This is a genomic window from Marinilactibacillus piezotolerans (assembly GCF_900169305.1).
GTDB lineage: Bacteria > Bacillota > Bacilli > Lactobacillales > Carnobacteriaceae_A > Marinilactibacillus > Marinilactibacillus piezotolerans_A.
Map to the genome: position 1 here is coordinate 346,028 of NZ_FWDP01000004.1, position 230,686 is coordinate 576,713.

Genomic DNA, 230,686 nt, shown 5'->3' on the forward strand with positions numbered 1-230,686 from the left:
TTTTATTATAACATTCATTCTAATATGCTCAGTAAAATTAAAAATCCAAGTAATAGATCATTCGATTAAGGAAAGATCATGAGAAAAGAAGGTAGGACTTATGTCACAAAAAAAAGACTATACTCCTCAAGAAGTCATTGCGCTCTGCTTAACGTACATGAACAGCAAGCATGTTACGTTCGTAAAGAGGGCCTATGATTTAGCGGAAGAAGCGCACAGAGGGCAGATACGCAAATCAGGCGAAGCTTATATCATGCATCCTGTGCAAGTAGCTGGGATTCTAGCAGATTTAAAAATGGATCCAGTAACTGTTGCTACTGGATTTCTTCATGATGTAATCGAAGACACAGACTATACCTATGAAGATATAGCGACCATTTTCACCCCTGAAGTAGCAGATCTGGTAGATGGTGTCACTAAACTGGGAAAAATCAAATTTAAATCAAAACAAGAACATCAAGCTGAAAATCATCGTAAAATGTTGTTAGCAATGGCACAAGATGTGCGTGTAGTTTTGGTTAAATTAGCTGACCGTGTTCACAATATGCGGACATTAAAGCATCATCGTCCTGAAAAGCAGCGGGATATTGCTAAAGAAACATTAGAAATTTATGCTCCTCTGGCAGATCGTTTAGGGATCAGCCGAATCAAGTGGGAGCTGGAAGATATTTCATTGAGATATATGAATCCTCAACAATATTACCGGATCGTTCACTTGATGAACTCAAGAAGAGAAGATAGAGAACGATATATTGAGGATGCTAAGAAAGCTATCAATGAGTCGGTTGAAGAGCTGGAAATTGAGGCGAATATAACAGGTCGTCCAAAACATATTTATTCTATTTATAAAAAAATGAAAGGACAAAAAAAGCAGTTTAATGAAATCTATGATCTGCTGGCCATTCGCGTTATAGTAGACTCAATCAAAGACTGTTATGGGGTATTAGGAGCCATTCATACTAGATGGAAACCTATGCCGGGTCGTTTCAAAGATTATATTGCCATGCCTAAAGCTAATATGTATCAGTCTCTTCATACGACTGTATTAGGTCCGAATGCAACACCGCTTGAAGTGCAGATCAGGACTTATAAAATGCATGAGGTTGCTGAATATGGAGTTGCAGCACATTGGGCTTACAAAGAAGGCGTTACAGAGAAAGTCGCCAACGATGACTTGTCTGAACATATCTCATGGTTTAGAGATATTTTAGAATTGCAAAGTGAATCCAGTAATGCCAGTGATTTTATGGATTCAATTAAACAAGACATCTTCAAGGACAAAGTATATGTTTTTAGTCCAAAAGGTGATGTAATGGAGTTGCCCTCAGGTTCCAGTACGCTTGATTTTGCCTTCCATGTCCATACAGAAGTAGGAAACAAGTCAATGGGTGCTAAAGTCAATGGCAAGATCGTCCCTTTGAACTATAAACTGAAAACAGGCGATATTGTAGAAATGCTGACTTCTTCTAGTTCTTTTGGTCCCAGCAGAGACTGGCTGAATTATGTGAATACGTCTAAAGCAAAAAACAAAATCAAACGATTCTTTAAGACTCAGGAAAAAGAGCAGAATATTGAACGCGGCAAAGAGATTCTTGAAAAACAGATTCAGGAAATGGGTTTTAATCCAAAAGAAATTCTAAAAAAAGATAACGTTCAAAAAGTAACCAAACGATTCAATTATCAAAACAGTGAAGATCTCTATGCTTCAATAGGCTTTGGAGAAGTCAAAGTTGTAAGTGTAGCGAACAAACTGACAGAAAAAGAAAGAAAACAAAAAGAAGAAAAAGAGCTTCAGTTCGATGCCAATCAGTCCATTGAGCTTAAAAAGAAAAAAGAACCTGAAAAAATGAAAATCAAGCATGAAGGCGGCGTTGTCATTCAAGGTGCTGACAATCTGCTTGTTCGATTGAGCAAATGCTGTAATCCGGTACCTGGTGATGATATTGTCGGATACATTACCCGGGGACGAGGCGTTTCAATTCACCGCCGAGATTGTGCAAATGTCCACGCTTCTGAAGGTGTGGAAGAACGTTTGATCGATGTCGAATGGGAATCTGCCGGAACAGAGAAATCTTATAATGCTGAACTTCAAGTTCAAGGCTATGACCGATCTGGTCTATTGAATGAGATTTTGCAGGTCATTAATTCTCAGACAAGCCAGCTCAGCAATGTGAATGGTAAAATCGATCATAACAAGATGGCTATTATACGCTTGACCATAGGAATTCAGAATCTTATCGAACTTGAAAAGATCGTCGATAAAGTTAAATCAATTCCGGATGTATATTCAGTGAAGAGAATTACATCATAATCATTCAGGTTCATTGGATAGAGCGATGTTCAGGAGGGGTATATTGCGATTAGTTATTCAAAGAGTTTCAGAAGCATCGGTAAAGATCAATCAAGAAACAGTTGGAGCTATAGGCAAAGGATTTATGATCCTTGTCGGGGTAGGGCTTGAAGATACAGAAGCAGATGTAGAGTACTTGGTGCGGAAAGTAAGTAAAATGCGCATTTTCGAAGATGAAGAGGGAAAAATAAATCGTTCGATTGATCAAGTAAAAGGTTCTATCCTTTCCATTTCTCAATTCACTTTATATGCTGATACTAAAAAAGGCAATCGTCCAAGTTTTACAAGTTCTGCTAAACCTGATCTAGCAGTACCATTGTATGAGAAATTCAACACCAGTCTTGAGGCTGAAGGGATCAGAGTAGAGACCGGACAGTTTGGAGAAGATATGAAAGTTTCTTTAATCAATGATGGACCTGTTACAATCATTATTGATTCTAAAGATAAATAAAAAATAAGCTTCTGACCACAGAGTTAGAAGCTTATTTTTTTAGTTGGTCTACAGTTACTTTCTATGAAGAAGCTTGGTAAGCGGGTAAATTCCAGCACTTTGGAGTACAAAGGAAATCAAAATTGAAGCGAAACCTAAAGAGATAAACAGTTCGAGATTTTTAACTGGACTGTCTACTGTCCAAAGCAGAAGTACGACTGACATAGACCCTTTAATACCTGACCAAGATAATAATATTAAAATAGATAAGAAGTGGCTGAATTTTTTACGCCATTTTGGAACAGCAAAAAGTGATCCACCTAAAATAATAAATCGTGCAACCACAGATAATGCGAAAATAATGAAAGCTAAGTGCCAGTATCCAAAATCCAGATAAGGGGCTGCTTGTATACCGATAAATAGGAAAAGAATTGAACTTAAAATCGGATTGACGACATTCCAGAAACCACCCAAGGCTTTTCTGAATTCTATTTCTCTGACGTTTTCCTTCAAGAAAGTAAACGATAATGAGATTCCGGTTACAACCGTTGCAAGTACACCGGAAAATCCGAAATGTTCTGCCAGCATAAAACTTCCATAAGCTACTAAAACACTGAGCATTACTTGGTAGTCACGGTGAGCCGTAATGTAAATTGCATGGCTGAGAATCCAGCCAAATACGAGCCCCATACCGACTCCACCTAAGGAAACATAACCAAAGCTTGCCAAAAATTCAAGAGTGGAGAAGCTGGATCCTGATTCTACCATCCCTAAAATTATCGTAAAGATAACGATACTGGTACCATCATTCAGCATCGACTCGCCTTCTAATATATCAGCCAGATCATTCGGTCCTGAACTGTGTTTCAAAATGGAAACGACAGATATGGGATCTGTAGGAACGAGAATTGCTGAAAGCAAGAGCGAAAGATTCCAAGACAATGGGTAGAATAAAGCTGTAGCCCAGTAAATTCCTGCCGCCAATAAAAATACTGTACCAACCATTCCGATTGTACTTAACGTAATGATAAGCCAAGCGTTCCTTTTAAATGCTCGTGCAGAGAATTGATAAGCTGAAACAAAAAGCAGACCGGGTATGAAAATTTCATACAAAACTTCCCTCTCAGCAGTAAATCCTGAAAACAAGGAGATAAATGACAGTGCGATTCCTATCAATACCAATACTACCGGAACAGGAAAATATTCTTGCTTTACATCAATCGTAAAGATGACCACACTGATCAGTAAGAGGATCAGAAGTTGATTAATTAATTCCATGTTATTGCCTACCTTCTAAATAAAACCGTTTCTTTAACAATAACAAAGAACCAAAAAATATTAAAGAAAATCGCTTTTCTAAAAGCTTTATTGACGTAAAGGGAACATAAAAAGCATGAAAATCAGAGCTGTAAGTCTCTGGTCTTCATGCAGTTATTTAGGAACAGATTAATGGTTTAATCAAGATAATTGTGGTTCCCCTTATTCAACCATGAGTAGGTGAGACCAATTATAAGTCCTCCGCCTGCAAAATTTCCTAGTGCAGCTAGAATCCAGTTTATCGCAACTGCTGATCCTGTCATACCAGCTATTGAACTGGTGGAGGTGAAAAAAGCCAATGGGAAAGAAGCAAAGTTTGCAATAACGTGTTCAAACCCTAAAAAAGCAAATATAAATATTATAAAAATCATTGCAATAACTTTTCCAGCATCATCTTTCATTCGAATAGTACAATAAACAGCCGTATTAACGATAACATTGGCAAAGATTCCTTCAGTGAAGATTTGAACAGGAGATTTAGCCAGTTTTCCTTCAATGGCTGTAAATAAAAAGTGATCAGCCGGCAGGTCCTGAAAGACTGAAGTCAGCGAAACAAGGTAACTTGCCAGTGTACCTCCGATTAAGTTAAAAAGAAGGCAAGCAAATAGAATAGCTGATGCTTTTCTTACAGTTAACAGTTTGCGATGGACTGCAACAGTTGTATACATCATATTAGATGTTCCAAGTTCCGCATTCATATAAATAATCATAACTAGTGACCAGCTGAACATGAAAGAATATAAAAATTTTCCAGATCCGTGTACAACTTTTTCTGCAGCCTGAGCCGTGATAACAGCAATTGCTGTTCCTAAAGTCAGAAATAAAGTAGCCAGCATGGCACGTACAGCATAACGAACCAAACTTGAGTCGAATAATTGCTTTTTCTTTTCTATACTTTTCTCAATTGCGTAAAAAAGACCTTGATAATTTGCATCCATTAAAACCCATCCTTCTTGTTAATTCATACACAATGTACACATCTTATCATGTTATTCAGCTTTTTAAAATAGGTATTTTCAAAATATTATTAATAAAATATGAACATACTGAATAAAACGCATACTTTTGAAAAGAACATTACTTTATAAATGACTTTGAAAGATAAGTAAAACTGGAAAATCTTTGCAAATATTTCTTTGAAAAAAGCGAAATTAAAAAGATTGCGCAACAAAAAAAGCAGCCCGATTATGAGGTCGTCATCAGTCAGGCTGCAGTTTTATTCGATTTTATTGAGCTGAAGAATAATACTCTCTTAAACCTTGATAGATAGCCTCAACGACTGTAGTTTGATAAGATTGTGTGTTGACCATTGAAATATCAAGATCATTATTTAGGTATCCAAGCTCAAGTAAGATAGAAGGCGTAGGATTATTTCGTAGTACATAGTAATTTCCGTAACGTACACCGTTATTAGACAGTGGACCGTTATCTTTTAAATAGCGATTGATTGTTTCTGCCAGATTAAGTTCTGAATCAGCATAATAATAAGTTGTGGTTCCGCTCATTGAGTTCTCTATTTCCATGGCATCGTAGTGTAGACTGATAAAAGCATCTGCAGATGCTTTTGAGGTAAGATAAACACGATCATTCAAAGAGATGAACGTATCGTCTGATCTAGTCATCATTACATTTGCTCCGGCATCTTGAAGGCGTTTCTGCAGCAGTTTAGCTGTGCTGAGCGCTACATCTTTTTCATAAAAGCCAGTTTCAGATACTGCACCTGGATCCTTACCACCATGACCGGCATCGATCATAATGGTTGCTTCAGAAAGATTAGTAGCTGCTCGACTGATTGCTTCAGTGGTCTCTTCGACATTTACAGTTTCTACATTAGTCAAACTAGAGACCCAGTCAGCAACATAGCCGGTTCTGCCATCTTCTAACTGGACTTTATACCATTCTTTCTCAGTATCTAAATAGATCAGTTGCTGTCCAGGTGAAGCAGTAGTTATCACTTCATTTTCAGTAGAGGGGCCGGTTCTGATATTGGTTGTCGCTTCTCCTATTGTAACTGACTGAGTGGACGTTTCTGCAGAAGATGCTTGCGAGGCAGGTGCGTCAATCAGCTCCACAAATTGTTTGCTGATCCAAGCGACTTTCCCCATATACAATATCTGGTACCAATCTTGTTCTTCATATAGAATAGACAATTCAGTATTTTCATATACGGTTCCCATAATTTGAGAATCAGTGCCGGCATACTGGCGAATATTGACTTCAGTTCCGGTTACTTTACCATATCGCTGGTTTTCAGTAGAGATTTCATCGTTCTCAACTAACCAGCTGGCTACCCAGCCGATTTCGTCATCTGAGATTCTGACTTTATACCACTGATTTTCTTCGTCCAGTACATTGAGTCGCTGATCTTCATTAACCTGGGTCATTACATCATAAGATAGTCCTGGTCCCATACGGACATTCAGTACACTTGCTTTGACAATCACCCTGTTTTCATTAGCCAATACAATAGATGATGCAACAGTAAGGCTCAAAAGAATGAAAATCAAAAAAAGAAAAATATTTTTTTTAGGCAGATAATTATGTATAGAAGATTCTGATATTCCCAAATCTGTCATCCTTTCATAGAATGCGCATGTTAAAAAACGTTTTACTTATTATATCAATGAAGTCTTATTGATTGCAATATGAATCAGTGAAGCAGAACATGAAAACCTATATTGACAAAGCAGGTACTTTCTTGTAAGCTTGTAATCAATTAAAGAAATCATCATCTGAATCACATATAATCCTGTGACAGAGACAGTAGATTAAAGGCTTGGAATACAGAAAGGTTCTCCGCGGCTGAAAGAGACCCCAGACTTTTACTTGAACGACACTCTTGAGGAATGACAGTGCAAAGCTGTCACGCTTACCAGCGTTAATGGGAGAGAGAAAGTTTAGGCTTTCTGAATTTAGGTGGTACCACGTGATACTCAAATAACACACGTCCTTCTGTTGTATTTTACAATAGGAGGATTTTTTTATAGGGAAAAATAGTCAATTGGAGGGTTATGATGAATTATCAGAAAATAAAAGGAACACCGGATTTTCTACCAGAAGATACTAAAAAATGGCAGGATATTGAAAATAAAGCGAAAGTAGTTTTATCTCGATATCAATTCAAGGAAATTAGAACACCGATTTTTGAGCAATTCGAGTTGTTTGCTAGAGGAGTTGGTGAAACGAGTGATATTGTTTCAAAAGAAATGTATGATTTTGTGGATAAAGGCAAGCGCCATATCGCATTAAGACCTGAAGGAACTGCCGGTGTCGTCCGATCATTTGTGGAGAATAAACTGTACGGTCCGGAACATCATAAACCACTTAAATTTTACTATATCGCTCCTATGTTCCGCTATGAACGACCGCAAAAAGGCCGTATGCGCCAGTTCCATCAATTAGGAGTAGAAGTCTTCGGAAGCAGCAATCCTGCGACAGATGTCGAAACAATGGCATTAGCGATGGACTTATTTAGAACTTTTGGTCTGGATAACTTAAAGCTGGTCATCAATTCACTCGGCAGTACTGAATCGCGTAAAAAATATCGTAAAGCTTTGATTGAGTACTTGGAACCTTTTGCTGATGAACTCAGTAAGGATTCCAAGGAACGGCTGCACAAAAATCCGTTGCGTGTACTGGATAGTAAAGACAGAAACGATCAGCAAATCGTTCAAGGGGCTCCCTCTATTTTAGATTACCTTGATGAGACTTCCAAAGCTCATTTCGAAACTGTGAAAGACTATCTAAACATGCTGGGAATCGATTATACGATCGACTCTAATATGGTTAGAGGACTAGATTACTATAATGATACGATTTTTGAAATCATGACCGAAGATCCTGAATTCGGGTCAAACACAACAGTCTGTGCAGGTGGAAGATACGACGGATTAGTTGAAGAAGTCGGAGGACCTGCTACACCTGGATTCGGGTTTGGAGCTGGGTTGGAACGTCTAGTCATGCTGTTAGAAAATGCAGGGTATAACTTTACTGAAGTGGATGCATTAGATGCTTTTATTGTAACGATTGGAGAAGCAGCGGATAAAGAAGCAGCGAAATTGGCATATGTTCTGCGTTCAGCTGGTATGAATATAGAAAGAGAATTCATGAATCGTAAACCAGCCAAGCAATTCAAGACTGCAGACAAGTTAGACGCTGAATATGTCTTTACACTAGGTGAAAATGAAGTTGAAAATCGGACAGTAAATGTTAAAAAGCTGGAAAACGGAAAAGAATTAACAGCCGATTTAAGCAAACTATACAGTCAGGATAAAAAAGCTTATTTAGAAGAAATCAAAGCACAATTAAAATAAGAGTAGGATGTGGGTAGAATGAACAGAACAATGTATTGTGGAGAAGTGAGAAGTGAACAAGTCGGAGAAACGATCACATTATCCGGGTGGGTGCAGAAAAGACGCGACTTAGGCGGAATGATTTTTGTCGACTTGCGCGACCGTGCTGGTATTGTCCAAGTTGTCTTTAATTCTGAGCGTTCTCAGGATGCTTTTTCAATCGCTGAGTCAATTCGTTCAGAGTTTGTTGTAGAAATTACGGGTAAAGTGGTCAACCGTCAAGAAGGTACGATCAATTCAGAGCTTCCAACTGGAGATGTTGAGATCGAGGCACAAACCATTTCAATATTAAACAAAGCGAAAACACCGCCGTTTGATATCCAGGATGCAGTTGAAGTATCGGACGATATCCGTTTGAGGTATCGCTACTTGGATCTAAGAAGAAATAAAATGAAAGAAAATATGATCATCAGACATAAAGTGAAAAAAGTATTCAGCGATTTCCTGGATCGAAATGGTTTTTTGGATATCGAAACGCCTTATCTCACAAAGTCTACGCCAGAAGGAGCTCGCGATTATCTAGTTCCATCACGAGTTCACGAAGGTAAGTTTTTTGCATTACCGCAGTCTCCGCAGTTATTCAAGCAGCTTCTAATGGGTGCCGGGATCGATCGCTATTATCAGATTGTCCGCTGCTTCAGAGACGAAGACTTGCGCGGTGACCGTCAACCTGAATTTACACAAGTTGATATTGAAACGAGTTTTATTGACGAAAAGGAAATTCAAGATCTGATGGAAGCTTTGCTGGTTGAAATCGTTCAAGTGACTAAAGGAATTGAAATCCCAAGACCGTTTGCCCGTATTTCATACGATGAAGCGATGAATCGATACGGAAGCGACAAGCCGGATACTCGTTTTGAAATGGAATTGATTGAATTAGGTGACATTACAGCTGATTCTGATTTTAAAGTATTTTCAAGTACAATCGAAAACGGCGGAATGGTTAAAGGGTTGACTGTAAAAGGTGCTGCAGATCAGTATTCACGCAAGAATATAGATGCGCTTGGAGAAGTTGCGGCAATCTATGGTGCCAAAGGATTAGCTTGGATGAAAGTGACTAATGAAGGATTAAGCGGTCCAATTGCTAAATTCTTTAATGACAAGCCGATTGCTCAAGAATTGATAGATAGAATGGATGCCGAAGAAGGCGATCTGCTTTTATTCGTTGCAGATAAACCAAAAATTGTTTTTGATGCACTAGGCGCTCTACGCGTTCACCTTGGGAAAGAATTACAGTTAATTGACGAGTCACAACTGGCATTTGTATGGGTAGACGAATGGCCATTGCTGGAATATGATGAAGAAGCTGGGCGTTATAGTGCCGCGCATCATCCGTTTACTATGCCGCTGGAAAAAGATCTGGGTCTGCTGGAGACTGATCCGAAAAATGTCTATGCTAATGCATATGACATCGTATTGAACGGATATGAAATTGGCGGTGGATCAATTCGTATCCATCAGCGGGAATTACAAGAAAAAATGCTTAAAGCATTAGGATTCTCTAAAGAAGAAGCATATTCGCAATTCGGCTTTTTGCTTGATGCATTAGAGTACGGTTTCCCTCCACATGGCGGTATTGCTTTTGGTTTGGACCGTTTAGTAATGATATTGGCGAACGAAAAGAATATCCGAGAAGTCATCGCATTTCCTAAAAATGGTAAATCGATCGATCCTCTTACAAGCGCGCCATCTATTGTTTCCGATGCACAATTAGCAGAATTGTCTTTAACAATTACTGATGAAACGAAAAAGGAGTAAATAAATGGTCTTAATTGGTTCGCATGTAGGAATGAAAGGGAAAAAGATGCTATTAGGAGCAGCTGAAGAAGCTGCTTCTTATGATGCTTCAACATTTATGATCTATACGGGTGCTCCTCAGAATACGCGTCGTAAAGACATCAGTGAAATGAATATTGAAGCTGGTCAAACATTCATGGAAACAAATAATATCGACATCAAGACGATCGTTGTCCATGCGCCTTATATTATCAATCTAGGAAACACAGTAAAGAAAGAAAACTTCGGCTTTGCGATTGATTTTATGAAACAGGAAATCGAACGTGCTGAAGCTATTGGTGCTACTCAAATGACGATGCACCCGGGCGCACATGTAGGCGCAGGAGTAGATGCGGGAATCGATCAGATTGCTAGAGGCTTGAATGAGATTCTGCATAAAGATCAGAAGATTCAGATAGCACTTGAAACAATGGCAGGAAAAGGAACGGAGATCGGACGCAACTTTGAAGAAATCGCAAAAATTATTGAAAAAGTTGACTTAGATGATAAACTGTCCGTTACTTTGGACACTTGCCATACGCATGATGCCGGTTACCAGATCCGTGACGATTTTGACAGTGTTTTAGATGAATTTGATCGTATTATTGGCTTGGATCGCTTAAAAGTGGTCCATGTAAATGATTCAAAGAATGTGCAAGGAGCAGGAAAAGATCGACATGCAAATATCGGTTTTGGAGAAATCGGATTTGAATCATTGAACTATGTGGTTCATCATCCGAAACTAGAGACGGTTCCTAAAATACTTGAAACTCCATACGTTGGAGAAGACAAGAAGAATAAAAAAGCACCTTATGGACACGAAATCAATATGTTCAATCTTAAAACCTTTAATCCAGACCTTCTTGATGACATACTAAATGAAAAAAACTGGAAATAAAGATTCTAAAAATACACTCGTATCATTGAACTTGAGGGTTCAATAGTACGAGTGTATTTTATTATATAAAATTAAGTTAATTACATAGAAATGCCGGTCTCTTTAAAGACCGGCATAAAAGTATAAAAAATATGGAATCATATTAAAGAATAATATGATCTAAATCTTTTCATTAATTGGTAATTGTTTAATATATTTAGTAGGTGTCTGACCAGTAATCTTCTTAAATACTTTTGTAAAATAAGAATGACTATTAAATCCAGCTAAATTCGCTACTTCGCTTAACTGATAATTTCCTAGGTGGAAATAGTATTTAGCAAGATAAATACGCTGCTGATTGACATATCCGATAAAAGTTGTACCTGTTTCTTGCTTGAATTTACGCGCTAAGTGAACTGGATGCATGCCAAAGATGGATGCAATATTGGTCAATGTCAATTCACTCGTCAAGTTTTCAGTAATATAGCTGACAACTTCTGTCATTGCGCTTGAATAAGTCAATGTTGAGAAGTCGATAACAGCCTGACAATATTCTCTATAAATTTCGTAGTAAACATTTTCTCTTAAATACTGAATAGATTCAGCATCTTCGATCAGAATTGAAAAACGTTCAGAAATCAAGTGAAGATATAACGGTAGTACGCCGCCATTTTTAGCAGCAATTCTGCAGTACGTATTCACAATGATCAAATGGTTCTTAAAGTTTCTCAGTTGATGTTCAATACCTTCCTCGCCCAAATACTCCAGCATTTCATCAAGATTGATGATTTTTAAAGTATCTTCAAGCATAGAACGATTACCTTCTGTAATAGCATCTGTTACTTGGTCCTCAATCAAGTAACGGTAACTGAATGCATCGCTGTTTAATTTCTTCAACTTGTTTACACGTTCACGCTTGTATTGTTCTTTCACTTCTACCTTGTCCATAATACACGACCCTTCATTTTAGAAAAGCTATTTTTATACTCCCATCTATCTTGTCTTAATATACCACAAATTCGTAATAAATAAAGGTTTTTTTAATAAAAAGCGGACGATTTTAATCATAAAATTTATACTGCCTTATAAAAGAAAATTGTATAAAGGTTCAAATGGAGTTAACACAATATTAGTATAAATAACAAATATAAAATAAAAAAGAATTAATAATAAGCGTTTACACTAAAAAGTATAGTTTTATTTTGTATTTTTTTGTATGTTTATTTCAAAATATCACTTAAAAGAAACGTATATAATGTAATATTTTTGACAGATTTATTAGAATCTTTATAAGTACTGCTAATAGTATCTATTAATAAAACTACATTAAATTTGAGCAAGCCATATCTTTTTACTTAAAAATAAGAGGGTGGTAACATGCAATTAAGATAAATTCAAAGAAAACTTATATATATTAGGAGGCTGATTCAGTATATGGAGCGTCGTTTTGAAGGAACATTCCAGACTGAAAATGAAGCAAGAGAAGAAATTAAGAGATTGATCAACGAAGAACATTACACCGCAGATGAACTACTCATCATCACCGATGATCAGAATAGAAGCAAGTTCAACAGCGAAACGTTAGGTTCTGTAGAGGTAGATATCGTTGACTCCGATGATAATGGATCTTTCTGGGAAAAAATTAAAGAAACACTATCCTTTGGAACTTATAATTCTCAAGAAACACAAAATGCTTTAGAAGAACACGGAGTACCGCATGATGTCGCTGAACAACACATGGATGCTTTAACAGAAGGCGATATTGTTCTGCTGGCAGATACGGATGCACCTAAAAGTGGTAAACTTTCTGATTTGAACAAAGAAATGACAACTAAAAAGGAGCAGGATTTTGATATGAATAAAGAAAATAATGCAAGACCTATCGACTCTGTAAATACAGAAGAGGAGAAAGCGATCAAAAATGATGAAGCTAACCCTTCTGATGTTGAGACAACAGAAACAGATAATCAAAGTATGAATCAATCTATAGATCCTTCACAAGCCCAAGATACCAGAAAAGAAGAACAAGTAGATACAAATGAAAAAGACAGTTCTAATCAAAACGATCAAAATGACTATACGACAACGGAAGACGATGGACAATCACTGGAAACAAATCCAGATTTGACCGGTGAAGAAGATACAGTAGTAACAGAAGATACTGATCGCGGTTATCCAGATAATATTGCCCATGGAGTTGTGAAACCAGAAGCAAACAACCCATTAAATACTGAACCAAAAAGTGAAAAAAGCCCTTCTGAGAATACTCAAGCACCAGAAAGTGATGCAAAATATACAACTGCCTCAAACGAAGCAGGCATGAAAGAAGAACCATCTAAAGAAGACGACAAGAAATAAATGAACCAGAAAAAACGAAAAAGATAAACGCATAAGTTTTAATAACTATATAAGGAGAGATTGTATGTCTGAAGAAGAAAAAATTCAAACCCAAGAACCTAAAAAAAATTATTTAATGAATGATGAATCTGAAAATATGCGACGCGAACCTATTGTAGAAAATGAGCAGTATAAGCCAGCTGGCAAGTTGGAAGGCAAAACGGCTGTCATTACTGGAGGCGATTCAGGAATAGGTGCTGCGACAGCCATTCTTTTTGCCAAGGAGGGTGCTAAAGTAGCCTTTACGTATTATTCGTCTGATGATGATGCAGAAAAAACAAAAAATCGCCTTGAAGAAATTGGAGCAGATGTTCTTGTATTTAAAGGAGACGTAGGGGATGAATCATTTGCCCAGAAGACTGTTTCTGAGATCAAAGATAAGTGGGGTAATATTGATGTATTAGTCAATCATGCCGGAGAGCAGCATTACCAGTCTTCAATAACTGATATAACTGCTGAACAAATCGATAGAACATATCGTACGAATATTTACAGCATGTTCTATTTTGTTAAAGCAGCATTTCCGCATATGAATGAAGAAGGAAGTATCATCAATACTTCTTCAATTACTGCTTATAAAGGCAGCAATTACTTGATGGATTATTCAGGAACTAATGGAGCAGTTGTTTCATTTACACGCTCACTATCAAATAATACAGAATTTGTTGATAAAAAAATCAGAGTTAACTCAGTTGCCCCTGGTGAAACTTGGACACCATTGATACCAGCTACATTTCCAAAAGATGTCTTAGCTGGCTGGGGTAAGAAAAGTGCCTTTAAACGTCCCGGAGAAGCGTATGAACTAGCACCTGCTTATGTATTCTTAGCTAGTGATGATGCCAGCTATATTACAGGACAAACGATCCATGTAAACGGCGGAATTATTGTAAATGGCTAATTTAAAAAATGAAAAACTATATTTAATGGAGGAATAGTAATGGACAGACCAGATAAAACTTCTAATAATGACCTGAAAAGAACCGGTCAACCTGATGCAACGCCAGATAGAAGGGATCCGGAAAGAGACGAAGTGACCAGTCCGGATACTTCAGCACCATTAGGATATATTAAAGATCGCCCTGCTAAAGATGGTATGGATAGAGATGATCGAGCAATTTACGAAAAAGCTAAAGGTGATTCAGTCGGAAATGAAGTAGAAAAAGATTTATAATTCTTTTCATGGAGCTTGTCCAAGTCGGATGAGCTCTTTTTCTGTCAAAAAAGCCATCGGAACACACGATCGTTTGTTTGGAAAAGGTGAATGTATGTTATAATAAAGTTAATCAGAATCTGGAAGGTGATATGAATGAACCCATCTGAAGATAACAGCAGAAGACCAGATCAGTTGATCAGGCTTGAACCTAATCAAAAACAGCAAGATCATACATTCAAGTTAGACAAGACAAAGCAACTTGAACAAGCAATAGAAGCGAATTCTCGGGAAACCGGAGATAAAAGGAATATGATTACCAGTATACAAGCACAAAAGAGACCAGGGAGATATAATATTTACCTTGGTGAAGAGTATGCTTTCCCTGTAGATGAAGAACTGATTATCAAGTATATGCTTCATAAAGGAATGGTTTTGTCTCCGGCTTTTCAAGAAGAATTAAAAGTTGAAGATGTTTCGAGAAAAGCGTATCAAAGAGCTTTAAATTATTTAAGTTATGGCTTGAGATCTGAAAAAGAAGTCAGAGATGATCTGAAAGAAAAAGAATTTGAAGAACAAGCGGACGAAGTGATCGAAAGATTAAAAGAGCAACGATTGATTGATGATCTTGAATATGCAAAAAGTTATGTCAGAACATCTGCCAACTTGAATCGGAAAGGACCCTCTGTTATTCAAAATGAATTATTCAGACGAGGTATAGACAAGTTATCAATTGAAGAAGCAATGTTTGAATATTCTTATGAAGATCAGTTTGATAATGCATATATTCTGGCAGAAAAAGCCTGGAAAAAAGCGCGGCAGAAGTCACAGCGAGAAGCCGTACAGAAAGTCAAACAGCATTTAATGCAAAAAGGGTTCAACATGGATATCATACAAGAAGTCATCAATGAAATGGATACTGATAAATCTGAAGATGAAGAGTTTGAAGCACTAGCCATCCAGGGTGAAAAAGCCTGGAAAAGGTACTCAAGAAAATCAAGCGGTTATGAGCTGGTTCAAAAAACAAAATCCAGTCTCTTTCAAAAAGGATATCCATCAGAATTGATAAAAAGATTTACAGACATGAAGGAAGAAGAGAATGCAGAATAATAACTTAAATAAAGCTGAGCTTAAAGAACAGTACAATATAGAAATGTGGACGGATGACAAGATCCAAGCATTCAGAGAAACTTTATTAAATTGGTATGACCAGGAAAAAAGAGATCTTCCTTGGCGCAGAACCTCGGATCCTTATAAAATATGGATTTCAGAAATTATGCTCCAGCAGACAAGAGTGGATACCGTCATTCCCTACTTTGAACGCTTTGTCAAAAAGTTCCCTACCGTTCAGGATTTGGCTGAAGCCGATGATGATAGTTTGTTGAAAGTGTGGGAAGGGTTAGGGTATTACTCGAGAGTCAGAAACATGAAACAAGCAGCGATTCAAGTAGTATCAGAATATAATGGTGCATTTCCTAGTGAACCAGAGGAAATCAGAAAGCTTAAAGGAATTGGTCCTTACACAGCCGGAGCAATCTCAAGTATTGCATTTGGTCATATAGAGCCGGCAGTTGACGGAAACCTTATGAGAGTGCTGAGCAGACTATTTGAGATAGAGGTAGATATTGCCAAACCGGCGAGCAGAAGTGTTTTTGAGGCCGTTATGTATCATCTGCTTGATCCAAGTCGGCCGGGGGATTTCAACCAGGCTTTGATGGATTTAGGAGCAACGATCTGTACGCCTAAAAACTACTACCCTGAAAACAGTCCCATCAAAGACTTTAATGCTTCTTATGTAAATGAGACCTATCTCAAATATCCTATTAAAAGTAAAAAGAAGAAGAAAAAAACTGTAAATTATTTTGCGGTAGCCATTCAAAATGACAAAGGGGAATACTTGTTAGAAAAGCGTACAGAACAAAAATTGCTATCTAATATGTGGACCTTTCCATTATTAGAAGAAACCATTCTGGAAACTAGTTCAAACTGGAAGTCATTCCAGAAACCAGACTTGTACGCAATCGATCCTAGCGATTTAAATATCTTACAAAAATATCTGCAAGCGTCTTTTGGAATAGAAGCAGAAATAAATGCGCAATCAAAAGGCATGGTGTCACATGTATTCACACATCTTCACTGGAATGTCTATCTGTATAAAGCAACTGTCAAAAAAGACGCTGAAATGATACCAGCAAACTGTAATTGGGTCAGTGAAGAAGAATTTGATGACTATGTGTTTCCAGTCATGCAGCAGAAACTTTGTAAATTACTGAAAGAAGTTACCCTTTTTTGAAAGTACAAAGCGTGTCTTAAAACATTTTTATTCGTCTGCTTTTTAAGTGGTATATGATTTCCCTACGGAACATTTGACGTCTATGATATAATACTTAATGAGTATGAAAAGTGTTGAAAATTCTCAGCACTTAAAAGAAAGTTGGTTCTTAGATGCAATTTCCGAAAGAAGGGGATTTCATCACAATTAAGAGTTATAAGCATGATGGGAGTCTGCACAGAACCTGGAGAGATACAATGGTTTTGAAAACGACAGATCACTCATTGATCGGATGCAACGATCATACGTTAGTGATCGAATCGGATGGCAGAAGGTGGCGTACAAGAGAACCAGCACTTGTTTATTTTCATAAACATTACTGGTTCAATATTGTAACCATGATCCGTCAAAAAGGAACTTCTTACTATTGCAACATGGCTTCTCCTTTTTTGATCGATGAAGAAGGTGCAAAATACATCGACTATGATTTAGATGTGAAGGTTTTTCCAGACGGGGAAAAACGTTTGCTGGATGTTGATGAATATGAAGAACATGGTAAAAAGTGGCAGTATCCAGATGAAGTCGATTTAATTTTAAAGGAACATATTAAAATTCTTGTTGACTGGATTCGAGAAGAAAAAGGACCTTTTTCTGAAGGATATGTTGACTTATGGTATGACCGTTACAAACAACTTACCGGCAAAAAGTAAAAATTGTGATGAAATGTACTGAAAGATGCAGCAGACGTTCTAGAGAGTAGACGTTTGCTGTTTTTTCTGTTGTCAAGCTGTATAAAAGTGTGATATGCTTTTTAAGAATTGGTTTGAAAGGATGTTAACATGTGAAAAAAAACATTATAGGTACTATATTTTTGGCTATTATGGCAGTTTTAGTTATTTTTTTTGGAAGACAGTACGCTGCTAGACAAGAAGAAGACATGCTTCAGGACAGTTTAAGTGCTGCGGAAACTGGGAATACCAGCGGAACCGACAGTAGCACCGGAAGTCAGCCGGAAAAAGAGAATTCAGCAGATGTGTCTTCAGAAGAGTTGATCACTCGTTATGAAGAAAACAGCGGATTGTTATCTATTCTGGAAGAAATTGATTATCAGTCACTGACTAATGATCCTGCAATGTTGGTTTATTACGGGGATGCAGATTTGTCCGAAGCTCAATACGCTAATATGAATACTTTTATTACAGAAAGAATCAATGGAGCTGTCGAAGTCGAAGACCTTACTTATTTAGATGAGGATACATATGAACTATATATTCAAGAAACAGTGGACAGTGTAGTAGCGTCTGAAGCGGATGTTGTTATCTATTCAATGCCGGCGCTGCCAGACAAAATCAGAGATATTGGGACAGCTGAGACAAACCAATATTTGACCTCAATTTTAACAGCTCTTACAGAGGAGCTTCCTGAGTCTGAAATTATCTTGAAAGAACCTACTCCTGTTTTAGGAGAAATGGACAATTTAAATTCTCGTTCATTAGACTATCTGAATTATATGGAAGAAATGAATGTAGTAGCAGAAACATTTGGCTTATCCGTCTTGTCAACACACGAACGATTTCTATCATTGGCTGAAGCAGAGGGTATAGAACTAAGTACACTTTTTGATTCAGAAGGCATAGAACTGAACGAAAATGGACAAGCACTGCTGCAGCAAGCTGTTGAACAAGCGTTAACAAGTACAGACTAAAAAGCAAGGAAGGATCGCATTTGATCCTTCCTTTTTAATGCAGTTCTTTGATTTCCGCAACTTTTTCGTTGTGATTTTTTTTGAAGCTGCTTACTAATTTATTTAAATGCTGAAGACTTTCCTCGTAATCAAGTACAGCAGACATAATATGAATTACAGCATTACTTTGACCATAATCATTTTTCATATAAGATTCTAAATTTGCTTCATTAAAAAATGAATCCATAAATGACTTTCTTAGAGTCGCTTTATGAGTAATGAAGTTGACTTCTTCAGGTAATACTCTGCCATTCCATTTTAGAATTATCTGTTCATGTGCTGACATAAGTGTTTCCAGTCGTTCAATCAGCAACTGGCGCATTTCGTTTGGGAAGTGATTATAAACATTTTCTGCCTGATGAAGTGTTTTCACCAAGTTATATGCAGCTTCTGTCGTACGGATAAATTGTCGGTATACTACAATCGTGCGAGCATAAGAAAATTCTGTCTTTCGGAAGAACCTTCTTAAGTCACCGTCAATTAGATGACCCAGATAGGTTTTCATCTTTGAGATACTTTTATCTAAATTACTAAGATCTCTTCGCATCATAGGATATTGAATATTTTTTCGTAAACTGGTTCGAATAAAACGCGAAAGATCATCGGTTACTTGGTTATTCAAATGGAAAAGCTTTTCATCATATTTCGGCGGTAAAAATAAGCCGTTGATCAAGAAAGCAGAAACAACACCGACTACGGTAGCAAGGACTCGAATGGCAGCACTGATTAGAATGGGATGATCTGTAGACATCATAATTACGATAAGCGTAATCGTAGAAAGCACAATCACATTGTTAAGTTTAAACTGATGCAAAATGGCAATCAGAATCGTTGCAGCAATGCTGATCATGACAAAAGAATTTCCAAACAACAGAACCGTTATTACTGCAACGATTCCGCCTATTGTATTTGCCGTAATGCGGTCTTTTAGTGTCTGAAAGGATTTTTTCACAGATGGCTGCATGGAAGCGACAGCAGAAATACCAGCCAGAGCAAAACCGTCATAGACATTAAATAATGCCGGGATACTCAGAGCTATTAAAATTGCAAGACCAGATTTGAATGTTCGGGCGCCTATTTTCATAATTAAGAATTCACTGCCTTTAAATAGTTGTTTTCACGTATGAATGATATAATAGTATAGCATATTTTAAGAATACTCAAAGGATATTTTATAAAGTAAGCATTTTCTTGCATAAAACTGCATCAGAGAGTATCATTGAAGCTGAAAAGAATTGAGAAAACAAATCACATCAGTAAAAAGGACAGATTTTAATGAGTTATCTAGTGGATCAATCGATTGAGCGCTTGAAATATAATAACATAAGAATTACGCCACAAAGACATGCTGTTTTGGAGTTTCTGATTGATCAGGACTCTCATCCTACAGCAGATGAAATCTATCAAGAGTTGGCTAGTCGATTTCCAAGTATGAGTGTAGCAACTGTATACAACAACCTAAAATTATTTATTAAACTAGGATTGGTTAAAGAGATGAAATACGGAGATACATCCAGCCGTTTTGATTTTTCTTCCACAGAGCACTATCATGCTATCTGCACAGAATGCGGACAGATTGAAGATGTTTACTATCCTGGACTTGACGATGTGGAAGAAGTGACCAGCAGCCTGACCGGTTATGCTGTGACTTCTCATAGACTTGAAATCTATGGTTTGTGTCCAGAATGTCAGAAGAATCACTAATATGCCAGACTGTGCTGTTTATTTCAGTACAGTCTTTTCGTTTACGCTGTATTATTCAGATATAGTATACTAATAACAACGATTATAGAAAAGAGGTACCTAATGTGATTACGACAATGATTATTGCTAACCCTTCTTCTGGTAAAAAACAGGCAGAAGAGTATGCAGTTAGAGCAAAAGAAATATTAGAGCGCAGTGGTAGTACAGTTGTTGTCAAATTGACAAAACAAAAATCGGATATTGAAAAATTTGCAAAAACAGCCTGTTCTGAAAAGTTTGACCAGATAGTGGTTTTAGGAGGAGACGGGACAGTTTCAGAACTCGGTAATGCATTGAAAAATGAAGAATACCGACCAAAAATCGGCATTATACCGGCTGGAACCATTAATAATATTGCTCGCGGTCTTGGAATTGCAACCAATATGAATAGAGCTCTCCAGGATTTGGCAAACTGCAGAGAAAAGAAGGCTGATGCAGGGTTGATCAATGACCGGCTTTTTTTAAGCTCAGTTTCAGCAGGATCTATTCCAGAAACAGTTTGGGAAGTAACGGATGAGCAAAAGGAGAATTTAGGACCAATGGCTTATTTTATTGAAGGATTCAAGTCTATCAGGGAAGAAGAGCCTTATTCTATTAAGATGAACCTGGACGGAGAAGAAAAAGAGCACGAGTTAAGCTTACTGCTGATCGGTCTGAGCAGTTCAGTAGCCGGTATTCCCAACTTCTTCAGAAATGCTGAATATGATGACGGTTACCTTTATATGTTTGGACTGAAAAAGTCGACTTTTGGAGAAAAAGTATCCGTTTTGACCACTTTGATCAGTGGTAGTGAAGCATTATCTGATGAAAATAATAAAGGGTTTATCTGTAAGTTCAAAGAAGGAACAATTGAAAACGACTATATAACCAATGTGGCGTTAGATGGTGAAAAAGGACCATCTTTCCCATTTAGTGTCAAAATTTTACCCAGTTTCTTTACTTTTTTAGTTCCTCAAATTTAATTAACAAAAAGTAAGCATAAAACTCGTTTGAATTCGCAGTCATTGCTATACTATTAATAAAGACTAATTTAGAAAGCGAGTTTTTAGATGCGAAGTGAAAAATGGTGGGAAGATGCAATTATTTATCAGATCTATCCGAGAAGTTTTAAAGATTCTGATAATGATGGAATCGGAGACTTGAAGGGTATCATTGAAAAGTTGGATTATATTAAGGGACTAGGGATCAATACGCTTTGGCTGAACCCAGTCGTTTCTTCTAACCAAGTGGATAATGGGTATGATGTCACTAATTATAAAACGATCGATCCAATCTTTGGAACAGAAGAAGATTTTGGAAATTTTGTAAATGAGGCGAAAAGAAGAGAGTTTAAATTGATTTATGACTTTCCTTTGAATCATACTTCTATTAACCATCCTTGGTTCAAAAAAGCACAAGAAGGTAAAGAGAATCCCTATCGTGACTATTATATATGGGCGGACTCCGGTAAAAATCGTTTTTACCCTAATAACTGGAAAGCGGCATTCGGCGGACCGGCTTGGTCGAAAGAGTTAAACGGAGACCAGTTCTATATGCATATTTTTAAGAAAGAAATGCCAGAATTAAACTGGGAACATCCGCCAGTTAGAGAAGAAATGGCAGAGTTGATCAATTACTGGATCAACAAAGGGATAGACGGCGTTCGATTAGATGCATTTATTTACTTAGATGTCGATAAACGATTTCCGGATCAGTCTGAAAACCAATCATCAGGTCAAGAAGTTATTGAATATGGTGAAAGATTGAAAGGGTATCTTTCAGAATTTAATGATCATATTTATAAAAATAAACGAAATTTATTTTTAATGGGGGAAGCCACCAGTGCAGATGCTGATTTTGCGTCTGAATATACGAGTGAAGAGGTTATTGACAGAGTTATTTCGCTTCAGCACTTCACTGAAAAAGACTACGAAAAAATCAGTGAGCTTCCTTCCAGTAATCAGCATGTGCCATTAGATCTGGAAAAATTTAAAAAGGTTCAGAAATCTTTTCAGGAAAAACTGGCGGATAAAGGCGGCCCGATGTTGTTCTGGAATAATCATGATCATCCTAGAGCTGCTCAGAAGTATGGAAATGCGGACCAGTTTCGAGATGAATCTTCTAAAATGATGGCTACTTTACTGTATCTTCAAAAAGGAATTCCAATTATTTACTACGGAGAAGAAATCGGTATGAATAATGCCTGGTTTCAAGATCCAACAAATATATCTGAGAGTACAGCAATGACCTTTTATCAGTCAGCCCTGGACTATGGATGGCCGCACGATAAAATCATGAAAAATCTTAATCTGACGGTAAGAGATGCCAGCAGAGGAATCATGCAGTGGACAAAAAATCATAGAGCAGGATTTACAGAAAATGCTGCACCTTGGATCATATATCATAAAGAAGATGTCTATAACGTTGCAGATCAGGAAAAGGATCCAAATAGTATACTGAATTTTTATAGAAATCTGATCGCTTTAAAGAAAACGCCTCTCTTTAAAAAAGGCAGCTGGAAGATGTTAGAAACAAAAGAATCGCTGTATGTTTATGAAAGAGCTCATGAGAACAAGAAAGCTATAGTTATTTGTAATTTTTCAGATCAAACAGATGAGTTTCCTATGGATAATGAGTATATTGAAGCAGAGAGCGTGCTTGCTACGCATGACCAGAAGATAAACGATCAGAAACTTAGTTTGCCTCCTTATAGTGCTTTTGTTTTCAAAAAACGTGTTTAAATCAAATAAAGACCCTGTTTGCAACTTAGGCAGGGTCTTCGTCTAATTTATTTTTCATTCATTTTGTCCTAAAAACAGATTGACAATATAACCATTCCGCGATATACTATTAGAGTTCTAAATATTTTATTCCGCAATAGCTCAGTTGGTAGAGCGCGCGACTGTTAATCGCGTTGTCGCAGGTTCGAGCCCTGCTTGCGGAGCTTCTGGAGAATTGTCCGAGTGGCTTAAGGAGCACGCTTGGAAAGCGTGTATACGGGTTAAACCGTATCAAGGGTTCGAATCCCTTATTCTCCTTTTGGATTTAAAAAGAAGAGATTCATGAAAAAGTCTTATAAACATTGATATAACAATGCTTATAAGACTTTTTGCTTAATTTTTGAGAATAATCAAACTTTCAACGTCTTTGCAGAAAACCCTTGTTTAAGTTTTTTTGTAAAAACAATTGACAGAGAAGACAATATCCTGTAATATATTTTTTGTTGCTGTAACCGACCAGCCAAGTTGGCAACCAGTAAAGATTTGATCTGGCCCCTTGGTCAAGCGGTTAAGACACCGCCCTTTCACGGCGGTAACACGGGTTCGAATCCCGTAGGGGTCATCTGGCGCAGTAGCTCAGTTGGTAGAGCAACGGATTGAAGCTCCGTGTGTCGGCAGTTCGACTCTGTCCTGCGCCATGGTAAATTTAATAAAACGGCGGTTGTGGCGAAGTGGTTAACGCACCGGGTTGTGGTCCCGGCATTCGTGGGTTCGATCCCCATCAGTCGCCTTTGTGTTGAGTTATTGGGCTATAGCCAAGCGGTAAGGCAGCGGGTTTTGATCCCGTCATTCCCTAGGTTCGAATCCTAGTAGCCCAGTTTTGAAAGCCATGAAGTATCTTGATGATACCTCATGGCTTTTTTGTGTGGCATCAGGTTTTGGCAAAAGGAAGAGGATGTCCTTTATAGTTGAAAATCTTTCCAAAATAAGTAGGCTTCTTAAGCACAATATATCGGATGACAACCAGTTGGTCTTTATGGTTGATTTTTCCAGTGATGGATAAGATAGTATCTTTCTCTGCCTCATATAAAAAAGAGTATGCCTTCTTACCAGATATAAGGCAATTAATATTCTTTCCGTTAGTGTTAAGAGTGAAACGACAGAGTGGTATTCCATTATCAGTTTTTAAAACTTTTATTTCCTCAGAAGTAATGATTCCTTCTACAATGACGACTTCCATAGTCTTCATTCCTTTCAATTTATGTAAAACAACGAATAGCGAACATACGTTTATATGTTAATTATAAACGTATGTTCGTATTTGTCAATAGTTATTATTTGCTTAAACAAAGTTGATATAACAGTAAAGTTCCTTTAATATTAGGCATGATAAAAGCTATATTATTATAGAGAGTTAGAGGGTATATGAGTAAAAAGAAAAGTATTATGTTATTGTTGATTTCTGTTTTATTACTGATATTTGGCGGATATGCATTTTTTATCGATCCAATTATCGGTATTATTGGAATACTTTGTGGATTATGGTCTTTGTTTTTAGCGATTCTTGGTCTGAGAGGTAAAGGACTGTTCAAAGATCCAAAAGAGTGATGAAGCCAATAAAAAACGCGCATGCCTTTAAAAAAGGCTGCGCGTTTTTTGAGTGATATTATTCAGAGTCGTTTTCAGAGTCATCTGGCTGATCAGGCTGATTTTGCTGATCTGAATTCTGATCTTCCTCGGAAGAGTCATCTTCAGACTCCTCATTACTTTCAGGAGTATCTTCATCTTCTCCAGTTGAACCCTCTGTGTTATCTTCTGCAGGTTGATCGGAAGTTTCTTCTTCGTTGTCATTGTTGTCATTATTTTCATCGTTGTTATCTTGCTCATCTGCTGGCTGGTCAGACTCTTCAGATGATTGATCTTCTTCAGTTGTATCTTGTTCTGGTTCTGGAATATCGATAGTAGCAGTAGCTCCAGGTCCAGTATTTCCGTAAGCTTGAACGGCTAGAGAGAATCCGAGTGTTCCTGGTTCTGGATCTGTAACTGTATAATTTGTTTCAGTCGTTGTAAATTGTTGACCATTTATGCTCAATAGATAAGCAATTTCTTCTTCAGGATTTGCCAAACTATAAGCATCCCAAGATATTGAAACTTCATTTGTATCGGCATTATATTCTGCAGATAGTCCAGTGGGGGCTGTTAATTCTTCACCGAAAGCAGTAGAGACTTCATTTGGTTCAGTTCCGGTAACAAATAACTCAGTCACAATATCTTCGCTTGGTGTATTTGGTCCTGGAAGTTGTGCAGGACTTGATCCTTCTTCTACACTGACTTCAGAGACAGAAGAGGGCTTCGTCCAGTCGGTATTTTCAAGGCCTTCTGAAACTCTGCTCATTACTGCCTGATAAATTTGACGCGGCAGCTGTCTAGTGCCATTTTCATTAGATAACCAGTTTTCGTTTCTATTGTCATAACCGGACCAGACAGACAGTGAGTAATTAGATGTATATCCCACATACCAAGAATCTGGAACACCGTTAGAAGGAATATTGTATTCTTGATGTTGTTCTTCAGAATAATTTGTAGTACCTGTTTTACCAGCTTGCGGAACCCCGGGGATTCCCACAACGCTATTATAATTATCTGCTACATCTTTCAGCATGTCTGTGATCATATAAGCAGTATAATCAGACATTGCCTGATTTGTTTCAGGAATCATATCGATTTCTTGTCCATCTTGCGTTGTAACTTTAGAAACTGTATATGGTTCTGTGTAGTTTCCGCCATTTGCAAAAGCAGAATAAGAGGCGGCTACTTGTAAAGGACTAACATAACCACTAATTGCATTGTAAGGAAGAATCGTTTCCGTTGGCGATAAGGTTGTTGGATCAATACCTATATTAGTTAAAAACTCGCTGACTTGAGTTGTTTCTAATTCTTCATTAAAAATTCTTGCTGTTGGTACATTTCTTGAATCAACAAGTGCTTGGCGCATACTAATTTGACCAAGATATCTGCCATCATAATTCCGTAAAGGCGTTCCATCAGGGTAAGTCCATTCTTCATCGACCACTTGATGATAAGTGGAGAACTGTTCAAATTCTATTGCCGGACCATAAGTGGTTAACGGTTTGACTGTTGAACCGGTTTGACGATCATTATTAGTAGCACGGTTCTTTAGTAACTGCCCATCTTGTTTACGACCGCCGACCATTGCTTTTATTTGACCTGTATTTACATCAATTAAGGAAACGGCCGTCTGCAGCTCATCGTCAGGGAAGTTTACATAGTCTTCACTATTCACAACATCATAAGCGATTTGCTGTGCTTCCATGTCCATATTGGTTTGAATCGTTAATCCGGCAGTGTAAGGGTCTAAACCTGTTTTTTCTTCAACTTCTGCCAGCACTTCTACTAAATAGCTGTCGATTACTTGCCCGTTTTCATCTGCGACTGAATATTCAACCAAGCCTTCTTGGATTGGAATATTTTTCGCTGTTTCTGCTTCTTCAGCAGTAATATCGCCGTTGTCTCGCATGACATTCAGTACAATATTTCGACGCTCTTCGGCAGCTTCCGGATTCGTATAGGGATCATATCGATTAGGTGCTTGTGCCATACCTGCGAATAAAGCTGCTTCGTTCAAGCTTAATTCACTCACTGGTTTTCCATAATAAGCCTCTGATGCAGTAGCGATACCATAAACATCTTTTGCCATATGAATTTTATTCATGTACAACGTTAGGATTTGTTCTTTGGATAATCGCTGCTCTAACTGGATAGCAAGCCAAGCTTCTTGAGCCTTTCGTTCCAAGGTCTGATCAGCACGAGTAGTAGAGAAAACAGATAGTTTTACTAATTGCTGTGTAATTGTACTGCCTCCGCCTGAGATTTCCCCAAGATTTGAAATATATCCAAATGCTGCTCGTCCTATTCCAACAGGATCGATCCCAAAGTGATCATAAAAATTCTGATCTTCAATAGCTGTCATCGCATCTTTCATCACCTGAGGATATTCGTCTGCTTGAGCATAATCCCGGGTCTCCCCGCCAAGCGTATAGAAAACATTGCCTTCAGCATCCAGCAATTCAGAAGAAAAGCTGCCAAGCAAATCATCCTCTGTCAACTCAGGTGCACTAGAGGCATAATAGGCGAACAAGCCGCCGCCGCACACTATTGCAAAAAGAAAAAGACCAATCAAAGTTAAGAAAATCCGCTTGAACCATGAGGGTTTCTTTTTCTTGTTCTTTTTAGTTTTTTTCTTGTTTTTATTTTGATTATTTTGTTTGTTTTTAACTCGAGACATGTTTTGATCTGACATATCGTTCTCCTTTATGGTTGAATCATCCTATAAATATTATCATTCAGTTAACTTGATAGAAAAGAGTACAGCAAACCATTCATGAGGTCAAGTTTATTTAAAGGTGTATTCTATAATGAATGGTTTCCGTCAGTATACAAATCAATTCTTAAGATTTGTTTGAGTTATTAAGGTATCAACGGCTGTTAAATAGGGCAACCTAGGAGAATACCCGTATGGAACTTCAATACCTTCTTTAATAATAGCAGATAATGTAATAGACTTTTTACCATTTGGCTCTTTTTGCTGGTTCCACCAAAATTCTAGTACACTGAAAGGAAGTACGAACACTCTATTCAAACTGCTGAACCGGACAATGATAAAGCAGATACCGTTTTGTTTTGTACAAGCAGCCATATGTTTGATTTGATGTTCATGAAAATTCTTTAAAGGAAAGGATGTTTTATTTTTTGTTTCCTTTGCTTCAAAATCTAGATAGTAGCCATTATAAACGCCATTGTAATCCGTCGTTGAGGCTTTCTGGTAATAGGCTTCTGTGATCTTAGCAGCGCTTCTTCTAGGGTAGTTCACATTAACAATTTGGATAGGAATCGGTTTTTTGTGAATGACTGCCTTACCGGAAATCAAATATTGTTCATTTGTCACATTCAGATCATTCTCAAGTGTCATACCACGATTCGCATGAGATCTTTTTTTTGTTTTCCCTTGCAATTTTGACGCCGTTTTGTCACCATTATTATGATAAATCTGCCCGTTGGGATATTTGATACTCAATGATTTCACACTCCTTCGGCAATAATCAACTAGTATAATACCAAACAAATGACCGGTTTGGAAAGAAAGGTGTGACGTTTTATAAAAAATTTATATGTCAGCGGTTATCGTTCCTATGAATTGAATATATTTAATGAAAAAGATCCTAAATTGCCGTATATAAGAAAATATTTGAAAAAAAGACTTTCTGAGTATATAGAATCAGGTGTTGAATGGATTCTGATCAGTGCACAGTTGGGTACAGAGCTCTGGGCAGGAGAAGTGCTGCTTGAGTTAAGAGAAATCTATGATACGGTAAAGCTTGGCGTGCTATTACCATATGCTGGATATGGCGAAAACTGGAATGAAGGCAACAGAGAAATTCTTGACCGGGTTATAAATGGCGCAGACTATAGTAACTATACTTCAAGTCAGCCATACAGCAATCCGGGACAACTAAAAGGGAACCAGAAATTTCTTATTGACCACAGTGACGGCTGCTTGCTGTTTTATGATACTGAGTATGAAGGGAAACCGAAATTTCTTTTGGAAGAAATCAATTCCTCACTTGCCGATCGAGATTATGAAGTGGAAATGATCACCTTTGACGAGATGCAGACCTTTGTTACAGAATATGAAGAAAATCAATTTGAAAGCTAGCTTTTAATTATCGTCAGAATTTGGTACAATCAATAAGAAGATACCATTTATATAGCTTTTGATTCAGTTATACATTATGTAAATTCAAGTAATTGAAGAGATCAGGGGTGCAAAAGAATGAACAGAGAACTTACTCAAAAAGAAATTGTAGAAAAAGACTTTAAAAAAAATGTCCGAGGCTATAATCAAGTAGAAGTTGATGAATATCTTGATGTTGTCATTCGAGATTATGAGTCTTTCCAAAATGAAATCGATCAGTTGAAAGCTGAAAATGATCGTTTAATGAATAAGCTGGACGAGCTTTCTAAACAGGCGTCAGCGAAACCTCAAGGACAAAATCAGAATGGATCGTCTGTTACAAATTTTGATATCTTAAAAAGATTGTCTAATTTGGAAAGACACGTTTTTGGTTCTAAATTAGATGGTGAGTAATTTCTCACCGATATACGTATAATAATTTATGTGCAAACTACGGATAATCGCGCATTGTTAAAACAATGTGAGGAAAGTCCATGCTCACACAAACTGAGATGTTTGTAGTGTTCGTGCGCAGCGAAATCATAAGCTGCGGCTCTGTTTCTCTGAAACAGATGACGGCAGAAAAAAGAGCTAAGGCAACAGCTATGCTTGAGTATTCTTGAAAGTGCCACAGTGACGAAGCAGCAGTGGAAACGCTGCTGGTGGAACGCGGTAAACCCCTCGAGTGAGCAACCCAAACATATGGTAGGGGCACTTTTCTCCTGGAAATGAACAGAGAGAAGAGGCAATGAAAATTGCAGACAGATGATTATCTCTGAGAAAGCGGCCTGATCGCTTTCTCTAGACAGAACATGGCTTATAGTAGTTTGCACATTTGTTTATTTAGCAACTATCTGAATAGATAGTTGCTAAATAAACATATTTGAATTCAGGTCTGATCCTCCCGAGTAGGGAGGATTTATTTTTGCCCATAATTAAAAAAAGTTTCAAGAAAAGAAAAAGTAAGAAATAAAAGTAGAAGGAATGAATGGTCTGATGAAGGAACTTATAACAGTTTTGATGGTCCTGATTGGGTCTGTGATTGGAATCTATTTGATCATTATCCTATCAAGACCTAAGCAGGATACGAAAAACGAACAGAAGGTTACAGCTGCAGTTCTAAATTCAATCTTAGGTAATCAGTTGAAACAGAAAAAGAAACTATTTACCAGAATAATTTTATTTCAGTTTCTATTGCTATTTGGTTATACTTTAGTTAGTGTTTGGTTGGTATTTGATTATCAACTAATTCGAATAGTTGGTATATTTCTACTATTAATAGAATTGATTGAAGTGGCGTTTAGGCTTATTGTAATCAAAAGAGCCAAGCAATTGAAGTCAATGCTTTCAAATAACTGGATTTCGAAATGTTCGCCCTATATTTATCTGGTTGGCATCGCAATATTGATTGGTACGATGATTTAACACCAGGTTCCAAAAAGTACAGAAGAAGAGAAAGAAAGGACGGTTGATATGAGCTATAAATTATTAGCGACTGCTGCCAGCGGCTTAGAAGCTTTAGTCGGAAAAGAACTGAAATCGCTGGGATATGCAACTCAGGTCGAAAACGGTCGGGTTCGATTTGAAGGAGAAATAGAAGATATTGCCAAAACAAATCTATGGCTGAGAACCGCAGATCGTGTAAAGATTATTGTTGGAGAATTCGAAGCTAAAACCTTTGATGATCTGTTTGAGAAAACGAAAGCTTTACCATGGGACCAGCTGTTGCCGCTTGATGCTGCTTTTCCAGTATCAGGAAAATCGCACAAATCCACACTGTATAGTGTTCCAGATGTCCAAAGGATCGTCAACAAAGCGATTGCGGATAAATTGAAAGAAGTCTACCATAGAAGAGGTATGCTGCCAGAATCAGGAGCAAAATATCCGATTGAAGTAGCTATTTTGAAAGACAAAGTCTTACTGACAATTGATACAACTGGCCCCAGCTTATTCAAACGCGGTTATAGAGTTGATAGAAAAGGGGCAGCACCTTTAAAAGAAAATATGGCTGCTGCCTTAGTTATGTTGACGACATGGCGCAAAGATCGTCCATTTGTAGATCCGGTCTGCGGATCAGGAACGATTGCCATAGAGGCAGCCCTAATTGGTCACAATATCGCTCCAGGCTTTAATCGTTCATTTTTATGTGAAGGATGGGACTGGATGCCTAAAGATATGTGGGCAGCCGTTCGTCAAGAAGCAGATGATCAAGCTGATTATGATGCAGAACTGGACATTTTAGGTACCGATATCGATCATAACATGATCGAAATTGCTAAGGAAAATGCCATGGAAGCAGGCCTTTCACACAGTATTGAATTCAAGCAAATGCAAGTAGCTGATTTTAAAACGGATAAAGAATTCGGGATAATCGTAGCCAACCCGCCTTACGGGGAACGTCTGGGCGATGAAGAAGCAGCTGCTCAAATCTATCGTGATATGGGAAAAGCGTTTAAGCCGCTGGATACTTGGAGCAAATATATTATTACCAGTGACCTGGACTTTGAAAAACATTACGGCGAAAAAGCTACGAAGAAACGGAAATTATATAATGGATATTTAAGAACAGATTACTTCCAATATTGGGGTAAAAGAAAGTAAAAAAAGAAAGGCTGTTCTGGCAGTCTTTCTTTTATTTTAATAATGTTTATGACGTCAAGATAGTGTACTGATTGGTTGATTGAAAGAGAACAGAAAGCGGGAGGCAAACAATGACAAAACAAATTTATCTATTACCAGTAGAAAAAGAAGATCTGGACTTTATGCTTAAAATGCGTAAGGATCCGGACATAATGGAATTCTGGTTCGGAGAACCTTATATGACTAAAGAGAAATTAACAAAATTCTATGATGATAGTCAAAAAGATGATACTATAAGACAATTTATTGCTTATTCAGATGACCAAAAAATAGGTTATACCAGTTTGTTTAGAATCAGTCTGCGTCACCGGACGGCAGTTTTCGGCATCATGATAGATGCTGACCATCAAGGAAAGGGATATGCTGAACATATTGTGCATGAAGTTGTGAAGTATGCATTCTACCATTTAAACCTGAACAAAGTAACGTTAGATGTTGTGGATTATAATGAAAAAGCCATACATATTTATGAAAAAGTCGGGTTCAAGATTGAAGGCAGAAAAGAACAGCAGTACATGATTAAAGGGAACTATCACACTGGCTATGCAATGGGCATTTTGAAAGCAGACTATGAAAAAAGTAATAAATACTAATATCCTACTCAAACGTTTCGGGCTGATTCAGGTCCGAAACGTTTTTCTTTATAGAAAATCAGGTGTAAAATTAGTGTATATTATAACCCTTTATGTTAAGCATAATTTATTCAAACAGTGTATATCGTTAAAGAGCTGTAAAGACTCTATCAAACCTGTATTTACAGTTGTTAATCCTAATGAGAACACCTTTTCTTATGTTATACTTCGGTTGTAATCACTAGTGATACCTAAATAAAAGAAAGCATTTGGCCTGATCTGCAGCGAGAAGCGAGTCAAAATAGGAGGGTGTAAAAAATGATGGTAGGTTATAACGAATACGTCACTTTATTTAGCGGAGATCATATTCTGTTTGTTTTAGGATTAAGCCTTTTTGGACTCTTATTATTTTATTTTAGACATTCCATAAAACAAAATAGAGAAAGAGTGACTAAGTGGATTTTATTTGTGAGTTTACTGCAGCAGATACTCTTATATAGTTCCTATTTTTTCCTTACAGAATTCGACATTTCTGAATCTCTTCCAATGCACATCAGCCGAATTAGTACGATCCTTGGGATTATCTATCTCTTCAACAAGAATGAAAAGCTGATAAAAATTTTATTTTACTTCAGTCTTTATGCATGGATCAGCTTTATATATCCAAGTCAAATCCAGAGTTTCTTCCATCCATTAGGTGTCAGTTTCTTTGTAAACCATACTGTAACATTGCTGTTGCCGTTTTATGCAATGATCGCATATGATGCACGAATCACTCCAAAAGATAAAAATATGGCTTTCCGTTGGTTCTTACTGTTTTTAGGTTCAGCCTACTGCGTAAACATATTAGTCGATGGCAATTACTTCTATTTAGTAGATAAACCGATCTTTGCTTCAACGCCTGATTTCATCTATATTCCTGGCGTCATTGTCTTTGCTTATCTGTTATTCTCAGTAGGAGAAGCCGGCTATTCAGTCGTACAAAAACGATTGGACCTGGCGACTAGACCATTACTTATAAATCAGTTGAGCGAATCAGAAACAAAACCGAGAAAAATCCAGTAAATGGATCTTCCTCGGTTTTATGATTAATCTTCAGGTTTATATTTAGATTCTAAACGGCTCATTCCCAATCCTAAGAAAAGTCCGATAACGCCTAAAACGACTGCAAAGCCTATATCTAAAACACTCAATCCGCTGAATTGATCAGCTGACGGAAAGATAATAACTGTAGAAGCAATAACGATTCCGACAATAAAGTGGAAAATAATGCTATAGTAACGATTCATCAAGTGGTTGACCAATTTAGAAAAGGCAATGACACAGAAAATCGCTCCAATAGAAACGGGGATCAAGACAGAAAAATCTAATCTGCTGATTGCACCTGTCAGCGGCTCGTACAGATTCATATAGATCAGGAAATTGGAAGGACTTAACCCGGGAACGATGAATCCTGATGCGAAAATAACTCCAGACATCAGCCAAGTAAACGTATTTTGCGGAACATTAAGATTCAGGTAAATATTTGCTGTAACCAGCAGAATGAATGACACAATTGCAGTAGCAGTCAATAATACAATATGCATAGTCTCTCTTCCGTGAATACCTGCTTTTTTGTAAAGCAAAGGTACTGTTCCGAAGATACAGCCCATGAAGAATAGCAGAATATGTACAGGATGACTAGCCAACAGTGCTTCGATTGGGTAAGCAAGTATGATGATTCCAAAAAGAGCGCCGAAACCAACAGGTAAAAAGTGTATGACTTTTTTGATGAAATCTTCTCTTATATTTGAGATGAATTGAATGAGATCTTCATAAATTCCGAATACGGCTGCTAAAGCACCACCACTTACACCAGGTAAAATAGCACCAGATCCGATAAACATACCTTTTATAAAATCAATGATCCATTTAATCACTTTGTTATTCAATTTTAGAACCTCCATTTCTCTCATTATAATAGACTAGAGTCTCAAGAGAATCAATCAGTATCCCTTTTATTTAAATAAAGCTTAATCACCTTAACAGGAAGAAAAAAGTGTAAAAACAAGAAAGGGTTATCAGCTGAAAATAAAATTAAGCATATCTTGTGAAGGTAGCTTCCTATCTGTATTATAATAAAAAGAGATCGTTTTTTATTTTATAAATAGATGGAGGTTTATTTCCTTGTCAGATTTGTCACTAATATGGCTTTTTATGTTTCAACTGATTTTTATTTTACTAAATGCTATTTTTGCAAGTGCTGAGATAGCAGTCATAACGATCAACGATAATAAACTGGATCGAATGGCACAAGAAGGAAATGTACGAGCGAGCCGTTTGAAAAAACTAACTGAGAATTCTTCTGACTTTTTAGCCACGATCCAAATAGGGATCACCCTGGTTAATTTACTAAGTAGTGCGGTCGCGACGGAAAGCTTTTCCAATCGCTTAGTTACACTGCTGTCTGCAATTGGAATAGGGATTCCTGAAGCGGTGTTAAATATTCTTTCTTTAGTCGTCATTACATTACTTCTAACCTACTTTACAGTGGTCTTAGGTGAATTGGTGCCGAAACAGCTGGCTTTAAAAAATCCTGAAAAAATTGCATTATTATTGTCTGGACTTGTGTATGTCATTTCTAAAGTCTTTACACCAGTGGTACGGCTATTTTCTGCATCTACGAGCGGGTTGTTGCGACTGTTCGGCGTTAATCCGAATGTAAATGAGGACTCGGATCCTGAAGAAGAAATTCGCTATATGTTAGATATAGGTTCTCAGACAGGACAGATATTGCCGGATGAAGGAAATATGATTCAAAACATATTTGAATTCGATGATATATCCGTAGAAAAGATTATGACCCATCGAACAGCTGTGGTGTTCCTATGGTTAGAGGACAGTTCAAAAGAGTGGGAAGAAACGATTCTTGAAGGGAGGCATTCGATCTACCCAGTCTGTAAAGAATCTCCGGATAATATAGTAGGGATTCTTTATACTAAAGATTACTTCCGAGTAACTGACAAAAGTATTCCCTTCTTGAGAAAAGAGGTTATTCGTCCTGTACCTTATGTACTGGAGTCTGTTAAAGCAGATGTTTTGTTCCGAAATATGAAACAGACAAAAGACCGATTTACTGTAGTCATTGATGAATTTGGCGGTACAAGCGGTATTGTAACGATGAATGATTTGCTGGAACAAATTGTGGGAGAATTCAATGATGATATTCTTATAAAAAAAGATTCTACCGATATTAAGTTTTTGAACCAGGACTCTTGGCACGTGTCGGGAGATACGTCTTTAAATAAGATAAATCATCAACTTGGGATTTCTTTGCCGGAAGATCAATACGATACACTAAGTGACTTTTTCATGCAGGAGGCTATTAAACAGAATTTGAATGACAACAACTTGATTACTTTAGAAACTTATCAAATTCAATTAAAAAATATTTTAATGCGGGAAGAGCATTTAGAACAAGCCGTCATTATTAAATTAACAGATGAAAAATAGAGAGAAAATCAGAATCATCTCTCTCTATTTTCTTTTTCACTTCATTTTAAATTTGTCACTTCTTTATAGCCTTTTGAAGAGCCTGTTTAGCCAGATTATCAGCACCTCTATTTTGCTTTTCTGGGATCCACTTAACTTCCCAGAAAGCAAATTTTGTTAGTAAAGTGAGACACTCATCCAGATAAGGTTTAAAAATATCGTTTTTTACATATTGTTTTTCAAGGGACTTAGCAACAATTTGACTATCTGTATAAAGTAAGAGAATAGATGACTCATCGAGATTTTCATTCAGCCACTTGGCTGCTAGTCTCATAGCTTCCCATTCTGCACTGTGATTATCCCATTTTCCGGAAAGCGGGATAGATAACTGCTCATATTTTTGAGTTCCTGAGAGAATGATTCCTATTCCAGCTGACCCGGGATTGCCATTTGCAGCTGCATCGGTGTATACTTTAAACATTATTTCACCTTTTCGATTATTTTATTTTAGGAGTAAGATAGCATATGAATATAAAATCAAGTTCCAAAATTAGATTAAATTTAGAACCGGCCTATCAATCTATGTACTACAGCAGCGTATTTATTTCTTTTTGCATAGCTATTGTCTTTACCACTACACTTGAAAGACTGAACTGGGGGACTGTACTGTTTGTATTTATTGGATTGATTTTGTTGTATCTTATTAGAAAAGCAACCTTTGTGACGATTTACAGAGAAAATTTGTACTTGCAATATCTTGCAGGAGTGAAAAAAGAAGAAATTCCTTTAAAACAAATAATTTCTGTAAGTATTTCAAATGAATCGAACCAAGTCTCTTTACTGCTTTCAGACCAATCAACTTATTTATTTCATCTTACAAAGAACAATCAGAAACTATTCGTTGAAAAATTTGAAGAGAATTTTCAACTACCTATAATCTTGCAGGAAACTTAATCACTTTTAAGAAAAGGATCAGACAATTGTCTGATCCTTTTCTGCATTTAGTTTTGATCTGATGATTCTAAAACGCGTACTTTTGTAGCTTGAGGGCCGCGGTTGCCTTCGACAATTGAAAATTCCACAAGTTGACCTTCTGATAAGCTTTTAAATCCTTCTTTATCAATTCCAGTGAAATGAACGAAGATCTCCTCTTGATCATTATATTTAATGAAACCATATCCCTTTTGATTACTAAACCATTTTACTTTACCTGAAGTCATAAACATCCTCCTAAAGAGTGATAAGGTCAAATACTAATACGCTTACCGTCAGTATAAAGAAAATTCTTAATAAGTGCAATCATAGCCTGACACAAGTTGGAAGAGATACAGCAACCCAACATTTCTGACTGAAACCTCTCCTATTCAAATCAAGATATGATAGAATGGAGGTACTATAAAAAGAGGGGTGGGTCTAGATGAAAGAATTAAAAGTAGAAAATTTGACTCATTCATATGGAATGAAACAGTTATTCAAATCAGTCTCTTTCTCTATATCTGAAGGTCAACGCGTCGGCTTGATTGGGGTAAATGGTACAGGAAAATCCAGCTTTCTGAAAGTCCTGACGAAAGAGTTCGGACCGGATACTGGGGAAATCATCCAACCTAACGATTACAGAATCAGTTATCTAGAACAAAAAAGTGAATTAGATGCTGACAAATCAGTCTTAGACACTGTTTTTGACGGTGAAAATGCACTAATGCAGACCGTACGCGAATATGAAGCGGCACTGCAGCAGTTGACAATTGATCCAATGGATACTAAAGCTCAGAAAAACTTTTCTAGTGCTGAGCAGAAAATGAATAGTGAAAATGCCTGGAATGCAAGCACCTATGCAAAAACAATTTTAAATCGGTTAGGAATAACTGATATGCAGGTTAAAGCAGGAGCGCTTTCTGGAGGTCAGCAAAAACGAGTTGCCTTGGCACAAGTATTGATTCAGGAACCAGATCTTTTGATTCTTGATGAGCCGACCAACCATTTGGATTTTGAAATGATCAAATGGCTTGAAAACTTTTTGCTGTCATATAAAGGAGCATTGCTGTTAGTAACGCATGACCGGTATTTCCTGGATAATGTCGTGAACCATATCGTTGAGTTAACACATGGAAGATTAGAGAGATATACAGGCAATTATCAAGAATATGTCCGATTAAAAGCGGAACGAGAAGAAACAGAAGCTCAAAAATCACATAAACAGAAACAACTTTATAAGCAAGAGCTTTCTTGGATGAGAGCTGGTGTTAAAGCCAGAGGTACGAAACAGCAGGCACGGATCGATCGGTTCAATGATCTGAAAGAGAATGTTTCAACCTATGATCCGAAAAGTTCTCTGGAATTGAATCTAACAGGTAGCCGCTTGGGCAAAAAGGTTCTCGAATTAGAAGATGCAACCTATTATAGAGATGATCAAGTCATTCTCGATCAGTTCAATCTGCTGATCCAGCAACAGGATCGTATCGGGATCACAGGAGAAAACGGGTCAGGCAAGACCACATTCCTTAATATACTGGCAGGCAGACTGCCCTTGCAAAGTGGAATGATCGATGTAGGAGAAACGGTGAAAATTGCTTATTACACTCAATTAAATGAATCCATGGATGAAAGCAAACGGGTTATTTCTTATCTGCAGGAAATTGCAGAAGAAGTACGGATGGCAGATGGATCAACTGCCAGCGTATCGCAGCTGCTGGAACAGTTTTTGTTTGACCGTTCTACTCACGGTACAATCATAGGGAAACTTTCTGGTGGAGAAAAAAGAAGATTATATTTGCTGCAGCTATTGATGCAGCAGCCGAATGTTTTATTACTGGATGAGCCTACTAATGACTTGGACATTCAAACGCTGACGGTCCTCGAAGAATATATCCAGCACTTTTCCGGCGCTGTCATTGCCGTATCTCACGACCGGTACTTTTTAGACAAGATCACGACTAAATTATTGATCTTTCAAGGAAACGGGAAAATACAAGAGTATTATGGAAAGATGACGGAATACTTGGCTGCCGCTGAAGCAAATGAGAAATCAGCGGGTAAGGAAACGATCGAACCTGCTCCAGCAAAACTTGAAGAACCAGTCAAAAAAGAAAAAGTTAAGCTGACCTACATGGAACAAAAAGAATGGGCAGTAATCGAAGATGAAATCACCCAATTAGAGATGGAACTAGAAAATATCCAAGAAGAAATGGCAAATGCCGGCAGTGATTATGAAATAATCGGACAACTGAATGACCGTCAAAAACAAGTTGAAAGTCAGCTTGAAGAAAAAATGGAACGTTGGGAATATCTAAGTGAATATGCATAAAAGGAGCACGAAAATGGAACAGGCCTATCTTGATTTAGCACAGAAGATTTTAGACGAAGGAAGCACACGAGATGATCGCACAGGGACTGGTACTAAATCGATTTTTGGACATCAAATGAGGTTTGATCTTCAAAAAGGATTTCCGCTTTTAACAACTAAAAGAGTTTATTTTAAACTGATTAAAAGCGAGCTTCTCTGGTTTTTAAAAGGAGATACTAATATCAAGTATTTACTTGAACATAACAATCATATTTGGGATGAATGGGCATTTGAACGATATGTTCAATCAGAAGATTACACAGGACCGGATATGACAAATTTCGGGTTGAGATCGCAAGAAGATGAGACGTTTAACGAGGTTTATCAAAAAGAAAAGCAATTATTTAATCAAAGAGTTTTAGAAGATGATGATTTTTCAAAAAAACATGGAACACTAGGAAATGTATATGGTGCGCAGTGGCGGACTTGGCCGACAACAAATGGTGAAACAATCGACCAGATCCAGAATGTCATTGAGTCTATCAAACACAACCCGAACTCGAGAAGACATATTGTATCAGCCTGGAACCCAGAAGAAGTTCCCGATATGGCTTTGCCGCCGTGTCATACTTTATTTCAGTTTTATGTTCAAGATGGAAAGTTAAGCTGTCAACTTTATCAAAGAAGCGGGGACGTCTTTTTAGGAGTGCCTTTCAATATTGCCAGCTACGCTTTATTAACACATTTGGTTGCCTATGAAACAGGACTGGAAGTTGGAGAGTTTGTGCATACTTTGGGAGATGCTCATCTATATTTAAATCATATGGATCAAATAAAAGAACAGCTGTCTAGAGAACCTCTTCCATTTCCGACGTTGGAATTGAACAAAGACAAAAAAAGTATCTTCGATTTTGAAATTGATGATATAAAAGTTACTGGATACAAACCTCATAAAGGCATTAAAGCACCAATAGCTGTTTAAAAAAAAGTTAAAGAGGTACGACATGGAAACTAGACAAATAACTTCAGAAAGATATGCATCTTATGTGCAGCTTTTTATGAGTGTTTTCAATCAGCCGCCTTGGAATGATCAATGGACAAAAGAAAAAGCCGCACTTTATTTAAAAGATATTTTTAATACTCCCGGATTTATCGGTGTTGAAGCTCTTAAAAATAATCAACCGGTTGCTGTAGTGATCGGCAATCATAAACATTGGTGGAGCGGGGACGAGTTTTTCATTCAAGAGATGTTTGTCTCAAAAGCTGAACAAGGGAAGGGAATTGGAAAAGAACTATTTAAATATCTGACTGTTCTGCTAGAAGAGAGAAATATAAGCAATTTATCATTATTGACGGATAAAGGTATCGACGCAGAATACTTTTACAAAGCAAATGGAATGAAGCAGATTGAAAGACTTATATTCTTCAGTAAGGAAATATAAAGGTAGTTGTCAAGTGCAAGCAGTTGGTTTCCGGGTAGTTGCATTTGACAACGAAAGGGGAAGTTGGATTGATAACATTTGTATGGGCCGAAGATGAAAATGGTTTAATCGGCAAAGGGGGAAGTCTTCCTTGGAACTTACCCAATGATATGAAATTTTTCAAAGAGGTTACCCTGACAGGGAATGTGCTAATGGGGAGAAAAACGTTTGAGTCTATTCCTAATCCTCCATTGAAGAAGCGAGAAAATGTCGTTTTGACGAGACAAACTGATCTTGAAATTGACCATGTTTTAGTCATGCATACGAAGGAAGAAGTACTAGAGTATGCTGAACGCACAGATAAACCGCTGCATATCATCGGAGGATCTGACATTTTTGAATTGTTTGTCTCAGATGTGGATATGCTGTACAAGACAAAAATTCATGATCAGTTTTCAGGAGATACTTTTATGACTTCGATTAATTATCAGGAGTTCGATTTAGTTGAAGAAAAAGAAGGCATCCTTGATGATCAAAATAGCCATCGCCATACTTTTCAAATTTACAAAAGAAAGTAGAAAAAAGATCAAGCATTAGCTTGATCTTTTTTCTACTTTTAGGTATATAAATAAATTGAGAAAAACATACACACTGTACCGCCTAAGACAAATAAGTGCCATACAACATGCATAAATCTAACGTGCTTCATACGGTAGAAAAGGGCGCCAACAGTGAATGACAAGCCGCCTGCTACTAACCAGATGAATCCCTCTGTTCCTAAACCTTGATACAGGTAATTCAAGAAAAATAAAGAGATCCAACCCATAATGATATATAACCATAAAGAAAGTCCCTGAAATTTCTTGAACCAGACTGTTTTGTAAATGACACCCAACACAGCAATGGACCAAATGATGGTCGTTAAGATGACCCCTAAAGTACCTGATATGGTAATCAAAGTATAAGGAGTATACGTGCCGGCGATCAAAACGAAGATACTGCAGTGATCCAAAACTCTGAATACTTGCTTAGCTCTCGTAAAGGTTAGACTATGATACAGTGTTGAACATAAATAAAGCAGCATCAGTGAAATACCGTATACCACATAAGAGGTTACTTCAACGACTCCACCTAATTCAAGTCCTTTTCTCACTAGAAAAACTAACCCTACTGCACTTAAAATGAACCCTAATCCATGTGTAATAGCATTTAAGACTTCATTCCAGATTAGATATCCTCTCGAAAAGAGTTTACCTGATGACTTTTCTTGCATAATACCCCTCCTAATACAGCCTTGCTTCTGTACGTCATGGCGATAGTTTGGTATACTGATTTTTGAATATACTCAGGATAGTAATCTATCAACCAGACAAATTTAGTATAGCATAGATTTATGAAAATATGCGAATATTCAAAATGAAAAATGATACAGTTATAGTCAACAAAGAGCTATGACACAGTTTTTTAAGGAAGGGTAAATATGAAAAAATTTAAAAGCATCATTATAAATGCCTTAGTGATTGTTGTCACAGCCGTTTTGGTTTTTGGAGTATTAGAATTAGGATTTTCTGATGACGATTCTCAGAGTGAAAGCGTTCCTTCAGAAGAGGAAATGGCAGAAGTATCTCTGGATCTGGTTGCAGTCGGAGATTCATTGACTGAAGGTGTCGGAGACAGTACCCAACGCGGAGGATTTGTCCCGCTGGTTTCAGATCAATTGCGTATGCATCCTAACGTTCAATCTGTCCAAACACAAAATTTTGGAAATGCTGGAGATACATCCAGTCAAATATTGACAAAACTCTCCAATGAAGAATTATTACGAAATGCAGTAACAGAGTCGAATGTCATTACTCTGACAGTAGGAGGTAATGATATTGTCCATACGTTTGGAGACGTTGGAATAAATGCTTCTTTTGAAGACTTTAGTGCTTCTATTAATGAATATAAAAATAACGTACAGGAAATATTGTCTACCATACATGAATTAAATCCTAATGCATTAATCTATATTATTGGACTTTATAATCCATATCATTATTATTTTTCAGAATTTTCTGAACTTCAAGAAGTCTTTGATAACTGGAATGCGACAACGGAACAGTTAGCTGATCAACAAGAAAGAGTCAGATTTGTTGCTGTTGATGCACTTTTTAATCCTGCTGAAATTCAAGGAGATATTGAAGAAAATGTTGAGGATGCTGAGAATCTTGAAGAATTAGAAGATGAAAATCATCCTTATCTATATGAAGGGGATCTATTTCACCCAAATGATGCTGGCTATCAAATCATGGCTGATGCTCTTTATGACCAAATTCAACGAGATCTTTCAGAGAATTTAAATTTATTTTTAACACAATAAAAAGCATTGAATAAAAGGAGAGAAAGCATTGGCAGAAAAAAGAACGAATAGACCGGATAATAAATCTCGCTCAATTAATGGCTGGAAATGGGCATTTTTAGTATTGATGGGTTTATTGATTGGAATCGGAATTTGGTTATTGATCCAGCTGCAGCCGGTAAGTGTAGGGGAAGAAAACACGGCACCGATCTCAACAGCGGAAGATGATTTGATTTTTGAGATGAGTACAACTAAAGAAGATGTCACTAGATTGACAAACTTATATCTGCAAGAGGAACTTGATAATCAGTTTTCCGGATTCGAATTTAGTCTTGAGGAGTCAGCGGAGTTGAGCGGAGAAATAGAAGTGTTTGGATTTCCAATACAGTTTTCACTATTTATGACGCCGTATGTGTTGGAAAACGGGAATCTTCAATTAAGAGGAGAGTCTATCAATATTGGCTCATTGGATCTGCCTGTCAGTTTTGCGATGGCCCAGATAGCTCGTCAAGTTGATTTTCCAGAATGGATTGCCATTGATAGTGAGAGTCAGTTTATCATTGTCAATCTGAATGAATTCTCATTGGATAATGGAACGCAATTCTCATTAGACCGTATCAATTTAGAAAAAAATGATTTACGCATCAATATTCATTTGCCAGTAGAGGCTATTAGATGATAAACTTATCCAGATAAAAAAACTATAAAATTGATTATTTAAGTAGAAGGAGTGTCTAGAAAAATGGAAAAAGCTTTATTCGCTGGGGGCTGCTTCTGGTGTATGGTAGAACCGTTTGAAGAACAAGATGGAATAATCTCTGTGACATCTGGTTACACCGGCGGTCATATAGAAAATCCTACTTATGAGCAGGTTAAGTCTCAGACGACGGGACACACTGAAGCTGTAGAAATCGTATTTGATCCAAAAAAAATGACGTTTGAAGAACTTCTCGAAATTTACTGGAATCAGACTGATCCTACAGATGCTATGGGTCAATTCATGGACAGAGGAGATAGTTATCGACCAGTCATATTCTATTACAATGAACAACAGAAAACTGCTGCAGAACAGTCTAAACGTGCACTGGAAAGTAGTGGTAAGTATACTGAGTCTATCGTTACAAAAATTGAGGAAGCTGATACTTTTTATAAAGCAGAAGAAGAGCATCAGCAATTTTACAAAAAAAATCCGCGAAGATATCAGCAAGAGAAACGTGAAAGAGCAGAATGGGAAGAGACGAATGCTGCTGAGGCTCGTTTATGAGAAGATCCTTCTATCATTATTTAATGACGCAACGAGACCCGAACAAGAAAGATGATATTACCTTGTTCGCTAATGCCGTTGAAAAAGACGGCAGTTTTCCTAAACATTCTGAACAATATGATGAGATCAGTGCTTACCTAGAACTGAACGGACATTATCTTCCGAGTATGGATGTTTTTGATGAAGCTTGGAACTACTATAAGGAAAATAACGCATAAAATAAAAGGAGAGATAACATGAGTACACATATTGGAGCAAAAAAGGGAGACATCGCAGATACAGTGCTATTACCGGGAGATCCTCTGCGGGCTAAATATATTGCAGAAACATTTCTGGAAGATGTTGTTCAATATAACACCGTACGAAATGCTTTCGGCTACACAGGAACATATAAAGGGAAAAAGATTTCTGTTCAGGGTACAGGCATGGGTATTCCCTCTATTATGATTTATGTTGAAGAACTGATCAATGAATATGGTGTTGAAACTTTGATGCGTGTTGGATCAGCAGGTGGAATGAAAGAGGAAGTTCAAATCCGTGATGTGGTACTCGCTCAAGCTGCAGCTACTGATTCTAGTGCTGTTAAAAATACTTTTGGTCATCAAGTCGACTTCGCTCCGATCGCTGATTTTGAATTATTAAAGACAGCATTTGAAGTCGGTCAAGAAAAAGGGATGGAAGTCAAGGTTGGAAACGTGCTGAGCGCTGACCGTTTCTATAATGAAGAACTGGATAAAAAGAAATTGGCTGACTATGGTGTCATGGCGGTAGAGATGGAAGCGGCAGGACTTTATTTGCTTGCGGCTAAGTACAATAAAAAAGCGTTGGCCTTGTTAACAATCAGTGATCATTTGCTGACTGGCGAAGAAACAACTTCAGAAGAACGTGAAAGAACCTTTGACGATATGATGATCATCGCTTTAGAAACAGCCATTCAAAATAAGTAATGGAATAATTTCCCTTAAATTATCGCTGTGATCTTTGAAGAAAAGAGGAATCAGATGGAACAAGAACCTAGTCACGATAAAAAAGCAAAAAAAGTCAGTCTTCTGATTTATATCTGCTCAATGATCACTGTGCTCATCATTGGTGTCGGTGGGACTGTATTGTTTTTTGAAACAACTGATCAACCATCACCTGCTACAGAAGAAGCAGCACTAGTTCAAGATTCAGCAGAAGAGACAAAACCAGAACTTGAAGCGGATCTGCAGCAAGTCAGCGAGTTATATTCTGTACTGTTGGCTAATTATTTCGAAGAAGTTGATCCTGCAGTTCTTGTAGAAGGTGCTTTGGAAGGGATGGCTGACGCTTTAGGCGATCCTTACACGGAATACCTTGATGCTGGTCAGTCAACGTCACTTCAACAAGATACCCAAGGAGAATTCGAAGGAATTGGTGCTGAAGTGATGAAAGAAGGCGAATTTGTCCTTATCGTCTCTCCTATTGAAGGCTCGCCGGCAGAAGAAGCTGGACTCCAGGCGAATGACTTGATTAAAGAGATAGATGACGAACCAGTAGCGGAATTGTCCTTGCAAGAAGCGGTTGCGATCATCCGCGGACCAAAAGATTCGGAAGTAGAACTTTTGATGCAGCGCGCTGGCGAGGAATTTACAATAACCATTACCAGGGATTCTATTCCGGTTGAATCTGTAAACTATAACTTGGATGAAAATGATCCGTCTATCGGGTATGTACAAATTACGAATTTCAATAGTCCGACATATGATGAAGTTGTTAATGCAATAAACGACTTAAACGATCAAGGTGCTGAAAAATTCATCTTTGATGTTCGAGGAAATCCAGGAGGGTTGCTGAATAGTGCTCTGCAGATCTCTAATATTTTTGTAGAAGACGGACAGCCCCTTATGCAATCTCAAGGCAGAGGCGAAGAGCCATATGTATATGTTGCCGACGAAAGCCTGGGTTCAGTTAAATTCAACAAGCCCGCTGTTCTGCTGATCAATGAAGGAAGTGCAAGTGCTTCAGAGATTCTAGCAGGAGCTGTAAGCGAATCGGCAAGTATTCCTTTAATCGGTCAGACAACTTTTGGTAAAGGAACCATTCAGAATGTTGCACCATTGTCAGGGGAAGGCGAGATCAAATACACTACCGGAAAATGGTTGACAGCTGAGGGAGAATGGATCAATGAAAAAGGAATTGTTCCAGATATTGAATCAGCAATGCCAGAGTATCAAAGTCTGCTGATCATCAACAGCGAACAAACTTACCAACTGGGAGACGTTTCTCAAGAAGTTGCTAATCTGAATGCAGTACTGAAAGCATTAGAATTCAAAACAGGTGAATCAGGAAATGTCTTTACAGAGAACACGAAGACAGCTGTAGAAGACTTTCAATCTGAAAACGATTTAGAAGTCAATGGTATAGTAACAAGGGCAACTGCTAATGCACTAGTTGAAGCCTTAAGAACGTTAATTGAAGAAAACGATACTCAGTATCAAGAGGCAGTCAATTATCTTCAGGACCAATAAGGTAATAGAGTAATTTAGATGAAGCGATTTATGTGAAAACATAAATCGCTTTTATTCTTGCTTTTCAAGACAGTTCTTACAATTTGTAAGAACTGTCTTGAAAAAACTTGATATAGTGCGGGTTTGTAAGCTATAATTAAGTAATTGATTAGTTCATACGGCCGTTTTGAGGAAAGAGGATGTATATGCAGAACAGTCTTAAAAAATTAAGACGAAGACGCATGGCGAAGCTTGCATTTATTTTGTGTATACTTTTTATTTTTTTGCGTCTCTATATTTTTATACCAACAGATGTAACGGGAATTTCTATGTATCCAACACTAAGTTCAAACGATAAGGTACTCATGTCAACAGTCTCTCGAATCGAGCGGTTCGATATTATTGTTTTCACAGACCCGATGAATAAAACAGTTGTAAAACGAGTGATTGGTCTACCGGGAGAAACGATTCGTTATGAGCAAGATCAGCTCTATATAAATGATGAGGCAATTGCAGAGCCATTTTTGAACCGTCCTGAAATCATAGATGAAAAAGGATTATGGACTTCTAATTTCACCTATATCGGTTCAGAAGGGACTGTTGTTCCGGAAGGTCAATACTTTCTTATGGGAGATAATCGTCGATATAGTTATGACAGCCGTTTTTATGGTAGTATAGCAGAAGAAGAACTGATCGGAGAAGTTCTTATGTTGTATGATCCGATAGAAAGGTTTGAAATATTCCAATAAGTTCAGTATCAGAAAAAGTATATTATGTGTGCAGAAAACTAGAAAAGAGGGTTGATTAATGGATAATCAACATGAAGAAAATATAGAATTTGAACCGAGAAAAAGCAAACACAGTAAAAAAAACAAACAAAAAAAGCCTGAAAAGAAGAAGTCATTCCTGCAGGAACTATTGAGTACAATTGTCTATATTGTAGTTTTGACAGGGTTCTTTTACTTAGTACAGACTTTTCTATTCGCTCCTGTCAGTGTAGAAGGTGAATCGATGGCGCCGACACTTGAAGATGGCGATAAGTTATTACTAAATAAGGTAGCAGATTATGAGCGATTCGATATCGTGGTTTTTCCTGCTCCTGATGAACCAGATAAACAGTATATCAAACGTATCATTGGCTTGCCTGGTGATGAGATCAGATATGCAGATGATACATTATATATAAATGATGAACCGGTTGAAGAAGCCTATCTTGATGGAACATCTCTAGAATCTTCTGGTGTTATCGGATCGATCGACGAGTTTTCTTTAGAATCTCTGCAAGGTGTAGCAACCGTTCCAGAAGGCAGTTATTTTGTAATGGGAGATAATCGTAATAATTCTAGAGACAGTCGATATTTCGGATTTGTTTCTGGAGAAACCATTATCGGTGAGACCGCCTATCGCTTCTGGCCGCTGAATGATTTTGGAAAAATAGATGAAATCATTGAATAATTTATTAATCTAGTTGGTAGCGGAAGATCAACCTTTCATACCAACTTTTTTGATGTAATCTTACTTTAAGTAATTTCAAGATAGGAGAATCAACAATGACAATACAGTGGTATCCTGGCCATATGGCTAAAGCAAAAAGACAATTTCAAGAAAAACTGAAACTGGTAGATGTAGTCTTTGAACTAGTAGACGCCCGCATCCCGTATTCAAGTCGAAACCCTGACCTTATAGGGATGATTGGAGACAAGCCTAAGGTCGCAATTTTAATGAAAAGCGACCTTGCTGATACCAAAAGAGTAAACGAATGGTTGAAGTACTACGAAGAACAAGGTCTATTTGCCTTATCGATCAATGCAAAACAAGGACAAGGCATGAAAGAGGTTATCAAGTTAGCAAAGGTTGCTTTAAAGCCTTTTTTTGAAAAAAGAGCAGAAAAAGGAATGAAACCTCGCGCTATAAGAGCAGTATGTGTAGGCATTCCAAATGTAGGAAAGTCAACGTTGATCAATCGCTTTGCTGGAAAGAATATTGCCCAGACAGGAAATCGTCCTGGTGTAACAAAAGCTCAACAATGGATTAAATATGGAAAAGAACTGGAGCTGTTAGACACACCAGGTATTCTTTGGCCTAAGTTTGAAGACCAGGAAGTTGGAAAAAGACTGGCAGTTACCGGAGCAATAAAAGATACCTTGCTGCATCTCGATGATATAGCTTTATTCGGTATGGATTATTTAGTGAGACACTATCCCGGTGCTCTAGCCAACCGTTATAAATTTGACCAAAAGCTGGAAACAGAGTTATCTTTGCCTGATCTATTAATGGAAATCACTCATTTGAGAGGATTCAAAGACGATTATGAGCGTGCATCTCAAATGCTGATATATGAATTAAGAGATGGAAAAATTGGCAATTTTACTTTTGAAACACCAGCAGATATTCCTTTAGAAAGTGATGATTATGAAGAAGCTGACCATTAAAGAGATCAACGCTGAACTATCAAGCATCACAGAAGAAACAGATCCATTTATTATCGCTTTGGAACAAGACGAAAGGGCGGGTGCTCAGAAAGCCTTAAATAAATGGAGAAAATTCCAGTTGCAGCAGACTGAATTACTTCGTAAGTACAAAGAAATGTCAGTTTTTGAAGAACAAGCTGAGCTTGCTGGTGCTCATAGGATTGCCGGCGTCGATGAAGTCGGAAGAGGACCACTGGCAGGTCCAGTGATGGCTGCAGCTGTTATACTGGACCCGGATAAACCGATTTTTGGACTAGACGATTCAAAAAAACTGTCCGATAAAAAGAAAAATGAATTGTATGATCAAATTATGACGAAAGCTATTGCAGTCAGTTCTGCGATTATAGAAGCGGATGAGATCGATCGAATCAATATTTATCAGGCGAGTAAGCGTGCAATGGAAAAAGCGGTAGAACAGTTATCGATTCCAGCAGATTATTTGCTGATAGATGCAATGACCATTGGAAACAACCTTCCTCAAGAAAAATTGATCAAAGGCGATGCTCGAAGTGTCTCGATTGCTGCAGCTAGTATCGTGGCTAAAGTAGAACGTGATCGCTTGATGGAAGAATATGGTCAAAAGTATCCTGGGTATGGTTTTGAAAAAAATGCTGGTTATGGAACTAAACAGCATCTTGAGGGATTGGATCATTATGGCGTTACACCGATTCACCGCATGACATTTTCCCCTGTTCAGTCCAGACTTTAAATTCGTGACTTTTTCTTCTTTCTGCACAATGTATATAATAAGGACCTTTCTTAAAAAGTTTCTACTATTATATATACAAGGAGAAGAGAAGATGGATTCATTTAAAAAGATTGAACGATATTGTTTTGCTTTAGCCCATTATACAAAGATGTCGCTTGAAGAAAAATGGATATTGATTAGAGAAAGTTTTAATGATATTGAATGTATTGATCGGGACTATAAAGTACTGGACCAGCAAAAGAAGCTTTCTGCACAAAAGAAGGCTTCTTTTTTTGAGTTTGAAGCTGACTTTGAATATAAAGCGGTACAGTTTGAGCTGAAACAAAAAGATATATCTTGGTGCAGCTTCTTTGAGGAAACTTACCCTAAAATGCTGAGAGAGATTTATCTTCCGCCGCTGCTTTTGTTCTATAAAGGGAATATAGACTGGCTGAATCGTCCGGCTATTGGTGTAGTCGGTGCCCGATTATGTTCTGACTACGGGAAAGCTGCTATACAATCGCTACTGCCTGAATTAATACAGAACGATATTATTGTATGCAGCGGACTCGCCAAAGGAATTGATGCGGAAGCTCATCGTCAGACGATTTTAAATAATGGGAAGACCATCGCTGTTATTGGTACAGGAATTGATCGTTCTTATCCAATCAGCAATCGCCGACTCCAGGACGAAATTGGAGAACATCATTTGCTGATTAGTGAGTTCCCGGCAGGGACTAAGCCTTTAAAGCATCATTTCCCTTTACGCAATCGAATCATCTCAGGAATCAGTCAAGGAGTCATGGTGATTGAAGCCAAGAAAAGGAGCGGAAGCCTGATTACCGCTTTTCAAGCGCTGGAGCAGGATCGAGAAGTTTTTGCTGTTCCTGGACCAATCTTCAGTCCGGTTTCAGCAGGTACAAATGAACTGATTAAGTCAGGTGCTAAAATGGTCACTTCGGCTCAAGATATTCTCGAAGAATATCCTTATATCAGACTGAAAAAATAAGTTCTAAAATAACTTCTTTTAATTTTTTTAATCTTGAAAGTTGACAAACCCTATTCTTATAGCATATGATGAGTAACGATTCTTTGAAAGAAAAAAGATTAGTATTTCTTGCTAACCATTTTTATGACGAATTAGACTCTATCCTATAGAGGAACTACTAAAAATAGAAGATACACATCATAACTATACTGAAAGGGGCCGTTGATTTGGCTTATAAATATCTTGTGATTGTTGAGTCTCCAGCTAAAGCTAAGACCATAGAAAAATATCTAGGCAGAAATTATAAAGTTGTGGCGAGTCTGGGTCACATTCGCGATTTACCGAAAAGCAGAATGGGCATTGACTTTGATAATAACTATGAACCAGATTATATTACGATTCGCGGAAAAGGTCCTGTTATTAAAGATTTGAAAAAGTACGCGAAAAAAGCAGAAAAAGTCTTTCTCGCAGCCGATCCGGATCGCGAAGGAGAAGCAATCGCTTGGCATTTAAGTTACTTGCTTGACTTGCGTGATGATGAGAAAAACCGCGTGGTATTCAATGAAATTACCAAGGATGCTGTTAAAAATGCATTGAAAAATCCTAGAGATCTTGATGAGAATCTGATTGACTCTCAACAGGCGAGACGTGTACTGGACCGAATCGTAGGCTATCAGATAAGCCCTTTACTATGGAAGAAAGTAAAAAGAGGACTAAGTGCCGGTCGTGTACAATCTGTGGCACTGAAAATGATTTGTGATCGTGAAGAAGAAATCAAAAACTTCAATCCAGAAGAATATTGGACAATTGATGGAAACTTTGTTAAATCCCGCAAAAAGTTCAAAGCTAATTTCTATGGTGTGGATGGAAAGAAAGTTTCATTAGGAAATCACGAAGAAACGCAAAAAATTCTCGAAAAAATTGATAAAGAACAACCGTGGAAAGTAAAAAAAGTAACACGTAAAGAGCGTAGAAGAAATCCGCATCTGCCATTTACAACCAGTAGTCTTCAACAGGAAGCTGCTGGAAAACTGAATTTCAGAACTCGAAAAACAATGATGGTTGCACAACAACTATATGAAGGGATCTCTTTAGGCCGCGGCGGTGCAGTAGGACTGATCACCTATATGAGAACGGACTCTACGAGACTATCGGATACAGCAAAGTCAGAAGCCACAGAACTGATTCACCGAGATTATGGGGAACGGTATGCAGCCTCTAAAGTCCGCAAAGCGAAGAATAAAGAAGGGGCTCAAGATGCCCACGAAGCGATCCGTGCAACAAGTGCCATGAGAAGGCCGGATGACATCAAAGAATATTTGAGTAAAGACCAGTATAAATTATATAATTTGATTTGGTCTAGATTTGTTGCCAGCTTAATGAAGCCGGCTGTCTATGATACGATGAGAGTCGATATAGAACAAAACGGTGTACTATTCAGAGCGAACGGCTCAAAAATCAAATTTGACGGATATCAGATTGTTTATAGAGAATCTTCTAAAGAAAAAGACAATATTCTACCAGAAATGGAAGAAAATGATGAAGTGACACTGGATTCAATCGAGCCGGAACAGCACTTTACACAGCCGCCTGCAAGATATAGTGAAGCTACATTAATCAAAACTTTAGAAGAAAACGGTGTTGGACGTCCATCTACGTATGCGCCGACACTGGAAACGATTCAGCGAAGATATTATGTTTCATTGAAAAACAAGCGCTTTGAACCAACTGAATTAGGCGGAATCGTAAATGAAATGATCAATGAATTCTTCCCGAATATTGTTGATGTCAATTTCACGGCGAAACTAGAAGAAGATCTTGACTCTGTTGAAGAAGGAAAAGTGGAATGGATTGAAATCATTGATCAGTTCTATACTCCTTTTAAAGAAGAAGTTGAGAAAGCTGAAAAAGAAATCGAAGAAGTCGAGATAGAAGATGAGCCAGCTGGATTTGACTGTGAAAAATGCGGACATCCTATGGTCATTAAAATTGGAAGATACGGCAAGTTTTATGCGTGCTCTAACTTCCCCGACTGTCGAAACACGAAACCGATTGTTAAAAAACTGAATGTAACGTGTCCGCTCTGTAAAAAAGGAGAAGTTGTAGAAAGAAAATCTAAGAAAAATAGAATTTTCTACGGCTGTGACCGTTATCCAGACTGTGAGTTTACATCTTGGGATAAACCGATTGGAAGAAACTGTCCAAAGTGCGACCACTATCTAGTGGAAAAAGTCACGAAAAAACAAACCCAAGTTAAATGTTCTAATTGCGACTACACTGAGGAAGTACAAAAATAATGATTCTTGACGTTTTGCAGACAGTCTTTGAACCGGAACTTTTTATGTTGCCGAATCAGACCGGCTGTCTGCTGCGTCTTTTTTGTGTCCAATTCATCTATACGAATTTTATGTGAGATATGGTAAACTAATAAATGGATGAGCAGAGGAGGCAGCATGAATGGAAAAAAGATTAGTGAATCTTTTTACAAATTATTTGATTCATGAAAGACATTATTCTGAATTAACAAAAAAAGCGTATTTAGAGGATATCCAAGCTTTTGGGGCATTTTTAGAAGAAACAGGAGATGACGCCTTTCTATCTGTTACACTGACCGATGCACGGATCTATTTAGGTTATTTGAATGATAAAAATTACTCTAGAACGTCCATTTCCAGAAAAATATCTAGTTTAAGAGCATTTTATCAATTTCTTTTAAATAACGAGCTGACAGATGATAACCCTTTCTCTTATCTCAATATGAAAAAAAGGGGCTTAAGACTGCCGACCTTTTTTTATGATCAGGAAATTGAACAGTTATTTGAAGCGGCAGCGGGTACTACTGCATTGGATATGAGAAATTGCGCACTGTTAGAAGTACTTTATGGCACTGGAATCCGAGTCAGCGAGTGTGTAGGTCTGCGGATGGAAGATGTTGATTTTGACATGGGAGTCATGCTGGTTCAGGGAAAAGGGAACAAAGAAAGGTATGTCCCGTTCGGGCACTATGCTTCTGTAGCGATGCAGGATTATATCGAGCACGGCAGATCGGAATTGATGACAAAATATCATAAAATACACGACTTTTTATTTATCAATCACCATGGAGATCAAATCACGCCAGCTGGGGTACAATATACATTGAAACAAATGATCAAAAAAAGTACGCTGACATCCAACATCTCACCGCATATGCTGAGGCATACTTTTGCGACCCACTTATTGAACAATGGAGCGGATATGCGAACGGTACAAGAGTTGCTGGGGCATAAAAGTCTATCTTCAACGCAGATCTACGCTCATGTAACAAAAGAGCATCTGCAATCTGATTACAGGAAGTACCATCCAAGAGCGTAAGGAAACACGCGAAAAAAATTGATTATATTAAACGATGGAGGAATACTATGACTGAATTTCACGCAACCACAATATTAGCGATTCAACAAAATGGAGAATCTGCTATGGCCGGAGACGGTCAAGTAACAATGGGTGAACAAGTAGTAATGAAAGGAACAGCACGCAAAGTCCGTAAAATTTACAATGGAGAAGTCTTAGTTGGATTTGCCGGAAGTGTGGCAGATGCCTTTACCCTGGAAGAGAAGTTTGAAGGCTATTTGAATCAATATAACGGAAACTTAATGCGGGCGGCTGTTGAATTAGCACAGGAATGGCGCACAGATAAAATGATGAAGAATCTTGAAGCGTTGTTGATTGTAATGAACAAAGAAGAAATGCTGCTGGTATCTGGTAACGGTGAAGTGATTCAGCCGGATGACGGAATATTAGGTATCGGATCAGGAGGAAACTTTGCACTTTCTGCTGCTCGAGCTTTAAAACAGTACGGCGGCGAAAACCTGACAGCACAAGAGATTGCAGAAAACAGTCTGAACATTGCAGCAGATATTTGTGTTTATACCAATCATAATATTATTTCAGAAAAACTGTAAGGAGATCAGTATGAATATAAAATCAAATCTAAAACCTAGAGAGATCGTTGAAAAGCTTGATAAATACATTGTTGGTCAATCAGAAGCTAAAAAAGCCGTCGCTGTAGCTTTGCGTAATCGTTATCGTCGTTTGCAGCTGGAAGAAGACATGCAGAAAGAAATCACACCAAAAAATATACTGATGATCGGAGCGACAGGTATCGGTAAAACCGAAATTGCCAGAAGACTGGCAGATATCGTAGATGCTCCTTTTGTAAAAGTTGAAGCTACTAAATTCACAGAAGTTGGATACATTGGTCGGGACGTTGAATCAATGGTCAGAGATCTTACAGAATCGGCTGTTCAGTTGGTTCGCACACAGCAACGATCAAAAGTACATGCTCGAGCAGAAAATAGAGCTATTGCAAGATTAGCCAAAGAGCTGGCACCGGGCATCAAAAAAGAAAATAAACAGCAGGCACAAAATCCTTTTGCGTCAATGTTCCAGAATATGGGGATCGATCCTAATCAAATGATGGAAGAAGAAGCAGCAGAGACAGTTACCCCAGAAATTTCTACTAAAAGAGAAGAATTGAAAGACCAAATCAAAAAAGGATTACTGGACAATCGTGAAGTAGAAATCAAGGTCAGTGAGAAACAGCAGTCTATGGGTACAATGAATAATCCGTTAGAACAAATGGGCATCGATTTGAATCAAACGCTGGGGCAAATGAAACCCAATAAGAAAGTCAAACGTACGGTAACAGTAAAAGAAGCTATTGAAATATTTACAGAAGAAGAAGCGGACAAACTGATCAATTTGGAAGATACCCATGCAGAAGCTGTGAAATTGACAGAAAATTCTGGTATTATTTTTATTGACGAGATTGATAAAATTACTTCAAGAGGACAGAACAACAGCGGTCAAGTCTCTCGCGAAGGTGTTCAAAGAGATATCTTGCCGATTGTTGAAGGTTCAAGTGTCAGAACAAAGTATGGTACGGTCAATACAGATCATGTGTTGTTTATCGGATCAGGTGCTTTCCACTTATCAAAACCTAGTGATTTGATTCCTGAATTACAAGGTCGTTTCCCGATCCGTGTTGAACTTCAGGACCTTACAAAAGAAGACTTTGTCAAAATTCTGACTGAACCGCATAACGCTTTGATCAAACAGTATCGTTCTTTATTGGGAACTGAGAATATCGAAGTTGTCTTTACAATGGAGTCCATAGAAAGAATTGCAGAGATTGCATACGAAGTAAATGAAACAACGGATAATATAGGTGCTAGAAGACTGCATACAATATTAGAACGTCTACTCGAAGAATTATTGTTTGAAGCGCCTGATATGCAAATGGGCGAAGTTAAAATCACTGAGAAATATGTAAATGAGAAAATCGGGCACATCGTTGAAAATAAAGATTTAAGCCGCTATATTTTATAGAAGAGAATACTCTTTGAAAGGAACTTTTTATTAGATGGATAATCAAGCCTTTTTAAGTAAAATCAAGGAACTCAATAAACAGGCTAATGTAAAAGAATGGGCAAAATATATTCTTTCTAATGACTCAAAAGAAATCGACTTTCCATTGCAAAGTATCTCCTTTGCATTAGGCAAACTGCTGGATGCAAATATTTACATTGTAAACGCAGAAGGAAACCTGTTAGGGTATTATGAAAGGCACCGAGTAAACACACAAAGAGTAAGAAACTTAATAGAGAACAGATCTTTCCCTTATAACTATATTCAAAGACTTGCTGGTGTAGAAGATACTGCACGAGATATTAAGATCGATGACAACTTAACAGTTTTTCCAGTTGAAAAGCGGGCAAACTATCCGGAAGCCTTGACGACTATAGTCCCAGTCATCCTTTCTGAAGACCGGATGGGGACTTTGATTGTTGGGAGAATTCAGGAAGAATTGGATGAAGTAGATTCACTGCTCTTAGAACATGCAGCATCTATGATCGGACTGGAAATCGCTCTTGAATACGGAAAAGAAGAGGTAGAGTCTGAACAGCAGATCTCTGGAGCCGATTTAGCGATGTCTACGCTCTCTAACACTGAAGTCAAAGCCCTGAGAGGCGTATTTAAACAAATGGGAGAAGACGTCACAGAAACGATTTTAACAACGTCTGAAATTGCAGACAAAATCAATGTCACCAGATCTATTGTTGTGAATGCCTTACGAAAACTAGTCTCCGCTTCTATCATTGAACAAAGATCAATGGGAATGAAAGGGACATATATAAAAGTACTGAATCCTTTATTTGTAGAAAGACTATTAGCAGAAGAAAGTTAAATGAATAAGCCTTACTTCTCTGTTTAAGGAAGTAAGGCTTATTTTAGCGTCTATTTTACTGTATATTGTAAGCTTACTGATCTTTCTTCAAACCAAACGGCACTTTGTTTTCGTTACCTTCTTTTATACGCTTGATATTAGATTTATGTCTGATTAAGACAATAAACATAGCTATCCAAACGATCAAGGCAAACAGCGGATCACCTATAAAAAGAGAGGCTACAGCACCTATAATGACGGCAACAATACTTGCCAGACTGACCATGCTTGAAAGAAACAGTACAGTTCCCCAAATGACCGCCAGACCTAGTAAAAACAGCGGCTGAGCGCCTAGCGCGATGCCGGCACTGGTTGCTACGGCTTTACCACCTTTGAATTTCGCAAATATCGGATAAACATGCCCAATCACTGCAAATAGTCCAACAACCATAGGATGAATGTCTGATCCCAACCACATTGGCAGCAATGCAGCAATGGTTCCTTTAAGAATATCAAGTATAAGAACGACAGTCCCGGCATACTTACCTAAGACCCTATAAGTGTTTGTTGTTCCGGAATTACCGCTTCCATGTTCACGAATATCAGTTTTAAAAAAAATTTTTCCTACCCAAACCCCTGAGGGGATAGATCCCAGTAAATAAGCCAAGAGAAACATAATTGTTTCTGTCAAGGTCTTCACTCCTTAAGTATCCTATTTATATCTTTTACTATCATACCATGTTCAGTAAAAAAGGAAAAAGAGTTTTTTTAAAGTGCATGACTATGATGTTCAATTTGTCTCAGGAGCAGCAGTTAAAAAGATTTCAGCTTGAATTGTTTTAGATAACAATTATAATAAAGGAGTTGCAGTATGTGTATCAAATCAGTATTCGGCACATATGTTCTTCAAAAACCTGCAGTTTTATGGTAAGATAACAGTGCTCGCTTTCTTTTAATGCGAAATATTTTGTATGAAATGAATTTAAACAGCTTCTTCGAGAAATAGGAAGTATAGAATATAAGGAGTGGCTAGTGTTGGCTAAAAAATCTCAATATAATGATGCGTCGATCCAAGTACTGGAAGGATTGGATGCAGTTAGAAAAAGACCAGGAATGTATATCGGATCTACTGATTCCAGAGGTTTACATCACCTAGTATATGAAATCGTAGATAATTCAGTCGATGAAGTACTGGCTGGATTCGGTTCTGAAATTTCAGTAACCATCAATCAAGATAACAGCATCTCTGTTTCTGATGATGGACGCGGTATGCCGGTTGGAATGCATGCCTCAGGTATTCCGACGATACAAGTTATTTTTACAGTACTGCACGCCGGAGGTAAATTCGGACAAGAAGGCGGCTATAAAACGTCAGGCGGATTACATGGTGTAGGCGCATCTGTAGTTAATGCCCTGTCTGAGTGGCTGACCGTTGAGGTCGTTCGTGATGGTACTATGTATACACAACGTTTCGAAAACGGCGGCAGACCGATAGGAAAACTAAAACAAACTAAAGCCCCTAAACGTAAAAATGGAACGACTATTCACTTTAAACCAGATGAAACGATTTTTTCGACAACTGAATTTTCATATGCTTTATTATCAGAGCGTTTAAGAGAATCGGCCTTTTTACTAAAAGGCCTTAAAATCAGTTTGACCGATGCTCGTTCTGATGAACAAGAAGAATTCATGTATGAAGAAGGCATCAAAGAGTTTGTACATTATATCAATGAAGAAAAAGATACATTGACGCCTATCGCCTATTTTGAAGGAGAAAACAACGGAATCGAAGTCGAATGTGCTTTTCAATACAATGACGGTTATTCTGAAAGTGTATTGAGTTTCGTCAATAATGTTCGAACAAAAGATGGCGGTACACATGAAATCGGAGCGAAGTCGGCTATCACTAAAACATTTAACGAATATGCGAGAAGAGCCGGTTTATTAAAAGAGAAAGATAAGAATCTTGAAGGGACCGATGTTCGTGAAGGAATTGCGATCATTATCTCTGTTCGTATACCTGAAAGTCTGCTTCAGTTTGAAGGTCAGACCAAAAGTAAACTGGGAACGAATGAAGCTAGAGCGGCATGTGATACTGTCGTTTCAGAACAGTTGAACTTCTACTTGTCCGAAAACGGTGAAATGAGTCAGCAGATTGTCCGTAAAGCAATCAAAGCGAGAGAAGCCCGTGAAGCTGCTAGAAAAGCAAAAGAAGAGTCTCGTAACGGCAAAAAGAAAAAACGCCAGGAAACCTTGCTTTCCGGAAAATTGACTCCTGCTCAAGGAAGAAATGCGAAAAAGAATGAATTGTATCTGGTTGAAGGAGACTCTGCAGGCGGTTCTGCTAAACAAGGACGAGATCGTAAATTCCAAGCTATTTTGCCTTTGCGCGGAAAAGTCATCAATACAGAAAAAGCAAATATGCAGGATATCTTGAAAAATGAAGAAATCAGTACAATGATTTATACGATTGGTGCTGGAGTTGGACCTGAGTTTGATTTAAAAGATTGTAATTATGATAAAGTTATTATTATGACCGATGCGGATACAGATGGTGCCCATATACAAGTGCTGCTTCTGACATTTTTCTACCGCTATATGAAGCCTCTGATTGAAGCTGGTAAGATATATCTTGCACTTCCGCCGCTTTATAAAGTAACACAAGGTAAAGGTAAAAAAGAGCAGACAGAATATGCCTGGACAGATGATGAGCTTGAAAAGCTGCTTAAAAATTTCGGTAAGAACTATCTGATTCAGCGTTACAAAGGTCTTGGAGAGATGAATGCAGATCAATTGTGGGAAACGACAATGGATCCGGATACCAGAACACTGATCCGTGTTACACTAGATGATGTGGCACAGGCTGAAAGACGTGTATCTGTCTTAATGGGCAATAAAGTGGATCCGCGCAGAAAATGGATCGAAGAAAATGTCGAGTTTTCATTGGAAGAAGATGGCAGCATTTTAGAATCAAGTACAATGCTGGAAGAATCTGAATTGAACGCTTAACAGTTGAGAAAGGTTGAATGTCTGGATGCCAGAAGAAAGAGTAGAAGTACAAGAACTTACATTAGAAGAAGTTATGGGCGACCGATTTGGCCGCTATAGTAAATATATTATCCAAGAGCGAGCATTGCCGGATATAAGAGATGGATTGAAACCTGTTCAGCGCCGTATTTTATACGCTATGTTCTCAGACGGGAACACTCAAGATAAAGGGTTCAGAAAGTCAGCAAAAACAGTAGGGAATGTTATTGGTAACTTTCACCCGCACGGCGACAGCAGTGTATATGATGCCATGGTCCGATTAAGTCAGTGGTGGAAAATGCGTGAACCGCTGATTGACATGCATGGAAATAACGGAAGTATGGATGGAGATCCGCCAGCAGCTATGCGGTATACGGAAGCCCGATTGTCAAAAATCGCTGCTGAACTTTTGGCAGATATTGACAAAGAAACGGTTGAATTTGTATTAAACTTCGATGATACGACTCATGAACCTACCGTATTACCGGCGCGTTTTCCTAACTTGCTGGTTAACGGTGCAACAGGAATCTCCGCGGGGTATGCAACAGATATTCCACCGCATAACATCGGTGAAGTTATTGATGCTGCTATTCACCTGATATCAAAACCCAATGCCAGTACACAAGACCTTATGCAATACATCAAAGGTCCTGATTTTCCGACTGGCGGGATCATTCAAGGAGTTGCCGGTCTAAAATCAGCTTATGAAACTGGAAAAGGGAAAATTGTTGTCCGTTCAAAAACAGAGATCGAAGATCTTCGCGGTGGCAAGCAGCAGATCGTTATTACTGAAATTCCTTATGAAGTCAATAAGGCTAATCTAGTTCGTAAAATGGATGAGATCCGTATTAACCGTAAAATTGAAGGAATTGCTGATGTAAGAGATGAGTCAGACCGTACAGGTTTAAGAATCGTGATTGAGCTGAAAAAAGAAACGAATGCTGAAGGTATTCTGACTTACTTCCTTAAAAACACAGATCTGCAGATTTCTTATAACTTGAATATGGTCGCTATCGATGATAAAAGACCGCAGCAAGTTGGACTAAAACAGATTTTAACGGCATACATTGAACATAAAAAGCATGTAGTTATAAAAAGAACACAGTTTTTACTGCGGAAAGACCAGAAAAGAGAGCACATCGTTGCCGGTCTGATAAAAGCAATATCTATTTTAGATAATGTTATCAGTACAATTCGAAACAGTCAGAATAAATCTGATGCTAAGAAGAACTTGATTGATAAGTTTGATTTTACAGAAATGCAGGCTGAAGCTATCGTTAGTTTACAGTTATATCGTTTAACGAATACTGATATTACTCAACTACAAAAGGAAGAGTCAGAACTTCAGGACCGCATCAAGCAGTACCAGGAGATCCTCAACAGTTCTGCTAAGTTAAATAGTGTGATTAAAAAAGAGCTGAAAGACACTAAAAAAACCTATGCAACAGATCGGTTAACGACTGTCGAAGACAAGATTGAAGAATTGACGGTAGATACAGAAGTCTTAATTGCAGAAGAAGATGTCATTGTATCGATTACCAAAGAAGGCTATTTAAAACGTACGAGTCTCCGCTCCTACTCAGCTTCAGAGCCTAATGAAATAGGTCTGAGAGAAGGAGACTATCCTGTATTCTGTCAACAGATGACGACTTTACAACAAGTCGTGATGTTTACGACTAAAGGGAACTTTATCAATCGGCCGGTACATGAGTTGCCGGATATCCGATGGAAAGACTTAGGGCATCATCTATCTCAATCCATTGCTTTAAGTCAAGATGAAAAAATCCTTACAGTTTTCCCTATTGATGCCTTTAAAGCAGAAGACCGATTTGTTTTTATAACGCGCAATGGGTTCATCAAACAAACTTCAGCTTCTGAATATGAGCCTAAGAGAACCTATCGATCAAGAGCAGCAAATGCAATTAAGCTGAAATCAGAAGAAGATCGTTTGACAGCCGTCTATTATATTCAAGACGAATACAAGAGAGATGTTTTTCTAGTCAGTCATTTCGGATTTGGTCTGAAATATCCATTGGATGAAGTTTCTCTCGTAGGTGCAAACGCAGTCGGCGTGAAATCAATGGATCTTAAAAAAGAGGACTTTGTTGTAAATGGATTGATTTTTGAACAAGATCAAAAACAAGCTAATGCAATGCTGGTTACTCAACGAGGATCTGTCAAGCGAATGAATCTTGTTGATTTTGATTCTATCTCCAGAGCGAAACGCGGTTTACATGTCTTGAAAGAATTGAAGAAAAATCCGCACCGAGTACAATTATTGATTGAAGTTCAAACAATTGATGAAGTCATTACAGTGGTTACTGATAAACAACAGGAGTTTACAATTATTCCTAAAAACTATAAAATCAGTGATCGATATAATAATGGCTCGTTCTTCCTAGATGAAACAACTGATGGTATTCCTATCGATTATCGCAAAGACAATATCGTTTTAAATGAAACAGCAAATCAAGCAGCTGAAAAATAATATGATTCAACTCTAATATTCTAAAAAAAGCAGCCGTGCAGAACTTTACTTTATGTTCCGCACGGCTGCTCTTTTTATATTGGCTTTTATTTTCCTTTAAAAGCTTGTTTATAGACTTCTGCCAGTTCTTTAACTAATGGTAACTTAGGATTTGCGGTCGTACACTGGTCTTCAAATGCTCGTTCTGCTAATAGATCAACTTTTTGATCGAAAGCTTTTTTAGAAACACCATTGGCCTGAATACTCATAGGAATATTCATTGTATGTGCCAATGAATAAATTGCATCTACCAAACTTTCCACACCTTCTTCTGTTGTAGATGCCGGCAGTCCAATAGCTTTTGCGATTTCTGCATAGCGAATATCAGCTATGAAATGTTCATATTTAGGGAATGATACAAATTTTGTCGGTCTCTTTGCATTGTATCGAATAACATGCGGCAATAAAATTGCATTGGCTCTACCGTGTGCAATATGGAACTCAGCACCCAGTTTGTGAGCCAAACTATGATTGATTCCCAAAAAGGCATTCGCAAAAGCCATTCCAGCAATAGTAGAAGCGTTATGCATTTTTTCTCTAGCTAACTCGTCATCGCCATTACGGTAAGCTTTTGGCAGGTATTCAAAAACGAGTTGAATGGCTTTAATGGCAAGTCCATCAGTATAATCATTTGCCATATTCGACACATAAGCTTCGATTGCGTGTGTCAGTACATCCATCCCTGTATCTGCAGTGACCGTTTTTGGCACACTCATGACAAACTGAGGATCAATGATGGCTACATCCGGAGTTAATTCATAATCTGCTAGTGGATACTTGATATTATTCTCATTATCAGTAATGACTGCGAAAGAGGTAACCTCAGAACCAGTACCAGAAGTGGTCGGGATAGCAACAAATTGAGCTTTTTCTCCAAGAGTAGGATACTTGAATACTCGTTTTCTAATATCCATAAATTTCTGTTTTAAACCATTAAAATCAGTTTCCGGGTGCTCATAAAAAAGCCACATTCCTTTTGCGGCATCCATAGGAGAACCACCGCCTAAAGCTATAATGACATCCGGCTGGAAAGCAGCCATAGCCTCAGCACCTTTTAATACTGTTTCTTTAGAAGGATCAGGTTCAACATCTGAAAAGACTTCACAGTGTACATAGTCAGGTCTGTTTCTAAGATAGTATAAGACCTTATCAACATAACCTAATTTGACCATCATAGGATCTGTTACGATAAATGCTCGTTTTATCTTTGGCATTTTAGCAAGATATTGAACAGAATTTTTTTCAAAGTAAACTTTCGGCGGCAACTTGAACCACTGCATATTATTTTTACGACTCGCACGTGTTTTTACATTGATCAGATTCATAGTTCCAACATTGCTTGATACTGAATTCCCGCCGTAAGAACCGCAGCCCAATGTGAGAGAAGGAAGATATGCATTATAAATATCGCCGATTGCTCCTTGAGAAGATGGAGCATTAACGATCAGACGACCAGCTTTCATTCTGCGGTCAAAGATTTCAATGACAGATTCATCAGTTGAATGAATAACAGCTGAATGTCCTAGTCCGCCATATGCCAGCATTTCTTCAGCCTTCTTGATGCCTTCTTCTGTAGTACTCACTTTATAAGCTGCTAAGACTGGGCTTAATTTTTCTCTCGAAAGGGGATAATTCTTTCCGACACCATCCAGTTCTGCTATTAGTATTTTTGTTTCTTCTGGTACAGTGACGCCGGATGATTTTGCAATTTCGAAGGCTGGTTTTCCTACAACATCTGCATTTAGTGTGCCCTCTTTGGAAACCATGAAGGTCTCTACTTTTTGTTTTTCCGCTGCTGATAAGAAGTAGCAGTTGTTTTCAGTCATTAAGCGTTTAACCTCTGCGTAAATATCTTTATCGATAATGACCGCTTGTTCAGAAGCACAGATCATCCCATTATCAAAAGTCTTAGAGAGAATCAAATCATTAACTGAGCGTCTTAGATTTGCTGTTTTTTCAATATAACAGGGAACATTTCCGGCACCTACACCAAGTGCGGGTTTTCCAGAGCTGTATGCAGATTTCACCATTCCAGTTCCTCCGGTAGCAAGGATCGTTGCGACTCCATCATGTTTCATCAGTGTTTGTGTTCCTTCTACAGATGGTGTTTCAATCCATTGAATACAATATTCTGGTGCCCCTGCTTTTATGGCTGCTTCATATACAACCTTAGCAGCTGCTGCACTGGATTTTTGTGCAGAAGGGTGAAAAGCAAAAATGATCGGATTACCTGTTTTGATCGCAATCATTGATTTAAACAATGTTGTTGAAGTCGGGTTCGTAACTGGAGTGACACCAGCTATAACACCAATAGGTTCAGCAATAGAGACAGTTCCCTCGAAAGTATTTTCATCAATAATACCAATCGTGCGATCATTTTTTATACTATGATAAATATATTCAGAAGCAAAAAGATTTTTAATGATCTTATCTTCATAAACACCACGTTTTGTTTCTTCAACTGCCAATTTCGCCAGCTGCATGTGGTTGTTTAATCCTGCTAAAGCCATTTGTTTTACAATTTCATCGACTTGTTCTTGATTAAGCAAAGCCATTTGATTCAATGCATCATGAGCATTGTTGACGAGTTGATCGATTGTACTATTGATTGTTTCTTTTTCGTTATGAGCCGTAAGAACTTTAACCATTTGAAACACTCCATTCTATTTATGTGAAATTTTGAGCATGTAATTCCAAAAAAAAGATGTTTTTCAAACCCGGGTTTTTTGATCAAAAGACGATCATTTGTAAATTACAAAATGACTATATCATAGTTTGAGAAAATATCAAAACAAATTGTGTGACAGAATTGTGAAAAAATAATCAAAAGAAAGAGAAAAAGTGCAAAAACAACAAATAATCTAATCGAAAGTTCAATAATTCACTTGATTAAATAGGTTATATGTGATATTTTGAACTTGAGAAAAGATAATAAAAAAGGAGTAAATGTTATGGAAAAACAGCAAAGCAATACTTTAAGTCCTGACCAATTATGGAAGGGGTTTAAAGGAGAAGTCTGGAAAGAGAATATAAATGTTCGAAACTTTATTCAGACAAATTATGTACCGTATGACGGTGACGATACTTTTTTAGAGTCTGCAACTGAAAGAACACTGGAACTATGGGAACAAGTAATGGATCTGAATAAGCAGGAATTTGATGCCGGCGGAATTTTAGATATGGATACAGAAGTCGTCTCAACGATTACTTCGCACGGACCTGGTTATTTGACAAAGGAAAAGGAGCAAGTTGTCGGTTTCCAGACTGATAAACCGTTTAAGCGTTCACTGCAGCCTTTTGGTGGGATCAGAATGATGGAACAAGCTGCTGAATCATATGGGTTTGAAATTGATCCTATGTTATCACACATCTTCCGTGACTGGAGAAAGACTCATAATCAAGGTGTATTTGATGCATATACTCCTGAAATAAGGAACGCAAGAAGAACTGGTGTCATAACCGGGTTGCCAGATGCATACGGACGCGGCAGAATTATTGGTGATTATAGAAGAGTTGCGTTATATGGTGTAGACCGTTTAATCAAAGAAAAAGAAGCGGATAAACTGAACTGCGGAAACGGTATGATGAGTGAGAAAGTCATCCGTCAGCGAGAAGAACTAAGTGATCAGTTGAGAGCGCTGGTTGAGTTAAAAGAATTAGGAAATATTTATGGTTTTGATCTTTCCAGACCCGCACAAAACGCTCAAGAAGCTTTCCAATGGCTCTATTTAGGGTATCTTGCAGCAATTAAAGAACAAAATGGTGCGGCGATGTCTTTAGGGAGAACTTCTACTTTCTTAGATATTTACATTGAACGCGATTTAGATAACGGTATATTGACTGAAAAAACTGCTCAAGAGTTAGTCGATCATTTTGTCATGAAACTGCGATTAGTCAAGTTTGCACGAACACCGGAATATAATGAATTGTTCTCAGGCGATCCTACTTGGGTTACGGAGTCTATTGGTGGTGTAGGTATTGATGGTCGCCATATGATTACAAAGAACAGTTATCGTTTCTTGCATACATTGACCAACCTAGGACCAGCGCCGGAACCGAATCTGACTGTGCTGTGGTCTGCTAAATTGCCGACTTCTTTTAAAGAATATTGTGCAAAAGTTTCAATTGAAAGCAGTGCTGTTCAATACGAAAATGATGATATTATGCGTGAAGAATGGGGCGACGATTATGGTATTGCTTGCTGTGTTTCTGCAATGCCGATTGGTAAACAGATGCAATTTTTTGGAGCTCGCGCCAACTTAGCGAAAGCATTGCTGTATGCAATCAACGGAGGCGTAGATGAAAAGACGAAAACGCAAGTTGGACCTAAATATCAGCCGATTACTACGGACTATTTAGAGTATAGCGAAGTACTGGAAAAATACGACGACATGCTTGAGTGGTTATCTGGTATGTATATCAACACGTTGAATATTATTCATTACATGCATGACAAATACAGTTATGAAAGAATCGAAATGGCTCTGCATGATACAGCGGTAGCTAGAACTATGGCTACAGGAATCGCAGGATTTTCTGTTGCAGTCGACTCTCTTTCTGCCATTAAGCATGCAAAAGTCAAAACGATCCGAGACGAAAACGGACTGGTTATTGATTACGAGATTGAAGGAGATTATCCGAAATATGGAAATAACGATGATCGTGCAGATCAGATTGCCATTGATCTGTTGAAAACCTTTATGACTAAAGTGAAAAAACATCCGACTTATAGAGATGCTCAGCATACAACTTCTATCCTGACGATTACATCAAATGTGGTTTACGGTAAAAAAACAGGTAATACACCTGATGGAAGAAGAGCCGGTGTGCCATTTGCTCCGGGAGCTAACCCATTACATGGGCGTGATACCAATGGTGCATTGGCGAGTTTGAATTCAGTTGCGAAGCTTCCTTACACTCAATCGCTTGACGGAATCTCAAATACTTTCTCTATTGTGCCAAAAGCATTAGGAAAAGAAGCATTAACACAGAGACGTAATTTAGCCACTATGTTGGATGGATACGTGAAAAAGGGTGGACATCATTTGAATGTTAATGCCTTAAATCGTAAGACACTGGAAGATGCAATGGCTCATCCGGAAGAATATCCTCAATTGACTATCCGCGTTTCAGGTTATGCAGTAAACTTTGTTAAGTTGACAAAAGAACAACAGATGGATGTTTTAAGCAGAACATTCCATGAAACAATGTAATAAATCGATCAACTAGATCAATAGGAGGAATTAAGATGGCAGAGCCAGCAGTTGGGTATGTACATTCTACAGAAAGTTTCGGATCAGTAGATGGACCGGGCATAAGATTCGTGATATTTATGCAAGGGTGTCGCATGCGCTGTGAATTCTGCCATAATCCTGATACATGGAATATGGGCGGCGGTACACCATATACTGCAGAAGAAATGATGAAAAAGGCGCTGGACTATAGAGAGTACTGGGGAAGCAATGGAGGGATTACGGTTAGTGGTGGAGAACCTCTTCTCCATATTGACTTTCTGATAGAGTTCTTTAAACTGGCTAAGCAAGAAGGAATTCATGTCTCGCTAGATACTTGCGGTCAGCCGTTCACCTATGATGATCCATTTTTTAGTCGATTTGAAGAATTGATGAAATATACTGATTTGGTATTGATGGATGTAAAGCACATTGATAATGACATCCACAAAAAATATACGATGCATTCTAATGAGAGTATTTTGAATATGGCGCGATACCTCTCTACTAAAGGGATTCCGATGTGGCTGAGACATGTACTGGTACCTGAGCGTTCGGATTATGATGAATATCTGATTCAGTTAAATGAATTTATAGAGCAGCTGGAAAGCGTAGAAAAAGTTGAAGTGCTGCCTTATCACAGACTAGGGGTGTACAAGTACAAAGAGCTGAACATTCCTTACAAGCTAGAAGATATTGATCCGCCGACTGCTGAAAGAGTCGCAAATGCAAATCGGCTTCTTCAAACTCATAAATATCAGGTAAATTAAATTAAAAAGAGGAGTGAAAAGTTCAAGCTTTTGCTCCTCTTTTTAATTTGATTGAATTTTATTGGGAATTGATATATCCTAAAATTAATAAGATAAAAGTTAAAGGAGCTATTTTATAATGAGTAAGATTTTAGTTTTTGGACATAAAAGTCCCGACACAGATGCAGTGACCTCAGCAATCAGTTTCAGTCATTTGCAAAAACAGTTGGGAAATGATACTGAAGCAGTTGCTTTAGGTGAAATTGGTGAAGAAACAGCATTTGCACTTAATTACTTCAACATTGATAAACCGAGAGTGGTTAGCACGGTTGCTAATGAGGTCAAACAAGTTATGCTGGTTGATCATAACGAAGCTCAGCAAAGTGCAGATGACATTGAAAAAGTAGAAGTGTTGTCTGTTGTAGACCATCACCGTATCGCTAACTTTCAAACAGCCAATCCTTTATACTACCGAGCAGAACCAGTTGGCTGTACAAATACGATCATCTTGAAAATGTTTAAAGAACAGCAAATAGAAGTTCCTAAAGAGATTGCTGGTATCATGCTGTCTGCTATTATATCAGATACGTTATTGCTGAAATCACCAACTTGTACAGAAGAAGATGTAGCAGCAGCTGAAGAATTAGCTAAAACAGCTGGAGTAGACTTAAACGATTATGGAATTGAATTGTTGAAAGCCGGAACAAAAACGAGTGAGAAATCTGCTGAGACTCTACTTGAAGCGGATGCCAAAACCTTCCCAATGGGTGAACAGACGGTAAGGATTGGACAAGTCAATGTAGTCGATGTAGATGAAATGCTTGAAAGAAAATCAGAATTGCTTGAAGCTATGAAAACACAAAGTGAGCTGCAGGGGTATGATCTGTTTATCCTGCTGATTACAAACGTTTTAGAAAATGACTCTACGGCTGTTGTTTATGGTAAATATTTTGAAATAGTCAGTGAAGCACTAAAAAGCTCAATCGATGACAATGTAATGTTCTTAGAAGGCGTGGTTTCTCGTAAGAAACAAGTGGTACCTCAATTAACGTTGGCATTTGAAGATTAATCTTTCACTCTTAAGCAGCGGCAGGAGCCGCTGCTTTTTTAATACACTTGTTCAATGGTTATTTAAAGAATAGGTAATCTAGTGTTAAAATTCACAATTACAAACAAATGAACTTTATGATCAAAAAAGAGCCACTTTAGATAAATGGCTCTTTTTTGATCTTATTCTAAAGGGATGATTTGAATATCGAACGTCTGATGATTCAAACCGGCCATCTGTTCTGAGAAGGCGCCTACTCCTTTTGCAGCAAAGTCATCTAGACGCAAATAATCATTATATAGATAGACTTTGTCTCCTGTTTTAACACCATCATCTACTTCTATCAGCAGATGACTCATCATCATAACTGCGATTGGATAGAAATGCCCATTGATCATCACCTCATGTTTAGCACGACTTCTTAGTATGCCGTTGCCATATCCAATATCACATATGGCTAAGGTAGTATCTTTTTTTGCGACAAAAGCTGCAGAGTATCCAGCACTTTGGCCCTTAGAGATTTGAATAATATCTTTCACCGTTGCGCTGACTTTAATAGTTTGCTTTGCGCAGCCCGTATCAAGTCCCTCGATATATGGGCGTGTACCATAAGCAAAGACTCCGGCACGAAGGTGAGTATGCTGATCCAGTAATCCGTCTCTTATATAAGAAGCACTGTTTTGAGCATGGATGTACGTTAAATTTTCAACATAAGAGGATAACGAGTCAAGTATTTGAACCCAGTTTGCTTTTTCCTGGTCATATCTCAGATCTGACAGCTCATCTGCAAAGGCGAAATGCGTCCAGATACCAGTAACAGTCATATGATTGTCATCCAATACTGTTATCATTTCAGAAGCCTTCTCGAATCCGAATCGGTTCAGCAAATTCTTGAAGACTAATTGGATCTGAATGCCTTCAAGCTCATTTCGATATTGAGTGTAAAAAGACAGGTTCGGTACAGTCAGCGTAATATTATGTTGTCGAATCAGATCGAATTCTGTAGAAGGGTCCAGCAGCAGAATCATGATTTGATTGCTTTTCTTACGTAACTCAATGGCTTCTTTCAGATTCGTTGTCGCAAAGCCGCGGACACCTGCTGCATAGAAAGCATCAAATGCCAGATCCATGCCAAAATTATAAGCATCGTTTTTTACAACAACAATCAGCTTATCTTTATCTTGTATAGACTTTGCTTGTTCATACAGTCTTTTTTGATTTAAAGTCAGCACAGCTGTCATCATTATTCTCCTATTTGGTTTAAAATTTCCTGATAATATCGTACTCCATTGAGTAGGATAGATTCATCAAAGTTGAATGTTGAAGTATGCAGACCGCTAGTATAACCTTTTTCTTCATTGCGGATCCCTAAAAATGCAAAGTGAGTAGGGACAACTTGAGCATAAAAGGAGAAATCCTCTCCATAAAGATAAGGTTTCGTTTTCCAGATAATATCTAATCCGGCAGCTGTTGCGCTATTTTCTACTAGAGGCAGCAGAGATTCTGGATTGATAACCGGAGGATATCCTTCAGCGACAGTTAAGGTAGAAGTTGTTCCATAAATCTGATCGCTGCTGGTTAGAATCGTTTCGATTTTTTGTAGGATCGTTTTTAAATCTGCTGGGTCATAGGTACGAATGGTTCCTTCAAGATAACCATTGCTGGCTACTGTATTGATTGCTTCGCCGGCTGACATTTTACCGATATGCAATACATTCTGATTTAATCCAGATAAAGCATACTGCTGGATTTGAGCAATCTGGTTTACAGTATGAGAAAGTGCCCCCAACGCATTTGCACCGGTTTCTTTTTCAGCGACATGTGCCGAACGGCCTTTTATTGCAATCCGGTATTCTGTTGCGCTGGCCATCAAAGGACCTTCTTTAGTCAAAATCGCCCCTTCTTTAGTATCAGGACCTAAATGAAGTGCAAAAATGGCTTCCAAATCATAATCCTCAAAAGGAAAAGCTTTGATTAATGCATTGGCTCCGGCATTGGATTCCTCTGAAGGTTGGAAAATCAGCAGGACATTATGTTTTAACTGCTGCTGATCTTGCTGGTTTTTACACCACTCTGCGAAGGTCAACAGCATTGAAGTATGTCCGTCATGACCACAGGCATGCATGGCACCTGAGTGACCCGAAAGAAAGGGGACATCTGTTTCTTCGTCGACCGGCAAAGCATCAATATCAGCTCTGAACCCAATCGTTTTGCTGGAATTTCCTTCTAGATAAACGACCGTAGCTGTCTCTAAAGGGGATAGGTAAGAGAGTCCCAGTTTAGTCAGTTCAGAGCGTATATATTCTGTTGTTTTGAATTCTTGAAAGGATAACTCCGGAATCTGATGCAGTGCTCTTCTATGAGCCGTTAAGACTTCTGTGTAGTGAGACATATAAAAACTCCTTTTAGTAAATAAGGATAAGAACAAAGCGAAACTCTAAAAGAATTCCGCTTTGTTTTATCCTGTTCTATAGCTAATTAATCACTTGGTTAATCAAGGTTTCTTAATGCAGAGACGATATCAACTTTTCCAGCCGCAACATCACTGGTCTTTTTAATGACACGCGCAGGGACACCGGCTACCACTGTCCCAGCAGGAACATCTTCAGTAACGATAGCTCCAGCTGCGACGACTGCACCTTTTCCAACCTTAACCCCTTCTAGAACGACTGCATTGGCTCCAATCAAAACATCATCTTCTACGATGACAGGTTTTGCACTAGCTGGTTCAATGACTCCAGAAAGGACAGCACCGGCACCCACATGGACGTTTTTCCCAGTCGTCGCACGGCCTCCTAAAATAGCGCCCATATCGATCATCGTACCTTCACCGACAACTGCGCCGATATTGATGACTGCGCCCATCATAATGACCGCGTTATCACCGATGACGGCATGCTCGCGAATAAAGGAACCGGGCTCGATTCGGGCATTGATTTCTGTTGCATCTAAAAGGGGAATGGCAGAGTTTCTGCGGTCCTGCTCTAAGACATGGTCAATCAAATCTTCTTTATGGTCTAAAAAGAAAGCTTTCCATTCTTTTAGATCTGTAAATATCGTATAACTGTTTTGACCGCCGAAGACTTTAAAGGAATTGGGAAATTCAGATTGCTTTAAAGTTGTATTGACATAGATTTTCACTGGGGTCGTTTTAGTTGAATCACTAATATATTGGATAATGTCTTCTGCTGAGAATTCTTTCATTATTTACGCTCCTAAGTTGTGATAAGTATAGTATCCATTTGGCTTGCTGATTAAAGTATCGGCGACTGTCAAAGCGCCGCTTGCAAAAATGTCTTTTGACTGTGCTGAATGTTTAATTGACATGACTTCATCATGCCCGGCATAAATCACTTCATGTTCGCCGACAATGGTCCCGCCGCGAATAGAAGAGATTCCAATTTCTTTAGGGTCTCGTTTTTCAGATTGCTCATGACGGTCATAGACCGGTTTGGCATCCAGATGGCCGCTCTCGACAATTGCATCATATAATTTCACTAAAGTACCGCTTGGAGCATCCACTTTCTGATTATGATGCTTTTCAATCATCTCAATGTCAAATTGCTTAAGCATCGGCGTCGCATGCTTGATGATTTCTGTTAGTATGTGTACGCCGTAGCTCATATTAGCACTAAAGAAAACGGGCTGTGTTTCAGCTTTTTGCTGCATCAATTGCTCTAATGTTTCTTTTTCCCCGGTCGTTGCGATGACTAAAGGAGCCATTATAGAAGATTGTAACAGCTGTTTTGTCAACACAGGATGTGAGAAGTCAATGACAACATCTGCATCAGGCAATTCTGCACTAAAGTCATTAAATACTGGATAATCCGCTTTAATGCTTTCTTCTGGTGTGATCACTCCCGCAATGGTATGTCCTTGTTGTTCCGCTAATGCTGCAACCCTTTGGTTCATAGCGCCGTAACCGACTAATAATAATTTCATCTAAACACCTGCTTCCGTTAAGTGGCGGTAGGTTTCGATAATGTTCGCTTGATCGATTTCTTCTAATGTGACAAGCGGCAGTCTGACTTCATATTCCCCAAAGCCTAAAAAAGCAGTCAATACTTTTATGGGAATAGGATTCACGTCAATATTCATCGCTTCCAGCAAGGGCTGAATTTCTTGATACAGCAAGTTTGCGCGGCCGATATCTTTCTGTACGGATTCAAACATCTCTTGGTATTCATTAGGAAGGACATTTGCTGCTACTGAAATCAGACCTTTTCCACCTTGAGCAAAGAAAGGGAGAGCTAAGTCATCATTTCCCCCGTAAAAAGCAAAAGAATCATTGACCACAGCTTGTAGTCTGCTGAGATGAGTCAAATCGCCCGTTGCATCTTTTAACCCGATAATATTCGGATGATCAGCTAATACTCTTAATGTTTCAGCTTCAATCTTCATACCGGTCCGCGCTGGCACATCATACAGGATGATAGGAATATTTACGGCATCCGCAATAGCAGTAAAATGAGCCAGTAAACCGCGCTGACTTGTTTTATTGTAGTAGGGAGTAATGACCAGCAGGCCGTCCACTCCTAAAGCTTCTGCTTCTTTTGAAGCTTCGATACTCGTTTTAGTATTGTTTGAGCCAGTTCCTGCAATCACAGGAATCTGTCCATCAGAAACCTCAAGCGATACTTTGATGAGTTCAGCTTTTTCTTCTTTTGTCAGAGTAGAGCCTTCGCCGGTAGTGCCGTTTACAATAAAACTTTGAATTTGGTTTTCCTTCAAGTAACTTAAATGTTTACGGAAATTGTCGTAATCGACTTCTCCATCCGCAAAAGGAGTGGTAACCGCAGCTCCAATACCTGTAAATAATGGTTCCATCGTTATTTCTCCTTCCTGTTTATCAATAATTCTAAAATCTGTACAGCATTCAAGGCAGCGCCTTTCAATATATTATCGCTGACTGTCCATAGGTGATACGTATTTGGCAAGCTGTCATCTTTACGTATTCTCCCAACAAAGATGCCTTCTTTTCCAAAAGCGTTGACTGGCATCGGATAAAGATTCTGTTTAGGATCATCTTCTAAAATAACATGCGGATTCTGTTCAAATAGGTCCTGTATTTCTTGAACACTGGTTTCTTTGTCCAGCGTAACATTTATAGCAACTGCATGCGCGCTGGAAACCGGAACTCTGACACAAGTGGCGGTAACGGGCAAGTCAGGTAAATTCAATATTTTCCTTGTTTCCTGAATCATTTTAACTTCTTCTTTGGTATATCCATCTTCCTGGAAGACATCTATATGCGGTAAGACATTATTGTAAATTGGATGCGGGTAATTGACCGGTTCTTCACCGCGTTCGCCGCGTTTCAAATCTTCGATCCCTTTTTGACCAGAACCGGAAACTGACTGATAAGTCGTATACGCCACACGTTTCAACCCAAATGCTTCTGATAAGATGTTAAGCGGTCCAACAGATTGGATGGTCGAGCAGTTCGGGTTTGCAATAATGCCGCGTGACAGGGAAGGGGGATTAACTTCCGGTACGACAAGTGAAATCTCCGGATCCATTCTCCAGGCACTGGAATTATCAATGACAACTGCACCATGTTGTTCAAACAGTGGAGAGAAGTGATGACTGGTGCCGCCGCCAGCTGACATGAGTACATAATCAAAAGGTCCCGCCGTTTTTTCTTCAGTCAATTCTTCGACAATAAAAGGGTCATCTCTAAAAAGAACTTCTTTTCCAGCCGAACGTGCTGAAGAGAAAAGTGTCAGCTGTTTAATGGGAATTTGTTTTTCCGCCAGCAGTTTTAACATTGTGTTGCCGACTAAGCCGGTTGCGCCGACTACTGCTATATTATACATAAAATATTCCTTTCTGATTTGAAAAGATCTTGGATTATAGATTGAATTTCTGACAAAGCAGTTTAGTGGCTTTTTCGCCGTTTGCTTCATCAATGACACAAGATACACTGATTTCAGAGGTAGTGACTTGATAATAAGAAATATCTGCTTCAATCAGAGTACGGAAAATTTGAGAAGCTACCCCTGACATGTCTCTCATACCAGCACCGATCACAGAAATTTTCGCATATTCTTCAACGATCGTAACACTCAGATCAGGATAGGTTTCTTTTAACTGATCAAACATGCGAATCAATTGTCTTTCATCAGAATCTTTGGCAGTAAAGGAGAGCTGCATGCCCGTTTCGTTTCTGATTTGAGAGATCATATCGATATTGATTTCTTCTTGCTCCAGACATTTAAAGATATCATTTAACAGGTTGCCGCCGTAAGAAGGATCTGTCAGAGTAACATGCGCCATATTTTTATCCAGCGCAACACCCGTTACTGCTTTGTGTTCAAGCATTTGTTCATTTGGCACGATCCATGTTCCTTTCTCAGTCGATAGTGTTTTTCCTAGATATAAGCTGATTCCATTATTGTTAGCGAGTTCGACACTGCGTGTTTCCAGTACGCCGGCTCCTAAAGCAGACATTTCCATCATTTCTTCATAAGAAATCTGTTCCCAGCGTTTTGCTTCAGGGAAGATGCGAGGATCAGTACTGTAGACTCCAGCAACATCCGTGTAGATCTCGCAAGTACAGTCCAGCGCAGCCGCCAGTGCTACGGCGGTTGTATCCGAACCGCCTCTTCCAAGCGTCGTCAGCTCGCCTTCTTTATTGAATCCCTGAAATCCAGCAACAATAATGACTTGTTGATGCTCAAATAGAGTGTCGAATAGATCGGTTTTGATAGAAGAGATTTTGCTTTTTAAATGATGGCCGATCGTTTCTATGCCAGCTTGATAACCAGTCAGCGGTTTGGTCTTAACGCCTATATCATTAAGCGTTAGTGATAAATAAGAAATCGTCTGCTGTTCACCCGTATTCAAAAGCATTGCCAAATCCTGATCATTAGGGTTCGAGGTGATGTGCTGAACGTTGGCTAATAATTCATCTGTTGTTTTACCCATAGCGGATACGACAACTACGAGCTGCTCATTTTGCTGGGTACGATCTTTTAGATAGAGAGCGATATCTTTGATTTTTGTAAAGTCCGCTACACTTGAGCCGCCGAATTTCAATACACTTCTTTTCATAATAGTCCTTTCCCAATGTACTGAGATCGTTAATGGGTTATGCCTCTTGGAGAATAAAAAGAGGACAAGCCGAAGTACCGACTTGTCCTAATCATTCTCTATATACAAGCGGAAGCACTCCGTTAAGCAGATGACCTATTCAATTGTTAGGTAGTCTGCTTATATAAACGGCAGTCTGTATATTGTTCATATACAGCCCAATAGATTACATGCTGCAACACATAATCTATTTCGGCAAATTTCCCTTTCCTTGATCGCAACTTACAGGTTATAAGCGATAAGTACTGATGATTTTTGCGCCTCATCCAGTCATTAAATTTTAGTTTTGTTATTTGCTAATAACCATATCAAAAATTCTTATAAATGTAAACCGTTATTCATGAAAAAGCTTTTAATCAGCATAATTATACACATACATAGCTGTTTAACTCTAAAGACGTGGTACTAGAAAATTCAATAATATCTGAATAAAAAAGTCATGTTGCAGCTAAAAGGGGCTTTAACTGATCAGAAAGTCAAATAATATCGATTTCAATCAATTCTTGTTACAATATAAGAAACTATTTTAACGGAAGGGAAGTTCTGCATGAAAAAGACGATTCAATTTCCTAATGGAGAATCTGTACTGAATTTAGGACAGGGAACATGGAAATTAGGAGAAGATCCATCAAAGCATGATCAAGAAGTGGATGCATTGCGAACGGGAATTGACAAAGGACTGACATTGATCGATACAGCTGAGATGTACGGCAGCGGCAAGTCAGAACAGTTGGTTGGGGATGCAATCAAGCCTTATTCCAGAGAGGATTTGTTTTTAGTGTCTAAGGTTTATCCGCATAACGCCGGTGAAAAAAACATTTTCCAATCAGCAGAGCAGACATTGCAGCGAATGGGCGTGGATGAATTGGATTTATACTTACTTCATTGGCCGGGAAGTGTACCTCTTCAAGAAACCGTTGACTGCTTCGAAGAACTGAAACGACAAGGAAAAATCAAGAATTGGGGCGTTTCCAATTTCGATCTGGAAGATATGCAGGAGTTGCTGTCTTTAAGAAATGGAGAAAATTGTCAGACGAATCAGGTGCTTTATCATTTAGCTTCACGAGGGATTGAAGTCGTGCTGAGAGATTATTTAAGAGAAAACAATATTCCGATGATGGCTTACTGTCCGATCATCGGTCAGGAGCCAGATTTAAAAGATAAGGTCTATAATAGTCCTACTATCAAAAATATTGCAAAAGACCATGGTATTTCAGTCATTCAGCTATTATTGGCATTTGTGATGCAGCAGGAACAGACAATCGCAATTCCGAAAGCCAGCAGCTCAGACCATGTGAGCCAGAATGTGGATGTACTGGATATCTCACTTTCAAAAGAAGAGATGTCTTTACTAGACGAAGCTTTTCCGGCACCAAACGAACGAATACCTCTACGAGTACAGTAGAAAGAGAAAACGTTTTATAATTAAGTTAATTTTTTTAGACCAGTTATGCTTGTTTTCGATAAAATGAGATAACTGGTCTGCTTTTTATAGAATAAACATGAATAAAAGAGAAACAGAAGAAAAAAACAGAAGATTCGGAGGGGAACCCATGAACGATAAAATGAAGTACGACTACGCGACGATGCCAAAATCAGATGCAGAAACAACCGGTATGCAAATAGTCAAAGGAAGAAGAGAACAGGTGAGAGCTTATATTAATAAAGAGGATTTAATCTATCAGAGAAAGGGCGGGCAAAACTTAAAAATCAGAATGGTTTATCCGAATGGGTTGACTTTAAATGAAAAAAATCCACTCATCATTCATGTTCAAGGATCGGGCTGGTTCAAACAAGATCTGAATGATCACATATTGGACTTAAAAGATGTCATCACAGCGGGATACATACTGGCAATCGTTGAATACTTGCCGATTCCGGATTTCACTTTTCCTAGTCAGATAGAAGATGCGAAGACAGCAGCGAGATATCTCTATAAGCATGCTGATCAGCTGGGTATTGATACAAAAAATATTTTCTTGATGGGAGACTCAAGCGGAGGACATACATCACTGATGTGCTGGGCAACATGGGGAACAGATCAACTGGATGCAGAGAACAAAGAAGATCCATTACCTGATATTCAGGCATTCATCGATCTGTATGGTATCGTAGACTTGTTGACGATTGCAGAAGCAGCGTCAATAGTTGACCATAAGCAACCTACAAGTCCTGATAGTTTGATATTAGGAGGCGTATTGCCTCATCAGAACCCGGAAAAAGCAAAACAAGCAGCAGTTCCAACTTATCTGGATAATGGGGCAGAGAAGAAGCCGTTATTGATAATGCATGGGAATAAAGATACATTAGTCCCGTTTGAGCAGAGTGTTCAATTAAATGAGGAATGTAAGAAGCGGGGACTGGATGCAGTGTTTTATTGTATTGACGATGCGGATCATGGTGGATCATTATTTTACTGCGAAGAGGTCTTAATGATTCTGATCGACTTTTTGAATAAACACAGAAATTCTTGAGATTAATGAAAGAAGTGATTAAAAGAAGAATGGCCGTCATTTACACAAACTTGACAGAATTAAATTTTACAGCGCTTAAGCTGTAATTAATTTAGATGATGTAGTACAAATTACAACTTAAATACCACGATGTCGTATCAGCAGACTGGAGCGGCTCGTGGTTTTTTAATAAAGTGTAACAAAGTCAATGATTACTTTGAAGAAGAAAGCAGACTGGTTCGAATATAGATTATGGCTGAAATAAAGTGGACAAGATGATTCAAGTTAAAAAAAGCAGCAAGTGATGAGTTTGTTCAGATAAATTGTTGAATTAGGATAAACGATTAACTCACTAAACATTAGAAATAACCGAACTTACTTAGGGGAAGTTTTGGCTAAATAAATATGTATTTAATCAGCTTCACAAAACTAAGAGTGAGAGTTAATTTAAATGCGAGATCAAAATAAATTTATAGAAAATAAAAGTCAAATCACTAAAAAGGATTAATTCCAGGTGTCAGTAGAAATTAAATATAAGTTCAATTAAAATTCAATTGAATCTGAATTCAGTCTGATCGGAGAGAGCATTAATTTCATATAATCTACTTTGTATAATATATATTATGTAAACTAATTTAAACATAAAGAGTTGCTTAGTCCAAATACACGCTACATGAATAAATACCCTATTTTTTCACTTTTTTTTTATTTTTTAAAACACTCGCTAACACGAGTTCTACTAGATTTTAAAATGAAATATCGGATCTTGGAGACTTAAAAATTGTCTTGGGTTTATTTCTAAAATATTATTTGTCAAATCTCTACTTAGCTTATTTTATCTTGTGAAGCTGCTCGTTCAATATCTGATTATCGTCTAATATGCTAAACAGCATGGCTATTTAAGCAAAAATTCATTCGGCTTTTATAATGTACAAAATGTTGATGAATAATAAAATGTTTTTATATTTGAAGATTTTTTAATAGTGAATGTTTATGATTTATAACATAAATGATTTTTGTTGCGAAAACAAATGTTCATATAGAACCATAATGTTTGAGTTACTATATAAGCAGTTAATTATGCTTGTTACTATAAGCTGCAAAGATCATCATGGCTTTTTCAAGAAAATAATGAAAATTGTATTGAGAATTCAGTTAAATGAATTAGTTGTGCAACTTTACAGCACAAACGATCCTTAATTTAAATTAATATAGGAGTTAATCTATCTAACTAAAAGTATTATAGTTAACAATGTTAGTTATATGAAAGCGCTGTGAGTTTCAAATTTTTGCTCTCAGCTGAATAATTCAACTAATGTCATTTCCAATTAATTATCCTCTTTTTGCAAAGTAAGCCTCTCTTCCCCCTCTCCTCTACTTTTTAATAACAGGGGCGATGTTAATATTGAGAACAGCTTCTGCTTTATATACTATATTCTTTTAAAATAAAATGCTGCAAATGCCATAAAGAGACATTTGCAGCACTTGACTTCTTCTATTTTTAAAAGTCTTCAGCTTTTGTTTCGGGTTGTAAGTCATAAGCTTTTTGGACCATTTCATGACGTTGACCCAATGATTCATTAGATTTCTTATTCCAAAGATATTCTTGCTGCTCTTTTACTTGAGCAATCATTTTTTCTGGAATGACATTTCGATACTGATCGGTTTCGCCCAATATGACTTTGATACCTTGCTCTACCAATTCTTCTGGATCATATTGTTCGAATGGAAAAGCAATTTTTTCATAATCAAATACACGTTTAGCAGGATCGTCTTGCCAGCTTTTCCATGCTTCAAATTCACGGTCATTAAAGCCTGTCAAATAAGGACCAGGATTAATCGTGGCTACTTCTACATTAAACTCTTGCAGTTCTTGTGATAAAGTGCTAGCTACGGCTTCTGTAGCAAATTTAGAAGCAGAATATGGACCAGAAAATGAATTAACCATCATTCCTGATACTGAAGAAACAAATACGATTCTTCCTTTATTTCTTTCCACCATTTTGCGAGCAAATCCTTGTGTTAATAAAACTGGACCAATAAGATTCACTTCAAATTGATTGCGTAAGTTGTCCTCAGGGATATCTACCAGCGAACCACCCTCTTTTATCGCTGCATTATTAACTAGAATGTCAACGTCCCAATTCCAGGCTTTCTGTCTGTCTTTAGGATCTGTTACGTCCACTTTTTCAATTTTCATAGACAGTCCTTGTTCTTTTGCTTCTTTCTCTAACGCAGACACTTGAGAAGATACTTCAGTCGTAGCAATGACGTCTTTTCCCCTCTTCGCCAACTCAAGTGCAAACATCTTCCCAAACCCAGTTCCAGCTCCTGTTATCAAAATTCTATCAGAACTCATCCAAATCACTCCTAAAATAATCTGACTTTCTATTATCATTTTAAGGTAAATGATACGGATTTGAAACTATTTAGCTTGATGCATTCCTTAACCAATTGTCCTGTTTGTTTAATCAGAACTTACCAGAGTCATTTTTTACGTGGAATGATTTTGACTAGAAACCTACTTAAAGTAACTCCTTATTTTAATAAAAATGAATGAAATAAAAATCCCCCATACGATCGATATATGAATGAGTGCATCACTTGTCGTTTGATGAGATAAAAAAATAAATAAAGCGATGGTTGCACTATATAAAAATCGACTATAAAAGATTCTTTTCTTGTCGGCTTTTTTACCGTGGTCATCCTTTACTTCGCTCTTTGCTTCAAATGATTGACTAAAGCTGAAAAAAATGGTAAATAAAACTGCTGATGCTGCCGCAGCCAAATGGAAAGGCGTCAGCTGATCAATGCTCATAAAGGAATCATAATCAAAAAAAGTTAATTGAATAATGAATAAAACAAACGTGATTATTTCACTTATTAGAACCGCTGCTTTCTTTATCCGCAATACGAATAAACTCGTAAGCGCTAAACCAAGAACAATTAAATATAAACTGTTTTCATTGAAAAAGGAGAGAAAGACCGTTAATGCAAAAACGCCTAATATATCGACTAGAGTCAGCTTTTTTCCAGTAATACCGTTGACCGCTCTCAAAAGCGTCAGGATCCATGCCAACATCAGGAAATGGATTGACTCCGTAAAAAAAAGGTGGAACAAAGATAATGCAGCAGCCAAAAATGCCGAAGAATCATGTGCAGGATCGATCTCTCTAGTTATTGCCCATGATAAGAATACGCTTCCGCCTGTGCTTAGACCAAAGAAAACATCTTCTGTATACAACCAGCCTAGAGCAAATGCCGTAAGCGTAAATAAGACAATGGCCATGTTTGTTTTATCATCCAAGCGGATCTTCCTGCTTAATGTAAAAATACGATCATCCCTTTATTTATCATAAGTTTTACGGACTTGTCGATAAGCACTTAAAAATGGAATAATCAATGCGGCAGCAACTATTCCGAAAATATTAAAAATCAAGCCGCAGCCAATCGTGATGACAAAGGGTACCCAAAATGGCAATTCCATATCTTTTCCTATGAAGTACGGCTCAACGAGTTGTTTGAAGGCCTCTACTCCAATATAAAGTAAGAGCAGCCACCAACCTTGACTGGCCGTTCCTGCTATCCATTCCCATATTACCCAAGGAACAAATGCAATGCCGGCCCCGATAACTGGCACGATGTCTAATATACTGATGCCTAAAGCGATTAATAAAGACCAGGCGCCATAGCCGATGAACCAAAGTCCCAGTGTCAATAAAATATATGTCAGACCAATGATTTTAATTTGTACTTTTGAATAAAGCCAGATATTGTGAATGCCTAGATTCACTACTTCTGACCAGAATGCTTTATCTAAATTCATATTTTCAACCTTCTCATCCATTTAGTTTGTTTTCCTGCCCATACTATACCAGAATCATACCAGAAATTTGAAATCTAATGAAAGAACGACTCTGTTTAAGCAGTGCCTGTTCTTTTGAGTCTGTCTACATCTATAAGTTGGAAAGAACAATTACTTTTATATTAATCACAAAAAAAGTTAATTAGTTAATCAAAATGATTTTCGCTTGATTTCGAACAAACGTTTGCTATAATGGTGTTGTAAGAAGTTATGACGGTGGCTTCTAATTAGGAGGTGGAGCTATGAACTTAAATAGTCCATTTTTCAGAGAGAATAAGCCTTTTGAGTGTCGTTGATGCGCTGCAATTGATGATGGTTTTCGGGATGTTCATTATTGCCTTGATTTCCTTGATCATCAGCATCAATAAAAAAGATAAATGATAACACAACAAAACCGTCCTAACTTTGGCGAGTTCAAGGACGGTTTGATCGTTCATATCTATATTGTCACCGTCAGTACTACTCAGTACAAACGGCTTACAAAAAGAGTCTTGTTCACGCAAGGCTCTTTTTCACTTCAAGTATATCATAATATATAACACAGTCAATCTTTAAGAAGTCCCCTTTTTAAGTATCTTTTATTCGAGAGCTGCTTCGATCGCTTGAGAAAATGAATTCTGGTCTGCTTCTTTCGAAAATGCTTCATACCAATCCATGTCTGTTCTAAGTTCTTTATTAAAGTTGTACAATACGGTATCAAGCACTCCCAGATTTCTATTATAGAGTGCAACCTCTAGTCGTGTGATCTCTCCTTCTTCTATCCCCTTTCTCAGTATCTCTCCCGCATTGCTCAACGCGTCAGAAGCTTCAGGATAATTTGACTGTAATTGATTTAAGATATTGAAATAGAGTCTTTCTAAAAGTTGTCTTCCTTCTTCTGTCTCTGCAGCTTCCATTAAGTCTATATTCCTCATAAACTCAATACTATCATCGGAATTTTGAGCAGTCGCTTTCCATCGCTCGCCTAATGTTTCTTTTGCGTCAACTGATTCTCTGTAAAAAAAGAAAGACCTCACTAGAAACAGTGTAGCTAAACTCACAAAAACACCTATAACCTTTTTAGATTTCATCGCTTCCCTCCTATTAATATTTGCAATCATAACTACTTTTATCTTTCCTTTTCAACGTCTTTTCCTTTTATCTTTCTGCCCTGTTTCTGATTTCAGCTGCAAGAGACTCTGAGTAAGTTACTTGTTCAGTTTGCAGGATTACCCGATAAGCTTCTGCGTCTTCCCCTTGCTGCAGCAAGTCTCGATATTGTGTGACTGCTTTTACCCATTGTTCAACGAAGGTTACATTCCCATAAGGGTTCTTTTTTGTAAGAGATAATGCTTTGTTGGCCATTTCAACGGCTTCTTCTGCATCGCTTAAAATCAGCAGCTTAGAAAGCTGCAAGTAACTGTTTGCTTCATCAGGCGTTAGAGAGACCATCTTTTGTCTAGCTGTCAGTGCATCTTCCCACTTCTGTTCTTCTTCAAGCATAAGTGCATACTGATGCCAGGCTAAGCTTTCTTTAGGATGGTTTTCTAATAGCTTTCTGTAAAGTTCATCAGCCTCTGCATAATCGCCTTCTTGATTCCAAGTATTGAATGCTTGGTCCAATGTGTTTTTCAAATCTTCTTCTGATTGCGAAATGGCTTGTTTTAGCTGGTTGACTTCTAAACCGGTTATCTTGCTGAATGATTCATTGAAATTCCCGGTTGCTTTCTGATCAATCAGTATTTCTGAGAGAATTTTAGGACCGTCTTTAGAAGCGGAAAGATAGTCGATAGCTTCGTAAGCGAGATGGTAGACATCTGAGTTCTCTGCTGCGGCTAACCACTCTTGCTGAGTACGGAGATCCGAATAACTTGTAGTCGTATTGCTTTCCTCAGGATATTGAACTGTGTCTGTAATTTGTGACCGAACGTATTCAGAAATGCCTTCTTCAAACCATGGTGGAATTTCTGATTCGTCAATATTTTCTTTTTGAGCAAATAAATCAAAAAGATAATGATTATACTCATGGGCAAATATGCCAAGGACAAATGAATCTTCAGCTGTTTGAGTATCATGATAGACGACGGCTTTTTTGCTGAAAGTATTATAATAACCGACATTTGTCTCATTAAAAGTAGAATTTAACTGTATGTAATCTTCAGAACTGCCGAGAACGACGACTTCCAGCGGTTCAGTCTTATCTATCTCGTATCCATAAATTTCCTTTTCCAAATTGGCGAGAGACTCTAGCGTATCGATCATTTTTTGCACTTGCGGTTTTGTATCTGGATGATATCGGAACGTGATATGTCTGTACTCTTCTTCAGGATAGTCTTTTGTAAACTCTAGAGCCATCTCTTCTGCAGCGACGCTTGGTTGGTGAACAAATGCCATTTTTTCTGTAACCGTTAATCTACCGTATTCTTCTTCCAAGACTGCATTTACTGCCCATATAAACAATAAACAGATACCGGCAGCAACAGAATAGGTAAGCACTAAAGATAAGTTGAACCGAGTTTTTATTCTTAAAAAATTTGAACTGCCTTTTATCAACCCTATTACTGCGGCTGTGAAGATAACAAATAAACAAGCAACTCCAAACTGCATGATCCATGTTCCTAGTTGGCTGTCTGCAAATAAATAAATGATTCCTATAACAATGACCGTTAAAATAATTCCCACAATCGTTCCTATTATATTACGTATTTTCTGCATGCGAATCCCCCTGATTTCCTTATATTCTTGCTTGATGAACACATTTTTGCAGTTTACTTTTCCCCCTCAAGTTAAATAAACGCAATAGAACCTACTTTGTTATCATTATCTCTTAATGGTTGTAGTTTTTCTATGATTATCTACAATCTTTTTTTTAATCTCTTGCTGCCCTTTCAATAAAATGACTAGAACAAAATAAGAAAGCCTCGAAATTGAACACACAGTTTAGTGTCCAAAATCCGAGGTCAGTCTCGTTTATAAAGGTTTGTCATATTATAAATATTACATTTAATAATCTAATCAAATTCTAATATAGTCAGTTATATGTTATAATGTAATTGAATTTAAGACATTACTATACTCAATAACTTGCAGAGTTCTTTCTGTTCCATCAGAAATTTCTACAAATCGGACCTTTTGGATATCCCACATTTTCAAGTCTTTCAAGGTCAGACCATGTTTTCTCAATACAGTTTCTAAGGGACAATCTATCTCATCATCGGCATTCATGAAAATATCAGTATCTTCAATCATTAATGTAATGTTGATTTGATTTCCTTCTAAGATATATTTATAGATGTTTGATTTATTCTCTTCTAATGTTAATTGTGTCATTTTTTTCATATGTCCCACCCCATATAATAAACACGCGTATTGTTGCTGCCCCATCTGCTACTAAATATACATTACCAACTTAATATTATGTTAACAAACATATTCGATTTTTTTGAAAAATGTTATTATTTTAACCAGAAAGATAGGGGGTTCAAACATGAGTGATACTTTTTATAATTTAGGGAAAATCTTAAGAACCATTCGTGAAAATAAAGGATATACACAGCAGGAAGTGGCTGATCATGAAATGTCCCGATCCAACTATACAAAATTGGAGAAAAATGAAATCAATCCTAATGTAGTTAAGTATCTGGCCATTTTAGATCATATGGATATTCAGCATGATGAGCTGTCATTTATTTTAAATGGGATACAAACTGGATGACAAAAGCACGGTCTTATACCTTTTTAAAGGTATGGAGCTCTTTCCTAATCTATCGTACGTGAACAACGTTATTGAAGCTGCTGAAAAGGTACTAAAGAAACGAGAGGATCATCTGACACGTGACATCTTATATATTTGTAAAGCTTATGTTTGTCTGCTGGAAGACTATGATCTGTCAAAAGCCCGGATGTATGCCGAGAATATTTGGAATCGGCTAAAAAAACTAGACAAGTTTTATCTTTCTGAATTGCATCTTTTGAATGGAATTTTATTTTACTTTGAACTTGATACATCAATTGCTATGACCAATAAAGCATTAAAAGAGTTAGAGAAGTACTATTGTTTTAAAGAAGCGGATGAACTGCAGATGTCTTTTCTATCTAACCTTTCTTGTATACTCATTGCCCACAAAGAATATGAGTCTGCCTTGAACTATGTTGATCAATTAATCAGTCATACTAGATCTGAATATAAAGTTCTAACGTTAGGAGCCGCGTTGGTTCGTAAAGGAATCTGCCTGGAAGCACTGGATGATAAAACGGCCAGTCAATCCAACTATGAGCTCGCAATCAAATTGTTTCGGATTATGGAACGAGATGATCTGGTCAAGTTGACTTTAGAAAGCCCTAAACTAGTCTACAATCTCTATGGGCATGTTGAAGTACAAGAGACGAGTGCTTAAATTTAATTTGTATAAAAAAGGATCAGCCATCTGGCTGATCCTTTTTAAAACTCAAATACTACCTATAGATGAAATCGATTCTGAAAATCTCTGTCTACTCTGATGTACTGTTTATCGGCCAGGCTTGTTCCATAAACTTTCAGTCCGGGAGCATACTTTTCCTGTCTTACAGTGATTCTTCTTGACTCTCCCGGTATATAGTCTAATCCAATGCAGGCAATCGATTCTTCAAAAGTCAGTACCGCAATTTCACTTTGGGGCAAGTTCGAATGAACGCCTCCGATCAGAGCTGTTAGGTGTTGGACTCCTTTTTGATGAAAGGATCTCAATTGCTCAATCTCAGCTTTTGTAAATGAGAAATCCCAGCGTTTGACCTTTTTCCCATTATGATCTGGGGTGGACCTATATTTCATCAGAACCATGATTTCTTCTTTTGTATTCTGCGAGGACAGCTTATAAAACAAACCATCTTCTGTAGCGTTGATCAATACTGGTATGGTACCCGACTTAGTCAATTTGGATAAAAAAGCCCCATAGTAAAAATCTTCTTTGTTTACATTTCCCAACTTCTTCACTCTCTTTAACAAATTTTCTTTTAGTATCCAGCGGTTATAAGGCTCTGCAGCATCAAGTATAAAAGGAAGGTTACAGATACACTTAATAAGGTACCAATGACAAAATATTCAGAAAAAGACGCTTCTTCTACAATCCGTTTATACCTGGCAAATGCTTTGATAGATAAAATAGCAACGATCGGAAGCAGCTGTCCAGCGCTGAATGATAATAGGATCAATATTCTTTCCAAAGTCCCGATCATTGCGCCAGCACCTTTAAAGCCTGCTCTTTGTTGATCTTCTTTGGGACTAAGCCGACTTATGTTGTCTGATTCTAACTTAGGGTTGTATGCAGAACTGATTTTCCTGATCAGAAGATTTGCCGGTTTCATCAGTAGCAGCAGTGTTAGTGCATAACTAATGAATGTATGGTAATAACTAGTATCCCAGGTAAAAAAGAATTCTGCTTCTGAATGAGTCATACTGCCTGTAACTAGACGCTGGATCACATACAGGGTTGCTGTTGAAACTACCAAGCTGCTGAAGAACAGTAGAGCCGTTTTTTTAAACTCAAATTGTTTTTTAGTTTGGTAAAGGTACATAGTGATTAGTATGAATCCTATTCCTATAATGATCCAATGAATTGATTGCCTTACACCAGTCAGACCTTCAGAAATTAAAAGTATCCAGACAAGCTGCAGGATCTGACTAATAGAAAGAACGACTAGAGACCGGTTTTTTTGTACCAGCTTAGTGAGGACTTCTTCCGAACTGCTGGTATACCGAACCAATCGCTGAATAAGCGGCATGATGAAAACTTTATGTATAGTATTGACCATAACGACCGACATAATAATTGCTGCTGTCAGCACAAAATCTACTTCTGGCATAGCGAAGAGGATCAAAAGAAAGAGTAATAGGCTGATCCAGCTATATCTTCTGATATGGTGATTGAGCTCATCGCCGGTGGGGGTAGTCCCGTAGATTTTAGAAGGATCTTTTATCATGTAGAAATCCCCGAGAATATGGATAATCAATGATTCAATAATCATACGCGCTCCTCCATTGCTCGATTTGTTCTGCCAGCTGTTTTCTGGACTGGCTGTACTGCTTGATGTGAGTAGACTTAATACGCTTGCTGATAGTTTGTTCGCTGAACGACTTGTGGTAAGATTGATTCATCTGTTGTTTCAAACGCTGATTGTTAATCTCTTCATAACCGAATACATTTAGAGCCGTATAAGCTGTTTCTTGCTGTGTGGTTGTCCAGTCATTTCTGATCGTGTTCTGCAGCTTGATGATGCTATTCCAAAAGGGACCAACTTCAGTATTGGTTTCAACTCTTTCGGTCGTTTCCCCATAGTCGTTTTCTGAATGGACACGTTCGATCGCAGCTCGTGCATTCCAGTAAGCTGGTCCATCTGTCCCGATACTGATTGTTTTATCTTTGATTGGTGTCAGAATATCTCCTATTCCTATTCCCCATCTCAAGCTGGCTTCTTCATTCAACTGTTTTTTTGTCTCCAGTTTCAGCTTAGTATCAATCAAATCGATCACTAAAAAGGCTGTATAGCAGTCGCCTATAATACCTTGGAATTCGTCTCCCAGAGTAACAGTTAAATTAGATTCTATTTGATTAGAGAATTGAGTATTGATTTCTTCTAATATATGATCCAGCACTTCTTGCAATCGCGCGCGATTATCCATTTTCTTAGAGGCAATAATATCTGCAATTACTGCAATCTTCATTTGTTCTCCCATAAGTTACACCTCCAAAATGTCTTTAAATACAGTATAAACCAAATAAGGTTGATATTCAATTATCAACCTTATTTGGTTTATTTAAATCCAGAGATTTACTTATAGGATACAGTTTCAATACTTAAAGTGGATGCACCTTGTGTCAGTTTAGCGACTGGACAGCGCTTTTCAGCTGATTGAATAATTTTTTCAGCGTCCGCTAGGTCCATTTTATCAATGGAAGCGAACAGTTGAACATCAAAGTAAAAACCGATACCGTTTGATTCTCGTTTTAACTGAATCGTACTTTCAACTTTACTTTGAGTCCCTTCTAATCCGCGGGCTTTTAATAAAGACTGAATCGTTGCATTCAAGCATGTTGTCATGGCTAGTCCGAATAACTCTTCTGGATTTGTACCAGGCGATTCATTTAATGGGCTGGATGTAATGACTCTCAAACCTTCTGGATGATCAACATAGGCCACACCGTCAACGCCAGCATGATTAACGACTTTTGTTTCAAATAGCGGCTTTTCCCACTGTTCCATAAAAATCCCTTACCCTTTTCTTGGTGCTAAGTCGATGCCTTCGATTTTTTCCAACTCAGGAAGCAATGCACGAAGAATACGCCCGCCAAAAATAAAGACATCCATTACAGGATTCACATCTTCTCCGGTAATACCTAAGTAACGCATGAAAAGTTCTCCATCTCCAGATACTAAGAAACGATAGTAACCGGATCTCATTGCGTTTAATTCATTTAATTCGACTAAGATATCTGCTAGTTTGTTACGGTCCGTGACATAGCCGATTTTATTATAAGTGATTTGATAGTTAACTCTTTCTTGCGGTGCATCATGGATAATAACAGCACAGGCAACCGGTTTTGTTTTAGTAACTCTTAGAGCAGATTGAAACAATAATTGCTGCTGCTCCATAGTGTTGCCTTCTTTATCTCTGATCGGTGCCGGAATTTCTTTGATTTGGAATTGAATCTTCTTTTCTTCTGCTAATTGCTTGAAATTATCAGTAATTTTGCTCATGTTAACTCCTCCAATTAAACTATTTATCTTTACGATAGATGTTCACTCTTATTATTATAACGCACATAAAGAGGTAAATACAGACTTGGAGAGGGATTTGGCAGACAATCTTTCTATGTTCAATCTCTTATCCACTTCATCAGTCAAAGATGATATACTATTACCAGTTCAATGAGGAGGTAAAAGAATGGATTATTCAAGAAGCTCGAGTTTTGGTCCTGAAGAAAAATGGGGTCGTCAATCTTTTTTTGATGGAGGACTTTTGACTTACATATTGATTTATATTTTAGGATCGATTGTCACTGCAGTTACTTTCGGGATAGCTTATCCATGGGTACTCTGCTGGATATACGGCTGGAAAATCAACCATACTGTGGTAGATGGACACAGGTTGCATTTTTACGGTACTGGAATGAGCCTGATCGGCAACTGGATCAAATGGTTGCTGCTCATGTTTATTACACTGGGGATTTATGGCTTCTGGGTAGTCATCAAGCTAGAAGACTGGAAAGTCAAAAATACCCGCTTTGTAAATTAATGAAGCCGGATTAAGACGGTTGAAAAAAGAAGGCTCCTGTATACAGGCAAGCCTTCTTTTTAATATTGAATAGATAGCCAAAAACTGGATCGACTGGTAAAGAGAAATCACTGGTTTAAAAAACAGAAATCAAAAAAGCTGTCCTCTCATTAGAAAGGACAGCTTCTTTAGTGTACTCATAGTTATTAACGACGAGAACGTTCTTGGATACGTGCAGCTTTACCACGTAGGTTACGTAAGTAGTACAATTTAGCACGACGTACACGACCTTGACGAGTCACTTCAATTTTAGCAACACGTGGTGAATGTAATGGGAAAGTACGCTCAACGCCTACTCCGTTCGATACTTTACGAACAGTGTACATTTCGCTGATGCCTTGTCCACGACGTTTGATCACTACGCCTTCAAAAATTTGAATACGCTCACGAGTTCCTTCTACGATACGTGCGTGAACACGAACAGAATCTCCAGGACGGAAGTCAGGAAGATCACTACGTAGTTGTTCTTTAGTGATGTCTTGAATTAATGGATTCATTTAAACTACTCCTTTCGCGCAACATTCTTAGGTGCTTGTCCCAGCGGAAAATTGCCAAATAAAAGTGGTTGCCCACTCGACTATTAACTTTACCATATTGAGCGGAGTCTGTAAAGGTTATTTACTTGATTTGTTGAAAAAAGCAAGATTATTTTTTCCATTCCTCTAACCAGCGTTTTTCCTGCTCAGTTAAATTACGCTTCTTAAGCATATCCGGTCTTCTCTCAAATGTACGCTTTAATGATTCCTTATGGCGCCATTCTTCAATCAATTTATGATTACCGTTCATCAGTACTTGCGGAACTTCCATTCCTTTATATTCAGCCGGTCTCGTATAGTGGGGGTGTTCTAGAAGACCGCTTGAATGAGAATCCGTCTCTGCAGATACTTCATTTCCCAGTACTCCCGGAATCAAGCGAACAGCAGCATCCATCATCACCATTGCTGCTAATTCTCCGCCTGTCAGTACATAATCACCTAAAGACACTTCATCCGTTACTAAACTGCGAATACGCTCATCATATCCTTCGTAGTGGCCGCAAATAAATACTAAATGTTCTTCTCTGGAAAATTCTTCAGCCATATTCTGATCGAAGGGCTTTCCAGCAGGGTCCATTAGAATGATTCGTTTAGTCGTATTCGGTTCGCGATGATTGATTTCTTCCATAGACTGAAAAATCGGTTCGGGTTTCAACAGCATACCGGCTCCCCCTCCATATGGAGTATCATCAACATGCTGATGTTTCCCACTGCCGAAACGACGGAAATTGACTTTATTAACCTCAAGCAGGTCCTTATCAATTGCCCGTTTCATGATTGAATGGCTTAATGGACTGTCAAACATCTCTGGAAAGAGGGTTACAACATCTATTTTCATTAATCGTCTAATCCTTCCATTACAAACGCTTTTACAACTTGATTTTCTATATCAACATCTAAGATGACAGATTCAATATACGGCAGTAATAGATCGCGCTTATTCTGACGCTGTACAACCCAGACATCGTTAGCTCCTGGAGAAAGGACTTCTTTGACTTTACCCAACTCGTTTCCGTCTTCATCGACAACTGTACAACCGATGATTTCATGCAGATAAAACTCATCCTCATTCAGCTCAAGCAGCTGATCTTCTCCAACTCTAAGCATTCCGCCGACAAATTGTTCTACCTCATTGATCGTCGGATAATCTTCAAAAGCGACAAGATCAAAGTTTTTATGCACACGGTGCGAACGTACGATTAATTCGACTTGTTCACCGTTTTCCCCGAACCAGATCAAAGAAGCTCCTGTGAAATACCGTTCTTCTGGAGTGTTGGTGATTGATATCACTCTGACTTCTCCTTTTAATCCATGGGTATTGACGACTTTTCCTACATCATAAAATTCCATAATCTTACTCCACCTTTTTAATCTATCATACAACAAAATGAGGATGGTCTCGTGAGAGGCATCCTCATTTACTATAAACCTTCAAATAATCTTACATGGATTGATTGTCTGCGATCTAATCGACAATTGTTAAACGCACACGCTTTGGTCCGTCAAATTGGATACTATAGACAATAGCACGAATCGCTTTAGCGATCCGGCCTTTTTTTCCAATCACACGACCGACATCATCAGGATGAACCGATAATAGGTATTCATGAAATTCATCGGTATCTTGCAAGTCAAGCTTGACTTCATCTGGATGACTGACTAACGGATCGACAATTGCATGAATCAATTCTCTCATTTTCTGATCAGTCATAATACCACCCTTTTATGTAGGATCACTTACTTGACCATGTTGGCCAAGTAAGATCAATTGTTATTATTTGCTTCTTTTTTCTTCGTGGAATTTTTTCATGATTCCTTCTTTAGAAAGAAGATTTTTAACGGTATCAGATGGTTTAGCGCCATCACGCAACCATTTTAGTACGAGTTCTTCGTCCACTTTAACTTCAGCCGGTGTTGAAACTGGGTTGTAAGTACCAACTGCTTCAATAATACGACCATCACGTGGAGCGCGAGAATCCGCAACAACTAAACGGTAAAAAGGTTTTCTTTTAGAACCCATACGTTTCATACGAATTTTTACTGCCATGTTTAACTTGCACCTCCTGTTTGGATCCGACAATGCATAACATTGTCTTCACTCAATCTCACGAAGACTATCATAACATGACATGCAACCCTTGTAAAGTGTTTTTTCTTTACAGTTTAAAAATTATTTAGGTTAGGATATTAAGAGTGACTATCATAGAAACTATTAGTTCTGACCTGTACTGACTGTATCGATCACGATAACCACGCCCAACAAAGTTTCAACATGTTTTTCATCGTAAATATCGATTGAATAAGCATCTCCCCAAGAAATCAGTTTTCTGTTGACTTCTGCAATCGTACGCCCGCTGTCATTATTGATGACATAGTTGTGCTCTAAGATAGATCCTTCTATCGTCCAGTTAGTCCCCTCAATTGTGTAGTTGTTCTTGAATAAATTGAAAGATTTTTTGACTGTTGCGACATGTTCGCTGTTCTTATAAAGTTCAAAAGCAGGTTTTAATGAAAATAGTTTCTGTTCAACATACAAAATCTCTTCATTCTGCATATTGTAGATATGTAACTTGTTTCCTAAAGAAAATGTCTTCCCTTCTACATAGTAGGCATCTCGCTCTTGTTCGTCTTTAACTTTGAACTGATCTTTGAATGAGAAAACTTTTTGTTTTATATAAAATCGCATCGCCATACTCCTTTTCTAATTAACCTTTATAGTCCAACTGTAAACGAGTTGCTTAAGAGAATCAACCCGAAATAGATTGAAAAGAATGGATAGTTCAATCAATAAAGGCCGATTCTAAAATGAATTAGAATCGACCTGTTTTTAATAGAAAAAAGCTTATTTTTTACGTCTGATTTTTTTCTTCTTGCGTTTGTTCATGTTTTTCGAAGCTTTATTAAAGGCCATTTTACCCAGCTTGCCTTTAACCCCTCCGCCAAACAAGTTTTCCATACCATTCATGTTGCCGTTTGACATTTTGCTCATCATATCTTTTGATTGCTTGAACTGCTTGATCATCCGGTTGACTTCTGCAATATTACGAGCGGAACCTTTAGCGATTCTGCGTCGGCGTTTTTGTGACAGAATATCCGGATTTGCTCGTTCTTCAGGTGTCATAGACAACACGATGGCTTTCATATGAGCCATATCTTTTGGATCCATCTCAAATTGATCCATACCGGGAATCTGATTGACGCCGGGAATCATCTTAATCAGATCTTCAAGCGGTCCCATATTCTGCATCTGGTCCATTTGTTCAATGAAGTCATTGAAATCATACGTGTTTTCACGCATTTTCTCTGCCATTTCTTCGGCACGCTTTTCATCCACTTCTTGCTGAGCCCGCTCAACCAGGGTTAGGATATCGCCCATTCCCAAAATTCGGTTAGCCATACGATCCGGGTGGAATGGTTCCAGTGCATCCAATCGCTCGCCCGTACCCGTAAATTTAATGGGTTTTTGCGTGACGGAACGGATAGATAGTGCAGCTCCGCCTCGCGTATCGCCATCCAATTTCGTCAGGATCACACTTGTAATATCTAAGCGATCATTAAAGGTATTCGCAACATTGACAGCATCCTGACCAGTCATTGCATCGACAACTAGAAAAATTTCATCAGGATTCACTGCAGATTTTACATCTTCCAATTCATCCATCAATGTTTCATCGATATGCAGGCGACCCGCCGTATCAATAATAACCACGTCACGATTTGTATCTTTTGCTTCTTGTATCCCTTTTTCAGCGATTTCTACCGGGCTGACTTGATCCCCCATACTGAAAACTGGAATATTCAAATCATTTCCGACAGTTTGCAGCTGGTCGATCGCAGCAGGACGGTAAATATCGGCTGCTACCATCATTGGTTTTTTGTTTTCATGCTTGCGGAGGTAATTCGCTAACTTGCCGGCTGTCGTCGTTTTCCCGGCACCTTGAAGTCCGGTCATCATGTAGACCGTTGGACCGCGATCAGCAAAAATGATCTTTTCTTGTGTTCCGCCCATCAGTCCGGTCAATTCATCGTTCACGATTTTGACGACTTGCTGTCCACCATTTATGCTTTCCAGTACTTCTTCACCAATGGCTTTTTCTCTTACGGTTTTTACAAAATCTCTTACTACTTTATAGTTTACGTCGGCTTCCAGAAGTGCCAGTCGCACTTCTCGCATCGTGTCTTTGACATCTGCCTCTGTAATTTTTCCTTTTTTGCGAAGACCTGAAAACGCATCTTGCAAACGTCCTGTTAATCCTTCAAAGGCCATTCAGGTTATTTCCCCTCTCGTTTTGGTTCATAACTAACTTTCTGGATCAGCTGAATCAGTTTTTGATCTTCTGGGTACTGTTTTTCGACATAAGATCTGACCTCAGCCATAGATTGCTGGTTTCGGTTGAAGTCTTCGACTAAATGCAGCTTTTCTTCATAGTCCAGCAAGATCGCTTCGGACCGTTTAATATTATCATAGACCGCTTGTCTGCTGATGTCGAAGTCTTCTGCAATCTCTCCCAGAGAGTAGTCTTCTCCGTAATAAAATTGCATATATTCTTGCTGTTTCTTTGTCAACAATGGTCCATAAAAACTAAATAATGTGTTCATCATGAGCGTTTTTTCTAATTCCATTTTGTACGCTCCTTCTACGCAGTCTGCTCGATCAGTTCTTTGAACAGACCATACGCAAATTTCTCTGTATTGAACGGATGCAGGTCATTCATGGTTTCGCCTAAACCGACAAATTTGACTGGAATCTGCAACTCCTTGCCAATCGCCAGTACAATGCCACCTTTGGCCGTTCCATCCATTTTAGTCAATACAATACCCGTAACGTCTGTCGTTTCTTTGAATATCTTGGCTTGATTCAATGCATTCTGACCTGTAGTTGCATCCAAAACTAATAACGTCTCATGGGGTGCATCAGGAATTTCTCTTGAAATGACTCGTTTCATTTTTTCAAGCTCGTTCATGAGGTTTTTCTTGTTTTGCAATCGTCCTGCTGTATCAATCAGTAATACATCTGCTTGCTGTTCTCTCGCTTGGTTGATTCCGTCATAAACGACTGCCGCCGGATCCCCGCCTTGTTTTGTGGATACAACAGTTGCTCCTACGCGGTCGCCCCAGACGTGCAGCTGTTCGATCGCACCGGCTCTAAAGGTATCCCCTGCTGCCATAACGACTTTTTTTCCTTGATCAATATACTGATGGGCCATTTTAGCAATAGTGGTTGTTTTCCCTACGCCATTGACTCCGACGAATAAAACAACAGTCAGTCCATCAGGAGTGTTATTGAACTCGATATGTTCAGGATTTGTTTCTCCGTAAAGGTCGACCATTGTCTGTACAATAACCCGCTCTGCATCAGACATACTTTTTACATTCTGCACACGCGCTTCATGGCGGAGTGTTTCAGAAATGTACATCGTTGCTTCAAATCCAACATCTGATTCAATCAGCAGATCTTCCAGTTCTTCAAAAAATTCCTCATCTTCATAACGGAAGTTTGCCATCAATTCATTTAACCGTCTGGTAAACGACCGGCGGGATTTCTGCAGACCTTTTTCGTACTGAGCAGTTTCATTTTGTTCTGAACGAGGTTTTGGTGCAGGTTGTTCAGCGACAGTCGGCTGCTCTGTCTGTTCTATTTGCTCTGCTGGCGTTTCTTGCTTATCTGTATTTGTAAAGGCAGATTTGATCTTGTCGAACAATCCCATATTTTCCCCAACTTTCTATCTCTTTTTCTGACAACAGATCTGATTCTGGCTATTATCAATGAATGAGTGATTTTATCTAGTTTAACACATATTGATCGATAGCATAAGCCACACCATGATCTTCATTGGAACGTGTTACAACATCAGCGTATTTTTTGACTTCATCTGTAGCATTATCCATGGCGACACCAACGCCAGCGTATTGGATCATTGCCAGATCGTTTTCCTGATCGCCGATGGCCATGATTTCACTGACATCCAGATTCAATTCTTCAGCGAGCAAAGCCAATCCTTTTCCTTTATCTACCGTTTTAGGCAGAATTTCCAGAAGATTAGGACGAGATTTCATAATTGTATAACGATCTCGAAAATCAGCAGGGATTTTTGCGATCGCCTCATCCAACTCGGGTTGATGCCAGCAGAAAATCAACTTATTCATTGCGGTAGAATCCGGCAGAGAAGCGGTATTGATCGGCTTAAACGGCAAGATATCCATGATGCTCGGATATAAAGATGTTTTTCCAGCCGGATACGCCGGTTCATAAACAGTATTCAAATCGATAAAGTTGCACGGAACGTCTAATGTTTTACTCAATTCGTAAACTTCTAAGACTTCATCTTTGCTCATCGTGATCTGGCTGAGACTCTGTCCCGTTTTTGTCCATTGGATCAGACCGCCGTTGTAGGTGATTCCTAAATCTCCGTCTTCCAGCAAGTTGCAGGCTTTAAGTATATGCAAAATTGCTTTTAAGGGTCTGCCTGTACAAAGAACGACTTTGACACCAGCTTCTTTTGCACGTTGTATGGCTTGTTTATTTTCTTCAGATACTTCTTTTTGTTTGTTCAATAACGTTCCGTCTAAGTCCAATGCTACTAATTTGATCGTCAATGTAACGGCTCCTTATAGGGTATAGTGGCTTCAATTGTTTTTATTGTGATTTTAAAATAAGGTCAAGTAACGCCTTCGATTTCCGCTGCGTCTTTCAATCGCACAGAGACCAGTTTTGATACGCCTTTTTCTCTCATGGTTACGCCGTAGAGACTATCCGCTTCTTCCATCGTTCCTTTACGGTGGGTGATCACGATAAACTGTGTATCCATCGCAAAGTTCTGCAAGTACTTGCCGAACCGGGAAACGTTGGCTTCATCCAATGCTGCTTCTGCTTCATCTAAGATACAGAATGGGATAGGCCGTACTTGTATGATCGCAAACAATAAAGAAATTGCGGTCAAAGCGCGCTCACCGCCTGAAAGCAGGCTGAGCGACTGCAGGTTCTTTCCTGGCGGCTGAGCAACAATTTCTACACCGGAAGTTAAGAGATTCTCCGGGTCTGTCAGCTGCAGCTCTGCTTTACCGCCACCGAACATTCTCGGGAAAACTAAAGCAAACTGGGTTTGAATCTGTTCAAAGGTTTCCTTGAATCGCCTGGAGACCTCTGTATCCATCTGGTCCATCGTATCGTAAAGACTAGCTTTGGCTTCCAGCAGGTCTTTTTGCTGTTCACTCAAGAATGTGAAGCGCTCATTGACACGCTTATATTCTTCAATAGCTCCCAGATTGACAGGTCCCAGTTCTTCTATCCCTTTTTTCAGCAGTTTCACTTTTTTCTGTGCTTCTTCTTCGGTCAGTTCAATGGCAGGTTCTAGCCGCGCTTCCTCATAGCTTAATCCATATTCTTCAGATAGATAAGACAAATAATGATCCAAAGAAACATCTGCACGAGACGATTCGATTTCAATTTTTGTTTTCCGGTCATGCAAGGCTTGCTTATCAGCTTGCTTAGCCGTTAACCGGGTATCAATTGTATTTTGTTCTGTTTCTAATTCAAGGAGGGTTTGTTTTGCTGCAGCTTCTTCTTGGTAAATCGTTGCTTTCTGTTTGTTTAACTTAATCAGCTGCGCTTCAAGTTCTTCCTTAGATCCCAACGATTCTCCGGCTTCATAGGCAGCGAGGTCATTGTTTAGAGCTGATAGATTTTCTTCAATTTGTTCTTTCTGCTTTTTGAAATGAGAAACTTCTGCTTTAACGGCAGCTTGTTGTTCATTAACCGTATTTAATTGAGTTTGAAGGGATTCTAATTCCTGCTGCAGAATCAGTTTCTGTGTTTCAACATCTTCTTTTTCAGCAGATAGTTCATTCATTTCATTTTTCTGATCAAGCATTTTCTGATCAATATTTTTTCGTCTTTCAGAAATTTCAGTTAACCGTTTCTGATTTTCTTCCCATTCTTCTTCTGCTTGCGAGGATTCAAAAGATAAGGCTTGCTGTTCTCGACTTAAACGATTTTTCCGGTCTTCATATCCAGCTAGCTCATTTTGGAGCTGTTTCTCTTCTACCCTTTTTTCTTCTCCATTCGCACGTATGACTTCAAGTTGTTCAATCAGTTCTGCTCTTTGCTGTTTCTCTTTGAGCATTTCATGTTCTCTGAGTTCGACCGTTTTAGTCGTTTCATCAATGAATATGGCTAAGTCTTTCAATTCTTTTTTTTGAGAGAAGAGATGAGAATTAGAGGAGCGTTTCCCTCCCCCGCCTGTCATTGAACCTCCAGCATTCATGACGTCTCCTTGAAGGCTCACGACACGGTAGCGATATTGAACGGTTCGAGCGATTGCATTCGCTGCTTCCAGTGTTTCGGCGACAATCGTGTTGCCGAGCAGATTTTCAAAAATATTTGCTGCACGCGGATCAAAACGGATCAGCTCGCTGGCAATACCAACATATCCTTCGATACGCTGAGCAGAAGCTTTTACATCTCCTCGAAGGAGACGAGACTTAATAGTGGTCAGCGGCAGAAAAGTTGCTCTGCCGGCACGAGAAGATTTCAAGTATTGAATGGCTTCTCGTCCTGCTTTTTCGTCTTCTACTACAACAAACTGACTGGAAGATGCCAAGACAGTATCAATGGCTTCAACATAAGCTTTAGGGACTTCAATCAAATCGGCTACGGTTCCTACTATGCCCTGCAGGTGAGCTTTTTGCTTCATCACTGCTTTAACACCCGCAAAATAACCTGCATAGTTTTCTTGAAGATCCTGCAAGCTGGCTTTTTTGGCAACTGCCTGCTGCAGTTTGCTGCGAGATTGGTTTAACCGAACTTCTTTGTTTTCGATTGAAACCGATAACTGGTCTACCGTTTCTTTTGTAGACTTGAAAGAAGTCAGGAGTTCATCGACTTCCTGCTTCAGCTGCTCATGTACTGTTGTTTTTTCTTCTAAATATTGTGTCAGTTCTTTTAATTCTTGAGTTGTTTTCACTGTGTTTCTGGACATTTTTTCTTTTGTAACGGCTTGTTGTGAAAGTTGTCTTTCTAAATAGGTTTGTTCATTTTTCAGTGAAGACTGTTCTTGCATCAGATCAATATAAGTGGTTCGAAGTTCTTCTAATGCTGCTTCTCGATTCCCTTCGAGTCGCTCTTTCTGAGCTTGTTTTGTTTTAATCTGCTCACGCAGATCGGCTGACGATTTTAAGCAGCTGTCCAGTTTTGAATTCACTTCAGTTAACTGGATTTCAATCGACCCTTTTTGTGTTTCTTGTTTTTGAATAGCTGCTTTTTTCTCGACTAAGAAAGCTTCTTTATGCTTTTCTTTTTCAGCATAAAGAGATAAAGCTGATTCTGTCCGTTCGATGCCCTGGACAGTCTGCAGCAGCTGCTCTTGAAGCTGTTCTCTTTTTTGTTCTAACTCAGTGTGTCCGGTTTTAACCGTTTGTGCTGCTTTCGTATCTTCTTCAATAGAATTAGTCAATTCTTCCAATTCTTCTTCAAGCGTTTTTAAAAGTTGCTGATTGTTCTCGATTGCTTGCTGAAGTTGATTGATCTTTAAAACAGATAATCGAATATCGATTCCAGTCAGCTCTTCTTTCTGCTCTAAGTAAGACTGAGCTAAGTCGCTTTGGACCCTAAGGGGTTCAACTTGAGCATCCAGTTCATACAAAATATCCTGAACACGATCAAGGTTGTCCTGCGTTTCGTCTAGTTTTCGCTCAGCACTCTGCTTTCTCAACTTATATTTGAAAACACCTGCTGCTTCTTCAAAAATAGCTCTACGATCTTCTGCTTTACTATTAAAGATCGCTTCGACTTGTCCTTGTGAAATAATCGAGAATGACTCTTTTCCGAGTCCAGAATCCATAAATAAATCAACGATATCTTTCAATCGACAGGACTGTTTGTTCATCAGATAATCACTGTCGCCGTTTCGATTGATTCGGCGTGTCACACTGACTTCTTCAAAGTCGACAGGAAGAAAGCCATCCTGATTGTCTAAAACCAGAGTGACTTCTGCAATGTTGATGGGTTTTCTAGAATCTGTACCAGAAAAGATAATATCATGCATACGGCCGCCGCGCAGGTTCTTTGCAGACTGTTCACCCATGACCCATCGGATCGCTTCAATGATATTGCTTTTTCCACTTCCGTTTGGACCAACAACCGCTGTAACGCCATCGTTGAATTCCAGAGTCGTTTTATCAGCAAACGACTTAAAACCTTTCAATTCCAGTCTTTTTAATTGCACAGACCTTTTCTCTCCTTGCTTACGTACGAAAAGGACAAGACACAGAACAGCTGCTCTGTGCCCTTTGTCCTTTTAGCTGTTTTTTTCTAATGTCTGTAACGCTGCTCTGGCAGCCTCTTGCTCTGCCCCTTTTTTTGAACGCCCTTTTCCTGTTCCAAGCGAATCGCCTTCAACAAATACTTCAACGACAAATTGTCGATCATGATCCGGTCCAATTTCTTGAATGACCTGATATTCGATCGTCACTACACCGTTTTTTTGCAGCAATTCCTGCAACCCGGTTTTATGATCCATCCCATGAGAGAAATCACCTGAATCTATTTTAGGAAACAACACATCTCTGAGAAATTCTAAAACAACGTCCATTCCTTGATCTAAAAAGATCGCGCCTACAAAGGCTTCAAATACATCGCAAAGCAATGATGGCCTCTTACGTCCGTTCATCAGCTCTTCGCCTTTTCCAAGACGCAGAAATTGTGCCAGCTCGCATTCTTTCGCCAGTTTAGCAAGGCTTTCGGCTCTAACGATTGCAGCACGCATTCGAGTAAGCTGTCCTTCAGGAAGCTCAGGAAATTTTTTGTATAGATATTCAGAAACGGTCAATTCCAAAACAGCATCGCCTAGAAATTCCAGACGTTCTAAGTTTTTTAATGTCAACTCTCGATGATCATTCGCATAGGATGAATGCGTAAATGCTTCAATCAGCAGTTCATTATCATTAAACGTTATACCAAATTGATTGTTTACATGGTCAATTAAAGGTTTAGTCATACATTTACACTCCTTCCACTACAAAGTATAACTCTATTATACTGGAATTTAGGACAAAAATAAACCTGTAATCCACTGATAACAGGGGTGTAAAGCGTTTCAGTTACAAATTCGGAGTCCTATATATAAAAAAAGATACTTCTCGGAAGTATCTTTTTGATAAATGCTCTTTATCCTTTAACTGATCAGCGACTGAATGACGTTGTTGAATGATGAATAGCTGGTACATTGAATCAGCTTTTGAACGACAGCGGGTGTGTTAACGATCTTACCAAGGACTTCGTACAATAGCTGCAAGTCTTCTTGACTGTCTTTTTCAACGTTCAGCAAACAGACGAACTGAACTTTTTTATCTCCCCACTCGATCGGCTGAGCAAGTGTACAGAAGGTTAGAAATGTCTGTTCTGTATGCGGTGTGATCGGATGCGGAACAGCTACAAGATTACCGTAGGCAGTTGGAGCAATTGCTTCTCTTTCTTCTAGTAAAGAAATATAATGATCAGACAATCTATGCAAAGGAGACAATTTTTCGACTAAGAAGTGAAAGACTTCTTCTTTAGAAGATAGATCTCTGTTTAAGAAAGTATGCTCTGCATCAATGAAAGATTTCCATTCCTTCTGTTCAGTTTTTATATATTGCTCGATGCGGAGCAGATCGTAACGGCTCATGATTGTGTTGACTTCAATGACTGGAACAGGCAGCGTATCTGTAATCGGTACGGCACTGATCAGAAAGTCGATCTGATCATACGGAATCTCATGGATCCGGTAAAGCTCTGTCGTTCCTAGAATATCCAGTTCCGTTTTAAACTCTGACTGTAGTTTATACTGGATCAATTTGGAGCTGCCGACACCTGATGCACAGACAATATAGCAGCGTTTCGAGATTTGATGTTCTTTATTTCTTTCAATTGCTGCACCGATATGCAAAGCGATATAGCCCACCTCGTTTTCATCTATATCTACTGAAAGTACCTGATTGATTACAATTGCTGCGATGATTCCTGCTTCAAAGGCCAGCGGATAGTTGACTTTAATATCTTCAAGTAAGGGATTTCGAATATTCATTTGATATCTGAAGCGGTTAATAGCCGGTTTTAAATGCAGTCCAAGACTGGTTATCAGTTCTTGGTCCTGCAATAAATCAATGCTTAATTCTTCTTTTAAAGTTCTGAGTATGCGCTGAATCAAAGTCTGGATTTCTGGATCAACGACCGTTTGTACATTGTTCATATGGCTTTGACTGGGATCAACCAGCTTTGTTCCTAAAAGGTGAATAGCGATATAGGCAATTTCAGCTTTTGGGAAATCAATCTGCAAAAGCGACTCAATCTGGTGAACAATCTTTTGAGCGACAAAAAATTCTGGCTGCTCCTTAATGTCTGAGATATCTCTCTCAAACATATTGATATTATATCCATCCTGTATCCTTCTGAATGCAATGACAATATGCATAAAAAGGTTGTTCAGTGAAATATCAGAAAGGACGATTTGGTTTCTGGCAATCTGTTCCAGCAGAATGATCCAAATTTTATTCAGCATATTTTCTGAAATCCCCGTCATCGTACTGACTTGCTGAAGTTGTACTAAATTAGGTCCGACCTCGTTATGATTGAAGAGATATTCGGATATCGCAAAGCGACGATTTAATTCTGATCCTTCCAGATGAATGCCGTAATTCGGCCGACTAATGATTTCCAGTGAATAAGCACGCAGTTTTTCTCTAACCGCTTTCAAATCTGTCTGCAGCGTTGACCGGCTGACATGCAGCTGTTCACTAAGATCATCCAACTTAAAAGAATGATGGCTATGAAGAAAAAGATCCAATAAATAAAATTGCCGCTCATTTGGATTGCTGGGCAGATTGACAGCCGGTTCTTCAGCAGATCGCAAAGACTGGATATACTGTTTGAATGCATCAGCATTTTGAACAGCCAGCTGATATCCTTTTCCTATCTGTGATTGGATGGAAGCTCCATGTGCTTTCAAGTCTTCATTGAGTAATTTGATTTCTTCTCGAACTGTCCGTGAAGAAACATCGATAACTGAAGCCAGCTCTGAACTAGTTATCGGCTTTTCAGTTGAAGACAGCGTTATCAAAATAGCTGTTTTTCGTTCCATTTTGATCCTCCGTTCTCGGTATGTACTGCACTTATAGTATAAACTATTCTATATACAAATGAAAAGCGCAGTAATCAAAAAGTCATTACTGCGCTTTTGCTTATTTAGTCGAACCCGTTGTCTTTTGAAACTTGAGAAAACCATTCAGCACTCTTTTTAGCTGTACGTTCTTGTGTTTCTAAATTCACTGAGTAAAATCCATAACGATTCTTATAGGCGTTCATCCAAGACCAATTGTCCATAAATGTCCATAAGTGGTAACCTTTGACATTGCAGCCTTCTTGAATAGACTGATGCAGCCATTTTAAATGTTCACTAATAAACTCAATTCTGTAGTCATCTTCAATTCGACCATCCACTAAGAAACGTTCTTCGTTTTGAACACCCATACCATTTTCAGAAATGAATGACTCAATGTTTCCATAGTTGTCTCTTAGATTGATCATAATATCGTAAATACCTTTTTCGTAAATTTCCCATCCACGATAAACATTCATTTTTCTTCCAGGCATTTCATAGGCATCGAAGAACCAGTCCGGCATAAATGGACTATCCGGATTAGGCTGTGAGTCTCTTGCTTTTACCCTTCTCGGCTGATAGTAGTTTACTCCTAGTAAATCAACCAGATTGTTTTTCAGCAACTCCTTGTCAGCTGAGTTTGTTTCAGGCAAGTGATCATATTCAGCCAGCAAGTCGATCAGGTCTTGTGGATATTCCCCTTTTACAGCTGGATCCAAAAAGCTGCGGTTAAAGAACAAATCACATATATGTGAAGCTTTTAGATCCGCTGGGTTCTGGCTTCTAGGGTAAGATGGAGTAAGATTCAGCACGATCCCAATTTTACCGTCATAGTTTTTATGATAAATTTCTACTGCTTTTGCATGTGCTATCATAGTGTGATAACCGACTTGTACGGCTTTTTTGGCATCTACTATATTAGGATAATGGAAATCATATAAGTAGCCGCCTTCGACAGGAACAATCGGTTCATTGAACGTAAACCAAGTCTTGACTCGATCTCCAAATAGCTCAAAAGCTTTTGCAGCGTATATTGTATAAGCATCAATAACTTCTCTATTTTCCCATCCGCCGATTTCCTGCATTTCAAGCGGCATGTCAAAGTGATACAGGTTGACAAACGGTTCAATCCCTTGACTGATCAACTCATCAATCACTTGAGAATAGAAAGTAACGGCATCCTGGTTAACCTCACCTTTTCCACCGGGAATTAATCGAGCCCAAGATATGGACATTCTAAAACTGTTATGGTGGATTTTTTTCATATTTGCGATATCTTCTTTGAAGCGATGGTAAAAATCAGAAGTTTCTTCTGGTCCTACACCATCAAAGAAGCGATTCGGCTCTTCTTCATACCACTGATCCCAGATATTTTTTCCTTTTACGCCATTTTCTCCACCTTCTGTTTGTGTTGCGGAAGCAGCGCTCCCCCACCAGAAGTTTTTTGGAAATTGATAAGTCTTAGTCATTTAAATGATTCTCCTTATTTTAGTCGATAAAGTTCTACAATTTCTATAGCTAAGTCACGAACGGTCATGGCAGTCATCAAATGATCCTGAGAATGCACTAATATAATATTCAGTGACTGTCCTTCCCCTCGTGCTTCGTTTTGCAGCAGCTTAGTCTGATGCTGATGAGCTTTACCAAGTTCTTCATTGGCTTCTCTTAGTTTGTCGTCAGCTGCTTCAAACTTGCCTTCTTTAGCCTCGTAGATGGCCTCCATGGCACTAGATTTCCCATTTCCGGCAAATAAAATGATTTGAAAAGCCACTTCTGTTAATGCATTCATCTTGAACCTCCATAAAACAAAAGGAAAGCGAACGGTATTACCCGCTCGATTTCCTTTATCCAGTTTTTAATCTTTATTTAAGCTGTAGTAGTAGATGTTGAAGTAGCAGCTGAATTTTTATCATTTGTATCGACTGAAACTTCTTCTCTATAATACTGGTTATCCAATACTTTCAAGAATGGCAGCCAGATGACAAAGACGATGGCAATATTGATCAGCTGCATTACAGCTCCCATAATATTGTTTCCTGTTGCCAAATATCCACTAAGCAGAGCAGGTGTTGTCCAAGGAACAATTACACCGGCTGGCTTAGGAACGAAGCCTGATGACATCGCAAAGTACGTTACAATCGCTACGACGACAGGAGCAACAAGCCAAGGGATCAGAATTAGAGGGTTCATAATAACTGGAAGTCCGAAAATCACTGGCTCATTTACATTAAAGATTCCAGCAGGTCCGCCTAATTTACCTAATTCTTTTAATTGTCGACTCTTTGTTACAACAAAGATGGCGATGATGACGGCTAGTGTCATACCAGATCCGCCGATACCAACGATAAATGTATCAATGAATTGTTTTGTAACAACATTAGGCAACTCTTCTCCGGCTTGGAAAGCTGCTAGATTTTGATCATTTAATGAATACCAGATTGGATCAAAGACAGAGTTAATGATAATTTGACCGTGCAGTCCAAAGAACCAGAAAACTTGAATTAATAAAACTGCAATCAAGGTAGCTGGCAATCCGCTTCCTAAGGCTGTCAATGGTTCTTGAATCAATGTGTAGATAAAGTTTTGGACTGTCTCATAAGCTGTTAAACTGAATAAGACACGAATCACTAAGAATATTGTCAAAGTAAAAGTGATTGGAATTAAGGCACTGAATGAACGAGAGACAGCAGATGGAACACCTTCCGGCATTTTGATCGTTAAGTTTCTTCTTACAAAGAAATGATACAATTCAGCCGCTATAAAAGCTGTAAAAATCCCTAAGAACATACCTTCTGCTCCGAGAACATTTGTAGGGATAACCCCTGTCGTTTCTTCCAGCACTTGAGGCGTCAAAATCAGGAAGGATGCTAAGGCTACTACACCACCGTAAATAGCTTCTCCTCCACGCTGTTCTACCATTTTATAACCAATACCTATAATAACAAATAATCCCATAATACTTAATGTAGCAGCAGAAGCAGGATCTAAGGCTGCTTTATAGGCAGTATACGCTTCTTCGCTTAATACTTGATCTAAAAAAGGAAAATTAGCAATAACAACAAAAATTGATCCAAAGATAATTAAAGGTAACGCTACCATAAAACCGTTTCTTAAAGCAGTTAAATAACGGTTATTATTCAATTTATCTGCTATCGGAAGTAAAACTTCTTCCAACACATTCATAATTTTATTCATTTTTCTCCTCCTTGTTCTTGTAAAGCTCGTTGCTGTTCGTTTATTAATGTTAGAGCTTTTTCCAGCACAGAAGTGCCATCTACTCGTCCATAATCTACAGCATCTATAACATCGACAGGTACACCAAGCTGATCCCCTTTAACAGTAAATTTCTTTTTCATAAACCGCATTTGAGGGCCAACTAACAGTACGTCAGCGTGAGCCATTTGCTGTTCTGCCTTGTCCTGGGCTACAGCCCAAACTTCTACTTCCTCACCTCTTTTCTCCGCCTCTTCCTTCATCTTTGTGACCAGCAAACTTGTCGACATCCCTGATGAACAAGCCAGCAGAATTCTTTTCAATATAAAACGCTCCTTTCTTTTGCAATTTGGTATGACTTTACTTTAATAAAGAAACGCTTTCATTTCCATATGGTCTTTTTCCACTGTTTGGCGGAAATGGCTTGTTATCCAAAAAATCGGTCAGCCAACTAAATGCTGGCTGACCGATTTGCAAGTTCCCGTATTTGCATGATTACTTTTTCTCTTTGTATATACGAACCGTTTTTTTGAGTAATGGAACGACTTTTTTGTAAAATGGGATATTCGGTTCTTTTTGCTGCTTTTCTTGATTGTATTCGGTTAATGCCTCATTTAAATCTGAGTCTTCTTCAAACTCTAAGTCTTTTTCCTTTAGTTCTTTTCGATTTAGTTTCAGATTTTTCTTGAACTGTTTTTTCATTAGATTTTCAATCAATGATAGGTCGATCGATTCGCCGGCTTTATCTTTTGCAGAAATTACACTTAATACTTCTATATAACTCAGTGCAAGTGCGCTGGTTACGATAGATGCCGTAGTTCCGCTGATTAGACCGCCGACAACTGTTCCGGCACCCGGTATGAACTTGAATGCATTTGCGACGATGGTTTTGCCCAGGTAAGTGGCAGAACCTGTTCCCCCTACTGCAGCAACGATGGTTACAATTGTTGACTTATCAAGTGAAATACCGAAAATAGCTGTTATGTGCGCCAGCAGAGTGATCTGCATTGGAACTAGAACAGAAGCATCAGAAAAGGGAATCGGAATAAAGCCGACACCGAAACTAGAAGCAACATAACGAGTGGCCCAGCGTCTAGCTTCTTTAGCTTTTCTTTCTATATCCGCTTGCTGGGCGTTCGTAAAAGCTCGCTTAATGTCCTTTGGGATTAAATCAAGCGTCTTCCCTACAAGTTCCTTTAACCCAAAAGCGGGTAAAGTAAAATCTTCAGATATCTCGTAAGGTTCTGCCAGAACAGTCTGGATAGCAGCAACTGGCAGATTCATATTGTCCAGATACTGTCTGAATTCTTCGGCAGGTTTGCCGATTGCTTGCGTCAGTACCAGAATAACTGGAATTTTGCTTGCTACATCACTGATCAGATCCAGTTCTATATCTTCTATTCTTGAAGAACTAGCTTGGATACAATAATAAGCAACATGTATAGCTTCACTAGTGTTTTTATTCTGATCAATTAATTCAAAAATTTCTTTTTTTACTTGTTTTTGTATAGATTGTTCCAGCTCCAGCCCGCGAGTATCGTATAAGCTGACAGGTATGCCAGGCTTGGTTATCTTTCTCAGGTGTTTGGTAACAGGTTTACCAATTCCTGTATCTGCAAGCTTCTCTCGAAAAATATGATTGATCAGGGTGCTTTTTCCAACACCCGTCTTTCCTGCAACCAGTACATTGACCGGTTCCATGTTTTCAACTTCTTGTTCTGTTTTATCTAATATTTCTTGGATAACATTGATTTTATTTTTTGAGTATTTCATATAGAACCTCCTAATGCTCAATTCATTACCATAAGTTTAACATGAAATAATTAAAAAAACGAAAGAGGAACATTCTTGTCATAGTAGTAAAAGAAATCTCCCTCTTATCTTTTTTGAGCAGATAAGAGGGAGCGTACTGTTTATTGATACTCATCAGGTACTTGGCTTAATTCTTCTACTAAGGTCGGTTTCCATCCTGCTCCTTCAATGAACTGGAGAGAAACACGATAAACTTGAGATTGATTACTGTCAGATACGGTAGCAGTAACCTCGTCAGAACCACTTCCGCCGATCCACCATTCAATCATATTACCAGCTTGTAAACCGGTAACAGAGCGGACGGCTTGGTTGATTTCTGTACGGTCTTGAGATCCATCACTGAAATCTGTCGTATGTTCGCCTGACTGCTCTGTACCAACTGCTGGCCAGTCTGCAGTATAGGCATCTTCTACAAGCGGATCTTCTGATTCAACAGATTCAGTATTTTCTGTATTCGCTTCTTCCGTTTCATTGGATTGAGTATTTTCAGCTTCGTTGCTGCTTTGTTCTGATGAATCTGTTGTTTCTTCTTCATCAGCATTTTCGTCCGTTTCTGAACTTTCATTATCTGTGGCTGACTCATTATTAGAATCAGATGCATCCTCTGTTTCCTGATCTTCCTGATTTGTTAATTCAGAGTTTTCGGATTCTGTTTGCGTATTATTTTCTTCAGTATTTTCCGAGTCATTTTCTTCATTCTCTTCATCCGTATTCGTTGGAAGTTCAGTTGTTGGCGTTATGTCTTCAGAAATCTGATCTGTTCCGCTATCTCTTATAAAAAAGATATAAGTAAGCAAACCAACCAATATTAAAATCAAAATGGTTATAATGATATAATAGATTTTTTCAAAACGATTTCGTTTGGTTTCTTTTTTCTGTGTTCGCGATTGTTTAGGTCTATTATTCTTCATTTTCTTTCCTCCTGTGTTCCAGTTATTAATACTAGCTCTTTATTATTTTAGTAGTTTACCACAGGAAATGTTCTTTTATAAGTAATTCACCTAACAACTTGGCAACAATTAAAAGACATAAACAGACGCTGAATTAGTCTGTTTATGTCTTTTATACAATCAATCATTCTGGTTTAAGCACAACTTTGATGTTGTTATCTTCTTTTTTATCGAAAATCTCGTATCCTTTTGCAGCTTCTTCTAAAGACATTGTGTGAGTGATGATGTCGCTTGGATCGAATTCATTGTTGCGAATCATTTCATACAACTTAGGCATCAGATGCGGAACTGGAGTCTGACCTGTTTTCAGGGTAACATTTCGAGCGAAAATATGATTAATCGGGAAGGTAGTAGCCGGCGTCAAGTAAACACCTGTCAGCATGATTGTCCCGAATTTTTTCACTGAGGCACTAGCCATTTCAATCGGTCTAGTTGTCCCTTTCTGCGGAGAAATAAAATTAGTTACTTTTTCAATTTTGCGTTCTTTTCCGTCCATTCCCACACAGTCGATGACAACATCTGCTCCGCCATGTGTCATATCCAGTAAAGCCATGCTAGGAATATCTACCTCTTCAAAATTCAAAGTCTCAATTCCGATTTTCTTAGCTGAATACTCTAATCTATGCTTAACTTTGTCGACAGCAATCACTCTTTTAGCACCCTTCATTTTAGCAAAGCGCTGAGCGAATAATCCCACTGGTCCAGAACCTAAAACGATGACAGTGTCTCCCGGTTTTACACCAGCATGTTCAACACTCCACCAAGCTGTTGGAACAATATCAGATAAGAATAAAACTTTCTCGTCAGGCACTTCATTGTCCGGTACTTTGAAAACAGAGTGGTCAGCGTGAGCCACTCGCATAAATTCTGCCTGTCCACCCGGATAGTCTCCATTTAATTTTCCAAATCCAAATAATCCTCCATAGTCAACTTCCGGATTCTTATTTGATTCGTCACATTGACTTTCCATATCATTTTGACAGAATTCACAATGCCCGCAGCTTACGTTAAAGGAAACAACCACTCTGTCTCCTTTTTTAAGATGTTTTACACCAGGCCCCACTTCTTCAACAATGCCCATTGGTTCATGTCCTACCACGTAATCATCGTTCAACACTAAGTTGCCGTTATGGTATAAATGGAGATCTGATCCGCAGATCGCAGTTGAAGTCACACGAATGATTGCATCTGTCGGTTCTTCAATAATAGGATCGGGTACAGTTGTTACTTGCATTTTTTCTTTTCCTTGAAAAGTTACAGCACGCATATAAAATCTCCTCCTAAAAATTAAGTACAGATATAATTTATCATTGTTAGAACTATATTAAAAAGAAAACGATTGTAAAAATCAGCACTAAAGTAAAAAGCATCTTGCAATGATAGGCAAGATGCTTTTGATTACTTTCTTAGTTTTTTTAATGGGACGGCTATTAACGGTGATACAATCGCTGCTAAAACAGCTTCTGCAATACCGCTCGTTCCGACAATGACCAGCAGAACATTTGCTAGATTACTTACATCTACATTTATTGCTTGAGCATACTGTTCCCCATAAAAGAGATAAATAAATAATAACACAAAAATCGTATTGGTTAGAGCACCGACCACAGCAGAGATAGCGATAGAGGTTTTTTCTCTTTCTGGAAACAACCGCTTGAGCATTTGATAAACCAGCCCTGTAAAGAAACCGATCAGAATTCTAGGTAAAAGAGCAATGACGGGATTAGTCCACAGCCACCAGTCAAGCGGCGTAGCAGGCACAGTATACGCTCGCACCATACGAGTTATCCCCCAGATTCCTCCGACAATCATACCATCTTTAGTTCCTAAAACAATGGCGGCAATGATAACGGTAATATGAATAATGGTAGGATTAAGCGGCGGTATAGGGATATTCCCCAAAAAAGGAACAAAGTTCTGAATCAGAATAATAGCTGTCAGAATTCCCAGTATGGCTAAACGATAAGGATTAGATTTTTTTCTATGTGCAGGCATAGGCTCTCTCTTTTCTTTGGTCAAATTAAAATCGCAGGCTTTATTTGGCTTCTTTTTTGTATCATGACAGGTTACAGCCCGTTGGTCAAGCTTCTGTTTAATCTGCCTATCAGAACCGATAGCATCTGCTTTTCTTCTTCTGTCCATCCGGATAACACGGATGAAAAAGACTGACTGATTGCAGCATTATATTCTTTGAACTGATTTTTTGCTTCAGGAACTAAAGTAAAATAGACATAACGCTTGTCTTCTCCTGATGTCTTTGTGACCAGTCCGTTTTTAACGAGCGTATTCATTTGTCTGCTGACGGTAGATTTATCCAGCTGGCTTTTTTCGGTGATGCTTTTTAAAGTAGCTTGTTCTTCTCCGAGAATTTCAATTAAATTCAAAGCAGAAGTAGACAGCTGGTAGGTTTTCAACAACTGCTGCGTCATTTTCTTATAAAGGACTTGTAATTCAGAAAGTTTAAAAAGAATATCGTCAGTATCTACTTTTTGCACCATATGATCGCTCTCTTCCTATTCATTTAGTGATTAGTATAGTAATTTAGTGAGTTAGTACAGTAATGGTAAAATTATGTATTTGCATGAGACAACTATACCATTAAATGAATGACAGAGCAAAGTATTCTTCCTAGTACAAAATGGTTTTTAAGCGCTAAACGTGCTATACTGAACTGAATTGTCAAATGAAAGGAGAAATCAAGTTATGTCATTTGATGGACTTTTTACGCATGCAATGGTCAGTGAACTGAAAGAAACCGTTCTGCATGGAAGAGTATCTAAAATACAACAACCTTATGAGAATGAGGTTATCTTTAAAATACGTTCTAATAGAAAAAATGTACAGCTGCTGCTGTCTGCTCACCCGCAGTATGCCAGAATGCAGCTGACGGATATTCCTTTTGAAAACCCAACCTCTCCGCCGCAATTTTGTATGGTGATGAGAAAATATCTGGATGGGGCGATTTTAGAAGATATTCAGCAAGTTGATAATGATCGTGTAGTCGAATTCACCTTCAGTAGTCGAAATGAACTGGGCGATATACAAAATCTGGTTTTGATTATTGAAATCATGGGTCGCCACAGCAATATTCTGCTCGTTAACAAGCAAGAAAATAAAATTCTTGAAACCATTCGTCATATCTCGCCGAGTCAGAATACGTATCGCTCCCTTTATCCAGGTGCTGAGTATAAAGCTGCACCAAAACAGGAGAAAGCTGATCCATTTGAGTACAATAAACCGCTCACTCTATTAGCTGAGTTATCCTTTAAGGAAAAAGTCAGCTGGATTCAGCAGTCTTTTCAAGGATTTGGAAAAGACTCGGCAGAAGAGTTGGCTTTTCAAATCGATTCGCACCCAGAAGATGCGCCGTCAAACATCTTTCAGAAATTTATGTCTTCTTTTAAAAACAATACACTCTCTCCTACTCTGACGATCTCAGGTCGCAAAGAGTTCTTTACTCCTTTGAACTATACATCGATAAAAGGAGAAAAACAGTTTTTTGATTCATTAAGTTCCTGTGCTGATCGATACTTTGGCAACAAAGCGGAAAGAGACCGTGTTCAGCAGCAAGCCAATGATTTGTTTGGGCTTGTAAAAACAGAGACTGAGCGAAATGAGAAAAAACTGGTAAAATTGGAAAAAGAATTCCAGCAAACGCAAAAAGCAGATCGTTATCGTATTAAAGGAGAAGTTTTGACAGCCTATCTGCATGAAGTCCGTTCAGGTATGGATAAAATTGTCTTGGATAATTTCTATGAGGAAAATAAAAAAATCGAGATTGCTCTTAACCCAAGAAAATCTCCTTCAGAAAATGCTCAAGCATACTTCTCAAGATATCAAAAATTGAAAAATGCCATTATTCATTTAAACAAACAGATGAAACAGACGAAAGAAGAAATTCATTATCTGGAGTCTGTTCTGACACAACTGGAAGTTGCCTCTCCTAGAGATATTGAAGAAATCAGAGATGAGCTTCAAAACGGCGGCTATATTCGAAAAAAACGGAAACAACATAAAGGAAAAAAACGACCAGCATCCAAACCAGATCAATATGTTTCAAGTGATGGTACTTTGATTCTTGTTGGTAAAAACAATACACAAAATGACGAGCTGACAATGAAAACAGCTAACAAGTCAGACTGGTGGCTGCACACAAAAGATATTCCCGGTTCACATGTGATTATCAGAAGCGATGATCCTTCTGAGAAAACGTTAGAAGAAGCTGCTATGATTGCCGCTTATTTTAGTAAGTACAGACAGTCTGCTCAAGTGCCTGTTGATGCCGTACAAGTTAAACATATCAAGAAACCGAATGGCGCAAAGCCAGGATTCGTGATCTATGAAGGACAAACGACTTACTATGTTACGCCTACTCAAGATCTCGTACAAAAATTGAGAAAATAACAAAACCTGCTTACGCAGCATCTCGATAACAACATCGAGTGCTTTCTGTAAGCAGGTTTATTTTTATTCAGGTTTTTTGATTTCTACGGCATTTTTATCGTCTACTTCGATAACAGATACCTTGACTTGTTCTTTCATGGACGTTGGTATATTTTTCCCAATATAGTCAGCCTTGATAGGGATTTCTCTATGACCTCGATCAATCAAAGAAGCCACAAGAATCTTTTTGGGTCTGCCCAGATCCATTATGGCATCCATTGCAGCGCGAATCGTACGTCCGGTAAAGATTACGTCATCTACCAGAATAACCACTTTATCTTTCACAGAAACCGGAAAAGTCTCTCCCTTAACTTCAGGGTCCCCTACTTCATCTGGAAAATGGCGATCATCTCTATAGAGCGTAATATCCAGTTCTCCGACTGGTACAGAAACTTGTTCAATTTGCTGGATTCTCTCCGCAATTCGATTGGCGATATGGATACCTCTGGTTTTGATTCCAGCTAAGACAAGGTTCTCTGTTCCTTTGTTCTGCTCAATAATTTCATATGAAATACGCGTTAATGCTCGCTGCATTGCAGCCTCATCTAAAACAGTTACGGTAGTCGTCATCTATACTGTCATCCTTTCGATTGGATAAATTTTATATTGTTTGATTGATTTACTGCAATCTAAGTTCTGCTAGTGTTTCCGTGAAGATCTCTGGAAGCGGAGCGCTGAAGGTCATGACTTCTCCTGTTTTAGGATGTTCAAATCCCAGTGTTTCAGCATGCAGAAATTGACCTTTGCCCTTCAGCGTTTTTCTTGGTCCATAAGTTGGGTCTCCAGCCATAGGATGTTCGATATAATTTAAGTGAACTCTGATCTGGTGTGTTCTGCCAGTTTCCAGGCGTAAGCGTAATAAAGTAAAGTTTTTAAAGCGCTCGATTACTTCAAAATGAGTGACAGCCGGCTTCCCGTCATCTACTACAGCATATTTTTTTCTGTTTTGCGGATCCCGACCGATCGGTGCATCGATCGTTCCCTTATCATGTTGAATCACTCCATGAACTAAGGCAACATATTCTCTGAGTGCTTTCTTGTCTTTCAGTTGTTCAGATAATTTCTCATGCGCAACATCGTTTTTAGCGACCATTAGTAATCCTGAGGTATCTTTGTCGATTCGATGAACGATTCCAGGTCGAATTTTCCCGTTAATACCGGATAAGTCTTTTACATGATATAAAAGTGCGTTTACAAGAGAACCGGAAGTATGACCAATCGAAGGATGTACGACCATTCCCTGAGGTTTATTGACTACAACTACATCTGTATCTTCATAAACGATATTAATCTCAATATCCTCTGGTTCAGCACTGATTTCTACTGGATCAGGAACTTCAATTTTAATGTTATCGCCTGACTGTACCTTGTAGTTGGCTTTTACAACTGTTTTGTTGACTGTTACAAGCCCTTCTTTTATCCAGCCTTGGATTTGGGATCTAGAGGCTTCTGTTAATTGGTCTGCTAAATACTTGTCGATTCGGTCCGTTGAATTCTGATTTTTAAATGTTAATGTTTCACTCATGATCGATCATCTGCTTTCTTTTGTTTATACATATTCAATTCGTCTATAATCAAGTAAATGATCATCAACACGACACCTACTGTAAGGGCTGCATCGGCTACATTGAATATCGGAAATTGGATAAATTCTAATCGAAACATATCGATCACATACTGATGAAAAAGTCTGTCGATGAAGTTCCCAGCTGCACCTGCCAAAAGAAAAGACAATGCTGTTGACAGCAATGGATGATGTTTCTTTTGTGACTGCATGTAATAAATAATCACACCGATAACAATGATAGTAATGATATAGAAAAACCACATCTGACCTTCTAGAATACTCCAAGCAGCGCCAGTGTTTTGATGATAGGTAAAGGAGAGAACTCCGGGTATGAATTCCGCCGTTTCATGAAGCGGGATATTTTGTACAGTTAGATATTTTACAAGCTGGTCAATGCCTACCAGTACAACCGCTAAAATATAATAAAGTAACATAGTGACCTCTTTTCATTAAATAGAATACTCTTCTATTGTACCTTATTTTTTATGTAAAAAACATCCCATACTATTATTCCCAAATAGGAATATCTAGAATACGTTTTCTAATAATTGAATAAATTAGTAGACGTTTCCATTTAATCTAGTTTTATTTTTTGTTATACTCGTTGAGTAACACCTTAATTACCTTGCATTGAAACTTGAATATACTTAAAGGAGATCCTAGTAATGATGAAGAGAACATATGCCTTGGCCGGTTTAGGACTATCAGCTCTTGTACTCGCGAGTTGCGATAGTGAAAATAATGAAGAGGTACAATCAGCCGTAAATGAAGTTGATCAAATTCACGATGAGCTGATAACAAATTTCAATACGCTTACAGAAGAAGAAGCTGCACTGCAGTCTGCTTTTGACGAAACCATGAATTCAGATCAAGAACTGACTACCCTATCTGATGGATCTGCTCAAGTATTCCAGAATATTTCTTCAAGAAGAGAAATATTAGATTCGATTTCCAGCTTAGATGAACAGTTTGCAGCTCAAGAAGAGATCATTACTGCTTACGAAGGCGAAACTTTATCTGCACAAGAACTGGATGGGTTAGTTTCACAAATTGATACATTATCCAGTCAAATCGATGGATTCATTGAAGATTATACTCCAACTTTGACTGCTCAGGAAGACTATTTCACCTCTTTAGGACAGGAAGAAGCCACTTATGAAACCTTTACAGATGGCATAACTGAATTAAATGAACAAACCAGCAGCCTGCAAGAACGGTGGATGTCAGTTGATGAAGCTTTAGCTTCACTAGATACCAGCATCAGTGAAACACAATCTATGATAGAATCAGCACTTTCTGAAAACGAGTAAGCTAAAGGAGAAACTGAAAATGAAAAAATCAAAATATGCTTTTCTACTGGCCTCTGCCCTTATATTAGCTTCATGTGACCAGTCGGAAGAAACAGAAGCAGCAGACGACGAACAGTCAGCTGTTGAGACCCCTTCGCAAGATGAAAACGAATCTGTTGAATCAACTGATAGTACATCAGCAGACTCGGAAGAAGCTGATACTGCAGAACAAACGGAAGCTCAAGAAGAGGAAACAGAAGCTGCCGAAGAACAAATCAACTATCAATATCAAGTTACTGAAAATTATGCCTATATTCAGACGATCGAAGGAACTGATGCAAATGAGCAAGTCGCCTTGCTTACATATGATGATGCACCAGACAAATATGCAGTTGAAATTGCTAAAGCCTTGACTGAACAAGACGCCCCTGCTATTTTCTTCGTCAACGGTATGTATCTTGAAAATGAAGAAGGCAAAGAAATGCTGAAGCAAATCTATGATATGGGATTTGAGATAGGCAACCACACGCAGACACATGCCAGTCTGCCAGATATCAGCGAAGAAAAACAGCGAGAAGAAATCGTAGAAACAAGTGACCTGGTAGAAGAAATTACTGGAGAAAGACCTAGATTTTTCCGTGCTCCTTTTGGTTCTAATACAGACTTCTCTACGCAGTTAGCCCATGAACAAGGCATGGAACTGATGAACTGGACTTATGGCTATGACTGGAACGCCGAATATCAAGACGCGGCTGCCCTAACAGATATTATGTTAAATACTAATTTATTAGTCTCTGGTTCTAACTTATTGATGCATGATCGCGAGTGGACTCTAGAAGCTACTCCGGATATCGTCTCAGGTCTCCAAGAAAAAGGGTATGAAATTTTAGACCCGGCTCTAATTAAATCAGTCAATGATGAAAGTGAGGATGCGCAAGAATGACATTGAAAAAACGGTTAACATATAGTGCAACAATCATCGGTGCTCTAGCCTTCTCGATAACGGATGTAAATGCAGAAGGTACAGACACTCAAACAGAAGAGGCTAAAACGACCGTCTTAAACTACTCGGCAGCACCGCTGTTGACAATTCCGGAAGAATTTCCGGATCAGTTTAAATATGACAGTGGCGTAGACATTGCTTATCCTGAAGATGGCGTCAAAGGCGTTTTTGTAACAGGCTACTCTGCTGGCGGTTCCCGTATGGACAGCCTAGTCAATTTATTAAATGATACTGAACTGAACTCTATGGTTATTGATGTAAAAGATGATCACGGAAATATGATGATGCCATTAGACTCTGATATGGAACTGATTCAAGAATCAACACAAAACGTTATCGAACCTGCTTCATTAATGGACACGCTTGAAAAGAATGATATTTACCCAATCGCTCGTGTCGTTGTCTTTAAAGATACAAAACTGGCAACTGCCCGACCAGATCTATCTTTTAAAGAAGAAAATGGAGAAGTCTGGTCGAATAACAATGGAGATAAATTCGTCAATCCTTATCAAAGAGAAGTTTGGGAATATAATGTTGAGGTTGCTAAACAAGCTGCTAAATTAGGGTTTAAAGAAATTCAATTCGATTATGTTCGGTTCCCGGAAGGGTTTGAAAAGCGGGACGAAATTTTAAGCTATTCTAGAGGAGATTACCAAGAAAGTGATTTAAATAACGTTAAACAGCGTGTTGATGCAGTAACCGAGTTTGTTGCTTATGCTAAACAAGAACTGCAAGCTTATGATGTAGACGTCTCTGTCGACATTTTCGGGTATGCGGCAACAATGGAAGAAACGCCTGGTATCGGTCAAAACTTCTCCCGTATCTCATCAAATGTTGATGTTATTTCATCAATGATCTATCCAAGTCACTGGGGTGTTGGCTCACTAGGAATCAGCAAACCGGATTTGGAGCCGTACAATGTCGTTGATCAGTACATGGAATATGAAACGGCTATTTTTGAAGAACTGGGTGAAGATGCTCCAACTTCTCGACCGTGGCTTCAAGATTTTACAGCTTCTTATCTAGGCTCAGGTTATTATAAGGAATATGGTGCTCAAGAAGTTTCTGATCAGATTCGTGCATTGAACGAACATGGAGTCAATGAATTCTTACTATGGAATGCCGGAAACGTATACTCTGAAGGTGCTCAATACAGTTTTGAATAAAGATTATAAAATAATAGACAGAAAAAGTGCGGGCCCTTATGAAAAGGGTCCGCGCTTTTTTAGACTACCGGAACAATTTGAGTGTTATCCAGTAAAACAATATATGTCTCTTTAACAGGTTTCTTTAAAATGGATGCTAATGCTCGTCTATACAATCGTAATTGTCCACTGTATTTTTCCAGCATAGCTTCTTCGGGGTCTGTAAAACGCCCTAATCGATCCGTTTTGTAATCAAAGAGAATCAGTCCATCTTCTTCTTCAATATAGCCGTCGACAATACCATGGATCAGCACAGTATCCTCTTCTGCTTTCATATCCATAAAGAGTTCTCTTGCTTCCATAATCAGAGAGAAAGGAACTTCTCGTCTCATTTGAGCTTTTGAAGCAGCGACTTTCTGTCCGAATTCAGTTTCAAAAAAACGGACGAGCTGCTCAACTCGTATTAATGGAGCAATCTCTTTAGTAAGCACTTTTTTCTCTACCATGTCGGCTACTTGTTTTTGAATAACGGCTTCAGTCGGGAACGTTGCAAGATCAAGCGCTTGAAGCACCAAATGAGTTGCTTGCCCGATCTCTGCTGGACTTGGCTGCATAACTTCAGCAATAAAAGCAGGTCTCTCTAGTTGGTCATTTACATAACGATAAGGATTTTTAGGATTCGTTACATCGATTTTCATCAACTGACCATCATTGGGTTCTTCAAACATCCGCTTGATTTCAGAGACAGACTGATAGCTGGTTGTCATTGTTGCAGCTTCATGCGCATACTGAAGTTGTACCAAGTTGATGGCTTGATCAGCAGCGTGCTTAACATCTTTAGTCTGCTTGAAGTCGAGTTTTTTCTTCTTGAAATTGTCATACCAGTTCGATTTTTGTTCTGTTTGTAATTCTGATAATTTGGTTTGCAGATCATTCTGACTAAAAAAGGTAATTGAAAACTGGACAGGATGGTTTGTGATCTCTTTATTAGGGCTGGTCAGCCACTGATCATCATCTACCGTATGATGACGAGCCAAGCTCAATCCTACCCAGTTCATATAGCTGGAAGCTTGCAGTCTAATATCAGGAGGCAACACTGTACGTGCATGAGCACTGACTGTCCCCCACTCTTTCATCGCACTTTCACGATCTTTATAAGAGCCGATCAGAAACAGCTTCTGTTCAGCTCGAGTCAATGCGACATAAAGGACTCGGAGTTCCTCAGATAGCAATTTTGTTTTTTTATGGTTTTTTAATGCTCTTTCGGGAAGAGTTGTATATCTGCCATTAGGAAACTCAGCGTCCTCTGATACTTCTTTATACTCTGCTCCAACCCCGAATTTTTCATCGAAGACATATGGTTTACGCAAGTCTGTCTGATTGAAGCGTTTAGACATATCCATCACAAAAACAACTGGGAATTCCAGTCCTTTGCTTGCATGGATCGTCATAACTCTAACGGCGTCTTCATCTTCCGTTACAATGGAGGGCTCAGCGAGGTCTTTATCTTTTTTCTGCATTTTTTCGATAAAGCGAATAAACTGGAACAATCCTTTAAAGCTGGTTTTTTCGTATGCAGCAGCTCTTTCATATAGAGCATGAAGATTGGCTTTTCGCTGCTTGCCGGAACTCATGCCCCCCACATAATATAAAAATCCGGTGTCTTCGTAGATAGTCCAGATTAGTCTGACGATCGGCTGTCTTCTTGCCAGCTCTCGCCAATGCACTAGTTGATCTAGAAAGGAAATTAGTTTCAACTGCAGTTTTCGATTGGCTGGCTCTGGTTCTTCTTGTGCGGTAAACTCGATTAAAGATTCATAATAAGTTGATGCTGTATTCATCAATCGGATTTTTGTCAGATCGATTTCATTCAGACCGACAATCGGAGATCTTAGTACAGCTGCTAAAGGAATATCTTGCCAAGGATTATCAATGACTTTTAACAGAGACATCATAATGCTGATTTCTGTTGTTCTGAAATAATTTTGCGTATCTTTAACTGCTACAGGAATATCCAGCTGTTTACTGAAAACGTCTTGTATCACGATGTTATTTTTCTTTGTAGGGGTCAAAAGGACGATATCATTAAACTGGACAGGTCGTTTGGCGTCCAGTTTCTTATCGTAGATTTCAAAACCGGACTGTTTCATTTCTAAGATCTTTTCTCCAACCATCAGCAATTCGCCTTCAGTTTTTGTATCGATTTGGAAAGATTCAGATACATCTTCAAAATCAGCCTTTACTTCTGCATCGTCATCTGATTCATCTTGAATATCTTTCTCGTAGATCAAAATTTCTGTCTCACACTGCAGTTCTTCAGGAAATGCTTTAAATCCTTGCACCAGTCTGGCTGAATCATCATAATCTAAATTCCCTACCGCTTTATCCATCAATTGAGAAAACAAATAATTTGTAAATTCCAGTACATGATGGTTGGAACGGAAATTCTCAGCAAGTATAATTCTTTCTCCTTCTTCACCAGAAGCGTAGCGTTCATACTTGTCTATAAATAAATCGGGATCTGCTAAACGAAAGGCATAGATCGACTGTTTGACATCCCCCACCATAAACTGATTTCCTGCTTCACTGTCATCATTGGTCAGCCATTTTAAAATGCTTTCCTGCAAAAAATTGATATCCTGATATTCGTCTACCATAACTTCTTTGAAACACTGCCGATAGTAATCTGATGCTTCTGTCGAAGTCTTTTCGCCATTTTCATTTTTTGTCAGAATTTGATAAGTCAAATGTTCTAAATCGTTAAAATCAAGTAATCTTCTGTCGGCTTTATGTTGCTGAAAAGCCTCTGAGAAGAGCCGGGTCACTCGTGACATTTCTTCAACTAATGACTTAACGGAATGCATCAGATCAATTTGCTGATCGATTGGTACACTGAAGTATTCTTCAATCAATCGGTCATGTGCTGATTTGGACTGATCACGAAAGTCTTTCATTTCTGCCGCTGCTTCTTTTACCTCTTCTGGAGTCGTTTTCTTTCGCGGTGCACTCCAACGACTGAAACTAAAAGCGTGTAACGAAGTATAAACGGATTCTAGGTTTCCTGCTTCTAAACCATCTTTGATGGATTTAAAGTGCCCTTTTTCCTCGTTCAGCAAATCAGTCAATTTACTCAGTTCATCATCGCTCTGACCTATCACAAGAGCACTTTCATTTAATTCAATAGCTGTATCAATGATTTGCAGCATTTGCGGTTTTGCCAGCTTCTGAAATAAATCTGTCGCAGCTAGATCATTGTTTTCAATCGTATATAACTGAGGTAATTGATCAAGCCACTTCTTTGGATCCGGATTGGATCTTGAAAAGTTATATAGTGAGAAGATCAATTCTGTTAGTCCATCATCTGATCGGTCATTGGAATAAGTCTCTGCTAAAGTTTGAAATAAAGTATCTGTTTCACCGTAAAGCGCTTCTCTCAATTCATTCCAGACATCTTCTTTCATTAGCAGATTTTCTGTCTCATCTGTCAGCATTCTGAATACGGGGTCTAAATCGATCAAATAATAAAAGCGGCGGATTACCTTCAGACAGAAAGAGTGCAGCGTTGAGATATTTGCCTGGTTCAATAAAGGCAGCTGCTGGACTAAGTGACGTCTTAAAGCTGGGTCAGTCGTTTCATTTATCGCTTTTTGGATTGCAAATTGAATTCTTTCTTTCATTTCTCTTGCAGCAGCATTTGTATAAGTAACCACTAAGAGTTCATCTATACCTACGCCATTCTTGATTTTCTCAATAACACGCTGCACTAAGACAGTGGTTTTTCCTGATCCTGCTGAAGCTGAAATCAATAGATTTTTACCTTCATCATAAATGGAGCGCCATTGACTATCTGTGAATCTGCTGTTTTGAGGCTTTATGGGGATTTGTTTCATCTTGTTTCCTCCTCTCCTGGAATAATCAACTTATTGGAGATCTTATCGATTAGATCTTGTTTGGAACGAATCGCATCAAAATGTCGATAATTATTTTCATCCAATAAAACATCGAATTGAGAAATCGCTCTATACGGACCGCTGACGGAAGGAGTGAAGGATCGCTTCTCTAAGAATGGTTTCATAGTATTGACACCAGAAAGAATTTCGTTTCCCGCATCTGTGATCAATTTGCGATTATATTGCATCAAAATGCCCAGTTCTTCGGTCGTGATTAATCCTCGCCCTCTCAATGCCCCGCTTTTCAATTGATTGATCGGATAAATTAATGAGTGCGTACCCGCTTCTAAAGATAAATCGAGCTGGTTTAAAATATCTTCCTCGTTGATGGCCAATCCATTTAACTTAAATTCTTTTAGAAGATCCATCATCCAGTCTTCTGATTTTTTGCTTTTGGGTTTCAAATAAGGATTTTTTACTTGCGCGTAGAAAGCCCCAGCTGGATTTGCTTTCTGTCCGAATAATTGCGGAGAGAATTCCAGTGCAGTATCCAGATAAGTGATCATTTGCATCATTAGACCATAATATAACTCATCAAACTTAAAGGAATGCTGGCTTGATTTATAATCTATGACACTCAAATACAGCTTCTGATCCACTTCCATTGTATCTAGACGATCGATTTTTCCTCGTACATGGATATTGCCTCCGTTGTTCAATGGAAATGAGAGACCTGGAATACCTTTCGCATTTCCCAATGTACCAAATAGAACTTCAGACTTTTGCGGTGTTAGTTTACTGCGGCGGTTTTGATGACTGATGGCCCACATCATTCGTTTCACAGTTTTACTTAACTGCATACGAATAAATTTCATTCGATTGGACATAGATAAGATTCTAAATTGATTTTTATCATAAACTTGAGCAAGTACATCATCCGTCAGTTGATTCAACTGCCCTTCCGTCATGTCTTTCATGGATAAATCGCGTTCAACAATCGTTCTGAAGACTCTATCTAATGCATCATGATAAAAGTTTCCGGTTTCTGTTGGTGTAAGGTCTTGTATAGCTCTTTCTCTTAGCTTTAGTCCATATTGAAGGAAATGGCTATACGGATCCATATAGAAACTTTCCAATTGAGACACTGAAAGATAAAGGTCTTTACCGTATAGCTGTTCAGCCATCCTTTTCGGTATAGGTACTGGGATATTTTTGTGTTCTAAACTTTCAAATATTTTGTTCTCCAACTCATTTTCTGTATCTCGCAAACGCTCGAACAGTATTAGCCAGAAGACATGAGGTAATGTATCCTGGTCGATTCCATCTCTTAATACAGTAACCAACTGACCAATGGTTTGTCTTCTCGAACCAATAAAAGACTGTAATGTTTCTAGTGTCTGATCAAAAATCAGATGACTATCTGCCAGTTTGGTTTGAATCGGAATCGACATATGTTCAGAGATGCGCTGCAGATAAGGACTGATTCGATTATCACTTGAGCCATCTTGTTTAACTGGATAGGAAAAGATCAGTTCTCTTGAAGCGTTGCTAAACGCCATATAAGCCGCCAGCGGCTCAGAAGCAATAGTTGACTGGACAGAAGGAGCTAAGAACCGATCGACCGGCAAGTTTTGCTGAACCTTTTCACGATCTTCATCCGTCAATATTGACTCGTTTTCTTGAGTTAAAGGCAGCACATTATCTGTCAATCCTAATATAAAGACGACCTTTTTCGTGTTTACACGCACCTTATCAAAACTAGTGAACATAATTTGATCTATGCTCGGCGGAACAATACTGTACGTAGCTTGTTCAAATCCTGTTTCCAGTATGGTCAAAAAGGAATCCATATCCCATTCATCTTCGCCCAGGACATCAACGAATTCATCCAGCATCTTAATAAATGTTTCCCAGACTTGTTCATGTTTTCGTGCATCAACTAAGTCCCCTGCTGCCAAAGCCTGATCGCGCCAGAATCCTATCTGACGATCAACACCATTTAAGGCGATAAACTGATAGAGCAAACGTGCAGCGTCTCTGTTTGTTTTACTATTTTGAAGTCGTTTATAAAAGGGAAGCAGTGTATTACGGACGCTTACTCTCACTTCATTTGAAATTGACTGAATCTGTTTATCCGTATCTGTCTGCTCATCATCCTCTTCTAGCTGGAAGCGAGCGTAGATCCATTCTTCATCTCTTGTCCAGTAACTGCCTTCATAACCATAGGCAAGCATGACATTTTCGGTGAGATCAACTTTGTTGCGCCAGGATTCGTGTATATCTTTATAAAAGTCGATCTTTGCTTCCAAAGTATCTGGAACGGTTTCCTCCTCAATATTGGGAACAAACAGTTCTGTCCTCAAAAACCGCATTACATCTTCATAGCGCCAGTGACGCTTTGTGATCAGCAGCAAACTTTGAATAAATTCTACTAAAGGATGACCAGACATTGTATCTGGTTCATCAATAAATAGTGCTAGATCATTCTCATTAAATAGGGGTTCAATAACTGTCTTATACTGGTCGATCGACCGGCTCATGAGCATGATATCTTTATAGCGATAGCCTTCGAAAGCGACCATTCTCCTGATTGTATTGGCTACATGCAGAACTTCTGCCTGCTTGGTTTCTGCAGACCATATTTGCAGACAATTATGCATATTAAGATGTGTATCACTAAATTTTATAGTTGTGCCCGTTGAACTTTCGACCCAGAAATTCTCCAGTGCATTCAGTTCTTCGCAGCGTTGATCACTTGCTTTTGTCAGCAGCTGATCATTTAAAACGGGCAGCTTTTCCATTAAAGCATGCTGATAGAGTCTGTAGTAAGCGATACCTGTTTCGTAAAACAGATGAGTCATCTCAGGAGGTTCGACAGCAAACTTTTGGTCCAGAACTAATGAAACAACAACGTTTTTACAAGCGCGAACCAATTCAATGATCAGTTCCTGCTCCTGTGCAGAAAAACTTTGGTAATGATTGATATAGATCGTTGTGTTAGAGAGATCTCTGCGCTGGATTTCTTTGATCAATGACTGGAGAATGTCTTCTTTTTCAATATACTGATCAACTAAACGCTGATTAAAAGCCTGGAACAGGAGATTGATATCAGCCATTTTTTGAGCAAAATCACTTCTGGAACGATCTTCTTCATGATCAAGAGGAATAAACTGTTCCAGATCCTGGTAGCCGATTCGACCATTTCGCATTTCCATAAATAAAGCAGTCAGTTTCTCTACGAACCCTTGCTGAGAACTTTCTCCTCTAAAGATTGTCAAGTCTTCTACATGTTCTTTCAGTAATTTTCTGACAAGCATGGATAGTCCTGTTTCAGTGAGCTGCGTCTGATTGTAAATAGCTGTATCTTGCAAGTAGTACCAAGCTAGACGGCTGAAACTGAACACCTGCAGATTGATCATACCTGTATAAGCATGAGCCTCTTTCTGTTCGCGCTTCAGGAAGTCCAGTACATTGATTTCAGTTTCGAATTTAATGTGGTCCGGTACTAAGTAAAAGACTTGTGCGGAAGCATCCTGATCCATTAATGTTTTCATTTGACGGATCAATTCGTTTTCTTTATCGGTATATGCTCGGCCGATGACAAACTGCAAAGCCATAATGCGGCCCCTTTCTTAAAATGAGGTAACTGGTTGAATGCAAAAGAAAGACAGATACAGCAATGTATCCATCTTCTTTTAACAGTTTTTATGATTGATTTGCTGTTTTTATAATTTCTACGATGACATCAGTTGCTTTTTCCATGCTTTCAACTGCAACAAATTCATATCTTCCGTGGAAATTTTCTCCTCCGGCAAATAAGTTTGGCGTTGGTAAGCCCATGAACGAGATTTTAGAACCATCTGTACCGCCGCGAATCGGTTTTACATCTGGTTCGATATTTAAGCTGCGCATTGCTTTATCCGCAATTTCAACAGAGCGCATATCTTTTTCGATGATTTCACGCATGTTATAATATTGATCTTTTAACGTAACGTTTACTCTTTCCTGATCAAAACGTTCGTTGATTTTGCGTGCAGTTTCCAGAATTGTTTCTTTTTTCGCTTCAAAAGCTTCACGACTATGATCGCGAATAATGTAGCCCATCGCAGCTTCTTCTACTGTTCCTTCTATGCCCAATAAGTGATAGAATCCTTCTCGGTCTGAAGTTTTTTCAGGTACTTCATCTTCTGGAAGCATCGTATCAAACTCTACAGCTAGTTTGAGTGCGTTGACCATTTTGTCTTTTGCTGTTCCCGGATGAACGTTTTTACCCTGGATTTTAATATTGGCACTTGCAGCATTGAAGCTTTCATACTCTAACTCTCCAACAGGACCACCATCAACAGTATAAGCAAAATCTGCTTGGAAATGCTCAACATCAAAACGATCCGCTCCGATACCGATTTCTTCATCGGGTCCAAAAGCGACACGAACTTTACCGTGTTCGATTTCGGGATGTGCCAATAAGTATTCAACCGCACTGATAATTTCAACGATCCCGGATTTATCATCAGAACCGAGCAGCGTTGTTCCATCAGTTGTAATCAATGTTTGACCGATATAGTTTTTCATATTCGGGAAATCATCTGGTGAAAGAACAATAGATTGCTCTTCATTCAACAGAATTTCACTTCCATCATAGTTCTCGTGAAATTGCGGCGCTACATTTTCAGCATTGAAGTCAGCGGTATCCATATGTGCTATAAAACCTACAGTAGGAACTGATTTATCTGTTGTTGCAGGCAATGTGGCAGTGACGAATCCGTTATCTTCATTGTATTCAATTTCACTCAAGCCGATTTCTTCCAAGTCTTTCATTAACAGTTTTGCAAATTCTGCTTGAGAAGCTGTTGAAGGGATAGTTGTACTCGATTCATCAGAACGAGTGTTGATTTTTACATATTTGATAAAGCGATCGACAAGATTAGTATACATTGCTTTCATTCCTTTTCTACGTATTGTTAGTCTGTTCTTATTTTACACTAATAACAACTGAAATAGATAGAATCTCAGCTGAATTTAAATACATCTTTTTGAGCTTGGGCCTGATAAACTTCTACTGTCCAACCTTCTTCCTGTTTCCACTGATTCATGACTTCAGCCATTTTTTCAACAAAAATAGATTCGATGTAGTGTCCGGCATCAATAAAGGCTATACCGTCTCTCAACATATCTTGAGCCCCATGGTAGGAAATGTCCCCTGTAATAAATAATGTAGCACCTTGCTTTTTGGCGTCCAGATAATACTTTTCTCCTGCTCCGCCAAAAACTGCTGCTTTATGATGGACTTTTTTAGTAGAAACAGAGCCATATTTCAAACCGTCCAGCTTAAAGGCTCTTTTTACTGTATGGATCATTTCTTCTGTGGTCTGATTTACTTCTGCTGCTCTTCCATATCCAAAAGCTTTTTGAGCATTTTCCAGTGTAAAAACATCGAACACCGGTTCTTCATACGGATGTGATGACTGAATCGCGGAAATGACCGTCTGTTGAATGGTTGCCGGAAACATCATTTCAATGCGGACCTCTTCCACAACTGTTTCCTGATTGATCTGTCCTTCGGCAGGATCAGATCCAGGTTGAGGAGTAAACCTGCCCCATCCATCTAAGTGGTAAGAAACATCTTTATATTGGCCGACTTCGCCAGCTCCTGCTTTATGCATCGCTTTTCTAACTTGATCAGCATTCTCTTTCGGGACATAAACGGCAATTTTCTTATAAGGCATCTGATAAGAAGTATATACGATTTGTCGTTCTTTTGGGAAACCCAGCTGATCTGCCAGCCAGTCGCTCATCCCATTTTCCGCAGCATCAATATTGGTATGGGCTGAATAAACTGCAATGCCAGCTTGAATCAATTCGATATATTCCTTACGCCGTTGGTCCATCGCATTAAGTGTTTTCTGTGAACGAAAAATAGCGGGATGGTGAGTGAAAATCAAATCGATTTGCTGTTCCTTTGCTTCTTGTATGGTGTCTGCATCAATATCCAGAGCAATCATGATTTTTTTAACTGGTTGAGTTAAAGAACCGAAAGAAAGTCCGATCGGGTCCCAATCTTCAGCTAAAACAGGAGGCGCAAACTCATCTATGCGACGAACGATATCTTCTACAGTCACTGTGCTCACTTGATGACCTCCCTGATTTGTTCTGCTTCTCTTTCAATTTTTTGTGTTTTATCCATATTAGGGTCAGTAGATTTTTTCAATTCTGACTGAATATAGGATAATTTATCTAATTCTCTTCTCCATTTTTCTTTGAAAATGTCTGTACGTTCTTTCAATAGTTCAGGACCAAACATCAATTCTAAATCTGTGTAATTTACAACCTGATCTGATGGTTCTGCCACAATGATTTCATAAATCTTATCATTCTCTTCTACAATTTCTTCTGCCGTAATTTTGTACTGTTGCTGCATCAGAAATGTTCGCAGCGTTTTTTCTCCTACGTTGGGCTGAAGAATCAGCTTTTCTTTCTTTAACAATTTTTCTTGTTGAAGTCCTCGATTTAAAATATCTCTGATCAGAGCACCGCCCATTCCGCAAATGGAGACTGTGTTGATCAAATCATCAGCACTGATAATCTCTAAGCCATTTCCTAAACGGACATCTATAACCTTTTCCAGTTTTCGACTGGAGACTTCATTTTTTGCTTTTTCAAATGGTCCTTTTACGACTTCCCCTGCTACCGCAAACTCAATAGCTTGGTTCTGTACTAATGCAACGGGCAGATAGGCATGATCCGAACCGATATCTGCCAATCTTGCAGATTTTGGTATGTAGGACGCAGCCGCAGCCAGCCTTTTTGATAGTTGAATCATTTCCATGACGCACCTCTTCTTAATATCTTCTACTCTCTATTTTAACAGCTTCTGATGACAGTTTGAACCATAAGATGAAGAAATAGAAAAAGACAACAGCGGAGAAATGCTCCGCTGTTGTCAGGGATTACGTTATAGGATAATTATTCAGAATCTTCTTCTGTTTCGCCAATAACTTCTGGTTCAGGCATATCATCATTCGTTTCAGTTGTTTCTTCTTCTACTGCATCTGGTGCAGAAAGTGAAACCACTGTTGATTCAGCATCAGTCAACAAGTTTACTTCAGATCCTACTTCAATATCGCTGACACTGATAGTGTCCCCGATATTAAGGTCTGAAACATCAATTGTATACTCAGCTGGTGCTTCTGCAGGTGCAACTTCTACTTCCAATTCAGAAATAGATTGAGATACATATCCTTCTTTGACTTCTTCTTCACCCGTTACATAAACAGGAATGGTCATATGAACTTTTTGTCCTTTAGTGAAGGATAATAGATCTACATGATACAAAATCGGTTTGATAGCAGCAGATTTCTGTTCTTTAACGAAAACGTGGTATGTTTCTCCGTCTACGTCAACGTCAAATACGCCGTTTGCTCCTACTTTACGTAAGGTATCTTCTAATTCTTTCTGGTTCAGTAGTACTGGGATCGTATCAACGTCTTTCCCATAGATTGCTGCAGGAACCATTCCTTTAGCTCTTGCTTTGTTTGAAGCCGATGTACCTGTCTCAGTACGTTTAGTTGCTGTCAATTTCATTCTTTTCACCTTCCAAATATATACTAATAAGCAATTTGCTTATATTTTAGCGATTACATAAACTAGTGTAACAAAACACAATCTGACATGCAAAGAATATGACTTCTTATTCTACATGAAAGACAGAATGAAATAAAAAGAGACCCTCATAAGAGGATCTCCAGGAGTTTACTCTAAGAAATCTTTCAATTGTTTTGAACGACTTGGATGACGCAGCTTTCTAAGTGCTTTTGCTTCGATCTGTCTGATTCGCTCTCTAGTTACACCGAATACTTTACCAACATCTTCCAGTGTTCTCTGACGACCGTCATCAAGTCCAAAGCGCAGTCTTAAGACGTTTTCTTCACGATCAGTCAATGTATCTAATACATCTTCTAATTCGCTTTTCAGCAATTCGTAGGCAGCATTGTCAGAAGGACTTGTCGCTTCATTATCTTCAATGAAGTCGCCTAGATGAGAATCATCTTCTTCTCCGATTGGTGTTTCAAGCGAAACGGGTTCCTGAGAAATTTTCAGAATATCTCTGACTTTTTCAGTTGGAAGATCCATTTCTGCTCCAATTTCTTCTGGAGTAGGTTCTCTGCCTAAGTCTTGCAGAAGTTGACGCTGGATTCGTACCAATTTATTGATAGTTTCAACCATATGCACTGGAATACGGATGGTTCTGGCTTGATCGGCAATCGCACGGGTAATCGCTTGTCTGATCCACCAAGTAGCATAAGTTGAGAATTTAAATCCTTTTTCATAGTCAAACTTTTCTACAGCTTTCATTAGACCCATATTTCCTTCTTGAATCAAGTCAAGAAAACTCATTCCTCTACCGACATATCTTTTAGCAATTGAAACAACTAGTCTCAAGTTAGCTTCTGCAAGTTCTTGTTTAGCAATCGTATCGCCATTTTCGATTCGTTTTGCTAAAGCAATCTCTTCATCAGCTTTCAATAAATCTACTCGTCCGATTTCTTTAAGATACATTCTGACCGGATCATTGATTTTAACTCCGGGAGGAGCAATCATTTCTTCTTTTTTCGCTTCTTCAACCACTTCTTCTTCTTTATCCAGCTGTTTTGCTAAAGGATTACCATCTTCATCGACGACTCCGATCCCTTCGTCTTCAAACTTCTGGATCAGATTATCCATTTGATTTTTTTCTAATTCAAAACGTTCAGCTAGTTTATCTGTCAATTCTACATAAGAAATCGTCTGATCTAATTTTTTCTTCGTTTCTTTAATCAGTGCTTTGACTGCTGCTTCGTATTGTTGATTTGATTGTTTGTTTTCTGTTTCATTTTTTGTTTTGGCCATAAATGGGAATGCCTCCTGCTTTATACTTCTTTCGCCGCTTTAAGCTGACGATTTAAGTTTATGATTTCTATGGTTAAATACTTCTGTTTCTGTTTATCTCCGGTACGTTCGGCTTCTTTCAATTCTTGTCTTTTTAATTGAAGCGTTGTTTCCAAAGGCGAACGATTAGCGATCACATCAATATAATCCTCAATCTCAGTATTGACGTACACTTCTCCTAGATCCATCCACAATATTTCTGCAGCTGTTTTCTTGTGTCCTGGATCTTTAATAAAATCCAGAAAAGCTTCTACATTATTCTCACCTTTATCTCTGAAATAGGATTCGTATAATAGATACAGTATTTGATACGGTTCATGCGGAAAAGTAAATTCGAAAGATAAGTTTTGCAATGTATACCATACATCATCATGATAGAAAAGTCTATTCAGCAGCATTTTTTCTGCCTGCTCGATAGAATTGGTTTTCGGTCTGTTCTGTCTCTTGATCTGAAAAGCATAAGTGTCGCTTTTTCTTTCCTCTTGTTTCTTTTTCAGTTCCTTTGTCCGGTTTTTCTGTGTTTCCAGCATATATTGCTGGAACTGTTCTTTTAAAATATCCTGACTTAACTCAAATTCTTGCGCAAGCTGATTAAAATACAGTTCACGTTCTACAGGAGAAGAAACGACCGTCATCTGCTTCAGAATCTTTTCAATATAGGAAACTCTCTCGCTTTCATTCTTAAGATTCAGGCCGTTTCTGTGATATTTCATCAAGAAGCTCATATACGTATCTCGGCCATGAACGAGAAAGTCATTGAAAGATTCTTTACCTCTAGTCTTTATATAATCGTCTGGGTCCAATTTTTCCGGAAAGCTGACAACTTCTATATTGAAATGAGTCTGATCTAAGAAGTATTCCATCGCTCGTTTTGAAGCATCAAGACCTGCTTGGTCCCCATCATAAGCAATGACCACTTTATCAGTTACGCGGTCCAGCTGATGAATCTGTTCCGTGGTCAAACTGGTCCCCATTGAAGCGATACCGTTTTTTATACCGGCCTGCCAAGAGGAAATCACGTCCATGAACCCTTCGAAAAGATAAACTTCTCCAGCTCTTCTGATTGCCGGACGTGCCTTATCATAATTAAACAGTACTTTACGTTTATTAAATAAATCCGTTTCAGGACTATTAACATATTTCGCTGTATGAAAAGATTGTGGACGTTCGATAGCAGGATCCTCGAAGATACGTCCTGAAAAAGCGACCGTTTGTCCTTTGCGGTCTCGAATCGGAAACATGATTCTGCCAGAGAACCTGTCCAGCAGCTGACCATCATCTCTATCGGAAAACAAACCAGAGTCTGGTAAAAGCGACTGCTCAATCGTCTCCTGATTTTCCAGATACAATTTCAGTGCATTTCTTTGCGGCGGAGAAAACCCTAATTTGAACGTTTCCAGGGTTTCCTTCTCCATACCCCTATCGATCAGATATTGGTATGCAGCCTCTCCGACCTTTGTATTCATCAGAATATGATGATAGAAATCGCTAGTTTGTTCATTGATCTGGAGCAGCTTGCTGAAACGGCTGTTTTCATTCGGCCTGTTTTGAGCAGACTGCTCTTTGATCGAGTCATCAAGAGGGATCTCAACGATCTCAGCTGTTTTAACGACAGCTTCCGGAAAGCTGATGCCTTCCATCTCCTGTAAAAAGCTGAAGACATTACCGCCTCTTCCGCAGCTGAAACAGTGATAAATCTGTTTTTTTTCATTTACTGAAAATGATGGTGTTCTATCTTCGTGAAAAGGACAATGTGCAAAATGGTTTTGTCCGGACTTTTTTAACTGGACATATTGAGAAACGACATTGACAATATCAGACGCTTCTCTAACCTGCGTAATGGTTTCTTCTGGTATACGAACCAATCCAATGCCTCCTCACTTTGCTGATCAATGTATAAAATATATTAAAAATGGAGCATAGTTAGCCTATAATAATCAACCACAAGTATATCACAGATCCCAGAAAATGCAAATTCCTCATCTAATCAATTTAGATGAGGAATAAAAAAACGATATTGAAAGCAACTCTTTACTTGTTGACTTTTTCTGCCAGTGTTTCAGTTCTTTTTCCTAATGAAGTCCAGACAAATTGAGAAATCAGAAAGTCGACCATACTATGTACGATCGTACCCACTCCTACCAGTAGAAAGACAGCGTAGAAGAAGCCTTCACTATAGCCGGAACCTGGAATGAATCCAAAAAAGAATAATGAGACAATCATCATCTCAGCAAGTCCATGAACACAGCCGATGATAAAAGAAAATATAGTGCTCTTTACTGGCGAAGTCAGGACCTCTTTTCTTCTTCCGACTAAGTATTTTGCTCCTAGGTAAGCAAATAAAACATGACTTAATGCACGAAGAACGATAACGATGGGAAAGCTGGCCAGCAAAAATCCGACAGCCGAACCTAAAGCGACTGCTACTGCAATACCTGGCGATAAAAACATGGCCAGAAAGATCGGTACATGACTAGCCAGCGTGAAGGAAGCTGGTTCTATTAGTACGCGTATCGGCATAACCATTGGAATGACAATAGCAATCGCTGTCAGCAAGGCTGTAATTGTCAGTCTTAAAGTATTTGATTTTTTAATTATACTCACTCCTTAGTTTACATTATGTATACACCTTACTTTACAGGTGTCATGACACTAATCAAGTATAACAATTTTTTCAAAATAATCAATATCTTTAATGGTATAATAAATTTTTTTCTTTCAAATCTGTGATAATGGCTTCCAGCGTATCTGAATCTTTTGCAGTAATCGTATGGCTGTGCAGTCCATTGGTCAACGCTGCTAACAAGGAAGTTTGGTGTTCTTTTATCTGCTGCATAAATGTATCGGCTTCTACTCGGTTCGAAATATTCAACCCACCAATCATCTCACCATAGACAGGATGTTCTACGATCACATCGATGACAGCTCCGCCGTGATCCACAATACAATATAGTTCTTCCAGTGTCTGATCAAAGGAATGCTGGCAGACAATCCGCTTTTTCACTTGGCCGACTAATGGTTCTCGCATAACATATCCCTTTGGTGTTGATAATATTTCATGACCTTCAGCCCTGAGCAAGGCTATGTCTCCAACAATAATCTGTCTACTTACACTAAACTGATCAGCCAGTTTGCGAGCAATTTTCGGTTCTGTCGATGAAGCCAAAGATAACAAGATCTGTTTCCGTCTTTTGTTTGCATCCATGCTGTTTCCTTCTCTCTTTCGAGTTGTTGACTACAGTTTAATATAAAAGAAAGCACTTGTCACAAGTGCTTTCTCAACTTAAGAAAGATTTTTTGATTTATTGAGCGAATTGAGCATCATATAAACGTTTATAGGCTCCGTTATGTGCTATCAGATCGTCATGTGTCCCTTTTTCTTCTATGCCGTTCTTCGTAACAACTGCGATTCGGTCAGCATTTTTAATTGTTGCGAGTCTGTGAGCAATAATCAGAGTTGTACGGCCTTCAGATAGTGAGTCCAGTGCTTCTTGAATTGCCTGCTCCGTCTCTGTATCTAAGGCTGAAGTTGCTTCGTCTAAAATAAGAATCGGCGGATTTTTCAAGAACATTCTGGCAATGGACAGACGCTGCTTCTGACCACCTGAGAGTTTGACTCCGCGTTCTCCAATAACTGTATTTAAGCCATTTGGCATAGAAGCGACCACGTCTTCTAAGTTGGCCAGTTTGACCGCCATTCTAACTTGCTCATCCGTTGCATTCAAATCACCATAGAGAATGTTTTCTTTGATGGTTCCAGGAAATAAAAAGACATCTTGTTGAACGACACCAATCTGTTCTCTGAGAGACTGTACAGTGATGTCATGGATGTTATGGCCATCTACTTCAATGCTGCCTGAGTCGATTTCATAGAATCTTGGCAGCAAGTTGCAGATGGTCGTTTTTCCAGCACCGCTTGGTCCAACAAACGCTATCGTCTCACCAGCCTGAATAGTTAAATTGATATGGTCCAGAATAGGATTATGCTCTTCATAACTGAACGTTACATCTTTATAAGTGATATTTCCAGCCAAAGATTCTACTGCGACTGCGTTTGGAGAGTCCTGAATCTCGGGATCCTGATTGATTTCTTCCTGGAATCGTCTAAAGCCAGCGATACCTTTAGGATAGCTTTCAATCATAATATTCACTCTCTCGATAGGACGCACAAATACATTCGCAAATAGGATGAATGAAACAAAATCTCCATAACTGATTTCTCCTTGGATCGTATAATAAGCTCCAAAGAATAAAGCGAATAAACTGATCAGTCTCATCAGCAAGTAATTATAGGAGCTGCTGATTCCCATCATTTTATAAAACAGATATTTGGACTTTTTGTAAGATTCATTCAATATTTTGAATCGATTGTCTTCATAATCTTCATTTGCGAAGGCTTGTACTACGCGAATACCGCCAACTGAAGCTTCAATTCCCGCACTGAAACCAGCCAGATCATCATAAATCTGATTGTTTACCTGCGTCATTTTTTTATTAAAGAAAGCCAGCGCTAGCGCGATCAGCGGAACCAGAAGGAAGGTCATAACGGCAAGTCGGACATGAATCGTCAGCATTAATCCAAAAGCGCCTAGTAAAGTAAAGATGGTGATGAAAATATCTTCTGGACCGTGGTGGGCAACTTCTGCAATTTCAAATAAGTCAGAAGTCAGTCTAGTAATCAGTTTTCCTGTTTCCCGGTTGTCAAAATATTTAAAGGATTGTTTCTGGATATGTTTATAAAGATCTTGCCGCATATCTGTTTCGATATTGGTTCCTAAACGGTGACCATAATAAGTAACGATAAATTGCAGAACCGTATTGATGACATAGATAGATAATAAGCCGATAGATACCCAGATAATCGTTCCCCACTCTTCTGTCGGCAAGATAGTATCTATAACCCTTTGAACGATAATGGGAAAAGCCAATTCTAATACAGCTACTATAATGGCTGAAGTAAAATCAAGTGTAAAAAGCCACTTATATGGTCTATAATAACTGAAAAATTTTTTAAGCACTTAAACGCCCCCTGTTTGATGATTGAAGTGACAGTGTGTCATTGTATAGTAAAATGCTGGAACAAAGAATCAGATTCTTTGTTCCGCATGTTGTTTTAGGACTTAATGACCAAGTAACTAAAGTCAGCCAAGGTACTGGTCAACTGATTGAGCTGTTTCAATAAGGCTAGACGATTGTATTTGATAGATTGATCGTCAGCCATGACCATATTTTCATCAAAGAAAGCATCGATAGATGGACTAAGTTCTTTTAGTGCCTGATAGCGAGCTGATGGTTCTTGATGATTTTGGAAGGTTTCTTCAGCATGCTGCACGTTATGGTATAAAGTCTTTTCTGATTCGGTCTCAAATAAATCTGAATCTACTAGGCTGTCCTCGTCAGCTTTTTGTGCCAAGTTGGCTGCACGAGTCAGTGATTCCGTTACTGGCTTATAAGTGTCGTTTTCTTTTTCTTGTGTTAACACATGTGCTGCTTTAGCAACTGAAACTAAATCAGTTTGATTTGAATTCAGTACCGCTTGTCTAATATCATAAGGAATTTCAACACCCATTTCCTCCGGTTGCTGCAGATATTGATCTAGACGGTCATTAATAAACTGAAGAACGATCGGCTGATTCTGTGCAATTCCTGCTTTCAGTTCAACATTGATTTGTAACTGTTCCTCAATCTTGTTCAGGATATCTTTCAATGAGAAATGACGTCCAGTGTTTTCAATCATCCGTACGATGCCCATTGCTTGTCTTCTTAAAGCAAATGGATCGTTTGAACCGGACGGTACTTGACCGATCGCAATAAACATCACTAATGTATCCAGCTTATCAGCCATTGATAAAACTGTGCCTACCGCTGTACTTGGAAGTTCGCCAGTGGCAGAAGTTGGCAGATATTGTTCTGATACAGCTTGACAGACTAAATCGTCTTCGCCTTTTTCTTTAGCCAGTATCGCCCCGATCTTACCTTGAAGCTTAGTAAATTCAATAACTGTACTGGTCACAAGATCAAATTTCAATAATTCGCTTGCACGTTCTAGTGCAGCTTTTTCATCTTTAGACAGATCAAATTCATCAGCGAGAATATGAGAAATCGTACCGATTCGTTTCTGTTTATCATAAATCGATCCTAATTTCTCGTGGAAAGAAACTTTTTTCAGCTGATCAACACATTCATCGATTGTTTTCTCTTGATCTTCTTTATAAAAGAATTTTGCATCAGCCAACCGAGCAGCCAGTACTTTTTCATTTCCTTTAGCCACTTTATCCAAGTGATCTGCTGATCCATTTCTCACACCAATAAAATGAGGCAGGAACGTTTCGCCGTCTTCAGAGTTGCGTACTGGGAAATAACGTTGATGATCTGCCATGGAGACCTCTAATACTGCTTCTGGCACATCAAGGAAAGCATCATTGAATGAGCCATAAAAGACTGTCGGCCATTCGACAAGATCAGTAACTTCATCTAGTAATTCTTGATTATCTAAAGGGACTTTCCAACCATGCTTCTGGCATAATGCTGTAATTTGATCAGCAATCTCTGTTTGTCTTTCTTCACGGTCAGCTAATACATACTGACCTTTTAAAGTTTCAATGTAGTGATCAGCTTGATCAATCGTGACAGGTTCTCCCAAGAAGCGGTGTCCAGAAGTCTGTTGGCCTGTGTTAACGCCAAATACTTCAAATGGAACAACTTTTTGATCTAAAAGAGCCACAATCCAGTGAATTGGACGGATAAACTTATAAGAATAAGTATTCCATTTCATACTGACCGGGAATGTCACTGACGTTATAACGTCAGCTAAACCTGGAAGAATTTCAGCTGCGTTTTTTCCTTTTGTAAATTTCTCAACAAAAATGTATTCTTCACCTTTTACTTCCTGAATGACGATATCTTCTGTTGAGGCGCCCTGTCCCTTCGTAAAACCGATCGCAGCCTTTGTCCAGTTTCCTTCTGAATCTTGAGCAATGCGTTTTGCAGGTCCTTTGACAAGTTGTCTGTCATCAGGTTGAACTTCTGCAAGACCCTCGACCTTAACAGCTAGTCTTCTCGGTGTAGAAAAAGGAGTGACTTGCTGATAAGATAAACCAGCTTCGTTCAAAAAGGCTTCAATGCGGTCTTTCAGCTGCAAGGCAGAAGGATTGATGACAGAAGCCGGCATTTCTTCTAATCCAATTTCTAATAAAAATGTATGTGTCATATTACTTCTCCTCCTTTTGAATATACTGGTCCAGCCATTGTGCTTTTTCTTCTCCGCTTAGCAGCGGAAACGCCAATTTTGCTCGTTCTGCAACAAATGTTTTAGCAATACTGTGTGCCATTCTGCGAATGCGTCTCAGAAAATCTGGACGTTCTGTGGCAGAGACTGACCCTCTAGCATCCAGCAGATTAAATGTATGACTGCATTTCAGTACACAGTCGTATGCTGGATGGGCTAATCCCTGCTCGATCAACGCTTGCGCTTCAGCTTCATATTCTTTGAAGTGATTGAACAGCATTTCTTGGTTGCTATAGTCAAATGCATAAGCAGATTGTTCATATTCAGGCTGTTTGAAGATTTCTCCATATTTAACTCCCGGAGCCCATTCAATCTCGTAGACACTTTCCACGTCCTGGATATAGGAAGCTAATCGTTCAAGACCATAAGTCAGTTCGCTGGTAACAGCATCCACTTCCAGTCCGCCAACTTGCTGGAAGTAGGTAAACTGAGTAACTTCCATTCCGTCAAGCCAAACTTCCCATCCTAGACCCGCACAACCCAGAGAAGGATTTTCCCAATTATCTTCCACAAAGCGAATATCATGTTCCAGCGGATCAATACCAAGCAGCTCCAAGCTTTTCAGGTATAGTTCTTGAATGTTGCTTGGAGAAGGTTTCATAACTACTTGAAATTGGTGGTGCTGATAAAGTCGGTTCGGATTTTCTCCATAACGGCCATCTGCCGGTCTTCTAGAAGGCTCGACATAAGCAGCATTCCAGGGTTCAGGTCCGATCGCTCTTAAAAATGTATAAGGGCTCATTGTTCCTGCCCCTTTTTCTGTATCGTAAGCTTGCATCAGCATGCAGCCTTGTTCTGACCAGTATTTCTGTAAAGTCATAATGATTTCTTGAAACGTTAGTGCTCTAGTCATTTATACTCTCTCCTTTGATTTAATCATAAAAAAACTCGTTCCTATACTGACACTTATCCATCAGTATAGGGACGAGTTTTCTCGCGGTTCCACCCTACTTCCAATTCAGTTTATACCTGAATCAGCGCTTTATTCCTGCACTCCAGATGCCTTTCAAAACGTCATCTCACTCGGCTCTCACTCCCCCGAATTCGCTGAATAGACAGATCATTTCTACTCTTTCTTTCACTGTGCATTTTCATTTGTTAAATTCTATCTTACACGAACAAGATATAATGTCAATCTCGAGTTATTGAACTTTAACAAAAAAACCTTTACTTTCAACTAAATCCAGAAAAGCTTGCTTGTATTTTAATCTATAAAATATGTGTCCCTGTGTTAATATGAATCAGAGTTTTACGAATCGGATAGATTGTGTGTAATCTATAAACTGCAAATAGCAGCAGTACAACTTTTATTATTACGGAAAAACAATCTGTCTGTTTCATTTTCACCAAGATTTTTCAAGGGTAACAATCTGATTATGCTGTTCAAGAAATTGGACAATTTCTTCTTTTTCAACTAAAGAGAAATCAATATAATAGACAGATTTATACTGCTGACTTGTAAATCGAACTTTGATTTTCTTTTTCTTTTCGATGATAAGCCAGTCTGACGTTTCTTTAAATTTGAATTCTCGGCTGATCAATCCATTCATAGATGAGCCGGATACATGAGGAATGATACCATTCTTGGTTAGTCCCTTGTTATATAAAGACAAAATCAGCATTGCTGAAGCAATCAGAGAGAGTATGTATCCCAATAAAGATGCTGATCCTAACCAGGCGATACCTAAAAAAGTGATAACAATTAAAGGTTGAAGACATTTTTCCGTTACAGTCAGCTGCTGCCGAATGATGATTTTACTGATCTGATTGATCATTTTATAAATTGCTAAGGTAAAAGCAGCAATAAAAACGAGTACAAAAAATATTTCCACAACTTTTCCTCTCCTTTAGACGGTAACCGGATCGGAAGAATACCTTAACCTTATTCTTCCGGTCTCTTCAATACACCGTCCCACTCATGCATGTGATCAATAAATCGTTTGCTTTTCAGTTTCAAGCCGACTAACTCTTCATAAAGCATATCAATTACTTTTCGAATGTCTTTTTTTGTTTCTTCAGAAACAGAGATCGTTCCTATTTTGTCAAAGGAAAGTACCGAAAACAGACGAATAAAATGAATGGCTTTAGGGTTGGCGTGAAATCTTCTTTCATCCTCAAAATAATGATTAGGACATAATAAGCCATGATACTTGCTGGAATAATCGAATGCCCCTTCGGTTCTGCCGCAAATGACACAACCTCTGAGTTCAGGCATTACTCCAAAATACCGCAAGAATCGGATCTCGAAAATATTCAATATAATCTCCGGGTCTTGTCGCTCATCCATCAATGACAACCCTTCTTTTAGCTGAGTAAATAAGCTGAAATCAGGTATTCGGTCTTCTAAAGCAGCATCTGCCAGTCCGCACGCATAGGTGGCGTAAGCATTTTTAAATATGTCCAGCTGAACTTGAGAATACGGTGCAATGTCTTTTGCGTCTCTCAGGAAACTCAGTCCCTGTTCTCTAATATCAGCTATATAAGTGCCGTGTGAAAAAGGCTGGATGGCACGTTTGAGTTTATTATTGGGATTTTTGGTACCGCGGACGAAAAACATCAGCTTTCCATATCGGTCAGTGAAGATTTTAACGAGATAATCTCTTTCCCGATGTTTGCGTACAGATAAGACAATGCCTTCAACTTCCTCTAAATGAGCCATAAAATCCCTCCATATAAAGGTAAAGGACGCTTCAAAAACCGAAACGTCCTTTTTGCTATTTAGTCAGTCACGATACAAACTGAATAATAAGTTACAACAAAACAAGTTAATATTCCTCATTATTGTATCCGTAATCCTGAAGATACGTTTGCTTGTCTCGCCAGTCTCCTTGAACTTTGACCCATGTTTCTAGAAAAATTCTGTCTCCCAGCAAAGCTTCGATATCTTTACGCGCAAGCGTACCGATTTTCTTGAGCATACTGCCGCCCTTACCAATTATGATGCCCTTTTGACTCTTGCGTTCTACGATAATTGTAGCATCCACTTTGACTTTATCATACTCATCTCGAACCATACGTTCAACAACGACTGCAACTGAGTGCGGAACTTCTTCACGAGTTAACTGCAGTACTTTTTCACGAATCAATTCTGAAACGATAAAGTATTCTGGGTGATCAGCAACTTGATCTTCTGGATAGTATTGCGGTCCTTCTTCCAGATAAGATGTCACAGTGCTTAATAAGCGGTCTACATTATTTCCTTCTGTAGCCGAAATTGGAATGATTTCATCGAACTCATACTGAGCATTGTAGTCTTCTATGATCGGCAGCAATTCATCAGGATGAACTTGATCGATCTTATTTAGGACTAAAAATACTGGAGTAGAAACATTTTTTAACTTCTCAATAATGAAATTGTCTCCAGGACCGCGTTTTTCAGCAACATTGACAAGGAACAGAACAACATCTACTTCATGGAATGTACTGAGCGCAGATTCAACCATAAAGTCGCCTAAACGGTGCTTAGGTTTATGAATACCAGGTGTATCGATAAAAATGATTTGTTCTTCTTCTGTCGTATAGATTCCTTGAATTTTATTTCTCGTTGTTTGTGCTTTATCACTCATGATGGCGATTTTTTGTCCGATCACACGGTTTAGTAACGTTGATTTCCCGACATTCGGTCTGCCGATCAACGAAACGAATCCAGATTTGTAAGCTTGTTCTTCTGCCATTTTATACCATATCCTTTGACTGGAAAGCTCCTGGAAGCAATTCCTCTACTGTTATTTCTTTTTTCAAGCCTTTTCTATTCGTCAGCAAGACTTTCATTCCCGGCGAAAAGAATTCAGCCATCACTTGTCTGCAAGCTCCGCATGGAGAAATGGGTCCGTCTGTATCCCCGGTAACTACAAGATAATCAAATGAAGATTCTCCTTCTGATACAGCTTTGAAGATAGCTGTTCTTTCAGCGCAATTTGTTAACCCGAAGGATGCATTCTCTATGTTGCATCCAGAATAAATTTTCCCTTCTTTTGTTGCCAGCGCAGCACCAACAGGAAACTTGGAATAAGGAACATAGGCTCTATCCAGCATATTTGTTGCTTGTTCGATTAATTCAGATGTTTGTTTATCGTTCATCGTGTCAACCTTTCTCTAAAAAAACAGATGATAGAACTTGGGAAGAAATATGATTGCTCCAACAATAACTGCAAATGTCGTCGTACTTAATACAGCTGCAGCAGCCATGTCTTTGACTTTTTTTGCCAGCGGGTGGAACTCTGTGGTTACAAGATCTACTAAATTCTCAATAACTGTATTTAATATCTCCATAACAATGACCATAAAAACAGACAGCGCAATAAATAGCCACTCTATGAGTGATAGCGATAGGAAAAAACCTAACAGTAAAGCAAATGTGCCGGCACATACATGCACACGCATATTTCGCTCTTCTTGAAAGGTTGTTTTGATTCCTTCAAACGCATATCGGAAAGAATCACCAAAGGTTCTATTCTTTTGCGGCAGCTGATTTTTATCGTTCAAGTCCATACTCCTTCAAAATATCTTCTTGCAATGTAAACATTTCTTTTTCTTCGGCTTCGGTCATATGATCATAGCCATTCAAATGAAGCAGTCCATGGACGATCAAAAAGCCTAATTCGCGTTCGAATGAATGACCGTATTCTTCAGCCTGTTCTTCTGTTTTGTCGATAGAAACAAATAGATCACCTAATACACGAGGCATATCTAATGCATCATCCAGCTGGATCATCCACTCGACATCTGTGTCGTCTTCCATCGCAAAGCTAATCACATCTGTAGCGTAGTCCTTGTCGCGGTATTCTTTATTGATCGCTTGGATTCTTTCATTATCTACTACCGTAACAGATAGTTCTGCGTCTGACTCGATATCTAATCTTTTAGCTGCAAATTCTAGAATATCTGTAATGAGTTTTTCAGAAGCCGGGCTCAATCGATTCGTTTCATCATAAAGTATTATATCCATTATTTAGTCAAATCCGTTTCTTTTTCATAAGCTTTGATGACTTTAGAGACGAGCGGGTGTCTAATGACATCTTCCGCTTCAAAGTGGACATGTCCTATGCCGGTTACACCATTTAAAATCTTTTCAGCATGGATCAGTCCGCTGCGTGTTCCATTAGGAAGATCTATTTGCGTCTTGTCTCCGTTGATAATCATTTTCGAACCAAAACCGAGACGAGTCAAAAACATTTTCATTTGCTGAACGGTTGTATTCTGTGCTTCATCTAAAATGACAAAGGCATCATCCAGTGTTCTGCCGCGCATATAGGCCAATGGTGCAACTTCAATGATTTCTCTATCCATTAAACGGTTGGTATGCTCAGTTCCGAATATGTTGTACAGCGCATCATAAAGAGGTCTCAAATAAGGATCTACCTTTTCTTTCAGATCACCCGGCAAGAAACCCAGCTTTTCTCCAGCTTCCACTGCAGGACGCGTTAAAATAATTCTTTTGACTTCTCCGCGGCGCATAGCTGCAACTGCCAGTGCCACTGCAACATAGGTTTTTCCTGTACCAGCAGGACCGATCCCTAATACAATATCATTGTTTTTTACTGAGTGGACATAGTTTCTTTGTCCGACATTCTTGATTCTGATCGGCCGTCCATCTCTATCTTTACCAATTTCTTCTTCATACATTTTAATAAACTGGGAGAGTTTTCCTTGTTGGGCCATTCTCACAGCTGAGAGGACATCAGAGCGCTTCAGTCTGCTTCCACGATCGATCAAGTTCTCTAATTCACCTAGAATCCCATCTGTTTTTTCAACAGCATCTGCGTCTCCAAGAATCTCTACTTGGCTGCCGCGGTTGTTGATGGCTACAGATAGTTCTTCCTCCAACAACTTAAGATGATTGTTTTGTGCACCGAATAGCGCAATCGCTTTTTCTGAATCATCAAAGATGTGAACTTTTTTTTGTGCATTGTCAGTCAAACAAATGCCAACTCCTTCGAATAGTTAAATAGAATACTTCTCTCAAATGATAGCATAAATACTGGCTAATCTCTACGAATTAAAGCAATATAATAGGGTTTATCTAGTTAAACACAGTGTAAACGGTCTGTTTTCCATGTTTCAGTTCAACCAGCAGCAAAAACAGAACAAAAAAGAGGCAGTGAGACACATGGTCTCAGCTCCCTCTAAACAGTGGTTATTGACTTAATTCTTTTTTTACAATTGAACTGACAAGACTGCCATCTGCTTTGCCTTTAACTTTAGGCAAGACAGCACCCATGACTTTTCCCATATCTTTCATAGAATCTGCACCGGTTTGTTCAATCGCATCGTGAACAATTTGAGTTACTTCATCTTCAGATAATTGTTCAGGAAGATAACGATCAACGATAGATAATTCTTTTTCAAGTTTTTCTACCAGGTCTTCACGACCTGCTGCTTTAAACTCGTTCAGAGACTCTACTCGCTGCTTTTTCTCACGAGATAATACAGTCAACTCTTCATCTTCTGTTAATTCTTCCCCTTTGTTGATTTGTTCAAGCTGCAGGGCAGATTTCAGCATACGAATCGTTGTCAGATTTTCGCGATCTTTCGCTTTCATCGCTGTCTTCATATCTTGATTTAATTCTTCTAACATCGTCAAATGGTTCACCTTCTTCAAAGAAAAGTGGTAAAAATCAGAAAGCATTCCACATTACTGTAAATTAAAATTTACGAGTTTTGCGTTTTCTTGCTTCCTCAGATTTCTTTTTACGTTTCACACTTGGCTTTTCATAGTATTCACGTTTACGGGCTTCTTTTAAAGTGCCAGTTTTAGAAACGGAACGTTTGAAGCGACGAAGAGCATCATCAAGATTCTCGCCTTTCTTGACATCTGTTTTAGTCATCGTTCTTCCCCTCCCCTCGTACGTTCAGGGCGTTCCATTTGTTTCATCAGTTGATTACTCACAATTGGTCTTCCCTATCAATAAATGATGTAACTGATTTCATATACAAAACCAATGTATAAAAAACAGTTCTTGCTCATTATATACAATCCTTATTTTTACGTCAACAGCAAATGGCAAAAAAAAGCACATTTCAAAAATTTTAACGTTTAAACAGATTGATCAGCTGGCTATAGAGCAAGTTTCGCATAAGCCAAACAATTCAAATCTATGGGCAGTTACTTGACATCCAGGCAGTTGACTTGAAAACATGTCAATTGGACAATCTTCTAACCCAATCGTTTTTCCACATTCTGTACAGATGAAATGGTGATGGTGGTGTCCATGCAGTTCGCAGCTGAATCGGAATAATTTTTCTCCATTGAGTTCCGTTTCTTCTACAACAGAAAGATCAACAAAAGTATTTAGATTTCTGTAAATGGTATCAGGACTAATACCAGGGAATAAGGGTTTTAATGAGTTTTGTACTTCTTTCGCTGTCATATATTTATCTTGATTATATAACAATTCTAATATTTTCTGACGTTTACCAGTTGTTTTATATCCATTATTTTTTAAAGTGATTACAGCTTGTTCAAAAGCAGTCAAACAGATCGCTTCCTTTAAATTAGTTTATTATATAATAGCGGAGATGGTTTGAAATATCAAGATGTCCTTGTTGCTTCCCTTCTATTGCTTCCTTTAGTATACTTATGAGATAAAATAGAAAGGATGAACAGCTTTGACTGATGACTCACTATCCATTTACGTATTATCAGATTCTGTTGGGGGAACAGCTAGTAATATCACTAACGCAGCTCTTTCTCAGTTTCCTGACGTGCAATGTAATTTTAAGATTTTCTCGTTTATCAGAGAAAAAGACCAGTTGATGTGTATTTTGAAAAAAGCCCAAGAAGCAAATGCCGTCATTTTGCACACTTTTGTTGAAAAAGAACTGATCAGTACGATTCATGACTTTTGTTTTGAACATGAACTTACTTGCTTTGATATATTGAATCCCATCATTAAAGAAATCCGTGCAAGAACTAATATTGAACCACAATTCAAGCCTGGTGCCATGCATAAACTAGATGAAGACTACTTTGACAGAATCGGTGCTATGGAATTTGCAGTCACTTATGATGATGGTAAAGATCCTAAAGGCTTTTTAGAAGCGGATATCGTGATTTTAGGGATCTCTAGGACCTCTAAAACTCCCCTCAGCATTTACTTGGCTAATCAAAATTATAAGGTAGCCAACCTCCCGCTGATGCCCGAATCAGAAATTCCAAAAGAACTCTGGCAAGTCGATCCGAAGAAAATCGTTGGATTGACAAATGATGAAAGTAAACTTTCCAGCATTCGCAAAGAACGAATGATTTCTTACGGAATGAATCCTGACACCCCCTACTCCAGCAAAGAGCGCATTCAAAAGGAAATCAAATACGCAGAAGATCTTTATAAAAAGCTCGGTTGTCAGATCATCAATGTCTCTAATAAATCAATTGAAGAAACAGCAGCAATTATTGTCAATTCATTTGCCGCTCAAATCTGACCACTTGTTAAACGAGGCTGGGACATGAGTTTCAAAGGAACGTTATTTCGTAAAAATACACAAGCAGAAAATCCATCAAATCAAGGATTGAATATCCATGGTTTGATGGGTTTTCTTTTTAGCTAGTTTTATCCCTGCCTTGTTTTAATATTTAGTCTTTAGATTGTGGGTTTTCCTTGAATATCAAGCTGAGTATAAATGATGCAAAGGCTAAAACGACAACCATAAAGAATCCTCCTCTGATTCCACTGATCGAAATTGCCGTTTGCACCCCTTCTGTTTCGGCAGTAAACGACTGAGGCGAAGCAGTGAAAGACGAAACGACCGACATAGCAGCAAATACTAAGGTGATCGCAAAGCTTGAACCTACTTGGCGAGCTGTCTGGCGGGCTGGAGTCGCATGACTCATTTCCTCATCTGGGATAACATTCATTCCAGCAGTAGTAACAGCAATGTTGAACAGTCCAAATCCCAGCGTAACAAGCAGATACATTCCGATAATGGTCCAGATTGGTGTGTCCATCGTAACCAGCAGTAATGACAACGTACCTAAAAACATGATAAAAGTTCCGACGACTCCCAGCTTGGCAATACCGATTCGATCATACAGCCTTCCAGATACTGGTGAAAGAAATGCTTTTAACAATCCGCCTGGCATAACGATCAATCCAGAAATCATTGCAGAACGTCCTAGAACGCCCTGGACGTACATTGGCATAATATTTGTGATACCGCTGTTGACCATCAATCCAAGCATGCTGATCATTACAGCAATCGCAAAAAATCGATTTCGGAATAAACTGACATCCAGCATAGGCTCTTCTAACTTCAGATTTCTCCGAATGAACAAGACGATAAAGAGACATCCGAACAGTGACATGAACCAGGCGGCAACCGAATCCAGTCCTTCTGTTCCTACTACAGATAACCCGTACAATAAACTCCCGAATCCTATTAAAGAATAGCGGATAGATTTCCAGTCCAAGGTGGGATCTTTCAGCGGCAGAACATCTGCTAGTATAAAATGGGTAAATGGAATGACGATCATTGATCCGATGAATAAAAAATAATAAATGAAATGCCATGAAAAAGCATCGACCACGAAACCGCCAAGCACCGGACCGATTGTGGGACCGATTCCTAAAACAATGCCCATTAGACCTAATACGCTTCCTCTTTTCTCAACAGGAGTGATGGTGAGCAGGATCGTTTGCATTAGAGGAATAATCATCCCTGCACCTACACCCTGCAGCAAAGCTCCTGTCATAACAAATCCGAAGTGAATACCAGAACCAGCGATTAATGATCCAGTTCCAAATAAGATCATCATCAGGATAAAAAGGTTCCTTGAACGGAATTTATTCATTGCAAAGGCCGTTATAGGAACCATAATTCCTTTGACTAAGGTGTAACCCGAGATGGTCCATTGTCCAATGGATGGAGAAACATTTAGTGATTCGATCATAGTAGGAAGTGCTGTTTTGATAGCGGTCTGATTGAAAATGACCATTAAGGCACCGGCAAACAGCACAGCGTAGGTTTGCCAGTATGGAATAGAGCCGCTATCTCTTTTGTCTAGTTGATCTTTTGCTTTAATCGTAATTTTTTGAGGTATTTGCGTTAAAATCACGCCGAAGATTCGACTCCTTTTATTTTAGGATTGGCTAGATACAATAAAAAAGGAAATCATTTTTAATGATTTCCAGTACAACTTTATAACTATATCCTATTAGTCTATTGAACGCCATTCTTGACGTCAATAGTTAATGCTTAATACTGTTTAAAATTATCAGTTATATTTTAAACAATTTTTTTACGTTTGATTTTTCCATCCCAATCTGCGTATCCGCCTTTTAAGATATAAAGATCTTTATAGCCTTCTTTTTTTAAGACGATAGCTGCTCTTCCGCTTAAGGCTTTTTTTTCATCGTATAAATATATAGGCTGATCTTTTCTAAGCTCGTTGGCTCTCTGTTTCATCTGCAGATAAGGTATGTTTCTGGCACCCAAGATATGACCAGCATCAAATTCGTCTTTCCCTCTTACATCAACAATTTGTGAACGACGCATATTCTGCTTGAACTCTTCTTTAGAAACCACTGAAGCGGCATTCTTTCTTCTAAAGTATTGAATAAGTTCCCATATTGCCCATCCTATAATCGCAATCCATAAAATAAATGTTATTAAAGTAAATCCATCCAAATTCATACTTCCTCTCTATCTTAATCACTTATACAGTTTACCTTAATAAACCGTTTTTTTCTAGTACTGATTTAAGTTGATTCAGAAACGAGTGTATGAATTTCTGATTGATCATTCAAATCAATGACTTGCTCGTACTGCCATCCATAAAGGATATATCTCTCGGATGGAGATAAAGCAATAGGTGCATTTTCCGGTAAATCAATCACCTTTTCCATTGATTTATCTGCAAAATTTAAGATATATAATGAGAAAGATCCAAGATTTTGACTCAGGTCAACGGGTTCATCAGGGATAGAGCCCACGATCATTCCATCTCTTTGACTTTGTGACAAATAAGGAAGCTGAAGTCGATCACCCATCTGCACTTTAGGAATCGTCAGCGCGCCTTGAGAAACTAAAAAAGGATATTCTTTCATCAGATGAACTTCATCGTCGTTAATGTCTGATTCGCTGAGCGTAATGACTGTATCTTGATGAAGAAAGAAATTCAGCGTTTCAGGGTTAAGCTTTTGTTCCGATTCTTCTGAACGTATATCACCAATATAAAATCCGTTATCCTCCTCATTCATATAGAGAAACAAGTTAGAGGAATACCATTTCGGTTCAATCGCCGAAACAGAAGCAGAAGTGATTTCATTGCTTTGGAGATTCCATGTCTTAACCTCTGCAGTCTCTACAGCAGTTTCCGAGTCCATATTAAAATACGATAAAAATAGCAGATCTTCATTCACATGATTCCAATCCACATTGATATAACCAGAATATTCAAGCGGAGTTCTTCTGACTTCTTCTCCCTCTTGATCGATGACTGCTGCTTCCATGGTCTGGTTGGAACCTTCTTGTAAGAAAACCTTATCTGCCTGCGGGCTGATTTGAATTGTAAGAATAAAGTTGTCTGTAGAATAGATTTCATGTCGTTCACCGCTGCGAATATTCATTCTGACCAACTGCTGCGTTTCTTGATCGCCAAGGTGAACGAGAACTTCTTCTTCTCCGATCCAGCCAACAATTTTTTGAAGAACTTCTTTTGACTGATCAATTTGAGTAAACGGCTGTTCAGGTTCCTCAACCTGATCCGGTGCAGAGGGTTTTTCTGGTTGACTAGAAAAACTGCAGGCAGACATAAAGAGGGTGCTCAGCAGCACAAGAAACAGACTATTGACCCATAGCTTATTTCTATTATGCAAACTGACCACCCTCTACGATTGTATGATTTATCTTATACTAGCATAGAAAAGAGGGATTTTTCATGTATTAAGACTCCAAGAATGTCTGATTCAAAACCAGTGAGCTTGCCCCGATTACTCCTGCATCATTTCCTAATTCTGCAATTTTAATCTTCGTTGAACGATAAATTGGAGGAAAAGCGTACATCTCAAAGTTTTTACGAATTCTCTCTGCTAAGAATTCTCCTGCTCTAGACACACCACCGCCGATGACGATCGTTGACGGATTCAGCATGTTTGCTACATTACCGCAGGCTAATGCTAAGTAATCACATACTTTATCTACAATACTTAAAGCAAATGTATCGCCGTCTCTGGCTGCATCAAATACAGATTTTGCATCTACAAACTCTCCATTATCAATACTTTCTTTCAATGATGAATCTCCAGAAAAGCTTTCTGACATATCTCTAGCAAGCCGAACAACTCCTGTTGCGCTGGCTACAGTTTCTAAACAACCATCATTTCCGCAAGTACAGTGATAACCGTGTGGTTCTACAACGATATGCCCAATTTCTCCTGCTGCGCCGGAAGCACCGCGAATCAGTTCTCCATTCAAGATAATTCCACCGCCTACACCAGTTCCCAGTGTGATGAAGACAACGTTCGGTTCATTGTTTCCTGCACCAACCCATTGTTCTCCAAGCGCGGCAACGTTTGCATCATTATCGATGAAAAATGGAATACCGGTCCCCTCTTCAATCATTTTTTTTATGAATTGAGTCGTTCTCCAGTTCAAGTTGTAAGCCCCGATAACAGTACCTTCAGAATGATTGACATTTCCAGGCGAGCCCATTCCGATCCCAAGAAAATCATCTTGACTCATGTTATAAAGGTCTAAGTGATGATTGATTGACTCGATAATGGAAGGGACAATTCTAGTCCCTTCTTCTGTAACGTCTGTTTGGATACTCCACTTTGTCTGAATCTGTCCTTCAAGATTCAAAATAGCAAATTTTGCCGTTGTTCCGCCAAGGTCGATACCAATTAATTTTTTCTCTGTCATAATTTCCCTCCGCTATTTTTTAGTAGTATAAAGCGCCTGTTCTCCACCAGCCTATAATAAATAGTAAAACCAATATGCCACCGAAAATCAGCCCGTATTTAAACTGTACTTTTTTCCCGCTGATCCAAGCGTTCGGTGCGGAAATAGCGTAAGTAAGCAAATACCCACCGCCTAGTCCTCCTAAATGTCCAGCCATATCGATACCGCTGCTAAAAAATCCAAAAATAAGATTGATCACAATCAAAGCTAAGAACCTTCTTGACATATCTTTGATTTGATAACTATTTGGAAAAAGCTTCGGCAATGCCAGTGTCGCACCGAACAAACCGAATAGGGCAGTACTAGCACCAGCAGATAGAGAATCGTTAAATGCAAAGCTAGCTGCATTTCCGGCTACTGCACTCAGTAAGTAAAGCAGCAGATACCGCCAGTGACCGACTATGCTTTCAATCTGAATGCCTAAAAAATAGATAATGATTCCATTAAGCAGAATATGCTCTATCCCAATATGCAAGAAAACAGGTGTGATGAGTCTCCACCATTCTCCCATAACAATTAAAGGATTTATTTTTGCCCCTAATTCATACAAAACAACGGGATTAGTGCTGCCGCCCATAAGCGTTTCCAAACCAAACATCAAGACTGTAATTCCCAGTAAAGCATAAGTAATATATGGTTTTCTCTGCCACCTTCTAAGTGACATTTTCATTTGTGGAGACATACTTTTTATACTTCCTTTACCAACAATTTAACTTCAGTATACCATATTTTATACAATCGTAAATATGGTATTCCGAAAGGCGAATAAAAAATCCCCAAAACAGTTCGTTAAAACCGCTTTGAGGATTTTTAAAATGAATTTTTATTCCATGTTGCCGTCCAAATCTTTTTTGAATGATTTTGCGGCATCTAGATTGTTATCTTTTCTTTCCTGATCTTTATTTTCTTCCGCCGTATCCATGCCTTTGTCGCTGATGTGTTCTTCATCTAGGGAGTCCGTCAAACTCGTCGTTTCTCGGGTGCCCTCTATTGATACTACATGAGCGGCTTGCAAATACACTTTCTCACCTGTTTTAAGATGAAATTCATGAAAATAGGGATGTTGCGAGCTTCCGCTTGATTCTTTTAGCATTTGATGAATTTCCTCTGGCTCCAACTGGATCATAAAGAGTTCTCCATTAGTCATACTCACTTTTGACATTTTGCTCATTCCATTCACCCTTTCTATCATTGTATCTAGGTTCATCATATAGTATTCGATACAGTAATAGAAATATAATGCATATGCTTGATGATTCTCAGAAAGTGCAATTAATGCCCCATTAGTGTTTGAGCTATCTGCTCATAGGACATATCGCTGGAAATGTCATAGTTTCCGGGACGGACATAAGGAGCATAATCATTTTCTTCTAAGAAATCGTCAAAATCCATGCTGTCTTCGAGTATGTTGTTTGCTTCTAATTGACCGGCAGCGACACTGCTTGGTTCTCCTTCGTTAATAGTGATGGTTGCGGTAATGACAGCTTCTTCATCTGCCTGTTCTTCAGTCTGATCTTCTTCAGTTGCTTGAGATTCCTCTTCAGCAGCTTCTTCTGTTTCGTTTTTTTCTGAATTTTCTTCGCTTTCAGCGGTTTCTTCTGTTTCACTAGGCTGTTCTGCAGCGACCGGTTGTTCTAATTCCAACTGAGCAATTTTTTCTTCTAAGTAAGTAATGTCTGATTCCAGATCTTTAACCTTTTCTGTTTGGCCACTTGCAGTTGGAGAGTTTGGCATCAGTATCGCGGACATCAGAAGAATCAACCCAGATACAAAGAAGCCAATCGCCAAGATTCTAATATTCTTTTTCGACATCTTTTTTTCCTCTCTTTATCCTATCATTTTGCTGGATCATTATTAATGAATCCCTTCTGAAATATACGTATCGATTGTATGTTGGACAGATGCTTCAGAAATATGCAGATGCTCTGAAATTTCCTTAGCAGACAAACCTTGTGTGAATAAAGTCAGAATATGTCCTTGAGTGATGTTGGTCACTCGATCAGGAAAAGCCGTCTCTGGATTTTGAACTTCAAGTTGTGATTCCAGTGATTGAATTCTTTTATTCAGGCCGTATATCATTTGCACTAAATTTAATGAAACGTCTTCCAATTCTTTATAAGTACCATCATGTTCTTCTTTTTTCATAAAAGAAAAAGCCATTAAGACCGCAGAAATTCCAAAAAGGATTGCTGCAATTAACCATAAATCCATATTATTGTTCCTCCTATTGATTATTAACCTAGTAAATCTTACCACAACCAGGAATAAACAGAAAGATGAGGTTAGTTTTCGTAATAGAAGTAACCATATTGAAAAATAGCAGACCCTAAATGTGTCATTTTGATTTTGTTGGATAAAATTGGAAAAAGATAGCATTTTTTACGAAAACGTGTTATCCTAGTCAAGGCAAAAGACTAGACACTATGGTGTCGTCTTTAATTCAAGAGAGATTGGGAGGGACCATGATGAGAGTAAACGTCACTTTAGAATGTACGGAATGTAAAGAACGCAACTACCTAACTTCAAAAAATAAACGTAACAATGCTGAACGTTTAGAAGTTAAAAAATATTGCCCTAGAGAACAAAAAGTCACCTTACACCGTGAAACTAAATAATTTTTTACAAAGGGGCTGGGAAAAAACCAGCTCTTAATAAACAAAAAGAACAATGAAAACCGTCGGTTTTAGATGGTCTTCATTGTTCTTTTGTCTTTTTTCTGAAGATGTAGAAGTATGTCCTCCTTTTCTTCGGAGTTCGAGGATCAGTTTCGTTAAATTCATGCTCATAAGCATCAAGCCAATGTCATTATGAACGGCTTGATTTCCTCTGACATGAACGCGGCGCATGCCAAAGACACCTTTCATCCGACCAAAAACGGTTTCTACGTCAATCTTTCGCTGTGCATAGATCCGTCTTCCATAATCGCTTTCCAGGTGTGCCTTCGCTTGATGTTTAAAGTATTCCCAATTGTTATTCACCGATGTTTGTCTTTGGTTCTCCTTCGGGGTTTTGGCTAGTGCATTCAGCCCATCATCCATTTGTTCTTTGTCTGCTGTGTACACTTTAAACTGACGCGTATACCCGTGCTCATCCACACGTGTGCTGTAGTGGGTAAAACTAAACCGCACACCGTCCAGATCGGTATAAGCATCTTCTATTTCGTCATAAGACCAATTGTCCCGGCGTTTCGGATCCCGTTTATATTTTTTCTTTTGTTCTGCGTTATACATGCCGTAAGGAATCAAAGGAATCTTTTCATAGTCATCGATGATTGATTCATAGTTTTCTTCACTGCCATATCCAGCATCTGCGACAATATATTTAAATAAGTCCAGTGTAGAAATCACTGATAAAAATGGAAGTAGCGTTCGCGTATCCCTAGGATTTGAAAAGATATCGTAGTCAATGACATATTGATTATTAGAAGCAACTTGAAGATTATAGCCAGGCTTCAATTCACGGTTTTTCATGGGATCTTCTTTCATACACATGAAGGTAGCGTCTTTATCCGTTTTGGAATAACTGTTTCGTCCATCAGGTGATACAAAACATACTCTTTTATCCCGATAAAGCGGTGTGCCTTTTTGAATAGTTCCGGTTTGTCATCTTTCAGCCACATCAGCTTCGCAAGAGGCGACATCGGATAGATCGGTGTCCCAGTCTTTTCATAGATCGACTGACCGTTCGTTTCTTTAAGTTTTGCGGCATAAGCTTCACTGCGCTGATCGGCCCAGATGATCGAAGGCGTCAAAGGTCTCCCTAAAGCGTCCACGGGGATCAGACTATGCATGGCCGCACTAAATGAGATGAGTTGGATCGCTTCTTTGCGTGCTTCTGATTGTTTAAGGAGGCTTTGAATCGACGTGATTACGGCCTGAAAGATCTCATCCGGATCCTGTTCAGACGCCTGCGGTTCGGGATGATACATCGGATAGTCAACCGATGTTTCGCATATACTTTCTCCGTCTTTTGTAAACAGGACCGCTTTTGTACTCGTGGTCCCGATATCTACGCCAATGGCATATGTACTCAACATTTCCCTTCTTCCTGCTTCAGTTTATTACATCTAGTATATCACTCCAGTTAGACTCAGACCATTTTATTGCGACAAAAAAACCTGCAGGACTTCATCTCAAAGTTGCTGTAGGCTTTCTCGTTTTTATTCTATTCTTCGCTTTCAGTGATTTCTACTTCGATACCGAAATGATCACTGACCAAAGGCCCGTTCTCACCGTCAAAAACCACACGATATGTCTCGACCGTTTGTCTTTTGTCAGTAAAAATATAATCGATGCGCTTTTCATCCGGATGATCGCTCCAGCCGTCGATGGCGCTTGAGACCGTGGAACAACCGATCTTTTCTTTTGCTGCAGGATAACTATCTGCCAGGTACGGTGCCGTTTCTTTGACGAAGGCATACCCTTCTCCTTTTATCGACGCTTCATTGTTGAAGTCGCCCATCACTAAAAGGGAGGTTTTCTCGTCGTTTTCAAGCAGGCTGAGCGTTTTATCCCATTCCTGCTTAAATAATTGACGCCCTTCTCCGTCTTCCCACCATGAATAGTGACAGGACAAGACGTTCCAGTTTTTAGACGCCTCTTTGACCGAAGCTTTAAGGACCCGACGTGTATAGTGATGCGTATAATCCTTGCAGTCGGACACTAAAAGACTTTCTGCTTCAAAAGGCACGAGAGAGAGGACAGCGACGCCTTCATCATAGGTATCGTACCCGATATGATTGGCTGTCCAGCTCCAGTAGTACTCAAGCCCCCTCGCCCTTAATTCTTTGACGATAAGAAGGGCGAAGTTGTCGGCTTTGATGTCAACCATCGGATCATCGCCCCCCACTTTGATGAAGAAGGGATCATCAACACTCGCTTTATCCATGGATTGATTGATTTCCTGCAGCGCGACGAATCGGTAGGCTTGTGCTTCGATCCGGTCGACGATCTTTTCGATCTTATCGTACGGGTCTGCTTCCATCCAGGCATGTGTATTCAGGGTCAGTACCTTCATCTTAAACTCTCCTTGACTAAATTAATTGACGTGACCGATCTGGTCAGCTGCTTGAACGTTTCCTTCAGCTGTCAGTTCAAATGACTGCGTTTCTTTCAGGTTCGTAAATACGACCATGATCGACGTGTCTTTGTCTGCTTCTTCGACCTTGCTGCGGTACATCGTTGCCAGTGGCTGTCCGGCTTCTACGGTCTGATCTTCTTCAACTTTCACATCAAAGGCCTGGCCTTTCAGCTCGACTGTATCGATCCCCATGTGGACCAAGACTTCTGTACCTTCAGCTGTTTCCAGACCGATGGCATGCTTGGTCGGGAAGATGCTGCTTACTGTTCCGGAAACCGGTGATACGACGTCATTATCGGAAGGAACGACCGCAAAGCCGTCTCCCATCATTTTCTGAGAAAAGACCTGGTCATTGACTTCTGTTATCGGCAGGATGTGACCGTTTGCGACAGAGTAAATCTTCTGCGCCTTTGATTCAGGTTCTTTTTCTGCTGTCTTATTAGTGACTGGTGTTTCTTTTGTTTCAGCCTGCGTATCGACAGGACGGTCTTCACTGATCGATGAAGCTGGAATGGCTGCATTTGATTCCAGGACATCCAGGATATCTGACTTCAAAACATCGGCTTTTGGCCCGTAGATAGCTTGAACGCCTGTATCTTTATGGACCAGTCCCATGGCGCCGGCTTTCTTCCAGCTGGCTTCAGGACCGACCTTATCGGTATCTTTGACCGTCACACGCAGTCGCGTCATGCAGGCATCGACGTCTGAGATGTTTTCTTTCCCGCCAAGCAGGTGGATGACGTCATAGACCTGCTGAGAAGCATCCACTTCCTTGCCGTTTGAAGAACCGGCGTCTTGCCCGTTGCTTTCATAGTTCCCCATACGACCAGGCGTTGCGTACTTGAATTTCTTGATCAAAAAGTCTGTGATGAAATACATAACGACGGCGAACAGGATGGTGACCCAGATAAAGTTGAACAGGTCCCAGCCAAGGCCGGCCCGAAGAGCCAGCGGTGTACGTGTCAGCAGTTCGATATTACCGAAGGCGTGGATACGCAAAGGGATGATATCTGCCATGGCAAAGGCTAGTCCTTGAACGACTGCATACACACCATAAAGCGGCATCGCGGCAAACATGAACATGAACTCCAGAGGTTCCGTTACACCCGTAAGGAATACAGCAAGCCCAGCTGAAAGATACATGGATTTGTAAGCCTTGCGTTTGTCGGCATCCACATTTCTATACATGGCATAAGCAAGTCCCATCAACGTCCCTGAAGACCCGATCATCTGCCCGACTTTGAACCGTGCTGGAACAAAGTTTTCGATCGCATACTGATACGTGCTGGTGTCGCCGGCTTGATCTAAGTTGACTAAGTCTCTTGCCCATGCAAGCCAGAGTGGATCCTGTCCGAATACCAAAGCGCCTTCCTGTGCGCCGCTCAAGACTTCATACGTTCCACCAAGCGGTGTATAGTTGATCGGTATCGTCAGCATGTGGTGGAGACCAAACGGCAGGAGCAGGCGTTCCAATGTTCCGAATAGGAAAGGCGCCAGAACAGGTGCCGTATCCTGAGATTCAGCGATCCAGACACCGAAGCTGTTGATCCCGCCTTGAATGACTGGCCAGACGACTGCCAAAATAAGCGAGGCGATCAGCGACCAGAGAATAACGACGAAAGGCACGAAACGTTTACCATTGAAGAATGATAAGGCATCCGGCAGTTTTCTAAAGTTGTAGTACTTATTGAAAGCCATGGCTCCCATGAAACCGGCGATGATACCAACGAAAACACCCATGTTAAGTGCCGGTGCTTCAAGCACACTGACAAAATAACCGTCTACTGGGATCTCTGTTCCAAACAGTGTCTGCGTGACTGCTGATTCATCTGCCAGCATGTCCCCCGTCACACCGAAGATCGCTCCGGTGATACGGTTGATCAGGATGAAACTGATACCGGCCGCGAAGGCCCCGCCGGCACGGTCTTTCGCCCAGCTTCCCCCAATTGCCAAAGCAAAGAGGATATGCAGGTTACCGATAATGGCCCAGCCGATGTTTTCGATGACACTTCCGACAGCAACGAGCGCCTGAAGGTCAGGATCGATAAGCGGGATGGAGCCGCCGATACTGATCATCAGTCCGGCTGCCGGCATGACGGCGATAACACCCATCAAGGCCTTGCCGAATTTCTGCCAGAATTCAAAATTCATAATCTTTTTCATGATACTTCTCCTATTCTATAGTTATTGTTCGTCCAGCGGGTAATAGTTTGGATCGTGCCAGACTTTCTGTTTAGCTACTTTGTAGACCCTTGCTTCATAAGGACGCAGAAACATGACTGTATTCTCTTCGTCTCTGACTTTGTAATTGCTCAGTTTCATCTCGCCGAGTTCCAATTCCTCAGTCAGATCAAGTTCTGTCGATTCATTGAAGAGATTCACAAGTACGAGATAAACCACACTGTCGTATGATCTCAGATAGGCATAGACGTGATCATGCTCTTTGGCGATCAGTTCATAGTGACCATAGATAAGGGCAGGCGTGGTCCGTCGCATCTGGATCATTTTTTTATAGTAGTAGTAGATCGAGTCTGGATCATTCAAGGCCTGTTCGACATTGATGTCCGGATAGTTAGGATTCACGCCCAGCCACGGTGTCCCGGTCGTGAAGCCGGCTTCCGGTTCGCTGGACCACTGCATTGGTGTGCGCGAATTATCGCGCCCATTTTTCCAAATGTAAGCCATGATCTCGTCATGCGTTGAACCATTTGCAGTTTCGATCGCGTACATATTCTTCATACCGACATCATCATAGTCCTCGATGGAATCGAACTGGACATTCGTCATGCCGATCTCCTGTCCCTGATAAATAAAGGGTGTACCCTGCATGAAGAAGTAGAAGGTCGCCAGCGCTTTGGCCGATGTCTTTCTCAGATCGCCGTCATTTCCCCAGGTCGATACCGATCGGGCCAGATCGTGATTTTCTATGAACAAAGCATTCCAGCCGCGTCCGTCCAGACCGCGCTGCCAGCGGGTCATCACTTCTTTGAGTTCGTGGATATTCAAACCGTCTCCGTTAGCTCCCCACAGTCCCAAATGCTCGAACTGGAAGATCATATTAAAGTAACCGTTTTCTTCACCGACCCATCTGTCCGCATCCTGGATCGTTACACCATTTGCTTCGCCCACCGTCATCACATCATAGTTTCTGATCGTTCGTTCAGCGAATTCAGACAGGAACAGATCAATACCCGACTGGTTCATATGTCCGTCAAAAGAGGGCACATACTTCTTGTTCAAGGGGTTGGGCATATTGGGGAAGCCGTTTTTCTTCTTGATGTGCGAGATCGCATCGACACGAAAGCCGTCGATCCCCTTGTCCAGCCACCAGTTGACCATTATATACAGTTTTTCGCGGACTTCTGCATTTTCCCAGTTCAAGTCCGGCTGTTTTTTTGAAAAGACATGCATATAGTATTCCTTGGACTGCTCGTCATACTCCCAGACTGATCCGCCGAAGATCGATTCCCAGTTATTGATATCGGAACCGTCAGGTGTGCCCGGGTGCCAGATATAATAATCTCGGTAAGGGCTGTCTTTAGACGAACGCGCTTCAACGAACCATTCATGTTCATCCGACGTATGATTGATGACCAGGTCCATGATGATCTTCATGCCGCGTTTATGTGTTTCTTCGAGCAGCTCATTGAAATCATTCATCGTGCCGAATTCATCCATGATCGCGTGGTAATCGCTGATGTCATAACCGTTGTCGTCGTTGGGCGACTGATAGATCGGACTGACCCAGATCACTTCGATACCCAAGTCCTTTATGTAATCGAGCTTTTCGATGATCCCGCGAAGGTCACCGACACCGTCTCCATTGGAATCATAAAAACTGCGAGGGTATATTTGATACGCCACAGCTTTCTTCCACCATTGTTTCTTCATTTCTCTTTTTCACTCTCCTATGAAAACGTTAATATTTTTCTGGTTGGTTAAGCTTGTCTAGACATCCGGTATTTTTTTAACATCACCTATCATATAGTCTGGAATAGAATCATTCAATAATAATCCCAATGTTATCGGTATCATTCTGCACACATGAAGGCAGAATATCTCTTTGAAGTCGTTTGGGATGAAAAATGCTGATTTTCATAACTAAAAAAGGCTCCCGCTTTTGGCAGGAAACTTACATGTACTAGACACTGATCACTATTCTTTACTTTTATCACAACTTAATCAAGGGTGCTCGTAAAAACCTTCTTCTGTCATTTCCATATCGGTGAACTGATTTTATGCATCGAACGAATAAAAGCGAAGGCCGCTTAACTAGCTGTTCGCTAATCTGTACACACGCGCTTCATAAGGTCCCAACTGCATTGAGGGATTCAGTTCATCGATCAACGAATAATTAGACAGAAGCAGCTCTTCAATCTCTAAATCATCACTCAGCCTGATCTCTGTGGCCGCATTGAATAGGTTAACGATGACAGCATAACGCACATTCTTGTATAGTCTCAGATACGCAAAAACGTGCGGGTGAGCTTCAGCGATCAGTTCATATGATCCGTATATAAGGGCCGGCGTATGTTTTCTCAGTTTGATCATTTTTTTGTAGTAATTCAGTATCGAATCCGGATCTTTTACCGCTTCTTCGACGTTGATATCCGGGTAATTAGGGTTCACGCCAAACCAGGGCGTCCCGGTCGTGAAGCCAGCCTGGGGCGCGCTCGACCACTGCATGGGTGTTCGTGCATTATCGCGCCCATTCTTCCAGATATAGCTCATCATTTCTTCATAAGACATGCCGTTCTTTGTTTCATGTTCGTACAAGTTGATCAGACCCGTATCATTGTAAGTTTCAATCGAGTCAAAGCGCACATTCGTCATGCCGATCTCCTGGCCCTGATAGATGAAGGGCGTCCCCTGCATAAAGAAGTAGAAGGTCGCGAAGGCTTTTGCAGACGTTTTTCTAAAAGCATTATCTTCGCCCCAAGTCGAAACACTTCTAGGCTGATCATGATTTTCGATAAAGAGCGCATTCCAGCCCTGTCCCTCAAGACCTTTCTGCCATTTCGTCATGGCCTTCTTCAGCTCGTCCATATTCAGCTCGCCGTCTTTGGCTTTCCAAAGTCCAAGATGATCAAATTGAAAGATCATGTTAAAATACCCGTCTTCTTCTCCGATCCAGTGTCTCGCCTCTTCAAACTTAGCCCCACCGGCTTCTCCGACTGTCATGACATCATAGTTTTTGATCGTCCGTTCGACAAATTCGGACAGAAATGCATCGATACCAGGCTGATTCGCATGCCCGGAATTTGAAGGGACGAATGTCCTATTTTTCGGATTCGGCAAATCAGGATACCCTTTTTTCTTTTTGATATGGGTAATAGCGTCGACCCTAAAGCCGTCGATCCCTTTCTCGAGCCACCAGTTGGTCATTTCATAGAGTCGTTTTCCCACCCGAGGATTTTCCCAGTTCAGATCCGGTTGTTTTTTCGAAAAGATATGCATGTAGTATTCACCAGTCTGCTCGTCATATTCCCAGACCGAGCCGCCGAAGAAGGATTCCCAGTTGTTGACTGGCGACCCATCCGGCTTGCCCGGCTGCCAAATATAAAAGTCACGATAATGATTGTCTTTAGACGAACGGGATTCTAAGAACCATTCGTGTTCATCTGAAGTATGATTGATCACCAGATCCAGGATGATCTTCATGCCGCGGTCATGGACTTCTTTAAGCAGCTCGTCAAAATCAGCCATCGTCCCGAAATCATCCATGATGTCATAGAAATCACTGATATCGTAACCATTATCATCATTGGGCGACTGATAGATCGGGTTGATCCAGATAACGTCGATGCCCAAGTCTTTTAAATAATCAAGTTTCTGTATAATGCCCTGCAGGTCACCGATCCCGTCCCCATTGGAATCATAAAAGCTGCGCGGGTATATCTGATATGCAACGGCTTCTTTCCACCACTGTTTTTTTATTTTGCTAGTTCCTCCCCGATGTTGACGATATTATTGTCTGTGTAATCAAACTTTTTGAAATTTTCTGTTTATTTAAACCTAAACTTATCTTATAGTCCGAAAGCGATCTATTCAACAGTAATTTCGCTACTGAGTTCCGGCTATTCGCCTCTATTACAGGAACTCGTGTCGGATGCTCGCTCTCAGTTCCGGCTATTCACCTCTATATCCAGGACTCGCGTCGGATGCTCGCCTTGAGTTCCGGTTATCAGCCTCTATTACAGGAACTCGCTGACCATTCTGCCCTTGAGTTAAGGCTATAGAGCGTTATAACCCGAACTCGCTTCAAGATTCCTGATCGAGTTACGGCTATTCAAAAATCTAAGCCTCTAAAAAGACAGCCGAACTTGAAATTTGGCGGATCTTTCTTTTCAATGTTGTCAATAGTCGTCCAAAGACGACTATTTCCCTTCTTAAAAGCCCCTTAAACAGAAAAAAGCTCTGGGTTCAGCCAGAGCTTTCCTCATTCACATGATTCACATCTCGTTACTTGTTTTGACCCGGCGCTTTGCAGCTCGGGTTATCTTTCTGTGGTTTGTTCTGTCTTCCCGGTGCGTGATCTCTCGGGTGACCGTCTTGCTGGCCAGGTGCTGAGTCACGTGGGTGACCGTCCTGTTTTCCAGGTGCTGAATCACTAGGATGTTCAGGTTCTTCAGTCATGTCTCTTTCTGTAAACAAGACGACGGAAGCAGTCAAAGCATCCAGTGTGACTGTATTTTCAGAAATTTCGACACCCTCCGGATCGCTGACCGGACGTGTGCCGGCTTCTTTGCCGTCAACCAGGATATACCCGTCAGTCAAGTCTGTGTCCAGGGTCAGCGTACGTTCTTCGTCGTCCGCATTGACCATGACCAGGTAGCTGTCGCCGTTTGAATCTTCGGCGCGGTAGACGATGACCAGATCATTGTCTGCCACTTCAGGTACGTCGACTAAGGTCACCATTTCAGCGATCTCTTCCATCGTTCCTTTACTGAAGGCATCCGTGCTGCGACGCAGTGCGATCAGTCCGGCGGTATAGTCTTTCGTTTGTGTGTGGACCGGATAAGCGTCTTCATCCGTGACCTTGTTCCAGTCAAAGCGGTTGATGATATCCGTTGAGTCGTAGGAATCATGAATGAAGTACGGATACTCGAACGGTTCGCCGTCAGAATCAGTGATGAAGGTCGACTTGTAAGGAACCTGGTCTTCAGACACGGGTTCAATGAAGTCGGGATCACGGAACTGCTTGGTGCGGCCGTATTCCTGACCGGCATGAATGAACGGTGTGCCTTGTGCCGTCAGGACCATCAGGTTGCCTAAACGGATACGTTCGTGGATCTCTTCTTCATGCAGAGCCGGGTCTTTCTGGATCGACTGAGCGATCACGTCATGCAGCGTCAGATTGTCATGAGCGGCAATATAAGGAACAACGTCGCCCGGATCATCAGCTGTGAAGTTCTCAGGATTTGCGGTCAGGTTATCAAAGATACGCTGGACTGAACGGGCTCCACCTGTCAGGAAGCGCGGTTCGCCTTCACTGCCGAAGCCGGATTTCAGTTCGTTTCGCATGTCGTCTGAGAAGGAAGCGACGCCGTCCGTGTGCTGCATCCAATCCTGGTCAGCCGGCATAACATCTTCGTAACCTTCGTCACCGGCAAACGTGCGCCAGCCTTCACCGATCATCAGGATGTTCGGATTCAATGCTTTCGCTTCATCGTAAGCCATCTGGATACTTTCTGCGTCATGGTCGCCCATCATGTCGAAGCGGAAGCCATCGACTTTGAATTCCTCCACCCAGTATGTGATCGAATCGACGAGGATCCGGCGGGACATCGCATGGGTCGTTCCCAGACGTCCGCCGCCAAAGCTTTCGCGTGACGTGCCGTCTGCATCCATGAAGTGGTAGTAATTCGGTTCAAGATCCTCGAAAATACTTGTGCGTGCCGTATGGTTGTAAACCACGTCTAGGATGACACCCATATCGCGCTCGTGGATCTCAGCGATCAAATTCTTGAATTCTTCAATGCGTTTTTCAGGATCTTCCGGATTTTCCGAATACATCCCTGTCAGGGAGAAGTAGCTCTGCGGGTCATAGCCCCAGTTATAGTTCGTGTCTGTTGAGGCATAGTCCAGCAGTCTTTCGCCGTTTTCAAATTCATTGGCGAAGAAGTAGCTCATCACTGGCAGCAGCTGGACATGGGTCACGCCCAGACTTTCGATGTAGTCCAGTTTCTCCACAAAGGCGCTGAACGTACCGAACTGACTGTTTAGTTCATCAGCGATCTCGGGGTCAGACGTAAAGTCTCTGACATGGATCTCATAAATGATCGCATCTTCGCGTTTTTCATAACCGTTGATATTGGCGTAATCAAGTTCCGGTCCAAGTTGGCTCGGATTCACAATCGCCGCTTTGCCGATCGTGCTGTCCGGATCACTGCTGTTCCAGGCGGCCATCGAACGGGCATAAGGGTCTAGTGCCAGCACGGTCTCGCCGTCGCGCTCGATCGCAAAGTGGTAGTAATAGCCTGTGAGATCGTCGATCCCCGTCGTGTCGGCATTAAGTTCAACTTCCCAGACACCGGAATCTTTTGCAGTCATTCGGATATCGTCACTAACGACAGTATCTTGATCGTCTTTGTCATAAAGGACGACACGGACGTCATCCGCACTTGGCGACCAGACTTTGAGTGTAGCTGTTCCGTCTTCTCTCAAATCAAGTCCCAACTCGCCGTCATAGGCATACAGGGCATCTTTCAGTCGCCAGCCCATCAGTGCGTCGACTGATTTCTCGTCAAAGCTGACGGTATAAGGAGCGTTCGCTACTGAAAAATCACCGGTCAAAGTGACTGCATTTTTTTCTGCATCGATACTGATCGCATCGATCGTCACTGCTTCATTATTGCCATCTGTCAGTGCCAGTTTTTCTCTGATTGTCTCTTCTGTTAGCCCTTCGACCGTATGGAAGAAGACGAGGGTTTCTGTTTCAGAAATCAGTTCGGCTCTGTCCATGCCGGCCTGGCTGGCATAGTATGGATTCGTATAAATCGTTTCGTCACCTTCTCTAATAAAGACTTGTGTGTGTTCGGCTGCTTCTGTAAACATGTAATCCCCGGACTGTTCACCTGATTCTTTGTTCAGAAACAGGAAGCCGACAGAACCAGCATCTTCAGTCAGCGGCACATCGAAATAAGCGCCGTTGTCGCCGAGTGTAGCGAGATCATGCGCGCCAGTCGGCCAGTCGCTTGTCGGTTCCAGGACATCTTCCCACGTCCAAAGAGCCCAGCCGTCGTAATCTGCTTCTTGACGGCTATAGTTGACACGCAGAATGTCGTCAGCCAGAGGTTCGTAGGGATAGATCGCGTAGTCCGCATCCACCCAGGCTTCATTCATATTTGGAGTCAGGAGACGGACGCTCATCTCCCCTGTCAGGTTGGCCCCTACTGTGTCGTTGATCAAAAAGCCGATCAGCTCTGGATTTTCTGCCAGTTCGATGTCCAGGTAGTAGCCGTAGTCTGTTTCAATAGCGTCCCCAAAAGACAAGGCACCAGTCGGCCAGTTTTCAGAAGGAGCCGCTACATCTTCCCAAATCCAAAGACCCAGAGTTTCCGGATCAGTTGACGGAAGGCTTTCAAAATGGAGACGAAAAAAGCCGTCCTCGATTTCAGTTTCTTCAGTCTGTCCGTCTTCGTCCGGCGCACTGACTTCTTCAGAAAGCAGTTCCCCGTTTTCGACAGTCAATAATGCAGTCCCGCCGTCTGAAAGGGCTGGGATCGTAAAGGTCAGGCTGTAAGTCCCGTCCTCTTCCATTGCCTGCATGGTTTCAAGTGAATAATGATCGGTCAGCTGAGCTTCAGCTGTAGTCGTTTCCACTGTGATGGTCTGCGGTTCTTCCGAGACATTGAAGGCCATGTAGACAGACTCATCTTCAAGTGAACGTTCCACCATCAGCCATTCGTCATCATTTGAGCCCAAGAAGGTTTCACGGTCCCCGCGTGCCAGCAGTTCACTGTTATCGATTCTGAATGATAGCAGCTTCTGATAGTGGTCCAGAACCCCGTTGTTTTCGACTTGGTCCCAGCCAAGATTATAGCGGTTGTCATATTCCGGCCAGTTGTTGGCGCCACTTTGACCCAGTTCTTCCCCGTAGTAAATGACGGGCTGACCTTTAGCTGTCATCTGCAGGGATGCGGCTAGTTTCAGTTTCCCTTCATCGTTGCCTTGAGAATACAGGAAGCCGTCTTCGTCGTGACTGCCTAAAAACTGTCCCAGGGTTGCATTGCTTGAAAGACTGGCGTTACGCTCGATCAGCGTATCGTTGGCTGTTTCCAGATTCCCTCCGGCGAAAGCAGCTGCCACATTCTTGAAGCCAAAGTCAAGCAGACTGTCCATCATGCCTGTCTCAAGGTAGCCGTGGTCGCTGATGTAGTTCGCCCCCCAGGATTCCCCGATCAGCTTGAAGGACGGGTCTTTTTCGACTAATTCATTTTTAAAGTGCTGCCAGGTCGTATCGTCGACGTGCTTGACGGTATCAACGCGGTAGCTTGAAATAGCATTGCCCTGTGCCGTTGTTGATTTTTCGACCCAGGAAGACTGCCACTGGACCAGCTGTTCGCGGACATCCTGACGCTCTGTTTCAAAGTCAGGCAGACCGGACAGTTCCATTTTCAGGTCCCCGGCACCAGATGTTTCTCTCAGCATGCCGTCAAAGACTTGACGGTCTTCATTTGTCGGATAGCCTTCGGGCGCATTCTCCGTGCTGTCGGTCGGATGCATACCGTAGCCTGCATGGTTCAGGACCACGTCGACCATGATGTCGATGCCGCGGGCTGCCGCTTCATCGATCAGGGTATGAAACTCGTCAAGGGTACCCAGGTGCGGATTCAACTCTTCAAAATCCTGCGCCCAGTAGCCGTGGTAGGCATAATAAGCGCCTTCTGGGACATCCGTATTGACGTCATGTGCAACGTTTTCGACGATCGGTGTTACCCAGATCGTTGATACGCCTAAGTCGTCCAGATAGTCCAGATTTTCGGTGACTCCTTTGAAGTCCCCGCCCTGGTATGCCCCGCGCGAATTATCTGCGTTTGCGTAATCCAGACCGTACGGATCATTGTTCAATTTGTCGCCGTCTGCAAAGCGGTCAGTAAGCATGAAGTAAATAATCTCTTCATCCCAGTCGCGCTCGCCTTCAGCCTTGTTTCTGGCTTCGATCGTCACGTCTGCTTGTGTGCTGTAGCGTCCGTTGTTCTCGTCCCAGACACTGACAGGGATCGTATAGGTCCCCGGCTGAACGGTATGGTCAGCTGACAAAGTGACTCGGTTGAGTTCAGGCGAGATAGCCAGGTCGCTTGGACCGCCGATCGCTGAGGCATCCGCCTCGATACGGTCGATAGCCAGATCTGAGTTGTTCGTTATCGTGACATCAAGAAGTCCGTGTTCATTGTAGTCGAATGAGCGGTCGACAGCAGCTTCTAAAGTGATGTCAGCTGTGCCTTCTGATTCTTCAGGAGTCTCTTCTTCTGTTGTTTCAGAGAGATAAAAAGGATTCGTAAAAGCCTGATCAGGTTTTTCATCGGTGACAAAGACCTGATTCTGTGTGTCGAAGGCGTCAAAAGACAGATCCCCCGTCAGTTTCACATCATCCTGTGTCCTGTCAACGATCAGAAAGCCAAAGCTCCCTGCGTCTTCGTTGACTGGGATATCAACGTAAGCCCCGTGCTTCCCGGTCTGATCAGCTGCAAAAGGGACGGCTTCAGTCGGCCAGTCGTTCGGCTGGTTCGGTGCATCGCCCCAGAACCAGACGCCGAGATCGTCATAGTTGACTGCATCGTTTTCGTAATGAACGCGCAGCGTCGGTGTCTCAAAATCGATGGGTTCATAGTAGTAGACCGAGCCGTCTTCTCTTACCCACACATCTTCGACTTCCGAATGGATACTCAAGGTGACATCTTCTTCGATGTATTTCGATTCATCTCCGAAGACAGGAATAAATCCGATTTCTTCAGCATCGTCTGTTATTTCGATGTCCTGATAATAGCCGAAATCGGTCGCCTGTTCTTCACTGAACAGTGACCCGTTCGGCCAGCCTTGACCGCTGTCATCTGAGGACTGCAGGACGTCTCCCCACAACCAGAGTGACAGCGCATTGTCGATCGACTCGGTTTCCAGATGGATGCGCACCGTTCGTTTCTCTTCCGCCTGAACTTGTGAGACAAACGGAAAAATGCCGGCAAACGTCTGAAAGAGTAAAACGACTGCAAAAAACGCGGAAAAGAAAGTTCTTGAATTTCTATTCATGTGCTTCTCCCCTTCAAAGTAATTGTTAACGCTATCATTGTTTACAAAAAATAACTCTCCCCACAGTTGATGTAAGGAGAGTATTTAATTTTAAAGATGATTTAACCTTTCGTCGCACCGGAAGCCAGACCAGAAATAAGGTACTTCTGAAGCATCAGGTAAACTGTTGCGATAGGGATTGCAATAAGAACTGCACCAGCAGCAAAGCGACTGAAGTTGTTTGAGAACTGTGCATTAACGAAGTTATATAATCCAAGCGCTACAGTAAAGTTCTCCGGAGTTCTTAAGACGATACGCGGCAGGATAAAGTCCATGAATGGTGTCATGAAGTTGAACAAGGCAACCACGGATAAGATCGGTTTAGCCAGCGGCAGAAGGATCTGGAAAAAGATCCTGAAGTGCCCCGCGCCGTCCATTTTGGCCGATTCGTCGAGTGATTTTGGTAAAGTATCAAAGTATCCTTTGACCAGGAACGCGTTCATCGGAATACCTCCACCGACGTAGATCAGTATCAGTCCCCATAAGTTATCCAATAATCCAATGGTGTTAAGCAGGATGTAAAGGGCCACCATCGCCATGAGTACCGGGAACATCTGCAGGAGCAGGAAGGCATACAAGCCGTTTTTACGTCCTCGGAAACGGTAGCGTGAGAAAGCATAGGCGATAAAGCTGACTGCTAGAGTCGTTACAACTGTTACGACAGTGGAAACGAACAATGTGTTTCGGTACCAGAGCAAGTAGTCACTTCTTGGACTAGTAAACAGCCATCTGAAATTTTCCAGCGACCAGTTTTCCGGAGAAAGTGAAGCTGTATAAAGGTTGCTTGTGGTGTTCATCGACATCGCGAACGCCCAGTAGAGCGGATACGCAATGATGATGAACATTACGGCTAATATCAAGTAGATGAGAGCAACTTCGAAGCGGCTTTTATTTTTACGACTAAGCTTTTGTTTGCTTCCATTGTTGGATTTGTTTTTCATTACATGTTCCCCTCCTCTTTGAATGAACGTGAACGTCTGAATTGGAAGAATGCAAAAGTCGCAACGATGATTCCCAAAATCAATGAAATGGCAGCAGCCATACTGAACTGCGAGTTGGTAAAGGTCAAGTTATATACCCATGAAATAAGTATGTCGGTTCCGCCGGCATTTTGTCCACGGATGGCAGGACCACCTTCATTGAATAAGTAAATAATATTGAAGTTATTGAAGTTGAATGTGTATTGCGTCAAGAGCAGTGGCCCAGTCGCAAACATCAAATGCGGGAACGTAATGTTTGTAAATTTCTGCCAGCGTGAGGCACCATCCATCTCGGCTGCTTCATACCAGTCAGAGGAGATCCCTTGAAGAACGCCTGAAAACAGGGCGTAGACATAAGGGAAGCCGAGCCAGACTTGAATCATGATGATTGCAATACGACTCCACATGACATTTGTCATCCATGGTATCGTTATATTGAATAACGGTTGTATAATATCATTATTGATTGCACCGAAATTATCGTTGAATAATGCAGAGAAAATGATAATTGTAACAAAGCCTGGTACAGCCCAAGGTAAAATCAGGACAGTACGAATCAGTTTTTTGAATTTGACACGTTTGTCATTCGTCAAGATAGCAAGGAACATCGCAAGAGCAATCTGTAATGTTGTTGCGACGAAGGTCCAGGTCAGCGTCCATGATAGAACACTGATAAACGTGTCACGCCATTCTGACAATGTCACTAAACGGATAAAGTTTTCAAATCCGACCCACTGCAGCAAGTTCCGCGGTGGTGCATTATAGAGATTGTAGTTTGTGAAAGCTAAGAATCCCATAAAGAGCAGTGGCAGGATCACTACAAAAATCAGAAGTAAAAATCCAGGTCCAATAAGGACATACGGGAAAGAGGTGTCCCATGAGTTACGGAAATTCTCCATCACACCGCCGGGTTTCCATCCATCTCTGATTTTCTGTGCCTCAACTTTCGCATCCTGGATATTCGTCCAGTATAAAGCCGCATAAATCACAGTAAAGATCAGTGCCAGTATTCCTTCGATCAGGAAGACTCGCGAATCATCCACTCGCGCTTCATTCCCTAAGGTCACAAGACCTTGCAGGCCGTCGGCAACAAAGCCGAACATAACGATTGCAAAAGCTGCAAACAGAACGAACAGTACCAGACCTTTCCATTTTCTTTTATTGTAAATTTGTCCCATTCCCGGAATGATCGACAGAAGCATAGCCTTTTGGGGGCTGTGATCCGGATTAGCGACCCGTGTCTGGGATGGGTTGTTTTTGTTTTCGTCAGTAGCCATAATTTCTCTCCTTCTACTAGCCCAATAGCAGTCACTTATGTCTGCAGAGTTGTCGTATACAGCTCTATATACATAAACAACTAATAGGAAGAAAGAGACTGAGTCTATAACTGCTCAATCTCCTCTTTCAAATTAGCATGACGTTACGCTGTTACTCTGTTTATTGACCCATTATTGAAATTTCTGATTCGATTATTTCAACTGCTTCGTCTAATACTTCCTGTACATCGTCACCTTGTTGGACGAATGTTAATGCGTCATTAATTGGTTCCCAAACTTGAGACATTTCTGGAATGTTTGGCATTGGATGTGCATTTTGAGTCTGTGCAAAGATCGGTGCCATCAATTCATCTTCGATTTCAACAGCAGTATGTGCAGGCAGTTCACCGGCTACTTCATAGTAAGTTTCTGAACTTTCTGCATTTGTCATGAACAAGGCTAGCTCAGTTGCCCAGTATTCATTTTCAGTGTAGTAGTTGACTAACCAGCCTTTGTTTCCTGAGAATGAGTTCAATGGTTCGCCGTCCTGCGTTGGCAGTTCTGCAGCCATCAAGCTGTCTCCAAGAGCTTCCTGATAGTCTGGAATTGCCCAAGGGCCGTTGATGATCATGCCGACTTGACCGTCCTGGAATAAGCTGTTAGCTACTTCAAGGTCAGTACCTTGAGGCATAAGTCCATCTTCGAACCAGCCTTGGATTCTTTCTACAGCAGAAACAGCTTCAGGTGTGTTCAAGCCGATGTCTGATGTGTCATAAGAACCGTCTTCGTTCTGTGCAAAGATGTAGCCGCCGTCAGCAGTGATGAACGGGTAAGTGAAGTACAAGTCTGCGGCATTCATCATGAAGCCGTATTGTTCACCTTCAGTCAGTTCAGCTGCCGTTTCTGTCAGGTCTTCCATCGTTTCAGGTGCTTCAGAAACTAGGTCTGTATTGATGAACAGGCCGTAAGTTTCAACAACAGCTGGAATACCGTACTGTGCGCCGTCGTAGCTGAATGCATTGACAGCTTCTTCGTTGTACTCGCCTAAGCGTTCCATTTGATCATCTGTCAGGTTAAGTTCTGCAGCTAAACCTTGCAGGTGGATATCACCCATACGGTCATGCGGCTGGAAGAACAGGTCTGGACCTTGTCCACTTGGTGCATCCAAGCTCATACCTTCCGTTTGTTCAAGCATGTTGTAGGGTGTGATTTCTACGTCGATACCGTATTCTTCTGTAAAGTTCGCAGTGATTTCATCGTAAGCATTTAATTGCGCTTCTTCATCGTTAACCCAAATATGTAGCGATTCAGGTTTTTCAGGAGCGTTTTCAGCTGTTTCTTCTGACGTTCCCTCTTCTGTTGTTGCTTCTTCAGTCGTATCTCCTGAAGTATCTTCTGAATCTGTGTTGTCTCCTGTTCCACATGCTGCAAGTAATCCAGCAGTTGAAAGCAGTAACATTCCTTTGTACCATAATTTCTTATCTAACATTTTGTTGCCTCCTATTTTTTTATATTTGTTGCTTGTTCCTTATCTCAGCTTTTCAAACAGCAGGAAAAGGCTTTCTAAATTCCCGTTCGTTTAGAAAAGATGTTGTAAGTGATTACATTCTAACTATAATAGGTTTTAATAACGGTTTCAATTGTTTCTTCAATGTTACCGGTATCAGGATTAGACTTCTGATTTTGTTTATATTTTAACTATTTTGACAATTCGACAGTGAACGCTTCAAAAGGTTGAAGTATAGCCCTTTCTAAGTCGATTTCTTCTTTTTCGTAATTGGAAGCGATCACTTTGGCTGTTTTTTCGTCCTCATCGAGTTCTAATCTTTCTTCCTGTTCACTCATGTTCGCTGCCACGAGCCATGTTCGCCCTTGATAACTGCGCTTATAAGCGAAGATGGACGAATGTCCAGGTAAAAGCAGTTCATAATCGCCCCAGACGATAAGCGGATCATCCTTACGCAGCTGGATCAGTTTTTTATACATATAAAAAATAGAATCCTTATTTGAGAGCGCCGCTTCGACGTTAATATCTTTATAGTTGGACTGGACAGGCAGCCAGGGCGTACCTGTCGTAAAGCCGGCCTGGTCTTCACCGCTCCACTGCATCGGTGTCCGTGCGTTGTCTCGTCCTTTTGTATTGATCGCATGAATCAGTTCGTCTTTCGAGTGGCCATTTTTCAGTCGCTCATTGTACATATTGATGCTTTCGATATCATCCACTTCATCAATGGATTCAATTTTTCGGTTCGTCATCCCGATTTCTTCGCCTTGATAAATATAAGGGGTACCTTTCATCAGGTGGAGCAGGATCGCGAACAGTTTGGCACTTTCGACTCGGTAGGTCGTGTCATTGCCGAAACGGGAAACGATCCGCGGCAGGTCATGGTTGTTCCAGAAAAGACTGTTCCAGCCGCGGTCTTTCAGTTCGACCTGCCATTTTGACAGGACTTTTTTCAGTTCGGTCAGATCCAGTTCTTTGAGATCCCATTTCATCCCGCCCGGCTGTTCATCCAGCTGCATGTGCTCAAACTGGAAAACCATTGACAGCTCTTCGCGCTCCGGATCAGAATAAAGTTTCGCTGTTTCAGGCGTGGCCCCCCAGGTTTCACCGACTGTCATGACGTCTCTGCCTTTGAGCGTTTCCTGATGCATTTCCTTGAGATACTCGTGCAGCTTGGGCCCGTTCCCGGTGATCCCTTCATCAGGAATCTTCCCGATCAGGTCGATCACGTCCATACGGAAACCGCCGATGCCTTTATCCAGCCAGAAATTCATCATGTCGTAAACGGCCTGGCGGACCGCTTCATTTTCCCAGTTCAAATCGGGCTGTTTTTTACTGAACAGGTGAAGATAGTACTGTTTTGTCTTTTCATCGTATTCCCAGGCCGAACCACTGAAGGCCGAGGCCAAATCGTTCGGCGGACCGCCTTTTACCGGGTCGCGCCAGACATAATAGTCGCGGTACGCGTTATCTTTACTTTTCTTCGCTTCAACGAACCACTGGTGCTCGTCACTGGTGTGATTGACGACAAGATCCATAACGATACGAATATCGCGGCTTTTTGCTTCTGTGATCAGCCGGTCCATATCGGCCATCGTACCGAAATCCGGATGAATGGCCTGGTAATCGCTGATATCATAGCCGTTGTCGTCATTCGGGGACGCGTACACCGGGCTCAGCCAAATGGCGTCGATCCCGAGCTCTTCTAAATAATCCAGACGGCTGATGATCCCTAGGATATCTCCGATGCCGTCACCGTTGCTGTCATTGAAACTGCGCGGATAAATCTGATAGATGACCGCGTTCTGCCACCACTTCATAGCATACTCCTCTCGCTGGTTACTGATTTATTTCCCTGCTTCTTCCAGGATTTTTTCTAACGTCAGTTCATTCGTGTCTTTAACGATATAGTCCGCTTTGTGCATCGCTGCTTCTGATCCGACACCGACAGAAAACATATTAGCCGCATTGATCGCTTCAACACCTGCTTCCGCATCTTCCAGTCCGACACACTCAGACGTATCGAGACCAAGTATCTCTGCTCCCTTGACGAATATCTCAGGATCCGGTTTGCCCGCATGAAGAGACGCCGGGTCAACGATACCGTCAAACAGGTCTTCGATCTCAAGACGCTTCATGATCTCCGGGCCGTTTTTACTTGCAGAAGCCAACGCCATGCCCAGTCCTTTAGCTTTAGCGTCTTTAAGGAGCTGATCGATACCTGGAAGGAGATCCTTCGGTGTGATCTGCTTGATGTATTCTTTGTACTCATCATTTTTCTGAGTAGCCAGTTCTACTTTTTCTTCTTCCGTGTAGTCCTTCTCTTTATTGCTGTGCTTCAGGATGAGGTCCAGTGATTCCATTCGGCTGATGCCTTTCAGCTGTTCGTTGAATTCTCTGTCGATTTCGATATCCAGCTTTTCAGCCAGACTCTTCCAAGCCAAGTAATGATACTCCGCTGTATCCGTGATGACGCCGTCTAAATCAAATATCAATCCTTTAATCATAATGTCCTCCTTAGAATGTGTGCTCGCTTCATAATGAAAAAAGAGAGATGGTCATCTCTCTCTTCCTTATTTTATCATTGCTTTAGAGTGGTTCAAATTTTTAGCGCTTCTTGGGCGGATTTGGGTCGGGTAAGTGCTCACTCAGTTCATCGACAGCTCATGAGTGCGACATTATAGCAAGGAAACTGTTCACTCGTCGCTTTGGCACTCCACGAGTAATACATATGCTCTCAAAAATTGTTCACTCATGGAGTCAGAACTTCATGAGTGCGACATTTCACTTCCGATAATGCTCACTCGGCATCCCGGTAATTCACGAGTGAGACATTTCGTTCCTAAAACTGTTCACTCAGCATCCCGGTAATTCACGAGTGCGACATTTCGCACCATAAACTGTTCACTCAACGAGCAGGTACATTATGAGCAAGACATTCTGTTCCCTAAACTACTCACTCACGCTCCGTTACTTGTCGAGCGTACACCAAACCAAAGCACTTCAAGAATGAAGAGATCATCCGCGGATGATCTCGCCCTCTTTTATTTTCGGATGGCTTGCTTGACGCTGTCTGTAAGCGTCACTGATTCCCCGTAAAGGTTGAAGTCTAAAGCATCGCCTTCCTGCAGTGCAAATTCAACGTTTTCCTTGTCCACGATGACTTTGATGAGTCGGCCGCGGTACTTCAGCTTGAATTCGTAGCCGTCCCACTTTTCAGGGCAGTACGGTTCAAAGGACAGTTCACCCGTCAAGGTGCGCATGCCGGCAAAGCCGTGAACAATGGATAGCCAGCCGCCGCTCATCGATGTGATGTGCAGGCCGTCTTCCGTATCATTGTTGTAGTTGTCCAGGTCCAGGCGCGCTGTACGCTCATACATTTCAAACGCCTTTTCCTTCTTGCCTAATTCTGAAGCCAGGATCGAGTGGACCAATGGCGAAAGCGAAGACTCGTGAACAGTCATCGGCTCATAGAAGTCGAAGTTGCGTTCTTTTTCGTCCAGACTGTATTCGTGGTTCAGGAAGTACAGCCCCTGCAGGACATCCGCCTGCTTGATGAACGGTGAACGCAGGATCTTGTCCCATGACCAGTTCTGGTTGATCGGACGCTCTTCCGGTTTCAGCGAATCCACCGGAAGCAGATCTTTGTCCAGGAAGGTATCGTGCTGAACGAAGACATCCAGCTCGTCGTCTTTAGGGAAGTACATATTTTCTACGATGTCTTTCCATTTGTCTAGTTCTTCGAATCCAATATTTAAGCTCGCTTTTTTCTCGTCAGATACTTTTTCAAGAGATTCCAAAGTATAGCGCAGGGTCCAGGCGGCCATCGTGTTGGTGTACCAGTTGTTGTTGATGTTGTTTTCATACTCGTTCGGACCCGTTACGCCGTGGATCATGTATTTTTCATTACGTTTTGAGTAATGCACGCGGTCGGCCCAGAAGCGGGAAATACCAGTCAGGACTTCGATCCCCTTGTCCAAGAGATAGGATTCGTCTCCGAAATAAGTCGAGTAGTTGAAGATCGCATGAGCAATCGCGCCGTTACGGTGGATCTCTTCAAACGTGATTTCCCATTCATTATGGCACTCGATCCCGGTGAAGGTCACCATTGGATACAGTGCGCCTTCCAGTCCCTGCTTGGATGCATTGACATGCGCTTCTTCCAGCTGGTTATGACGGTAGACTAAAAGCTGCTTGGACACTTCTTCGTCAGTGATCGACAGATACATCGGCAGGATGCAGGATTCGGTATCCCAGTAAGTCGCACCGCCGTATTTCTCTCCAGTGAAGCCTTTCGGTCCGACATTCAAACGCGGATCTTCGCCGTAATAGGTTGAAAAGAGCTGGAAAATATTGAAGCGGACACCCTGCTGGCTGGCTTCGTCGCCTTCGATTACGACGTCGGCATTGTTCCAGCGGTTTTCCCATTCGCTCACATGCGCCGTTTTCAGTTCAGCAAATGAAGTCTCATTTGCTTCAGCTAAAATAGCTTCTGCCGCTTTGACCTGATCGGCTTCTTCGATATCTCGGCTCGTTATGACAGAGACCAGCTTAGTCAGGCTGACTGTTTCACCTTCTGAAACGGTGCCTTTATAGTTTTCAGCGACCAGCATGTCCGACTCGCTGCTGTCTTCTTTAGCAAGGCCAGAAACGTCGCTGCTCATCATCGTCGTTACCGTAAAGCGGTCCGTGCCGAAATTATTTTCGATCGTTTTCGTCGTCAGATAAGGATAAGGCTCCAAGCCGCGGTCGCGTTCGATCCAGAATTTTTCATCATAGTTGCTGTCTTCGTTTTCAACGTCTCCGTCCAGATGCGGCATCATTTCGATTTCAGGACTGCCTTTCAGAACGTTCGCTTCGATATGGATGACAGCCAGTTCTTTCGTTGCCACACTCACAAAGCGAGTAAAGGTAAAGGCGATCTCGGTGTCGCCGTTTGACCAGACGTATGAACGGTTCAAAACGCCCGCTTTCATGTCAAGCTCCAGACGGTACTCTTTGACATCGTCTTTAGCCAGGTCGATCTGATGACCGTTAACTTTGATCGTTACGGGGATAAAATTCGTGGCGTTGATCACTTTGCCGAAATACTCCGGATAGCCGATCTTCCACCAGCCGACACGCGTCTTGTCCGGATACCAGACCCCTGCAAGGTATGTCCCGATGTGTGTGTCACCGGAATACCCTTCTTCAAAGTTTCCGCGCAGGCCCATATAACCGTTACCAATAGCCGTCAGACTTTCCTGCACGCGCTTGTCTTTCTTTACATCCGTGGTGATGACCTTCCACGGGTCGATTTTCGCTATTCTCTTCATTCTATACACATCCCAATCTCAGTTTTCTGTTTCGTATTTAGTTGCTTCTGATCGCTTCAAGCAAGACCTTGCGTTTCTTCGCGCGCTTGCGTTTTTTCATCAGACGCTGTTTCTTCTCTTCTTCATTATCAACATAATAAAAGACGGAAAAACCGTTCTGATGCAGGATCTCATCTTCTTCGTAGGATTCTTCGTTAAAGCCGAACACTTTGTGCGCCCCATGAGGAAGCAGCGGAAGGAAGGCTTCTTCTTCATCCTGGTTAAAGAAGAAGTAAAGCTCCTGGTTGCCCAGCTTGCGTTTGAAGCCGAGGAACTGCTCGTCGTCTCTAATGTCATGCCATTCAGTATCACCGTAGCTCAGGATCGGCTGATACTTTTTGCGGAAGCGGATCAGATCTTTGGAGAAGCGCAGCATATCGTGATCCTGCTTGTTCTCATCCCAGATCATGCATTTGCGGCAGTCCGGGTCCATGTCGCCGTCAAGACCGACTTCCGTGCCGTAGTACATACACGGTGCTCCCGGCTGCGAGTAAAGGAAGGCCATCGCCGACTTCACGAGGTTCTTGTTACCGCCTGCTTTCGTCAGGATACGCGGTGTATCGTGTGAGTCCAGCAGATTGAACATGACCTCAGTCGTCTGCTTGCGGTAAAGCATCAGCTGTGTGTTAAGGCTTGAGACCAGTCGCGACGGAGACAGGATCTTCTTGAAGAAGTAGTTCTCGATATTGTCGGTAAAGGCATAGTTCATGACGGCATGGAATTCGTCGCCGTTCAGCCAGTTCTGCGATGAATGCCAGATCTCGCCGAGGATGTAGAGGTCTTCTTTGATCGCTGTCGTATCCTTGAAGAATCGTTTCCAGAAGTAGTGATCCACTTCATTCGCCACATCCAGACGCCAGGCATCGATGTCGAATTCCTTGATCCAGTAGGTCGCGATATCTAAAAGATAATCCTGGACTTCCGGGTTGGCCGTATTCAGTTTCGGCATGTGTCCGGTAAAGGCAAAGGTGTCGTAGTTGACGCGTCCCACGTTTTCCAGTTCTTCTGTGCTCAGGCCGCTCACGTCTTCGACAGGGAAAGAATTAATGTAAAACCAGTCTTTGTATTTTGAGTTTTCCTGATTCTTTAAAACATCCTGCCACTGAGCCGACTGGATACCGACATGATTGAAGACCGCATCGATCATGACACGCATGCCGCGCTTGTGCGCTTCCTCAACGACCTTTTTGAAGAGTGCCTTGTCGCCGAAGTCCGGATCGATCTCTTTGTAATCGATGGTGTCGTACTTATGATTGGAGTGTGCTTCAAAGACAGGCGTGAAGTAGATGCCGTTGATGCCTAAGTCTTCAAGGTAATCCAGGCCGTCTAAGACGCCCTGCAGATCGCCGCCGTAGAAATCGTCCCGCGACGGGTGCTCCTTGCTGCCCCAGGGAAGTGTCCCTTCCGGGTTATTGCTCTCGTCGCCGTTCCTGAAACGTTCCGGGAAGATCTGATACCAGATCGTCTCGCTGGCCCACTTTGGCGCTCGGAAGGCATCGATCTCATGGATGTAAGGCACGCGGAAATAGAAGTTCATCTGTTCAAGAAAGGTGTCTTCAAACGGATAAACGCCCTGGTCTGAATAAAAAATCTCGATCCCGTCTTTGCCGATGACGCGGAAGCCGTAAGCCATGCGCTTGGTCGGTTCGTGTGTATCGATCATCCAGTAGTCATGCATGTTCGTTGTGGCGACTTTTTTCATTTCTTTGCCGTTCGTATACCATTTCTCTTCGTCCAGCGAATACGGATCCCCACTGATCAATTCGACGCTGTCGACGTCTTTCGCCTTTGTGCGAATACGGATGTGATAGTGTCCGCGTTCATACAAATACGCATATTCACTTTCGGAACGGTGATAAATTGCTGCTGTATCCATAAAATACCCCTTCTTCTATTAAGTTTTCTCGATCAATTATTTACTGATTTAGTGAAATTGGCTTAAAGCGGTTTCAACCTGATTCTAGCACTTGGAGAGAATTATACAAGGTAATTTCCAGTGTTATCGGTAACAGGATTATTTATTAAGAAGAAACGAGCCGCCGCTCGTTTCCTCCGGTTGCCGGTTTGACTTTTGCTGTCTCGCTTGAAATCCTCGGGTTCGGTCTATTCAGATTTTACTTAGACCGCAAGACGCCGAACTTTTCGGGGTTCGGCTTATTCGGTCGTTCTCTTTTTACCGTTGAGCTGAACTCAGTCGGGGTTCGGCTTATTTAGTGGTCCTCTTTCTACCAACGAGCCGAAGACAAGCCGGTTCGGTTTTTTCCACCACGATGTTATTCTGAACACGACGAACCCACCCAATATTCAGTGTATTCATTTAGCGTGTTCTAGTCGAATAAGCCGAACCTTTTCCCAGTTCGGCTTATTCGACAGTTCTCAAGTCCTGTACGGGCCGAAGTTGACAACGTTCAGCCTTTAGCCTATCTTATCGCTTGTCTACTTACCGAATTGAGCGATGTTCGACAAGTAGAATGTTCTGCAGCTCCCCTTCATACCGAAGTATGCAGGTGTTCGACAGGTAGATGCACCATGACCACTCTTAGCTACCGAATAGGCGCCTGTTCGGTAGCTAGGAGGACGTGCACCGTTGTAACCTACCGAACAGGGCCAGACTTCGGTAGGTTATAACGGAAGATCTCATCGAAACGACCGAACCTTCACTGCCTCGGCTATTACGTTACCCACTGTTCCACCTAATGACCGAACCTCCATAACGACCGGCAAACAAAAAACGTCCAGGCCTGAAAACTGAAGCATTCAGGCTTGGACGTTTTATTCTATCAGCGGGTCGTACCGCCGAGTTTCAGTTCTGTTTCAAACAGCTGATTCCCCTGCGATTTCCCGTTCTCATTTACTTTTTTCAAAACCATTCTGGCACAGGCGGCACCTATTTCCGTGATCGACTGCTTCAGAGTCGTCAGGTTTGGATACGCGATCTGGTCCAGAAAGACACCGTCGTGACCGATGACCCCGTAGTCCCCTGGGATATCGCCGTCGTGTTCTTTGATCTCACGAATAACGCCAAGACCCAGACGGTCCGACGCGCACAGAAACAGCGTGTTCTTTGGGAACTTGTCCCAGTTGTCCCGGATGAAGGCCGCCGAGTAGCGCGAGCGGTTTTCAAGCTTGTAGATACACGGTTCTTTGCCGTGATTACTCATCGCTGTCGTGTAGCCTTTTTCCCTGGAATGGGCGAAGGGCTCATCGACGTCGATACCGATATAGACGATTTTTTCATAACCTTTTTCGATCGCATATTCCGTCGCTTTTGCCATGCTTCCTTCATTGTCGCTGTCCACATAGTCGATCCCCATGTCGTTCTGGCCGAACAGTACCGTCGGTTTATCCAGAGACTTGATCAGTTCTTCATCTTCCTGACGCATGCCGCAGACGATGAAGCCGTCGGAGTCCCCGATCTGAACGTTCTGATGCGTCAGCAGCTGCAGGCTGTAGGCATACTTGTCCAGTTCGTTGGCGATCCCCGTCAAAAGGAACATGTAGTAAGGTTCCGTCGTATCCATCTCTTCTAAAATAAGCAGCTTGATGATCTGCGTGCGATTGTTCGCCAGTGCTTTTGCTGCTGCATTCGGGCGATAGTCCAGTTCTCTCATGGCTTCGTACACGAGTTCTTTCAACTCATCCGTCACTTGTTCAGGGTGATTGATCACGCGTGATACGGTCATTTTCGAAACATTCGCTTTTTTTGCAACATCATTTAATGTAGCCAAACGCTTTCTCCTTTCATCCTGCTTTTACGCAGGGCATCTCTCCTTGCTCGTTACACTGATTATACCATGTAACACTTGCTTTGTTGACAGCCTTCATGCTTTATTCATAATAAAAGCCCAAGGGGATCAGGCTTCTTTTTCCACGATCCGTACGTCATAAGGATGCAGGGTGAGTCGTCCCCGTAAAGCTTCACCCGACTGGATATCCACCACGTCTTCATTCAGTTCGATGACCTGAAGATCTTCCGTGAAGTTCATTATAAAGACGGTCTTAAGCCCATCTGCTTCTCTTGCCTGTACGGAAACACCGCGCTCATGCGTGATATCAAGCGCCGGTTTCAAGCCGAGGTCTCTGATCAGTTCGCCGTAAAAGTCCGCTAAAAACGGCTCTTCCAGACGCGCACCGATATAGTAGGCGTGTCCTTTCCCGTAACCGTTGACCGTCAGCGCAGGTGTCCCCTGATAGAAGTCACTCTGGTAGACAGCCAGTTCGCTTGCCTCCGTCGTTTTTATGACCGTTGCATAGTCTTTAATGTCATAGATCCTGCCTTTATATTCGATACTGTTTTCATCTGCCGGATAGTAGGTATCTGTTTCCAGAGGCTCCATGCCAAAGGTCTCTTTTAAAGGTTCAAGCCAGCCGCCCATGTGTGCCAGATCCGATTCATTCACCAGTCCGGTGATGTAAGAAGACACTAGAGTCCCGCCCTGCTCGACATAAGTCTGCAGTTTATCTGAGGTCTTCACTGACATCATATAAAGCATCGGCGCAATGACCAAGTCATATTTAGAAAGATCTGCTTCTTTTGAAATCACATCCACGGCAATGTTTCTGTCCCAGAAGGCCTGGTAGTGCTTTTCGAGTGTCTCGCCGTATTTTTTCGTCTGCAAGCCAAAGCCCTGCGCATCGTTCAGTGCCCAGTCGTTTTCGACGTCATAGATGATGGCCGCTTTTGCCTTGCGCTGATAGCCGACGACTTTGTCAGAGATCTCTTCCATCGCCTTGCCGAGTCGTGCGACTTCTTTGAAGACACGATTTAGAGGCGAACGGTCATGATCGACCACCGCCCCGTGGAATTTCTCAGAAGACCCGCGGGATTTGCGCCACTGGAAATACAGCACGCTGTCCGAGCCATGCGCCAGCATCTGCATCGAAGACAGGTAATGCATCCCCGGACGCTTGGTCTTATTGACCTGATGCCAGTTCACACCGCTCGGGGTCGACTCCATCAAAAGGAAAGGCTGATCCTTCATCGCATAAAACTGATCGTTCAAAAAGCCCACTTTGGAAGCCAGCGTGGCCGTGTCTTCCTTGTCATTATGCCAGGCAGGATAGGCGTCCCAGCTGATGACATCCACTTCTTTAGCAAATCTGCTGTAATCCAGTCCGGTAAAGGGGGTGAATTCAGGATTATCCGACATGAAGTTCGTCGTTATCGGAATGTCTGGCGTTTGGTCTCTCAAGGGAACGATTTCATTTTTATAGAAGTCGATCGTCTGATGCGTAACGAAGCGGCGCCAGTCCAGATTCATGCCGTGTACAGCATTCTCCCCGATCGGCGACGGGGACTCGATCTTTTCCCAGTCTGTGATCGTATGGCTCCAGAAAGGCCCCCACCAGGAATCATTCAGCTGATCTAAATCGTTATCGTATTTTTCTTTTAAGTAATTTCTGAAATTAGCCTGGCACAAGTCACAGTGACATTCCCCGCCAAACTCATTGGAGATGTGCCACATAAGGAGTGCCGGATGCTCGCCGTAGCGCTCAGCCAGTTTCGTATTTATTTCCTGCGTCTTCTTCCGGTAATACGGTGAAGAGAAGCAGTGATTGTGCCGGGCACCGTGCAGCTGTTTCCTTCGGCTGGCATCCACGCGAAGTACTTCCGGATGTGCGTTTGACATCCAGGCCGGGCGCGCCCCGCTCGGTGTTGCCAGAATAAAGCGGCCGCCGAACGAATGGATACGCGCGATGACTTCATCCAGCCACTCGAAGTCATAAACCCCTTCTTCAGACTCCAAACGATCGATGGCCATCTTCCAAGTGAAGGAGTAAATATTGGCATCGGCTTGAAGTTTTGTGCCTTCAATAAACAAGGCCTCCTCTTGAAGCAGGCCATTCTCTTGGAGTAGTGAAGTGAACAGAACGAAAGCATATTTGATTACGCGCTTGGCATGCTCACTCGAACGGAAATTATTGATTGTTTTATAGGTAACGGATGTGTCGCCGGTCAGCCATTTCATTGGAATGGACTCGTCATTCATGCGTTCAATCGTGCGACCTAAAAAAGTAGAACGACTATAGGCAAATAAGCACATTTTAAGTAACATTGCAGGGTGAAACGCAGGACGTCCCGTATGAGAGGTGTCTTCCAGAAGAAATTCCGCAGGAATAGAATCAACGAAACGACTGATCAAACGGGCTTCGTGATCCTCGGGAATAGTGAAGTCTAATTGTAGTGTTAAAGCAGTTTCCATTGTGGTATAATTTTGATACAAAGTGAGCCCCTCCTTTAATTGCTGTTGGTACTTCAATTATAATCGGTGGGGCTCATTTTGTCTTTATAAAAGTAACATCCCACGACCTTTTCTTTAAAAAATAGTCGTGGGATGTATTTGTTTAAGGGGAGTTTTTTCCCAGCCCCTATTAATTTTTATACCTAAAAAAGTGTAAGAATCAATATTGATTCTTACACTTTTTTGGATTATTCTTCACTTTCCGTCGTTTCATTATCTTGAGACTCATTATTACTTGCAGATTCTTCGTCTTGTTCCTCTTGAAGTTCTTCTACAGTTTCTGTATCAGAAGCTGTTTCCTCTTCGTATTCTCCTACTTTGAAATAAGCATCCATCATTCTTCGTGCAGCAACTAGATTTTCTCTAGCGCTAGATGTAACAGGATTATATGGAATGACAACTGCAATTGCAATTTCCGGATCGTCATAAGGAGCATATCCAACATAAGTTAAATTTAAAACTTCTCCAGGAAAAAGACTTTTCGTTTCCGGATTATATTTTTGCGTCTGTGCTGTACCGGTTTTTCCTGCCGACTCATATGGAGCTCCAGCGAATGCAGAACGGGCACTCCCCTGGTCTCCGTGAACGGCTTGGTAAAATCCTTCCTGCACACGTTCCATTGCTTCCTCTTCTACCGGAACTGTATTCATGACTTTAGGTTCGATATCTGTTAATAAGGCTCCTACATCGCCAGTCTCCGAATCTGTCCCTCTAATTTCAGAAACCAGTCTAGGCGCAATTCTAGTTCCGTCGTTAGCAATTGTGGAAACATACTGGGCAAGTTGTAAAGGTGTATACAAGTCAAACTGCCCGAAAGCTTCAAACAGATTATTACCGGCATTAGGAGGCGGATTTAAAAGACCTGTTGATTCGTTTGGCAAATCTATCCCTGTACTCGTTCCTAAACCGAACATAGCATAATATCTTCGTTGTTTTTCAATCAGTGCATCCGCATCAATCGGCAAGGTCATATTTTCACTATAATCCCAGACGCCGCCCATGCGCATAGCCAAGCGTGCCATATAAACGTTGGAAGAACGTTCCAACGCAGTAATGTCGTTAATTGGAACAGACCCGCTGCGGTTAAATACAGATGAAATATTTTTAGAGCCTCTTATCTTTAAAGGCTGATCTATAATAGTGTTGTTGCTGGAATCCAAGACACCATCCATATAGGCCGATAAAATAGTTGCTCCTTTAACAGAAGATCCCATCTGGAAGTTTTTCGAGAAGGTACCAAGTGCGTCATCCACGATTTCTCCGTCTTCGTTAACACTTTTACCGGCCATGGCTAGAATATCTCCAGTCTGAGGATCCATTGCAACCAGGTAGACGCCGTCACTGAGGCCTTGTCTTTTTTCCAAGGCATCTATAGCGATTTGTTCAACTGTTTCTTGATATTCAATTTCCGGACTCAAGATCAGATTACTGCCTTTACTGCCAGAAAACTTTTCGATTTGCTGAATGACTTCACCATTTCCATCTGTAACAGTTTCAATGATAGATTCGGATCCTTTTAAGACTGTTTCATATTCTTGTTCTAGATAACTTCTTCCAACTCGGTCATTGCGGGAGTATCCCATAGCCAAGTATCGACTTAATTTTTCACTTGGTATCCCTTGTTCTTGAGAGGTTACACTCCCTAAAATACTTCTCAGCATATTCTCTTGAGGATAAACGCGCACCCAGTCCGTTCCGGTTCCAATACCGGGAAGAGAAGCAAGATTTTCACTGACACGAGCGATCTCTTCTTGGGAAACTTCCTCATTCTTGATATTGATTGTACTCAATGCATAAGAAGCATTCATTTCTTTAAAAATAGCCGTGGCAATCTTTTCTTTTTCTGAAAACTCAGAGATATCTGATTCGGTTACTTTATCCAGCATCGCTTGATAAGACTCTGAACCAGACAATTTCTTTTCATCAGCAGTCAATCGATCTCTGATTTCGTCCATGTGACTGGCTATAAAGAAATCCTGCATATCTCTTTCAGTGATGTCTGTATCAGAAGCATTATCGAATGGAGAGGCATGCGGCATTGAAATATACTCTGCCAGATCTAATGCAACATTGGTCATATCTGACGAAGACGTACTTTTCCCTCGGGTATAAGTGATGGTATTTCTTGCTTCATTACCCACTAATTTTGTTAAGTTTGCGTCAAAAATTTCTCCTCGCGGAACACTTCCTGTAATCGTCGTTTGATCCGTACGATCAACTTCTGCTCTGAATTCATCTGCTTTAACGATCTGCAGATAGCCCAAACGAAGAATCAGAGCTGAAAAAAGGACAAATACGATAAAGAACATCAGATTCAGTCTATAAGGTATATGTGATTTTTTCTTGTCATTATTTTTTTTGATTGGTTTTTTCAAACAATTTCCCTCCACCAATTTTATAAAAGACTGTATTTAATATTTAAACTTATTACAAATTGAACTAATCTAGTCTTTTCATAAATACACTTAGACAAGTTTACCAAATAGATGGCTTGATTTCTACACGATAATTAGTAAATTTTTATGAAATTTCTTTTAAATATAAATAATTATAAAAAAAGCAATATGTAAAAAGCCGGACCACATTAACTGTCCGGCTTAGAATATAAAATCAATTATTTAGCTGCTTCGTAACGTTTCACAACTTCATCCCAGTTTACAACATTCCAGAAAGCAGAAATGTAATCAGGACGTTTGTTTTGGTAGTTAAGGTAATAAGCGTGTTCCCAGACATCAAGTCCTAGAATTGGTGTTTTGCCTAAAGATAAAGGGGAATCCTGGTTCAAAGTATCGATCACTTCCAATTGCCCATCAGAAACCACTAACCAAGCCCAGCCAGAACCAAAACGTCCAGCACCAGTTGCGCTGAATTTTTCTTTAAAGTCTTCAAAACTGCCGAATGATTCGCTGATTGCGTCAGCTAGAGATCCTGAAGGTTGTCCGCCGCCATTTGGCGATAAGACTTCCCAGAATAAACTGTGGTTAGCATGTCCTCCGCCATTGTTTTGGACAGCTGTTTTGATATCTTCAGGTACTGAATCTAATTTCTGCATTAACTCTTCAATGCTTAACTCAGCTAGCTCCGGATGATTTTCCAATGCCGCATTTACTTTAGTCACATAAGCCGCATGGTGCTTATCGTGGTGAATGCGCATCGTCTCCTCATCGATGTGTGGTGTCAACGCATCATATGCGTATGGTAGTTCAGGTAAAGTGTATGCCATAATAAACATTCCTCCTGTTATATTTTGTCTCTTGCTTCTTTCATTCTAACATTGAATACCCTTTTCTCAAAGCATAATCGAGAAATAAATTCAATTTTTAGACACAGACAGCTTACGATTAATAAGCTTTTTTCCAAATGCACAATCAATTTTCAAACAATCGTTGTTTTTTAAGTACCGTAACGGTAGAATAAGAAAGTCGGACGAACTGTATACCGAAATTAGTTGTTTTAATAAAGGAAGATTATCTTGAAACATTACTTAACCTTGGCTTTGGCGCGACCTAAGGAACTTTACAAGGCAAGAACTATAAAGAAGGGGCAGATAACGTTAGTTTTGGCATTGTTAGTGTTGGTTATTACACTGGCCAACCTTTTACGCCTCTTGCCGATCATCCACTCTATTCAATCGGACGGACAGGAAATCGCAAATGAACTTCCAGCCTTCACAGTAACAGAAGATACATTGACGTCAGAAGAATCTGAGTCTTATATTCACCAGACAGACAGTTTTCTTTTGTTTTTTGATCCGAATGATCAATTTCAAAAAGAAGAAATTGACTCTAATATTGAGAGACTCCAAGTTCCTATCGGGATCGGATTATTGAAAAACACATTGTACTTTAATGTTGCCGGTGTAGAGATGGACTATTATTATGAACAAATGCAAGACTTTGATCAGTCTACCGTTAAGGAAATATTCAATACCGCTGGCAATGCTTCATTGCTCACTTACTTATTTGGGTTCTTATTTGCTTATATAGGAATAGGCCTAATGGAATTAATGGATCTTTTAATTATCCTATTATTCGCCAATCTGTTTTCCAGAGCATTGAGATCGGGTCTTTCTTTTAAGGAAAATATAAAACTAGCGGTACTCGCTTCCTTGTTACCCACTCTTGTACTAGAAGCCACGTCACTGTTTGGAGTTGTTCCGCCGTATTATTTCGAACTGAAGATCATCCTTTCATTATTTTTGTTTTACTTGACGATCAAAGAAATGAAAAAGAAACAAGTTTCTTAATTAAAAAGAGGCTGTCTCTGCAATTGCAGGACAGCCTCTTTTTAAATTACTTGCTGTTTTTATTAGCTTTTCTTGCTCGTCTTTTCTTTTCATCTTTTCTGCGTTCAATTTTACGCTTATAGCCTGGTTTGATATTTTTCTTCGCTTTTTTGCGCATTCCGTGGATTTCAGCATCAAACGATTCTTTTGTATTCTGGCTCTTTCGCTGTTCTCTTCGATTTCTATCATGAGTATCTATGACTTCATCCGATTTGATTTCTTTTGGCTGGAAAGTAATGCCCATTTTCTCGATAGTTTCAATTTCTTTCTCTTCTCCTGGAGAATACAGTGTCACGGCAATGCCTTCCATTCCGTTTCTGCCCGTTCGGCCGACACGGTGAACAAAAAAGTCCAAGTCATGTGGAATCTCCGCGTTAATAACATGCGAAACGCCTTTTATATCAATTCCTCTGGAAGCCAAGTCAGAAGCGACAACGTACTGATAATCAAGGTTCTGGATCTGACGCATCACTCTTCTTCGCTCTCTTGAAGAAATACCGCCATGTACAACAGCAACATCTAATCCCTTATCTCTTAAACCTCTAGCGATCTCATCAACTTTATCTTTAGTATTTGCGAACACTAATGCCAAATAAGGTTGTCCAATTGTCAATAATTGATAAATTGTATCAACTCGCTTTTTCCCTTTAGTAGAAATCAGCCAGTTTTCAACGGTATCAGAAATGACTTGCTGGTTCTCAATTTTGATTTGAATCGGACTTTTCATATATTTTTTCAAGAACGGTTGAAGTTTCTGCGGAATCGTTGCTGAAAAGACCAGCATTTGACCATCGTTCGGCAATCTGGCAGCAATCTGATCAACTTCTTCCAGGAATCCCATATCTAAAGTCATATCTGCTTCATCAACGACCATATATTTAGCAGTATGGCTCAAAAGAGCATTCTGATTGATCAGATCATGCAGTCTGCCAGGAGTCCCTATTGCAACATGCGGTTGTTTCTGTGTCAGTTTATCGACCTGTCTCTGCTTATCCGTTCCGCCGATGAATTGCTGAACGAGTATCTCTTCTGGTGAATGTTCTGCTAATTGGCTGGCAGCTTGATATAATTGTTCTGCCAGTTCTCTGCTGGGTGCCGTTACGACCAATTGGACTTGCTGCATAGAAGGATCAATTTGGTTGAATAGCGGCAGCAGAAAAGCATGAGTTTTACCGGAACCGGTTTGAGATTGACCAATAATGTCTCTGCCTTTTTTTACTTCAGGGATAACTTTTTTCTGAATTTCTGTCGGTTCATTAAATCCGATTTCAGTAATAGCTTTAATTAAATAAGATTTTAAATGGTATTGTTCAAATGGATGTGTCATGTACTCGCCTCTTTCTTTTCTCATTGTATTGTACCAAAGGTTGACATTACATTCTATATTTATGCTATCTTTCTCATTAATCTGCCGTTGACTGTTAGACACATTATTCAATAAAACCTTTTAAATTTAAAGATTTTCTCCCCTCTCGCGGGCATTAAACAGGACTGATTGACTGAATTCTATATGAACAGCATAACAATTCAGTTGCTTGTAAGGCTAACAAAAAGTAAAATAGGTATTACCAATCTTTATACAGTATATGTGTAAATAGAAAAGAGGGAATATATGTCTCAAGCTAACAAAGCGCTTTTCATCATTTTTGGAGGTACAGGAGATCTTGCCAAGCGCAAGTTATACCCATCCATTTATCGATTATATAAAAAAGGCTATATAGAAGAAAACTTCGCCGTTATCGGCACAGCTAGACGTGAATGGTCAGATGAACATTACCAGGAAGTTGTTCAAGATTCGATCAAAGGAATTGCAGAATCAGAAGAACACGCTGAGCAGTTTTCTCGTCACTTTCACTATCAGTCCCATAATGTTAAGGACACAGAACACTACGATACTCTAAAAAACTTGGCTGACTCATTAGACGATCAGTTTGACATCGGCGGGAATAGAATATTCTACTTGTCCATGTCTCCTACTTTCTTTGGTACGATCACTAAACATTTAAGAAGTCAGAAATTAGTTACGGATTCCGGGTTTAACAGAGTCATTATCGAGAAGCCGTTTGGAACGGATTATGAAAGTTCTAAAGCGCTGAACGATGAAATTCTGGAAGCATTCGAGTCAGATCAGCTTTACAGAATTGATCATTATCTAGGAAAAGAAATGGTCCAAAATATATTAACCTTCCGTTTTGCTAATCCAATGATCGAGTCAATCTGGAATAATCAGTTTATTTCTAATATTCAGATCACACTCAGTGAAGAACTGGGTGTTGAAGAACGCGCAGAGTACTATGATAAAAGCGGTGCCCTTAGAGATATGATTCAAAATCATGTTATGCAGATTGTCAGTTTGCTGACGATGGATGCGCCCGCTTCTTTAAACACAGATGAAGTCAGAAAACAGAAGATGAAAGTCATGTCTGCTTTAAAAGTCTTATCCCCTGAAGAAGCTGAGCAATCATTTGTCCGCGGACAGTATACACGTTCAGCAGACGGAAAAGTTGCCGGATACCGGGAAGAAGAAAAAGTCGCTGATGATTCTAAGACAGAAACATATGTTGCTGGAAAACTAGACATAGAAAACGATCGCTGGTCTGGTGTTCCTGTTTACGTTAGAACAGGCAAAAAGTTGACGAAAAAAGAAGCTCAAATCAATATCGTTTTTAAAAAACCAGACAACCCGCTCTATCAAGCAGAAAATACAGCTGCAAATGTGGTTACAATGTATCTGGGACCAAGAGAAGGCATCACTCTTGAATTAAATGAAAAGAAAATCGGTCCTGGTATGAACATCGAAAAAATGCAGCTGGACCATTTAAGAACTGAAGGTACTATTCAAGAAAGTCCTGAAGCTTATGAGAAACTGATTCTTGATTGCTTGAGTGGCGATCGAACGCATTTCGCGCATTGGGAAGAAGTTGCGGCTTCGTGGAAATATGTTGATGCGATCAGAACAGCTTGGAATCAGTCTTCTTCAGAACCAGCTTTCTACCCAGCCGGCACTATCGGACCTAAAGAAGCTGACGAGCTGCTGAATAAAGATGGCAACGAATGGATATGGAATCCTGACAAATAAGAGAGAGTTAAATAGCCCTAAGCTTGAACTGCTTAAAAGAGCAGTTGCAGCTTAGGGCTGTTTTATCTTATTTTACAAATTTTTTTAGTACCAAATGTGTCGCAATACCAGCTCCAGCTATTAATAATGAAGTCATTACCGGATTCTTTGTTGCTTTTACATAAGTGCTGGATTTTCTATGCCAGCCTTCATTCGTCCCTGTTGTATTCATTCCTTCACCAGGACTGTGCAAAGCGCTTTTCCCTTTTTGATCTGCTGATTTGCCCAAATGCTGAGTTGGATAAAGGTACCATTCTTCAATAATGTCCGTCAGTCTCGGGAATATGTCCCCTAATACCTTCAGAAGCTTCGCTTGCCCACCTGTATACATATCTCTCTTTGGATGTGCTGCTGAATATAAAATGGCTTCAGCAACCACTTTCGGAGGATAAACCATAGACCGATGACCTGATTTTTTATCCATATAGCTTTCTGCATGTTCGTTGTAAGGTGTATCAATACGACCAGGATGAATCAATGTCACAGAAACAGGCATATGATTCTTTTCAAGTTCTGTTCTCAAGCTTTCTGTCCAACCATGGACCGCAAACTTCGCTGATGCATAAGTGGATTGAATAGGTGTTCCTCTATCTCCAAGCAAGCTGCCTACATTGATTAAAGCGCCAGGTTCGTTCCGCTCGTTATAATGTTTAACCGCTGCCCTAGATCCATAAACTACACTCCAATAAACCGTTTCAAACATTTTTCTCATATCTTCAGTCGAAACAGTCATTGCTTCTCCGAAAATCGATACACCGGCAATGTTTGCCCAAGTATCGAATCGGCCATATTCTCTAATTGCTGTCTCTGCGATTCGATCAATATCTTCTTCTTTTCCAACATCTGCTGTAACATATACTGCTTCGTGACCTTTTGCCTTCAGCTCTTCTACTAGTTCTTTTAAAGCCGATTCATTTCTGGCTGCTGCGACGACTTTTGCCCCTTTTTCGGCTGCCATTCTAGCGGTTGCAAGTCCAATTCCGCTTGAAGCACCCGTAATAACAATAACTTGGTCCTCTAAATTCTTCAGTTTCAATTTCTTCATACTTGCCGGCTTCTGTCTATCCAGTTTTTCCATTTTTTCCATTTTTTCCATTTTTTCCATACTGATCTTCTCCTTTGTAAGGGATTCAATTCCATGTACGTACTCCTTATTTTAGGAAGAACAGCACATATCGCAAGAATAACGCTCATAATAAACTTGTAAAGGCAAGATAGTATAAGGATTTCACTGAATTGAGTGCTGATTCTGAAAGTTAAATAGTAGCATATCAAATAAAGCGCTGAATCGATTGGATATTCTGCACGTTAATTGTTTAAACTTAAATTAAGTCACTGAATAACGACCTGATTCGACATGATATTTGTTGCAAGTAGAAATAAGATGCTAAATTGAGTGAGTATTCTGCACGTTAATTGTTTAATCGTTAAATAAGTCACTGAATAGGGACCGAATTCGGCATGATAAATGTAAAAGGTTGAAATAAGACGCTGAATTAAGTGATTATTCTAAACGTTAATTGCTTAAACATAATTTAAGTCACTGAATAACGACCTGATTCGGCATGATAAATGAAAAAGGTTGAAATAAGACACTGAATTAAGTACTCATTCAGCACGTTAACTTTCTAAACTGAAATTAAGACACTGAATTGATAGATAACCTCACAAGTTAAGTGCTAAAGCTAAAAATATAGTGCTGAATGAAGCGCTAAGTAATAAAAATTAATTAACGATGCACTGATTCGACTAAAAGCGATATATATAAAACCGAGTAGACTTCTATGAAAGTACAAGCCTGCTCGGTTTATCTATTTATTTGACTGGTTCTACACCTTTTCCTCAGCCGCATCGTCGTTAACAGATCATTAAGTTAAAGGAGTATTCATTCGCTTGAATAAGTAATTATACATTTTTTCCGCGCTTTCTTCATCGTGAGAAATAATCATGATTGTATCGTTTCCAGCAACGGTTCCAACGACTTCCTGAAATGAAATATCATCGAGAAGTGCCCCTACGACGTGTGCATTTCCGGGAATCGTTTTAATGACATTCATAAACTGTACCCTTGTCAGTTTCGTTACGACTTCTTTTAGTGTAGAAGTCAGTTTATCTTCAATGGTCAGTTGATTGTTCTGATAAATCGTATATTTCGTTCCGCCATTTGAGCTCGGCGTTTTTACCAGGTTCAGTTCTTTAATATCCCTGGAAATCGTGGCCTGTGTTGCCTCCACGCCTTTATCTTTCAATTTATGGAGTAGTTCGTCCTGAGTGCTGATTTCTTCGTTCAATACCATCTGCTTGATCATCATTTGTCTCTCCGACTTTTTCATCTATATACCGCTCCTATTTGTACGTTATTAATCCTTTCATTTGCTTATCATAACTATACCCTATTTCGCATAGAAATTCATTCATTATCTATCAAAGCGTTACCAGGAATGTCGTCATTTCAAATAATGTTGCTTGGTTTATCAAGCTTTGCTATAATACAAATGCTTAAGTGGGAACGTATTAGAACGGTGAAATGCTTTTTTATTACTCATTCATTATAAAGATTCAATGTTTTATACGGGATTACGAGAAAAACTATATTATAATAGGAGGATTTTTTTGGATTATAAATTACTTGTAGCAGAATCGCTGCACGACGTCTTAAAAGATCATTTAGAATTAAATGAAATCAAACAATTATTAGAAAAACCTAAAATGGCAGAGCATGGTGATCTGGCTTTTCCTGCTTTTCAGTTAGCAAAGGTCTTTCGTAAAAATCCTGCTCAAATCGCCTCAGAAATCAAAGAAGAAGTCTCTTCGCCAATCATTGAAAAGTCAGAGACAGTGGGCCCTTACCTGAATTTCTTTTTGAAAAAAGAGGAAGTCAGCCGTTTAGTCTTAAACGAGTTATTAAAAGAAAAAGATCAGTACGGATCCTCAAATCTTGGAAACGGACAAAACGTTCCGATCGATATGTCTTCTCCAAATATTGCTAAACCAATGTCTATGGGTCACCTGCGCTCGACCGTAATCGGTAATGCGCTGGCAAATATCCTAGAAAAAACGGGCTTTAATCCAGTTCGAATCAATTATCTCGGCGACTGGGGAACTCAGTTCGGAAAGCTGATCTCTGCTTATAAAAAATGGGGCTCTGAAGAAGAGGTTCGAGCTAATCCGATCAAGGAACTGCTGCGTTTATATGTAACCTTCCATGAAGAAGCAGAAAAACATCCTGAACTGGAAGATGACGGACGTGCCTGGTTCAAAAAACTGGAAGATGGCAACGAAGAAGCATTGGCGCTTTGGAACTGGTTCAGAAAAGAATCATTGGCTGAGTTCCAAAAAGTATATGATCGTTTGAATATTCAATTTGATTCCTATAACGGCGAAGCGTTTTACAATGATAAAATGGAAGACGTTGTTCGTCTGTTAGATGACAAAAACTTGCTTACGCTGAATCAAGGTGCGCACATTGTTGATCTTGAAAAGTATGATTTAAATCCTGCTCTTATCAAAAAATCTGATGGTGCAACGTTATATATGACGAGAGACTTGGCAGCTGCCCTCTACCGTCAAAAAACTTATGATTTTTCTCAAGCACTATATGTAGTTGGACAAGAACAATCAAATCATTTTAAACAGTTAAAAGCGGTTCTTTCAGAAATGGATTACGAATGGGCAGAAAATATCCATCATATTCCCTTCGGCTTGATTACAAAAGATGGCAAAAAACTATCAACCCGTAAAGGAAAAGTTGTTTTACTGGAAGAAGTACTGAACGAAGCGGCTAGCCAAGCTCTAAGACAAATTGAAGAAAAGAATCCCGAACTGGAAAATAAAGAAGTTGTCGCTGAGCAAGTCGGCGTGGGTGCTGTTGTCTTCCATGATCTGAAAAACGACCGTCTGAATAACTTTGATTTTACAATTGAAGAAGTTGTACAATTCGAGGGCGAAACAGGCCCTTACGTACAATACACACGTGCTCGTGCGTTAAGTATTCTGAAAAAAGCTGAAAAATCTTCATTTGATGTTTCAGAAGAATATACATTAACAGACGATTATAGCTGGGAAGTGATCAAGTTGGTTCAAGAATTCCCTGAAACGTTACTGAGAGCATATAATCAGTACGAACCATCTGTGATTGCTAAACATGCTATCCATCTGTCGCAAGCATTTAATAAGTTTTATGCTAATATTCGTGTACTGGATGAGCATCCTGAAAAAGAGTCACGATTAGCTCTGGTTTATGCTGTAACTGAGTTATTAAAACAAGACTTAACTCTCCTAGGTGTACAGACTCCAGATCAAATGTAAAAGTTCTAATTAAAAAGACGACCTCTAATTGGAGATCGTCTTTTTGCTTACTTTAATTTATCATTTTCATAATGATGGCTCAGTTCCAGATTTGGAAAGCCTTGTTGTCTCAAGGCTTCATAGATAAGAATATTAGCCGTATTCGATAGGTTCAGAGAACGAACATGTTCATCATTCATTGGAATCCGCAAGCAGTCCTCTTCATACTCTTTCATGAAAGATTCAGGCAGTCCAGTAGTTTCTTTTCCAAAAATAAAATAATGATCCTCTCCAGTATTCGTGAAGTTCTCGTCAGAATAGACCTTATCTGCAAACTTAGAAATCAGGTAGAATTTTCCTTCTTTTGCATACTCGATAAAGTCCTCCAGATTCTCATGGTAAGTAATTTCTACTTTATTCCAGTAATCCAGTCCAGCACGTTTCAGTTGTTTGTCATCCGTTTCAAACCCTAACGGCTTGATCAAATGCAAGTGTGTATTGGTTCCGGCACAAGTTCTAGATATATTTCCCGTATTAGCTGGGATAAGCGGTTCAAATAAAACAATATGATTTGGCATCGGTTTGCTCCTCGTATAAAAATTATCTATAAGTCTATCTTTAAGCTTCGTCGTAACGAGCTTTCATATCAGCTATCGCTTCCTGAAACTCTTGGATCGTTTCCGGATCGGTTTCTTTCTCCAATGCTTCTTCTAAAAACCCTACGACTTCAGGATTGGCTTCTTTTTTGAGAATTTTAGAAATAGCCCAAGCTGCTGTTCCTCTAATCATGGGTCTTGGATCAGTGTCTACTACTTTAAGCAAGTCAGGAATCGCCGTTCGGTCCCGATAATTTGCCAAGGCAATAATCGCATTACGCTGCAGCGGTTTTTTCCCTCGCCAAGAACCTGCCAGCTCTCCGTAAGTGTCTTTGAATTCGCGATTGGAAATGGTCAGCAGCGGTTTTAATAATGGCATGGTTTTTTCAGGCTCAGGCTCCATTTCTTCATGAAAATGCGAGTCGACACCTTTATTATACGGACAAACAATTTGGCAGATATCACATCCGTAAATGACATGCCCCATTTTCCGACGATATTCTTTCGGCATATACCCTTTTGTCTGGGTCTGGTAAGATAAACACTTTTGAGCATTCATCCGTCCATCTCCAAGGAGAGCGCCTGTCGGACAAGCCGTTACACATCGTGTACATTCTCCACATCCAAACGGTACTTCTTCATCCGAATCAAACTCGATGTTGGTTATAATCTCTCCAAGATAAACATATGAACCGAATTCTTCCCTAATCAGCAGCCCATTACGCCCAATAAAGCCTAATCCGGCACGCTGAGCAACTGCAACATCTACTAATTCGCCAGTATCTACCATTGGCTTAAAAGACGTCTCATCGCTTGTCTCATCTTTTATATACTCTATCAGACGATCCATTCTGTCTCTTAACACATCATGATAGTCGACCCCCCAAGATGCTCTTGCAAATTCCCCTCTTCTTTCTCCTTTTACGCGAGGAGGTTTAGACCTCATTTTAGAAGGATAAGCTACAGCGATGGCAATAATGGATTTCGGCTGATCAAAGATTTTTTCAGGATAGATCCGCTCTTCAATCACATCATGCTCAAAACCGGAGGTAAACCCTTTTTCTTTTTGTTTGTGCAGTTTGTCTTCAAGATCGTAGAATGGTTCAGCATGCGTAAAGCCGATTTTATCAATACCGATTTCTTTTGCTTTATGTTTGATTTTCTCTTTCAGTGCAGAAGACATAAAGGTTCCTCCAATCCGATTTTTGTAACGATACTTTATTTTAACGCGATTCTTTTGAAATTTCTAGTTGATAAAATGCAGCTTATAAAAGTGCTCAAAAAAAACGTACCGTCTCGGTGTCAAGCACTGCGAAACGATACGTTAATTAAGCTGTTGCTACTTCACATGTTTTTATCAGCTTCTGATGGGTTGACTGATAAAAACCAATGAATCAAATCAGCTTATGTTCCATATGATAACACTGGGTTATACTGATTGCAAGGTTACTGCCAAAATAAATCTCGAAACAAAGGTAATTCTTAACAATATTGTGAACTTTTTGTAAATCGACTTTACAAACTCAATTACTAGGAATCGCTTGTTGCTTAAAAACGAAGGTTATAACTACTTTGTACCGACCAATAAAACCATATCTACCGTTATTTTTGTAAAAGGTTGGTTAATGGCTTTCTGCTTAACTTCTTTACCCAGTCTCCATCCAAGCGGCGTCATTTCCAGTAGATCAGGAATCAGCTCTTTATCTAAATCATGCTCATATTGAACGTTGATTCGTTCTCCATCTGGAAAATGTTCATAAAACTTATTCACGACATCTTCATTAGAATACGGTTTTGTCTGTTGATCACTGAGTTCTCTGATTTCTTTCAAGTAATGCTCTCCGGGAACTGCTTTGATCAACTGCCCCCCTTCTTTCATCAATCGATCGAACTCCATATAATTAGATGGAGAAAGGATATTTAAAATCGTATCGTATTTTTGTGCTGCGAAGGGCGAATGAGCTAAATCAGCCACGCACCAGAATGCCTCAGTATATTCAGCTGCTGCAAGCTGGATAGCATCTTTAGAAATATCGAATCCGATCTGCGTACCTCTCAGCCCCATTTTAAATAAATGATGTATATGAGATCCCTCACCGCAACCTACGTCTAAAAGCGTTCCTTCTTTGTTTGATATAATATCAAAAACGGCTTTTAATAAGGGATGCCATAACTGGTCCTGAGCAATCTTTCTTCTTGATTGAAGCATTTCCGTATCATACTCATTATGCGGCGGCTTCATCAAAAAGTGTACGGTTCCTTTTTTAGATAAATTAAAACTATGCTGATGTGAACAGATCAACTGCTGCTGCCCGACTTCTGTAAATGGATTCTGACAGATTGGACACTGAAATAATGATAAATGCTCTTTTAAAAATAAACTGGACTTCTCGATTTTTTTCATAAACTTCCTCTTTCAATTCATTCTTTTAAGTATATCGGTGTGGCGATTATAAGCCTTATTTCTAGTTTCATTGCCTTATTCATGATATAACGAAATTAGAAAATATGAAAGGATGAGTTTTATGCCTTGGGATACAAATGATTACCCAGCTGCTATGAAAAATTTAGATCAAGTCGTTCGCAAGAAAGCGATCGATATTGGGAATGCATTGTTAGATAGTGGTTATTCTGATGATCGAGCGATACCCATCGCGATCAGTCAAGCCAAAGAATGGCGTGATGATGCTTCTGAAGAAGAAATCAACTCTTATAAGCATTCAGAAAATCCCAAAAAAGATGATGAGCATGATGATAGCAGCAATGCAGACTTGTTAGATAACGATGTACAAGTTTATTATGAAGACGATGAGTGGAAAGTTGAAACCACAGGGGCCAAGAGACCAGATTCTACTTACGATCATAAAAGCGATGCTGTAGACAGAGCCAAAGAAATTGCCGAAAACAAGGATAGCGATGTAGTACGCTATACAAAAGAGGGTAAAAAACAAGATTAAAGCTGATAAAAAAACCGTTCAGCCAAGGATAACTTGGTTGAACGGTTTTTCTATCAGCTTCTTAATAATGGCATGCTCATACATCTTGGACCGCCGCGCCCTCTAGATAATTCACTAGAAGGTATTTCCAGCACTTTTACGCCATATGAACGCATTAAGTCATTGGAAACATAATTGCGGTTATAAGTAACCACGACTCCTGGATGGATTGCCAGTGTATTCGAACCATCATTCCATTGTTCTCTCGGTGCTGCAATCGGATCGCCGCCTCCGCATGGAATCAAAGCAATTTCCGGAACATTCAAGGCTTGTTTCAGAACTTTAGACAAATCAGTATGATGAGTTACAGAAACATCAGCTTGTCCTTTACCTGGCTCTAAAACATAAATCGACATTTTCCCATCTAGCCCTTGGATACCTGGATGGATCGTAAACTTATCTACATCGATCATGGTAAAAACCGTATCCAGATGCATCATGGCCCGGACATGCGGAATTTCAATCGCTATCACTTTTTTAAAAGTACTATTCATAGAAAAGAGCGTTTGGGCTAATTCTTCGATCGCTTTTCCGCTCGTACGCTGAGAAACACCGATTGCTAGAACATCATCACTCAAGACTAAAACATCTCCGCCCTCAATTGACGTATCAACTGTACGGTCACGCCATACATTCAATTCAGAAGTTTTGAAATCCGGATGATGGTCAACAATGATTTCCATGAATAAAGATTCACGTTTGCGTGCTTGGAAAGTCATGTTATTGATAGAAATTCCTCCGCCTAAAATATTAGCCGGATCTCTTGTATAATACAAGTTTGGCATCGGCTGCATTAAAAATAAAGTCTTCTTCTGGTGATCTGCCAGCCATGCCAGTGAGGAAGATTGAATGTCAAGATCATCGTTCCGAATACCTGCCATAATTTTATCGACCATTTCACTCGTCTTCATTGATAACAAATATTCAGATAAAGCTTTCGTTAGTTCTTTGTCACGGATATCTGACTCAGCAATAAATCGACCTACAATGTCTTCTTTGTGGTTAGACTGGTCAATAGCTTCTGCAGCAAGCTTTTCTAAATATAATACTTCAGATCCGTTCTCTCTCAAAACGTCTGCAAAAGCATCATGTTCTTGTTGAATAATCGGCAGATACGGAATATCGTCGAATAATAGATCATGCATGGTGTCAGGTGTAAGGTTCTCAACTTCCTTACCCGGTCTTTTTAGTAAAACTGATTTTAATGAATGTATTTCTGATGTCACGTTAAATTTCATGCTTAAGTTGTCCTCCTAGGTTGCTCACTCACAATCACTATAATATAGAGTTTTAGAAGGAAAAACAAACATATTAACGAATTGGTAAAAGATTCAGTTATAGGATTGGAAAATGGTTTTTTATACATCAAATAGAGAAAATAAACAAAAAAAAACAGAAGAAAAATGGAATAGATTTCCCTTTTCTTCTGCTCACTAGTCTTTGCTTTAACGTTTTACTTCTGGTGTTACGATTGGATCCTCCTGCAGTGCAGTATGTTCTGGCGGAGCGCTGACCGTTTCTGGTTCGGCTACATAATCAACTGGCGGATTGTACACCTCTTGATCAGTCATTTGTTCAGACAACTTGAGCTCAGTATTTTCCAATAATTCATCTAACTTTAAGATCAATTTATTTTTCGAATCCGTTGCTTGCTCTTTCAGGTCTCCCTGCAATGCTTCACCTGATTTTTGAGCCAGAAGATAAGCAGAAGCCACTCCTGCAATCGAACCGACTAATATTCCAAATCCAAAACTACCTTTTGACATCCTCTATTCGCCTCCAATAAAATTTTCTCCATACTTTTCTAATGTAACCAGCTCGATACACGTACAAAGTGCTTCTACAGCCACTTCCAGTTTGTCGAGTTCCGCATAGCTGGGCGCTAATCGGATACTATTATCTAAAGGGTTCACACCATTTGGATATGCAGCATTCGCTGGTGTTAATTGTATGCCAATTTGCTTCATTTTGTCCACTATTTCGGTTGCACACCCATTTGCAGTCGTTAAATGAACAAAATAGCCTCCTTTTGGATCGGTCCATTGAACAAAATTTTCACGCTCGCCAGCAAAGTAAGCACTAAATATAGCTTGTATCCATTCAAACTTGGGAGACAGGAGCTCTGCATGTTTTTCCATCAAGGATAGTATTGTTGATTTATCTTTTAAAAACAAAACATGGCGTTTTTGATTCAGTTTATCAAAACTGATGATCTGCTTGCTTAATTCCTCTGCTAAACGCAGGATATTGGTTTCTGAAGCCCCTACTGCAGAGACGCCTGCGCCAGGAAAGGTTATCTTTGATGTAGAAACAAACATAAACGGTCGATTGGGGAATCCCGCTTCCTTACAAGCCTCTAAAATATTTAAAGCTTCTTCATGCTGCTCAGTTAAGTGATGAACGACGTAAGCATTATCCCATAAAATGACAAAGTCCTCTGCTGCGGTATGCATTTGTGCCAGCCGCTCCACTACTTCATCTGAATAGGTTTCTCCAGTTGGATTACTGTAAGTAGGAATACAGAAGATTCCTTTAATGGCCGGGTCTTGAGAAACAATTTTCTCAACGACTTCCATATCAGGACCTTCTCCCGTTAATTCAACCGGAATCATCTCGATGCCCATCCGTTCCAGCATAGCCCAATGACGGTCATAACCAGGGCTGGGACATAAGAATTTCACTTCGTCCTCTTGACTCCATTTATTCTTGCCTGTGTACATTAACATGACTAGTACACTGTACATCAGCTGCAGACTTGAATTTCCAGCTGCTAATGTTTCGTCTACCGACGTTCCCAGCAATTCGCCAAACAGTATTCTGGCTTCTTTAATACCTAATAAACCGCCATAATTGCGGATATCCTGCTCATCTTCACTCAACCAATCCGTCAATTCCAATGCTTCCAATAGCGGTTCAGAAAGCTTTAACTGCTTGCTAGAGGGGATTCCTCTGGCAATATTGATTGCAAAGGGACGCTGTTCATAAACAGCATATCTTTCTCTGACTTGTTCCAATCTTGAAGTTAATGATTCACTTTCCATATACAAGCTCCTTTCTGTTTTCCTTTTACTTTGAAATGTAAACGGTACAGATTATGTTTAAAGTATAGCTTACCTGGTCTTAAATTGAAATGAAGAAATACTGCTCATAACTCTGCTGCTTTTTTATATCTGTTCCCTTATAAAAAAGACAGAGAAAACGACTCTGCCTTTTTAAATCATGTTAAATTTTCTTTTATTCTTTCAATACATAATGCATGATCATGAGCTCGAGCAGGACACTGATATCTGCCAAAGAAAATCAGCCGGTGGTGAGCAACTCCCCAGATTTCTTCTGGCAGTTTCTCCATCAAAGCTTCTTCAACTTGTTTGACAGTTGCATTTTGAGAACAGATATTGAACTTTTTGCTTAGTCGTTCAACATGAGTATCCACTGCAATCGCCGGTTTATTAAAGGCTACACTCATGACTACGTTCGCAGTCTTTCTGCCCACACCCGGTAAGCTTTCCAACTCTGAACGAGTGGTTGGAACTTCTCCGCCAAATTGTTCTACTAAGGCACGCGCACATTTTTTGATATATTTCGACTTGTTCCGGTATAAACCGATCGTCTTTATTTTGTCCATAATATCCTCAAGCGGTGCTGCCATTAGTTTCTCAGGATTCGGATAAGCTTCAAATAATGCAGGAGTTACTCTATTGACGCCTACGTCTGTTGTCTGAGCACTCAAAATAACAGCGATCAACAATTCAAATGCATTTTTGTAATGCAATTCTGCTTTTGCTTCTGGAAACAGTTTTCCCATTGCTTCGATTAAGGCCAGTGTTTCTTTACTGTTCAGCAACTTCTCTTGTTCTGTCATACAAACTCCTTTTATATACAGTAAAAGGTCAATTTCAACTATAGTGAACTAATCTTTGAACTCTTTCAGCCAGTCATACATCGGTACAGGTTTTACTGACTGATTGTTTTGTGATTGATCTTGAAAGTCTGTTTTTTTCTGCCGATGTGACTGAGATTCTTTTTCAACTTGGTCTTTACTGCGAATATTTTTCTTTTCCCAGCTTAAAAGGATCCGGTCGATATATTTCAAACTATAAACCTGGCTTAAGACAGCTTCTCTCAAAGCCATTTGAATCAACTCTGGTTTATACTGATCATCATCGATCCACATATTCAGTGTCTGAATCTCTATTGGAGACAGCGGACGACCAAATTCTGTTTCAAAGAGCTGATACAACTCTTTGCTTTGAATTTCAGTATTTTCTTTCTCTTGTTCACGCTCATTCTGTTTCAAACACAATAACACTTTTTCCCAAAGCAGTTCAAAGGAGAATTCATCTTTTGATTTACCGTCATCGCCAGTTTTCGTCTCAATCGTCAAAACATTTTTGTTGATCAAATGATGAACTTGTTTAAAGGCATCTTCTTTTGAAATTCTCATTCGTTCAGCGATAATATGAATATTTGAAAATCCTTCTCCCTGATCAGCAAAAGACTTCAACTGAATCAGAAATACCAGATCATCATTCGTCAAACCCAGCTGTTTATAAGTTTGTAGTAAAAGGGTTGAGATCGTTACGTTTCCCGACTTTAACCATTCTTTGAATAACGCTTCGTTCAACGTTTTCACCCTTTCTATATAAATGGTTCAGTAATCAATCTGCAGCTGACTATGGATAAATTCTGTTTAATAGACGCGGGAATGGAATAGCTTCACGAATATGTTCCGTTCCGGACAGCCAAGTGATCGTTCTTTCCAGACCTAGTCCAAATCCTGAATGCGGCACACTACCATATTTACGTAAATCAAGATACCATTCGTAATCCTTCACTTCCAGATTGTGTTTTTTCAACTGCTCTTCTAAAGCTTCGTAGTCATCTTCACGCTGACTTCCGCCAATAATCTCGCCATATCCTTCAGGAGCAATCATATCCGCACATAAAACGACGTCATCACGATCTGGATGAGGCTTCATGTAAAATGGTTTGATCGCTTTAGGATAATTTAAAATAAATACTGGTTGGTCATACTGGTTAGCAATAAAGGTTTCTTCTGGAGAACCAAAGTCTTCTCCCCACTTAGTGTCAAAGTCGTTTTTCTGTAATAACTCAACAGCTTCGTCATAAGAAATACGCGGATAAGGCAAAGCTGTATATTTTTTCAATAGTTCTTTATCTCGTTCAAGAACATCTAGTGCCACATCACAATGATCTAAAACGTTTTGTACAAGATAGGCAACATAGGATTCCTGAACTTTTAAAGATTCTTCTTGATCCATAAACGCCATTTCAGGTTCGATCATCCAAAACTCTATCAAGTGTCGGCGAGTTTTAGATTTTTCAGCTCTAAATGTTGGTCCAAAAGAAAATACTTTTCCTAAAGCCATAGCAGCTGCTTCCATATACAATTGTCCACTTTGAGAAAGATAAGCATCATATTCAAAATATTGAGTATGGAATAACTCAGTAGTGTCCTCTGCTGCATTTCCAGTCAATATCGGCGGATCCACTTTAATAAATCCTTCTTTATTGAAGAACTCATAAGTAGCACGGATGACTTCATTTCGAATTTGCATAATAGCATGCTGTTTGGAAGAACGAAGCCATAGATGACGGTGATCCATCAAGAATTCTGTCCCATGTTCTTTTGGTGTAATTGGGTAATCTTTTGATTCACCAATCAATTCAATATCTTGAACATGAATTTCATAGCCGAATTTAGAACGTGTATCTTCTTGGATCGTTCCGGTGATCCATACAGAAGATTCCTGCGTTAAGTTTTTTGCTTGGTTGAATACACTTTCCTCTACATCGCTTTTTACAACGACTCCTTGAAAATAAGCTGATCCGTCACGCAGTTGTAAAAAGGCAATTTTACCGCTTGAACGTTTGTTAGAGATCCAAGCCCCCAGCTTGACTGTCTCCCCTACATATTTTGATGCTTCAATGATTCTGATGTTTTCCACTATTCGTTCTCCTCATCTACATTTTCTAAGTTTATATAATGTTTGACCTGCTATATATTATCGATGGTTCTGATCCATTCGCCAGTTTCTAAAGAAAGAACATAATACCCCAAGCGTCCATTTTCATTCCGATAACTGACTTCCCAGATTGGTTCATCATTGTGCATCCCTATTCTGGCTTCAAGGATCTTGTCGGGATTACGTGCTTCTCTTGTCAGCTGGACAGCCTCTTGCTTAGATAAAAGTCCCTCGGCAGGCAAAGTGGTGACTTCACCAGTTCCTTGGTTAATCAAAGCAACTAAGGTTTCTTCTTGTTCAGACTTTCCGATAACAGTAAAGTAGGTTTCATTTCCGTTATACCAATAAAATTCAGTCGGCTCGACGATAGGTGTTTCCTCTAAAGCATATGCGTAAGACTGTTCTTGTGACTCGTTGTATATGCCAATTGATCTTCTATACAACAAAATTGAGCCCAATATTATCATTACTAGGAAAACAGCCAGTCCTATAAAAAATTTTTTCAATGGTTTTTCCTCGCAGTCTTCAATTTCACCTATCTCAGTATAGCAAATAAAAGAATAGAAATAAATATCCGCTGCTATTTCGTTGTAAAGTCAGTTTCACTCAAGAAGTTTTTCATTTCATGTGTAAGCTCTTCAATCTCTCGCCGTTCGATCGGTACATTGTCTGGAAGTATCTGTTTAAATACTGAAGCATAACTAGATTCAATAAAACGAGGATCTAAAACAATAAAGACCCCTTTATCCTGATTTGAGCGAATCAATCTGCCAAATCCCTGTTTCATTCTTAGTACCGCTCTGGGCAAAGTATCTTCTACAAACGGGTTTTGTCGAGCCGCTGTCATTTCCATATGCCGCCTTTTTACGGAAGGAAGTTCTGGAGAATCAAATGGCAAGCGAGTTACGATGACAACTTTTAATGCATCTCCGGGCAAATCGATTCCTTCCCAGAAGGTATCAGCTCCCAGCAGCACAGCGCTTGTGTTCTTCTTGAATTGCTTCAATAATTTCGATTTTGTCCCAGAAACGTTTTGAGCTAACACTAGTTTTTCTTTCATGGAAGGATGCTTCTGCACGACTCGATAGACGCGCTGCAAAGTATCCATTGAACGAAAAAGGATCAGCGTATTAGCAGATACTCCTGCGGTTAGCGAAACAACAGCATCAGCCAGATACTCAACGTAGGCTTCTGTTGCAGCAGACTGGATGTCCACCAGTGTGTTCGGTGCATAGACTCTGACTTGATTTGGATAATCAAATGTCGTCTCTAAACTAAGCAGCTCTAAATGTTCTAGTTGAAGCTGGTTTTGGAAAAAATCGATAGACTGATTATAAGAAAGCGTACTGCTGGTAAACAATGTATGCGTCCACTGTTTAAGGAGTTCTAATATCTGCTTTTTGACCGAAGAACTGGATCTGTTAAACCTCAACGTCCCTGACGGATTTTTTGAAAAGTAACTGACCCAGGCATAATCTTTAGATTCCTGCTGTGAGAAAACTTGTTTCAACAACAGCGCACGTTCTGCGAGTTCCGCCAGTAAATCATTGAACTGCAAAAGATTATAACGCTCAATACTGGTAAGCCTTTTGTCATCCTTTAAACCTGCTTCTATAATATGATTCCCAATATAGATCACTTCAAAAACCAGCCGTGTTAGTTCTTTTAATGTCCTTTTTGCGGCCAATGGCAATTGAGATAATTCAATAGGAACTTCTTTCCACTTCATGACTCTGGTCAGATCGGCTTCTCTAATTGAAAGTTCCATCAGCCATTGTTCAATAAATTCCTGCCATTCTGATTCAAAAACTTGTTTATTGGATTCAACTGCTTCTAATTGATAGGACTTAATGATCGACCTATCTGCCAAATGATGAAGCGTCTCGATAATAGAAGCTTCTTTCTCGATCGTCCCAAACTGCTTAAATATTGCTGAAAATGCTTGAAAACTGATGGAGTCGGTTGAAGCATCCTGGATAATATCTGGGAAAAAATGCGCTTCATCAACGACAACCTTACTTGCATGAGCAAAAACCGGTTGATCTTTTTTTAGATCATGAACTAAATAAGCATGATTCGTGACTAATATAGCAGCTTCGTTAATTTGTTTTTCCAGTCTTGTGTAAAAATCAAACGGCCGCCATTGATCAATTGTCCGAACTGGTAAGTCGGTTAACCCAGTGCGAATTTCAGACCAAAAATCGTGACTACTGTTTCCGCCGATCCCCAACTCGTCTAGATCTCCTGTTTGTGTTTCAGTCAACCAGACTAAGATTCGCATACTGAACAGAGCTTCTATATCATCAGTACTGATATTAGAGAGCTTTTGATGGAATTGAGCTAATGATAGATAATGCTGTTTTCCTTTGATGGATACTGCATTTATCTCAAATGGGACTAGTTTAGCCAATTTATCTAAAGTTTCTTCTATAATCTGTCTTTGCAGTACTGTCGTTTTTGTACTGATAACGACTGGGTCTTCTGGTTTTGCCAAGAAAATCAAAGGCAGCAAATAGCCAAATGATTTTCCGGATCCAGGTGGAGCCTCAATAGCTAGACCTTTTTCGGGTAAATTATCTTTAAAATACTGATAAACAGCATCCATCATTGTTTCTTGTGTCGTTCTAACTAAGTAATGATCATTCAAAAGCATCTGCTTTTCCTTAGAGTCTTCAGGATAGGTGACAGACCCCTTTTCAGAAACTTTTGATCGCACTTCTGGATTCTTCAAAGCAATTCCTTCTACAATTATCAGCGACTCATCTAAATCGGTTGGATTCATTTTCATATCCTCTAAAGCATGTTGAAAGAATAGATAGGTTTCAGCAATACAATAATCAGAAAGTTTTGTTAATGTCTCAACCGTAGTCAATGGCAGAGTGTGCAGTTTATCATCCAGCTGGTTCAGTAAAAATGCAGTAGCTTCAGCATCAAAAAGCGCATTATGCGGTCTATCCAAGTCATATCCCAGCCATTCCGCAATATCCTGCAATGCAAAACTGTTCGCAGAAGGAAAAAGGACTTGTGACAATTCCACTGTATCAATAGCAGGAATCGTCAATTTAGGAAGACCGACTCTTGCAAATTCCTCATTCAAAAACTGAAAATCAAAGCCCACATTATGGGCAACAAATATCGTATCTTCCAGCATAGAATGAAACAAAGGTGCCAGATCCTCAAAAAGAGGTGCACCATGCAAGTCACTTGGAGAGATCCCAGTCAATTCTTGTATTCTCTTAGGTAATCCTTTTAAAGGATTCACAAATGTATCAAAAGATTCTAAAATTTTCCCGTTTTCTAGTAAAATACAGGCAAATTGTATCATCCGGTCAGTTCCGATACTGCCGCCTGTCGACTCAATGTCTACAATGGCATAAACTTGATCTTTTTTCATAATAACCTCCTCTCTATAGATATAGGCATTTTTACTTTACTCATTGATTAACTGATGTTCCTTTATCCAAGTAATAATAGCTTTCTGGTCATTTTCTAACTGTTCATATACGACCGCTTTTTCTATTTGATCCAGTACATCACCTAACCATTTACCCGGCTTCTTATCCGATAGCTTCATCAGTTCATTCCCCGTTAAAGCCAAGTCTTTTTTTGAATAAATCGGCAACTGCTCATAAACTTCCTTTACCTGATTGATATCTGAAGCATAACCTAAAATATTTAGTATCTTTTCTGTTTCAATAGAAAGTTCTTTACCGACTGTATAAACTGTCCATTTTTCGATCTCCTGTTCAGTTCTTTGACGAACGGTTTCATTAACAGTTAAGATTTCCTGGATCAGCTTGTTAGACAGCTTCCAAGATCGTAGAAACGTACGAGCTTCTGATAGCGGTACACGAGCCAGCAGCAGACAGGTACTCCACACTTGCCGTTCAGTTTCAAAGGGTTCATCTAATGATGCTATCTGTTCCAAAGCAGCTTTATCCATACCAGGACAGTATTTGTATAATCCTGTCTTTATGAAATGCTTGAGTCCTTTATAGCGATAGTTTCCAAGCATCATTTTGATAAATTCGATCTGGATTCGTTCAATTGCAATATGCTGCAGCAGCGGAGCATGATTTTTTAGAGCTTCAGTTGTTTTTTCTTCTATTGAGAAGCCGAGCTGTGAAGCAAATCTGGCAGCTCGCATCATTCGAAGTGCATCTTCTTGGAATCGCTCATCCGCCGTGCCGACTGCTTTGATCAGCCGATTTTCAAGATCTTCTTGACCTTTGAAATAGTCATGGATGTCACCATTCCGACTTAAAGCAAGAGCGTTGATAGTAAAATCTCTTCTCTTTAAATCTTCTTTTAATGAGCGCACAAAAGTAACCGAATCTGGACGTCTGAAATCTTGATACGCAGATTCGGTCCTGAATGTAGTGATTTCGTAAGACTGTCCGTCTAAAAGCACCATGACTGTGCCATGTTCGATTCCTACATCGATTGTCTTTGGAAAAATTTCTTTCACTTCACTGGGAAAGGCGCTAGTTGCAATATCCACGTCATTGACTGCTTTGCCAAGCAGAACATCTCGCACACTTCCGCCTACAAAGTAAGCCTCGTATCCAGCAGCGATCAGCTTATCTAAAACGGGAGCAGCAGCTTGGAATGGTTTATTTAAAAGTATCTTGTTTTCCATGGTTGATAGGCAGCGCACAGCTGATTGTTGAGCGTGTCTTACCTGTTCTCTCCTTTTTTAACACCTAAAGCTCGTCTCATTCTTTTCGTTCGAATCGATCTCGATCTCTAGTGTTGAATTTCTCCATAACGATTGAAAAAGCTTCGGACAAATCGATGTCCAGTGAATTGGCCAGGCTGATGATGACAAATAGAACATCTCCTAATTCTTCTTCAACGGCTTTTTCGCCTTCTTCTTTTTTCTTCGGCTTTTCACCGTGATGATGATTAATTTCCCGTGCGAGCTCTCCGACTTCTTCGGTCAATCTAGCCATCTGTCCTAGCGGTGAGAAATAACCAGTTTTGAATTGGGAAATGTAATCGTCGACCGACCGCTGCATCTCTTTCATATCTGTCATAGTTGTATGCCTCACTTCAAATTATGTAAAAAAAGCAAGAGTGACAGAGTACATCACGAGTGTTGTACTCTGACTCTCCAACTCCAATTATTGTACTTATTATTGTGCTTAAGAGTGCGGCAAACCGTCACTCAATTGGTCTTCAAGTGCTTTCAGTTCGTTTGTTAATTCAAAGAAACGGACTTTATTGTCCGCTTCCAAAGCTTCATCAATTTCTCTGGTGACTTCATTCTTTCTTTCCTGAAGTTGGAACTGATCAATCGCCGTGTTCACTTCCTGGCTTAACTCCTGAGAAATAGAATCATTCCAGCTCGCAAATGGATTATCTTCTAAAACAGATACGTATTCTGAAGACATCCAAGCATCAGAAAATATGAGCTCTATATATAAATCAGTATGCCAATTCAGCCGAACCTCATGGAAAGCTTGTTCGGGATTGTCAAAAGCGTGTCCATCTTTATAAAATTTGAACGCTTCAGTATCTGTTCCAACCGCTGACATCCGAATACCTCTTGGAGTTTTCTCTACACTTTCAACAAACTTGGCTTTATTCAAAACAATATCATGATTCAGCAGATAATTTAAAATCCACATGGATTCTCGACGTTTCATCTGGTATCGTTGCAGAAACCATTTCAGAAACTGCTTTTTCTCTTTCAACTGCACTCGATCGTTCATCTGAGATCCCTCCTCAAGTAAAGTCTCCTATAAAATCAAGTACCCCTCTATATGATTATAACAAAAATCACTCGAAATCTAAGTCTTCATTGTTTAAAATTTCTTGAATTTCCAAATCATCGTTTCGAATCTCAAGATATTGTCTGCCGATTTGTCTTGAAGCTTCTAACTGACCTTCTTCTCTTAAAAAGAAAAAATACTGTTTCAAGAACTCTGGATTAGTGTCAAAATACGGATAAGCTTTTTGATAAGCTTTACCAGCTGCATCAAATTCTTCTAATTCGTTTTGAGCAATGGCCAGATTCCAGTAAAATTGAGGATCTGCATCCAATTCTGTTAATGCTTGCTGTATCCAATCAACCGTTTCTTCATAGCGTTCTTGATACAACAAGAAGTTTGTATACTGCAATGATATGGTTTCATTCTCCGGATCCAATGCTAACGCGCTTTGGTAATACGATTCAGCTTTGTCTTCCTGTTCTCTTTTGATTTCTACTTCTGCTCCAATCAGATAAAGCTGATAATTGGTCTTATCCTGAAGCAGTCCTTCTTCCACAACTTCTGCTGCTTTTTCCAATTGATTTTCTTCGTCCAGTCCTTTAGCAAGGTATGGATAAACCGAAGTATACGAATGGTCCATTTCTTTTACTTTAAAGAAGCTTTCATTTGACCGCTGAAACTCTTTTTTCTGAAAGTAAGTGAATCCCAATTGGAATAATGTATCGACCTGATCGTCCACTTCTACCGCTTCTTCTAAATAGCCAATTGCATTTTCCCAGTCACCGAGGGCACTATAAGCACTGCCTAGTCGAGTGACTAAGTGGATACCTGCCATTGTTTCTTCGCCATTCGTAAGCAGCTCCTCGTATTCACGTATCGCTTGAGCATACTTCCCCATTGTAAAGTGTAATTCAGCTAAGGCAAATAATATGACTGGTTCCTTTTCTAATATTGATTGTGCTTCTAACAACTTCTGTTCTGAGACTTCCGGCAGGTCCAGCGTTTGATAATAATCAGCTGACACCAGCAGTGCCTGCGGATATACAGGACTATCTTTCTGGATGGCTTGCAGCCAGTCGATTGCTTCAAGCTCATTCCCTTCTTCTATTGCGATTTCCGCCATATTCACTCTTATCTCGTCGTCATCCGTCTGACTTAATAAATAAGTTAATACTTTTTTGGTCTCTTCATGAAACCCTAACTGGTAAAGCGTGTCGCTTAATTGATAAAGATCGTCCAATGAATCATTTTCAATGGATGCACTCAAATAGTGCTCCGCCTCTGTTAGCTGTTCATTTTGCAGAGCATCGATCATTTTTTGAGCATAAGACATTTACGCTCCTCCTCGTCTAGATCCGTTCTTCAATATATTGTGCTTTCGGATTAAATACTCACACATCTTATCACATTAGGACTGGTTCGTCATGCATGCTTTTTATTTTTAATCTTTTCAGAGAAAAAGCGCCTTTAAAAAGACGCTTAACCGGCTATTCTGAATCTTCTGTTTGATTGACCACTTCTGTCTCTAAACCATTTGATTGATGATACGTTTGAATTGTTAATGCAGCTTTAAAGGCCATAGACTGACCCGCTTCATAAAAAACAGATTGAATATCTGTTAGTTGCTGCAGCGCGTATAAGTCTGTAATCAACTGGTTCAATTGAGCAACTTCATTATATTCAAGTTCCAACTGATACGTTGCAATAGCTGTATTTTCAATTGACTCAACAGTATTACTCGACACCGCTTCTGTATTTGTCAGTAATACGATTTCCATCTGATGTTGATCAGCGAGTTCTTTTAACTTTGCCATCCATGCACTTGGATCACTGGATACTGGAATTGTCTCATGAAGTACTTCTAAATTTGTTTCTAATGATTGCTGAGAAGCTTCCATACCTTCGATCTTTTCAAGCAGTTCCTGCTGATCAGACAAAATTCTAGACGAGCCCGCTTCAGCTTCCTGCGCAGGAGAAATCATAAGCTGCTGAGCGTAATAGAAACCGCCGAGCAGGACAGCGAGCGCCAGAATCAAAATCAGAATGGATTCTCTCGTCCACTTAAAGTTCATTTGATTCTTCCTCTCTTAAAGCTGCTTCGCTTAACCGAATGCTGATCTCTGATAGATAAACATCGCCAGCTTCTGTCGGCTTTGTCAGTGACATTAATCTAGCTGAAGAAACGTAATCGATTCCGTTCAAGGCTTCAATCAGTTCAGTGATTTCATTATAAGACAAGTTTTGCAGCGCGATAATCAGCTCAAATTCACTAGTAAAGTTAAACGCTGTTATGTGTTCGGAGCTATCTGGCAAATACCTATGGATATCTTCAATAAGATAAGGTATGCTATGTCGATTCTCCTGTATTTGCTGCTGGATCAACTCTGCCTCAGTAATTTGAGTTTGAAGCAATTCTAATTGCCTTGCTTCCTGTACTTCTGACAGTTGGCTTTCAATCTGCTGCATATTGCTTTGATCTTTTAAAGCATAATACTGATTGGCACCAAACAGATAGACCAGCAGAATGACTGAAAAGACAACAAATCCAGTTAGTATGACGTACGGCAGTTGATTAACCTGCTTTTTTTCAAAAAAGTTAATATTAATCATGAACTGTACTTGCCTCCTCCACTGGCTGCTTTTCTGCTTTAACAGATTGCTGTTTGCGTTTTGAGATCTTTTTTGGCTTTGCTTTTGGCTCTTTTGATTGCAAACCGTATAGAGGTGCAAAAGTTTGAGCTGTCTGTTCCGGCAAAATTAATTGAACAATTGCCAGATCAATTCTCTCCGCTAGTTTTTGATAGAGAGTTTCTAAGTCTGGATAACTTCCGGATAACAAGATCTGAGTAACCATGGTCTCGCCATTCATAACGGAGTATTTATAAAAGTCTAAAAATCGTTCAATTGCGTTGATCTGGTCTTCCAGCACTATAGACAATTCTTGTTCTGTTCCTGTCCACTTCCACTGCCCAGCTTTACTCTGTTCCCAGCTTTGAGCTACTCTTGGGAAATTTGTGTGCCGATTAAATTGAGGGACATCCTTATGAAAAACAGTCATTGAGCTATCAAAAGGATGCCACTGAATCATCAGTGTATGCTTATCAGGAGAAAGATATTCAGCCTGCAAAGTCTTAAATGTACGATATACACTCAAGTAGGAAAAATCAGCCACTACCGGCTGCAATTGAGCATCTTCTAAAAGCTTTTGAAAAGCTGCGATCTGATCCTTAGGATAAGCCGTCAGTAAAATCGTCTGGTGCTCCTCTGAGCGATCAATTACTTGAAAATCCACTTTAGGAGAATCGAAAGGAAGACGAATCGATCCATTGATATGGAGATCCAAATAAGCTTTTATCTCTGTTTCATCCAGTTGAATCGGAATTTTTTCTTTTCTGATCATCGTAAAGTAATCTGGTAAGATAAAATAAGTTTTAGCTTTTTTCAGTTTTTTCTCCTGAATCAAAAGCTCCAAACGCTTTTGAACCAGCGTTTCATTCGTCAATCTGCCTTCGATCAGTACAGGAAGATCTAAAACGAGCTGTTCTTGTTCCAACACTTGATTTTTCTGTCTATCATAAATCATATAGAGTATGCTGTTGTCTCTGAATTGTATAAAAAGCTCTGGTTTAGTATTGAATAACATGATTTTCCTCCATTTAGTGAACGAACCTTAACGATAAAACGACCAGTACCACTCAAGAATCGATGGACCGAAAAATAAAACAGTCAGCGCGGCAGCCCCAATATAAGGACCGAATGGGACCTTTGTTTTACGAGTCACTTTTCCTCCGGCCAATAATAAGCCATTGATCAATGCACCGTAAATCGTTGATAAGAAAAACAACAAGAAAAAAAGCGGCCACCCGAATAGAAAGCCAAAAAGCATAAAGTATTTTAAATCCCCCATGCCCATTCCGCCTTTTGTTCCAAAGATAATAACAGCTAGCAGAAGAAAAGCCAGTCCAGCTCCAATTAAAGAAGAAAGCCAGTCAGTACCTGGAATGAAACATTTCAATATGAATAAGATGGGTAAAAAAATCAGTAACAGTTTATTTGGAATCTTTTGATACGCTATGTCTGAAACGGTTATGATCATAATCATGGAAACCACCACTAAACTGAAAGCCGTTTGAATCGTCAACCCGAATATCATATAAGAGACGACGAATAATATACCAGTAAGCAGTTCGATCATTGGGTAGATAAAAGAAATAGACTCTCCGCACCCTCTGCACTTTCCTTTTTGAGCTGCAAAAGAATAAACCGGAATCAATTCTTTCCAACTCAAGGTACGCTGACAAGTATAGCAGTAAGACTGCTTCTCCTTTAAAAATGTACCGTTCGGAACTCTTAGCCCGACAACATTATAAAAAGACCCTAAAACGATTCCGTATATAAAAAAGATGACCCCAATAAACCATTCCATTTTATTTCTCCTATGTAGAGAAAGGTCAGATAGACCTTTCTTAAAATTTCATAATTAGTTTTAACTATATTTCAATTATTTCCACTTAATATTATCTCTCGGTATAAAGTAGTGTTATTTTATATCGTAATTAATTTCACCTGTAGTAGCATCTTTTAAAACTTCTACTTTTTGATCTTTTTTAATTTTAGAATCGTCTGACAACCCTTCTAAGTAACCATCTTTAATCAAATCAGAAATTAAAACACCGCCTTCAGGAATATCTTTTTCTACATCATAAAGTCTTGCTGCATCAATAACTAATTGTTCTTCTGAAGATTCAGCACTTTTTTTAGCAGTATCCATAATGTTTCCAATTGCAGGAACGGCAATAGCCACAATAATCGCTAAGATTGCCAATACCGCAAGCAACTCAACTAAGGTAAATCCGTTTTCTTTTTTCATCATTTTTTTGATTTGGTTTCTCATGTTTTTCTTCCTCCTAGTATAATAGCTGTTTCGTTTTATATGCACGATTGCATATGAACTTTGGTATTGCCTCTGATAATCCTTATACTTATTCCCCCTTTCAAGAAATTGATCCTAAAATGTCTCAAAAAGCGAGAACATTGGGATGATGATGGAAAGAACGATGGCTCCAACAATTGCTGCCAAGAATACGATCAAAATCGGTTCGATCAGTGACTGCAGTTTGTCGGAAGCCTCTTCAAGTTCTTGGTCATAAACTTCTGCGACTTTATGCAGCATTTCATCCAAAGCCCCACTCGATTCGCCTACATTGATCATTTGTGTAATCAGATCTGGAAACATCCAGTGATTTTTCATTGGTGCTGCTAGAGACTCACCTCGTTCTAGAGATTGTTTGCTTTCTTGAAGCACCTTTTTTACGACTCGATTGTTCATTACGTTCGTTGTGATGTCGACCGCTTGCAGGATAGGGACTGAACTATTCAAAAGCGAGCTTAATGTCTGTGTCATCCTGGCTAGAATCGATTTCTGGATAAACATACCAACTACTGGAATTCTCAGCAGCACTCCATCGATTAGAAAGGAAGTCTGCTCTCGTTTCCTAAGTTCTTTGAACAGATAGTAAAGTAAGAATACAGCGATCAGAATCATCCACCAGAATTGCTGAACGACTTGGCTGAGATTTAACACCATTTGAGTGTAAGCAGGCAGTTCTTCGCCAAAACTGGTAAACATGTCTGCGAAAATCGGGACAATGAAGACCAGCAAAAAAACCGTTATTAGTATGGCCATGGTTCCTACAACAGCCGGATAAGTCAAAGCAGTAGACACTTTTTGTTTTAAGCGATGCTGTTTCTCATAATAATTCGCCATATTTTTCAACACATCATCCAGACGGCCACTAGCTTCTCCTGACTTGATCATGTTAATTAATAATTCCGGGAAAATAGCCGGATATTTAGACATAGCATCTGAAAGTGCAATTCCTTCTCTTACTTGCAATGCAATCGTCTCCAAAGCATCTTTGAGATACTTATTATCCAGCTGGTTGGACAAAATTTCTAATGCATCGAGTAACAAGATCCCTGACTCGATCAAAGTAGAGAATTGGCGCAGAAACAAAACAAAATCTTTTGATTTTACTGGTTTTCCTATATAAATATCTTTATATAGAGCGGTATTCAAGGTGTTTAGCTGAAAAACGATCAAACTCAGCTGCTCTAATTCTAAGACAGCTTCTCTTTCATTGGGACTTTCGATTTTACCCTTTACGATTTTGCCTTCCGTATTTCTAGCCTTGTAGGCATACATTGTCATAGCTTGAAGTCACCTGCTTTCCCTTAGACAGTCGTGTACGGAATCAATTCAACAGCATTGATGATGCCGTCTTGAGCTTTTTGTTTCATATCCATTTCCATCGTGTGCATGCCCTGATCTCTGGAAGTCTGCAGTGTATTTGGGATTTGATGCATTTTTTCACTGCGGATCAAGTTTTTAATTGCTGCATTATTGATCAGCATTTCTGTACAAGCGACACGTCCTGTTCCTTTTGCTTTAGGGAACAGTCTCTGCGACAGAATGCCCACTAAAATATTGGCCAGCAACGTTCTGGTTTGATCTCTTTGATGCGAAGGAAACACATCGATAATTCGGTCAATCGTACTAGCCGCATCTTGCGTATGCAAGGTTCCTAACACTAAGTGCCCAGTCTCAGCTGCAGTGATCGCTGTAGAGATCGTTTCTAGATCTCTTAGTTCTCCCACTAAAATGACATCAGGATCTTGTCTTAAGCTGGCTCTCAATCCATCTTTAAACGAGAGTGTATCGAATCCGATTTCTCTTTGGACAATGATCGACTGATTATGCGAATGCAGGTATTCGATTGGATCCTCAAGTGTAATAATATGCCGATTCATATTCTGATTCATGTAATCAATCATAGCAGCTAGCGAGGTGCTCTTACCGCTTCCTGTCGGTCCTGTGACCAAAATCAGTCCATGAGGATTTTTTGCAATATCCTTTAAAATATTCGGCAGCTCCAGATCATCTAAAGAAGGAATATTTTTCGAGATTATTCTGAAGGCAATGGATAAAGCATTTCTCTGGTAAAAAACGTTGACTCGGAATCGGGAAATGCCATTGACTCCATATGATAAATCCACTTCTCTTTTTCGTTCTAGTTCTTCCCATAACGGTTCAGATAAAATCGATTGTACAATTTCTCTTAATTCGTCCGGCATCAGTACTTTCTCTGTTTTTTGCGGAATCAGTTTCCCGTCAATTCTAAAAACGGGTTCTGATCCAGCGGTCAGATGAATGTCGGATGCCTCTTTGTAATAAGCAGACGTTAATAATGCATGTAAATTTTCCACAGTATCCCTCATGTTCTCAATTAATCAGCTGTAGCAACTCTTAGTACTTCTTCAATCGTTGTATATCCTTTTTCGACCTTATTTAAACCATCATCTATCAAGAATGGAATTCCTTTTTCTTTTACATACGCTTTAATGTCTTGAACGGTTGAATGATTCATCATCATTTTTTTCACTTCTGAGTCCATGACAATTAATTCGTGGATAGCCATTCTTCCTCGGTAACCTGTAAATCGGCAGCGACTGCAGCCTCTTCCTAACGTTAATTCGTCAATGGTTTTACCGCGTTTTTCAAAAATTTCTTTTTCTATCTGAGTAGCAGGTCTTGTATGCTGACAGTCTTTACATACTTTTTTTACTAAACGCTGTGCCATAATTCCTGATAAGGAGGAAACAACTAGATAAGGTTCAATTCCCATATCGAATAATCTGGGAATTGCTTCGATCGCACTATTCGTATGCAAAGTACTGAAAACCAAGTGACCGGTCAGTGACGCTCGAATACTGATATCAGCCGTTTCTCTATCTCTAATCTCACCAACCATGATGATATTCGGATCTTGTCTCAAAATCGAACGTAATCCAGCAGCAAAGGTTAACCCGATAGGTGCGTTAACTTGAACTTGGTTGATGCCTTCCAGCTGATACTCAACCGGATCTTCAACCGTGACAATGTTGACATTGGCATTGTTCAACTCATTGATAGAACCATAAAGCGTTGTAGATTTTCCTGAACCTGTAGGACCAGTAATCAGTATCAACCCAGACGGTTCTTTAATGATTTTTTCGTACTGTTCCAGCGTCTGATCTGATAAGTCTAAATCTGTTAGTTTCTTTAATACATTCGTCAAGTCTAGTATCCGCATAACGATTTTTTCACCATAAACCGTAGGTAAAGTAGAGATTCTAAGGTTGATGGCCTTATCCATGATCGTCATACTGATTCGCCCATCTTGCGGCAGTCGACTCTCTGTAATATTTAACCCAGCAAGAATTTTGATTCTTGCAATCAGGGAATTCATTGCCGACTTTGGTAAAGACCGTTCGTTTCTAAGCGTACCATCTACTCGGTAACGCACATTGACTAGAGTCTCAGTCTGATCCAAATGAATATCGGACGCGTGCATGGTAACGCCAGCTTCTAATATCTGGTCAAGGATTTTTACAGCAGAAGCACTATAATCTTCAGAAGCTATATCACTAGTCTCATCATTGTCATATAGGTGATTAATGGTTTGTAAAATATCGTCTCTAGTTGCGATAACCGGTTTTACAGTAAATCCAGTGGATAGCTCAAGATCTTCAATCGCGTAAAAGTCTAGTGGATCTTGCATTGCAACAACTAATCGATGACCCTCTTGCTTGATGGGCAGCAACACATTATCGCGAGCAAACTCTTTGGAAATCAATTCAATCAAGTCAATATCGATAGGATATTGATATAAAGAAATACTCTCCAGCTTTAATTGAATTTCTAATACATCCAGTAATTCTTTTTCTGTAATGTAGTCTTGTTCAACCAAAGCATCCCCGAGCTTCTGATTCGGCTTTTTATGTTCAATCGCCTCTACGATTTCGGCCTCAGTGATCAGTCCAGCATCTTTCAGTAGATCTCCGAGTTTTTTTCTTTTTTGAATCACCATTTTCTCACTCCAATCTGTTACTTAATCGTTGACTTCAATTGACGGATCTCCCGTAATAAGATCAATATTTTGATCGCTATTATCAGTGTCTAGCTCAATTTCAAAATCAGTAGGAAGATTTAGATATTCTAAACTTGCTCCACCATCCATTTTTAAGGTTTCACCAACTAAAGAACCCGTAACTTTAGCGCCACTATCTAAACTAACATTTGCATATGGAGCCATTACAAATGCATTAGAATAAGTACCACCATCAAAGCTTACATTTTTCCCTCCACTGATTACTATTCCGTCAACTTTAGCACCTCCTGTGAGAGTAAGATCAGATTTTAAATTAAACAATGTCCCTTTTAAAGATTGTCCACCTGACATTTTTAAAGGATTATCTCCCTTATAAAAGATTTTAAGTTGATCTACTGTTCCATTCATATTGACTTGTGTCCCAGCCCCAAATGTTAGTCTGTTTTTCACATGTATTGAAACTTTCCCGGAACCTATGATGTTTAATATACCGTTCGAAATGTCTAAATTGTTGACACTGATGATTATATCCCGTCCATTTGTATCAATATTTAAAGGATATTCATTAGTGAAAGTAATATTTTTAAAAGAAACATTTTGTTCCAAAAGTAAATTATCAAAGTGGGTTTTTACTAAATCATCAGTAACATAAAGATTTCCGTTCTCTATAAGGTTATGATGATCTTTATTATAAGGATCATTAGGTGCTTGATAAATAGTTATATCCGAGGGTACTGAGTAATCTTTAAATTCTGGAAAATTCGCGATGGTTCTATCTAGCTGATTCCAATCAAACTCTAGGTTAGATACTTTAGGGTATGGTCCCTCACTGTCAACTTTATACCATTGATTTGGAAGTGTAGCCATTTCAGAAAAAACAGCTTCTGGTTTAAGATACAATGAACTTTTCTTATAGTTACCCCAACCCAAATTTATGGTTTTAGGATTAACAGTTTCTAGGTAAAGGTCTCCTATAATATTTCCACTTAAAATATCCATTTTGCTTTTTATAAGAGCAACGGCATTGTCAGGAAAATCTGGTAGTGTGCCACCACTGTTCTTGTTCTTATATTCAACTGTAAAAATTTTACTGATTTCTCTAGTCGCTTGACCGATTTTTCCAGTAGAGATCAGCTTATACTCTCTGGGATTACCACCGGTTGTCGTTTCAATTTTAATTTCAGCTTTTGGATTCTCACCAAATTGACTTTTGAAATCATTAACAGATGCACCACTTTTTGAGTTCAAAAAAGAATTAATTGTTGTAAAATAGGCTTCTTGATCATCGTTCAGCTCGTATGCATCTTTGACAGCTGTTTTTATTTCTTCATAAGCCTGATTCAGTCCAGCCTCCGCCACATAATAAGCAGATACGTAGTTTCTGTTATTCGCTGTCGATCTGTAACTGCCGATTGTTACGGTCGCTAACGCTGCTCCAAGCACCGACAAAACCATTAATACCATCAAAGTCAAGACAAGTCCTGAACCATTTTCTTGTTTAATGATCCTTTTAAATGATCGTTTGCTGTTCAACTGACTTACCTCCTGAAATAGATCGTCGTTGAGAGTTCTGTGGCTTCTGAATTTGAATCAGCAGTGCTGGTTATTTTTATCTCTACTGAATCTTGATTGACTGTCGCTTCAAACGTTTTAATTTTGTCACTGAGCACTAAGGAATCTTTAAACAAAGTAGTCCCATTTCGAGATTTATAATATGTTGAACTTCCTGTCACCAGTTTATCTTTATCTTTTTTTACTTCTTCTGGTTTTGTTTGACGAATATCTTTTTCAATAGAAGCCAAGATGTACCGAACATCATTGACTGTTTCTACTTGAGCTGTCTGTTCAGCGAATTGTTTTTGACCAAATAAGTGAATTGAACCGGCTAATAAAATGACTAATGACAAAATCGCCAATACTGCTAATAACTCTACTAACGTAAAGCCCTTCTCTGATTCCTTCAACCTACGGAGCATCAGGGTTCCCCCTTTTAAGAGAAAGAACTGTTTCTAGTTGAATTTCTGTTTTTCCATCGCGTTTTCCAATTAATAAATAATGTACCATTTCCGAAGCCGACGCATTGGTGTTGTCTTCTCCTATGATTTCCAGAGTGAAATTTACTCCATTTAAAGTTCTCGAAAGGGAAGTTTTTTTAGGATCAGCGGTTTCAGTATAGCCGTACTCATCTCTTAATTTATTAAGCACTTCTTCCCTGGTCTGATCTTGAGAAATAGAGTAAAGGTTTTCCATCTCCTGTTGCGCCAGATAAGTTGCATCAATGACCTCTTCAGATGACTTTGTAGTTTGTGCTGATTGAATAAAATAAGCTAGAAAAGAAGTTACAACAAGTGAAAGAATGGCAATCGCTGCTATTAGTTCAATCAGCGCAGCTCCATCCTCTTTTTTAAAAAACCGTCTCTGGTGCAAAATCCTCTTCAGTTTCATCGGATTCTCCTTCATATAATGAAGCAACACGATTGCGACCTTTTTGTTTAGATCCAACGTACATTGCTCTGTCAGCCATCGTCATCAAATCTTTCACATTTTCGCATTGTTCTGGATAGGTCGCAAATCCTATACTAGCAGTAATATTTAGAGTTACTAATTCACGATCAGCCAGATAGTTGTGCGTATTAAAATCAGTTTCCTCAATCTTTTTTCGAATGCTTTCAGCTAAGGCAAGTGTTTCTAATAATTTCAGATTCGGAACGAAAAAGATAAATTCTTCTCCCCCATATCTAGCTAATCGCTCATCTTCATAAACAAAAGTGTTTAATAGAATAGCCACTTGCTTCAGCAGTTCGTTTCCTGCTTGGTGTCCATAAGTATCGTTAATCTTTTTAAAATGATCCAAATCTATGATAATAATAGATAAATTTGATTCTGGTTTGGATTGATGTGTTAAATTTAAATAATCTTCAAATGAACGCATATTGGATAAGCCTGTAAGATGGTCGGTACGGCTATTAGTCTGCAACTCTTCAAAATTATTTGCGTTTTCCAGGGCTATATTAAAGTAACTGTGGAGAATCGGTACCATTGTCATGATATTTTTTGTGTATACATGTCTTTTTGGATCCGTCATTACTAAAAGACCGATCACTTTATGTGCACGTTTCACTGGTAAGACCAGCATACTCTCTGCAGGGTAGATCAGTTCGGGTAATAAAAGTTGAGCCCGCTCTTTAGCAGTGCCGAAAGATAGAATCTCATCTTCTCTCCAAGCTTTTTCCAAAACTGTATGATTGGTTAAAGGATCAGTTAGTTTATTCTCTTTGACAGGCAGTCGATCATGATACTGATATATTTTTGTCAGCATCTGTTTTTCATCTACTGAATAATAATAAATCGTATCTGCAGGAAAGATATCGACCCAGGAATCCAGATACAAACTGATAATTTCTTCCTGTGTATATATTCCAGTCATTTTACCTGCTAGTTTATTGATTTCAGCAAGGTAAAAATTTTGAGAATCACTTAAAAAATAGAGTTTAAATAAAACGGAGAAAGCAATTAAAGGTAAAGTTGCAATCACTATACCCGGTACATCATAAAGGACATGTAAATAATTGATCGTTAAAGCTATAGGTATCACATAAACGCAGGAAAATATAGAAAAGAAGTACTCGTAACCGAACAGCTTTCCATAGTCTTTTTTCTGCCATTTCGTTTCTACTAAGTAAAGAATAACTCTATTCAGCGTGACATATGTAATGAAGTAAATCGTTAAAGACGTCAAGCTGATTTGAAATCCCCAGATTGATACAAACCTATCTTCTACTAGATAATAAGCGAGTGCGGAAAGAACGGATGTCATTTGAAACATCAATAGATTAATGGGAATACGATAAAGTTCTTCTTTTGACACCTTGATTCTTATAAGAATCGCTAAGGTAGCTACAACCGTTACTGTCATTTCAGCAAATAATCCGAAAATAATAAACGCTGCTAAGCTGACACTATTTATTAGAAAAATCGTAGCACCCTTAAAATTTATAGGAAATAGGGCTACAACGACACCTAAAATGATCAATACGTAGAAAGCTAGATTAGAAAATAGTTCTATTTCAGCAGTCTCATTAAAAGTCAGTAAGAAAAGCAGCGGAGAAATAATGGTCCATACGAACCAAGTCACATACTGTTTTTTTATGGATAACATTTTTCTCCTACTTTCTAGATGATATGATTTTTTTAGCAGAACATCTTCTTTTGTAAGTCTATCTTTATTAAATATTGATGTCAATATAATATAATTATCCATTCGTAAATCGTTAAAATATTGATAATTAATCATTGTGGTTATAAGATAACAATTGTCTATCTTTATTTAAATAACACTTCATCTTGTTAACCCGGTGCTAATTAGAGAGCGTTTATTTATTAAAAAGAAATGTGAATTTTCATACTATTTTTCGTCACAAATTACTAAAAAAAGACCAGCGAAAAATTACTAATCAGATAAAGTCTTTTCGAATCATCTGATTAGTAAGTTCAGTTGGTCTTTCGGTCTATTCAAGCGATTTTTGCTGGAATCTCTTCAGGTCTTAACGGCTTGCTGAAAAGATAGCCTTGGCCGTAGGAGCAGTCATTTTCTTTTAAAAATTCAGCTTGTCCTTCTGTTTCGATTCCTTCAGCTACAATATGGAATTTCAGGCTTTTCCCCATCTGAATCATTGTTTTAACCAATGAAGCAGTATTTACCTTGGTCATAATACCGTCAATAAAAGATTTATCGATTTTTACAATATCTATAAAAACATTATTTAATACACTTAAAGAAGAATACCCTGTACCAAAGTCATCAATAGCAACTTGTACACCGAGATCATGGAGCTCTTTAATAACTCGGTTGGATTGTTCTGCATTCTGCATTACACTCTCTGTAATCTCAATAATAAAATATTTGGCCTCCATATTATGATGCAGCAGCGTTTGTCGGATTCTTTCTACAAAAAACGGATCCTCATACTGTAAAGCAGAAACATTAACTGCAACTTGTAACAGGATTCCAGCATTATGCCAGATTTTGTTCTGCCGTATCGCTTCATAAACAACCCAATATCCGATGTCACTGATAATACCAGATTCTTCTGCAATAGGAATGAATTCTCCTGGAGAAACTTCTCCTAAAAGCGGATGCTTCCAGCGAATCAGTGCTTCTGTTGCATATGATTTTCCTGTACTTAAATCTACTTTCGGTTGATACACTAGATAGAGTTCATTTCTAGTTAAAGCTTCTTTTAATCCAAATTCAATTCTTCTTTTTCGTTCAATCGAAGCTGCGTCATCTGTCATAAAGACATGATAATTATTTTTCCCAGTCTCTTTTACCTTATACATAGCAATTTCTGCCTGCTGGTAGAGCGCTAAAATATCCTGAGCCGTTTCTGGATAAAGACTGATTCCCATGCTGATCGTGAGATAAAATAATTGATTGTCAATATTTAATGGCTTTTTGAAGATACTCATGATTTTCTCGGCAATTAGTTTTGTTCGTTTTTCATTTGCCGTTTCTAGTAATATCAAAAATTCGTCTTCACTTTCTCTGGCTATAAACGTCTGCTCTCCAAGGAGAAGCTGCAGTTTTTCTGCAACCATCTCCAGAACTTTGTCTCCAGATTCTCTTCCGTATAATTCATTAATAACTTTGAATCGGTCAATATCCAATACAATGACAGACATTTCTTTTTCTTCAAGCTGTACTTGTTCTCTGAAATGACGATAAAACATTTTCCGATTCGGCAAACTGGTCAATTGATCATAATAGCTGTTTTCGCGGATTTTCTGCTCTTCCAGCTTTCGATGGGTCACATTGACAGCTGTTCCAACAAATTTAAGAATTTGACCATCTAAATCATTCACCACGTTGACGTATGTTTCAAGCCACATGACATTTCCTTCACCGTCGAGAATTCTGAATTCTTGTGGTTTGCCTTTGCGGTATTCCAGTTCATCTACAAATTCCAAGAAAGCAGGCAGATCCTCTGGATATATACACTCTTTCCAAAGGTTCAACAATGATGGATACTTTTTTTCATCATACTTCAACACTTTGCAAACACCCTGAGATGCAGAAAGGCTTTTTTTATCTTTATCCATTTCCCAAACAAAGGAAGTATCTGTATCGAAGACCGATTCAAAGTTTTCCTTTTCTTTTGAAATGTTTACAAGTTCAATTGTTTTTTCATTCAATTTTCCTCTGAAGTAAAACAATACACTTACTAACGAAAGGGCTAAGATGACAAGCCAACTATAATAGACTATTTCATTTACAACAGGGATCGCAAGATATATTGATAATGTAGACATTGTGCTTCATACTCCTTTGTGGCTTTCTAATAGAAGAAAGCTTGCTGACGTTGTTAAAACTAACTTATTCTTTAGCAATAGAGCTCAAGCTCTCCTTATAGTTGCTGAATAAGACAACTTTTTCTAAAGTTCGAATATGCTTATTAATAGATTTCACTTCTGTAAAGAGGTGTTCAATGTCTTCATTTGTTGTCACGATCGTTGCAGACAACTCTTCTATGGTTGATGCATTTTCTTCAGAAGAAACGGAAAGGTTGTTCATGATATCAATCATTTCTTCTGTTTTTCCTTTCATTTTTCTTTCTGTTTCGGAGACTTGTCCAATAACTTCTTCCACTTTACTGAACGCAATTGAAAGAAAATCGAATTGTTCGTTTGTATTTTCCAAGTTCTGCTGCTGTTTTGTAGTAATATCCTGAACGTTCTCTACAGCGTTTACTGCACCTTTTGTCTGTGTCATCAAGTTTAGGATGACTTCGGCAATCTCTTCATTAAAAGTTCTAGATTGTTCGGCCAGTTTTCGAATTTCTTCAGCAACAACTGCGAATCCTTTTCCTTCTTCGCCTGCTCTAGCCGCTTCAATAGACGCATTTAATGCCAATAGATCCGTTTGTTCAGAGATGCTGGCAATCTGACTGCTGGCATTTTCGATTTTATCTACTGAATCTGAAGTCAAACGAATCATCTTTTCAATCTCTGTAATTGATTTAATGCTTTCATGAGTACTATTCGTCAGTGACAGTAGATTTTTCAAGCTTGAATTTTTAAGCTCACTGGCGTGTGTTGTTTCATTCGTCAATGCTGCGATATGGTCAGCATGATCTTTCAGTAATTTACCTAATCTTGAGATATTTTCTGCGCCGCTTTCAGTGTGTTCTGCCTGTGCCGTTGTAGACGTCGCAATGTCGTCAATGGCACTTACAATTTCTTGAGAGGCATTTACAATGGAAGAGCTTGTATCATGCAACACTGAAGAGCCATCTTGAAGATTTTTTACAGTTAATTTAGAGGTTGAAATAATTTTCTCTAACTCAGCAGACTGACCAGCAAGTGAAAGGTTGAAATTTGTAATGACTTTCTTACCATGCCAGATAATCAAATAACCCAGTGAACCTACTACAAGATAAAAGAAAACGAAAGCGCTTAGCGTAGAAACTCCATCCTCTGAATTCCACTGTAAGATTGTCAGAATAATCAATTCAATCAAGCCAATGGATGCCGGAACGATGAAGTATTGACGATCTAAATAAATCGTATAGAGCACTAAACAAACGACTAGTGCAAAATAAGCTGTTACGTAAGAAATCGTTGTATAAAGGATGATTGGGAGCAGATAAATCAGTATCATGGTTAGTATCGGGTAATATGTCTTTAATCTTACCCCTTTATGTACGACGAAGAGTAATACTGCAACAACTAAACTTGAAGCTATGTAAATCCATATAGAATTTTGCCCTAACACTGATTCTGGTTGATAAAAATAAAAGAACGGATAAGTGACCAGCACTAAACCTATAATAAAATATGTAATGATATCTGTTACATTTGCATTAAACAACTGTTTAACTGAAATGTCTTTTGACTTTTCCATAAAATAACCTCCTATAATTCTACTACAACTCATATTATCGGAATGACTAGTCACCTTTTAATAGATAACTAGATTTTTTTAATAGAAATAAATGTAAAGAGATTTATTTTATGAAAGTGTACAGACCATAAGCATGTTAATCTAGGACGAATCTGTACCGATCAAAATTAGTTATATATAACTACTCTTATTCTATGCCATTTCAATATTTACTTGGGATATCAAAAAGGAAAGGTTTATGGCGGAGCAATTACCGGAGTCTTTTCGGAATGTTTGTAGCAAGATAAAAGTACATAGTATATATAAACTTCTTGCAATATACACTATTTGGACTCTTTTGCTCCTCTAGTTAATATAATGAGCCTCTTATTCTTGCTACTCGATCTCTATTACTCCTCCAGTTGATAGAATAAGCCTCTTATTCTTGCTACTTGATCTCTCTTGCTGCTCCAGTTGATAGAATGAGGCACTTATTTTTGCTACTTAATCTCTCTTGCTCTTCCAGTTCATAGAATGAGGCACTTATTTTTGCTACTCGATCTCTTTTGCTGCTCCAGTTGATAGAATAAGCCTCTTATTTTTGCTACTTAATCTCTCTTGCTGCTCCAGTTGATAGAATAAGCCTCTTATTCTTGCTAGTCGACCTCTCTTACTCCTCCAGTTCATAGAATGAGCCTCTTATTTTTGCTACTTGATCTCTCTTGCTCCTCCAGTTGATAAAATAAAAGGTCTTGTCAGTACGAGTATTTAAATCCGACTTCATTTTATGTCTCAAGACGGACACCTCTGTCATTCGCTAATAATTCCTATTAACAACCCTAAAGTAGACTTTCCGACCATGCCACGCCGGGCGCACAAAAAAAGCCAAAAAGCGTAAGCTTTTTGACTCTCTTCTATAAAACGTATTGTTCACCCATCCGTGAACTAAGTAAAAGCATTGTATGGCTTTTGCTTCGGTCCTTTGTTAAAATTCCTGACTCCATTTCGATCACTCGCGAGGGCATTTTATCCACTAGTGACTGATCATGTGTCGCCATAACGACTGTGGTGCCGGTTTGATTGATTTTATGGAGCAACTTCAGTATCTGGTAAGCGTTCGCTGGATCAAGATTACCAGTGG

At 39.6% G+C, this 230,686-nt stretch carries 202 protein-coding genes, 6 tRNA genes, 1 other RNA gene, 2 pseudogenes and 1 riboswitch (1 of these 212 only partly in view); of the genes and pseudogenes, 71 read left to right on the forward strand and 140 right to left on the reverse strand.

Translation table 11 applies throughout. The features are described from left to right. Positions 1–100: 100 nt before the first annotated feature. Both B6F02_RS05620 and dtd read left to right on the forward strand, forming a co-directional pair. Positions 101–2,311, forward strand: a complete 2,211-nt coding sequence (locus B6F02_RS05620) for a RelA/SpoT family protein (RefSeq protein WP_080146392.1) — start codon at positions 101–103, stop codon at positions 2,309–2,311. Between the two features lie 43 nt (positions 2,312–2,354). After that, positions 2,355–2,801 carry a D-aminoacyl-tRNA deacylase gene (dtd, locus tag B6F02_RS05625; protein ID WP_080146393.1) on the forward strand — a complete coding sequence of 149 codons (447 nt, stop codon included), beginning with the start codon at positions 2,355–2,357 and terminating at the stop codon, positions 2,799–2,801. Between the two features lie 54 nt (positions 2,802–2,855). On the opposite strand, the gene B6F02_RS05630 is transcribed toward dtd, so the two are convergent. The 3 genes from B6F02_RS05630 to B6F02_RS05640 all read right to left on the reverse strand — a co-directional run bounded on the left by B6F02_RS05630 (position 2,856) and on the right by B6F02_RS05640 (position 6,664). Then, positions 2,856–4,058, reverse strand: coding sequence for a cation:proton antiporter (locus B6F02_RS05630; protein ID WP_080146394.1), 1,203 nt, complete (start codon positions 4,056–4,058; stop codon positions 2,856–2,858). Positions 4,059–4,234: 176 nt separating this feature from the next. Beyond that, complete coding sequence (locus B6F02_RS05635) at positions 4,235–5,035, reverse strand: formate/nitrite transporter family protein (protein ID WP_080146395.1); 801 nt, start codon at positions 5,033–5,035, stop codon at positions 4,235–4,237. Between the two features lie 288 nt (positions 5,036–5,323). Continuing rightward, the gene (locus tag B6F02_RS05640; protein ID WP_256864653.1) at positions 5,324–6,664 is read right to left on the reverse strand and encodes an N-acetylmuramoyl-L-alanine amidase; all 1,341 of its coding nucleotides are present in this window, start codon (positions 6,662–6,664) and stop codon (positions 5,324–5,326) included. Positions 6,665–7,111: 447 nt separating this feature from the next. Here B6F02_RS05640 and hisS point away from each other — a divergent pair, with 447 nt between their 5' ends. The 3 genes from hisS to B6F02_RS05655 are packed head-to-tail and all read left to right on the forward strand — an operon-like array spanning position 7,112 to position 11,123. Beyond that, on the forward strand, positions 7,112–8,410 hold the full coding sequence (gene hisS / locus B6F02_RS05645) for a histidine--tRNA ligase (RefSeq protein ID WP_080146397.1): 1,299 nt from the start codon (positions 7,112–7,114) through the stop codon (positions 8,408–8,410). 18 nt (positions 8,411–8,428) lie between these two features. Further along, entirely contained in the window at positions 8,429–10,207 is a 1,779-nt protein-coding gene (gene aspS, locus B6F02_RS05650; protein ID WP_080146398.1) for an aspartate--tRNA ligase, read from the forward strand. A 4-nt stretch (positions 10,208–10,211) separates the two neighbouring features. Beyond that, complete coding sequence (locus tag B6F02_RS05655) at positions 10,212–11,123, forward strand: deoxyribonuclease IV (RefSeq protein WP_080146399.1); 912 nt, start codon at positions 10,212–10,214, stop codon at positions 11,121–11,123. Between the two features lie 159 nt (positions 11,124–11,282). On the opposite strand, the gene B6F02_RS05660 is transcribed toward B6F02_RS05655, so the two are convergent. Next, positions 11,283–12,050, reverse strand: a complete 768-nt coding sequence (locus tag B6F02_RS05660; protein ID WP_080146400.1) for a helix-turn-helix domain-containing protein — start codon at positions 12,048–12,050, stop codon at positions 11,283–11,285. A 486-nt stretch (positions 12,051–12,536) separates the two neighbouring features. Here B6F02_RS05660 and B6F02_RS05665 point away from each other — a divergent pair, with 486 nt between their 5' ends. The 7 genes from B6F02_RS05665 to B6F02_RS05695 all read left to right on the forward strand — a co-directional run bounded on the left by B6F02_RS05665 (position 12,537) and on the right by B6F02_RS05695 (position 18,626). Beyond that, the gene (locus tag B6F02_RS05665) at positions 12,537–13,460 is read left to right on the forward strand and encodes a general stress protein (RefSeq protein WP_080146401.1); all 924 of its coding nucleotides are present in this window, start codon (positions 12,537–12,539) and stop codon (positions 13,458–13,460) included. 64 nt (positions 13,461–13,524) lie between these two features. Next, entirely contained in the window at positions 13,525–14,397 is an 873-nt protein-coding gene (locus B6F02_RS05670) for an SDR family oxidoreductase (RefSeq protein ID WP_080146402.1), read from the forward strand. 39 nt (positions 14,398–14,436) lie between these two features. Then, a complete protein-coding gene (locus B6F02_RS05675; protein ID WP_080146403.1) occupies positions 14,437–14,670 on the forward strand; it encodes a hypothetical protein in 234 nt (77 codons plus the stop codon). A gap of 135 nt (positions 14,671–14,805) precedes the next feature. Continuing rightward, on the forward strand, positions 14,806–15,759 hold the full coding sequence (gene recX / locus B6F02_RS05680; protein WP_256864654.1) for a recombination regulator RecX: 954 nt from the start codon (positions 14,806–14,808) through the stop codon (positions 15,757–15,759). Further along, the gene (gene mutY, locus B6F02_RS05685; RefSeq protein ID WP_080146404.1) at positions 15,749–16,942 is read left to right on the forward strand and encodes an A/G-specific adenine glycosylase; all 1,194 of its coding nucleotides are present in this window, start codon (positions 15,749–15,751) and stop codon (positions 16,940–16,942) included. Before recX ends, mutY begins: the two co-directional genes overlap by 11 nt. 152 nt (positions 16,943–17,094) lie before the next feature. Beyond that, positions 17,095–17,631 (forward strand): nucleoside tri-diphosphate phosphatase, encoded by a 537-nt coding sequence (gene ntdP / locus B6F02_RS05690; RefSeq protein WP_080146405.1) that lies wholly within the window; start codon positions 17,095–17,097, stop codon positions 17,629–17,631. A gap of 131 nt (positions 17,632–17,762) precedes the next feature. Beyond that, complete coding sequence (locus B6F02_RS05695; protein WP_080146406.1) at positions 17,763–18,626, forward strand: SGNH/GDSL hydrolase family protein; 864 nt, start codon at positions 17,763–17,765, stop codon at positions 18,624–18,626. 34 nt (positions 18,627–18,660) lie between these two features. On the opposite strand, the gene B6F02_RS05700 is transcribed toward B6F02_RS05695, so the two are convergent. Continuing rightward, the gene (locus B6F02_RS05700) at positions 18,661–19,749 is read right to left on the reverse strand and encodes an FUSC family protein (RefSeq protein ID WP_080146407.1); all 1,089 of its coding nucleotides are present in this window, start codon (positions 19,747–19,749) and stop codon (positions 18,661–18,663) included. 191 nt (positions 19,750–19,940) lie between these two features. On the opposite strand from B6F02_RS05700, the gene B6F02_RS05705 reads away from it, so the two are divergent. The 9 genes from B6F02_RS05705 to B6F02_RS05745 all read left to right on the forward strand — a co-directional run bounded on the left by B6F02_RS05705 (position 19,941) and on the right by B6F02_RS05745 (position 23,985). Beyond that, positions 19,941–20,369, forward strand: coding sequence for a Fur family transcriptional regulator (locus B6F02_RS05705; protein ID WP_080146408.1), 429 nt, complete (start codon positions 19,941–19,943; stop codon positions 20,367–20,369). A gap of 104 nt (positions 20,370–20,473) precedes the next feature. Beyond that, positions 20,474–21,370, forward strand: coding sequence for a diacylglycerol/lipid kinase family protein (locus B6F02_RS05710; protein WP_080146409.1), 897 nt, complete (start codon positions 20,474–20,476; stop codon positions 21,368–21,370). 87 nt (positions 21,371–21,457) lie between these two features. After that, positions 21,458–23,128, forward strand: a complete 1,671-nt coding sequence (locus B6F02_RS05715; RefSeq protein WP_080146410.1) for an alpha-amylase family glycosyl hydrolase — start codon at positions 21,458–21,460, stop codon at positions 23,126–23,128. 130 nt (positions 23,129–23,258) lie between these two features. After that, a tRNA-Asn gene (locus tag B6F02_RS05720) sits at positions 23,259–23,331 on the forward strand. A 5-nt stretch (positions 23,332–23,336) separates the two neighbouring features. Further along, positions 23,337–23,425 (forward strand) — tRNA-Ser (locus tag B6F02_RS05725). A 232-nt stretch (positions 23,426–23,657) separates the two neighbouring features. Next, positions 23,658–23,729: transfer RNA gene (locus tag B6F02_RS05730), tRNA-Glu, on the forward strand. A gap of 3 nt (positions 23,730–23,732) precedes the next feature. After that, a tRNA-Phe gene (locus B6F02_RS05735) sits at positions 23,733–23,805 on the forward strand. Positions 23,806–23,824: 19 nt separating this feature from the next. Continuing rightward, positions 23,825–23,897 (forward strand) — tRNA-His (locus B6F02_RS05740). Between the two features lie 15 nt (positions 23,898–23,912). Beyond that, positions 23,913–23,985 (forward strand) — tRNA-Gln (locus tag B6F02_RS05745). A gap of 53 nt (positions 23,986–24,038) precedes the next feature. Here B6F02_RS05745 and B6F02_RS05750 read toward each other — a convergent pair. After that, the gene (locus tag B6F02_RS05750) at positions 24,039–24,347 is read right to left on the reverse strand and encodes an ssDNA-binding protein (RefSeq protein ID WP_080146411.1); all 309 of its coding nucleotides are present in this window, start codon (positions 24,345–24,347) and stop codon (positions 24,039–24,041) included. A 185-nt stretch (positions 24,348–24,532) separates the two neighbouring features. On the opposite strand from B6F02_RS05750, the gene B6F02_RS05755 reads away from it, so the two are divergent. After that, positions 24,533–24,715: a hypothetical protein gene (locus B6F02_RS05755; protein WP_080146412.1), complete on the forward strand. Its 183-nt coding sequence runs from the start codon at positions 24,533–24,535 to the stop codon at positions 24,713–24,715. Between the two features lie 58 nt (positions 24,716–24,773). Here the strand turns inward: B6F02_RS05755 and B6F02_RS05760 are convergent, their stop codons facing one another. Then, entirely contained in the window at positions 24,774–27,428 is a 2,655-nt protein-coding gene (locus B6F02_RS05760; protein ID WP_080146413.1) for a transglycosylase domain-containing protein, read from the reverse strand. A gap of 141 nt (positions 27,429–27,569) precedes the next feature. Further along, positions 27,570–28,202 carry a Holliday junction resolvase RecU gene (gene recU / locus B6F02_RS05765; RefSeq protein WP_080146414.1) on the reverse strand — a complete coding sequence of 211 codons (633 nt, stop codon included), beginning with the start codon at positions 28,200–28,202 and terminating at the stop codon, positions 27,570–27,572. A gap of 81 nt (positions 28,203–28,283) precedes the next feature. Between recU and B6F02_RS05770 the strand changes: the two genes are divergently transcribed. The 6 genes from B6F02_RS05770 to B6F02_RS05800 all read left to right on the forward strand — a co-directional run bounded on the left by B6F02_RS05770 (position 28,284) and on the right by B6F02_RS05800 (position 33,136). After that, positions 28,284–28,841 carry a DUF1273 domain-containing protein gene (locus tag B6F02_RS05770; RefSeq protein WP_080146415.1) on the forward strand — a complete coding sequence of 186 codons (558 nt, stop codon included), beginning with the start codon at positions 28,284–28,286 and terminating at the stop codon, positions 28,839–28,841. Positions 28,842–28,958: 117 nt separating this feature from the next. Next, positions 28,959–29,273, forward strand: a complete 315-nt coding sequence (gpsB, locus tag B6F02_RS05775) for a cell division regulator GpsB (RefSeq protein WP_080146416.1) — start codon at positions 28,959–28,961, stop codon at positions 29,271–29,273. Between the two features lie 35 nt (positions 29,274–29,308). Then, an RNA gene (rnpB, locus tag B6F02_RS05780) (RNase P RNA component class B) lies at positions 29,309–29,684 on the forward strand. 648 nt (positions 29,685–30,332) lie between these two features. Then, entirely contained in the window at positions 30,333–31,460 is a 1,128-nt protein-coding gene (locus B6F02_RS05790; protein ID WP_080146418.1) for a THUMP domain-containing class I SAM-dependent RNA methyltransferase, read from the forward strand. Positions 31,461–31,570: 110 nt separating this feature from the next. Beyond that, on the forward strand, positions 31,571–32,092 hold the full coding sequence (locus B6F02_RS05795; protein ID WP_080146419.1) for a GNAT family N-acetyltransferase: 522 nt from the start codon (positions 31,571–31,573) through the stop codon (positions 32,090–32,092). A 297-nt stretch (positions 32,093–32,389) separates the two neighbouring features. Further along, positions 32,390–33,136: a YwaF family protein gene (locus B6F02_RS05800; protein ID WP_080146420.1), complete on the forward strand. Its 747-nt coding sequence runs from the start codon at positions 32,390–32,392 to the stop codon at positions 33,134–33,136. A gap of 23 nt (positions 33,137–33,159) precedes the next feature. Here the strand turns inward: B6F02_RS05800 and B6F02_RS05805 are convergent, their stop codons facing one another. Then, on the reverse strand, positions 33,160–34,002 hold the full coding sequence (locus B6F02_RS05805) for a DUF368 domain-containing protein (RefSeq protein ID WP_256864655.1): 843 nt from the start codon (positions 34,000–34,002) through the stop codon (positions 33,160–33,162). 235 nt (positions 34,003–34,237) lie between these two features. Here B6F02_RS05805 and B6F02_RS05810 point away from each other — a divergent pair, with 235 nt between their 5' ends. Beyond that, a complete protein-coding gene (locus B6F02_RS05810; RefSeq protein ID WP_080146422.1) occupies positions 34,238–35,563 on the forward strand; it encodes a hemolysin family protein in 1,326 nt (441 codons plus the stop codon). A gap of 55 nt (positions 35,564–35,618) precedes the next feature. Here B6F02_RS05810 and B6F02_RS05815 read toward each other — a convergent pair whose 3' ends face one another. Further along, on the reverse strand, positions 35,619–36,023 hold the full coding sequence (locus B6F02_RS05815) for a ribonuclease HI family protein (RefSeq protein ID WP_080146423.1): 405 nt from the start codon (positions 36,021–36,023) through the stop codon (positions 35,619–35,621). A gap of 44 nt (positions 36,024–36,067) precedes the next feature. On the opposite strand from B6F02_RS05815, the gene B6F02_RS05820 reads away from it, so the two are divergent. After that, a complete protein-coding gene (locus B6F02_RS05820; RefSeq protein ID WP_080146424.1) occupies positions 36,068–36,496 on the forward strand; it encodes an EbsA family protein in 429 nt (142 codons plus the stop codon). Between the two features lie 47 nt (positions 36,497–36,543). Here B6F02_RS05820 and B6F02_RS05825 read toward each other — a convergent pair whose 3' ends face one another. Further along, a complete protein-coding gene (locus B6F02_RS05825) occupies positions 36,544–36,762 on the reverse strand; it encodes a cold-shock protein (protein WP_080146425.1) in 219 nt (72 codons plus the stop codon). A gap of 197 nt (positions 36,763–36,959) precedes the next feature. Here B6F02_RS05825 and B6F02_RS05830 point away from each other — a divergent pair, with 197 nt between their 5' ends. From B6F02_RS05830 to B6F02_RS05845, 4 genes are all read left to right on the forward strand, one after another. Continuing rightward, positions 36,960–38,846 (forward strand): ABC-F family ATP-binding cassette domain-containing protein, encoded by a 1,887-nt coding sequence (locus tag B6F02_RS05830; protein ID WP_080146426.1) that lies wholly within the window; start codon positions 36,960–36,962, stop codon positions 38,844–38,846. A 13-nt stretch (positions 38,847–38,859) separates the two neighbouring features. After that, the gene (locus tag B6F02_RS05835) at positions 38,860–39,807 is read left to right on the forward strand and encodes a thymidylate synthase (protein WP_080146427.1); all 948 of its coding nucleotides are present in this window, start codon (positions 38,860–38,862) and stop codon (positions 39,805–39,807) included. 22 nt (positions 39,808–39,829) lie between these two features. Further along, positions 39,830–40,267, forward strand: a complete 438-nt coding sequence (locus tag B6F02_RS05840) for a GNAT family N-acetyltransferase (RefSeq protein ID WP_080146428.1) — start codon at positions 39,830–39,832, stop codon at positions 40,265–40,267. A gap of 68 nt (positions 40,268–40,335) precedes the next feature. Beyond that, complete coding sequence (locus B6F02_RS05845) at positions 40,336–40,824, forward strand: dihydrofolate reductase (protein WP_080146429.1); 489 nt, start codon at positions 40,336–40,338, stop codon at positions 40,822–40,824. A 38-nt stretch (positions 40,825–40,862) separates the two neighbouring features. On the opposite strand, the gene trhA is transcribed toward B6F02_RS05845, so the two are convergent. Beyond that, positions 40,863–41,519, reverse strand: coding sequence for a PAQR family membrane homeostasis protein TrhA (gene trhA, locus B6F02_RS05850; protein ID WP_080146430.1), 657 nt, complete (start codon positions 41,517–41,519; stop codon positions 40,863–40,865). Positions 41,520–41,726: 207 nt separating this feature from the next. Here trhA and B6F02_RS05855 point away from each other — a divergent pair, with 207 nt between their 5' ends. The 16 genes from B6F02_RS05855 (at position 41,727) to B6F02_RS05930 (ending at position 56,695) form a co-directional block, all read left to right on the forward strand. Then, the gene (locus B6F02_RS05855; RefSeq protein WP_080146431.1) at positions 41,727–42,608 is read left to right on the forward strand and encodes a GDSL-type esterase/lipase family protein; all 882 of its coding nucleotides are present in this window, start codon (positions 41,727–41,729) and stop codon (positions 42,606–42,608) included. 28 nt (positions 42,609–42,636) lie between these two features. After that, a complete protein-coding gene (locus B6F02_RS05860) occupies positions 42,637–43,266 on the forward strand; it encodes a YpmS family protein (RefSeq protein WP_080146432.1) in 630 nt (209 codons plus the stop codon). 63 nt (positions 43,267–43,329) lie between these two features. After that, positions 43,330–43,851: a peptide-methionine (S)-S-oxide reductase MsrA gene (msrA, locus tag B6F02_RS05865; RefSeq protein WP_080146433.1), complete on the forward strand. Its 522-nt coding sequence runs from the start codon at positions 43,330–43,332 to the stop codon at positions 43,849–43,851. Beyond that, positions 43,848–44,069, forward strand: coding sequence for a YozE family protein (locus B6F02_RS05870; RefSeq protein WP_080146434.1), 222 nt, complete (start codon positions 43,848–43,850; stop codon positions 44,067–44,069). The genes msrA and B6F02_RS05870 overlap by 4 nt, the downstream gene beginning before the upstream one ends. Before the next feature lie 18 nt (positions 44,070–44,087). Beyond that, positions 44,088–44,798, forward strand: coding sequence for a purine-nucleoside phosphorylase (gene deoD / locus B6F02_RS05875; protein ID WP_080146435.1), 711 nt, complete (start codon positions 44,088–44,090; stop codon positions 44,796–44,798). 54 nt (positions 44,799–44,852) lie between these two features. Then, complete coding sequence (locus tag B6F02_RS05880; protein WP_080146436.1) at positions 44,853–46,340, forward strand: S41 family peptidase; 1,488 nt, start codon at positions 44,853–44,855, stop codon at positions 46,338–46,340. A gap of 185 nt (positions 46,341–46,525) precedes the next feature. Next, positions 46,526–47,068, forward strand: a complete 543-nt coding sequence (gene lepB, locus B6F02_RS05885; protein ID WP_256864656.1) for a signal peptidase I — start codon at positions 46,526–46,528, stop codon at positions 47,066–47,068. Between the two features lie 58 nt (positions 47,069–47,126). After that, positions 47,127–47,774 carry a signal peptidase I gene (gene lepB, locus B6F02_RS05890; protein WP_080146437.1) on the forward strand — a complete coding sequence of 216 codons (648 nt, stop codon included), beginning with the start codon at positions 47,127–47,129 and terminating at the stop codon, positions 47,772–47,774. A gap of 95 nt (positions 47,775–47,869) precedes the next feature. Continuing rightward, positions 47,870–48,751, forward strand: coding sequence for a ribosome biogenesis GTPase YlqF (ylqF, locus tag B6F02_RS05895; RefSeq protein ID WP_080146438.1), 882 nt, complete (start codon positions 47,870–47,872; stop codon positions 48,749–48,751). Then, the gene (locus B6F02_RS05900; protein WP_143745224.1) at positions 48,732–49,499 is read left to right on the forward strand and encodes a ribonuclease HII; all 768 of its coding nucleotides are present in this window, start codon (positions 48,732–48,734) and stop codon (positions 49,497–49,499) included. Before ylqF ends, B6F02_RS05900 begins: the two co-directional genes overlap by 20 nt. A 91-nt stretch (positions 49,500–49,590) precedes the next feature. After that, positions 49,591–50,487: a DNA-processing protein DprA gene (gene dprA, locus B6F02_RS05905; RefSeq protein WP_256864657.1), complete on the forward strand. Its 897-nt coding sequence runs from the start codon at positions 49,591–49,593 to the stop codon at positions 50,485–50,487. A 206-nt stretch (positions 50,488–50,693) separates the two neighbouring features. Further along, complete coding sequence (topA, locus tag B6F02_RS05910; RefSeq protein WP_080146440.1) at positions 50,694–52,763, forward strand: type I DNA topoisomerase; 2,070 nt, start codon at positions 50,694–50,696, stop codon at positions 52,761–52,763. Positions 52,764–52,923: 160 nt separating this feature from the next. Next, positions 52,924–53,820, forward strand: coding sequence for a tyrosine recombinase XerC (xerC, locus tag B6F02_RS05915; RefSeq protein WP_080146441.1), 897 nt, complete (start codon positions 52,924–52,926; stop codon positions 53,818–53,820). Between the two features lie 47 nt (positions 53,821–53,867). Continuing rightward, positions 53,868–54,410: an ATP-dependent protease subunit HslV gene (gene hslV, locus B6F02_RS05920; protein ID WP_080146442.1), complete on the forward strand. Its 543-nt coding sequence runs from the start codon at positions 53,868–53,870 to the stop codon at positions 54,408–54,410. Positions 54,411–54,420: 10 nt separating this feature from the next. Further along, positions 54,421–55,836, forward strand: a complete 1,416-nt coding sequence (gene hslU / locus B6F02_RS05925) for an ATP-dependent protease ATPase subunit HslU (protein WP_080146443.1) — start codon at positions 54,421–54,423, stop codon at positions 55,834–55,836. A gap of 34 nt (positions 55,837–55,870) precedes the next feature. Next, entirely contained in the window at positions 55,871–56,695 is an 825-nt protein-coding gene (locus B6F02_RS05930; RefSeq protein WP_080146444.1) for a hypothetical protein, read from the forward strand. A 73-nt stretch (positions 56,696–56,768) separates the two neighbouring features. On the opposite strand, the gene plsY is transcribed toward B6F02_RS05930, so the two are convergent. Beyond that, positions 56,769–57,365 (reverse strand): glycerol-3-phosphate 1-O-acyltransferase PlsY, encoded by a 597-nt coding sequence (gene plsY, locus B6F02_RS05935; protein WP_256864658.1) that lies wholly within the window; start codon positions 57,363–57,365, stop codon positions 56,769–56,771. A gap of 344 nt (positions 57,366–57,709) precedes the next feature. On the opposite strand from plsY, the gene parE reads away from it, so the two are divergent. Together parE and parC are read left to right on the forward strand one after the other, a co-directional pair. Next, complete coding sequence (gene parE / locus B6F02_RS05940; protein WP_080146445.1) at positions 57,710–59,683, forward strand: DNA topoisomerase IV subunit B; 1,974 nt, start codon at positions 57,710–57,712, stop codon at positions 59,681–59,683. Positions 59,684–59,708: 25 nt separating this feature from the next. Beyond that, on the forward strand, positions 59,709–62,189 hold the full coding sequence (parC, locus tag B6F02_RS05945; RefSeq protein ID WP_080146446.1) for a DNA topoisomerase IV subunit A: 2,481 nt from the start codon (positions 59,709–59,711) through the stop codon (positions 62,187–62,189). 86 nt (positions 62,190–62,275) lie between these two features. Here the strand turns inward: parC and adhE are convergent, their stop codons facing one another. Then, a complete protein-coding gene (adhE, locus tag B6F02_RS05950; protein ID WP_080146447.1) occupies positions 62,276–64,876 on the reverse strand; it encodes a bifunctional acetaldehyde-CoA/alcohol dehydrogenase in 2,601 nt (866 codons plus the stop codon). A gap of 303 nt (positions 64,877–65,179) precedes the next feature. Here adhE and pflB point away from each other — a divergent pair, with 303 nt between their 5' ends. The 3 genes from pflB to B6F02_RS05965 all read left to right on the forward strand — a co-directional run bounded on the left by pflB (position 65,180) and on the right by B6F02_RS05965 (position 69,277). Further along, complete coding sequence (gene pflB / locus B6F02_RS05955) at positions 65,180–67,441, forward strand: formate C-acetyltransferase (RefSeq protein ID WP_080146448.1); 2,262 nt, start codon at positions 65,180–65,182, stop codon at positions 67,439–67,441. A 35-nt stretch (positions 67,442–67,476) separates the two neighbouring features. After that, on the forward strand, positions 67,477–68,229 hold the full coding sequence (gene pflA / locus B6F02_RS05960) for a pyruvate formate-lyase-activating protein (RefSeq protein WP_080146449.1): 753 nt from the start codon (positions 67,477–67,479) through the stop codon (positions 68,227–68,229). A gap of 118 nt (positions 68,230–68,347) precedes the next feature. Then, positions 68,348–69,277 carry a manganese-dependent inorganic pyrophosphatase gene (locus B6F02_RS05965; protein ID WP_080146450.1) on the forward strand — a complete coding sequence of 310 codons (930 nt, stop codon included), beginning with the start codon at positions 68,348–68,350 and terminating at the stop codon, positions 69,275–69,277. A 161-nt stretch (positions 69,278–69,438) separates the two neighbouring features. On the opposite strand, the gene B6F02_RS05970 is transcribed toward B6F02_RS05965, so the two are convergent. The 7 genes from B6F02_RS05970 to B6F02_RS06000 all read right to left on the reverse strand — a co-directional run bounded on the left by B6F02_RS05970 (position 69,439) and on the right by B6F02_RS06000 (position 76,309). Further along, on the reverse strand, positions 69,439–70,497 hold the full coding sequence (locus B6F02_RS05970) for an alanine racemase (RefSeq protein ID WP_179128530.1): 1,059 nt from the start codon (positions 70,495–70,497) through the stop codon (positions 69,439–69,441). A gap of 2 nt (positions 70,498–70,499) precedes the next feature. After that, the gene (locus B6F02_RS05975; RefSeq protein WP_080146452.1) at positions 70,500–71,648 is read right to left on the reverse strand and encodes a M20 metallopeptidase family protein; all 1,149 of its coding nucleotides are present in this window, start codon (positions 71,646–71,648) and stop codon (positions 70,500–70,502) included. Positions 71,649–71,746: 98 nt separating this feature from the next. Then, positions 71,747–72,460, reverse strand: coding sequence for a 2,3,4,5-tetrahydropyridine-2,6-dicarboxylate N-acetyltransferase (gene dapD / locus B6F02_RS05980; RefSeq protein WP_218672168.1), 714 nt, complete (start codon positions 72,458–72,460; stop codon positions 71,747–71,749). Between the two features lie 3 nt (positions 72,461–72,463). Then, a complete protein-coding gene (gene dapB, locus B6F02_RS05985; protein ID WP_080146454.1) occupies positions 72,464–73,198 on the reverse strand; it encodes a 4-hydroxy-tetrahydrodipicolinate reductase in 735 nt (244 codons plus the stop codon). Next, the gene (gene dapA, locus B6F02_RS05990; protein ID WP_080146455.1) at positions 73,199–74,083 is read right to left on the reverse strand and encodes a 4-hydroxy-tetrahydrodipicolinate synthase; all 885 of its coding nucleotides are present in this window, start codon (positions 74,081–74,083) and stop codon (positions 73,199–73,201) included. Positions 74,084–74,085: 2 nt separating this feature from the next. Continuing rightward, the gene (locus B6F02_RS05995; RefSeq protein WP_080146456.1) at positions 74,086–75,072 is read right to left on the reverse strand and encodes an aspartate-semialdehyde dehydrogenase; all 987 of its coding nucleotides are present in this window, start codon (positions 75,070–75,072) and stop codon (positions 74,086–74,088) included. Positions 75,073–75,106: 34 nt separating this feature from the next. After that, positions 75,107–76,309: an aspartate kinase gene (locus B6F02_RS06000; protein WP_080146457.1), complete on the reverse strand. Its 1,203-nt coding sequence runs from the start codon at positions 76,307–76,309 to the stop codon at positions 75,107–75,109. A 104-nt stretch (positions 76,310–76,413) separates the two neighbouring features. Continuing rightward, positions 76,414–76,622, reverse strand: a riboswitch (Lysine riboswitch). Between the two features lie 273 nt (positions 76,623–76,895). Between B6F02_RS06000 and B6F02_RS06005 the strand changes: the two genes are divergently transcribed. Beyond that, positions 76,896–77,753 (forward strand): aldo/keto reductase, encoded by an 858-nt coding sequence (locus tag B6F02_RS06005; protein WP_080146458.1) that lies wholly within the window; start codon positions 76,896–76,898, stop codon positions 77,751–77,753. Positions 77,754–77,901: 148 nt separating this feature from the next. Then, complete coding sequence (locus B6F02_RS06010) at positions 77,902–78,822, forward strand: alpha/beta hydrolase (protein ID WP_179128531.1); 921 nt, start codon at positions 77,902–77,904, stop codon at positions 78,820–78,822. A 1,480-nt stretch (positions 78,823–80,302) separates the two neighbouring features. Here the strand turns inward: B6F02_RS06010 and B6F02_RS06015 are convergent. The 3 genes from B6F02_RS06015 to B6F02_RS06025 form a co-directional block, all read right to left on the reverse strand. Further along, complete coding sequence (locus B6F02_RS06015; protein WP_080146460.1) at positions 80,303–81,160, reverse strand: SDR family oxidoreductase; 858 nt, start codon at positions 81,158–81,160, stop codon at positions 80,303–80,305. 162 nt (positions 81,161–81,322) lie between these two features. Then, a complete protein-coding gene (locus B6F02_RS06020) occupies positions 81,323–82,108 on the reverse strand; it encodes a hypothetical protein (RefSeq protein ID WP_080146461.1) in 786 nt (261 codons plus the stop codon). Between the two features lie 39 nt (positions 82,109–82,147). Then, complete coding sequence (locus tag B6F02_RS06025) at positions 82,148–82,627, reverse strand: AI-2E family transporter (RefSeq protein WP_179128532.1); 480 nt, start codon at positions 82,625–82,627, stop codon at positions 82,148–82,150. 363 nt (positions 82,628–82,990) lie between these two features. On the opposite strand from B6F02_RS06025, the gene B6F02_RS11175 reads away from it, so the two are divergent. Beyond that, complete coding sequence (locus tag B6F02_RS11175; RefSeq protein WP_372924836.1) at positions 82,991–83,047, forward strand: hypothetical protein; 57 nt, start codon at positions 82,991–82,993, stop codon at positions 83,045–83,047. Between the two features lie 197 nt (positions 83,048–83,244). Here the strand turns inward: B6F02_RS11175 and B6F02_RS06035 are convergent, their stop codons facing one another. The 3 genes from B6F02_RS06035 to B6F02_RS06045 form a co-directional block, all read right to left on the reverse strand. Further along, a complete protein-coding gene (locus B6F02_RS06035; protein ID WP_080146464.1) occupies positions 83,245–83,736 on the reverse strand; it encodes a hypothetical protein in 492 nt (163 codons plus the stop codon). Between the two features lie 67 nt (positions 83,737–83,803). After that, the gene (locus B6F02_RS06040) at positions 83,804–85,360 is read right to left on the reverse strand and encodes a collagenase (RefSeq protein ID WP_080146465.1); all 1,557 of its coding nucleotides are present in this window, start codon (positions 85,358–85,360) and stop codon (positions 83,804–83,806) included. A gap of 327 nt (positions 85,361–85,687) precedes the next feature. Next, a complete protein-coding gene (locus tag B6F02_RS06045) occupies positions 85,688–85,984 on the reverse strand; it encodes a hypothetical protein (RefSeq protein WP_080146466.1) in 297 nt (98 codons plus the stop codon). 148 nt (positions 85,985–86,132) lie between these two features. Here B6F02_RS06045 and B6F02_RS06050 point away from each other — a divergent pair, with 148 nt between their 5' ends. Beyond that, the gene (locus B6F02_RS06050) at positions 86,133–86,360 is read left to right on the forward strand and encodes a helix-turn-helix domain-containing protein (RefSeq protein WP_080146467.1); all 228 of its coding nucleotides are present in this window, start codon (positions 86,133–86,135) and stop codon (positions 86,358–86,360) included. Beyond that, entirely contained in the window at positions 86,341–87,042 is a 702-nt protein-coding gene (locus tag B6F02_RS06055) for an Rgg family transcriptional regulator (protein ID WP_143745226.1), read from the forward strand. Before B6F02_RS06050 ends, B6F02_RS06055 begins: the two co-directional genes overlap by 20 nt. 62 nt (positions 87,043–87,104) lie before the next feature. Here the strand turns inward: B6F02_RS06055 and B6F02_RS06060 are convergent, their stop codons facing one another. The 5 genes from B6F02_RS06060 to B6F02_RS06080 form a co-directional block, all read right to left on the reverse strand. Further along, the gene (locus B6F02_RS06060) at positions 87,105–87,608 is read right to left on the reverse strand and encodes a hypothetical protein (protein ID WP_080146469.1); all 504 of its coding nucleotides are present in this window, start codon (positions 87,606–87,608) and stop codon (positions 87,105–87,107) included. A gap of 29 nt (positions 87,609–87,637) precedes the next feature. After that, positions 87,638–88,648 carry a hypothetical protein gene (locus tag B6F02_RS06065; RefSeq protein ID WP_080146470.1) on the reverse strand — a complete coding sequence of 337 codons (1,011 nt, stop codon included), beginning with the start codon at positions 88,646–88,648 and terminating at the stop codon, positions 87,638–87,640. Further along, the gene (locus tag B6F02_RS06070) at positions 88,638–89,357 is read right to left on the reverse strand and encodes a SatD family protein (protein ID WP_080146471.1); all 720 of its coding nucleotides are present in this window, start codon (positions 89,355–89,357) and stop codon (positions 88,638–88,640) included. Before B6F02_RS06070 ends, B6F02_RS06065 begins: the two co-directional genes overlap by 11 nt. Before the next feature lie 95 nt (positions 89,358–89,452). Then, a complete protein-coding gene (locus B6F02_RS06075) occupies positions 89,453–89,884 on the reverse strand; it encodes an OsmC family protein (RefSeq protein WP_080146472.1) in 432 nt (143 codons plus the stop codon). 9 nt (positions 89,885–89,893) lie between these two features. After that, positions 89,894–90,379: a hypothetical protein gene (locus B6F02_RS06080; RefSeq protein WP_080146473.1), complete on the reverse strand. Its 486-nt coding sequence runs from the start codon at positions 90,377–90,379 to the stop codon at positions 89,894–89,896. Between the two features lie 187 nt (positions 90,380–90,566). On the opposite strand from B6F02_RS06080, the gene B6F02_RS06085 reads away from it, so the two are divergent. Further along, a complete protein-coding gene (locus tag B6F02_RS06085) occupies positions 90,567–90,917 on the forward strand; it encodes a hypothetical protein (RefSeq protein WP_080146474.1) in 351 nt (116 codons plus the stop codon). 185 nt (positions 90,918–91,102) lie between these two features. Here B6F02_RS06085 and rplS read toward each other — a convergent pair whose 3' ends face one another. The 22 genes from rplS to B6F02_RS06195 form a co-directional block, all read right to left on the reverse strand. After that, positions 91,103–91,453, reverse strand: a complete 351-nt coding sequence (rplS, locus tag B6F02_RS06090) for a 50S ribosomal protein L19 (protein WP_080146475.1) — start codon at positions 91,451–91,453, stop codon at positions 91,103–91,105. Between the two features lie 148 nt (positions 91,454–91,601). Beyond that, positions 91,602–92,330: a tRNA (guanosine(37)-N1)-methyltransferase TrmD gene (gene trmD, locus B6F02_RS06095; protein WP_080146476.1), complete on the reverse strand. Its 729-nt coding sequence runs from the start codon at positions 92,328–92,330 to the stop codon at positions 91,602–91,604. Then, positions 92,330–92,845 (reverse strand): ribosome maturation factor RimM, encoded by a 516-nt coding sequence (gene rimM / locus B6F02_RS06100; protein ID WP_080147389.1) that lies wholly within the window; start codon positions 92,843–92,845, stop codon positions 92,330–92,332. Before rimM ends, trmD begins: the two co-directional genes overlap by 1 nt. A gap of 112 nt (positions 92,846–92,957) precedes the next feature. Next, positions 92,958–93,203, reverse strand: a complete 246-nt coding sequence (locus B6F02_RS06105) for a KH domain-containing protein (protein ID WP_080146477.1) — start codon at positions 93,201–93,203, stop codon at positions 92,958–92,960. Between the two features lie 63 nt (positions 93,204–93,266). Then, on the reverse strand, positions 93,267–93,539 hold the full coding sequence (gene rpsP / locus B6F02_RS06110; protein WP_080146478.1) for a 30S ribosomal protein S16: 273 nt from the start codon (positions 93,537–93,539) through the stop codon (positions 93,267–93,269). A 165-nt stretch (positions 93,540–93,704) separates the two neighbouring features. Next, positions 93,705–94,178 carry an LURP-one-related/scramblase family protein gene (locus B6F02_RS06115; protein ID WP_179128534.1) on the reverse strand — a complete coding sequence of 158 codons (474 nt, stop codon included), beginning with the start codon at positions 94,176–94,178 and terminating at the stop codon, positions 93,705–93,707. A gap of 156 nt (positions 94,179–94,334) precedes the next feature. Next, positions 94,335–95,759, reverse strand: a complete 1,425-nt coding sequence (gene ffh, locus B6F02_RS06120; RefSeq protein ID WP_080146480.1) for a signal recognition particle protein — start codon at positions 95,757–95,759, stop codon at positions 94,335–94,337. Positions 95,760–95,764: 5 nt separating this feature from the next. After that, the gene (locus B6F02_RS06125) at positions 95,765–96,115 is read right to left on the reverse strand and encodes a putative DNA-binding protein (protein ID WP_080146481.1); all 351 of its coding nucleotides are present in this window, start codon (positions 96,113–96,115) and stop codon (positions 95,765–95,767) included. A 14-nt stretch (positions 96,116–96,129) separates the two neighbouring features. Next, a complete protein-coding gene (gene ftsY / locus B6F02_RS06130) occupies positions 96,130–97,200 on the reverse strand; it encodes a signal recognition particle-docking protein FtsY (RefSeq protein WP_080146482.1) in 1,071 nt (356 codons plus the stop codon). 76 nt (positions 97,201–97,276) lie between these two features. Continuing rightward, positions 97,277–98,089, reverse strand: a complete 813-nt coding sequence (locus B6F02_RS06135; RefSeq protein ID WP_256864659.1) for a Cof-type HAD-IIB family hydrolase — start codon at positions 98,087–98,089, stop codon at positions 97,277–97,279. A 62-nt stretch (positions 98,090–98,151) separates the two neighbouring features. Continuing rightward, positions 98,152–101,715 (reverse strand): chromosome segregation protein SMC, encoded by a 3,564-nt coding sequence (smc, locus tag B6F02_RS06140; protein WP_080146483.1) that lies wholly within the window; start codon positions 101,713–101,715, stop codon positions 98,152–98,154. 72 nt (positions 101,716–101,787) lie between these two features. Beyond that, on the reverse strand, positions 101,788–102,486 hold the full coding sequence (gene rnc, locus B6F02_RS06145; RefSeq protein ID WP_080146484.1) for a ribonuclease III: 699 nt from the start codon (positions 102,484–102,486) through the stop codon (positions 101,788–101,790). Positions 102,487–102,663: 177 nt separating this feature from the next. Next, a complete protein-coding gene (locus tag B6F02_RS06150) occupies positions 102,664–104,607 on the reverse strand; it encodes a BglG family transcription antiterminator (protein ID WP_080146485.1) in 1,944 nt (647 codons plus the stop codon). A gap of 104 nt (positions 104,608–104,711) precedes the next feature. Beyond that, positions 104,712–106,094, reverse strand: coding sequence for a glycoside hydrolase family 1 protein (locus tag B6F02_RS06155; RefSeq protein WP_080146486.1), 1,383 nt, complete (start codon positions 106,092–106,094; stop codon positions 104,712–104,714). A gap of 14 nt (positions 106,095–106,108) precedes the next feature. Beyond that, positions 106,109–106,414 carry a PTS lactose/cellobiose transporter subunit IIA gene (locus B6F02_RS06160; protein WP_080146487.1) on the reverse strand — a complete coding sequence of 102 codons (306 nt, stop codon included), beginning with the start codon at positions 106,412–106,414 and terminating at the stop codon, positions 106,109–106,111. Positions 106,415–106,491: 77 nt separating this feature from the next. Then, the gene (celB, locus tag B6F02_RS06165) at positions 106,492–107,820 is read right to left on the reverse strand and encodes a PTS cellobiose transporter subunit IIC (protein ID WP_080146488.1); all 1,329 of its coding nucleotides are present in this window, start codon (positions 107,818–107,820) and stop codon (positions 106,492–106,494) included. Then, entirely contained in the window at positions 107,817–108,161 is a 345-nt protein-coding gene (locus tag B6F02_RS06170; protein WP_080146489.1) for a PTS sugar transporter subunit IIB, read from the reverse strand. Before B6F02_RS06170 ends, celB begins: the two co-directional genes overlap by 4 nt. Before the next feature lie 172 nt (positions 108,162–108,333). After that, positions 108,334–109,611, reverse strand: a complete 1,278-nt coding sequence (locus B6F02_RS06175; RefSeq protein ID WP_080146490.1) for a YcjF family protein — start codon at positions 109,609–109,611, stop codon at positions 108,334–108,336. Between the two features lie 140 nt (positions 109,612–109,751). Further along, on the reverse strand, positions 109,752–110,561 hold the full coding sequence (locus B6F02_RS06180) for a YrrS family protein (RefSeq protein ID WP_080146491.1): 810 nt from the start codon (positions 110,559–110,561) through the stop codon (positions 109,752–109,754). 163 nt (positions 110,562–110,724) lie between these two features. Continuing rightward, positions 110,725–111,867 carry a zinc-dependent alcohol dehydrogenase gene (locus B6F02_RS06185; protein ID WP_080146492.1) on the reverse strand — a complete coding sequence of 381 codons (1,143 nt, stop codon included), beginning with the start codon at positions 111,865–111,867 and terminating at the stop codon, positions 110,725–110,727. Positions 111,868–111,998: 131 nt separating this feature from the next. Then, a complete protein-coding gene (locus B6F02_RS06190) occupies positions 111,999–112,595 on the reverse strand; it encodes an ECF transporter S component (RefSeq protein ID WP_080146493.1) in 597 nt (198 codons plus the stop codon). A 71-nt stretch (positions 112,596–112,666) separates the two neighbouring features. Continuing rightward, positions 112,667–113,098 (reverse strand): MarR family winged helix-turn-helix transcriptional regulator, encoded by a 432-nt coding sequence (locus tag B6F02_RS06195; protein WP_080146494.1) that lies wholly within the window; start codon positions 113,096–113,098, stop codon positions 112,667–112,669. Between the two features lie 205 nt (positions 113,099–113,303). On the opposite strand from B6F02_RS06195, the gene B6F02_RS06200 reads away from it, so the two are divergent. Then, positions 113,304–115,004, forward strand: a complete 1,701-nt coding sequence (locus tag B6F02_RS06200; RefSeq protein WP_080146495.1) for an NFACT RNA binding domain-containing protein — start codon at positions 113,304–113,306, stop codon at positions 115,002–115,004. 63 nt (positions 115,005–115,067) lie between these two features. Here B6F02_RS06200 and pyrR read toward each other — a convergent pair whose 3' ends face one another. From pyrR to lspA, 3 genes are read right to left on the reverse strand one after another with little or no spacing between them, the layout of a single operon-like run. After that, positions 115,068–115,613: a bifunctional pyr operon transcriptional regulator/uracil phosphoribosyltransferase PyrR gene (gene pyrR, locus B6F02_RS06205; protein ID WP_080146496.1), complete on the reverse strand. Its 546-nt coding sequence runs from the start codon at positions 115,611–115,613 to the stop codon at positions 115,068–115,070. A gap of 49 nt (positions 115,614–115,662) precedes the next feature. Continuing rightward, positions 115,663–116,568, reverse strand: coding sequence for an RluA family pseudouridine synthase (locus B6F02_RS06210; RefSeq protein ID WP_080146497.1), 906 nt, complete (start codon positions 116,566–116,568; stop codon positions 115,663–115,665). Next, the gene (gene lspA, locus B6F02_RS06215; RefSeq protein WP_080146498.1) at positions 116,565–117,044 is read right to left on the reverse strand and encodes a signal peptidase II; all 480 of its coding nucleotides are present in this window, start codon (positions 117,042–117,044) and stop codon (positions 116,565–116,567) included. The genes B6F02_RS06210 and lspA overlap by 4 nt, the downstream gene beginning before the upstream one ends. A 231-nt stretch (positions 117,045–117,275) precedes the next feature. On the opposite strand from lspA, the gene B6F02_RS06220 reads away from it, so the two are divergent. Genes B6F02_RS06220 through B6F02_RS06230 form a run of 3 tightly spaced genes read left to right on the forward strand, consistent with a single transcriptional unit; the run spans position 117,276 to position 120,068 of the window. Beyond that, entirely contained in the window at positions 117,276–117,920 is a 645-nt protein-coding gene (locus B6F02_RS06220; protein WP_080146499.1) for a YkyA family protein, read from the forward strand. A 19-nt stretch (positions 117,921–117,939) separates the two neighbouring features. Then, positions 117,940–118,842, forward strand: a complete 903-nt coding sequence (locus B6F02_RS06225) for a polysaccharide deacetylase family protein (RefSeq protein WP_080146500.1) — start codon at positions 117,940–117,942, stop codon at positions 118,840–118,842. Then, positions 118,839–120,068: a putative glycoside hydrolase gene (locus B6F02_RS06230; protein WP_080146501.1), complete on the forward strand. Its 1,230-nt coding sequence runs from the start codon at positions 118,839–118,841 to the stop codon at positions 120,066–120,068. The genes B6F02_RS06225 and B6F02_RS06230 overlap by 4 nt, the downstream gene beginning before the upstream one ends. 59 nt (positions 120,069–120,127) lie before the next feature. On the opposite strand, the gene addA is transcribed toward B6F02_RS06230, so the two are convergent. The 23 genes from addA to B6F02_RS06345 form a co-directional block, all read right to left on the reverse strand. After that, positions 120,128–123,937, reverse strand: coding sequence for a helicase-exonuclease AddAB subunit AddA (gene addA, locus B6F02_RS06235; RefSeq protein WP_080146502.1), 3,810 nt, complete (start codon positions 123,935–123,937; stop codon positions 120,128–120,130). Then, complete coding sequence (locus B6F02_RS06240; RefSeq protein WP_080146503.1) at positions 123,934–127,554, reverse strand: PD-(D/E)XK nuclease family protein; 3,621 nt, start codon at positions 127,552–127,554, stop codon at positions 123,934–123,936. Before B6F02_RS06240 ends, addA begins: the two co-directional genes overlap by 4 nt. Positions 127,555–127,642: 88 nt before the next feature. Beyond that, entirely contained in the window at positions 127,643–128,872 is a 1,230-nt protein-coding gene (gene pepT / locus B6F02_RS06245; protein WP_080146504.1) for a peptidase T, read from the reverse strand. Positions 128,873–128,946: 74 nt separating this feature from the next. Then, positions 128,947–130,065 carry a Nif3-like dinuclear metal center hexameric protein gene (locus B6F02_RS06250; protein WP_080146505.1) on the reverse strand — a complete coding sequence of 373 codons (1,119 nt, stop codon included), beginning with the start codon at positions 130,063–130,065 and terminating at the stop codon, positions 128,947–128,949. Further along, positions 130,062–130,763 (reverse strand): tRNA (adenine(22)-N(1))-methyltransferase, encoded by a 702-nt coding sequence (locus B6F02_RS06255; RefSeq protein WP_080146506.1) that lies wholly within the window; start codon positions 130,761–130,763, stop codon positions 130,062–130,064. Before B6F02_RS06255 ends, B6F02_RS06250 begins: the two co-directional genes overlap by 4 nt. A gap of 137 nt (positions 130,764–130,900) precedes the next feature. Then, entirely contained in the window at positions 130,901–131,518 is a 618-nt protein-coding gene (locus tag B6F02_RS06260) for a 50S ribosomal protein L25 (RefSeq protein ID WP_080146507.1), read from the reverse strand. A 168-nt stretch (positions 131,519–131,686) separates the two neighbouring features. Next, a complete protein-coding gene (rpoD, locus tag B6F02_RS06265; protein WP_080146508.1) occupies positions 131,687–132,823 on the reverse strand; it encodes an RNA polymerase sigma factor RpoD in 1,137 nt (378 codons plus the stop codon). 20 nt (positions 132,824–132,843) lie between these two features. Further along, positions 132,844–134,727: a DNA primase gene (gene dnaG / locus B6F02_RS06270; RefSeq protein ID WP_080146509.1), complete on the reverse strand. Its 1,884-nt coding sequence runs from the start codon at positions 134,725–134,727 to the stop codon at positions 132,844–132,846. Positions 134,728–134,893: 166 nt separating this feature from the next. Next, positions 134,894–135,457 carry a hypothetical protein gene (locus B6F02_RS06275; protein WP_080147391.1) on the reverse strand — a complete coding sequence of 188 codons (564 nt, stop codon included), beginning with the start codon at positions 135,455–135,457 and terminating at the stop codon, positions 134,894–134,896. A 97-nt stretch (positions 135,458–135,554) separates the two neighbouring features. Continuing rightward, a complete protein-coding gene (locus B6F02_RS06280) occupies positions 135,555–136,067 on the reverse strand; it encodes a transcription repressor NadR (protein WP_080146510.1) in 513 nt (170 codons plus the stop codon). A 97-nt stretch (positions 136,068–136,164) separates the two neighbouring features. Beyond that, positions 136,165–137,880, reverse strand: coding sequence for an ABC transporter ATP-binding protein (locus B6F02_RS06285; RefSeq protein WP_080146511.1), 1,716 nt, complete (start codon positions 137,878–137,880; stop codon positions 136,165–136,167). Between the two features lie 95 nt (positions 137,881–137,975). After that, entirely contained in the window at positions 137,976–140,072 is a 2,097-nt protein-coding gene (gene glyS / locus B6F02_RS06290) for a glycine--tRNA ligase subunit beta (RefSeq protein ID WP_080146512.1), read from the reverse strand. A 1-nt stretch (position 140,073) separates the two neighbouring features. After that, on the reverse strand, positions 140,074–141,003 hold the full coding sequence (gene glyQ, locus B6F02_RS06295; RefSeq protein ID WP_080146513.1) for a glycine--tRNA ligase subunit alpha: 930 nt from the start codon (positions 141,001–141,003) through the stop codon (positions 140,074–140,076). 490 nt (positions 141,004–141,493) lie between these two features. After that, positions 141,494–141,982, reverse strand: a complete 489-nt coding sequence (locus B6F02_RS06300) for a hypothetical protein (RefSeq protein ID WP_080146514.1) — start codon at positions 141,980–141,982, stop codon at positions 141,494–141,496. Between the two features lie 50 nt (positions 141,983–142,032). Further along, positions 142,033–142,809: a DNA repair protein RecO gene (recO, locus tag B6F02_RS06305; RefSeq protein WP_080146515.1), complete on the reverse strand. Its 777-nt coding sequence runs from the start codon at positions 142,807–142,809 to the stop codon at positions 142,033–142,035. A 106-nt stretch (positions 142,810–142,915) separates the two neighbouring features. Beyond that, a complete protein-coding gene (gene era, locus B6F02_RS06310) occupies positions 142,916–143,824 on the reverse strand; it encodes a GTPase Era (protein WP_080146516.1) in 909 nt (302 codons plus the stop codon). A gap of 1 nt (position 143,825) precedes the next feature. Further along, complete coding sequence (locus B6F02_RS06315) at positions 143,826–144,230, reverse strand: cytidine deaminase (RefSeq protein ID WP_080146517.1); 405 nt, start codon at positions 144,228–144,230, stop codon at positions 143,826–143,828. A 15-nt stretch (positions 144,231–144,245) separates the two neighbouring features. Next, positions 144,246–144,641 carry a diacylglycerol kinase family protein gene (locus tag B6F02_RS06320; protein ID WP_080146518.1) on the reverse strand — a complete coding sequence of 132 codons (396 nt, stop codon included), beginning with the start codon at positions 144,639–144,641 and terminating at the stop codon, positions 144,246–144,248. After that, complete coding sequence (ybeY, locus tag B6F02_RS06325) at positions 144,625–145,098, reverse strand: rRNA maturation RNase YbeY (protein ID WP_080146519.1); 474 nt, start codon at positions 145,096–145,098, stop codon at positions 144,625–144,627. Before ybeY ends, B6F02_RS06320 begins: the two co-directional genes overlap by 17 nt. Beyond that, the gene (locus B6F02_RS06330; RefSeq protein ID WP_080146520.1) at positions 145,098–146,069 is read right to left on the reverse strand and encodes a PhoH family protein; all 972 of its coding nucleotides are present in this window, start codon (positions 146,067–146,069) and stop codon (positions 145,098–145,100) included. The genes ybeY and B6F02_RS06330 overlap by 1 nt, the downstream gene beginning before the upstream one ends. A 217-nt stretch (positions 146,070–146,286) precedes the next feature. Next, a complete protein-coding gene (locus B6F02_RS06335) occupies positions 146,287–146,727 on the reverse strand; it encodes a GatB/YqeY domain-containing protein (protein WP_372924829.1) in 441 nt (146 codons plus the stop codon). A 67-nt stretch (positions 146,728–146,794) separates the two neighbouring features. After that, the gene (rpsU, locus tag B6F02_RS06340) at positions 146,795–146,977 is read right to left on the reverse strand and encodes a 30S ribosomal protein S21 (RefSeq protein ID WP_080146522.1); all 183 of its coding nucleotides are present in this window, start codon (positions 146,975–146,977) and stop codon (positions 146,795–146,797) included. Positions 146,978–147,199: 222 nt separating this feature from the next. Beyond that, positions 147,200–147,625 carry a Fur family transcriptional regulator gene (locus B6F02_RS06345; protein WP_080146523.1) on the reverse strand — a complete coding sequence of 142 codons (426 nt, stop codon included), beginning with the start codon at positions 147,623–147,625 and terminating at the stop codon, positions 147,200–147,202. A gap of 133 nt (positions 147,626–147,758) precedes the next feature. On the opposite strand from B6F02_RS06345, the gene B6F02_RS06350 reads away from it, so the two are divergent. After that, entirely contained in the window at positions 147,759–148,571 is an 813-nt protein-coding gene (locus tag B6F02_RS06350; RefSeq protein WP_080146524.1) for a pyruvate, water dikinase regulatory protein, read from the forward strand. Between the two features lie 151 nt (positions 148,572–148,722). Here B6F02_RS06350 and B6F02_RS06355 read toward each other — a convergent pair whose 3' ends face one another. From B6F02_RS06355 to B6F02_RS06390, 8 genes are all read right to left on the reverse strand, one after another. Then, positions 148,723–150,201, reverse strand: a complete 1,479-nt coding sequence (locus B6F02_RS06355) for a DHA2 family efflux MFS transporter permease subunit (protein ID WP_080146525.1) — start codon at positions 150,199–150,201, stop codon at positions 148,723–148,725. Between the two features lie 170 nt (positions 150,202–150,371). Next, a complete protein-coding gene (locus B6F02_RS06360; protein ID WP_080146526.1) occupies positions 150,372–150,779 on the reverse strand; it encodes a rhodanese-like domain-containing protein in 408 nt (135 codons plus the stop codon). Between the two features lie 65 nt (positions 150,780–150,844). Continuing rightward, a complete protein-coding gene (locus B6F02_RS06365; RefSeq protein WP_080146527.1) occupies positions 150,845–151,963 on the reverse strand; it encodes a YqgU-like beta propeller domain-containing protein in 1,119 nt (372 codons plus the stop codon). A gap of 67 nt (positions 151,964–152,030) precedes the next feature. After that, the gene (locus B6F02_RS06370) at positions 152,031–153,008 is read right to left on the reverse strand and encodes an ROK family glucokinase (protein ID WP_080146528.1); all 978 of its coding nucleotides are present in this window, start codon (positions 153,006–153,008) and stop codon (positions 152,031–152,033) included. 19 nt (positions 153,009–153,027) lie between these two features. After that, a complete protein-coding gene (locus B6F02_RS06375; protein WP_080146529.1) occupies positions 153,028–153,729 on the reverse strand; it encodes a rhomboid family intramembrane serine protease in 702 nt (233 codons plus the stop codon). Positions 153,730–153,870: 141 nt separating this feature from the next. Continuing rightward, the gene (locus B6F02_RS06380) at positions 153,871–154,173 is read right to left on the reverse strand and encodes a hypothetical protein (RefSeq protein WP_080146530.1); all 303 of its coding nucleotides are present in this window, start codon (positions 154,171–154,173) and stop codon (positions 153,871–153,873) included. A 146-nt stretch (positions 154,174–154,319) separates the two neighbouring features. After that, on the reverse strand, positions 154,320–154,859 hold the full coding sequence (locus B6F02_RS06385; protein ID WP_080146531.1) for a hypothetical protein: 540 nt from the start codon (positions 154,857–154,859) through the stop codon (positions 154,320–154,322). A gap of 42 nt (positions 154,860–154,901) precedes the next feature. Beyond that, on the reverse strand, positions 154,902–155,258 hold the full coding sequence (locus B6F02_RS06390; RefSeq protein ID WP_080146532.1) for a helix-turn-helix domain-containing protein: 357 nt from the start codon (positions 155,256–155,258) through the stop codon (positions 154,902–154,904). Between the two features lie 254 nt (positions 155,259–155,512). On the opposite strand from B6F02_RS06390, the gene rpmG reads away from it, so the two are divergent. Then, the gene (gene rpmG, locus B6F02_RS06395) at positions 155,513–155,662 is read left to right on the forward strand and encodes a 50S ribosomal protein L33 (RefSeq protein ID WP_080146533.1); all 150 of its coding nucleotides are present in this window, start codon (positions 155,513–155,515) and stop codon (positions 155,660–155,662) included. Between the two features lie 33 nt (positions 155,663–155,695). Here the strand turns inward: rpmG and B6F02_RS06400 are convergent. The 19 genes and pseudogenes from B6F02_RS06400 to B6F02_RS06480 all read right to left on the reverse strand — a co-directional run. Then, a pseudogene (locus B6F02_RS06400) lies at positions 155,696–156,583 on the reverse strand (transposase); the annotation flags it as partial. Beyond that, complete coding sequence (locus B6F02_RS06405) at positions 156,529–157,083, reverse strand: FGGY family carbohydrate kinase (protein WP_080146535.1); 555 nt, start codon at positions 157,081–157,083, stop codon at positions 156,529–156,531. The pseudogene B6F02_RS06400 and the gene B6F02_RS06405, both read right to left, overlap by 55 nt. A gap of 128 nt (positions 157,084–157,211) precedes the next feature. Continuing rightward, a complete protein-coding gene (locus tag B6F02_RS06410) occupies positions 157,212–158,063 on the reverse strand; it encodes an endonuclease/exonuclease/phosphatase family protein (protein WP_080146536.1) in 852 nt (283 codons plus the stop codon). 21 nt (positions 158,064–158,084) lie between these two features. Further along, positions 158,085–160,289, reverse strand: a complete 2,205-nt coding sequence (locus tag B6F02_RS06415; RefSeq protein ID WP_080146537.1) for a PTS transporter subunit IIBC — start codon at positions 160,287–160,289, stop codon at positions 158,085–158,087. 21 nt (positions 160,290–160,310) lie between these two features. Then, on the reverse strand, positions 160,311–162,017 hold the full coding sequence (locus B6F02_RS06420; protein WP_080146538.1) for an alpha-glucosidase: 1,707 nt from the start codon (positions 162,015–162,017) through the stop codon (positions 160,311–160,313). Positions 162,018–162,398: 381 nt separating this feature from the next. Continuing rightward, positions 162,399–164,063: a glycoside hydrolase family 13 protein gene (locus B6F02_RS06425; protein ID WP_080146539.1), complete on the reverse strand. Its 1,665-nt coding sequence runs from the start codon at positions 164,061–164,063 to the stop codon at positions 162,399–162,401. Positions 164,064–164,588: 525 nt separating this feature from the next. Next, positions 164,589–170,378, reverse strand: a complete 5,790-nt coding sequence (locus B6F02_RS06430; protein ID WP_080146540.1) for a pullulanase — start codon at positions 170,376–170,378, stop codon at positions 164,589–164,591. Positions 170,379–170,479: 101 nt separating this feature from the next. After that, on the reverse strand, positions 170,480–171,358 hold the full coding sequence (locus tag B6F02_RS06435) for a sugar ABC transporter permease (protein WP_080146541.1): 879 nt from the start codon (positions 171,356–171,358) through the stop codon (positions 170,480–170,482). Then, a complete protein-coding gene (locus B6F02_RS06440; protein ID WP_080146542.1) occupies positions 171,358–172,674 on the reverse strand; it encodes a sugar ABC transporter permease in 1,317 nt (438 codons plus the stop codon). Before B6F02_RS06440 ends, B6F02_RS06435 begins: the two co-directional genes overlap by 1 nt. Positions 172,675–172,834: 160 nt before the next feature. Beyond that, positions 172,835–174,142 carry a sugar ABC transporter substrate-binding protein gene (locus tag B6F02_RS06445; protein ID WP_080146543.1) on the reverse strand — a complete coding sequence of 436 codons (1,308 nt, stop codon included), beginning with the start codon at positions 174,140–174,142 and terminating at the stop codon, positions 172,835–172,837. A 209-nt stretch (positions 174,143–174,351) separates the two neighbouring features. After that, positions 174,352–175,977, reverse strand: a complete 1,626-nt coding sequence (locus B6F02_RS06450; RefSeq protein WP_143745230.1) for a glycoside hydrolase family 13 protein — start codon at positions 175,975–175,977, stop codon at positions 174,352–174,354. Between the two features lie 27 nt (positions 175,978–176,004). Continuing rightward, entirely contained in the window at positions 176,005–176,664 is a 660-nt protein-coding gene (pgmB, locus tag B6F02_RS10935) for a beta-phosphoglucomutase (protein ID WP_143745231.1), read from the reverse strand. Between the two features lie 537 nt (positions 176,665–177,201). Further along, positions 177,202–179,472: a glycoside hydrolase family 65 protein gene (locus B6F02_RS06455; protein ID WP_080146544.1), complete on the reverse strand. Its 2,271-nt coding sequence runs from the start codon at positions 179,470–179,472 to the stop codon at positions 177,202–177,204. A gap of 37 nt (positions 179,473–179,509) precedes the next feature. Further along, the gene (locus B6F02_RS06460) at positions 179,510–181,387 is read right to left on the reverse strand and encodes a glycoside hydrolase family 13 protein (RefSeq protein ID WP_080146545.1); all 1,878 of its coding nucleotides are present in this window, start codon (positions 181,385–181,387) and stop codon (positions 179,510–179,512) included. 904 nt (positions 181,388–182,291) lie between these two features. Beyond that, positions 182,292–183,239: a LacI family DNA-binding transcriptional regulator gene (locus B6F02_RS06465; RefSeq protein ID WP_080146546.1), complete on the reverse strand. Its 948-nt coding sequence runs from the start codon at positions 183,237–183,239 to the stop codon at positions 182,292–182,294. Between the two features lie 126 nt (positions 183,240–183,365). Next, the gene (locus tag B6F02_RS11150) at positions 183,366–184,238 is read right to left on the reverse strand and encodes a beta-galactosidase trimerization domain-containing protein (protein ID WP_306293719.1); all 873 of its coding nucleotides are present in this window, start codon (positions 184,236–184,238) and stop codon (positions 183,366–183,368) included. Next, positions 184,239–185,735, reverse strand: a pseudogene (locus B6F02_RS11155) (beta-galactosidase); the annotation flags it as partial. A gap of 206 nt (positions 185,736–185,941) precedes the next feature. Then, on the reverse strand, positions 185,942–188,128 hold the full coding sequence (locus tag B6F02_RS06475; protein ID WP_256864661.1) for a peptidoglycan D,D-transpeptidase FtsI family protein: 2,187 nt from the start codon (positions 188,126–188,128) through the stop codon (positions 185,942–185,944). A 239-nt stretch (positions 188,129–188,367) separates the two neighbouring features. Beyond that, positions 188,368–188,976, reverse strand: coding sequence for a superoxide dismutase (locus B6F02_RS06480; RefSeq protein WP_080146548.1), 609 nt, complete (start codon positions 188,974–188,976; stop codon positions 188,368–188,370). Positions 188,977–189,225: 249 nt separating this feature from the next. Here B6F02_RS06480 and B6F02_RS06485 point away from each other — a divergent pair, with 249 nt between their 5' ends. Further along, entirely contained in the window at positions 189,226–189,999 is a 774-nt protein-coding gene (locus tag B6F02_RS06485; RefSeq protein WP_179128535.1) for a DUF1189 family protein, read from the forward strand. 46 nt (positions 190,000–190,045) lie between these two features. Here the strand turns inward: B6F02_RS06485 and B6F02_RS06490 are convergent, their stop codons facing one another. Continuing rightward, the gene (locus B6F02_RS06490) at positions 190,046–191,365 is read right to left on the reverse strand and encodes a DEAD/DEAH box helicase (RefSeq protein WP_080146550.1); all 1,320 of its coding nucleotides are present in this window, start codon (positions 191,363–191,365) and stop codon (positions 190,046–190,048) included. Positions 191,366–191,650: 285 nt separating this feature from the next. Here B6F02_RS06490 and zwf point away from each other — a divergent pair, with 285 nt between their 5' ends. Further along, positions 191,651–193,117, forward strand: coding sequence for a glucose-6-phosphate dehydrogenase (zwf, locus tag B6F02_RS06495; RefSeq protein ID WP_080146551.1), 1,467 nt, complete (start codon positions 191,651–191,653; stop codon positions 193,115–193,117). Positions 193,118–193,184: 67 nt separating this feature from the next. Here the strand turns inward: zwf and B6F02_RS06500 are convergent, their stop codons facing one another. Both B6F02_RS06500 and argR read right to left on the reverse strand, forming a co-directional pair. Further along, on the reverse strand, positions 193,185–194,261 hold the full coding sequence (locus B6F02_RS06500) for an SDR family oxidoreductase (RefSeq protein WP_080146552.1): 1,077 nt from the start codon (positions 194,259–194,261) through the stop codon (positions 193,185–193,187). A gap of 763 nt (positions 194,262–195,024) precedes the next feature. Further along, positions 195,025–195,489 (reverse strand): arginine repressor, encoded by a 465-nt coding sequence (gene argR, locus B6F02_RS06505; RefSeq protein ID WP_080146553.1) that lies wholly within the window; start codon positions 195,487–195,489, stop codon positions 195,025–195,027. A gap of 280 nt (positions 195,490–195,769) precedes the next feature. Here argR and argS point away from each other — a divergent pair, with 280 nt between their 5' ends. Continuing rightward, on the forward strand, positions 195,770–197,464 hold the full coding sequence (gene argS / locus B6F02_RS06510; RefSeq protein ID WP_080146554.1) for an arginine--tRNA ligase: 1,695 nt from the start codon (positions 195,770–195,772) through the stop codon (positions 197,462–197,464). A gap of 47 nt (positions 197,465–197,511) precedes the next feature. Here argS and trmL read toward each other — a convergent pair whose 3' ends face one another. The 3 genes from trmL to B6F02_RS06525 all read right to left on the reverse strand — a co-directional run bounded on the left by trmL (position 197,512) and on the right by B6F02_RS06525 (position 200,443). Further along, complete coding sequence (gene trmL / locus B6F02_RS06515) at positions 197,512–198,021, reverse strand: tRNA (uridine(34)/cytosine(34)/5-carboxymethylaminomethyluridine(34)-2'-O)-methyltransferase TrmL (RefSeq protein ID WP_080146555.1); 510 nt, start codon at positions 198,019–198,021, stop codon at positions 197,512–197,514. A 40-nt stretch (positions 198,022–198,061) separates the two neighbouring features. Continuing rightward, positions 198,062–199,222 (reverse strand): tRNA epoxyqueuosine(34) reductase QueG, encoded by a 1,161-nt coding sequence (gene queG / locus B6F02_RS06520; RefSeq protein ID WP_179128536.1) that lies wholly within the window; start codon positions 199,220–199,222, stop codon positions 198,062–198,064. A gap of 384 nt (positions 199,223–199,606) precedes the next feature. After that, complete coding sequence (locus B6F02_RS06525) at positions 199,607–200,443, reverse strand: methyltransferase domain-containing protein (protein WP_080146557.1); 837 nt, start codon at positions 200,441–200,443, stop codon at positions 199,607–199,609. 121 nt (positions 200,444–200,564) lie between these two features. Here B6F02_RS06525 and B6F02_RS06530 point away from each other — a divergent pair, with 121 nt between their 5' ends. Beyond that, positions 200,565–200,996, forward strand: a complete 432-nt coding sequence (locus B6F02_RS06530; protein ID WP_080146558.1) for a DUF2188 domain-containing protein — start codon at positions 200,565–200,567, stop codon at positions 200,994–200,996. A gap of 53 nt (positions 200,997–201,049) precedes the next feature. On the opposite strand, the gene arcA is transcribed toward B6F02_RS06530, so the two are convergent. The 27 genes from arcA to ftsE all read right to left on the reverse strand — a co-directional run. Further along, a complete protein-coding gene (gene arcA, locus B6F02_RS06535; RefSeq protein WP_080146559.1) occupies positions 201,050–202,273 on the reverse strand; it encodes an arginine deiminase in 1,224 nt (407 codons plus the stop codon). A 207-nt stretch (positions 202,274–202,480) separates the two neighbouring features. After that, on the reverse strand, positions 202,481–202,801 hold the full coding sequence (locus B6F02_RS06540; RefSeq protein WP_080146560.1) for a YtxH domain-containing protein: 321 nt from the start codon (positions 202,799–202,801) through the stop codon (positions 202,481–202,483). Positions 202,802–202,804: 3 nt separating this feature from the next. Beyond that, positions 202,805–204,076 (reverse strand): aminotransferase class I/II-fold pyridoxal phosphate-dependent enzyme, encoded by a 1,272-nt coding sequence (locus B6F02_RS06545; protein WP_080146561.1) that lies wholly within the window; start codon positions 204,074–204,076, stop codon positions 202,805–202,807. Between the two features lie 176 nt (positions 204,077–204,252). After that, positions 204,253–204,879 (reverse strand): endonuclease III, encoded by a 627-nt coding sequence (gene nth, locus B6F02_RS06550; protein WP_080147393.1) that lies wholly within the window; start codon positions 204,877–204,879, stop codon positions 204,253–204,255. A 66-nt stretch (positions 204,880–204,945) separates the two neighbouring features. Continuing rightward, positions 204,946–205,659, reverse strand: a complete 714-nt coding sequence (locus B6F02_RS06555) for a DnaD domain-containing protein (protein ID WP_080146562.1) — start codon at positions 205,657–205,659, stop codon at positions 204,946–204,948. Between the two features lie 49 nt (positions 205,660–205,708). After that, positions 205,709–207,004, reverse strand: coding sequence for an asparagine--tRNA ligase (gene asnS, locus B6F02_RS06560; protein WP_080146563.1), 1,296 nt, complete (start codon positions 207,002–207,004; stop codon positions 205,709–205,711). Between the two features lie 50 nt (positions 207,005–207,054). Beyond that, positions 207,055–207,528: a cell wall elongation regulator TseB-like domain-containing protein gene (locus B6F02_RS06565; RefSeq protein WP_080146564.1), complete on the reverse strand. Its 474-nt coding sequence runs from the start codon at positions 207,526–207,528 to the stop codon at positions 207,055–207,057. Positions 207,529–207,602: 74 nt separating this feature from the next. Then, positions 207,603–210,416 (reverse strand): helicase C-terminal domain-containing protein, encoded by a 2,814-nt coding sequence (locus B6F02_RS06570; protein WP_080146565.1) that lies wholly within the window; start codon positions 210,414–210,416, stop codon positions 207,603–207,605. 36 nt (positions 210,417–210,452) lie between these two features. Then, positions 210,453–211,661 (reverse strand): CCA tRNA nucleotidyltransferase, encoded by a 1,209-nt coding sequence (locus tag B6F02_RS06575; protein WP_080147394.1) that lies wholly within the window; start codon positions 211,659–211,661, stop codon positions 210,453–210,455. A 76-nt stretch (positions 211,662–211,737) separates the two neighbouring features. Further along, positions 211,738–212,058, reverse strand: coding sequence for a nucleotide pyrophosphohydrolase (locus tag B6F02_RS06580; protein WP_080146566.1), 321 nt, complete (start codon positions 212,056–212,058; stop codon positions 211,738–211,740). Between the two features lie 108 nt (positions 212,059–212,166). Further along, the gene (locus tag B6F02_RS06585; protein ID WP_080146567.1) at positions 212,167–212,736 is read right to left on the reverse strand and encodes a ReoY family proteolytic degradation factor; all 570 of its coding nucleotides are present in this window, start codon (positions 212,734–212,736) and stop codon (positions 212,167–212,169) included. Between the two features lie 67 nt (positions 212,737–212,803). Continuing rightward, positions 212,804–214,069, reverse strand: coding sequence for a tetratricopeptide repeat protein (locus B6F02_RS06590; protein ID WP_080146568.1), 1,266 nt, complete (start codon positions 214,067–214,069; stop codon positions 212,804–212,806). A 154-nt stretch (positions 214,070–214,223) separates the two neighbouring features. Beyond that, the gene (locus B6F02_RS06595; protein WP_080146569.1) at positions 214,224–214,808 is read right to left on the reverse strand and encodes a hypothetical protein; all 585 of its coding nucleotides are present in this window, start codon (positions 214,806–214,808) and stop codon (positions 214,224–214,226) included. After that, complete coding sequence (locus tag B6F02_RS06600; protein WP_080146570.1) at positions 214,798–215,346, reverse strand: PilN domain-containing protein; 549 nt, start codon at positions 215,344–215,346, stop codon at positions 214,798–214,800. Before B6F02_RS06600 ends, B6F02_RS06595 begins: the two co-directional genes overlap by 11 nt. Further along, positions 215,339–216,379, reverse strand: a complete 1,041-nt coding sequence (pilM, locus tag B6F02_RS06605; protein ID WP_080146571.1) for a type IV pilus biogenesis protein PilM — start codon at positions 216,377–216,379, stop codon at positions 215,339–215,341. Before pilM ends, B6F02_RS06600 begins: the two co-directional genes overlap by 8 nt. A 27-nt stretch (positions 216,380–216,406) precedes the next feature. Next, positions 216,407–217,162, reverse strand: coding sequence for a prepilin peptidase (locus B6F02_RS06610; protein ID WP_080146572.1), 756 nt, complete (start codon positions 217,160–217,162; stop codon positions 216,407–216,409). Between the two features lie 114 nt (positions 217,163–217,276). Continuing rightward, on the reverse strand, positions 217,277–217,630 hold the full coding sequence (locus B6F02_RS06615; RefSeq protein ID WP_080146573.1) for a prepilin-type N-terminal cleavage/methylation domain-containing protein: 354 nt from the start codon (positions 217,628–217,630) through the stop codon (positions 217,277–217,279). A gap of 114 nt (positions 217,631–217,744) precedes the next feature. Beyond that, positions 217,745–218,947, reverse strand: coding sequence for a type II secretion system F family protein (locus B6F02_RS06620; RefSeq protein WP_080146574.1), 1,203 nt, complete (start codon positions 218,945–218,947; stop codon positions 217,745–217,747). A 23-nt stretch (positions 218,948–218,970) separates the two neighbouring features. Beyond that, on the reverse strand, positions 218,971–220,002 hold the full coding sequence (locus tag B6F02_RS06625; RefSeq protein ID WP_218672169.1) for a type IV pilus twitching motility protein PilT: 1,032 nt from the start codon (positions 220,000–220,002) through the stop codon (positions 218,971–218,973). 20 nt (positions 220,003–220,022) lie between these two features. Next, entirely contained in the window at positions 220,023–221,645 is a 1,623-nt protein-coding gene (locus B6F02_RS06630) for a GspE/PulE family protein (protein ID WP_080146576.1), read from the reverse strand. A 21-nt stretch (positions 221,646–221,666) separates the two neighbouring features. Continuing rightward, positions 221,667–223,199, reverse strand: a complete 1,533-nt coding sequence (locus B6F02_RS06635; RefSeq protein WP_080146577.1) for a pilus assembly PilX N-terminal domain-containing protein — start codon at positions 223,197–223,199, stop codon at positions 221,667–221,669. Positions 223,200–223,204: 5 nt separating this feature from the next. Then, complete coding sequence (locus tag B6F02_RS06640) at positions 223,205–223,642, reverse strand: prepilin-type N-terminal cleavage/methylation domain-containing protein (protein ID WP_080146578.1); 438 nt, start codon at positions 223,640–223,642, stop codon at positions 223,205–223,207. Further along, positions 223,632–224,111, reverse strand: a complete 480-nt coding sequence (locus B6F02_RS06645) for a type IV pilus modification PilV family protein (RefSeq protein WP_080146579.1) — start codon at positions 224,109–224,111, stop codon at positions 223,632–223,634. The genes B6F02_RS06640 and B6F02_RS06645 overlap by 11 nt, the downstream gene beginning before the upstream one ends. Further along, positions 224,071–225,825: a GGDEF domain-containing protein gene (locus B6F02_RS06650; RefSeq protein ID WP_179128537.1), complete on the reverse strand. Its 1,755-nt coding sequence runs from the start codon at positions 225,823–225,825 to the stop codon at positions 224,071–224,073. Before B6F02_RS06650 ends, B6F02_RS06645 begins: the two co-directional genes overlap by 41 nt. Positions 225,826–226,178: 353 nt before the next feature. Continuing rightward, positions 226,179–227,975, reverse strand: a complete 1,797-nt coding sequence (locus B6F02_RS06655; protein WP_080146581.1) for a putative bifunctional diguanylate cyclase/phosphodiesterase — start codon at positions 227,973–227,975, stop codon at positions 226,179–226,181. A 64-nt stretch (positions 227,976–228,039) separates the two neighbouring features. Continuing rightward, positions 228,040–229,566, reverse strand: a complete 1,527-nt coding sequence (locus B6F02_RS06660; protein WP_179128538.1) for a methyl-accepting chemotaxis protein — start codon at positions 229,564–229,566, stop codon at positions 228,040–228,042. Positions 229,567–230,459: 893 nt separating this feature from the next. Further along, positions 230,460–230,686 carry the 3' end of a cell division ATP-binding protein FtsE gene (gene ftsE / locus B6F02_RS06665; protein WP_080146583.1) on the reverse strand. 490 nt of this gene lie beyond the right edge of the window, so 227 of the gene's 717 nt are visible here — the last part of the coding sequence; the start codon falls outside the window, past its right edge — the gene reads right to left on this strand; the stop codon is at positions 230,460–230,462.

Bases quoted from the DNA above. Each gene is read 5' to 3' on its own strand.
- B6F02_RS05620 (WP_080146392.1), top strand. From the start codon at position 101: ATGTCACAAAAAAAAGACTATACTCCTCAAGAAGTCATTGCGCTCTGC.
- B6F02_RS05630 (WP_080146394.1), bottom strand. From the start codon at position 4,058: ATGGAATTAATTAATCAACTTCTGATCCTCTTACTGATCAGTGTGGTC.
- B6F02_RS05635 (WP_080146395.1), bottom strand. From the start codon at position 5,035: ATGGATGCAAATTATCAAGGTCTTTTTTACGCAATTGAGAAAAGTATA.
- hisS (WP_080146397.1), top strand. From the start codon at position 7,112: ATGAATTATCAGAAAATAAAAGGAACACCGGATTTTCTACCAGAAGAT.
- aspS (WP_080146398.1), top strand. From the start codon at position 8,429: ATGAACAGAACAATGTATTGTGGAGAAGTGAGAAGTGAACAAGTCGGA.
- B6F02_RS05655 (WP_080146399.1), top strand. From the start codon at position 10,212: ATGGTCTTAATTGGTTCGCATGTAGGAATGAAAGGGAAAAAGATGCTA.
- B6F02_RS05660 (WP_080146400.1), bottom strand. From the start codon at position 12,050: ATGGACAAGGTAGAAGTGAAAGAACAATACAAGCGTGAACGTGTAAAC.
- B6F02_RS05665 (WP_080146401.1), top strand. From the start codon at position 12,537: ATGGAGCGTCGTTTTGAAGGAACATTCCAGACTGAAAATGAAGCAAGA.
- B6F02_RS05670 (WP_080146402.1), top strand. From the start codon at position 13,525: ATGTCTGAAGAAGAAAAAATTCAAACCCAAGAACCTAAAAAAAATTAT.
- B6F02_RS05675 (WP_080146403.1), top strand. From the start codon at position 14,437: ATGGACAGACCAGATAAAACTTCTAATAATGACCTGAAAAGAACCGGT.
- recX (WP_256864654.1), top strand. From the start codon at position 14,806: ATGAACCCATCTGAAGATAACAGCAGAAGACCAGATCAGTTGATCAGG.
- mutY (WP_080146404.1), top strand. From the start codon at position 15,749: ATGCAGAATAATAACTTAAATAAAGCTGAGCTTAAAGAACAGTACAAT.
- ntdP (WP_080146405.1), top strand. From the start codon at position 17,095: ATGCAATTTCCGAAAGAAGGGGATTTCATCACAATTAAGAGTTATAAG.
- B6F02_RS05700 (WP_080146407.1), bottom strand. From the start codon at position 19,749: ATGAAAATAGGCGCCCGAACATTCAAATCTGGTCTTGCAATTTTAATA.
- B6F02_RS05705 (WP_080146408.1), top strand. From the start codon at position 19,941: ATGAGTTATCTAGTGGATCAATCGATTGAGCGCTTGAAATATAATAAC.
- B6F02_RS05715 (WP_080146410.1), top strand. From the start codon at position 21,458: ATGCGAAGTGAAAAATGGTGGGAAGATGCAATTATTTATCAGATCTAT.
- B6F02_RS05750 (WP_080146411.1), bottom strand. From the start codon at position 24,347: ATGGAAGTCGTCATTGTAGAAGGAATCATTACTTCTGAGGAAATAAAA.
- B6F02_RS05755 (WP_080146412.1), top strand. From the start codon at position 24,533: ATGAGTAAAAAGAAAAGTATTATGTTATTGTTGATTTCTGTTTTATTA.
- B6F02_RS05760 (WP_080146413.1), bottom strand. From the start codon at position 27,428: ATGTCAGATCAAAACATGTCTCGAGTTAAAAACAAACAAAATAATCAA.
- gpsB (WP_080146416.1), top strand. From the start codon at position 28,959: ATGAACAGAGAACTTACTCAAAAAGAAATTGTAGAAAAAGACTTTAAA.
- B6F02_RS05790 (WP_080146418.1), top strand. From the start codon at position 30,333: ATGAGCTATAAATTATTAGCGACTGCTGCCAGCGGCTTAGAAGCTTTA.
- B6F02_RS05795 (WP_080146419.1), top strand. From the start codon at position 31,571: ATGACAAAACAAATTTATCTATTACCAGTAGAAAAAGAAGATCTGGAC.
- B6F02_RS05800 (WP_080146420.1), top strand. From the start codon at position 32,390: ATGATGGTAGGTTATAACGAATACGTCACTTTATTTAGCGGAGATCAT.
- B6F02_RS05815 (WP_080146423.1), bottom strand. From the start codon at position 36,023: ATGTTTAAAGTATACACCGATGCAGCTGCAAATGGCAATCCCGGGTCA.
- B6F02_RS05820 (WP_080146424.1), top strand. From the start codon at position 36,068: ATGAATATAAAATCAAGTTCCAAAATTAGATTAAATTTAGAACCGGCC.
- B6F02_RS05825 (WP_080146425.1), bottom strand. From the start codon at position 36,762: ATGACTTCAGGTAAAGTAAAATGGTTTAGTAATCAAAAGGGATATGGT.
- B6F02_RS05830 (WP_080146426.1), top strand. From the start codon at position 36,960: ATGAAAGAATTAAAAGTAGAAAATTTGACTCATTCATATGGAATGAAA.
- B6F02_RS05835 (WP_080146427.1), top strand. From the start codon at position 38,860: ATGGAACAGGCCTATCTTGATTTAGCACAGAAGATTTTAGACGAAGGA.
- B6F02_RS05840 (WP_080146428.1), top strand. From the start codon at position 39,830: ATGGAAACTAGACAAATAACTTCAGAAAGATATGCATCTTATGTGCAG.
- trhA (WP_080146430.1), bottom strand. From the start codon at position 41,519: ATGCAAGAAAAGTCATCAGGTAAACTCTTTTCGAGAGGATATCTAATC.
- B6F02_RS05855 (WP_080146431.1), top strand. From the start codon at position 41,727: ATGAAAAAATTTAAAAGCATCATTATAAATGCCTTAGTGATTGTTGTC.
- msrA (WP_080146433.1), top strand. From the start codon at position 43,330: ATGGAAAAAGCTTTATTCGCTGGGGGCTGCTTCTGGTGTATGGTAGAA.
- B6F02_RS05870 (WP_080146434.1), top strand. From the start codon at position 43,848: ATGAGAAGATCCTTCTATCATTATTTAATGACGCAACGAGACCCGAAC.
- deoD (WP_080146435.1), top strand. From the start codon at position 44,088: ATGAGTACACATATTGGAGCAAAAAAGGGAGACATCGCAGATACAGTG.
- B6F02_RS05880 (WP_080146436.1), top strand. From the start codon at position 44,853: ATGGAACAAGAACCTAGTCACGATAAAAAAGCAAAAAAAGTCAGTCTT.
- lepB (WP_256864656.1), top strand. From the start codon at position 46,526: ATGCAGAACAGTCTTAAAAAATTAAGACGAAGACGCATGGCGAAGCTT.
- lepB (WP_080146437.1), top strand. From the start codon at position 47,127: ATGGATAATCAACATGAAGAAAATATAGAATTTGAACCGAGAAAAAGC.
- ylqF (WP_080146438.1), top strand. From the start codon at position 47,870: ATGACAATACAGTGGTATCCTGGCCATATGGCTAAAGCAAAAAGACAA.
- B6F02_RS05900 (WP_143745224.1), top strand. From the start codon at position 48,732: ATGAAGAAGCTGACCATTAAAGAGATCAACGCTGAACTATCAAGCATC.
- dprA (WP_256864657.1), top strand. From the start codon at position 49,591: ATGGATTCATTTAAAAAGATTGAACGATATTGTTTTGCTTTAGCCCAT.
- xerC (WP_080146441.1), top strand. From the start codon at position 52,924: ATGGAAAAAAGATTAGTGAATCTTTTTACAAATTATTTGATTCATGAA.
- hslV (WP_080146442.1), top strand. From the start codon at position 53,868: ATGACTGAATTTCACGCAACCACAATATTAGCGATTCAACAAAATGGA.
- hslU (WP_080146443.1), top strand. From the start codon at position 54,421: ATGAATATAAAATCAAATCTAAAACCTAGAGAGATCGTTGAAAAGCTT.
- B6F02_RS05930 (WP_080146444.1), top strand. From the start codon at position 55,871: ATGGATAATCAAGCCTTTTTAAGTAAAATCAAGGAACTCAATAAACAG.
- parC (WP_080146446.1), top strand. From the start codon at position 59,709: ATGCCAGAAGAAAGAGTAGAAGTACAAGAACTTACATTAGAAGAAGTT.
- adhE (WP_080146447.1), bottom strand. From the start codon at position 64,876: ATGGTTAAAGTTCTTACGGCTCATAACGAAAAAGAAACAATCAATAGT.
- pflB (WP_080146448.1), top strand. From the start codon at position 65,180: ATGGAAAAACAGCAAAGCAATACTTTAAGTCCTGACCAATTATGGAAG.
- pflA (WP_080146449.1), top strand. From the start codon at position 67,477: ATGGCAGAGCCAGCAGTTGGGTATGTACATTCTACAGAAAGTTTCGGA.
- B6F02_RS05965 (WP_080146450.1), top strand. From the start codon at position 68,348: ATGAGTAAGATTTTAGTTTTTGGACATAAAAGTCCCGACACAGATGCA.
- B6F02_RS05970 (WP_179128530.1), bottom strand. From the start codon at position 70,497: ATGACAGCTGTGCTGACTTTAAATCAAAAAAGACTGTATGAACAAGCA.
- B6F02_RS05975 (WP_080146452.1), bottom strand. From the start codon at position 71,648: ATGTCTCACTACACAGAAGTCTTAACGGCTCATAGAAGAGCACTGCAT.
- dapD (WP_218672168.1), bottom strand. From the start codon at position 72,460: ATGAAAGAATTCTCAGCAGAAGACATTATCCAATATATTAGTGATTCA.
- dapB (WP_080146454.1), bottom strand. From the start codon at position 73,198: ATGAAATTATTATTAGTCGGTTACGGCGCTATGAACCAAAGGGTTGCA.
- dapA (WP_080146455.1), bottom strand. From the start codon at position 74,083: ATGGAACCATTATTTACAGGTATTGGAGCTGCGGTTACCACTCCTTTT.
- B6F02_RS05995 (WP_080146456.1), bottom strand. From the start codon at position 75,072: ATGTATAATATAGCAGTAGTCGGCGCAACCGGCTTAGTCGGCAACACA.
- B6F02_RS06000 (WP_080146457.1), bottom strand. From the start codon at position 76,309: ATGAAAAGAAGTGTATTGAAATTCGGCGGCTCAAGTGTAGCGGACTTT.
- B6F02_RS06005 (WP_080146458.1), top strand. From the start codon at position 76,896: ATGAAAAAGACGATTCAATTTCCTAATGGAGAATCTGTACTGAATTTA.
- B6F02_RS06010 (WP_179128531.1), top strand. From the start codon at position 77,902: ATGAACGATAAAATGAAGTACGACTACGCGACGATGCCAAAATCAGAT.
- B6F02_RS06015 (WP_080146460.1), bottom strand. From the start codon at position 81,160: ATGAGTTCTGATAGAATTTTGATAACAGGAGCTGGAACTGGGTTTGGG.
- B6F02_RS06025 (WP_179128532.1), bottom strand. From the start codon at position 82,627: ATGAATTTAGATAAAGCATTCTGGTCAGAAGTAGTGAATCTAGGCATT.
- B6F02_RS06035 (WP_080146464.1), bottom strand. From the start codon at position 83,736: ATGAAATCTAAAAAGGTTATAGGTGTTTTTGTGAGTTTAGCTACACTG.
- B6F02_RS06040 (WP_080146465.1), bottom strand. From the start codon at position 85,360: ATGCAGAAAATACGTAATATAATAGGAACGATTGTGGGAATTATTTTA.
- B6F02_RS06045 (WP_080146466.1), bottom strand. From the start codon at position 85,984: ATGAAAAAAATGACACAATTAACATTAGAAGAGAATAAATCAAACATC.
- B6F02_RS06050 (WP_080146467.1), top strand. From the start codon at position 86,133: ATGAGTGATACTTTTTATAATTTAGGGAAAATCTTAAGAACCATTCGT.
- B6F02_RS06055 (WP_143745226.1), top strand. From the start codon at position 86,341: ATGGGATACAAACTGGATGACAAAAGCACGGTCTTATACCTTTTTAAA.
- B6F02_RS06065 (WP_080146470.1), bottom strand. From the start codon at position 88,648: ATGATTATTGAATCATTGATTATCCATATTCTCGGGGATTTCTACATG.
- B6F02_RS06070 (WP_080146471.1), bottom strand. From the start codon at position 89,357: ATGGGAGAACAAATGAAGATTGCAGTAATTGCAGATATTATTGCCTCT.
- B6F02_RS06075 (WP_080146472.1), bottom strand. From the start codon at position 89,884: ATGGAACAGTGGGAAAAGCCGCTATTTGAAACAAAAGTCGTTAATCAT.
- B6F02_RS06080 (WP_080146473.1), bottom strand. From the start codon at position 90,379: ATGAGCAAAATTACTGATAATTTCAAGCAATTAGCAGAAGAAAAGAAG.
- B6F02_RS06085 (WP_080146474.1), top strand. From the start codon at position 90,567: ATGGATTATTCAAGAAGCTCGAGTTTTGGTCCTGAAGAAAAATGGGGT.
- rplS (WP_080146475.1), bottom strand. From the start codon at position 91,453: ATGAATCCATTAATTCAAGACATCACTAAAGAACAACTACGTAGTGAT.
- trmD (WP_080146476.1), bottom strand. From the start codon at position 92,330: ATGAAAATAGATGTTGTAACCCTCTTTCCAGAGATGTTTGACAGTCCA.
- B6F02_RS06105 (WP_080146477.1), bottom strand. From the start codon at position 93,203: ATGACTGATCAGAAAATGAGAGAATTGATTCATGCAATTGTCGATCCG.
- rpsP (WP_080146478.1), bottom strand. From the start codon at position 93,539: ATGGCAGTAAAAATTCGTATGAAACGTATGGGTTCTAAAAGAAAACCT.
- B6F02_RS06115 (WP_179128534.1), bottom strand. From the start codon at position 94,178: ATGCGATTTTATATAAAACAAAAAGTTTTCTCATTCAAAGATCAGTTC.
- ffh (WP_080146480.1), bottom strand. From the start codon at position 95,759: ATGGCCTTTGAAGGATTAACAGGACGTTTGCAAGATGCGTTTTCAGGT.
- B6F02_RS06125 (WP_080146481.1), bottom strand. From the start codon at position 96,115: ATGGAATTAGAAAAAACGCTCATGATGAACACATTATTTAGTTTTTAT.
- ftsY (WP_080146482.1), bottom strand. From the start codon at position 97,200: ATGGGATTGTTCGACAAGATCAAATCTGCCTTTACAAATACAGATAAG.
- rnc (WP_080146484.1), bottom strand. From the start codon at position 102,486: ATGACTAAACCTTTAATTGACCATGTAAACAATCAATTTGGTATAACG.
- B6F02_RS06150 (WP_080146485.1), bottom strand. From the start codon at position 104,607: ATGGAACGAAAAACAGCTATTTTGATAACGCTGTCTTCAACTGAAAAG.
- B6F02_RS06155 (WP_080146486.1), bottom strand. From the start codon at position 106,094: ATGACTAAGACTTATCAATTTCCAAAAAACTTCTGGTGGGGGAGCGCT.
- B6F02_RS06160 (WP_080146487.1), bottom strand. From the start codon at position 106,414: ATGAATGCATTAACAGAAGTGGCTTTTCAAATCATTTTATTTGCCGGA.
- celB (WP_080146488.1), bottom strand. From the start codon at position 107,820: ATGAATAAAATTATGAATGTGTTGGAAGAAGTTTTACTTCCGATAGCA.
- B6F02_RS06175 (WP_080146490.1), bottom strand. From the start codon at position 109,611: ATGAAATACTCAAAAAATAAAATCAATGTTATCCAAGAAATATTAGAT.
- B6F02_RS06180 (WP_080146491.1), bottom strand. From the start codon at position 110,561: ATGAAGAATAATAGACCTAAACAATCGCGAACACAGAAAAAAGAAACC.
- B6F02_RS06185 (WP_080146492.1), bottom strand. From the start codon at position 111,867: ATGCGTGCTGTAACTTTTCAAGGAAAAGAAAAAATGCAAGTAACAACT.
- B6F02_RS06190 (WP_080146493.1), bottom strand. From the start codon at position 112,595: ATGCCTGCACATAGAAAAAAATCTAATCCTTATCGTTTAGCCATACTG.
- B6F02_RS06195 (WP_080146494.1), bottom strand. From the start codon at position 113,098: ATGGTGCAAAAAGTAGATACTGACGATATTCTTTTTAAACTTTCTGAA.
- B6F02_RS06200 (WP_080146495.1), top strand. From the start codon at position 113,304: ATGTCATTTGATGGACTTTTTACGCATGCAATGGTCAGTGAACTGAAA.
- pyrR (WP_080146496.1), bottom strand. From the start codon at position 115,613: ATGACGACTACCGTAACTGTTTTAGATGAGGCTGCAATGCAGCGAGCA.
- B6F02_RS06210 (WP_080146497.1), bottom strand. From the start codon at position 116,568: ATGAGTGAAACATTAACATTTAAAAATCAGAATTCAACGGACCGAATC.
- lspA (WP_080146498.1), bottom strand. From the start codon at position 117,044: ATGTTACTTTATTATATTTTAGCGGTTGTACTGGTAGGCATTGACCAG.
- B6F02_RS06220 (WP_080146499.1), top strand. From the start codon at position 117,276: ATGATGAAGAGAACATATGCCTTGGCCGGTTTAGGACTATCAGCTCTT.
- B6F02_RS06225 (WP_080146500.1), top strand. From the start codon at position 117,940: ATGAAAAAATCAAAATATGCTTTTCTACTGGCCTCTGCCCTTATATTA.
- B6F02_RS06230 (WP_080146501.1), top strand. From the start codon at position 118,839: ATGACATTGAAAAAACGGTTAACATATAGTGCAACAATCATCGGTGCT.
- addA (WP_080146502.1), bottom strand. From the start codon at position 123,937: ATGAAACAAATCCCCATAAAGCCTCAAAACAGCAGATTCACAGATAGT.
- B6F02_RS06240 (WP_080146503.1), bottom strand. From the start codon at position 127,554: ATGGCTTTGCAGTTTGTCATCGGCCGAGCATATACCGATAAAGAAAAC.
- pepT (WP_080146504.1), bottom strand. From the start codon at position 128,872: ATGTATACTAATCTTGTCGATCGCTTTATCAAATATGTAAAAATCAAC.
- B6F02_RS06255 (WP_080146506.1), bottom strand. From the start codon at position 130,763: ATGGAAATGATTCAACTATCAAAAAGGCTGGCTGCGGCTGCGTCCTAC.
- B6F02_RS06260 (WP_080146507.1), bottom strand. From the start codon at position 131,518: ATGAAATTGACAGCAACTAAACGTACTGAGACAGGTACATCGGCTTCA.
- rpoD (WP_080146508.1), bottom strand. From the start codon at position 132,823: ATGGCCAAAACAAAAAATGAAACAGAAAACAAACAATCAAATCAACAA.
- B6F02_RS06280 (WP_080146510.1), bottom strand. From the start codon at position 136,067: ATGGATGCAAACAAAAGACGGAAACAGATCTTGTTATCTTTGGCTTCA.
- glyS (WP_080146512.1), bottom strand. From the start codon at position 140,072: ATGACACATACATTTTTATTAGAAATTGGATTAGAAGAAATGCCGGCT.
- glyQ (WP_080146513.1), bottom strand. From the start codon at position 141,003: ATGACTAGAGCACTAACGTTTCAAGAAATCATTATGACTTTACAGAAA.
- recO (WP_080146515.1), bottom strand. From the start codon at position 142,809: ATGGCTCATTTAGAGGAAGTTGAAGGCATTGTCTTATCTGTACGCAAA.
- era (WP_080146516.1), bottom strand. From the start codon at position 143,824: ATGGCAGAAGAACAAGCTTACAAATCTGGATTCGTTTCGTTGATCGGC.
- B6F02_RS06315 (WP_080146517.1), bottom strand. From the start codon at position 144,230: ATGAACGATAAACAAACATCTGAATTAATCGAACAAGCAACAAATATG.
- B6F02_RS06320 (WP_080146518.1), bottom strand. From the start codon at position 144,641: ATGGACTTGAACGATAAAAATCAGCTGCCGCAAAAGAATAGAACCTTT.
- ybeY (WP_080146519.1), bottom strand. From the start codon at position 145,098: ATGGATATAATACTTTATGATGAAACGAATCGATTGAGCCCGGCTTCT.
- B6F02_RS06335 (WP_372924829.1), bottom strand. From the start codon at position 146,727: ATGTTAGAAGAATTAAATCAAGATATGAAGACAGCGATGAAAGCGAAA.
- rpsU (WP_080146522.1), bottom strand. From the start codon at position 146,977: ATGACTAAAACAGATGTCAAGAAAGGCGAGAATCTTGATGATGCTCTT.
- B6F02_RS06360 (WP_080146526.1), bottom strand. From the start codon at position 150,779: ATGAATTTGGATGGATTTACTTTAATAACATTTATTTTATGGATTGCG.
- B6F02_RS06370 (WP_080146528.1), bottom strand. From the start codon at position 153,008: ATGACAGAGAAAAAATTAATTGGTATCGACCTTGGCGGAACAACGGCA.
- B6F02_RS06375 (WP_080146529.1), bottom strand. From the start codon at position 153,729: ATGTCTCCACAAATGAAAATGTCACTTAGAAGGTGGCAGAGAAAACCA.
- B6F02_RS06380 (WP_080146530.1), bottom strand. From the start codon at position 154,173: ATGATCCAGTTGGAGCCAGAGGAAATTCATCAAATGCTAAAAGAATCA.
- B6F02_RS06385 (WP_080146531.1), bottom strand. From the start codon at position 154,859: ATGTCGAAAAAGAATATTAGAATCTTGGCGATTGGCTTCTTTGTATCT.
- B6F02_RS06390 (WP_080146532.1), bottom strand. From the start codon at position 155,258: ATGGATTTATGGTTAATTGCAGCAATCCTTTTTGGAATTTCTGCGGTC.
- rpmG (WP_080146533.1), top strand. From the start codon at position 155,513: ATGAGAGTAAACGTCACTTTAGAATGTACGGAATGTAAAGAACGCAAC.
- B6F02_RS06405 (WP_080146535.1), bottom strand. From the start codon at position 157,083: ATGTTGAGTACATATGCCATTGGCGTAGATATCGGGACCACGAGTACA.
- B6F02_RS06410 (WP_080146536.1), bottom strand. From the start codon at position 158,063: ATGAAGGTACTGACCCTGAATACACATGCCTGGATGGAAGCAGACCCG.
- B6F02_RS06415 (WP_080146537.1), bottom strand. From the start codon at position 160,289: ATGAAAAAGATTATGAATTTTGAATTCTGGCAGAAATTCGGCAAGGCC.
- B6F02_RS06420 (WP_080146538.1), bottom strand. From the start codon at position 162,017: ATGAAGAAACAATGGTGGAAGAAAGCTGTGGCGTATCAAATATACCCT.
- B6F02_RS06430 (WP_080146540.1), bottom strand. From the start codon at position 170,378: ATGAATAGAAATTCAAGAACTTTCTTTTCCGCGTTTTTTGCAGTCGTT.
- B6F02_RS06435 (WP_080146541.1), bottom strand. From the start codon at position 171,358: ATGAAAAACAAATCCAACAATGGAAGCAAACAAAAGCTTAGTCGTAAA.
- B6F02_RS06440 (WP_080146542.1), bottom strand. From the start codon at position 172,674: ATGGCTACTGACGAAAACAAAAACAACCCATCCCAGACACGGGTCGCT.
- B6F02_RS06445 (WP_080146543.1), bottom strand. From the start codon at position 174,142: ATGTTAGATAAGAAATTATGGTACAAAGGAATGTTACTGCTTTCAACT.
- B6F02_RS06450 (WP_143745230.1), bottom strand. From the start codon at position 175,977: ATGAAGTGGTGGCAGAACGCGGTCATCTATCAGATTTATCCGCGCAGT.
- pgmB (WP_143745231.1), bottom strand. From the start codon at position 176,664: ATGATTAAAGGATTGATATTTGATTTAGACGGCGTCATCACGGATACA.
- B6F02_RS06455 (WP_080146544.1), bottom strand. From the start codon at position 179,472: ATGAAGAGAATAGCGAAAATCGACCCGTGGAAGGTCATCACCACGGAT.
- B6F02_RS06460 (WP_080146545.1), bottom strand. From the start codon at position 181,387: ATGGATACAGCAGCAATTTATCACCGTTCCGAAAGTGAATATGCGTAT.
- B6F02_RS11150 (WP_306293719.1), bottom strand. From the start codon at position 184,238: ATGGAAGAGATCTCTGACAAAGTCGTCGGCTATCAGCGCAAGGCAAAA.
- B6F02_RS06480 (WP_080146548.1), bottom strand. From the start codon at position 188,976: ATGGCATACACTTTACCTGAACTACCATACGCATATGATGCGTTGACA.
- B6F02_RS06490 (WP_080146550.1), bottom strand. From the start codon at position 191,365: ATGACACATCCATTTGAACAATACCATTTAAAATCTTATTTAATTAAA.
- zwf (WP_080146551.1), top strand. From the start codon at position 191,651: ATGTCTCAAGCTAACAAAGCGCTTTTCATCATTTTTGGAGGTACAGGA.
- B6F02_RS06500 (WP_080146552.1), bottom strand. From the start codon at position 194,261: ATGGAAAAAATGGAAAAAATGGAAAAAATGGAAAAACTGGATAGACAG.
- argR (WP_080146553.1), bottom strand. From the start codon at position 195,489: ATGAAAAAGTCGGAGAGACAAATGATGATCAAGCAGATGGTATTGAAC.
- trmL (WP_080146555.1), bottom strand. From the start codon at position 198,021: ATGCCAAATCATATTGTTTTATTTGAACCGCTTATCCCAGCTAATACG.
- queG (WP_179128536.1), bottom strand. From the start codon at position 199,222: ATGTCTTCTGCACTGAAAGAGAAAATCAAACATAAAGCAAAAGAAATC.
- B6F02_RS06525 (WP_080146557.1), bottom strand. From the start codon at position 200,443: ATGAAAAAAATCGAGAAGTCCAGTTTATTTTTAAAAGAGCATTTATCA.
- B6F02_RS06530 (WP_080146558.1), top strand. From the start codon at position 200,565: ATGCCTTGGGATACAAATGATTACCCAGCTGCTATGAAAAATTTAGAT.
- arcA (WP_080146559.1), bottom strand. From the start codon at position 202,273: ATGAAATTTAACGTGACATCAGAAATACATTCATTAAAATCAGTTTTA.
- B6F02_RS06540 (WP_080146560.1), bottom strand. From the start codon at position 202,801: ATGTCAAAAGGTAGTTTTGGATTTGGAATATTAGTCGGTTCGATTGCA.
- B6F02_RS06545 (WP_080146561.1), bottom strand. From the start codon at position 204,076: ATGGAAAGTGAATCATTAACTTCAAGATTGGAACAAGTCAGAGAAAGA.
- B6F02_RS06570 (WP_080146565.1), bottom strand. From the start codon at position 210,416: ATGAAAAAAGATCAAGTTTATGCCATTGTAGACATTGAGTCGACAGGC.
- B6F02_RS06575 (WP_080147394.1), bottom strand. From the start codon at position 211,661: ATGGAAAACAAGATACTTTTAAATAAACCATTCCAAGCTGCTGCTCCC.
- B6F02_RS06580 (WP_080146566.1), bottom strand. From the start codon at position 212,058: ATGACAGATATGAAAGAGATGCAGCGGTCGGTCGACGATTACATTTCC.
- B6F02_RS06585 (WP_080146567.1), bottom strand. From the start codon at position 212,736: ATGAACGATCGAGTGCAGTTGAAAGAGAAAAAGCAGTTTCTGAAATGG.
- B6F02_RS06590 (WP_080146568.1), bottom strand. From the start codon at position 214,069: ATGTCTTATGCTCAAAAAATGATCGATGCTCTGCAAAATGAACAGCTA.
- B6F02_RS06595 (WP_080146569.1), bottom strand. From the start codon at position 214,808: ATGAACTTTAAGTGGACGAGAGAATCCATTCTGATTTTGATTCTGGCG.
- B6F02_RS06600 (WP_080146570.1), bottom strand. From the start codon at position 215,346: ATGATTAATATTAACTTTTTTGAAAAAAAGCAGGTTAATCAACTGCCG.
- pilM (WP_080146571.1), bottom strand. From the start codon at position 216,379: ATGTTATTCAATACTAAACCAGAGCTTTTTATACAATTCAGAGACAAC.
- B6F02_RS06610 (WP_080146572.1), bottom strand. From the start codon at position 217,162: ATGGAATGGTTTATTGGGGTCATCTTTTTTATATACGGAATCGTTTTA.
- B6F02_RS06615 (WP_080146573.1), bottom strand. From the start codon at position 217,630: ATGAGAAACCAAATCAAAAAAATGATGAAAAAAGAAAACGGATTTACC.
- B6F02_RS06620 (WP_080146574.1), bottom strand. From the start codon at position 218,947: ATGACAATGTATGCCTACAAGGCTAGAAATACGGAAGGCAAAATCGTA.
- B6F02_RS06630 (WP_080146576.1), bottom strand. From the start codon at position 221,645: ATGGTGATTCAAAAAAGAAAAAAACTCGGAGATCTACTGAAAGATGCT.
- B6F02_RS06640 (WP_080146578.1), bottom strand. From the start codon at position 223,642: ATGCTCCGTAGGTTGAAGGAATCAGAGAAGGGCTTTACGTTAGTAGAG.
- B6F02_RS06645 (WP_080146579.1), bottom strand. From the start codon at position 224,111: ATGAAACTGAAGAGGATTTTGCACCAGAGACGGTTTTTTAAAAAAGAG.
- B6F02_RS06650 (WP_179128537.1), bottom strand. From the start codon at position 225,825: ATGTTATCCATAAAAAAACAGTATGTGACTTGGTTCGTATGGACCATT.
- B6F02_RS06655 (WP_080146581.1), bottom strand. From the start codon at position 227,975: ATGTCTACATTATCAATATATCTTGCGATCCCTGTTGTAAATGAAATA.
- B6F02_RS06660 (WP_179128538.1), bottom strand. From the start codon at position 229,566: ATGGAAAAGTCAAAAGACATTTCAGTTAAACAGTTGTTTAATGCAAAT.